Here is a 227,232-nt window from a genome sequence, read left to right on the forward strand (position 1 = left end):
CCGGGGCTGCGCTTCGATCCCGTGTTCGATTACGAGCAGGTGCTGGTGGTCGCGGACGCACACCGGTTCGCGCATGCCGACTACGTGACGCCCGAGCAGCTCGGCGACGAAATCCTGATCACGTACCCGGTCGAAACGGACCGGCTCGACATCTACAACCAGTTCCTGACGCCCGCCGGCATCGTGCCGCGGCGCCACAAGTCGATCGAGACGACCGACATCATGCTGCAGATGGTGGCGAGCGGGCGTGGCGTGGCCGCGCTGCCGAGATGGCTTGCCGACGAATATGCGGACCGGATGCCGGTCGTGCCGGTCAAGCTGGGCAAGCAGGGAATCGCGAAGCAGATCTTCCTCGGCATCCGCGAAGCGGACGCGTCGATCGACTATCTGGCCGCGTTCGTCGCGCTCGCGCGCGAATCGACGTGGAGCGCGCCGCGCATGCTGCGCTAGGCGCGCCCTGTTGCGATGCGCGTCAGGCGGCGCGCATGCCGATGCGTTCGCCGCGTTCGACCCACGCGCCGAACAGCAGGCCGATCGTCGTCCACATGATCACCTGCATGCCGATCGCCGCCACGCGGAACTTCCACAGCACGGCTGCCGGAAAATCGGCCGGTAACTCGCTGACCGACGGCAACCCGAGCTGCACGGCCGCGATGATCGCGATGAACACGAGGCCCGCCACGATCGACGCGTTCCACTGGCCGAGCTTCGCCAGCAGATGACGGCGCACGTTGACCGAGAACACCATCGTCGCGATCGAGATCGCGATCATCAGGAAGAACAGGCCCGTGCGATAGCCGATCGTGTCGGGGTCGCCGACCGATGGCGGATTGGCCGGGTACTTGATGTTGGGCACGATCACGAGCGCGACGAATGCCGCGAGCGCGAGCCACGCGGCGAGCGGGCGTGCCGGGAGGCGGCTGCCTCGTCCGTATGCGAACGCGAAGACCAGCGAGAACAGCCCGCCGAATGCCGCGCCGTAGGTCACGACGCCCGTCAGCAGGCCGAGGCCTGCCTGCGTGTGACGGCTGACCAGTTCGGGCTCCGGCGCTTCGCCCTTGGCGGCATCGGATTTTTCTTCGAAGGAGATTGCCTGATCGACTTGCGGTTCGCCGACGATTTTCGCGAAACCGAACGTAAGGAGACCTGCGGCGATGCCTGCGAGCATCCCGCGCATGAGCAGCTTTCCGACCATCTTCTACTCCGCGTCAGTGGCAGGGAAAACCAAGCAGATGGCGGCCGTCGTGCACGAACTCGTGCACGTACATGCCCGGCACGATCGACGTCGCGCCCTGTTCCGCGCCGACGAAATACAGCGCGAGCAGCAGGATCAGACCGACGAAGATGGCCCACGGCAACAGTTCGCGGACGGGGATGGGCGCCGGCACGACAGCCGGCTTCAGCACTGCTTCGCTCATGGATGCACCTCAGGGGAATCGCGCCCCGACAAATGTTGGATGGAGTACGAACGCAGGTCTGGCTTCCGGGATCGGATATCCCCGGTTACAGTGGCGCGACCGCGCCGGAATTGCACCGGCTTCCACGTTTCGTATCGGGCGAATTGTACGCGCGAACGCGCGCGTATTGAAGGCCCGGACATGATCGGCACTGCCCCGCCCTGCCGCCTCGAACAATCGACCACCGACATGATCCAGCCTGTCTCGCTGCGCCTGATCGCACATGCATCGACCCGTGCGATGCGCACCGGCACGTTCCCCGACGACGATCCGCTCGACGCGCACGGGCTGGCCGACGCCGCCTCGATGCACGAGCGGTTCATCGGCGTCCCTCACGCGATCGCGCTGAGCAGTCCCGCGCTTTGCGCGCAACAGACCGCCGATGCGCTCGGGCTGCGCGTGCGGCTCGACGATGCGCTTCGCGATGTCGGCTACGGCCGCTGGCGCGGCAAGCGGCTGCACGACCTCGCGCGCGACCTGCCGGACGAACTCGGCGCATGGCTCGGCGATCCGCGTGCGTCGCCGCATGGCGGCGAATCGTTCGAAGACGTGGCATGCCGCGTCGGCGCATGGCTCGACGGCCTGCCGCCCGGTCGCGACGTCGTTGCGGTCACGCATGCGGCGATCGTTCGCGCAGCCATCGCGCATGCGCTTCGGATGGCCTCGCAGGCCACGATGCGCATCGACGTCGCGCCCCTGTCGTGCACACTATTCGTCAGGTCGCACGACAAGTGGACGGTGACCACCGATGACGATGGGCGCGATGCCGGCGCGTAAGCCCGGTGTTCACCATAGGGATGACGATTCGGGTCCGGGCAGCGCGGCTGCGTCACGGATGGAATGGCCGCGCACGCATTTCTTACATACCTGTAAGAAAACAATTCGTCGTCCCGACTGTCATCAAACTGACTGGTAGCCGAAGCTAGCATCGGACGCGGTTCCCTTACGAGATGCCGTCATGAATCAACCTGCTTCGTCCGCCGCCAATACTCCCGGCTCCACCGAACGCACCCGACAGGTCGGCTATGCCGTCTTCCTGCTGGTGCTCGCGATCGGCGCCGTCTATATCGCTACCCACCTGATTGCCGATCTGTCGCCCGTCCGCGAAGGATCGTTGTTCCCGTACCTGATGCTCGGTGCCGCGCTGCTGATCGCGCTCGGCTTCGAGTTCGTCAACGGCTTCCACGACACCGCGAATGCGGTTGCGACCGTGATCTACACCCACTCGCTGACGCCGAACGTCGCGGTGATCTGGTCCGGCATGTGGAACTTCCTCGGCGTGATGGTTTCGAGCGGCGCCGTCGCGTTCGGCATCCTGCAGTTGCTGCCGGTCGAGCTGATCCTGCAGGTCGGCAGCGGCTCGGGCTTCGCGATGGTGTTCGCGTTGCTGATCGCCGCGATCGTATGGAACCTCGCGACCTGGTACTTCGGGTTGCCGTCGTCGAGCTCGCATACGCTGATCGGCTCGATCATCGGCGTCGGGCTGATGAACCAGCTGCTGCACGGTCCGTCCGGCACGAGCGGCGTCGACTGGGGCCAGGCGCTCGGCGTCGGCAAGTCGCTGCTGTTCTCGCCGATCGTCGGCTTCCTGTGCGCATCGCTGCTGCTGCTCGTGCTGAAGGCCGTCGTCCGCGTTCCGGCGCTGTACAAGGAGCCGCCGAAGGACCAGCCGCCGCCGTTCTGGATTCGCTGCCTGCTGATCCTCACCTGTACCGGCGTGTCGTTCGCGCACGGGTCGAACGACGGGCAGAAAGGGATGGGCCTCATCATGCTGATCCTGATCGGCACGGTGCCGACCGCATACGCGCTGAACAAGGCCGTCACGCCGGCCGAATCGCAGACGTTCGTCGCCGTCGCGAACCAGGCCGCCGCGACGTTCGCGAAATACTCGAACGGCGTCGCACCGTCCGCGAATCCGCGCGCCGACGTCGAACACTTCGTGCAGCGCCGCGAGATGACGCCGGCCGTGCTGCCGGGCGTGCAGCAACTGTCCACGTCGCTGGCGACCGCGGTCGGTTCGTCGGGCTCGATGGCGGCCGTGCCGCAAGGCGACGTCGACAACGTGCGCAACACGATGTATCTGGTGTCCGAAGCGATTCGCCTGATCGAGAAGTCGGGGCAACCGGCATTTTCCGCCGATGACAAGCTCGCGATCGACAACTACCGCAAGCAGCTCGACCATGCGACCAAGTTCATTCCGACGTGGGTGAAGGTTGCCGTCGCGATCGCGCTGGGTCTCGGCACGATGGTCGGCTGGAAGCGGATCGTCGTGACCGTCGGCGAAAAAATCGGCAAGCAGCATCTGACGTACGGACAGGGCGCCTCGGCCGAGCTCGTCGCGATGCTGACGATCGGCGCGGCCGATGCGTACGGATTGCCCGTATCCACGACGCACGTGCTCTCATCGGGTGTCGCGGGCACGATGGCGGCGAACGGGTCCGGGCTGCAGTGGGGCACGGTGCGCAGCCTCGTGCTCGCGTGGGTGCTGACGTTGCCGGCATCGATTGTGCTGGCGGGCGGACTCTACTGGTTGTTCCGCTCGATCGCCTGAGCGGAGAAGCAGCGAGCGGCCAGGGGATCGGTCGCTCGCCGCGAAAGATCCGAAGTCGGTTCTTCCGTTCTTCGCGTCGTAGTCTTTCCGTTTCGCTCACGCTGAGCGAAGCCCATCCGGCTCACCGCCGCGTCAACGTCGCCGAGCCTCCGCGTCGCCGTACCGGGCGGCTCGCGCCATACTCCTCCTTTCTTTCCGGATTGAAGCGCAAGATCTGGAGCGCGTCGTCGCACGGACGACACTAGACTGAGTTCATCGACTTTCACCGCAGACGCAGGCATGCGCCGCGCTTGCCGACATCGCGTCGCCGCCCGTTCCACATCGACCGGCTGCGCATCGCGGCACGCTCGATGTCGGGTACTTCGATGCCGACAGCATGCCTGCGCGACGCCACATCGCTGACGAACGAGGTACACCCGTGAACATCGCCGACCTGCAACCCGCCGTCGAATCGGTCGACATGGCGCAGCGCGTGAGCGCGCTCGACTGGACCACCGTCGATGCCGAACTCGATCGCTACGGCTGCGCCCGCGTACCGGGTCTGCTCTCGGTGGCGGAATGCACAACGCTGGCAGCGCTCTACCCGCACGATGCGCTGTACCGTTCACGCGTCGTCATGGCGCGGCACGGCTTCGGCCGCGGCGAGTACCGATATTTCGCGTATCCACTGCCTGCGGTCGTCGATGCGCTGCGGACAACGATCTATCCGCACCTCGCTCCGATTGCGAATCGGTGGAACCGGGCGCTCGGAATCGACGCCCGCTATCCGGCCGAGCATGCGGCATTTCTCGAGCGCTGCCATGCGGCGGGCCAGACGCGGCCGACGCCGCTGATCCTGCAGTACGGCCCGGACGACTACAACTGTCTCCATCAGGACCTGTATGGCGAGCATGTCTTTCCGCTGCAGGTCGCGATCCTGCTGTCGGCGCCGGGCCGGGATTTCACTGGTGGGGAGTTCGTGCTGACGGAACAGCGGCCGCGCATGCAGTCGCGTGCGGAAGTGGTGCCGCTGATGCAGGGCGACGCAGTGATCTTCGCGGTGCATGGCCGGCCGGTGCAAGGGACGCGCGGCGTCTATCGCGTCAATCTGCGTCATGGCGTGAGCCGCATCCGGACCGGATACCGCCATACGGTCGGCATCATCTTTCATGATGCGCAGTAGCGACACCGACATCAGAACGGTGTTGCCACACGCCGCATCGTGCCGATACCCGTACCGCGCCAAGTCGCAGCGCTCGAGCACCGTCATGCAAGCAGTCACGGCCCATGACGCACCCGCAGCAGCCACGCATGACTACATGCGAGGAAGTCGATGCGTACCGGACAATCCCGCTGGCGGTGAATCGAAGCGTCCGGTGAGTGCCGGGGGCAACAGTACGCCTCTGTCGCCCTCCGCATGCGATCGACTACTCGACCTACCCTCGCGCCGCACTCGCGCGCAGCCGGTCCCCCGCATCGGACGCAAGCCGTACATAGCCCGGCAACGTCAGCAACGCGAGCACGCCGGCGGCAACGAACGCCCAACGGAAGTCGTCGAGCACATAGTGAATACCGGCCGCGTCGCCGCGCACCAGCGCCGCGAGCCGCAACGCCAGCGCGCCGAACGCAATCCCCATCCCGATCGTCATCTGCTGAGCCGCACTCCACAGCGTGCTCGCCGCACTGGTCTGGTGAGACGGAATGTCGGCGTAGGCGAGCGTCGCAAGCGTCGTGAACTGCATCGAACGTGTGAGCCCGTAGACGAATACGATCAGCAGAGTCATTGTCAGCGGCGTCGATGCGGTCAGCCAGCCGCATGCAATCGTGCAGAAACCGACGATCGTCACGTCGACGAGCGCAACGCGCCGGAAACCGAAACGGTCGAGTATCCACGACGTGCCCGCCTTCATGCCCAGATTGCCGAGCGCACTCGCGAGCAGCAGCAGACCGGACTGGAACGGCGACAGTCCGAAACCGATCTGGAACAACAGCGGCAGCAGGTACGGCACCGCATTGACCGCGACGCGCGTGATCGATCCGGTGAGCACCGTCACCGAGAAAGTCGGCACCTTCAGCGTCGTGAAATCGAGCAGCGGATGCGCACAACGCCGCGCATGCAACCACGCGGCAATACCGAACAGCACGCTGGCGCCGACGAGCGCCGCTGCACGCGTGAGCTGCACGTCCTGCTGGCCGGCCGTTTCGGTGCCGAGCAGCAGACACGTCAGCGCCCCGCCCGCCAGCACGAAGCCGACCCAGTCGAGCGGACGCTGTTCCTCCGCGCGCGTATTCCGGACGATCAGCCACGTACAGACGAGCGCGGCGAGACCGAGCGGCACGTTCAACAGGAAGATCCAGCGCCACGATGCATACGTCGTGATGAAACCGCCGATCGGCGGCCCGACGACCGGCGCAACGATGCCCGGCCACGTGATCGTCGCGATCGCGCGCATCAAGCGCGCCTTCTCGGTGCCGCGCACGACGATCATCCGCCCGACCGGCACCATCATCGCCCCGCCGACACCCTGCAACAACCGCGCGGCAGTAAACGTCCCAACGCCGTTTGACAGCCCGCACAGTATCGATGCGCCGGTAAAAATGACGATCGCGCTGCCGAATACCGTGCGCGACCCATATCGGTCCGCGATCCAGCCACTGATCGGAATGAACACCGCGAGCGCCAGCATGTAGGCCGTCATCCCGAGGCTCAGCGCATTCGGCCCGACGCCGAAGGAGCGCGCCATTTGCGGTAGAGCGGTCGCGATCACGGTCGTGTCGAGGTACTCCATGAAGAAGGTCGCGGCGACGAGATACGGCAAGAAGTCGGTCGTCCGACCACTCTGGGCAGAGCTGGAAGTCATGAACGATGCAGTTACGGAAGGCGGGACACGCCGGCCGCCGCACAGGTGGCGGCCGGGACGAGTGGCGATATTACCCCGAAGCGTCCGAACTCTGCTTTGCAGGCCCATGATCCTGGAACGACTTTATGCGCATAGATTTTATTCCGCTTGAGCAGCAGCCATGCGCGCAGCCTGGATGAGGATAACGACTTTTATCGCCAATATCACGGACAATCGCCGAGGTTATTCGCCAATCAGGCCATCCTGGCGAATCGTGTATTGCTCGCCGCGGCATGCATCGCTCCACTCCGCACGGCCCTGCGCATCAGTTGTTCCGCGATAGACCACGACACCATCGGACACTCGGATCAGCGAAAACTTCATATTGGCGAACGGGCCGACATCGCCGTCTGCATCCTGGAATTTCGCGTGAAATGGCGCACGCACGCAGCTGGTTTGATGCTGTGCCGCGCATCCGAGCAGAGAGAAACTGAGCAGAAGCGGTACGAGCTTTTTCATTGGTATTGCCCGAAGGAATTCGTCAACGATGAAGAAAGACAGGAAGAGGATGCGATCAACATCAGCATTCGACCTCAACGTTTGACAGGAGATTGAGTCGATATGGGCACGAATACCCAAAGATAACCGATGAACTGTTGATTCGGGTGCTCGCCTTGATGGCTTGAGCAGCGAGAAGCGCATCGTCATGGCCGTGCCATGGCTCAGTTCCAATGGAGTCGGGGTTGTTGCTTGCCCCGCGCGATCGTGATGCTGGAGATCGATGTGTCGCCGGGGAGCGTCTGTCGCGTTTGGCCGATTCACGAGCTTGGCGGCGCTTGAAGGCCGAATCGCCTCCGCACCGTCGCATGCATTTCCGGTCGCACCAATGCAAAAACCCCCGCCTGTTCGGGCGGGGGTTCTCGGCTTAGGGAGCCTGACGATTACCTACTTTCACACGGGTATCCGCACTATCATCGGCGTAGAGTCGTTTCACGGTCCTGTTCGGGATGGGAAGGGGTGGGACCGACTCGCTATGGTCATCAGGCAAAGAGGGTTGCCGCGCTGCTTCGCAACGCGACCAATCCTGGAAGAAGCAGTAATCTTGGTTGTGTGTATCACACACGAGCATCCAACCTGTCGCCTGGATCCTGCTCAGTGCCTTCGCACCGCGCCGATCTACAAGGCAGACTTGTTATAGGATCAAGCCTTACGGGCAATTAGTATCAGTTAGCTGAACGCATTACTGCGCTTACACACCTGACCTATCAACGTCCTGGTCTCGAACGACCCTTCAAGGGGATCTAGTCCCCAGGGATATCTCATCTTAAGGCGAGTTTCCCGCTTAGATGCTTTCAGCGGTTATCTCTTCCGAACATAGCTACCCGGCGATGCCACTGGCGTGACAACCGGTACACCAGAGGTTCGTCCACTCCGGTCCTCTCGTACTAGGAGCAGCCCCCTTCAAATATCCAACGCCCACGGCAGATAGGGACCAAACTGTCTCACGACGTTTTAAACCCAGCTCACGTACCTCTTTAAATGGCGAACAGCCATACCCTTGGGACCGGCTACAGCCCCAGGATGAGATGAGCCGACATCGAGGTGCCAAACACCGCCGTCGATATGAACTCTTGGGCGGTATCAGCCTGTTATCCCCAGAGTACCTTTTATCCGTTGAGCGATGGCCCTTCCATACAGAACCACCGGATCACTATGACCTGCTTTCGCACCTGCTCGACTTGTCGGTCTCGCAGTTAAGCACGCTTATGCCATTGCACTATCAGCACGATTTCCGACCGTACCTAGCGTACCTTCGTACTCCTCCGTTACGCTTTGGGAGGAGACCGCCCCAGTCAAACTGCCTACCATGCACTGTCCCCGACCCGGATCACGGGCCAAGGTTAGAACCTCAAACAAACCAGGGTGGTATTTCAAGGACGGCTCCACCGAAACTAGCGTTCCGGTTTCATAGCCTCCCACCTATCCTACACAGATCGGTTCAAAGTCCAATGCAAAGCTACAGTAAAGGTTCATGGGGTCTTTCCGTCTAGCCGCGGGTAGATTGCATCATCACAAACACTTCAACTTCGCTGAGTCTCGGGAGGAGACAGTGTGGCCATCGTTACGCCATTCGTGCAGGTCGGAACTTACCCGACAAGGAATTTCGCTACCTTAGGACCGTTATAGTTACGGCCGCCGTTTACCGGGACTTCAATCAAGAGCTTGCACCCCATCATTTAATCTTCCGGCACCGGGCAGGCGTCACACCCTATACGTCCACTTTCGTGTTTGCAGAGTGCTGTGTTTTTATTAAACAGTCGCAGCCACCAGTTTATTGCAACCCCTTCACCCTCTGCGCGCAGGCGCATCAAGCTACAAGGGCGTACCTTATCCCGAAGTTACGGTACCAATTTGCCGAGTTCCTTCTCCCGAGTTCTCTCAAGCGCCTTAGAATACTCATCTCGCCCACCTGTGTCGGTTTGCGGTACGGTCATCGTTAGACTGAAGCTTAGAGGCTTTTCTTGGAACCACTTCCAATTGCTTCGCTCCCTAGGGAGCTCGCGCCACACCCTTGAATCCTGCGCCCGGATTTGCCTAAGCGCCTTCTCCAATGCAGCGACCGGGACTTCCAACACCCGGACAACCTTCCGCGATCCGTCCCCCCATCGCATCTAACAATGGTGCAGGAATATTGACCTGCTTCCCATCAGCTACGCATTTCTGCCTCGCCTTAGGGGCCGACTCACCCTACGCCGATGAACGTTGCGTAGGAAACCTTGGGCTTACGGCGAGGGGGCCTTTCACCCCCTTTATCGCTACTCATGTCAGCATTCGCACTTCTGATACCTCCAGCATCCCTTCCGAGACACCTTCGCAGGCTTACAGAACGCTCTCCTACCATGCACATAAATGTGCATCCGCAGCTTCGGTATATAGCTTAGCCCCGTTACATCTTCCGCGCAGGACGACTCGATCAGTGAGCTATTACGCTTTCTTTAAAGGGTGGCTGCTTCTAAGCCAACCTCCTGACTGTTTTAGCCTTCCCACTTCGTTTCCCACTTAGCTATATTTGGGGACCTTAGCTGGCGGTCTGGGTTGTTTCCCTCTTGACACCGGACGTTAGCACCCGATGTCTGTCTCCCGTGATTGCACTCTTCGGTATTCGGAGTTTGCTATGGCGGGGTAATCTGCAATAGACCCCCCAACCATGACAGTGCTCTACCCCCGAAGGTGAGACACGAGGCACTACCTAAATAGTTTTCGGAGAGAACCAGCTATTTCCAAGTTTGTTTAGCCTTTCACCCCTATCCACAGCTCATCCCCTAACTTTTCAACGTTAGTGGGTTCGGACCTCCAGTACGTGTTACCGCACCTTCATCCTGGCCATGGATAGATCACTTGGTTTCGGGTCTACGCCCAGCAACTGAACGCCCTATTCGGACTCGCTTTCGCTACGCCTGCCCTATACGGTTAAGCTTGCTACTGAACGTAAGTCGCTGACCCATTATACAAAAGGTACGCCGTCACCCCTTGCGAGGCTCCGACTGTTTGTATGCATGCGGTTTCAGGATCTATTTCACTCCCCTCCCGGGGTTCTTTTCGCCTTTCCCTCACGGTACTGGTTCACTATCGGTCGATCACGAGTATTTAGCCTTGGAGGATGGTCCCCCCATCTTCAGACAGGATTTCACGTGTCCCGCCCTACTTGTCGCACACCTAGTTCTTTCATACTGCTTTCGCCTACAGGGCTATCACCTGCTATGGCCGCACTTTCCAGAGCGTTCGGCTAACAATACAAATAAAGAGTGCAAGGCTCATCCCATTTCGCTCGCCACTACTTTGGGAATCTCGGTTGATTTCTTTTCCTGCGGTTACTTAGATGTTTCAGTTCACCGCGTTCGCTTCGCATAGCCTATGTATTCAGCTATGGATACTCCAAAAGGAGTGGGTTTCCCCATTCGGACATCTACGGATCAAAGCTCGTTTGCCAGCTCCCCGTAGCTTTTCGCAGGCTACCGCGTCCTTCATCGCCTGTGATCGCCAAGGCATCCACCACATGCACTTGTTCGCTTGACCCTATAACGAGTCTGTCTCGTTACAGGTTGAGTTCTCGCGTTGTGCCGTATTCCAATTGAGCCGAACATTAAGTTCGAATCATCTTGAGATACATCGATACAATCACAACCCGGATAACTTCCACGTCCATCTCGAGACGCTTCCGCTATCCAAATTACTTGCTTCTTCCAGATTGTTAAAGAACGACAGCCGATACTTTCGTACCGCTCTGACTGGCTCAATCGCCAATGACAAAGACTCGAACAACGCTTCGTTCGAACGCTTGTCATTGAAGATTGGTGGAGGCAGACGGGATCGAACCGACGACCCCCTGCTTGCAAAGCAGGTGCTCTCCCAGCTGAGCTATGCCCCCATTTGAGTACAGATACCCTCAGGTGTGTTACCGCCAGACAATGGTGGGTCTGGTTGGATTCGAACCAACGACCCCCGCCTTATCAAGACGGTGCTCTAACCGACTGAGCTACAGACCCCTGAGTCTGTCTTTAATTTACAGCCGATAAGCGTGAGCGCTCAACTTGGCGAGAAGCTCTGGAAAGGAGGTGATCCAGCCGCACCTTCCGATACGGCTACCTTGTTACGACTTCACCCCAGTCATGAATCCTACCGTGGTGACCGTCCTCCTTGCGGTTAGACTAGCCACTTCTGGTAAAACCCACTCCCATGGTGTGACGGGCGGTGTGTACAAGACCCGGGAACGTATTCACCGCGGCATGCTGATCCGCGATTACTAGCGATTCCAGCTTCATGCACTCGAGTTGCAGAGTGCAATCCGGACTACGATCGGTTTTCTGGGATTAGCTCCCCCTCGCGGGTTGGCAACCCTCTGTTCCGACCATTGTATGACGTGTGAAGCCCTACCCATAAGGGCCATGAGGACTTGACGTCATCCCCACCTTCCTCCGGTTTGTCACCGGCAGTCTCCTTAGAGTGCTCTTGCGTAGCAACTAAGGACAAGGGTTGCGCTCGTTGCGGGACTTAACCCAACATCTCACGACACGAGCTGACGACAGCCATGCAGCACCTGTGCGCCGGTTCTCTTTCGAGCACTCCCGCCTCTCAGCAGGATTCCGACCATGTCAAGGGTAGGTAAGGTTTTTCGCGTTGCATCGAATTAATCCACATCATCCACCGCTTGTGCGGGTCCCCGTCAATTCCTTTGAGTTTTAATCTTGCGACCGTACTCCCCAGGCGGTCAACTTCACGCGTTAGCTACGTTACTAAGGAAATGAATCCCCAACAACTAGTTGACATCGTTTAGGGCGTGGACTACCAGGGTATCTAATCCTGTTTGCTCCCCACGCTTTCGTGCATGAGCGTCAGTATTGGCCCAGGGGGCTGCCTTCGCCATCGGTATTCCTCCACATCTCTACGCATTTCACTGCTACACGTGGAATTCTACCCCCCTCTGCCATACTCTAGCCTGCCAGTCACCAATGCAGTTCCCAGGTTGAGCCCGGGGATTTCACATCGGTCTTAGCAAACCGCCTGCGCACGCTTTACGCCCAGTAATTCCGATTAACGCTTGCACCCTACGTATTACCGCGGCTGCTGGCACGTAGTTAGCCGGTGCTTATTCTTCCGGTACCGTCATCCCCCGACCATATTAGGGTCAAGGATTTCTTTCCGGACAAAAGTGCTTTACAACCCGAAGGCCTTCTTCACACACGCGGCATTGCTGGATCAGGCTTTCGCCCATTGTCCAAAATTCCCCACTGCTGCCTCCCGTAGGAGTCTGGGCCGTGTCTCAGTCCCAGTGTGGCTGGTCGTCCTCTCAGACCAGCTACTGATCGTCGCCTTGGTAGGCCTTTACCCCACCAACTAGCTAATCAGCCATCGGCCAACCCTATAGCGCGAGGCCCGAAGGTCCCCCGCTTTCATCCAGAGATCGTATGCGGTATTAATCCGGCTTTCGCCGGGCTATCCCCCACTACAGGACATGTTCCGATGTATTACTCACCCGTTCGCCACTCGCCACCAGGTGCAAGCACCCGTGCTGCCGTTCGACTTGCATGTGTAAGGCATGCCGCCAGCGTTCAATCTGAGCCAGGATCAAACTCTTCAGTTTAAACCTGTTACTGTTTTCGGTTCTTTCGAACCGGTCGCTCACTCAAAGCTGACAGGAATATGAATTGCTTCATAAACCTGACTTACTTTAGTGTGAGACTCTTGATACTTTCGCTATCTGATCCGAGGATCAGTTCGCGTCCATCAAGCGCCCACACTTATCGGCTGTTAATTTTTAAAGAGCATTTCTGCGAGGAACTTCGTGTTTCTCAGCAGCGCTGCGTTTTCAGCAGCAGAGAAGCGAGATTATGAACCGCTTTTTCCAGATCGTCAACAACATTTTTAACTGCTTCGTCGCGACGGCTGGGGGTCAACTCCGTGTGCGCCAAGGCTCGACAACAACCTCGACCGCACCGCTTCCCTTCCTTCCTCCCGCGCCGCGTTTCCGTTAGCGCGAAAGAGGCGTGATTCTAAGCAGTCGCCGCCGAGCGCGCAAGGGGTTTCTCGAAAAAATTCAAGGCCCCGCACGCTGCCGCGTGCGGGGCCTTGAAAAATAGAGATAACCGAATCGTCAGGCCACGCGCACCTGGCGCGCGACTATCTCCATATAGTGATCGAGACTCGGCGTCGCCTTGCCTGCTTCCTTGGCCGTATCGTCCCAGCGGCGCAGACGCAGCGCATCCTCCGCGAACGGGCGCTGCAGGAATGCCGCCGTCTCCTCTTCACTGAAGATGCCGCCCTGCAGCCCGAGGCTGCGCACCGAGTCCGGCGACAAGCTCTCGAAGTAGCCGGCGTCCGTCCGGCACAGGCACCGCTTCGCATCGACGTGCAGCCGGATCGGCTCCAGCACCGCATCGGTGAACAACGGTCGCAGGAACGGCAGCACGTAATACTGATGCAGGTCGTCGATTCCGCGGGCGCTCGGCGTCTCGCCCTGCCGGTTCAACAGATGCCCGAGGTCGTGCAGGAATGCCGCCGCGACCAGCGCTTCGTCGGCGCCCGCTTCTTCCGCCAGCAAGCCGCTCTGCAACGCATGCTCCAGTTGCGTGACCGGTTCGCCGCTATAGGCGACGTGGCCGTGCTCGCGATACAACTCGTGAATCTCTTCGACAGTCAATGCCATCCGCTTACTCCCAAGGCAGCGAAAACGTCTTCAGGTTCGTGAAGCTCTTCATCGCTTCCTGAACGCCTTCCTTATAACCAAGCCCCGAATCCTTGATCCCGCCGAACGGCGACAGCTCGATCCGGTATCCAGGCACTTCCCAGACGTTCACCGTGCCGACGTTCAGCTCGTTCACGAATCGCACGACCGCGGCCGTGCTGTCCGTGCAGAGCCCCGACGACAGCCCGAACGCCGTCCCGTTGCTGATCCGGATCGCGTCGTCGATCGTGTCGAACGCGATCACGGGCGATACCGGGCCAAAGGTCTCCTCGCGCACGATCGTCATCGACGGATCGACGTTGTCGAGCACGGTCGGCGCATAGAGCGCGCCGCGCCGCACGTTGCCGGTCAGCAGGCGTGCGCCCTGCGCGACCGCCTCGTTCACCCGCGCCTCGAACAGCCGCGCCGCCGCGTCGTCGATCACCGTGCCCATCTCGTTCGCGGGATCGAACGGATCGCCGTACGTCCAGGCGCGCGTCTTCTCGACGAGCAGCTCGGTGAATGCCGGCGCAATCGAGCGCTGCACCAGCATCCGCTTGACGGCCGTGCAGCGCTGACCCGAATTCCGGTACGAACCGAACACGGCCAGCGACGTCGCCCGCTCGAGATCGGCATCGTCGAGCACGATCAGCGGATCGTTGCCGCCCAGCTCCAGCACGATGCGCCGGTAGCCGGCCCGAGCGGCGATCGCCTTGCCGATCGACACGCCGCCCGTAAAGGTAATCAGCGACGCATGCGGATGCGTGACGAGTTCGTCCGCGATTTCGCGCGGATCGCCGGTCAACACCTGCAGCATCGGCTCGGGCAAGCCGGCCTCGTAGAGCAGGTCCGCCAGATAGAACGCCGACAGCGGCACCTTCTCGGACGGCTTCACGATCACCCGGTTGTTGGTCGCGATCGCCGGCGCGATCTTGTGCGCAACCTGGTTCATCGGATGGTTGAACGGCGTGATCGCGACGATCACGCCGTCGAGCGGCTGCCGCTGCGAGAACACGCGGCGCGCCTTGCCGTGAGGCGTCAGGTCGCACGAGAAGCTCTGCGCGTCGTCGCGCAGCGCTTCGACCGACGCGAACTTCAGCACGTCGGCGACGCGGCCGATTTCGTAGCGCGAATCCCGTTTCGACAACCCCGATTCGAGCGTGATCAGATCCGATGCCTCCTCGGTACGCTCGCGCAGCAGCGCGGCCGCGCGCTCGAGGATCTGCGAACGTTCGTAGCGCGTGAGCGTCGGCCGGTACGCCATCGCGTAGTCGAACGCGGCGCGCACGTCGTCGACGCTCGCCAGCGGCGCCGTCCCGACACGCGTGCCGGTATACGGATCGGTGACGTCGAACACGCGCTCGCGCGTCGCGCGCGTGCCGCACCAGCGCAGCGCCTCGGCGCGAAACGCGGGGTGATCCTGTCGGGGATGAGCCATCACGATGGGATCCGGTTCAGCACGAAATCGAAAACGTCGAAGTTGCGCGGACGACGCGCAGGGTCGTCCCGCTCGATCCGGCGGTTGAACAGCAACGGCACTTCCTGCTCGGACACGCCGCCGTGCGAACGCAGCGGGACGGTCAGGCCGGACAGATCGTGTTCGCGCTCGCGCGTGCCGAGCGTCATGTCGCGCCGCGCGATCACGACGAGGTCGCCGATCCGGTCGGACGGCAACTCGAAGCGCGCGGCCGCTTCCGCGTTGTCGAGCACGAGTTCGACGCCGTCGAGCCCGCCCACGCGCCACATCGCGTCAGCCCGGTCGACGCCGGGCGCCAGGTACACGGTGGCGAACGAGCCAAGCGCGCCGTGGTGCACGACGTACGGGTCGGTGATCGGCAGGATCACGCGCGCGGCCTGCGCGCCATACCAGCCGTCGAACGCATCCTGCAGATAGATCACGTTCGGGCGGCCCGTCGCAGGATCGTGCTTCGCGTTCATCCCGTGATCGGCAGTCAGCCCGATCGCCCAGCCGAGCGCGTCGAGTTGCGCGAGGTAACCGTCCATCATCGCGTAGAACGCGTTCGCGCCGGCGCTGCCCGGTTCGCACTTGTGCTGCACGTAGTCGGTGGTCGACAGGTACATCAGATCGACCTGACGCGTCTGCGCGAGCCGCACGCCGGCCGCGAACACGAATTCCGACAACGCCGCGCTGTATACGTCCGGCGACGGCAGTCCGACCCAGTCGAGCACGTCGACGATCCCGTTTTCCGCGAGGTTCGCCTGCGCGGCCTTCTCCGCGGAGAAGCAGATGCCTTTCATCTGCCAGCCGAGCAATCGGCGCAGCTTGTCCTTCGCCGTGACCACCGCGACCCGCGCACCGGCGCCGGACGCCGCCGCGAGCAGCGTGCCGGCCCGCAGGTAGGCCGGGTCGTTCATCATCACTTCGGCGCCGCGACCGCCGTCGGCGGCCGGATCCCAGAAGTAGTTGCCGCAGATCCCGTGGACCGACGGCGGCACGCCGCAGACGATCGACAGGTTGTTCGGGTTGGTGAAGGTCGGCACGACGCAGTCCGCGCGCCACGCGGTGCCTTCCGCGATCATCCGGCCGATGAACGGCGCGACGCCTGCTTCCACCGCACGTTCGAGATAGTCGTACTCGCAGCCGTCGACGCAGACGACGACGGTCGGTTCGACCGGCAGGCGGTAGCGCCGGCCGTTCACGTCGACGGAACGTCCCGCGAGATCCGTCGACGCCTTGCCCGTAGCGGCTTGCTCGCCGGGCTGCCGCAATGCGAACGCGGCGTTCATGATGCCGCCCGCTTGCCGCGCGGCACGCGCGCGGCGATCAGCAGCAGCGCCGCGAGCGACGCGCCGAGCATCAGCAGCGACAGCGCCGATGCGGGCAGGTAATAGCCGCGCTCCACCTGGCCGATCACGACGATCGGCACGGTCGCGAAACCGGGCGGATAAACGGTCAGCGTCGCACCGAGTTCGCCGAGCGACAGCGCGAAACCGAGCGCGAGGCTCGCGCGCAGCGCCGGCACGAGCTGCGGCAGCAGCACGCGGCGCAGCACCATCGCGGGCGGCGCACCGAGGCTCGCCGCGGCTTCGCGCAGCACGGTCAGCTCGGGACGCAGCGCGGCGGCCGCGCACCGATAGCAGAACGGCAGGATCAGCGCGAGCTGCACGAACACGACGATCGCCGCCGAGCTCGACAGATCGAGCGGCTTCTGGTGATACGCGATCAGTACCGCAAGCCCGAGCACGACGCTCGGCACGCCGTTCGGCACCATCACGAGCGCATCGACGACCGCACCGAGGCCGCGCCGGTCGCGCCCTTCGAGCGCAAGCGCGAGCCACAGCCCGAGGATCGTGCCGATCGCCGACACGCCGAAGCCGATTTCGAGGCTCGTCAGCAGCGCGTCGTATTCCGGCGACCCGAGCCGTTCGAACCAGCGCAGGCTGTAGCCGGCCGGCAGGATCGTGCCCGACCATTGCGTCGATACGCTCGACAGCGCGACCACCACCACCGGCAGCACGAACAGCCAGAAGCACGCGAACGCGGCCAGCGCGAGCGCCGCACGCGACGCATGCTTGAGCAGCGTGTCGCCCCAGCCGATCTGGTGGCGCGGCACGGCTTGCCCGATACGGAATTCAGCGGACATCGTTCCCTCCCGTCGCACGCCGGTTCACCCGGCGATAAACCGCATACAGCGCCAGCGACAGCGCCAGCATCACGACCGCGCCGGCCGACGCGGTCGGCAGATCCAGGTCGACGGTCGCGCTGCTGTAGATCGCGACCGGCAGCGTCACGAGCCGCGCGCTGCCGAGCACGAGCAGGATCCCGAACTCGTTGAGCGTCAGCAGGAAGCACAGCACGGTGCCGGCGGCGATGCCCGGCCACGCGATCGGCAGCACGACGCGGCGCGCGAGCATCCAGCCGGACGCGCCGAGGCTGCGCGCCGCTTCGATCAGGCGCAGGTCGAGCGTCGCGAACGACGCGAGCGTCGGGCGCACGACGAACGGCGTGTAGAACACGGTCTGCGCGAGAATCACGCCGCCGATGCCGAACAGGAAGTCGAGCGGCGGATTCTCGAGATGGAACAGGTGCTGCAGCCCGATGCTGATCGAGCCTTGCGAGCCGTACAGGAAGATCAGCGTGAACGCGACGAGGAACGACGGGAACGCGACGTACAGTTCGAGGAAGCGCGTGACGAGCGACGCGCCCGGAAACGGCTTGAAGAACAACAGCGCGGCGAGCAGCACGCCGAGCACCGACGCGGTGCCGGCGCTCGCGAACAGCACGCCGATCGTCGTCAGCAGCACGTTGCGCGTATCGGGATTGCCGAAGAACGTCCGGTACGCGGCGAAACTCAGCCCGTGATCGCCCGACACGCTCAGCAGCACGAGCCGGATCAGCGGATAGACGACGAGCGGGCCCAGCACGACGATCGCGAGTGCGGCCAGGTGCAGGTCGCCCATGCGCTTGCGGCGCCGCGCGACGGCGGCGTGCGCCGCGGCCGACGCGAGCACGTGCGGCGGCAGGCCGGCTTCAGGGCTCGATAAGGACGACATCGTCTGCCTCGCAATGCAGGGAAACGCGCGCACCGCGCTCGGGAGCCGCGCCGCGGCCGCGTTGCATCGTGACGCGCACGGGTTCGCCGGGCGCCGCGTCGATCACGACCGAGATCGACAGATCCGCGCCTTGCCACTCGACGGACGACACCGTGCCGTGCAGGCCGCCGGCCGCCGGCGGCATGACGGTCAGGCGCTCGGGGCGCACGCATGCCACCTTGTCGCGCACCTCGTGGCGCGGATCGCCGAGCGGGAAAATCACGCGCGGCGGCAACAGGTTGGCCGGGCCGAGATAGCGCGCGACGTAGCCGTCCTGCGGCGCGTCGTACAGCTGTTGCGGCGTGCCGAGCTGCGCGATGTGACCGTCGCGCATCAGCAGCGCGCGGTCGGACAGCACGAGCGCGTCGTCGCGATCGTGCGTCACGCAGACGACGGTCAGGTTCGGCAGGCGCTCGTGCAGCGCCTTCAGTTCGCTGCGCACGGATGCGCGCAGGTTGGCGTCGAGCGCCGACAGCGGCTCGTCGAGCAGCAGCACGTCCGGCTCGATCACGAGCGCGCGGGCCAGCGCAACGCGCTGCTGCATCCCGCCCGACAACTGCGCGGGCAGGTGGTGGCCGGCATCGCCGAGCTGCACGAGCTTCAGCGCGTCGGCGACGCGGCGCGTCACTTCCGACGAGGCCATGCCGCGGGCGCGCAGCCCGAAGGCGACGTTCTCGAACACCGACAGGTGCGGGAACAGCGCGTAATTCTGGAACAACAGACCGAGATTGCGCTTGTGCGGCGGCGCATAGGTCAGGTCGCGTCCGGCCACGGTCAGCGTGCCGGTCAGGCCATCGGCCTTCACGAACCCGGCGATGAAGCGCAGCAGCGTGGTCTTGCCGCAGCCGCTCTTGCCGAGCACGGTCAAAAATTCACCGGCGCCGATCGACAGCGACAGATCTTCCAGCACCGTGCGTGCGCCGTAGCGCACGCTCAGGTGTTCGATCTGCACGCCGCCCGGCGCGCCGGACCGCAGCGTTGCATGCGGCTCGGCGGCGCCGAATGCGCCGGGATGGGTCAGGGTGGTTTCCACCGGGTTCATCCTCTCGCTCACTATTACAGGCGGCGTACGCCGATCACTTCGGCTTGACGACGTCGAGCTGCTTGCCCGAGCTGCCGATCACGTCCTTCTTCCAGCGCTCGATCCACTCCGGCTTCTTCGCCATCACCTGGTTCCAGTCGACCGGGATCAGCTTCACGCCCGCGATCGCCTTCTTCACCGCTTCGCCGTTCTTGCCGGTCAGCGGCACATCGGTGCGACCCGGGATGCCGTACATGTCCGGCACCTTCGACTGCACTTCCGTCGACATCAGGTAGTCGATCAGCTTCTTGCCGGCGTCCTGGTTCGGGCCGCTCTTGATCAGGCCGATGCCGTACGGCAGCTGGAACGTGGTCGGCTGGTCGCCGGCCTTCGCGGCCAGGAAGATCGGCTTGACGGACAGCGCGCCATGCTCGGCGTCGTCGAGGTCCATCTGCAGGTCGCCGTTCGCGACGCTGATCTCGTTACGCGACAGCAGCACGTTCAGGTAGCCGGTGCCCTTGGTGTGGAACTTCACGCTCTGCGAAAGCTTCGCGAGATAGTCGAACGCCTTGTCCTCGCCCATCAGCGTGGTCGTCAGGATCAGCACGGCCATCCCGTCGCCGGCGGTGGCCGGGTTCGAATACGCGACCTTGCCGGCATAGCTCGGCGACAGCAGGTCGGCGAACGTCTTCGGCTGGTTCTTCACGACGTCCGGGTTGATCGCGAACGAGAAATAGTTGTTCACGAACGTGGCCCACGTGCCGTCTTCCGCCTTCGCGATCGCCGGCACGTTCTTGTAGTTCACGCTCTGGTACGGCTGCAGCAGGCCCATCTGGCCGGCTTGCTGGATGAACGGCGGCAGCGTGACGATCACGTCCGCCTTCGGCGAATTCTTTTCGATGTTCGCGCGGTTGACGACTTCGCCGCTACCCGCCGTCACGATGTTGACCTTGACGCCTTCCTTCTTCTCGAATGCCGGCAGCACGTCGCGATACAGGTTCTCGAGACCGTCCGCCGTATACAGCACGACCGCGTTTGCCGCATGCGCGGGCATCGCCACGCCTTGCAGCAGACCGGCGGCGCAGGCGGCCAGCGCGAGCTTGCGGAACGCGCCGGCAGCGGCGCGCGAGGAATTCTGCAGTGTCATCTCACTTCTCCGTAGGCGGAACACCAAGCGGCCGGGGCACGATCCGGCTCTTTCAGTCGGGCAGGCCGACAACCGGCCGGCCTCGCTGCCGCGCTGCAGGTGGTTTCGCGCGGCAACCGAAGGATCACAGCGTTCGATGACAAACCCGTGACGAGTGCCACAATTTCCAAAAAATGACACATTTTGCCAATATCATGCAAGTCATTCAGAAATGCCGACCGGCGTTTCGTCCGACCATTGCTGGAGAAAAACCATGTCCGACCCGATTCTGCTCACGCCCGGCCCACTCACCACCTCCGCCACAACACGCCACGCAATGCAACATGACTGGGGCTCGTGGGACGCCTCGTTCAACGCGTTGACCGCCAGCGTCTGCGCGGATCTCGTCGCGATCGCGCGCGGCGGCGACGAGTACGCATGCGTACCGATGCAGGGCAGCGGCACGTTCTCGGTCGAAGCCGCGCTCGGCACGCTGGTGCCGCGCGACGGCGTCGTGCTCGTGCCCGACAACGGCGCGTATTGCGCGCGCATCCTGAAGATCCTCGGCCGGCTCGGCATCGACGCGATCGCGCTGCCGTTCGGCGAGGACGCGGCCGTCGACCCGGCGGCCGTCGAAGCGGCGTTCGCGCGCGAGCCGCGCATCACGCACGTCGCGCTCGTGCACCTGGAAACGAGCGCCGGAATCCTGAATCCGCTCGACGCGATCGCGGCCGTGTGCCGGCGGCACGGCAAGCGGCTGATCGTCGACGCGATGAGTTCGTTCGGCGCGCTGCCGATCGCGCTGGCGGACAGCGGGATCGACGCGCTGATTTCGGCAAGCGGCAAATGTCTGGAAGGCGTGCCGGGAATGGGGTTCGCGATCGTGCGGCGCGACGCGCTCGACGCCTGCGCAGGCAACTCGCCGTCGCTCGCGCTCGATCTTCACGACCAGTACGCGTATCTGCGCAAGACGGGCCAGTGGCGCTTCACGCCGCCGACCCACGTGATCGCCGCGCTGCGCGCCGCGCTCGACCAGTACCTCGCCGAAGGCGGCCAGCCGGCGCGCGGCGCGCGTTATGCGGAGAATTGCCGGACGCTGGTCGAATCGATGCGCGCACTCGGCTTCGCGCCGTTCCTCGACGCGAGCGTGCAGGCGCCGGTGATCGTCACGTTCCACGCGCCCGACCATCCGGCCTACGATTTCCGCCGCTTCTACGACGCGGTGCGCGACGCGGGCTTCATCCTGTATCCGGGCAAGCTGACGCAACTCGAGACGTTCCGCGTCGGCTGCATCGGCGCGATCGATGCCGGCGACATCCGGCGCGCGGTGGCGGCGATCGCGCAGGCGGTCGAATCGCTCGGGATTGCCGTGCAGCGCGCGTGACGCTCGCGCCGGCCGGGCGCGCAAACAAAAAAGCCCGGCGGCCTTCGAGGCCGCCGGGCGAACGCACCGGAAGTGCGTGGAGCCGTGCTTACAGTTCGATCCGCTTGATGTCGCCGACGACGAAGATGTACGACAGCGCGCCGATCAGCGCGATCACGCCGATGAACACGAGCGCGCCGACGAACGAGCCGGTCGATGCGACGATGAAGCCGACGGCGAGCGGCGTCACGATCCCCGCGAGGTTCGCCGCCAGGTTGAAGATGCCGCCCGTCACGCCGAGCAGGCCGTCCGGCGCGATGTCCGACACGAGGGTCCAGCCGAGCGCGGCCATCCCCTGCGCGAAGAAGGCGACCGACATGATCGCGATCACGGCCTCGTTGCTCTGCACGTAGTTCGCGAGAATGATCGTCGAAGCCAGCAGCAGGCCCGCGATGATCGGCAGCTTGCGCGCGATGTTCGCCGACTTGCCGCGACGCAGCAGCCAGTCGGAGAAGATCCCGCCGAACATCACGCCGACCGACGCGGCGATGAACGGCATCACGGCGAAGAAGCCGATCTTCAGCCAGCCCATGTGGCGTTCGGTTGCAAGATAGGTCGGAAACCAGGTCAGGAAGAACACGAGCGTCGAGTTGCCGGCGAACTGGCCGAGGCAGATGCCCGCGAGCTGGCGCTTCTTCAGCAGCCGGCCGGCCATCGACCAGCTGAACTGCTTCTGCGCGCCCTTGCCGCCCTTTTCAGCCGCACCGCCCTTGCGTGCGCCGTGCACGAGACCGCCGCCCGCTTCGATATACGCGAGCTCCTCGGCGTTCGCGCCCGGATGGTTGCGCGGCTCGTGATAGAACTTCCACCAGACGAGGCCGAACACGATGCCGACCGCGCCAACGACCCAGAACAGCGAGCGCCAGCCGAACGCGCCCATCAGCGCGAACAGCACGGGGCTGAAGAACGCGAGGCCGATGTATTCGCCGACGGTATAGGTGCCCGTCGCCATCGCGCGCTCGCTCTGCGGAAACCACGTCGCGACGACGCGGCTGTTGGTCGGGAAGCACGGCGCCTCCGCGACGCCGAGGCCGAGCCGGCACGCGAGCAGCGTCCCGACGCCGGGCACGAAGCCCTGCAGGAACGTGCACAGCGACCACAGCGTCATCGACCAGTAATAGGTGACCTTGCTGCCCAGGCGGTCGAGAAAGAGACCGCCCGGCACCTGCGCCGCGACATACGTCCACGAGAACGCGGAGAACATGACGCCCATCACCGCCGCGTTGATGCCGAGCTCCTTGGTGAGCTGCGGCGCAGCGACCCCCAGCACGGTCCGGTCGAGATAGTTGATCATCGTGCCGATCGCGAGCAGCGCGAGAATCTTGTAGCGCGCCGACGTTCGCCGGACCGTGCCGGCCGCCTGCGCGGGCGCGGCGTTCGTGGGAGTGGTGTGCTGCATGGTCGTCTCCTGGTCTCTTTTTGCGTATCGATGGGGTCAGCGCGCGACGAGCGACTGAAAGTGGTCGAACATCCGCTCGGCGTCCGGCGTGCGTCCGGTAAAGATCTCGAATGCGTCGACCGCCTGATACACGGCCATCCCGCCGCCCGGCAGCGTCGCGCAGCCGGCCGCGCGCGCGGCATGGATCAGTTCGGTTTCGAGCGGGAAATACACGATGTCGGCCACCCACATCCCCGCGTGGAGCAGATCGGCCGGCAACGGCAGGCCGGGGTGCTTCGCCATGCCGGTCGGCGTCGCGTGGATCAGGCCCGTGGCCGCCTGCATCGCGGCCGCGAGATCGCCGCCCGGCGTGACGCGCGCCGCGGGAAAGCGCTGCTGCAGCTCGGCCGCGAGGCTGGCGGCGCGCGTACCGTCGACGTCGAAAATCGTCAGCTCGGCCGCGCCCATCTGCAGCGCGGCATGCGCGACGGCGGCACCCGCGCCGCCCGCGCCGAGCTGGACCACGCGTTCGAGCGACGCGCCGGGCAGCCCGCGGCGGAACGATTTCGCGAAGCCCGACCAGTCGGTGTTGTAGCCGATCCGCTGGCCGTCCTTGAACAGCACGGTGTTCACCGCGCCGAGCGCGCGCGCGTCGTCCGACAGCGCGTCGAGGTGCTCGATCACGCGCTGCTTGCACGGATGCGTGATGTTCAGCCCGGTGTAGCCCATCCGCTGCGCGGCATCGAGCAATTGCGGCAGTGCGTCGACGGTCAGGCCGAGCGCGTCGAGATCGATGCGCCGGTAGACGTAGCCGAATCCCTGGCGGAATCCTTCTTCCTCATGCATCGCGGGCGACAGCGAGCCGCCGATACCCTGGCCGATCAGGCCGATCAGAAAGGACGGGCGGCTCATCGTGCGGCTCCTCGGGCAAACAGGGTCGACAGACGCTGCAGCGCAAACAGGTAGCCGTCGGTACCGCAGCCGCAGATCACGGCTTCGGCGACCGCCGATACGTACGAGTGGTGACGGAATGCCTCACGGCGATGCACGTTCGAGATATGCACCTCGATCACGGGCTTCGCGATCGCGGAAAGCGCGTCGGCCAGCGCGACCGACGTGTGCGTGTAGGCAGCCGGGTTGATCACGATGCCGTGGGTGTCGTGGCGCGCGGCATGCAGCCAGTCGATCAGCTGGTGCTCGGCGTTCGACTGGCGGAAGTCGACCTCCAGCCCGAGCCCCTCGGCCGCCGCATGGCAGCGCTGCTCGACGTCGGCCAGCGTTTCCGCGCCGTAGATATGGGGCTCGCGGGTCCCCAGAAGATTGAGGTTCGGGCCGTTCAGCACCAGCACCTTGTACTTGCTCATGACGATTCTGCTCCAAAAACAGGGGCCGAACATGATCGGCTCAACCCCGTGACATCGGGAAGTGGCGCTAGTGTGCGCCGGCACGCGCACGCTGTCTTTTCGGGTTTTCGCTAATTTGTACCATCTAGTTAGTTTGTATAATTCGCCTCACTTCCCTAGTAAATTCGGGATATGGCGCTCGCCCGGAACTCAACGACTGGTTCATTCTGATCCGATTCGGCCGGCGCCGTGCCTCGCTCATCCGCAGGATTCGCCCATGCAGCGCTCGATCGCCACCGTGTCACTGTCCGGCACGCTCGCCGAAAAGCTCGCCGCCATCCAGGCCGCCGGTTTCGACGGCGTCGAAATCTTCGAGAACGACCTCGTCTACTTCGACGGATCGCCCGCCGACGTCCGGCGCATGGCCGCCGATCTCGGCCTCGACATCGTGCTGTTCCAGCCGTTTCGCGACTTCGAAGGCGTGAGCGCCGCCCAGCTCGCCCGCAATCTGGACCGCGTCCGGCGCAAGTTCGACGTGATGCACGCGCTCGGCACCGACCGCATCCTGGTGTGCAGCAACGTGTCGCCCGACACGATCGCCGACGATGCGCTGCTGGCCGACCAGCTCGGCGCGCTTGCCGAGGCGGCGCGAGAAGCCGGCGTGATCGTCGCCTACGAGGCGCTCGCGTGGGGCCGCGTCGTGAACCGGTACAGCCATGCATGGCAGCTCGTGAACGCGGTGAACAGCCCGCACCTCGGGCTCGCGCTCGACAGCTTCCATACGTTGTCGCTCGACGATTCGCCCGACGCGATCGCCGACATCCCCGGCGACCGGATCGCGTTCGTTCAGATCGCCGACGCACCGAAACTGGCGATGGACGTGCTCGAATGGAGCCGCCACTACCGCTCGTTCCCCGGCCAGGGCGACTTCGACCTCGCGCGCTTTACGGCCCGCGTGATCGAGTCCGGCTATACGGGGCCGCTGTCGCTCGAGATCTTCAACGACGGTTTCCGCGCCGCACCGACCGCGATCACGGCCGCCGACGGCCATCGTTCGCTGCTCTATCTGGAAGAGCTGACGCGTGCGCGGCTCGCACAGGACGGCCGTGCGCCGGCGGCCGGCCAGCCGCTGTTCGCGCCGCCGGCGCCGGCCGCGCACGTCGGATTCCAGTTCATCGAATTCGCGGTGGACACGCAGGCGGCGGCCACCGTCGGCGAATGGCTCGGCCGGATGCGCTTCCGGCTCGCGGGCCGCCATCGGTCGAAGGACGTGACGCTGTTCCAGCACGGCGCCGCGTCGATCGTGCTGAACGCCGAGCGCGACTCGTTCGCCGACGCGTTCTTCCAGCAGCACGGGCTGTCGCTGTGCGCATCGGCGTTCCGCGTCGACAACGCGAAAGTGGCGTTCGAGCGCGCGGCCGGCTTCGGCTACGCGCCGTTTTCCGGGCGCGTCGGCCCGAACGAGCGCGTGCTGCCGAGCGTGCAGGCGCCGGACGGCAGCCTCGAATATTTCGTCGACGAAGCACCGAACGCGCCGACGCTCTATGAATCGGATTTCGTGCTGACCGACATCGACGGCCCGAGCGAGGTCGGCCCGCTGACGGGTATCGACCACGTGTGCCTCGCGCTGCCGGCCGACGCGCTCGACACGTGGATCCTGTTCTTCAAGACGGCATTCGGCTTCGAAGCCGAGCGCAGCTGGCTGGTGCCCGACCCGTACGGGCTGATGCGCAGCCGCGCGGTGCGCAGCGCGGACGGCTCGGTGCGGATCGCGCTGAATGCGTCGGTCGACCGCCATACGGCCGTCGCCGAATCGCTCGACCGCTATCACGGCACGGGGCTGAATCACGTCGCGTTCCGGACCGACGACATCGTGAAGACGATCGCCGCGTTCGCCGCCGACGGCGTGCCGTTCCTGCGGATTCCGGCGAACTACTACGACGATCTCGCCGCGCGCTACGCGCTGCCGGACGAACTGATCGACACGCTGAGCACCCACCACCTGCTGTATGACCGCGACGAGCACGGCGGCGAATTCCTGCACGCGTACACGGAACTGGTCGACAACCGCTTCTCGCTCGAAATCGTCGAGCGGCGCGGCGGCTACGACGGCTACGGCGCGGCGAATGCGGCCGTGCGGCTTGCCGCGCAGGCTCAGCGCAGGAAATAAGGGAAGGAATGGTGTGTCGTTTCGGCGCCGAACCGGCTGAAAAACCGGTGCGGCCCGGTGACGCACACCGCCTCGCGCACCATCATGGTGAATGCCGGGGTTTCGCCCGCCCGGCAAGGCGCCCCGCTTGCGGCCGGAGACGGCCGCCCGGCGGGGGTTACATCCGGTAACGCTCGCCGCGGTGCAGCATCCGCGGCAGCACCGCGGTTTTAAGAATCGCTTAAGTCTTCGTCGGCACCATCCGCAACCAGTACCCGATGGATATCCCGAAATGGAGGACAGCGATGAGCGCCGTAGAAGCACCCGCGGGCCGCCCGGCCGCACCCCCTGCGAAGAAGACGATGCTGCGTCGTCTCCTCAGCCATCATGAAATCGCGACGCTGCTCGTGCTGCTGCACGCGCCGATCAGTGCGAACGCCAAACCCGAATTGCCTGCGTTGCAGGAAGCCGGCCTCGTCGAGATGATCAAGCTCGACGCCGATACGGCACCGAGCTTCCGGCTCACCGAAGACGGCACGGCCATCCTGAAAGGGCTCGGCTACCGCTGAGCCGCCGCTTTCCCGTTCCAGCCCCACCCCGATCCTTCCGACATGCCGGCGCGCGGCCGGTGCGTCGCGTCATCCCGCCCGGTCCTGCAGCATCAGCCGGTATTCGGTCGGCGTCACGCCGACCGTCGCCTTGAACTGGCGCGTGAACGCGCTGTGATCCGTATAGCCGCATAACGCCGCGACGTCCGTCACCTTGTCGTGCGTGACGAGCAGCGCCGTGGCCGCGTCGAGCCGCGTTTTCAACAGCACCTGGCGCGGCGTCAGGTGAAACACCTTGTGGAAGTAGCGTTCCAGCTGCGCGACCGACATCCCGGCCATCTGCGCGAGCTGCTTCAGGTTCAGCGGCTGAACATAGTGATCCTGGATGTGCTGGACCACGTCGGCGAGCTTGCTGTACGCCGGATGCGACCCTTCGTGCGCCTTCAGGTCGCGCGAGATGCCCGCGAGCCCGACCACCTTGCCGGCCGCGTCGCGCAGCGGCTCCTTGCAGGTCAGGCACCAGCCCGGCTGACGCCCCGGATACAGGTGCAGCTCGAGCTGGTCCATCAGTTGCTGGCCGGCGTTGATCGTCGCCATGTCCTGCTCGAAATAGGTGCGGCCGAAGCGGCGCGGAAACGCTTCGTCGGTCGTCTTGCCGAGCAGGTCGCGCTTGTCCTTGTAGCCGCAGCGCATCGCGAGCGTGCGATTGACGAGCGCGTAGCGACCGTTCGCGTCCTTCACGAAGAACGCGACGTCGGGCAGCGCGTCGAACACCGGTTCGAGCAGGCGGAAGTGCGCGAGCATCGCGCCGAAATCGGCATTGTCGGGATGGTAGCGCAATGTGTCGGACAGGCTCATGGGCGGTACGGCAAGCAAGGTCGTCATCCCGGCATCTGCAAAGCGAATGGCTGATGGCGTCGATTATAGAAGCGCCCCCTCGAACGCGTGGCGGCGATCCCGGGAAGCAGTGCAATCCGCGGGCACGGCGGATCGCGGTGGATAGTCGTCGGCTGGCGACGGCCGACGGGGCGGCGTGCCGCATGCGGTTGTGTGCGCAACGACTACGCCGCGTGTGTGCCGCGCTTTGACGCACGCTTCGCACATTCCGCGCGTTGCGCCACGTCACACCGCCGCCGCGATGCGATGTGCCGCGATGCCGGTGTACCGCATCGGCGCTCGGCCGCGCGCCCCCGAACCCGCCATCCTAAAAATGCCGGCGCATCGCGTCTTGGCGCGTTTGCGCATGGAGAATGACGATTTAAGCATATATCAGGGTATTCGACGATATGCCGAAATCGTCGCCGGCTGCGTACCGAACGCGCAAGACGCGCGTATTTTCGCTATCTAGACTTCGCTCAACGGTCACGAGACGACATCCCGCCGCCGCCCCGCACGCCGATTCCGGCACAGCGCGCGGCGTCCGGCGAGCCCGCACGGCTTTCATCCAGGCCGGCCAACCGATACGTCTCGCCCGGCTTACCGCACCGGCCAGCCAGCCGGCGGCGGCCCAACCACGCCATCAAGGGGAAGTGAAAGTGAAGCTGAAGGTATCGCACGTCGCGCTGGCTGCCGCCTGCGCACTGTCGGGCGCACACGCCATCGCCGCCGACGTCGTCAAGATCGGTTTCGCCGCACCGCTGACGGGGCCGCAGTCGAACTACGGCACCGACATGCAGAAGGGCGTGCAACTCGCGATCGCCGACTTCAACGCAACGCATCCGACGATCGGCGGCAAGCCGGTCACGTTCCAGCTCGACTCGCAGGACGACCAGGCCGACCCGCGCACCGGCACCACCGTCGCGCAGCGGCTGATCGACGACAACGTCAGCGGGATCATCGGCCACTTCAACTCGGGCACGAGCATTCCGGCGTCCGACCTGTACGATCGCGCGGGGCTGCCGCAGATCTCGATGGCGACGTCGCCGCAATACACGGCGCGCGGCTACAAGACGACCTTCCGGCTGCTGACGAGCGACGCGCAGGCCGGCCGCATCGTCGGCACATATGCGGTGAAGACGCTGCACTTCAAGCGCGTCGCGATCATCGACGACCGCACGGCCTACGGCCAGGGCATCGCCGACGAATTCGCGAAGGCCGTGCAGGCCGCGGGCGGCACGATCGTCAAGCGCGACTTCACGAACGACAAGGCGCTCGACTTCTCGGCGATCCTGACCAACCTGAAGGGCATCAACCCCGACGCGATCTTCTACGGCGGCGGCGATGCGCAATCGTCGCCGATGATCCGCAAGATGCGCCAGCTCGGCATGAAGTCGGCATTCGTGACCGGCGAGATGTCGCGCTCGCCGACCTTCCTGAAGGTGGGCGGCGAAGCGGCCGAAGGCGCGATCGTCTACATGGGCGGGCTGCCGAAAGAGAAGATGCCGGGCTTCGCCGGCTACGCGGCACGCTACAAGGCACGCTTCAACGAAGACGTGATCACCTACTCGCCCTACTCGTACGACGGCACGATCGCGCTGCTCACCGCGATGAAGAACGCGAACTCGACCGACCCGAAAGTCTATACGCCGTATCTCGGCAAGGTGTCGGTCAAGGGCGTGTCGGCGCCGAGCATCGCGTACGACGCGAAGGGCGACCTGAAGGATGCGCCGGTCACGATCTACAAGGTCGAGCACGGCGCGTTCAAGCCGGTCGATACGATCGCCGGCAACTGATAACCCCGAACCCCCGTCCCGCGCGGCGCGGCAAGCGGTTCATCCGCCTGCCGCGCCGCGTGCATTTCACGCCCGGCGAAGTCCGAAGCGTTCCTCGGCGCAACCCCGCGCGCGCGTATTTCGCGCTCCTGTAGAATCCTCCCACCCGCTTTCACGCTTCGTCTGCGTTGCGCCCCATCCCGGTGCAATGGCGCGTGTCGCGCGCCCTATCCGGCGCCCGGCACACTTTCGACGATGCAGGCGCGCCTAGCCAGTCCAGCCAATAGCGGGCCCTGGAGACGCAGCACCGACAACAACATTCGAATACCGATCGTTCTGACCATGCAAGCATCCGAATTGAGCGGCGTGCCCCGCGCCGCCGAACGCGCGCTCACGCGCAGCGACTACAAAACCCTTGGCCTTGCCGCACTCGGCGGCGCGCTCGAGTTCTACGACTTCATCATCTTCGTGTTCTTCGCGCCCGCGATCGGGCAGCTGTTCTTTCCGCACGACATTCCCGACTGGCTGCGCCAGTTGCAGACGTTCGGCATCTTCGCGGCCGGCTATCTCGCGCGTCCGCTCGGCGGCGTGATCATGGCGCACTTCGGCGACCTGTTCGGCCGCAAGCGGATGTTCACGCTGAGCGTGCTGATGATGTCGGTGCCGACGCTGCTGATGGGCCTGCTGCCGACCTACGACACGGTCGGCATCCTCGCGCCGGTGTTGCTGCTGCTGTTCCGCGTGCTGCAGGGCGCGGCGGTCGGCGGCGAAGTGCCGGGCGCGTGGGTGTTCGTATCCGAACACGTGCCGTCGCGCCACATCGGTTATGCGTGCGGCACGCTGACCGCGGGCCTCACGGCCGGCATCCTGCTCGGCTCGCTCGTCGCGGCAGGCGTCAACAGCCGCTACTCGGGCGCCGAAGTCACCGCATTCGCGTGGCGCATTCCGTTCCTGCTCGGCGGCGTGTTCGGCCTGTTCTCCGTGTACCTGCGCCGCTGGCTGCACGAGACGCCGGTGTTCGCCGAGATGAAGGCGAAGAAGGCGCTCGCGGCCGAGATCCCGCTGAAGGCCGTGCTGCGCGACCACGGCCGCGCGGTGATCGTGTCGATGCTGCTCACGTGGATGCTGTCGGCGGCGATCGTCGTCGTGATCCTGATGACGCCCGCGCTGCTGCAGAAGCAGTTCCACCTGGCGCCCGCGACCACGCTGTTCGCGAACAGCATCGCGACGCTGTGCCTGACGGCCGGCTGCATCACCGCCGGCTCGCTCGCGGGCCGGATCGGCGCGAAGCGCGTGCTCGGTATCGGCGGCATCGTGCTGGCCGCGTGCTATTACCTGCTGTTCGTGCAGGTCGCGGCCGACGCGTCGACGCTGCCGCTGTACTACGGGATCGCCGGCTTCATGGTCGGCACGATCGGCGCGGTGCCGTTCGTGATGGTGCGCAGCTTCCCCGCCGTCGTGCGCTTCTCGGGCATCTCGTTCTCGTACAACGTCGCGTATGCGATCTTCGGCGGCCTGACGCCCGTGATCGTGTCGCTGATGATGAAGTCGAATCCGCTCGCGCCGGTGGTGTACGTCGCCGTGATCTGCGTGCTCGGCGGGATCGCCGTGCAGTTCTCGAAGGATGCGAAGGACCTGAAGGTCGCACGCTGAACGCCGGCGCGCACGCGCCGCGTCATGAACAAAGGGCCGAATCCCGCACGCCGCGGGATTCGGCCCTTTTGATTGGCTTCAGCGCGGCCGCGCGGGGGCGGCTCGGCTCAGCGCAGCACGCCGTACGACGAACTCGGACGGCGCAGCGCATCGATGCTCGCGCCACCCGCGCCCGTGACGAACAGCAGCAGGAAACCGCCGGAGATCGCGACGTTCTTCCAGAAGTGGATCACCATGTCGTGCTGGACGGCGGCGTTGGTCGCGTCCCAGAAATTGTGACCGACCATCGCGGTCGCGATCGTGTAAACCGCCATCAGCAACGCGAGCGGCCGCACCTTGTAGCCGACGATCAGCAGCAGGCCGCCCAGCCCCTCGATCGCGACGACGATCGGCGCGACGACTTGCTGATAGGGCACGTTCAGCGCGTGCAGATACGCGACGAAGTCGCTGTAGCCGAGCAGCTTCATGATGCCGCCCCACAAGAACAACGCCGCCAGCGCCAGGCGTGCGAAAAAAATGACGCCGGAATCGACGGTACGCGTCATGCCTTTCTCCTCGTATGCAATTCGGCCGTCCGCACGGCGCGTGCCCGTGCGGTTCGGGCCGCGCAACCCTGCGGGGCCCGCGGCAAATGGGCCAGCATAGAGGGTCTTTCCGCGGTGTCCAAGCAAAAGGTTGTAGCAAATCTTTACACTGCGGCGGGCGGACCGGCCGGCCGGTACGACGCAAAAGGCGTTTAGCCCGCGTCGCTCAACAGCACGCCCTTCTTGAACAGGAAGCAGCCGTAGCCGCGCGGCTCGCCGGTGACGATCACCGCATACGCATGCTGCGCGCGCTCGTAGAACGCGAACCGGTCGATGCCCGCGAGCGGCACCGCGCGCCCTTCCGCGCGATCGATCTCGGCCTGCACCTCGCGCTGCACGGGCGGCACCGCGGCCGGATCGCCGACGACTTCCATCCGCCATGCGGGCGTGTCGACGAACGTGTCGAGCGGCAGCACGGACAGCACCGCGCGCGCGACGCGCGCCGAGTCCGCGCCGTCGATGCGCAGCGCGCGGCCCACGACGGTGTGCTGCGCGACCGATTCGGCCGGAAAGTTCGCATCGCAGATCGCGACTTCATCTCCGTGGCCCATCGCGCGCAGCGCGTGCAGGATGTCGGCGTGCAACAGCGGATCGAGATTTTTCAGCATGTCGGCAAGTCTCCGGGATCGGGAACGAATCGCATAACGTTACCCGATCCCGGCGGCGGCCGGGCGTGCGTCGTTCGCGTCACGCCGCCGCGGCCGGCATTTCGTCGATGAAACCCGTGACCGATTGCAGACGGCCGGATGCATCGACGGTGCCGAAATCCGAGCCCTTCACGATCGCCGCGCCGTCGGGCGACACGAGCGCCCACGAAAACCGCAGGTGCTGGCCGAACCCGTCGACGTCGGTCGTGCGGTGAAAGCGGTACGCGGGGAAACGCGCCTGCACCGCGGCGATCATCGTGTCGATGCCGGCGTGGCCGTCGCCGGCCATCAGCGGATCGCGATAGGCCGCATCGCGCGCGTAGGTCGCATCGATCAACACGCGACGGCGCGCGACGTCGGATTCGTTCCATGCATCGAAGTAGCGGTCGATCAGGTCGGCGTGAGCGGACTGGACGGTTTGGGCGGTGTTCATGGCGAGGCTCCTTGTGTCGGTGAGAGACGATGTCGCGAACCTTTCGTGTCCGCGTGCCGCCATCGTCGCCGGCCTCGCGCGGGCGGTCGATTACGTGCGAGGTAACGAAATCGCGCCCGCGCCGCCCGCCGCGCTCAGCCGTCCGCGTAATCGACTGCGAGGCTCCACGCCGGATCGCCGTGCTTCGCCCAGTACGCGTCGAACAGCCGGCGCGTGAGCGCGCCCGGTCGTCCATCGCCGATCGCCACTTCGTTCAGCCGCGTGACCGGCATGAATCGGCCTGAGCCCGCCCGCGTGCCTGCGCCGCGTGAAGCGGCTGCGCGACGAGCGCTATATCCAGCAGGACGTGGCCGTCGTCGACCCGAACAAGGTCGGCCTGCCGTTGACGATGCTCGTGCTCGTGCAGGTCGAGCGCGAACGGGTCGACCTGCTCGACGAGTTCAAGCGGTTTCTGAAATCGCTGCCGGAAGTCATGCAGTGCTATGTGGTGACGGGCCGCGCCGATTTCGTGCTGATGATCGCGATGCGCGATATCGACCACTATGAGGAATTTTCCACGCGCGTATTCCGGCAGCACCACAACATCCGTCACTTCGAAACGATGGTCGTGATGTCGCGCGTGAAAGTCGGGCTGTCGCTGCCGATCGGCTGCGACTGACGCGCGCGGCCGTGGCCGCGCGCCGCAACGAAAAACGGGCGCCCGAAGGCGCCAGCATCGTCAGCCACGACCACCACGCGTATCAGGTCACCGGCGCCGGGTTGAACAGCGTCAGCGCGTTCGCGAGCTTCCATTGCTCGGCCCACGTGCGGCGCTTGCCGCTCGCGACGTCGAGCATCAGCCGGAACAGCTCCCAACCCACGTCCTCGATCGTGGCCGCGCCGGTCGCGATCTGCCCCGCGTCGAGATCCATCAGGTCGTGCCAGCGGCGCGCGAGATCGCTGCGCGTCGCGACCTTGATCACCGGCACCTGGGCGAGGCCGTACGGCGTGCCGCGGCCGGTCGTGAAAATGTGCAGGTTCATCCCGGCCGCGAGCTGCAGCGTGCCGCAGATGAAGTCGCTCGCGGGCGTGGCCGCGTACAGCAGCCCTTTCTGCCGCGCGCGGTCGCCCGGACGCACGACGCCGGCAATCGACGCGCTGCCCGACTTCACGATCGAGCCCATCGCCTTCTCGACGATGTTCGACAGCCCGCCCTTCTTGTTGCCGGGCGTCGTGTTCGCGCTGCGGTCGACGCGGCCGCGCTGCAGGTAGCGGTCGTACCAGTCCATCTCACGAATGATCTCGCGGGCGACGTCCTCGTTCGCCGCGCGCGACGTAAGTTGCGCAACGCCGTCGCGCACTTCGGTCACTTCGGAGAACATGATCGTCGCGCCCGCGCGCACGAGCAGGTCGGCCGCGAAACCGACCGCCGGGTTCGCGGTGAGCCCGGAGAACGCATCGCTGCCGCCGCACTGCACGCCGACGACGAGCTCCGACGCCGGGCAGGTTTCGCGACGGCGGCGGTTCAGCCGCTCGAGATGCGATTCGGCCATCTTCATGATCGAGTCGATCATCGAATTGAAGCCGACGTGCGCGGCATCCTGCAGGCACACGACGCCGCCGTTGTCCGTCGCGCCGTCGGCCGCCACCGGAATCGCGCCGGGCGGCAGCAGGCGCTCGGGCTGCAGCTTCTCGCAGCCGAGGCTGACCGTCATCACCTCGCCGCCGAAGTTCGGGTTCAGGCTGATGTTGCGCAGCGTGCGGATCGGGATGTCGGCATCGGGCGCATCGATCGCGACGCCGCAGCCGTACGTATGTTCGAGCCCGACCACGTCGTCGACGTTCGGGTAGCGCGGCAGCAGTTCGTCCTTGATCCGCTTCACCGCATGCTCGACGACGCCCGACACGCATTGCACGGTCGTCGTGATCGCGAGGATGTTGCGCGTGCCGACGGAGCCGTCCGCATTGCGGAAGCCTTCGAACGTATAGCCTTCGAGCGGCGCGAGCGCCGGCGCGGCGCGCGTCGCGAGCGGCAGGTCGTCGAGCCCCGGCGGCTCGGGCATGCGCATCGTGCGTTCATTGACCCAGCTGCCGCGGCGCAGATCGGTGAGCGCGTAGCCGATCACGACGTTGTAGCGGACGATCGGGTCGCCGGCCGCGAGATCGGCGAGCGCCACCTTGTGCCCTTGCGGCACGCCTTCGCGCAGCGTGAGCCCGTCGGCAAACGTCGCGCCCTCGGGCAAGCCGCCGTCGTTGACGACGATGGCGACGTTGTCGTCCGGATGCACGCGGATATAGAGAGGAGAAGCAGTCATCGGAATTCCTGGAAGCTACCGGTGATATCGTTAGTCATCATACGACATTCAACGCGCATCCGGGATAGTACGTAAACCCTTATCCGGAAAGACCCTACCTACAATCTGAGAGCAAACCGCTTGCGTCACCCTTCCCCTCGTTGTACGATGACATACAACGACATCGCCAATGTGGCTCGTATGCCGTTCCCGACGAACCCAGCACTCGCGCTAGACGGACGACCCAACCATGACCTCACCGCAAGAACTCAAACAGATCATCTCCCACGGCCTGCTGTCGTTTCCGCTGACGGACTTCGACGCGGACGGCAGCTTCCGCCCGACCACCTACGCCGAGCGCCTCGAATGGCTGGCGCCGTACGGCGCGACCGCGCTGTTCGCAGCCGGCGGCACCGGTGAATTCTTCTCGCTCACGCAGCGCGAATACTCGGACGTGATCCGCGTCGCGACGGAAACCTGCAAGGGCAAGGTGCCGATCCTCGCCGGCGCGGGCGGTGCCACGCGCGTCGCCATCGAATATGCGCAGGAAGCCGAGCGCCTCGGCGCGAGCGGCGTGCTGCTGATGCCGCACTACCTGACCGAAGCGAGCCAGGAAGGGATCGCCGAGCACGTCGAGCAGGTCTGCCGTTCGCTGAAGATCGGTGTCGTGGTGTACAACCGCGCGAATTCGAAGCTGAACGCCGACATGCTCGAGCGGCTGGCCGACCGTTGCCCGAACCTGATCGGCTTCAAGGACGGCGTCGGCGAAATCGAGGGCATGGTCACGATCCGCCGCCGCCTGGGCGACCGCTTCGCGTACCTCGGCGGCCTGCCGACGGCCGAAGTCTACGCCGCCGCGTACAAGGCGCTCGGCGTGCCGGTGTACTCATCGGCAGTGTTCAACTTCATCCCGAAGACGGCGATGGCATTCTACGAAGCGATCGCGAAGGACGACCACGCAACGGTCGGTCGCCTGATCGACGAGTTCTTCCTGCCGTACCTGCAGATCCGCAACCGCCGCGCGGGCTACGCGGTCAGCATCGTGAAGGCGGGCGCGAAGCTCGTCGGCCACGACGCGGGCCCGGTGCGCGCACCGCTCGTCGACCTGACCGACGCCGAAGTGGCCGAGCTGGACGTGCTGATCAAGAAGATGGGCCCGCAGTAAGCGGGGACGGCCGGCGCGGCGCCCTCCGCGGCGCGGCGGCCGGCTGGTTTGCCTGTTTTGCATCGCGGCCGGCTTTTGCCGGCCGCGGCCGTTTGCGGCGACAGCCGCGCGACGCACCCCGCCGCGCAGCGCGCCTTCACATCTGCGCGATGACGCCGATGATCCGGTGGCGCACGTTGCCGAGCTTGATCCGGGTCGCCTCGATCTGTCCCTGCGCACCCGCACGCGCGCGCGCGTTCGATTCGCCACCGAGAATCTGCCCCAGCACGTCGCGGTCGACGACCGCATCGAAGAACCGGCCGACCGTGATCGTCGCGGACTGCTTCGCGGTGGTGAGCTGGCTGTTGGCCTGCATCAGCGCTTCGGTGCGCAGGTTCTGGTCGCGTTCGTCGATGCTGCGGCGATGCTCCAGCGCGAACACCAGCGCCTCCATGTCCTGCCTGAAACGGCGGACGGCCAGGCCGAACATGAGCGAATGCGCGTCCGAGTCCGTCACGGGCCGCCCCTGGTTGATCGTCACGTCGAATTCGCTGCCGCCCAGGTCGCGCTGGAATTCGAGCAGCGCATTCGCGAGCACGCGCCCTTCGCTGTACTGACCGATCCGGCTGCGCACGGAATGCGCGACGTCGCCGATCGCTTTCCACAATCCGGCGGCGAACAGGTGATCGCCGCGCTTGCTGATGTTCATCGGGTGGCTCCTTGTTGGTCTTTTGCCGGGCTCTCAGGCTCGCCCGCGAGCCGGCCGGCCCGGGGCTTCGCTACTGTAGGAGAAATTCCGGCGACGCGGAAGCCACCATGAAAAAAGCGGAGGCAGCCAGCCGGCCGCCCCCGCTTTCATTCGTCCGGCAAGCGGCCCGGGCTTGCGCCCCGCGCCGCCGCCCCTTACTCCGCCTTGCCGTCCCGCAAACGCGGAATCGCGAGCGGATTGCTTTCCTGTAACCCTTCGGGCAGCAGATCGTCCGGGAAGTCCTGGTAGCACACCGGCCGCAGGAAACGGTCGATCGCGGTCGCGCCGACCGACGTGACGGCCGGGTTCGACGTGGCCGGGAACGGCCCGCCGTGCACCATCGCATCGCACACCTCGACGCCGGTCGGGTAGCCGTTGACGAGCAGTCGCCCGGCCTTGCGTTCGAGGATCGGCAGCAGGCGGCGCGCGAGCGGCTTGTCGTCGGCGTCCATCTGCAGCGTGGCCGTCAGCTGGCCTTCCAGCGCGTCGAGCACGCGCGCGACTTCGTCGAGATCGCGGCAGCGCACGATCAGCGATGCCGGCCCGAACACTTCGTGGCTGAACGCCGGCTCGGCCAGGAACGCCGGTGCGGCGACTTCGTACAGCGCGCCGCCCGCCTGGCATTCGGTCTGCGCAGCCTCGCCCGCGCCGATTTCACGCACGCCCGGCAGTTCGGCCAGCTTGCCGCGGCCGTTGCGATACGCGTCGGCGATGCCGCGCGTGAGCATCACGCCGGCCGGCTTCTTCGCGAGCGCCTGCGCGGCGACGGACTCGAAGCGGTCGAGATCGGGGCCGTCGATCGCCAGCACGAGGCCGGGGTTCGTACAGAACTGGCCGACGCCGAGCGTCAGCGAATCGACGAAGCCCGTCGCGATCGCGTCGCCGCGCGCGGCCAGCGCGGACGGGAACAGCACGACCGGGTTGATGCTGCTCATTTCCGCATAGACGGGAATCGGCTGCGGGCGCGCGTTCGCGAGCTGCACGAGCGCCATGCCGCCCTGGCGCGACCCGGTGAAGCCGACGGCCTGGATCGCCGGGTGGCTGACGAGCGCCGCGCCGATCACGCGGCCGGGGCCCATCAGCAGCGAAAACACGCCGGCCGGCATCCCGCATTTCGCGACGGCGGCGCGGATCGCGCGGCCGACCAGTTCGGACGTGCCGAGGTGCGCTTCGTGCGCCTTGACGATCACCGGGCAACCGGCCGCCAGCGCCGACGCGGTATCGCCGCCGGCCACCGAGAACGCGAGCGGGAAGTTGCTCGCGCCGAACACGACGACGGGCCCGAGCCCGACTTTCTGCAGCCGCAGGTCCGAGCGCGGCAGCGGCGTGCGCGCCGGCTGCGCCGGATCGATCGACGCGGCGAGGAAACGCCCGTCGCGCACGACGCGCGCGAACAGCCGGAGCTGGCCGACGGTGCGGCCGCGCTCGCCCTGCAGGCGTGCGACGGGCAGGCCCGTTTCGGCGTGTGCGCGTTCGATCAGCGCATCGCCGAGCGCGACGATTTCGTCGGCGATCGCTTCGAGAAACGCCGCGCGGGCCGCGAGCGGCTGCGCGCGGTACGCGTCGAAGGCGTCGCGCGCGAGTTCGCACGCGCGCTCGACGTCGGCCTGCGTCCCGACGCCGAACGCCGGCGCATCGATCGGCGCGCCCTTCGTCGGGTCGAACGCGCGCAAGGTACCGGCCGAGCCGGCCACCGCGTCGGCGCCGATCAGCATCTCTCCAGTCAGTTGCATGGGGTGTGCTCCGTGGTTCGGGAATGATGGGCTCATTGTAGCGCAACAGATACGATGTCTGCCGACGCCATTTCAATATTCGCACGGCGTGCCGAACCTGCCATCACCATCGCGAAAGCCTTATTCATCTAGTTTACCCGTGTGTTTCTTACCTTTTCACGTCATCTTCCAAAGGGAAAACCCGAGGTTTCTGCCGCCTGTCATTACTCATAAAATTCCGGTCATGTCATACGACGACGTACATTAAAGTGCCTAATCAGACCACTTCTCGCGATCTCCCGATCGATCTCGCCGGCGCCGCGCGCCGCACCGCCGTGCGTTACTGGATCCTGGCGATGCTGTTCGTCGTCACGACGCTCAACTACGCGGACCGCGCGACGCTGTCGATCACCGGCACGCCGATCCGCAAGGCATTCGGCATCGATCCGGTGACGATGGGCTACATCTTCTCGGCGTTCAGCTGGGCATACGTGCTCGCGCAGTTGCCGAGCGGCTGGCTGCTCGACCGCTTCGGCGCGCGGCGCGTGTATGCGACGAGCATCTTTCTGTGGTCGGCGTTCACGCTGCTGCAGAGCACAATCGGCCTCGGCGGCAGCGCGGCATTCGCGGTGACGGCGCTGTTCGTGATGCGCTTCGCGGTCGGCATCGCCGAAGCGCCCGCGTTTCCCGCGAATGCGAAGGTCGTCGCGAGCTGGTTCCCGACCGCCGAGCGCGGCACGGCATCGGCGATCTTCAACGCCGCGCAGTATTTCGCGGCGGTGGTGTTCTCGCCGCTGATGGCGTGGCTCACGCATGCGTACGGCTGGCATCAGGTGTATCTGTGGCTCGGCCTCGCCGGCATCGCGCTCGCCTTCCTGTGGCTGCGCGTGATGAAGGATCCGGCCGACCATCCGGCGGTGAATCGCGCGGAACTCGAGCATATCGAGCAGGGCGGCGGCCTCGTGCGCACGACGAGCCGGCCGACCGGGGCGCGCGGCAACGGCACGGCGTTTGCCGGCAATCGCGTCGCGGGCTGGTACTACGTGCGCCAGCTGCTGTCGAACCGGATGCTGCTCGGCGTCTATCTCGGCCAGTACTGCGTGAACGTGCTCACCTACTTCTTCCTCACGTGGTTCCCGATCTACCTCGTGCAGGCGCGCGGAATGTCGCTGCTGAAGGCCGGTTTCATGACGTCGCTGCCGGCGATCTGCGGGTTCCTCGGCGGCGTGCTCGGCGGGATGCTGTCGGATACGCTGATCCGTCGCGGCGTGTCGCTGACGCTCGCGCGCAAGATTCCGATCGTCGGCGGGATGCTGCTGTCGATGGTCATCATCGGCTGCAATTACGTCGACAGCGAAGCGCTCGTGATCGTGCTGATGGCCGTGTCGTTCTTCGGCAAGGGGATCGGCTCGCTCGGCTGGGCGGTCGTCGCGGACACCGCGCCGAAGGAAGCGATCGGCCTGTCGGGCAGCCTGTTCAACATGTTCGGCAACACGGCCGGCATCGTCGCGCCGATCGCGATCGGCTACCTGGTCGGCGCGAGCGGCTCGTTCAACGGCGCGCTCGTGTTCGTCGGGCTGAACGCGCTCGTCACGGTGTTCAGCTATCTCGTGATCGTGAAGGACATCAAGCGCGTCGAGCTGCGTCATCGCGACGCCTGACCGCCCTGCGGCAACGCATCCGCCGTTCGCCGCCTGGAACCGGCGATGAAGGCGCGCCGCGGGCGCCGGCGCGCAGTCGGCGCTGCCGGCCGCCCCGGAATGCTTACCTCTCAGGTAATGCCCGACGCGCGCAGGATTGCCTATCATCGTGGGCATGAACCCGACCGCCACCCTTCATTCGCTCCCCCCGTCCGCCGGCCGCGCGTCCGGCATCGGCCCGCTGCTGCGCACGTGGCGTCAACGCCGGCGCCTGAGCCAGATGGCGCTCGCGCTCGAAGCGGAGGTGTCGGCGCGGCACCTGAGCTTCGTCGAATCGGGGCGTGCGCAGCCGAGCCGCGACATGGTGCTGCATCTCGCGGAGCGCCTCGACGTGCCGCTGCGCGAGCGCAATGCGCTGCTCGTCGCGGCCGGCTATGCGCCGCTCTTTCGCGAGCGGCCGTTTTCGGATCCGCAGCTCGATGCGGCGCGCGGCGCGGTCGAAGCGGTGCTGCGCGGCCACGAGCCGTATCCGGCGCTCGCGGTGGATCGTCACTGGACCTTGCTCGCCGCGAACCGGATGCTCGGCGCGCTGGTCGCGCAGGCCGACCCGGCGCTGCTGCAGCCGCCCGTCAACGTGCTGCGCCTGAGCCTGCATCCGGACGGCCTCGCGTCGCAGATCGTCAACTGGCACGAGTGGCGCGCGCATATCCTGCATCGGCTGCAACGGCAGATCGACGCGAGCGGCGACCGCACGCTGCATACGCTGCTCGACGAACTCGCCGCGTACCCGGCGCCGGGCGGCCAGCCCGACGACCCGGCCGCGCGCGCCGACTACGCGGACATCGCGGTGCCGCTGCGGCTGCGCACGGCGGCCGGCGAGCTGACCTTCTTCAGCACGACGACGGTGTTCGGCACGCCGGTCGACGTCACGTTGTCGGAGCTGGCGATCGAGGCGTTCTTCCCGGCGAATCCGCAGACGGTGGAGGCAATGCGCGCGCTGGCGGACGCGTTGCCGGCGCGGTGAGCACGCTCACGCAAATCGACGGTGTGCACGCCGCCGAAACCGGGATTCCTCCGAAACGCGTCAAGCCGGCGGCGCATCCGCATCCAGAAACGCAACCGGCCGCCCCGCCGGCTGCCCGTTCAGCGCACCGTCGCGCACGGCAACCTGCCCGCGCACGACGGTATGCACGGGCCAGCCGGTAACCGCGCAACCGTCGTAAGGCGTCCAGCCGCTCACGCTCGCGATCCATTCATTGCGGACGATCCGGCGCGCACGCAGGTCGACGATGCTGAAGTCGGCGTCGTAGCCGAGTGCAATCCGCCCCTTGCCTTCGATGCCGAAGATCCGCGCCGGGCCCGCACTCGTGAGATCGACGAGCCGTTCGAGGCTCAGGCGGCCGGCATGCACGTGGTCGAGCATCAGCGGCAGCAGCGTCTGCACGCCGGTCATCCCGCTCGGCGACTGCGGATACGGGCGGCCCTTTTCTTCGCGCGTATGCGGCGCGTGATCGCTGCCGATCACGTCGACCAGGCCGTCGCGAACGGCCTGCCACAGCGCGTACTGATGATGCCGCTCGCGCACGGGCGGATTCATCTGCGCGAACGTGCCCAGCCGCTCGTAGCAGTCGGGCGCATGCAGGCTCAGGTGGTGCGGCGTGACTTCGACCGTCACGCGCCGCCGATGCCGCGCGAGAAACGCCATTTCCTGTGCAGTGGAGACATGCAGCACGTGCAGACGCCGCCCCGCCTGCGCAGCCAGCCCGACGATGCGCCGCGTCGCGATCAGCGCGCTTTCGTCGTCGCGCCAGCGCGGATGGTCGCGCACGTCGCCGCTCGCTTCGACGATCGCCTTGCGCGCGCGCAGCCGCGCTTCGTCCTCGGCGTGCACGGCCATGCGCCGGCGGCCGTGCCGCAGGATGCGGCGCAATACGGTGTCGTCGTCGGCCAGCAGGTCGCCGAACGAACTGCCCATGAACACCTTCACGCCCGCGCAGCCGGGCAGGCTTTCGAGCGACGGCAACCGTTCCGCGTTCACGGCAGACCCGCCGACGTAGAACGCGTAATCGCACCACGCCCGGCCGCGCGCAAGATCCAGCTTCGCACGCAGAGCGTGTTCGTCCAGCGTCAGCGGCTGCGTATTGGGCATCTCGAAGACGGCCGTGACGCCGCCGAGCACCGCGCCGCGCGTGCCGGCCTCGAACGTCTCCTTGTGCATCAGGCCCGGTTCGCGGAAATGCACCTGACTGTCGACGACACCCGGCAGCACGTGCAGTCCGCCGGCATCGAGCAACACGTCGGCATGCCAGCTTCCGCGCAATGCGCCCAGCGCAACCACGCGGCCGCCCGCACACGCCACGTCGATCCGCTCGGCGCCGCCGGGCGTCATCACCGTGCCGCCGTGCACGAGCAGATCCGCATGACGCCGCGCTGCCGCGTCGAATGCGTCACCGTCGCCGGCTGGCTGTCGCATGCGTTCGGTCATCGGTCAGAACTCGTTCTGGATGTGCTTGTAGCCAAGCACCAGCGCATTGTTCGTGCGCGCGACGTCCTCGGAGAAGTCGCTCGCATCGGCGCTGACCTGCGGCAACGCCGCGAGGTCGGTTTCCGGCCCGATGCGCTCGGTCGAGCGCACGTAGAAGCCCGGCGGCAGACGGCAGCCGTCGACGACCGCGTTGTAGCGCACGACGCAACCGTCGTCGATCGTGCAGTTGAACAGCACGCTGTTGAACCCGACGAACACGCCGTCGCCGACCTTGCATGGCCCGTGCACGATCGCGCGATGCGCGATCGACGTATGCCGGCCGATGGTGACGCTCGCGCCCGACTTCGAATGGATCACGACACCGTCCTGGATGTTCGAATGCGCGCCGATCACGATCGGCGCGATCTCGCCGTCGGCGTCCGTTTCGTCGGCGCGGATCACCGCGTACGGGCCGATGAACACATTCTCCTCGACGATCACGCGGCCGCACAGAATGGCGGTCGGATCGACGAACGCGTTCGGGTGGATCCGCGGCAGGTCGCCGCGCGGGTTCTTTCTGATCATCTGGATGCCTGCATAGATGGGACGCGATCGCGCGCGAGCCGGTCGAACAGGCCGGGATCGCGCCACTGCGCGGCGATGGCCGGCGAGAACACGATCGCGTCGAAATCGATGCGGCCCATGCGCGGATCGAACGCATCGTCGCGGAAGCACTGCGCGTAGCCGGTCTCGGTTTCGTGAACGATCACCGAATGCAGATGCACGTCGGCCTCGCCGTTCGACATCGCGGTGCCGGACAACACCGCGTCGACGAGACGAAACAGCACGCGCGAGAACTGCTCGGCGCTCGGCGAAACGGGCAGCAGCACCCAGCGCTCCGAGTGCCGGCGCATGCTGTCGACGTAGTCGCGATCGTCGCCGGACCACAGCGTCACCGCATGGTCGAACGCGTCGATCAGGTCGCGCACGTCGCCTTTGAGCAGCCCGAAGTCGTACACCATCTGCCCGTTGTCGAGCGCATGCGCTTCGAGCAGCAGTTCGACCTTGTACGAGTGGCCGTGGATCGAATGCGAGCAGCGCCGCGTGCTGCAGCCGCGCACGATGTGCGCGTTCTCGAAGCGGAACAGCTTGCGGATCAGCATGCGGGAAACGCGTCACGCGCCGGCGCCGCCCACGCGACCGCATCGTGCGGATGCAGGCTTTCCAGATGACGCACGTGAACGCGCGGATTCGCATAGGCCCCGTCCAGCGCCGCCTGGACGCGCCGCGCGGCATCCTCGACGAACATCAGGTTCTCGCCGTTCAGCACCGCGAACGCCTGTTCGTCCGCGCGCTTCACGGCGGTCTGCACCGGCGTGCCGAGCGCATGCTCGACGCGATCGATCAGCGCGATCAGCCCGAGGGGCGCGTGGCCGGCGGCAAGCCCGACGTCGACGACCGCTTCGCTGCGCTGGCTGTGCGGCGTCGCGGCGGTCGCGTGTCGCTGCAGCCATGCGGCGACGGCGGCCGGTTCCACGCGATCGTCGCGGCCGAACGCGGCGAGAAACGCCTGTTCGACCCAGTGCCGCGACAGTGCGGCCGAACACGGACACGTCGACGCATAGACGATCGTCACCTGCGCGTGCAGCGCGAACAGGTCGCCCGTCAGCGTCGCGTCGAGCCGCACCGGATACGACTTCCAGCCGGCCAGCCCTGCGGTGACGAGCGCCGGGCGCCGCGCCAGCAGGTCGAAACGCAGCCGCAGCCGTGCGCTGCGCGTGCCGCAGTCGCGATGGCTGTCGACCATCTCGTGCAGCAAGCGCCGCAGGCCGGCCGCCGACAGCGCGTCGCCGTCGCCCAGCGTGTCGAGCAGCCGGTACAGCCGCGACATGTGGATGCCTTTCACGTGCGGCGCGGGCAGATCGACCTGGATGTCGGCGCGCGCATGCACGTCGCGTCGGCAGCCGGGTTCGGCCACCGCAACGGGCAGGTCGATGCCCTGCATGCCGACCCAGTCGAGCGGGCGGTGCCGCGGCGCGGCGTCGGTCACGGAAATATCGGGAAGCGGTGCATTCATGCTCGGAGTCCGGTGGAGCGCCTTCTCCATCCGGTTCGATGCAGGAAGCGCGTTCGGGTCAGGCCCAGTCGTGAAACGGGTTGTCCCACGTGATCCAGTGTTCGGGGCCGGCGGCCATCTCGGCGTCGGTCAGCAGACACGCATCGAAGCGCGCGCGCAGCGCCGGCTCGTCCATGTCCATGCCGATCAGCACGAGCTCCTGCCGCGCGTCGCCGACGCGCTCGTCCCACCGCGCGCGAATCTGCGCGACGGCCTCCGGGTCCTGCGGCCAGCGCTCGGGCGGCACGGCCGCCCACCAGTGACCGGCCGGCCCGTGCCGCGCGACCGCGCCGGCCTGCGACCACGAACCGGCGAGGGTCGGATGCGTGGCCATCCAGAAGAAGCCCTTCGAGCGGACGACGCCCGGCCATTCGCTTTCGACGAGATCGAAGAAGCGCCGCGGATGAAACGGCCGCCGCGCCCGATAGACGAAGCTGCGGATCCCGTATTCGTCGGTCTCGGGCGTGTGCGTGCCGCGCATTTCCCGCAGCCAGCCCGGCGCGAGCGACGCCGCATCGAAATCGAACAGCCCGGTGTCGAGCACGCGCTCGAGCGGCACCTTGCCGAATTCGGCGATCTCGATCCGCGCGCGCGGATTCAGGCCGCGCAGCAGCGCGATCAGCCGCTCGCGGGCCGGCGCGTCGATCAGGTCGATCTTGTTGACCACGATCACGTCGCAGAACTCGATCTGGTCGATCAGCAGATCGACGACCGTGCGCGCATCCTCGTCGCCCATCGATTCGCCGCGCGCCTGCAGGCTGTCGCGCGACGCGTAGTCGCGCAGGAAGTTGAACGCGTCGACCACCGTCACCATCGTGTCGAGCCGCGCGACTTCGCCGAGGCTGCGGCCGTCCTCGCCTTCGAACGTGAACGTCTCGGCCACCGGCAGCGGCTCGGAGATGCCGGTCGACTCGATCACGAGCTGGTCGAAGCGCCCTTCGCGCGCGAGCCGGTCGACCTCGATCAGCAGATCCTCGCGCAGCGTGCAGCAGATGCAGCCGTTGCTCATCTCGACCAGCTTCTCGTCGGTGCGCGACAGCCCGGCGCCGCCGTCGCGCACGAGCGCGGCGTCGATGTTGACCTCGGACATGTCGTTGACGATCACCGCGACGCGGCGGCCTTCGCGGTTGTTGAGGATGTGGTTGAGCAGCGTGGTCTTGCCCGCGCCGAGGAAGCCGGACAGGACGGTCACGGGAAGCCGCGCGGACGGCGGGTGGGCGGTGTTCATCGGGCGATTCCGGAAGCGGGACGTTGGACAGGGAGTGATATATTGTATCGCTACGATATAACATATCATTTCAGACGTCCAGCGCGACGGCGACGTGGCAACGCGGCAACGAACGCACGGCCGCGGCGGCGGCGCACGCGTCATGCCGTTTGAAAGGTGGGGTTGATAAGCTGCCCGGCGAGACCGTCGGCCCCCTCCAGACACCATGAAAAACAACACGCTTGCCACGCTGTTACTGTGCGCTGCCGTCCCCGGCGTCGCACTCGCACAATCGGTCGCGGCGCCCGCGCTGAAGCCCGGCGACACCTGGACCTACATCGACACGGTCGAAATCGGCCCGAACGGCTGGCGCCAGACGCGCGACCAGATTTCCGTGGAGCGCACCACGTCGGATCACATCTACGTCGAAACGCGGCAGAGCGGCACGACGCAGGCGCCGCGCGAAGTGATCGTCGACGCGGACTGGAGCCGTGCGCGCAACGTCAACGGCACCGAAACCGTGGTGAACCGGCCGCTTGCGTTTCCGCTGACGGCCGGCAAGACGTGGACGGTCAAATACAGCGAGGCGCACCCGAATCCGCAGCACGCGTCGGAAGCGTACGACACGCATTACAAGGTGGTCGGCCCCGATACCGTCACCGTGGCCGGCGGCAAGTTCGATGCGATCAAGATCGAGGCCGAAGGGACGTGGAACGCGCAAACCGCGCCGGGACAGTCGATCACGTCCGGCGTGTCCCGCAACGCCGGCGGCTCGACGATCGTGATGCAGAGCCGCAACAACGGGACGGTGGCACAGACCGGCAAGACCTACAAGGCGTTCTGGTACGTGCCGTCGGTGGGCCGATGGGTCAAGTCGGTCGAGGAGTACTACGACGTGAACGGCGTGCGGACAGCGCGCTATTCGAACGAGTTGGCGTCGTACACGCGCGCCGGGACGGCCAGCGGCAGCGGCGCGCCGTTGGCCGGCGGGCCCGCGACCGTGACCGCGTCGCCGGAAGGCCCGCCGCCCGGCGATCAATGACGTAGCGCTCCGTTACGTATAAAGCGACGCCGGCGGCAACTCCCCCGTCAGTGCAAACCGGCCGACATCGCGCAGCCGGTAGTCGAGCGGATCGTGCAGCGTATGCGTGCGGGCATTCCGCCAGAAGCGGTCGAGGCCGAGCGTCGCGGCCGTCGCACGCGCGCCGCACGCATCGAACAGCGCCTCGCCGTTCTCGAGCGCCGCGCGCTGCGCGACGATCTTCGCTTCCGACACGGCGAGCGCCGCTTCCGCGCGTTCGTCGGCCGTCAACGCGTGACGACGCGTCCACGCGCGCTGCAGTTCGACGGCCGCGCGATCGGCCAGCGACGCGGCGGCAACGGCCTGCACGCGCATGTCGCCGAAGCGCTGCAGCGTATAGGGATCGTCGCTCGCCTGTGCGACGCCCGAGTGTATCCACGGCCGGCCCTGCTGCTGCACGTAGTCGCGCGCCTCGGCGAGCGCGCCTTCCGCGAGCCCGACGAACAGGTTCGTCAGCACGAGCTGCGACACCAGCGTGCGCAGCGTCGCGCGCGGCGTCGGCGGCGCTTCGGAGCGATGCAGCACTTCGTCCGGCGCGAGCGTCACGCCGTCGAAGCGCACGCTGCCGCTGTCGGTCTGGCGCTGGCCGATCGGATCCCAGTCTTCGTTGACGGCGATCCCGTCGCGATCGGTCGGCACCACGCCGAACACGGCGCGGCCGGTTGCCGGATCGTGCGCGGACACCGTCATCCGCTGCGAACCGCGTGTGCCGGAGCAGAAGCCCTTCACGCCGTCGAGCCGGTAGCCGCCGTCCGGCGTCGCGGTGGCCACGAGACGCGTGTCGAGCGGGTTGACCGCATTGCCCCACCACCAGCGGTGCTCGACCGTGCCGCGCAGATAGCGTTCGCGCTGTGCCGCGCTCCCCCACACGTCGACGCTCACCACCTGCAGGATCTGGAACCCGACCAGATGCGCGAGCGCGCTGTCGACGCGCGCGATCCGCCGGATCGTGTCATAGACCTCGGGCCACGCGGCTTCCTGTCCGCCGAATTCGCGCGGCACGGCGAGCGTCAGCAGGCCCGCGTCGGCGAGCCACTGCTTCTCGTCCGCCGCGTGCCCGCCCGCACGATCGCGCGCGGCGGCCGTCGCGCGCAGCGCGTCGATGGCACGCGTCAGCGCAGCGGCGTCGACGCCGTGCGCCCCGGTATCCGGCGCAAGCGCTGCCGGACCACGTGGATCGTTCATGCAACAGCTTCCTGTTCAATGGTTTCGGGCGCAACGACCGCATCCGACAACGGCACGAGCGCGTCGAGGCGGCGGCCGGTCAGCCGCGCCAGGATCTCGCGCCGCCAGTCGTCGTAGATCGCGCGATATTCGGCGATATCCGCGCCGAACACATGCGCAGTATGCGCGTATTCGTCGTGCAGATAGCCGTCGAGCCGCGCCTGCGTTTCCTCGTCGGCGGCGATCACGCGATCGATCAGCGCATCGCGCTCCGCGGCCGGCAACGCGTTCAACGTGTCGAACCACCACTGGACGATCTGCACGCGGTGCCACTCCTCGTCCGGCCGGATCCGGTTCTCGCCATGCTCGCGCATCGCGCCGTCGGCGATGCCGCCGGTCTTGCGCTGGATCCACAGCTTCGCGAGGATGTGCAGCTCGTAATGCCATTCGAACGCGAGGAAGCCGGCCACGTCGCGCACCGCGATATCGCCGATGCGTTCCCAGTGCGCGGCGACCCGCTGCTCGACTTCCGGCAGCGGATCGCGGCCCGTCAGTTCGGTCACGCGCTCGCGGCCGATCGCCGCGTGCGCGCCGTCGTCGCCGAGCTGGCGCGACAGGATCAGCTGAAAATGCGGATCGTCGCGAAACAGCGTGTCGATCGCTTTCGCGACGACCTGCACGATGAACAGGTCGTGCGACGCCATCTTCGTGTAGTAGTCGGCGACGGCGGCCCGTTCGTCGTCGTTGCGCGGTTCGCGCGGCGGCGTTGCCAGCTTGTCCGGAAAGCCGGGACGATGGCGTCGCGCGACCGCCAGAAACAGCGCTTCCTCGAATTGTCCGTTCCACTCGCGCGGCGCGCCGATGGGTAGGGTCATGGGTATCGTTCTCTCAGGGTCTTCGATGAAAAGAGCCGGCGCTCGTGGCGCCGCTCAGGTACGCCGGGTCACGTGTCGGACCAGGCGGTCGCCGGTGATTTGCACGGCGGAAACGAGGGCGATCAGGATCACGATCACGGTCGCCATGACAGTGGTGTCGAAACGCTGGTAGCCGTAGCGGATCGCGAGATCGCCGAGCCCGCCCGCGCCGACGGCGCCCGCCATCGCGGTCGAGCCGATCAGCGCGACGACGGTGATCGTGAAGCCGCCGAGCATGCCGGGCAGCGCTTCGGGCAGCAGCACGTGCCACACGATATGGCGGCGCTTCGCGCCCATCGCGAGCGCGGCCTCGATCAGCCCGCGATCGACTTCGCGCAGGCTCACTTCGGCGATCCGCGCGAAGAACGGAATCGCGGCGATCGACAGCGGCACGACGGCCGCCCAGACGCCGATGGTCGTGCCGATCAGCACGCGCGTGAACGGCAGCAGCGCGACGAGCAGGATGATGAACGGCGTCGAGCGGAACACGTTGACGAGCGCGCCGAGCACCGCGTTTACGCCGCGCCGCGCGTAGATGCCGCCGGGCGCGGTCGTCACGAGGATCACCGCGAGCGGGATGCCGATCAGCGCGGCGATCGCGGCCGATGCGGCGACCATCGACAGCGTGTCGCGAATCGCGTCGAGCAGTTCGGGCCACCAGAGATCAAACATAACCGAGCACCTCCGCGTGATTCGCGTGGCGACGCGCCCGTTCGAGCAGCGCGGCGACCGCGCCGCCACGTGCCGACGACGGGCCCGCTTCGTCCGCGCGCGGCGACGCCGCGATCACGAGACGCCCCTGCGCATGCCCCTGGATGCGTTCGATCCCGCCGTGCAGGAAACGCACCGAGCCGCCGAGCGCCGCCGCGAGCGCGCCGACGTCCGGCTCGCCGCCGCTTTCGCCCGTATAGCGGACGTCGAGCACGACCTGCGCGCCGTCGGGAAGCGCGGCCAGCTCGGGCAACGGCTGCACGCGCGCGGCCAGTTCGGCCGGCAGGTCGTGCACCAGCGTGCTGAGCAGCGCGCGCGTCGCGCCATGCCGCGGCGCGCCGAACACGCGCCACACGGGGCCGGTTTCGACGACCTCGCCCTGTTCGATCACCGCGACCGTGTCGCACACCGCACGGATCACTTCCATCTCGTGCGTGATCAGCACGATCGTCAGGCCGAGGCGGCGATTGATGTCGGCGAGCAGTGCGAGGATCGACTGCGTCGTCTCGGGATCGAGCGCCGACGTCGCCTCGTCGCACAGCAGCACCTCCGGATCGTGCACCAGCGCCCGCGCGATGCCGACGCGCTGCTTCTGGCCGCCCGACAGGCTCGCCGGATACGCGTCGCGCTTCGCGGCGAGCCCGACGAGTTCGAGCAAGGCATCGACCTTGCGCACGCGTTCGGCCTTCGGCACGCCGGCGATCTTCAGCGGCAGCGCGACGTTCTCGAACACCGTCTTCGCCGACAGCAGGTTGAAATGCTGGAACACCATCCCGGTGCGGCGGCGCAGCGCGACGAGCCCGTCCTCGTCGAGCGCGCCGACGTCGACGCCCTGCACGCGCACGCTGCCCGAGCTCGGGCGTTCGAGCCCGTTCACGAGCCGCAGCAGCGTCGACTTGCCGGCGCCGCTGCGGCCGATGATGCCGAACACCTCGCCGCGCCGCACGTCGAGCGTCACGTCGCGCAGCGCGGCGGCCTGGCCGCGCTGCGTCGCGAACACCTTGCCGACGTGCGCGAGCGACACGGCCGCGCCGTCGGCCGGCGCAACCGCTTCTTCATGAGCGGCCGGACCGGCACCGGCCCGCACGGCCGATGCCTCGATGAAACCCAGCGTATCGAACAATTGCGTCATCGCTTCGCTCCGTCACGTTCATGCATGCGCGGGATGCGCCGGTTCGGCCTGCGGCGCGGCGGCCGTCCGGTACTGCGCGCCCGTATGCCACGCGGGCAGTCGCGCGCCGCCGCCGAACAGCTTCTCGCGCAAAGTCGGCGCGGGATCGTAGTCTTCCTTGTAGACGCCGCGGCTCTGCAGCTCGGGCACGACCCAGTCGACGAAATCCTCGAACGACTCGGGCATCACCGTGCGCGTCAGATTGAAGCCGTCGATGCCGGTCTCGTCGATCCACGACTGCAGTTCGTCCGCGACCTGCGACGGCGAACCGACGATCGGCGCATAGCGGCCGCCGAGCGACATCTGTTCGAGCATCCGGCGCACGGTCCACGTGCCGGTCGTGCTCTTGCGCGAGATCGCGTCGACGGCCGACTGGATCGAATCGGTCTTCACGTACGAAATCGGTTCGTCGAGGCCGTACTTCGCGAAGTCGATGCCGGTCGAACTCGCGAAATGCGCCAGGCCGGCTTCCGGGCTCGCGTAGCGCCGGTATTCGTCGAACTTCTCGCGAGCGAGCAATTCGGTCTCGGCCGTCACGACGCTCACGCCGGCAAAGATCTTGACCGACGCCGGATCGCGGCCCTGCCGCGCGGCAGCCGCACGAATGTCGAGCGCGGCCGCACGCGCGGCGGCCTTGCTCTGGCCGTTCACGAACACGCACTCCGCGTGCCGCCCCGCGAACTGCACGCCGCGCGCCGACGAACCGGCCTGGTACAGCACCGGCGTGCGCTGCAGCGACGGCTCGCTCAGATGGATCGCGTCGACCGAATAGAACGGCCCGTCGTGCTTCACGCGCCGCACCTTGCCCGGCTGCGCGAACACGCGCGCGTGCGCGTCGCGGATCACCGCGTCGTCGTCCCAGCTCTGCTCCCACAGCTTGTAGACGACGTCCATGTAGTCGTCCGCGCGCTCGTAGCGGTCGTCGTGGCCGATCTGCTGCGCGAGGCCCATCCCGCGCGCGGCGCTGTCGAGATAGCCGGTCACGATGTTCCAGCCCACCCGCCCCTTGGTCAGGTGATCGAGCGTCGACATCCGGCGCGCGAACAGATACGGCGGCTCGTAGGTCAGGTTCGCGGTCACGCCGAAGCCGAGATGCCGCGTGACCTGCGCCATCGCCGGCACGAGCAGCAGCGGATCGTTGACGGGCACCTGCACCGATTCGCGCAGCGCGGCGTCGGGGCTGCCGCCGAACACGTCGTACACGCCGACGATGTCCGCGAGAAAGATCCCGTCGAACTTGCCGCGTTCGAGCGTCCTCGCGAGATCGGCCCAGTAGTCGAGATCGGTGTAGTGCGCTGAGCGGTCGCGCGGATGGGTCCACAGCCCGTGGTTGATGTGCCCGACGCAGTTCATGTTGAACGCGTTGAGCAGGATCTTCTTGCGGTTCGCCGTCGTCATGGTCGCCTCCGTCACCACGCGATCGCGTACAGCGAGCCGAACGCGTTGTCGAGCGCACGGCGCACCGCCGGCGAGTGCTGGTAGATCGCGATGAACTTGCGGATGCGCGGATCGTTCACGCTGTCGGGCCGCACGACCCACTGGATCGCGAAACGCTTGTTCTCGGTGCCGTCGAACAGCAGCGCGCTGTTCGGGTCGGTCGTGCCGGCGAGCTTGATGAAGCTCGGGTAGCCCTGCGCGAGATCGACGTCGTCGAGCGAGCGTGCGAGCTGCGACGCTTCGAGCGGGATGATCTTCAGGTGCTTCGGGTTCGACACGATGTCGTGCGTGGTCGCGCGGTAGTCGGTGCCCGGCTTCAGCGTGATGAGGCCCGCGCGCTGCAGCAGCAACAGCCCGCGCCCGCCGTTGACCGGATCGTTCGCGATCGCGACGCGCGCGCCGTCCTTCAGCTCGGCGAAGCTTTTCACCTTCTTCGAATAGAGGCCGATCTTCATGATCGTGCCGGGCGCGATCGACACGAAATCGTAGCCGCCCTGCTTCTTCGCGTTCTCGAGAAACGGGATGTGCTGGAAGTAGTTGACGTCGATGTCCTTGTTCGCGAGCGCCGCGTTCGGCGTATTCCAGTCGGTGAACTCGACGATCTTCACGTCGAGCCCCTGCGCCTTCGCCTCCTTCGCGGCGATCTTCAGCGCTTCGATCTGCGGGCTGGTCGAGATGCCGACCTTCAGCGGCGCGGTATCGGCGCGCGCGCCGTTCGGCAGCACGAGGCCGAGCGACACCGCGAGCCATGCGGCCGCGAGCAGACGGGCCGGGCGGATCAGCCGCGCGATGCGGCCGGAGGAAAAGCGGGCGGGAAAAACGGGATGCAGCATGGGAACCACTCTCCTGTCCAAAGACGGTATCGACGGATGAGCGATGCCGCGGCGAACGCGCGGGCGTTCTCCGGGCAGCCGTCGTCGCGTCGGAAAAGATCAGCCGATGATAGAGAGCGGCGGGAGGGTGGTCTACGAAGCGATTGTGCGAAGAAAATCGCGCGCGGCGATATGGCGCGCAAATCGGGACGCAACCGGCGCGCGCCCCGGGTCCGGGCGGGCACCCGGCCGGCCACCTGGCCGAAATCTCGGCCTGGGCGCCGGGCCGATTCCGAGATCTCGGCCAGCCTGTCGCGGCAACCCTTTCCGCAGACGAAACAAATCCCTTATGAATCAATGCATTAAAAATATTCCGGCAGGCCGGACTTCTGGCACGGGGGTTGCGTAATAGACGGCACACAATGCCGCGAAGCGATGCAGGCATTCCAACATCAGGAGACACGTCTTGCAGACCTCTATCCATACCCAATCCCGTCCGGAGCCGATGTCCGAAGCCGGTCCCGCCACGCGCGAACGCTTCTGGCCGGAAGGCTGGTGGAAGCTGATGGAAATCCGCATCGGCATCATTCCGCTGCCGGTCTACGTGATCCTGTTCGCGCTGATCGTCGGGTTCGTGGTGACGGGCAAGGTGCCCGGCGAGATTTCGATGGCGATCGCCGTGCTCGCGTTCTTCGGCTTCACCTGTGCCGAACTCGGCAAGCGCCTGCCGCTCCTGCGCAACATCGGCGCGGCCGCGATCTTCGCGACCTTCGTGCCGTCGGCGCTCACGTACTACCACGTGCTGCCGAAGCCGGTGCTGAACATGACGGTCGAGTTCACGAAGTCGACCAACTTCCTGTACCTGTTCATCGCGTCGATCATCGTCGGCAGCATCCTGAGCATGGATCGCCGCGTGCTGATCCAGGGCTTCGTGAAGATCTTCATCCCGCTCGCGGCCGGCTCGGTCGCCGCCGCGATCGTCGGCACGGCCGTCGGCACCGCGCTCGGCCTCGGCGCACGCCACACGCTGCTGTACATCGTCGTGCCGATCATGGCGGGCGGTGTCGGCGAAGGCGCGATTCCGCTGTCGATCGGCTATTCGGAACTGATGCACCTGCCGCAAGGTGAAATGTTCGCGATGGTGTTGCCGCCGGTGATGCTCGGCAGCCTGACCGCGATCATCCTGTCGGGCGCGCTGGACATGCTCGGCAAGCGCATGCCGCACCTGACCGGCAACGGTCGCCTGCAAGTCGGCGAAAGCGGCGACATGACGCCGGAAAGCGAAGAGATCCGCGGCCACGTCGACGTCACGCACATCGCGGGCGCCGGCATCACCGCCATCACGCTGTATCTCGTCGGCCTGATGGCGCACAAGCTGTTCGGCCTGCCCGCGCCGGTCGCGATGCTGTTCCTCGCGGTGCTGGTGAAGCTCGCCCGCGCGGTGTCGCCGCCGCTGCAGGAAGGCGCGTTCGTCGTCTACAAGTTCTTCTCGACCGCCGTCACGTATCCGCTGCTGTTCGCGATCGGCGTGGCGATGACGCCGTGGGACAAGCTGACCGCCGCCTTCACCCTCGTCAACGTCGTGACGATCGTGTCGACCGTCGCGACGCTGATGGGCACCGGTTTCGTGGTCGGCCGCCTGCTGAAGATGTACCCTATCGACACCGCAATCGTGAACGCCTGCCACAGCGGGCAAGGCGGCACCGGCGACGTCGCGATCCTCACTGCCGCGAACCGGATGCAGCTGATGCCGTTCGCGCAGATCGCCACCCGCATCGGCGGTGCGATCGTCGTCACGGTGACGCTGATCCTGGTCGCGCACTTCGGATGATGCGCGGCCGCGCGCACCGTCGCGCAGGCTGCCTCGCACGCGCCGCCGCCGGCTCCGCCGGCGCGCGGCGCGCGTCGTTCCGGGCCCGGGCCTGTTCACGCCGACCGCTGACAACAGGCCCCGGCGGCGGGCTTCGATGAGGACGAACGTGCAGAAGAGCTTCAAGGGAATCCCGTGGTGGGGCTGGGCGTCGGCCGCCGTGCTGTATGTCGGCGTGACGGGCGCGGCCGTCGATTTCGCGTGGGAACGCGCGATCGACGCGCTCGAGGAAACCGGCGCGCACCGGCTCGACCTGTATGCGTCGAGCCTGAAGAGCGAACTCGGCCGCTTCGAGATCCTGCCGGGCCTCGTCGCGCGCCAGGACAGCGTGCGCGCGATGCTGAAGGCCGCGCCGCACGATGCGCCCCCGCTCGTGCGCACCGTCGACACCTACCTCGAAGCCGTGAACCGCGACGCGGGCAGCGGCGCGGTCGACGTGATCGACCTGCAGGGCGAAGTGATCGCCGCCAGCAACTGGAACGAGACGATCAGCTTCGTCGGCACGAACGTGTCGTACCGGCCGTACTTCAAGGATGCCCTCGCGCACGGCAGCGGCCGCTTCTTCGGGATCGGCACCAACACCGGCGTGCCGGGCGTCTACTTCGCGAGCGCGGTGCGCGACGACGGCGTGCCGATCGGCGCGGCCGCGGTGAAGATCAGCGTCGACTCGCTCGAATCCGCGTGGCGCGCGCCGGGCGTCGCCGCGATGGTGGTCGACAGCAACGGCGTGGTCGTGATCTCGACCGAACCGGCGTGGAAATTCACCGCGCTGCGCCCGATCACCGCGCAGCAGCAGCGCGACATCCAGGCGTCGCGCCAGTACGCGGGCCGCACGGTCGACGCGCTGCCGTACCGCCGCATCGGCGATCGCAGCACGGCCGCGTGGTTCGGCACGTTTCCCGACCCGCACCACGCCGGCCGCAACACGCGCTATCTCGTGATGTCGCGCCCCGCGCCGCAAGCCGGCGATTCGCTGATGGTGCTGCTCGATATCGCCGGCGCGCGCCGCCAGCAGCAGACCGCGTTCGTGTTCGTCACCGGCGCGTTCCTGATCGCCGCGCTGCTCGCCGGCTATGCGATCCAGCGGCGCCGGGCGATCGCCGCGCGGCTGAGCGCGCAGGATGCGCTGCGCCGCGCGAACGACCGGCTGGAGCAGACGGTCGCGCAGCGCACGGCCGCGCTGACGGCCGCGAACGAACAGATGCAGCGCGAGATCGTCGAGCGCGAGCGCACCGAACAGCGGCTGCGCGATTCGCAGCAGGAAGTGGTACACGCGGGCAAGCTCGCCGTGCTCGGGCAGATGGCCGCGGGCCTCACGCACGAGCTGAACCAGCCGCTCGTCGCGATCCGCACGCTGTGCGACAACGCGCGCACGTTCTTCGAGCGCGGCCAGCCGGCGCCGGCGTATGCCAATCTCGAACGGATCGGCAAGCTCGTCGACAGCATGGCCGTGCTCACCGGCGAGCTGAAGACCTTCGCGCGCAAGCCCGACGTCGAGCGCGTCGCCGTGTCGCTGAACGAGGCCGTCGCGCATGCGCGGCTCATCTACGATGCGCGGATCCGCGACGAAGGCGTGCAGCTCGACGTGAACATCGCGCCCGGCACGGCCGTGTCCGCCGAATCGAGCCAGTTGCAGCAGGTGATCGTGAACCTGCTCGGCAACGCGCTCGACGCGGTGCACGACGCGCCGGTGCGCCGCATCGTCATCGACGCCGCCGGGCCGGACGACGACGGCCGCGTGCGCGTCACGGTCGCCGACAGCGGTGCGGGCATCGCGCCCGAGGTGCTGCCGCACCTGTTCGAGCCGTTCGTCACCACCAAGCCGCGCGGCCAGGGCCTCGGGCTCGGCCTCGCGATCACGTCGCGCATCGTCGAGGCGTTCGGCGCGAAGATCGCCGCGACGAACCGCGACGCAGGCGGCGCGCAGTTCACCATCGAATTCGCGGCGGCAACGCCGCAACAAAGGACAGAGCATGGAAGATGAGATTCGGGTGCTGGTCGTCGAGGACGATGAAAACGTCCGGATCGGCGTCGAGCAGGCGGTCGCGCTCGCCGGGTTCCCGGTCGATGCCTTCGCGTCGGCGGCCGACGCGCTCGCGCACGTCGCGCCCGGCGCCCCCGTCGTGATCGTGTCGGACGTGCGGATGCCGGGCATCGACGGGCTGCAGCTGCTCGCACGCGTGATGGCCGTCGATGCGCAGATTCCGGTCGTGCTGATCAGCGGCCACGCCGACATTTCGACGGCTGTCGGCGCGATGCAGGACGGCGCGTACGACTTCATCGAGAAGCCGTTTTCGTCGGACGTGATCGCCGGGCGCGTCGCGCGCGCGGTCGAGAAGCGGCGCCTCACGCTCGAGGTGCAGGGCTTGCGCGCGGCGCTGAACAACTGGCACGGCATCGAGGCGTTCGTGCTCGGCAAGTCGCCCGCGATGGCCGACGTGCGCAAGAAGATCCTGCGCCTCGCCGATACGTCGGTGTCCGTACTGATCACCGGCGAGACGGGCACCGGCAAGGAGCTGATCGCGCGCAGCCTGCACGACTTCGGCGGACGGCGCGATGCGCATTTCGTCGCGCTGAACTGCGGCGGCCTGCCCGAGCAGATCTTCGAGAGCGAGCTGTTCGGGCATGAAGCCGGCGCGTTCACCGGCGCGATCAAGAAGCGCATCGGCAAGATCGAATGGGCGCACGGCGGCACGCTGTTCCTCGACGAGATCGAGACGATGCCGATTCCGCTGCAGATCAAGATGCTGCGCGTGCTGCAGGAGCGCGTGGTCGAGCGGCTCGGCGCGAACGAGCTGATTCCGGTCGACTGCCGCGTGATCGCCGCGTCGAAGGCCGATCTCGCGGAACTCGCGACCGACGGACGCTTCCGCGCGGACTTGCTGTATCGCCTGAACGTCGCGCAGATCGAGCTGCCGCCGCTGCGCGAACGGCGCGAGGACGTGCCGCTGCTGTTCGAGCATTTCGTGCTCGCGGCCGCGCGGCGCTTCGGGCAGCCGGCACCGGTCGTCACCGCCGCGCAGGTATCCGAACTGATGACGCATGCATGGCCCGGCAACGTACGCGAACTGCAGAACGTCGCCGATCGCTTCGTACTCGGCCTGACCGGCGACAGCCTGCTGTCGTCCGGCGGCGCGGCCACGGCGGGCGGCACGCTCGCCGAACAGCTCGCGTATTTCGAGCGGATGCTGATCGAGGACATGCTGCGGCGTCACAACGGCAACGTTGCGGACGCAAGCGAAGCGCTCGGCATGCCGAAGAAAACGCTTTATCACAAGCTGCGCAACCTGCGGATTCCCGCGCGCGGCGACGCGGCGGCCGACGGCGGCGAATGACGCGAACGAGGATACGCACAACAGCATGGATCGCATCGATATCGCCGCCCACGGCCGCGTCACGGGCCCGCCCCGCGGCCACCTGATCCGCGGCGTCACCCGCGCACAGAAAACCTTCCGCCCGAGCGACTGGCCCGAGCGGCTCGCGGGCGTCATCACGCTGTTCGTCGGCGAGCGGCGGCCCGGCTATCCGTGCGCGCTGTCGCGGCTCGCGATGCCGGTCGTCAACGGCGGCGTCAAATGCCTGTTCGTGTCGGACGAATTGCGCGACGTGTGCGCCGACGCATTCGACTTCGCGATGCAGTTCGCCGCCGACAACGACCTGCCCGTCGAGCTTCAAGGCGCGCCCGCACCGGCGGCGCGCTGACGCACAGGCCGCGTCCGGCGGCCTTTTTCCCCTCTTTTCCCGCTGCGATGCGCGCGTGCGCAGGCGCTCGCACATGCTTTCGATTCCCAAACAAACCGTCAGACGATTGAAGGCTTCGACATGGCGACCACGCTGCGACAAGGGTTTTCGGCCGAACCATCAATAAAATTGATCGTCGCGATGAAAATTATGCGTTTTCCTTGCAGCTCGCCATGATGCATAGTTGCGTCGAGTTGACGCACCTTTGAGTCTTTTAGTCATGAACATGCGAATCGAGCCGTCCGTGCTCGCGAACCCCGACCTGCAATTTGCGACGCTTTCGTCGGGCATCAGCCTGCCGTATGTCGAGCGGGGCAGCGGCGCGCCGATGGTCTTCGTACACGGATCGTTGTGCGACTATCGTTACTGGGATCCGCAACTCGCATCGCTGTCGTCCCACTACCGCTGCATCGCGCCGAGCCTCAGCCACTACTGGCCGGCCGTCGAGGCAGGCATTCAAGGCGACTTCAGCTGGCAGAACCACGTCGACGAGCTCGCCGAATTCATCGACGCGCTCGATCTCGGCCCCGTGCATCTCGTCGGCCACTCGCGCGGCGGCAGCGTCGCGTTCAACGTCGCGCGCCAACATCCGCATCTCGTCGACACGCTCACGCTCGCCGATCCGGGCGGCCCGCTGCAACAGCCGGGCGTGCGCGAAGCCGCGCTGCCGGCCGCCGCGATCGCGCTGCGCACGCAGGCCGTGGACCTGATCGATCGAGGCGACACCGAAGCCGGCCTCGAAATGTTCGTCGATTCGGTGAGTCTGCCCGGCGCATGGAAGAAGAGCACGTCGCGCTTTCGCACGATGGCGATCGACAACGCGAGCACGCTGCCGAAGCAGCTGCGCGATCCGCTGCCCGCGTATTCGGCGCACGCCGCGTCGGATGTCGCATGCCGCACGCTGCTCATCGACGGCCAGCGCAGCCCGAAGATGTTCCGCAACAACGTCGACACGCTGTCGCAGTGGATCGGCAATGCGCAACGGCAGACCGTCGCCGGCGCATCGCACGGCATGAACGCGGCGAACCCCGCGGCGTTCAACCGTTACGTGCACGACTTCATCGCAGCGTAACGCGCGCGGGCGGCATGCGTGCCGCCCGGTCTTCCCTTCTCCATCAAAACGAAACGATGCGGTCGTCTCGCATCGCATCGCCGATGCCGTCTGCCGCTACGCGGTGGTGCTCGCCGAGCGGCCGGATGTGCGGCCGGAGCCTCGGTAACGCGCATAAAAAAACCGATCCGCGTTACCACGGACCGGTTTCCCCTTCGATCAAGCCACGACTTCGATGCGTGTGAGTCTCACCGCACAGCGACTTCCTGCGTCCCCGTCGCCGCCTCGCCCACCGCCGTCGGCGCCGGCGCATTCCCCCACCCGCCACCCAACGCACGGATCAGGTTGACGGTCGACACCGCCTGCGCACCCGTCAGCTGGTTCGCCTGCAATTGCGACTGCAGCACCGACCGCTCGCTGTCGATCACGTCGAGATACGCGACCTCGCCTTCCTGGTATTGCGTGCGCGACAGCGTCGCCGCGCGACGCGACGCATTGACGGCCGCATCCTGCGCGCGGATCTGGTCGTCGAGCAAACGCAGATCGGCGAGATTGTCCTCGACCTCGCGGAACGCGACGAGCACCTGCTGCCGGTAGTTCGCGACCTGTTCGTCGTACTGCGCGCGCGCCTGCTGCACGCCGGCCGCCCGCCGCCCGCCGTCGAACAGCGGCAGCGTCAGCGCGGTGCCGGCGAACGGTCCGAGCAGGAACGTGCGGCTCGACCACAGGAACAGATTGCCCAGCGTCGACGCCTCATAGCCGAACGCGCCCGTGATATCGAGCTTCGGGAAGTACGCCGACTTCGCGAGACCGATCCGCGCGTTCGCCGCCGCCATCGCGCGTTCGGCCGCCGACACGTCCGGCCGGCGTTCGAGCAGCGCGGACGGCAGGCCCGGCGGAATTTTCACCGCGACCGGCACGATCGGCGTTTCCTTGAACGCGAAGTCCGCGGGCGCCTTGCCGAGCAGGATCGCGAGCGCATGCTCGGACGCCGCCCGCCGGCGCGCGACGCCGACCGCATCGGCCTGCGCGCTCGCCAGTTCGTTCTTCGCGCGCGACACGTCGAGCTCGCTGATGTCGCCTTCGTTGAAGCGACGCTGCACGAGCTTCAGCGCCTGATCGCGCAGTTCGACGGTGCGGCGGTACAGGTCCTGGTCCGAGTCGAGCTGGCGCAGTTCGAAGTAGTTCTGCGCGACGTCCGCCTGCAGCGCGAGCTGCACCGAACGGAACAGCGCTTCGCTCTGCGCCTGGTCGGCACGCGACGCCTCGACGTTGCGGCCCACGCGACCGAACAGGTCGGCCTCGTAGGACACCGTGCCCTGCGCACGCCACAGCGTCGCGTTGGTCGGGCCGGTGCCCTGCGGCTGGAACTGCGACGCCGACGACAGCCCTTCGCGCGTCGGCCCGAAACCGGCGCCGATCTGCGGGAACCATTGCGAACGCGCGGTGCGGGTCGCCGCGCGCGCTTCCTCGACGCGCGCCGCCGCGGCCTTCAGGTTCTGGTTCGCGGCGAGCGCCTGCGACTCGAGCGCGTCGAGCACCGGATCGCCGAACGCCTTCCACCATTCGCCGCGATGCTCGCCGTCCGCCGGTTCGGCGGTCTTCCACGTGCCGGCCTGCTCGCCGGCCGTGAGCGTCGGCGCTTCCTTGAACGCCGCGGGCGTCGACACGTCCGGGCGCTTGTAGTCGGGCCCCACCGCGCACGCGGCGAGCAGCGTCGCGAGCAGGGTGCTCGCGGCCGCCACCTTCGCGAAACGCATCAGGCCATTCGAGTTGTGCATGTTGTCCATCTTCCTATCCTCAAGCATCGGTCGCCGACGCACCCGACGGCGGCACGCCGTAGCCCGTCGAGTCCTTGCCCGCGACGTGAATCTTGCCGCCCGCGAGCGTGCGCAGCACGACATAGAACACCGGCGTGAGCATCAGCCCGAACAGCGTCACGCCGAGCATCCCGAAGAACACCGCGACACCCATCGCGTGCCGCATCTCCGAGCCCGCGCCCGTCGACGTGACGAGCGGCACGACGCCCATGATGAAAGCGATCGACGTCATCAGGATCGGACGCAGCCGCAGCCGGCTCGCCTCGATCGCGGCCTCGAGCGGCGTCCTGCCGTCATGCTCGAGTTCGCGCGCGAATTCGACGATCAGGATCGCGTTCTTCGCCGACAGCCCCACCAGCACCATCAAGCCGATCTGCGTGAAGATGTTGTTGTCGCCCTGCGTGAGCCACACGCCCGTCAGCGCCGACAGAATGCTCATCGGCACGATCAGGATCACCGCGAGCGGCAGCGTCAGGCTTTCGTACAGCGCCGCGAGCACGAGGAACACGAGCAGCACGCTGATCGGGAACACATACATCGCCGAATCGCCCGCAAGAATCTGCTGGTACGTGAGGTCGGTCCATTCGAACCGCACGCCGCGCGGCAGCGTCTCATGCGCGATGCGCTCGATCGCGGCCTGCGCCTGCCCCGACGAGAAGCCCGGCGCCGGGCCGCCGTTGATGTCGGCCGCCGTGTAGCCGTTGTAGCGCACGACCATTTCCGGGCCGAACGTCGGCGTCACCGTGACGAGCGACGACAGCGGCACCATCTCGCCACGGTCGTTGCGGGTCTTCAACTGCAGGATGTCGTCCGGACGCTGACGGAACGGCGCATCGGCCTGCACGCGCACCTGGTACACGCGCCCGAAGCGGTTGAAGTCGTTCACGTACAGCGAGCCGAGATACACCTGCATCGTGTTGAACACGTCGGTGACCGGCACGCCGAGCTGCTTCGCCTTCACGCGGTCGAGATCGACGTTGAGCTGCGGCACGTTGATCTGGTAGCTCGTGAACAGCGGGCCGAGTTCAGGCGCCTGCTGCGCGCGCTTGATGAAATCGTTGGTCGCATCCGCGAGCCGCGCATAGCCGACCGCACCGCGATCCTCGATCTGCATCTTGAACCCGCCGAGCGTACCGAGGCCGAGCACCGGCGGCGGCGGGAACACGGCGACGAACGAGTCCTTCATCGCGCTGTACTGCTGGTTCAGCGCACCCGCGATCGCGCCGGCCGACAGCGCCTTGCCATGCCGTTCCGAGAACGGCTTCAGCGTGACGAACACGATGCCCGCGCTCGAGCTGTTGGTGAAGCCGTTCACCGACAACCCCGGGAACGCGACCGCGCTCTCGACGCCCGGCTGCTTCAGCGCGATCGAGCCCATGTCGCGAATCACCTTCTCGGTGCGGTCGAGCGATGCGCCGTTCGGCAGTTGCGCGAACGCGATCAGGTATTCCTTGTCCTGCGCGGGCACGAAGCCGCCCGGCACGACCTTCGACACGAGCACGGTCGCGCCCACCAGCACGAGGTACACGCCGAGCATCAGCGTCTTGCGCGACAGCACGCCGCGCACGCCGCGGCCGTAGTTCTCCGCGCCGCGATGGAACACCTTGTTGAACCCGCGGAAGAAGCCGCCGAGCACGCGGTTCATCACGCGCGTGAGCCAGTCTTCCTTGTCGCCATGCCCCTTCAGCAGGATCGCGGACAGCGCCGGCGACAGCGTCAACGAATTGAACGCCGAGATCACCGTCGAGATCGCGATGGTCATCGCGAACTGCTTGTAGAACTGGCCGGTCAGGCCCGACATGAACGCGAGCGGCACGAACACGGCGACGAGCGTCAGCGCGATCGCGATGATCGGCCCGCTCACTTCCTGCATCGCCTTGTAGGTCGCCTGCCGCGCGTTCATCCCGCTTTCGATGTTGCGCTCGACGTTCTCGACCACCACGATCGCATCGTCGACCACGATCCCGATCGCCAGCACCATCCCGAACAACGACAACGCGTTGATCGAATACCCGAACGCCAGCAGCAGCGAGAACGTGCCGATGATCGACACCGGCACCGCGATCAGCGGAATCAGCGATGCGCGCCAGGTCTGCAGGAACACGATCACGACGATCACGACCAGCGCGATCGCCTCGAGCAGCGTGTGCACGACGGCCTTGATCGACGAGCGCACGAACTGCGTCGGGTCATAGACGATCTTGTAGTCGACGCCGGCCGGCATGTCCTGCTTCAGCTCGGCCATCGTCTTGCGCACCTCGTCGGAGATCTGCAGCGAGTTCGCGCCCGGCGACTGGTTGATCGCCATCGCGACGGCCGGCTTGTTGTCGAGCAGCGAGCGCAGCCCGTACTCGGACGCATCCAGCTCGATCCGCGCGATGTCGCGCAGGCGCGTGACGCCGCCATCCGGCGTCGTCTTCACGACGATGTCGCCGAATTCGTCCTCCGTCTGCAGACGGCCGCGCGCGTTCACCGACAACTGCAGCGGCGTGCCGGGCAGCGACGGCGACGCGCCGATCACGCCGGCCGCGACCTGCACGTTCTGCTCGCGGATCGCCTGCACGACGTCCTCGGCGGACAGCCCGCGCTGCGCGACCTTCTGCGGATCGAGCCACACGCGCATCGCGTAGTCGCCCGAACCCCACAGCTGCACCTGGCCGACGCCCTGGATCCGCGACAGGCGATCCTTCACGTTGATCAGCGCGTAGTTGCGCAGGTAGGTCATGTCGTAGCGGTTGTCCGGCGAGATCAGGTGGACCACCATCGTCAGCGTCGGCGAGCTCTTCACCGTCGTGATGCCGAGCCGCTGCACGTCTTCCGGCAAGCGCGGCAACGCCTGGTTCACGCGGTTCTGCACGAGCTGCGTGGCCTTGTCCGGATCGGTGCCGAGCTTGAACGTGACGGTGATCGTCATGTTGCCGTCGCTGTTCGCCTGCGACTGCATGTACAGCATGTCCTCGACGCCGTTGATCTGTTCCTCGAGCGGCGACGCGACCGTCTCGGCGATCACCTTCGGGTTCGCGCCCGGGTACTGCGCCTTCACGATCACGGAAGGCGGCACGACTTCCGGATATTCCGAAATCGGCAGCAGGAACATCGCGATCACCCCGCCGAGCAGGATGATGACCGATAGGACTCCTGCAAAGATCGGCCGGTCGATAAAGAATTTTGAGATGTTCATGGGTTGCTCTGTCTGGTTGAACGCGGAAAACGTAGCGGCGTGCCGCTTACGATTCCGCCTTCGCCGGTGCGGCCGGCTTCGCGTTGTTCGCGAGCGGCGCGGACGGCGCATCGCCGCCCGTCATCGGGACCATGTGCGGCTTCACCTGCTCGCCCGGCCGCACGCGCTGCGTGCCGTTCACGATCACGCGATCGCCGGCCGACAAGCCGCTCACGATCACGCGCCGGTTGCCGTGCTGGTTGCCCTGCTGCACTTCGCGGTACAACACGCGGCCCTGCTGGTCGACGACGAACACGAACTTCTTGTCCTGGTCGGTGTTGATCGCCGCGTCGTCGACGAGCAGCGCCTGGTGCGGCGCGCTGCCGCCGACCTTCACGCGCGCATAGAGGCCCGGGACGAGTTCGCCGTCCGCGTTGTCGAAGCGCGCGCGCACGCGGATCGTGCCCGATGACGTGTCGAGCCGGTTGTCGACCGAATCGATCACGCCGCTGCGCGAGTAGCCCGTCTCGTTCGCCAGGCCGAGCTCGACCGGCACCTTGCGGCCGTCGCGCGCGCCGTTGATGTATTGCAGGTAGGTCTGCTCGTCCGCATCGAACGACGCGTAGATCGGCGACACCGATACCAGCGTCGTCAGCGGCGCGGCCGACGCGCCGGCCGACACGACGTTGCCGACCGTGATCTCCGCGCGCGACACGCGGCCCGCTACCGGCGCCGTGATCCGCGTATAGCCGAGATTGATGCGCGCCGTTTCCAGCGCGGCTTCGGCGGCCTTCAGGTTCGCGTGCGCTTCGCGCGCGGCGTTCTGCTTCTCGTCGTAGTCGCGCTTGGCGATCGCGTTGTCGCCGATCAGCCGCTGCGCGCGCTGCCAGTCGCTCTGCGCGTAGCCGTCACGCGCCTGCGCGGCCGCGAGCTGAGCGGCCGCCCGGTCGGTGTCCGCCTGGTACGGGCGCGGGTCGATCACGAACAGCACGTCGCCTTTCTTCACGAGCGCGCCGTCCTTGAAGTTCACCGCGACGATCGTGCCCGACACCTGCGGGCGCACGTCGACTTTCTCGACGGCTTCGAGGCGGCCCGAATAGCTTTGCCAGTCGGTGACGGTCTGCGGCACCACGGTCGCGACGTCGACTTCGGGCAGCGGCGCCGCCGCTTTCTCGGGCGCGTTCGCATTCACGCGCATCGCGCCGAACGTGCCGAGACCGACGACGGCGAGCGTCACGATCGCCGCGGTCGCGATTCGGGAACGAGAGGTACGTAGGATGGCCATGTGGATCTCCAATAAGCGTGGATTGGTCTGGTTATTCGGAACGGTTCGGCTGGCGCGCCTGGAAGCGGCACTGGAAGAAGCGCACGGCTTCCTCCAGCGCGGCTTCATGCGTCGCGAGCGCCGCGTGCGAGACGTCCGGGTAGCGGATCACCTGCGTGAGCACGCCCGACGAAATCAGGCAGCCCGCATATTTCTCCGCTTCGACGTGCAGCACGTCGTTCTGCGCGGTGACGACGAGCGTCGGCGGCAGGCCCGCGAGGCGCACCGATTCGAGCGGCGCCGCGTACGGGTGCATGCGCTGCGCCGCCTGCGGCAGATACGCGCGATAACAGGCCGCGCATTCGCGCGCGGTAATGTCCGACGACAGGCGTTCGGCGTCGCCGATGCGCGTCATGCTCGGATCGAGCATCGGCCCGAACAGCGCCTGCGCGGCGATCGACACCTCACCGCGATCGCGCGCGATGAACGCGAGACAGTTCGCGAGCTGCCCGCCCGCGTCATGGCCCGCGACGCCGATCTTCTTCGGATTGCCGCCGAACGCGCGGGCGCGCGTCGCGGCCCACACGGCGGCGCGATACGCATCCTCCGGCGCGGCCGGAAAAGGAAAGGCCGGCGCGAGCGAATAATCGACCGACACTACGAGCGCTGGTAAGCGTTCTGCTAAAAAACGCGCGGCGAAATCCGCGTCTTCGAGCGTGCCGCGCACGAAGCCGCCGCCGTGGAAATAAAGCACTACCGGCAATCCGGTCTTGTCAGTGCGCCGATACAGGCGCAGCACGATGTCCTGCGCGTAGCCGGGGATTTCCACCTCCGCGACCGTCAGCGCCGCGCCGGCTCTGGCTTCGGCGGGCAATGCGGCTTGCAGGAATTTGCTGAATTCAGAAGCGTCCATGACGATGCAGCATCCATTTCGAGATGGAACGCATTCTGGGTCCGGCAGACATCCGGATAAATGCCTATAATCCGGCAACACAATTCAACGCCCCCGAACAATCCCAGGCTGCGTCGCCTACAAAGCGACGCAGCCTCTTTGTTCCCGGGCTCATTAGATTGCGGAGGTTGTGATGGACCGGCTTCAGGCCATGCAGGTGTTTACTCGCGTCGTCGATACAAGCAGCTTCACCAAGGCAGCAGAAACGCTCAGCCTGCCGCGGGCGTCCGTCACGACGATCATCCAGAATCTCGAAGCATTCCTCGGCGTGCGTCTGATGCACCGGACCACGCGCCGGCTGTCGCTGACGCCGGACGGCGCCGCGTACTACGAACGATGCGTGCGGATCCTCGCCGATGTCGAGGAAACCGAAGCAAGCTTCCAGAACAACAACCGGAAGCCGCACGGAAAGTTGCGTATCGACATGCCGGGCTCGATCGGTCGGCTGCTCGTGATTCCGTCGCTGTGCGAATTCCATACGCGCTATCCGGACATCGATCTGCAGCTCGGGCTGTCGGATCGCCCGGTCGATCTGCTGCAGGAAGGCGTCGATTGCGTGATCCGCGTCGGTGCGCTGCAGGACTCGTCGCTCGTCGCGCGCCGTGTCGGCCTGTTCGAAGGCGTGACGGTGGCCTCGCCCGACTATCTCGAGCGCCACGGCGAGCCGCAGACGATCGAGGACCTGAACGACCACAAGGCCGTCAACTATTTCTCGAGCCGCACCGGCCGCACGATCGACTGGTCGTTCCTGATCGACGGCAAGGAAACCGAGATCAAGATGAACGGCATCGTGTCGGTCAACGATGCGGATGCGTACGTGACCTGCGGCATCGAGGGTTTCGGGCTGATCCAGCCGCCGCTGTTCATGGTGCTGCCGCACCTGCGCGAAGGCCGGCTCAAGGAAGTGCTGCCCGGCATCAAGCCGCTGCCGATGCCGATCTCGGTCGTGTATCCGCATAGCCGGCACCTGTCGCCGAAGGTGCGCGTGTTCGTCGACTGGATCGCCGAAGTGTTCGACCGCTGCCCGCTGCTGAGCGGCAAGGGCAGCCTCGATGCGACGTGCAGCAAGCGCACGTTCGAGGAAGCCGAGCGCGCACCGGCGCTCGATACGCCGGTCATCAACGAGTGGGTCGCGTAAGCATCTGAATCGCGGCGCGCGGGCTGGCCGGCCCGCGCGCCGTGCCGCATTCGTGCGGCTTCGGCGCCGCCTGGGCGCCACTTTGTGCTGCTACGGCGTCGCGTTCGCGCCGCCCTCCCCGCCGTACCCGTCATCGTTCCCGGATTCGCATCACACCTTTGCGTCGCGCGCGGCAATCGTTCGCGCGTGTCGTTGCGCGGGCGGCGTCGCATCGCCGCGAGGCCCGCTGCACGCGGCTGCGCGCGATTTTCGGATGACCCTGCCGGCATCGCGGATTGCGATTGTTCCTCCATCACGACAATTCAATTCGCGTCAGGCGCATTTATCGCGCCGGAACAGATACCTAGAGTAAACCCTGTCGCGCACCTGTTGCGCATCGAACAGCCCGCTGGACGGGACCGGAGCAAGCGCTCACGCGCCAACTCCGACCAACACAGGAGTTACGTCATGAACCGCCGCTATCTTCTCTCCGCCGTCGCCCTCGCTCTCGCCGTGTCCGCACCGGCCTTCGCCGATACGAACACCCCGCATGCCGGCGACTACGGCAACACGTCGTGGTACTCGCAGCACACCAACGGCCCGCGCACCCGCGCCGAAGTCAGCGCGGAAGTCGTGCAGGCCCGCCGCGACGGCACGCTGGCGTGGCTGCGCAAGGCGAATTCGTATCCGCAGGGCCTCGAAGTCGCGCAAGGCCCGTATCGCCCGACGCCGGAAAGCAACCAGCTCGCCGGTGGGGGCCGCTAAACGCCGGTCAACGTGCAACGCCGCGCAACGGATGATCCGGTGCGCGGCGTCGCGATACCACCTACTCGATTAGTCAGTTAGTTGCAGGAGTCTGTGATGAACGATCAACTTCCTTCGCCGCTCGATCATTGGGACGACACCACGCCCGTCTGGACGCCGTTCCGTTCCGCACCGCGATCGCACTGAACCGTGCGTTGATCGGTGCATTGACCCGCCGACGGGATCGTCCGGCCGTCAACGGCGCGGCACCCCGTCGCGCCATTCGCCCCAGTGCGTGACGATGTCCTGCACCAGCGGGTTGCCCGCGCGGTACAGGTTTTCGGTGCCAGGGGCGAAGCCACCGGCCAGTGCAGCGTCTCGTGCGTTAGTTGCAGTAATGGTCGTAGCGACACGATTGTCGACGTTCTCCGAAGTCAATCCAGTGGACGAATCCCATCAGGCGCGGCCACATCAATTGACACCGGCCAGGAACGCTGGCGCGTCGTGCTCGCCGTCATTCCCGATGTTCCGTTGGCCGCATATCGCACGCCCAAGCTGCTTCAATCCCGATCGTCACGTCGGTTGAGCAGGCGTAAGAACACGTGTGCGCCACGAAAAACCGCGGCCTTTCCCATCTCTCGTTCACACTTCCCAATCTTTGTTCGCTCCGCCGACCGAAATTGGGTACATCATCGGTCGGCTTCAGGCACTTAGCATCGGCACTCCCAAAGATGTCCCTATGGAGCGTGCCTATGAATGCGTCGCCACAGCTCGATGTATCGTTCGACGAACCGCCAATCTGCCCGAACATGACGGATGCCGCGTTCAGGAAACGGATGCTTGAATTGCGGGACGAAGCCGTCGAGATCACACTGCAACGGCGTCGGGAACTGATGCGATGGAATCCGGCCACCGAAGCTCGCGTCGTCGCGTGGTTCGGCTCGGCAAACATGAATGCAAGACGCAAACTCACGACGGGGCTCGACGCCCTTGCCAGAGTGATGGCTCGCCTCGGCCCAACGAACTTCGTCCGTGTCGGTTCCGATGCCGACCGGGCAACAGCATGTCTGCCGAACATGGAGAATGTCGACATCGAGGTTGCGCATGTCTGTCGCCCCGACACTGCAACGCATACGATCGCCATCAGTCTCCCGTTCTGCTCGCTTCCGGAGCGATCGGCTGGAAACCTCTCCTCGCAGCAACTCACGATTGTTCATGAATGCGCCCATTTCGCGGACACCTTCGACGCCGGGGATCACCCGGCGGCATACGGTCGCCGGGCCTGCGCCCAGTTCGCCAAACGCTATCCGGGCATGGCGATCGGCAACGCGGACAACATCGCGTGGTTCATTCTGGCGCGGTGAACTGGAGCGACCGATGAAACATGCCCTCGCCGTCATACTCGGCGCCTTCCTGTCACTCCCGATCCAGGCCGATGCATGCACGATCTTGTTGACCGACAGCATGGAACTGCCGCTGAATTCGGCCGAGATCGCCAATAGCGACAGGCTCGCCGTCGCCAGGCATTACCTGGCCGCCCGGGAATGGACGCGCGAAGGGGCGACGGCCTCGATCGACGCGGCGGCCTACGAATGGGAAAACCGGCCCAAGCAGCTCGCGCGACAACGCGGTGCGCAGATGCAATCCTTTCTCGTGCAACTCGGCATGTCGCCCGATGACATTTACGTCGACGAGCGAATCGTATCGCGCAGGAACGGCAGGCTCGATCCCGACGACAAAAAGCAGCTCTGGATCCAGTTCGTCCCGAAATGCCCGCCGGCGGGCTGTCAGGATCTCTGCAACTCGGCAGGTGCACCAGGTGTCGCGAGTCATGCACTGACACCCGCGACGCCCGGGCCTGAGCCCGACTCGGTCCGCTTTTCGTGCGGCGACGTCCGGGAGCCCGCACCGGCGCGTTTTGTGACGACGGAACGCTGGACTGCGCGCACACGCCATCAGACGTTGCTTTTGCGAGATCAAGGCCGGAAGCCGTTGATGCACACCTGCTACCGGATCAGCACCAGTGCAACGCAATACATCGGCATGACGGACGAGCACGGCGAAACGGCGACCATGCAATTATTGGGCCCCGAATACACGCGCATCGAACTCAAGTTGCCCCAACCCGGGCCGTGATCCTCGGCACGGTTCCCACGAGCCGCAATCCGATCGCTCCGGGCGATATTGACGCGCCCGGAGCTCCGCCATGCGTGGATGATGGAGTGACTTCAGCGCGTCGCCACACCGTTACCGGCGCGGCACCCCGTCGCGCCATTCTCCCCAGTGCGTGACGATGTCCTGCACCAGCGGGTTGCCCGCGCGGTACAGGTTTTCGGTTGCCGGGGCGAAGCCGCCCTGGTCCGCGTAGTTCAGCAGGTTGTCGGCACTCGTCTGCCCCGCATACGGCCGGTCGAAATCGGAACCCGTGCGCAACACCGCCACGCGCGACAGGTCGACGCGCTTCACGCTCGCCGCGCGCTTGAGCGCTTCGAACGTCGCGTTGTCTTCCTGCGCGGTCATGCAGTAGGTGCCCTTGCCGTCGGTCAGGATCTTGGTCCACTGGCGCGCACGCTCGCCGATCAGCGTGCCCGAGAACCACGTGTTGCCCGACGACGTGTCGCACTGGATCACCGTCGGCGGCCGGTTCGCCGGCGCGTACGTGAACTTCGCGCGCGCCGCCTGGGCCTGCGCGCTGTCGGCGAGCACGACGTTGCGCGACAACGCATACGCGGCATCGGTCAGCTTCGGGTTGAGCTGGAACACTTCGGTGCGGTAATCGAGCGGCGGTTTGTCGCTCGGGCTCTTCGTATTGATGCCGAGATAGCCCGTGTTCCAGCCGGCCGGAATCTCGCGTGCATCGAGTTCCCACTGCAAGCTGAAATCGACCAGGTATTTCGACCACGCGGCCGAGCCGACCGTGCCTTGCGCGGGGTCGACGCCCGCGATGCCGGAAACCAGGAAGTACGTGTGACGCAGATCGAAGCGCCGCGAGAACGTGAGCGCCATGATCGACGCGGTGGCGTTCGCGTAGCCCATGCCGGTCGTCACGACGCACACGTCCTGCTTGTTGCAGTGAACGGCCGGATAGTCGGGCGACAGTCCGGGCACGGCGATGTCGCGCCACGGCCCGATCCGGTCGAGCCATGCCTGGCCCTCCGGACCGAACATCGTGATGATCATCACCTTGACCGGGCGGCCCTGTGCACCGGTCTCGGCGAATGCAGCGTTGCCCGCATCGTTGCCTTGGTTGCCCTGGTTGTCCTGCGCGATCGACGGCGCGGTCGCACAGGCCGCCAGCGAGAATGCAGCAGCGGAAAGAATGGAGCGAGTCAGCATCGGCGTTCCTTGTTTCAATGATGTTGGGTGAGAACGGCTCTCGGAGACTGCGCGAGGGAGTATAGAACGCGCTTGCGCGATGCGGAACCCGACTACGAAACGGCCTGTGGCAATTGCCGACGTGACGTGCATGGATTGCGCCGCGCATCGGTCGATGCGATAAAAATCAGGAATGCTATCCGGTTGGCCTGCGCAGCGACGAAACGCCCTGCACCGAGGCTCACTGCCGCAAACCGCTATCCGCGCACGATCCCCGCCACGCCATAACCGAGCACGACGAGCGCGGCAACCACATGGCTCGCCGCCAGCCATCGCGGCGACTTCACGATACGCCCGATCATGCTGCCGCCGAAGGCGAACACGAGCTGCCCGACGAGGCTGCCGGCAAATACGCAGGCGGCACCGGCGAGCCAGTGCCGATGCGCACCGGCGGCAGCGGTGGCGTAGCCGTAGAACAGCAGGATGGTCAGCGGATTCGCGAGCGTGACGAAGAACATCGACGTGAACGGGCGCGTGCCCGGCGGCGGCGCAGCGCCGTCCGGCGTGCGGCGCCGATCCCTCGGCGCCTGCCACATCATGCGTGCGCCCATCGCGAGCAGCACGCATGCGCCGACGAAGCGAAACAGCGGCAGGTGCGACGCGAGCGTGCCCGCCAGCATCGCACCGATCGTGAATGCGAGAACGGCATAGCAGCCGTCGGCCGACGCAACGCCCACCGCCGCGCGCACGCCGCTCGCGGTGCCGGCGCGCATGCCGTAATGCGCGATCATCAGCCCGAACAGGAAATCGCTCATCGGTTCGTCGATGCCGTCTGGGGAAGGCATCGATTCTACCGACCGTCGGCGAACCACCGCGACTAAAGACGCGTCAGGCGACGTCGACGCGCGACGGCCCGTCCACCATCTCGCCGATCACGGCCGCGCGGTCGAAACCGTCGGCGCGGAAGCAGGCGAGCACGTCGTCGACCGCGTCCGGCGCGCACGCGACCAGCAGGCCGCCGGACGTCTGCGGATCGGTCAGCAGGGCCTGCGCGACCGGCGGCAGCCCGTCGGCAAGCCGCACGTCGTTGCCGTACGCAGCCCAGTTACGGCCCGATGCGCCGGTCAACACGCCGTCGGCGACGAAGGCCTCGACGCCCGCCAGCCACGGCAGCGACGCGTAGTGCACGCGCGCGGTGAGGTTCGCGCCACGTGCGAGCTCGAGCGTGTGCCCGAGCAGCCCGAAGCCCGTGACGTCGGTCAGCGCATGCACGCCCGGCAGCGCGGCGAGCGCCGCGCCGGGACGGTTCAGCTTGGTGGTCGTCGCGACCATCTGCGCATAGCCGGCAGCGTCGAGCTGGTTCTTCTTCAGCGCGGCCGACAGCACGCCGACGCCGAGCGGCTTGCCGAGCACGAGCACGTCGCCCGCACGCGCGGCCGCGTTGCGCTTCACGCGCGACGGATGCACGACGCCGATCGCCGCTAGCCCGTAGATCGGCTCGACCGAATCGATCGAATGGCCGCCCGCGACCGGAATGCCGGCCTCCGCGCACACCGATTCGCCGCCGCGCAGCACGGCCGCGATCGTCTCGTGCGGCAGCACGTTGATCGGCATGCCGACCAGTGCGAGCGCGAGAATCGGCTTGCCGCCCATCGCGTAGACGTCCGACAGTGCGTTGGTCGCCGCGATGCGGCCGAAGTCGAACGGATCGTCGACGATCGGCATGAAGAAGTCGGTCGTCGCGACGATTGCCTGCTCGTCGTTCAGCCGGTAGACGGCCGCGTCGTCGGACGTCTCGGTGCCGACCAGCAGATCGGGGAACAGCGCCGGCGGGGTCGCCCGCTTCAGCAGTTCGGACAGCACGCCCGGCGCGATCTTGCAGCCGCAGCCGCCCCCGTGAGACAGGCTCGTGAGGCGCGGAACGGCGGGCGGAGTGAGGGTGGCTTCGGTCATCGTCGGCATCCGGTGAATAACAACGTTCCATTATCGACAATTCCGTGCGAATGTGCCCGATACCCACATAATCGACCGTTCGCCCCGCTACGTTGCGCGTCCGCGCCCTCTTTCATGGATCACTTGTTCATCGGCCTCGTGCTGTGCTCCGCGCTGCTGCACGCGATCTGGAATGCCTTCCTTCATGTCAGCGAGGACCGGCTCGTCCAGCTCGGCACGATGTCGCTGCCGTATCTCGCGTTCGGCATCGCCGGCGTCGTGCTGCTACCCGCGCCGGCGCGCGCCGCGTGGCCGTATATCGCGGCGTCGGCGGCGCTCGAGGTCGCATACTGTTTCACGCTGGCGCGGGCGTACCGCAACGGCGAATTCGGCCAGATCTACCCGATCGCACGCGGGATCTCGCCGCTGCTCGTGTCGGTGCTCGCGCTCGCCGTGCTGCACGAGCGACCGACGCCGTTCGGCTTCGCCGGCATCGCGCTCGTGTCGTTCGGGATCATGTCGCTCGCGCTGCGGCGCGGTTTCCGGTTCTCCGGGGAAGGCGTGCCGTATGCGCTGCTCACCGGTGTGTTCATCGCGTCGTATTCGATCTGCGACGGGATCGGCTCGCGCGTGTCGGGCAGCGCGCTCGGCTACATCGCGTGGGTATACGTGCTGTGGAGCGTGCCGCAGCTCGTGCTCGTCTGCGCGGTGCGCGGCGGCCCGCGCGCGGTGCTCGGCTCGCGCACCGCGCTCACGCAGGGCGCGATCGCCGGCACGATCTCGCTCGCCGCCTACGGGATCGTGATCCTCGCGTACCGGCACCTGCCGGTCGCGACGGTGTCGGCACTGCGCGAAACGAGTTCGATCTTCGCGGTCGCGATCGGCTGGTTCGTGATGCGCGAACGGCCCGGCGCGCAGCGGCTCGCCGCGTGCGCGCTGGTGGTCGCGGGCGCGGCGTTGATCCGGCTTTGAATACCCGAACGGCCGATGCCGCACGGCGGCAACGGCTGGCCGCTCGCGCGTCGGCAGCGCGCGCCGCATCGCGATACCGGCCGTCGTACCGCCGCACTCAAACCTCGGCGGCAACCTTGCCGAACGCCCGCTCGTCGATCGCTTCGGCCAGCGTCGCGAACGCGGTCGCGATCTCGTCCTCCGGCACGCACGCATAGCCGAGCAGCAGGCCCGACGCCGCGCGTTCGCGCTCCGCGTAATAGCCGGACAGCGGCCGCACGACGATGTTGCGTTCGAGCGCGGCCTGCGCGACCGCGCGATCGTCGACGCCGTCCGGCAACTGCGTGACGAGATGCAGCCCCGCATCGCTGCCGAGCGCGTGCAGCGTGTCGCCGTAGCGGCGCGCGACCGCATCGAGCAGCACCTCGCGGCGCTGCCCGTACAGCGTGCGCATCTTGCGGATATGCGACACGAAGTGCCCTTCCGCGATGAACTCGGCCAGCACGGCCTGCTGCAGCAACTGCCCCTCGCGGTACAGCTCGGCGCTCGCGGTCGCGAAGCTCTCCGCGAGCGGCTCCGGCGCGACGAGATAACCGACCCGCAGCCCCGGAAACAGCGTCTTGCCGAAACTCCCGACGTAGATCACCTGCCCGGCCGTGTCGAGCCCCTGCAGCGACGCGAGCGGCCGGCTGCCGTAGCGGAACTCGCTGTCGTAATCGTCCTCGATGATCCAGCAGCCGTGCTGGCGCGCATATTCGAGCAGCATCCGGCGCCGCGCGAGGCTCATCACCATCCCGAGCGGATACTGGTGCGACGGCGTGACGAGCATCAGCTTCGGCGGCTCGGCGAGATCGGCCGCGGACGGCGCGATCCCTTCCTCGTCGACCGGAATCGGCCGCGTGGTGAGCCCCGACACGTTCAGCACGCTGCGCACGCCCCAGTAGCACGGGTCCTCGGTCCAGATCGCGTCGCCCGGATCGGTCAGCAGCCGCACCGCGAGGTCGATCGACTGGTGGATGCCGGTGGTGATCACGATCTGCTCGGGCGTGCAGCGCACCGAACGCGACGTGCGCAGGTAATCGGCCAGCGCCTCGCGCAGCAGCGCGAGCCCGCCGCCCGGCGCGTAGGTCAGCAGGTCCGGACGCAGGCGCCGCCAGTACTTGTTGTGCAGCCGCGTCCACACGCGCGCCGGAAATCGCGACACATCGGGCACGCCCGGCATGAACGCGCCGCCCTGGCGCTTCGACACGCCCGCGCCCTCGACGAGCCGCGTGCCGCGCGCGGACAGCCGCCGCGCGGACGGCAGCACCACCGCCGGGCCGGCGGCCGGATCGGGCGCCGCGCCGACGATCTCGTCCGGCGCGCTGTCGGCGACGAACGTGCCACGGCCGGTCGCCGAGTTCACATAGCCTTCGAGCGCAAGCTGTTCGTAAACCTGCGTGACCGTGTTGCGGGCGATCCCGAGCTCGGCCGCGAGCAGCCGCGACGACGGCACGCGCGTGCCGGCCGGCAGTTCGCGCGACAGGATCGCCTGCTGCAGCAGACGGTGCAGCTGCCGGTAGATCGGCTGTACGCCGCCGCGCACGAGGCGCTGCGCCAGCCAGTCCGACAACACGCTTGCGCGCATGATTGGCTCCTGAATATTTATTTAAATGGCTCTGATTGTCAGAGCCAAATGTGATTATAGTCGCCTCCATGGGCTGCCAACGCGGCCGATTTTTATCCCACCGGACAGAACATCAAGGAGATGACCGTGAAGAATGCCGACCTGCAGGCCCGCAAGAACGCCGCCACCCCGCGCGGCGTCGGCGTGATGTGTGATTTCTACGCAGCCCGCGCCGAGAACGCGGAGCTGTGGGATGTCGAAGGCCGCCGCTTCATCGATTTCGCCGCCGGCATCGCGGTGCTCAACACGGGCCACCGCCATCCGAAGATCGTCAAGGCGATCGCGGATCAGCTGAACAGCTTCACGCACACCGCTTACCAGATCGTCCCGTACGCGTCGTACGTCGAGCTGGCGGAAAAGATCAACGAATGCGCGCCGGGCGACTTCCCGAAGAAGACGGCGCTCTTCACGACCGGCGCCGAAGCCGTCGAAAACGCGATCAAGATCGCGCGCGCGGCAACCGGCCGTCCGGGCGTCATCGCGTTCTCGGGCGGCTTCCACGGCCGCACGATGATGGGCATGGCGCTGACCGGCAAGGTCGCCCCGTACAAGCTGAACTTCGGCCCGTTCCCGGGCGACGTGTTCCACGCGCCGTACCCGAACGCGCTGCACGGCGTGACGACGGCCGACTCGATCAAGGCGATCGAGATGCTGTTCAAGGCCGACATCGATCCGAAGCGCGTCGCCGCGATCATCTTCGAACCGGTCCAGGGCGAAGGCGGCTTCAACCCGGCGCCGGCGGAATTCGTGCGCGCGCTGCGCAAGATCTGTAACGAGCACGGCATCCTGCTGATCGCCGACGAAGTGCAGACGGGCTTCGCGCGTACCGGCAAGCTGTTCGCGATGCAGCACTACGACGTGCTGGCCGACCTGATCACGATGGCGAAGAGCCTCGCGGGCGGCATGCCGCTGTCGGGCGTCGTCGGCCGTGCGGACGTGATGGACGCGGCAGCGCCCGGCGGCCTCGGCGGCACGTACGCGGGCAACCCGCTGGCCGTCGCCTCGGCGCACGCGGTGCTCGAGATCATCGACGAAGAGAAGCTGTGCGAGCGCGCGACGCAACTGGGCGACGTGCTGAAGGCGAAGCTGAACGCGCTGCAGGCCGACGTGCCGCAGATCGCCGACGTCCGCGGTCCGGGCGCGATGATCGCCGTGGAATTCATGAAGCCGGGCACGGGCGAGCCGGACGCCGAGTTCACGAAGCGCGTGCAGGCGCGTGCGCTCGAGCGCGGGCTGCTGCTGCTCGTGTGCGGCGTGTACTCGAACGTCGTGCGCTTCCTGTTCCCGCTAACGATCACGCAGGCCGTGTTCGACGAAGCGCTCGTGATCCTCGAGGAAGTGCTGAAGGAAACGGTCGGCGTGCCGGCCTGAGGTCCCGCTCACTTCAACTGAATGTGCCGCCGCCGTCGTGAAGACGGCGGCGGCCGTTTTCATCCGTCCTTTTCAAAGCAGGCGATTCATATGAGCACTGTTCAGGAAACCCTGGCACTGAAAGATCCGTCGCTGTTCCGCCAGCAGGCGTACGTCAACGGCGAATGGCAAGGCGCGGCGAACGGCGAGTCGTTCGACGTCCGCAACCCGGCAACCGGCGGCCTGCTCGGCACCGTGCCGGCGATGGGCACGGCCGAGACGCGTCACGCGATCGAAGCCGCGAACGCCGCATGGCCGGCGTGGCGCAAGAAGACCGCGAAGGAACGCGCGGTCGTCCTGCGCAAGTGGCACGACCTGATGATGGAAAACGCCGACGACCTCGCGCTGATCCTGACGACCGAGCAAGGCAAGTCGCTGGCCGAAGCGAAGGGCGAGATCGGCTACGCGGCCTCGTTCCTCGAGTGGTTCGCCGAAGAAGGCAAGCGCGTGTACGGCGACACGATCCCGACGCCGGCGAGCGACAAGCGCATCGTCGTCACGAAGGAAGCGATCGGCGTGTGCGCGGCGATCACGCCGTGGAACTTCCCGGCGGCGATGATCACCCGCAAGGTCGGCCCGGCGCTCGCGGCAGGCTGCCCGATCGTCGTGAAGCCGGCGGAAGCGACGCCGTTCTCCGCACTCGCGATGGCCGTGCTGGCCGAGCGCGCGGGCGTGCCGGCCGGCGTGTTCAGCGTCGTCACGGGCGACCCGAAGGCGATCGGCGGCGAACTGACGTCGAACCCGATCGTGCGCAAGCTGTCGTTCACTGGCTCGACGCCGATCGGCCGCCTGCTGATGTCGCAATGCGCGGCGACGGTCAAGAAGGTGTCGCTGGAGCTCGGCGGCAACGCACCGTTCATCGTGTTCGACGATGCCGATCTCGATGCGGCCGTGCAGGGCGCGATCGCATCGAAGTACCGCAACAGCGGCCAGACGTGCGTGTGCACGAACCGCTTCTACGTGCACGAAGCCGTGTACGACCAGTTCGCGCAGAAGCTCGCGGCGGCAGTCGGCCAGTTGAAGGTCGGCCGCGGCACGGAGCCGGGCGTCACGCAAGGCCCGCTGATCAACGAAGCGGCCGTGCTGAAGGTCGAGGCGCACATCGAGGACGCGCTCGCGAAGGGCGCGACCGTCGTGACGGGCGGCAAGCGTCACGCGCTCGGCCACGGCTTCTTCGAGCCGACCGTGCTGACGGGCGTCACGCCGGCGATGAAGGTCGCGAAGGAAGAGACGTTCGGGCCGCTCGCGCCGCTGTTCAAGTTCGGCAGCGACGACGAAGTGATCCGCCTCGCGAACGACACCGAGTTCGGTCTGGCCGCGTATTTCTACAGCCGCGACATCGGTCGCGTGTGGAAGGTCGCCGAAGCGCTCGAATACGGGATGGTCGGCGTGAACACCGGCCTGATCTCGAACGAAGTCGCGCCGTTCGGCGGCGTCAAGCAATCGGGCCTCGGCCGCGAAGGCTCGCACTACGGCATCGACGACTACGTCGTGATCAAGTACCTCTGCCTGGCCGTCTGACGGTTCGCGGCCTGTCGCATCCGTGACAGGCCCTGACCGCCCGGCCGGAACCGGGCGGTCACGACGCGGGCCGGTGGCCCTCTCCGTCGCGCCCGCGTCGTCTTCCCTTCGTCGTCTCCGACGAAACACGTTCACCGCATCGACAAGCCGCATCGACGCGAATCCCGGAACGGCGGACACATCGTTCAGGTATCCGCATCAAAACCCATCTTCGCGGAGAAATCCCGCGCGACATCGAGCGTGGCCGCCACGACGGTCGACTCGGGCGAGACGTCGATGCTCGCCGCCAGCCCCAGTATCGTCAACGCACCGGCCAGCTTGCCGCCCCGTTCGAAGATCGGCGTACTGATCGCGTCGATGTCCTTGAACATTCCCCCGGACGTGGCCCCGTATCCGCGCCGGCGCGCCAGGCTCCTGCGCGCGTCGAGATCGACGCGCTGGCCGTCTCTCTGGTCGGGCGGGTAATGCAGCAAGGTGTTTTCGATCGCGACGTCGACGGCATCCCGGTCGCCCCACGCGAGAAAGACCTCGCCGGTCGCGGAGCGCAGCAGCGGCATGACCGTGCCCAGTCGCGCATACACCGTGAGCGGCCGCTGCCCCTGATGCCAGCGCACGATCAGCGGCCCCTGCGGCGACCAGATACTGAAAAACGACGCTTCGGCGGTTTTGTCGCTGAGCGCCTGGAGAAACGGCGCGCTGACGTGCTGGATCTCGAGCGTGTCGACCGCCGCCAAGCCGAGCCGGGCGGCGAACGGCCCCAGCGCATATCGGACCGGCGCCCCCTCTCGCCTGACGAACCCGGTGCGCACGAGGCTCACCAGATAGTGATGCACCTGCGCGGACGCGAAACCGCAGGCGCGCGAGATTTCGATCACGCGCAACGGCGCACGCGCCTGGTACAGGACGTCGAGAATGGCGGCAGCGACCTCGACCGCACTCACCCCGCGCTGTTTTGACATGGTCTGCTTTTCGGACACGTCGTCACCACCTCCGGAATCGACCGCCAACCTTGTATCCCCCTTGTTCGACGGCGTCCGCGCATCGCATCCGCGCGCCCGGCGCGAACGGCGGCTGACGGCGAAGCTTCCGCGAATGCTTTCGATGCGGCCACGCGGCGCTTGATTTACGCATTGTAAATAGGTGTAGGGCCTTCCGGCGCCGCGACGCGATACTGCATTCACTGCATGTCGCGGGACAAGGCAAGCATCGGACAACGCCGATCACGGCACCGCGCCGGCAGCTCATTCCCTTTCCCGCACGCAAGGCGTCGCGCAGGCCGGGCGGTTCGTCGGGCCGCGCGTCGTCGACAAACGGCCGACGGCGCAACGACGCACACGCCAGCCCGATCGCCCATTCCCCACACGCGGAGACACGTCGATGTTCAATATGTTTGTGCGCAATTGCTGGTACGTAGCCGGTTGGAGCCACGAAGTGGCGGACGGGTTGTTCAGTCGCACCATTCTGGGCGAGGCGATCTGCCTTTACCGGGACAGCCAGGGCGCGATCGTGGCGCTCGCCGACCGCTGCGCCCATCGCGGCGCGCCGTTGTCCAAGGGCCGAAAAGAAGGCGATGCGCTGCGCTGCATGTATCACGGCGTCAAGTTCGACAAAGACGGCGCCTGCGTCGATGTGCCGGGCCAGGACAAGTGTCCGCCGAACCTGTGCGTTTCGAGCTTCCCGGTGATCGAGCGCGACAACTGGATCTGGATCTGGATGGGCGACAAGGAGAAGGCCGATCCCGCCCGGATTCCCGATGCCTGGTCGCTCGGCCGGCCGGACTGGGTCTATCGGCCCGGCTACTACCACTACGATGCGCCCCACATGCTCATCTGCGACAACCTGCTCGACTTCTCCCACATCGGATACGTACACCCGACGACGCTGGGCGGAACGGAAAACATCTCGGCGGGCCGACCGAAGGTCAGCCGCGGGGACGATCTGGTGCGGGTCGAGCGCTGGCTCGTCAACGACGTGCCGGCGCCGTTCCACAACCGGATCGCCCGCTTCAGCGGGCTCGTGGACAGATGGCACTTCTACGACTTCCACGTGCCGGGCGTGCTGATCATGCACTCCGGCGTGCAGGCGACGGGCACGGGCGCGCCCGAGGGGCGCATCCAGGATGCCCTCGAGTTCAGAAGCTGCCAGGCGGTCACCCCCGAAACGGAATCGACGTCGCACTATTTCTACGCAGTCCCACGCAATTTCGCACTCGACGACGCATCGATCACCGAAAAAATCTTCGAAGACATCGTCACGGCGTTCGAGGAAGACCGGGTGATGATCGAGGCGCAGGCGCGCAATCTTCCGTCGAGCGGCTGGTCGACCGCCCCGATCCAGGCCGACACGGCGTTGTCCCACTTCCGCTGGCTGATGCGCAAACGGCTCGATCTCGAAGGCCGTCCCGACACGGCACACACGGCCACGCTCAGCCGCATGCACGATCCGGCAGGACGGCCCGGTCAGCCCGTCGGCCGTTGACGCCACCCGTCGCGCAGGTTCATGCGCGCGACGCCGTATTGCAGATGCAACCGTATCCGACATGATTGACTGGAGTATGTGATGAATTCGACAGGGCTGACCGTGAAGGTCGCACGCAAGACGATCGAAGCGATCGACATCTGCTCGCTCGAGCTGGTCGATCCGGAAGGCGGCCCCCTGCCCGCCTTCACCGCCGGGTCCCATATCGACGTGCACACGCCGGACGGGCACGTCCGGCAGTATTCGCTTTGCAACGCACCGAACGAACGAGGCCGCTATCTGATCGCCGTGCTGCGCACGCCGACGTCGCGGGGCGGCTCCATCGCCGTGCACGACGGCATCAACGAAGGCGACACGATCCGGATCAGCGTGCCGAGAAACCATTTTCCGCTCGCGACGGAACCTCGCGACACGCTGCTGCTTGCAGCGGGCATCGGCATCACGCCGATTCTCTGCATGGCCGAACAACTGTCGGGCAGCGGGGCGGCATTCGCCTTGCACTACTGCACGCGCACGGTCGAGCGCACCGCGTTCCGCGAGCGGATTCTGGCGTCGCGCTATGCCGCAAGCACGTTCTTCCATCACAGCGGGGAGTCGGGCGGCGACGCGTTCGACATTCCATCGCTACTGTCCAGCGTCGCGCCGGGCGCTCATCTGTACGTATGCGGCCCGGCGGGTTTCCTGGAGGCAACCCTGGCTGCCGCGAGGTCGCTCGGCTGGTCCGACGACCGGCTCCACTACGAATGCTTCGGCGCGTCGATAGCGACCGGATCGGCCAACAAGGCGTTTCAGGTCAAGATCCGGAGTTCCGGGCAGGTGCATGACATTCCGGCGGACAGGAGCGTGACGTCGGTCCTCGCCGAAGCCGGCGTCGACATTCCGGTCTCTTGCGAGCAAGGCGTTTGCGGAACCTGCCTGACCCGTGTCGTCGAAGGCGAGCCGGAGCATCGGGACCTGTTCCTCACCGAAGAAGAGCATCGCTTGAACGATCAGTTCACGCCCTGCTGCTCGCGCTCGAAGAGCCCGCTTCTGGTACTAGATATTTAGGAAAACAAACAATCTTGTCGGGCGCTCCGGCGCGTTGACGCGACTCGGGGCCCCAGGCCCCGACGCCGGCGCGCTTGCGCCCGATCATGTCCACTTGATCGGCAAGCAGCGCGAACCCGATCGGCACAAGCTGCCAACGTGCTTCGCCATTCCGGTCAGTCACGTCACGCTCGCGTCACGCAGAGGCGACCGCGTGCGATGCCTCCTTCTGCAGCATGGCGTCGAGCATCCGCCGCGCCCGGACGGGACCGGCATCGATATTGAGCAGGGCCGGCTGCAAGGCCGTCAGGCCGCCGGCGTTCACCAACGCTTGCTGCTGTGCCATGACCATCGGTTCATCCTGTTCCTCGAACGCGTAACGGCGCAGGCTACTGAGCTTTTCGTTCACCTCCCGCTGCTCGTCGGGCGTGCGCGTGACGTTCTCGTCATGGCGAACTGCGGCGAAGTGGTACAGCGTCTTGAACGCGGAAACAGGGGTGAGGATATGCGCGCCGAGAATGTGGACGCCGTCGTCGCGGTTTCCGCCAGGCGGGCATGCACCTGCGTGGTTCAGCATGCAGGACGGCGCGTTCCAGCGCATATCGGCCCACTGATCCACGGGTTGGGCATCGCGTCGATACATCAGGTCGAACATGCCCGGCGGCACGACGTTGGGCCATGAGCGCCGCACGTACAGCGTGTCCCCCTCCGGCTCCACCCTGGTTTCGCCGCGCACCATGCCGGCATGGCCCAGCACGCCGTCATGGAGAAACGACACATGGCTGAGATCCAGCAGGTTGTCGGTCATCAACTGGTAGTTGACGGCCAGCTCGATCGTTTCCCGGCGGCTCACCCGGGTATGGGCGTCCTCATCGAACGCACCGTAGTCCGGTATCAGCTCTTCCCGCGGCGCCTGTTCACCCATCCACACCCAGACGAGCGAGTGTCGCTCGACGGCGGGAAACGCGCGCACCCTGGCGGCCGACGGAATCACCTCGCTGTGAGGGTTGTGCACGCAATGCCCTGACGCGTCGAACTCCAGCCCGTGGTACCCGCACCGGATGCGGGTCTTGCCGGCGCACAGTTTTCCGAGATGCAGCGGAACGAATCGGTGAGGACACCGATCGAGCAGCGCGACCGGCTTGCCTTCTGCATTCCGGAACATCACCAGCGGTGTCTCCGTGATCGTCACGCCGACGGGCTGCTCGGCCGGCAGGTCCTGGGCCCACATCGCCGCGTACCAGATATTTCTCATGAAACGCATGCTGCCTCCTTGGTATATTCAACTATATTGAATCACATCAATATAGGTAAGCAGATTAGAGGCTAACCTTTTGGGTCATAATTGGGGAGTTCCCTGATCCCCCGATGGAGTTTCTCTTGTCAAAACAGGTAGATAACGAAGAAGAAATCACGCAGAAACAGGGCATCCAGTCCATCGAACTGGGGTTTGGACTCGTCGCGGCTCTGATGCAGGTGCAAGAGGCGCTGTCGCTCACGGAACTGGCGCGCGCGGCCGGCATGTCGACCAGCAAGGCACGGGGGTATCTGATCAGTTTCGTTCGACTGGGCATCGTGCGGCAGCTCGGCGGCGGCGGCCTTTACGATCTCGGCCCCACGGCCGTCAGGCTCGGCCTCGCAGCGCTCGGCCGCATCAATCCGCTCGAATGCGCGCGAAGCGAACTGCCCGCGCTGCGGGCAGCGGTGCGGGAGACCGTCTGCCTGTGCGTCTGGGGAGATTTCGGGCCGGTTGTCGTCGACAAACTGGACGGCGTTCAAAATACGCCCTTCGAACTGAGGCTCGGCATGACGGTCCCGCTGTTGACGACCGCAACCGGGCGGCTTTTCATGGCATGGATGCCGCCGGAGAGTTATCAGGCATTGTTCCAGCAGGAATCGGGGCGGCTCTTGCGCTCCGGCGCGAAGCACGCGTTCAACCTCGATCGCGTGCTCGCCGCGGTGCGCAAGGACGGATGCGCGTCCGTCAGCGACGTGGAACTGCCGGGCTTCGCATCGGTCGGCGTGCCGCTGTTCGACAATCGCGGCGAACTGATCGCCACGGTCAATGCGATCGGCCCGAGTAGCCGGTTCGACGTTTCGGTCCACGGCCCGGTTGCGAATCAGCTGCGGGAATTCGCGCACCAGGTGGCCGAAAAATGCGGGATCGCCGTATAGCGGCAACGGCCGAACCCGGGCACCCGCCCCCGCCCTTCCAGCGACTGCCGCGCCGGCCCCGCGCTCCCGGCGCGCGGCCATCAAACAGCCTCATTTACCCATCGTAAATGGGTGTAGGGCCTCGCGCGGTACGGGCGCGATACTGGATTCACCGCTTCTCGCCGCCCCGATCCATCCACGCGGAATCGACCCCGCGTCGCTCCGCCGGCATTCCGTTGCTTGCCGCACGTGCCTGTCGCCGCGCGCTCGCGTTGAACCAGGCGTGCGATTTCGATCTGTCGATCCATGGGACAGGGTTCATCCCGGTATTCAACAAATTTGATGTGATTCAACATAACTGAACTTTCGGTGTGCTTCACCCACCACGCGGCGCCGCGATCCGGCACCCCGGTCGAACCCGGGACTGGCGTACGGCGCCTGCACATCAAGCACCGTTGCACGATCGCGTTGCCAGGGTGGCGCCAACTCCGGTCAGTACGACGAGATGATTTTCCGCATTAAACATAGGAATACGAAATACAAGAAGACATGACGGCCTGCAAAAGGACGTCGGGCATGCAGGCGACACCGGTTCCCGGAGCGGGCCTGCCAATGCAGAAGAAACGAAAACCATTTGGAGACTTGCGATGGAAGGTGACGTGGAGCAACGGCTGGTGCACAAGATCTGTATGCGGATACTGCCGCTGCTGATCCTCGGATATTTCTTCTCCTACTTCGATCGCGTCAACGTCGGCTTCGCCGCGATCTCGATGAAGGAGGACTTTCATCTGTCGCCCGCCGCGTTCGGCTTCGGCGCCGGCATCTTCTTCATCGGCTACACGCTGTTCGAAATCCCCAGCAATCTGATCATGTTACGCACGGGCCCGCGAATCTGGATCGGCCGCATCATGATCACCTGGGGCCTGATTTCGGCCGGTACGGCATTCGTCTGGAACGACGTCAGCTTCTGGGTCGCGCGCTTTCTGCTCGGGGTCGCCGAGGCGGGGTTCTTCCCGGGGATCATCTACTACCTCACCCTCTGGCTTCCGGCCCGGTACCGCGCGAGGATTTTCGGTCTCGTGCTCGCCACCGGCGTCGTCTCCGTGGTGATCGGCAGTCCGATCTCGGGATGGATCCTGTCGGTCGGCACCATCGCCGGCCTGAAAAACTGGCAGTGGCTGCTCATCGTCGAGGGCCTGCCGTCATCGCTCCTCGGGATCATCGTTCTGTTCGGGCTGCCCAATCGCCCCGATCAGGTGACATGGCTTTCGGCACGCGAAAAGGCCTGGCTCACCAACGAACTGCAACAGGAAAAACGTTCGCTGTCGGAAGAAGCCTCGCGCGCCGGACGCGCGCTGCTGGACCGGCGCGTCTGGGCGCTCGGCCTCATGGTCTTTCCGCTCGCCGCGGCGATCTACGGGATGTTCACCTGGCTGCCGCAGGTCGTCAGCAGCCTGGGGGCGTCGCCCATGCAAACCGGCCTGATCAATGCCGTGCCGTTCATCTTCAGCGCAATCGCGATGGTCTGGTGGGGCAACCACTCCGACCGCACGGGCGAACGCTCGTGGCACCTGATCATCCCGCCGGTATTTGCGACCGCCGGCCTGGTGACGGCAGCCATGCTGCCAGTCGGCGTCTGGACGCTGGTATGGCTTTCGATCGGCATGGCGGGCACGCTGGCCGCGCTGACGATGATCGTCTCGGTCACGCCCGAGTTTCTGACCGGGGCCGCCGCCGCGGCCGGAATCGCGCTGGTCAACGCAATCGGCAACGTCGGAAGCTTTTGCGGCCCGTATCTGATCGGCCTCATCAAGGCCATGGGCGGCCAGTTCCAGACTGCGCTGCTCGCGCTCGGCTTGCTGCTGCTGGTCACCGTCGGCCTTGCTCTGTGGTTCCGCGCGAGACACGGCGCCGAGCTCGGCATCGGCTCGGCCAACGCCTGAAGCGCCGCGTGGCCGGGCATCGGGCATGCCGCGGCTGCGTCGATCCGGACGGGCGAACCGTGTTCGCGCACGGCCGGTTCGGGCCAGTCCGTGCAATCGTTGAAGCGCGACACGGGATCCTGACCGAAGCCTGATCGTCGATCTTCTTCTTTTTCAAATCGCCCTCGCTTAATCGATACGTAATCCTTATAAAACTCGGATTCTTTCCCTGGGGAGAACCTTGCATGAAAAAGTCAGCTTCGACGCTTGCCGCACTTGCGACCTGCCTGGGATGTTCGATGCCGGCGCTCGCGCAGTCCAGCGTGAGCATGTACGGGTTGATCAGCACCGGCATCGGCTATGCCAGCAACGCCGGCGGCTCGCGCCAGTACGGCCTTTACTCCGGCACGATGCAGAACAATCGATGGGGTTTCCTGATCCGGGAGGATCTCGGCGGCGGATACACCGTGGTCGCCCAACTCGAGAACGGCTTCGACATCACCAACGGCAAGCTCGGGCAGGGAGGTCGCCTGTTCGGCCGACAGGCATGGGTCGGCCTGTCGAGCGACAAATACGGGACCCTCACGCTGGGACGTCAATACGACGCGTTCTGGGACTACCTGTCCGTTTATGCGGCGCCGAACACATCCGGCGGCACACTGGCGGCGCATCCGGGCGACGCCGACAACCTGATGGGAAGCTGGCGCTACAACAACAGCATCAAGTATGCGACGCCGACGTGGGCCGGTTTCTCGGCCGAAGGCCTCTATGCGATGAGCAATGCGACGAACTTCGCGATGAATCGGGCCTGGACCGCCGGCGTGCGATATACCGGCCAGCGGTTCAGCGCGGCCGTGGCCTATGTCGACATCCAGTCTCCGGGAACCCTGAACCCATCGGGCGCGGTCACGGACGATTACGCGGGCGCCCCCTTTTTCCTGTTCCGCTCGAGCCCACTGAACAACACCGCGGGCGTCCGTCGACAACGCAACGTCGGCGGCGGCGCCAACTACAAGGTGACGGACAAGTTCACGGTCAGCGCTTTCGTGGACGACATTCGCTACGACTACGTCGATCACACCAGCCTGCGCCTCGACAATTACGACGTGTCGTTATCCTACAAGCTGACGCCGTCCCTGTTCCTGTCCGGAGCATACGTGTACACGAGCGGCGCGTATGGCGGCCTGCAGGCGAACCCGCACTGGAACACCGGCGTCGCGAGCATCGACTACTTCCTGTCGAAGCGTACCGACATCTACCTGTACGACATCTTTCAGCGCGTCAGCGGCCCTCGCGCGACGGCAGCCATCTATGGCACCATCCCGTCGACCGGGAGGACACAGAATCTCCTGATCGTCGGCATCCGGCACAAATTCTGACGGCGTGCGCGAAGGACGCACGCGCCCGGCCCGCCGCCGCCGAACACATCCATGCAACAGCGAAGCATGCCGGCCACCACGGCCGGCATGCCCACGCCCGACGCTCATCTGAACACGTTCACCGCATCCACCAACCGCGTCGCCTGCTGCTTCAGGCTCTCCGACGCCGCCGTGCTCTGCTCGACCAGCGCCGCGTTCTGCTGCGTGATGTTGTCCAGATGCACGACCGCCTGATCGACCTGCGCGACGCCCGTGCTCTGCTCGGCCGTCGACGAGCTGATTTCCGCGATCAGGTCCGACACGCGCTTCACCTGCGTGACGATGTCCTCCATCGTCTTGCCCGCGCCATCGACGATCCGCGCGCCCGATTCGACCCGTTCGACGCTCGCGCCGATCAGCGTCTTGATCTCCTTCGCCGCATTCGCACTGCGCTGCGCAAGCGCCCGCACTTCACCCGCGACCACCGCGAAACCGCGCCCCTGATCGCCCGCACGCGCCGCTTCGACCGCCGCGTTCAGCGCGAGGATGTTGGTCTGGAATGCGATCCCGTCGATCACGCCGATGATGTCGGCGATCTTGCGCGAGCTGCCGGTGATGTCGTTCATCGTCGTGACGACTTCGCTCACCGCCTGCCCGCCGCGCTCGGCCGCTTCGCTCGCGGACACCGACAACTGGTTCGCCTGCAACGCCGTCTCCGCATTGCTCGACACCGTGGCCGTCATCTCGGCCATCGACGCCGCGGTTTGCTGCACGCTGGTCGACGCCTGTTCGGTGCGTGCGCTCAGGTCGTTGTTGCCCTGCGCGATCTCGTTGCTCGCGCGCTGCACGTTGAGCACCTGCTCGCTGACGTCGTCGACGAGCCAGCGGAACATCAGCCCGAGCTGGTTGATCGTGCGCAGCGTCATGCCGATCTCGTCGACGCGGTTCATCGCGACGCCGGTACGGCTTTCGCCGGTCGCGACACGCAACGCCTGGTCGCGCAACTGCATCAGCGGACGCGCGATCTGCGCATCGAGCCACAGCCCGGCCGCGATCGCCACCCCGGCCGTCGCGGCGGCAAATCCCGCAAGCCCGCCGCCGGTCAACCCGCATGCCCAGCCCGCGCCGACGACGGCCGGCGCCAGCACGCACAGCGTCGAATGCAGTCGCGCACGCACCGACATCGTCTGGAACAGCGATGCGACGCGCATCAGCCCGCCCCGGACGATCAGGCCCTTGTGGAAACGGCGGTTGCCGGCCTTGCCTTCGCGGAACGCGCGGTACAGCGCGTCGGCCGCCGCGATCTCGTCGCGCGACGCCTTGGTGCGCACCGACATGTAGCCGGTCGGCTGCCCGTTGCGCATGACCGGCACCGTATTCGAACGCACCCAGTAGTGGTCGCCGTTCTTGCGGCGGTTCTTCACGAGCGCGGTCCACGGCTCGCCGTTCTTCAGCGTCGCCCACATGTCGGCGAACGCCTCCTTCGGCATGTCCGGGTGCCGCACGACGTTGTGCGGCTGACCTTCGATCTCCTCGGGGGAAAATCCGCTGACCTGAATGAATGCGGCGTTCGCGTACTTGATGTAACTGTCCGCGTCGGTGGTCGACATCAGCGTCGCGTCGTCCGGAAAATCGAATTCGCGTTGCGTGACAGGCTGGTTATTGCGCATGGTATGGAGTCCCGTGTTGCGGATCTTGCGTCCGCCTGTGGATGGATGCGAGACCGTACGCATCGCGGGCGACCCGCATGCGTTCGATCAGACTCCTGCGCTTTCGGCAAATCTGGCGAAAACATTATGCCGACCGCGGGTAAATATGCATTAATCGTTCATCATCTTGATTTAGCCGAACACTTTGTTTATACGTGAATCAAATACTCAGTTTTATCAAGCATTTGCACGCCAATCATCTGAACATTCAGGGCAATTCATTCGACCGGATTCGCGAATAAATCCGGCTTGATGCATTCGAATCCGATCGAACCGGAAAGAGATTTCGCCGCCTCGTCGCGACGGGATACGCAAGCACGCGCCCCGGCGATTACCGAAACACGTTCACCGCATCCACGAGCCGCGTCGCCTGCTGCTTCAGGCTCTCCGACGCCGCCGCGCTTTGCTCGACCAGCGCCGCGTTCTGCTGCGTGATGTTGTCCAGATGCACGACCGCCTGATCGACCTGCGCAACCCCCGTGCTCTGCTCGGCGGTCGACGAGCTGATCTCCGCGATCAGGTCCGACACGCGCTTCACCTGCGCGACGATGTCTTCCATCGTCCTGCCCGCGTCGTCGACCCGCCGCGCGCCCGATTCGACCCGCTCGACGCTCGCGCCGATCAGCGTCTTGATCTCCTTCGCCGCATTCGCGCTGCGCTGCGCGAGCGCCCGCACTTCGCCCGCGACCACCGCGAACCCGCGGCCCTGCTCGCCTGCGCGCGCGGCTTCGACCGCCGCGTTCAGCGCGAGGATGTTGGTCTGGAATGCGATCCCGTCGATCACGCCGATGATGTCGGCGATCTTGCGCGAGCTGTCGGTGATGTCGCTCATCGTCGCGACGACTTCGCTCACCGCCTGCCCGCCCCGCTCGGCCGCTTCGCTCGCGGACACCGACAACTGGTTCGCCTGCAACGCCGTCTCCGCATTGCTCGATACGGTGGCCGTCATCTCCGCCATCGATGCGGCCGTCTGCTGCACGCTGGACGCGGCCTGCTCGGTGCGCGCACTCAAATCGTTGTTGCCCTGTGCGATCTCGTTGCTCGCGCGCTGCACGTTGTGCACCTGTTCGCTGACGTCGTCGACGAGCCAGCGGAACATCAACCCGAGCTGGTTGATCGTGCGCAGCGTCATGCCGATCTCGTCGACGCGGTTCATCCGCACGCCGCGCCGGCTTTCGCCGGTCGCGACGTTCAGCGCCTGGTCGTGCAACCGCTTCAACGGACGCACGATCTGCGCGTCGAGCCACAGCCCGGCCGCGACCGACACGCCGGCCGTCGCGGCGGCAAACGCCGCGAGCCCGGCACCGGCCAGCCCGCATGCACAGCCCGCGCCGACGACGGCCGGCGCCAGCACGCACAGCACCGAATGAACGCGCGCGCGCACCGACATCGTCTGCGGCAGCGACACGATGCGCAGCAGCCCGGTACGGACGACCAGTCCTTTGTGGAACGTGCGTTGCCCGGCCTTGCCGTCGCGAAGCGCGCGGTACAGCGCGTCGGCCGCCGCGATCTCGTCGCGCGGCGCCTTGGTGCGCACCGACATGTAGCCGTGCGGTGCGCCGTTGCGCATCACGGGCACCGCGTTCGCGCGCACCCAGTAGTGGTCGCCGTTCTTGCGGCGGTTCTTCACGAGCGCGGTCCACGGCTCGCCGTTCTTCAGCGTCGCCCACATGTCGGCGAACGCCTCTTTCGGCATGTCCGGGTGCCGCACGACGTTGTGCGGCTGGCCGACGAGCTCATCGTTCGAGAAGCCGCTCACATGGGCGAACGTGGTGTTCGCGTACGTGATGTAGCTGTCGGCATCGGTGGTCGACATCAACGTGACGTCGTCGGGAAATTCGAATTCTTGTTGGGTGACAGGCTGGTTGTTGCGCATGCAGCAGGGCTCCGAAAGGCGGATCGGAAGGCAGGATCCGCGCGGCGCAGAAATCACGCTCAGTAGCCGAAAAACGGTTTATCGCTTTACGACGGTCTCGTTCCTACTGTCGGCAATTCCGGCAAAAACCTTACCCTTGAAATGCAAAAAATACCGGATTCGCTTATCAATATGACCTGGATCAAATAATCTCGCGATAATCGATGCCGCGCTGTTCCACCGCGGCTCGATGCGTTATGAGAGAACGCCGGGCGGCAAACCAATGCCGGCGGCCGCTACGCGCGGCAAAACGATTCGCCCCATTTCACCCCATTCAACCGACATTCGATCAATTCGATGAAAAAGATCCGGCACGAACTGAATCGGCCACACCGGCACACGACATGCCGCTCGCAACGCACCGCCGGCCGGGCAACCGGATGACGCGCCGCACCGCTACCGAACGCGACGCGCTGTCGGCCCGCCTGCTCGCGCGCGACGAACTGCCGCTCGTGTGGACCATCGACCGGCGCGAGATCATTCACCATCTGTACGCGCTGCGCGACGGCGAACTGCATCTGGTCCCGGACTTCTACGACGTGCAAGGCTGGCCCGACGGCGAAGCCGAACACTACACGCCGATCCTGCTCGACTGTCACGATCGCGGCGGCTGGTGCGTCGGGATGTTCGACGGCACGCGGATCGTCGCGGCGGTCATCGTCGACGCCGATCCGCTCGGCGCGCAACGCGACATGCTGCAGTTGAAGTTCCTGCACGTGAGCCGCGACTGGCGCGGCTGCGGGCTCGGTGCGCGGCTCTACCGCGCGGCCCGCGCACAGGCGCGCGCGATGGGTGCGAAACGTCTGTACGTCTCTGCGACGCCGTCGCGGCACACGATCGACTTCTACCTGCGGCTCGGCTTCACCGTCAGCGCGTCGCCCGACCCGGTGCTGCATGCGCTCGAGCCGGAAGACATCCATATGGAAGCGCCGACCGCGAGCCGCGCGTAGCATTTCCGTTCGACCCACGCCGCCAACACGGAGAACGACCGTGCAGCACGCACCGCAGCAGCCGGCCCCGCCGAAGATCCTCGTCAGCATGTGCGTGCTCGGTCACCCGGTCCGCTACAACGGCTCGGCCCAGACCGCCGCTCACGCAGCGCTCGAACGGTGGCAACGCGAAGGGCGTCTGGTGCCGGTCTGCCCGGAACTGGCAGGCGGATTGAGCGTGCCGCGCCCGCCCGCCGAGATCGCAGGCGGGGCATCCGGGCAACGCGTGCTGTCGGGTGCCGCGCGCATCGTCGACGTGCATGGCACGGACGTCACGGCAGCGTTCGTCGACGGCGCGCAAACCGCGCTGGCGCTCGCGCGCGCGCACGACTGCCGCTTCGCGATCCTCGCGGACGGCAGTCCGTCGTGCGCAAGCCGCTACATTCATGACGGGAGTTTCTCGGGCCGGCGGCATGCCGGTGCCGGCGTCACGGCGGCGTTGCTGCGCGAGCATGGCGTCGAGGTGTTCGCGGACACCGAGATCGACGCGCTCGTCGCCCGCCTTGCGCAACGAATGGAAGGCTGAACGACGAAGTGGCCGTCACGACGGTCTCGTGACGGCCACTTCGTTGGCGTCGAAACTGCGATGAAGCGGCGCAGCGGCGTGGACCCGATCCTGCCGCCGCCGCGCGATGCGATCAGACGCGTTCGATCGCGATCGCGATGCCCTGGCCGACGCCGATGCACATCGTGCACAGCGCGAAACGGCCGTTGGTGCGATGAAGCTGGTACATCGCGGTCGTCACGAGACGCGCGCCCGATGCGCCGAGCGGATGGCCGAGCGCGATCGCGCCGCCATTCGGGTTCACGCGAGGATCGTCGTCGGCGACGCCGAGCATGCGCAGCACCGCGAGACCCTGCGACGCGAACGCTTCGTTCAGCTCGATCACGTCGAACTGGTCGATCGTCATCCCGAGTCGCGCGAGCAGCTTCTGCGTGGCGGGAGCCGGGCCGATGCCCATCACGCGCGGCGCGACGCCGGCCGTCGCGATGCCGAGCACGCGGGCGCGCGGCGTCAGGCCGAAGCGCTTCGCGGTGGCTTCGTTCGCGAGCAGCAGCGCGGCCGCGCCGTCGTTGACGCCCGACGCGTTGCCGGCCGTCACCGAGCCGTCCGGGCGCACGACGCCCTTCAGCTTCGCGAGCGTCTCCAGCGACGTTTCGCGCGGATGCTCGTCACGCGAAAAGACGACGGGGTCGCCTTTCTTCTGCGGAATCGTGACCGACACGATTTCCTCGGCGAGCGTGCCGTCCTGCTGCGCACGTGCGGCCTTCTGCTGGCTGCGCAGCGCGAACAGATCCTGGTCGGCACGGCTGACGTTGTAGTCGACCGCGACGTTCTCGGCCGTCTCCGGCATCGAATCGACGCCATGCAGCTTTTTCATCAGCGGATTGACGAAGCGCCAGCCGATCGTCGTGTCGTGGATCTCGGCCTGGCGCGCGAATGCGCTGGCAGCCTTGCCCATCACGAACGGCGCGCGCGTCATGCTTTCGACGCCGCCGGCCACCATCAGCGCGGCCTCGCCCGACTTGATCGCGCGCGCGGCCACGCCGACCGCGTCCATCCCGGAACCGCACAGGCGGTTGATCGTCGAACCCGGCACGCCCTCCGGCAAGCCCGCGAGCAGCGCGGACATGCGTGCGACGTTGCGGTTGTCCTCGCCGGCCTGGTTCGCGCAGCCGTAGATCACGTCGTCGATCGCGGTCCAGTCGACGTCGCGGTTGCGCTCGACGAGCGCCTTGAGCGGCACCGCGCCGAGGTCGTCGGCGCGCACGCCGGACAGTGCGCCGCCGTAACGGCCGATCGGCGTACGAATCGCATCACACAGAAAAGCTTCAGTCATCAGTGTCTCCGGTCTCATGCAAGGCTGGGAAGTGAATGAAACGCGCCCCTTGCATTGCCCGCCGGGATGCGCTTAAATGTTCTATATACGAACATAAGATCGTGTATCGAACGTTCAACGCATCATAGGGAGTGCGGGGACGACCTGTCAAGCGCCCGGTCCGCGGTGCGGTTGGCGTGTCAGGCCCCATGCGCTATCTTCTCGGCTGCACGACAATTCGACCGTTCATGACAACCGAAGACATCCAGAAACCCGGCGACTCCTATGTGCAGTCGTTCGCGCGCGGCCTCGCGGTGATCCGCGCATTCGACGCCCAGCGCCCGGAGCAGACGCTTACCGAGGTCGCGTCGGCCACCGGACTCACGCGCGCGGGCGCGCGCCGGATCCTGCTCACGCTGCAGACGCTCGGCTACGTCGAGGCCGACGGCCGGCTGTTCCGGCTCACGCCGAAGATCCTCGAGCTCGGCTTCGCGTATCTCACGTCGATGCCGTTCTGGAATCTCGCCGATCCGGTGATGGAGCAGTTGTCCGCGCAGATCCACGAAAGCTGCTCGGCAGCCGTGCTCGACCGCACCGAAATCGTCTACGTGCTGCGCGTGCCGACCCGCAAGATCATGACGATCAACCTGTCGATCGGCAGCCGCCTGCCCGCGTACTGCACGTCGATGGGCCGCGTGCTGCTGTCCGCGCTCGACGACGCGGCGCTCGACGAGACGCTCGCGCAAAGCGGCATCCGCGCGCACACGCAGCGCACGATCACCGATCTCGGCGAACTGAAGGCGGCGATCGCGCAGGTGCGCCAGCAGGGCTGGGCCGTGGTCGACCAGGAACTCGAAGTGGGGTTGATGTCGCTTTCCGCGCCGATCCGCAACCGGCGCGGGCAGGTGATCGCCGCGATGAACATCAGCGGCAACGCGCAGCGGCACACCGCGAAGCAGATGGTGAAGGAGTTTCTCGGGCCGCTGCAGCAGGCCGCGCAGACGGTGTCGGATCTGGTGGCGCGACGCGGCTGAGCGGCAGGCTCGGCGATACGGCATCTCGTGGACAAAAAAGGCTGAAATCAAGCATCGACGGATGTTCGCTACGCTGCTCGCGTACCAGGCACACTGCGCGCGCTCGGACTTCCGGGGAAAACTTGCTTGCCTGCTTGTTCATGGCTCGATTCTCTCAAGAATACGAGCCCCCACCCAATCCGGTGCGGTTCAGTTCAGTTGCTCACGTTATCGCTTGCGCTTCCTGGGGAGCATCGTCACGCGAGATTCGATTAGCCGCCGCGTGTTCTCCAGCTCCTTTTGCAGCACTTCTGCGTCCGGCAGCACCATCCGGTAGTTCGCCGCCATCACCTTCGTAGGCAAGCCCTCCAGCGCATACCGCGCCAAGGCGTGTCCCTTGTCGGCGCAGAGAATCAAGCCTACGGGCGGGTTCTCGTCGGCAAACGTCCAATGCTCCTTCGCGTAGTTGCAATACAAGTGCATCTGGCCCACGTCGGCATGGGTCAATGCACCGAGCTTCAAATCGATGATGACCAAGCAACGCAACTTGCGATGGAAGAACAGCAGATCGACGCGATACCACGTCTGGTCAATGCGCAACCGGCGCTGCCGCCCGACGAAGGTGAAGCCATCGCCGAGTTCGAGCAGGAAATCCTCCAGCCGGCGAATCAGAGCTTGTTCGAGATCGGATTCGGAATACTCATCCTTGAGATCAAGGAACTCCAGCACGAACGGGTCTTTGATCGCGTCGTCAGCCGTGACGACATCGGCCGGTGTCGGCGCGGCGCCCTTGACCAGCATCGCCGCCTTGTTCTTCGATAGCGCCGTGCGCTCGTAGAACTGGCTGTTGATCTGCCTGTCGAGCTGGCGCACGCTCCAGCCACCGCGCAGGGCTTCGGCTTCGTAGAACTGGCGGGCGTGGTCGTCCTTGACCGACAGCAGCCGCGCGTAAGCCGACCACGGCAGCGTGAACACCTGGGCCAGCTCGGCGAGGCCCAATTTCCCAGACACCGTCTGGGAAATTGCAAAGCGGGGATACGCGAGGAAAAACCGCCGCATGTTTTCCAGGTTGTTCACGCCGAACCCGCGCCCGAACTGTGCGGTTAAATCAGTGGACAGCCGCTCCATCAACTGCTCACCGTAGCCCGCGCGCCGCTTGCCCTGTTGCTCGGCTTCTACAATGCGGCGGCCGACTTCCCAATAGCTCGCCGTCATCAACGCATTGACGCTGCGCGCCGCCGCGTGACGGGCAGCGGCGATCAGTTCAACGATGCCACTGTGGATGCCGGCGTAGCCGGCGGGGGATTTCTCCGCTGCCGCAAGCGTCTTCTTCATGCCGCTGCCTCCACGGTACGCGCTGCACTGGTAAGCGCCGTGCGCCGACTCGCTACCAGCTCGGCCGCGTCGCGCACCGGCTTGTCCTCGGTGTGGACGTAGTGCATGAACTGCGCGACGGTCTTGTGCCGGGTCAGTTCCATGCCGACCTTGATGGGAACGCCAGAGTTGGCAATGTCCGGCCGCTTTACTTCGTGAACCTTCTTGCGGCCGAGCAATGGGATGACGTTGCGATCGATGACGGCCTGGTAGCCGTCCGGCGTGCCGGGCTTGTTGAGCTTGCTGGAGTAGTCCTCCATGAACTTCTTGCACAACTCGGCGATGGTCGGCGCTTTGCCGGCTTCGGCCCGGTCGCCGCCCCGGCGAACCTCGGCCAGCCAATCCTGCGCCATGATGCGCGCCTGTTCGACGGTCAATTCCCCGAACGGCCCCAAAGCGGGTTTGCGGCACGAGCCGGCGTTCGTCCGGTACTGGAGCATGAACACCTCGCGGCCCGCTGGGGTAATCCTGCACAGGAAGCCGGGCACCACGGTATCCCGCAGTTCGACGGCCTGCGCATGAGCTTGCGCCGATTCAACGGCGGTCTTGGCGAGCTTGATCTTAGCCATGCTGGACTCCTCGGATCGCCCCGGAATCCCAGTGCCAGCCAAGAGTCGTCAGAGGGAAAACCGGAGCGGGTTTCGGAAGGCACCGGTATAGGTTGAAGTGATCCAAGCCCTTGATAAACCTGCTGTATCGGGCTGTATCGAACTCCAGTGCATTTCGATGCTGGAGTCAGCGTGAAACAAAAAAGACGGGCGGCACGCGCCGCCCGCTCAACTCTCTGACTCTGCTGCAACTCCTTCTCACGGAACACGGAGCATGCTCCGCACCGCTCAATTTAGTGACGCGGCGCAAGCCGGTCAATTTGACGAGAACGAAATTGCCCGGCGCCTTTCGGACGCCGGAGGGCCTCAGCGCGCCGCCGCTCACGCGCCGAGCAACATCCCCTTGCGCACCGGCACCGTGCCGGTCACGCGGCCGAGCGGCGCGCCGGCCGTCACGAAGCGGATCGCGCGGCGCATGTAGAACACGCCGTCGGTGCGGCTCGACACGGTCGTGACCGCATCGGTCAGCGGATCGACGATGTCGAACAGCGGATCGCCGGCGCGAATCGTCGCGCCGATCGCCGCGCGATGCACCAGGATCCCGCTCACCGGCGCGTAGAACTGCTCGCTGCCGGCAAGCGGCGTGGCCGGCGCGGCCAGCGGCGGCAACGGCGCGCGCTCGCCGCGCACGGCGCCGCACCACACCAGATAGTCGACGAGCGCATCGGCGTCGCGCTCCGCGTATTCGTACGTCACGTCGCGCTGCCCGCGGCATTCGACCGTCACGGCCACCGTGCCCGCCGCCATCGGCGTGTGCGCCGGCAAATGCTGCCGCAGTTGCGACCACAGCAGGTGATGCGCATCGTCGAACGCGTGGCCGCCCGAATCCTCGGCGAGCAGCGACACCTCGGCACCGAGATAGCGCGCGAGCGGCTCGACCTGCGGCCACGCGGTGTCGCTCGTGTACACGTGCATCACCGCTTCGAGCGAACAATGCAGGTCGATCACGACATCGGCATCGTGCGACAGCTTCAGCAGCGCGAGCTGCAACGCATCGAATTCGGTGCGCGGCGCGATGGCGTCGAGCGCCGCGCCGACGCATTCGCGCACGATCGCGCGATTGCGCGCCGGGTCCGCGCCGAGCCGGTCGCGAGCCTGCGCGGCAATCTCCGCGAGCGGCAGGAAGCCGCGATTGAAGTTGCGTCCGCTCGCGAGATCGAAGCGGCCGATGAATTGCCCGAGCAGATGATGGTTGAGGCCGACCGGGTTCGCGACCGGCACGAGCACGATTCCGGCCGTGAGCCGGCCGTCGGCGTCGAGCTGCGCGAGACGCTGCTTGAGCACGACCGCGGCGAGCATCGCCGGGGTCTCGTCCGCGTGCAGCGCGGCCTGCAGGTAGATCTTGCGGCCGGCGTCGGCCGGCCCGAAATGGAAGCTCGTCAGCGTGCGCTGCGTGCCGATCGACGGCGACAGGAGCGGCATAGTGCGAATCTGCATCGATGATCCCGAATGAGAAAGAACGGAGAAAACGGGGAAACGGGAGAAACGGGAGAATGGCGCGGCTCAATCGCCGTACGGGTTGAAATCGAAGTACTTCTTCGCGATCCGGTCGTACGTGCCGTCCTTCAGCATCGACGCGATCGCGCCGTCGATCGACGCCTTGAGCGCCGTGTCCGACTGGCGCATCCCGATCCCGACGCCGCGATCGCCCATGTCGAGCGGCGCGCCGACGAACGCGAAGCCCTTGCCCTTCGGCTGGCGCAGGAATCCGTAGTCGGCTTCCACCGCGCCGAGCAGCGCCGCGTCGAGCCGGCCGTTGACGAGATCGGCGAACACGTCGTCCTGGCTCTTGTACGGCACGATGCTCACGCCGGCCGGCGCCCAGTGCGCGAGCGCCCACGATTCGAACTGCGTGCCCGACTGCACGCCGACGCGCTTGCCGGCGAGCGACGCGGTCGTGCTGCCGAGCCCGAGCGCGGGCCGCGCGACGAGGCGCGACTTGAAGCGGAACAGCTTCGACGAGAACAGGATCTGCTTCTCGCGCTTCTCGGTGATCGCCATCGACGACAGGATCGCGTCGATCTTGCGCGCCTGCAGCGCCGGAATCATCCCGGAGAATTCCAGCTCGACCCACTGGCAGCGCAGTTGCGCGCGGCGGCAGATCTCGTTGCCGAGATCGACGTCGAAACCCTTCAGGCTGCCGTCGGGCGCCTTCGCGTCCATCGGCGGATAGGTCGGATCGATGCCGAGACGCACCACGTGCGCGTCGAGCGCATGCGCGGGCGCAGCCGCGAATCCGATGCACAGGGAAACCAGCGGAAAGAGGAAGCGACGGAAGCGTTGCATGCGTTTCATGGTCGACGGAGCGCAGGAAGAGGAGCAAACGGCATGAGCCGGACTGCCTGCGATCGTAGTGCGCGCCCGTCGCCGCCGGAACGCGCGGCTGTCTTATCATGATCACTCTTTCCGATCACCGGCACCGCGCTCGACCATGGCGTTCACGCTGTCCCAGCTTCGCATCTTCCAGGCCGTCGTCGAGCATGGCAGCCTGCGCGCCGCCGCACGCGCGCTCGATCTCGCGCAAAGCGGCGTCACGCAGCAGTTGCAGGGGCTCGAAGCAACGCTCGGCGCAACGCTGTTCACGCGCACCAATCGCGGGATCGTGCCGACCGCCGTCGGCCAGCGGCTGCTCGCGCGTTCGGGCGCGATCCTCGGCGAATGCGAACAGGTCGAGCACGAGATCCGGCAACTGAGCGGCGCGTACGAAGGCACCGTCACGCTCGGCCTGGTGGCGGAACCGCTGATCGACGCGTTCGCGCCGGTGCTGACGGCCTTCCGCGAGCGCTTCGCGAAGGTCGACGTGCACCTGCGCACCGGCACGTCGCGGATGATGATCGGCTGGCTGCGCGAAAACGCGGTGGATTTCGCGATCGCGCTCGTCGCGAAGCAGACCGACACGACCGATCTCGCGGTCACGCCGCTGCATGCGTCGGCGCCGGTGGTCGTCTGCCGCAGCGGCCATCCGAAGCGGCACGCGCAATCGCTTGCCGAGCTGGCCGACTACGCGTGGGTGTCGACGCGTTCGCCGAACCTGAGCGCCGATCCGGTCGTCAACCGGCTGCTCGCGTACTTCGACGCGCACGGCCAGCCGCGGCCGACGATCATCGCGACCGTCGAAGGGATGTTCGAGACGCTGCAGCTCGTCACGCAGACCGATTGCCTCGCGCTCGAAACCGAAGCCGTCACGCGGCACGGGCCGTTCGCCGGCGCGCTCGCGAAGGTGCCGGTGCGCGAGCACGCGGAATCGCAGGAAATCTGCCTGCTGCAGCGCGCGGCCGTGCCGTTGACGCCGGCCGCGCAGGAACTGGCGACGATGCTCGCGTCGTACCTGAGGACCGTGCGCGGGCGGTAAGCGCGGCGCGCGGCGCCGCCCGAGGCGCGGTCGGTCACGTCGTGTCAGTCCATCGACTCGCGCGCCGTCTCGCGCAGCATCGCGACCGCGATCAGCGACAGCACCACGCACGCCGCCACATAGCCGGCCGGCGCGAGCTTGCTGCCTGTCGTCTTCACGAGCCACGTCGCGATCAGTTGCGCGGTGCCGCCGAAAATCGTCACCGCGAGCGCATATGCGATCGAGATGCCCGTCGCGCGCACGTGGCGCGGCAGCGACTCGCACATCAGCGCCATTTCCGATGCCGACCCGAGCGAATAGAACAGCAGCATCAGCGCGGTCAGCGGCAGGATCACCGACAGCGTCGGATGATGGTTCATCAGCCAGAACGCGGGGAACAGCAGCAGCACCAGCACGCCGCGCCCGACGAAGATCGGCATGCGCCGGCTGCCCAGGCGGTCCGACAGCCAGCCGAACAGCGGACACGTGACCAGCATCACGCACCCCGACGCGACGCCGACGAACATCGACAGCTTCATCGGCAGGCCAAGCGTATGGATCGCATAGGTCGGCATGTAGAACGTCAGGATGTAGGTCGACACCGTGCCGCCCATCACCGTCAGCATCAGCAGCACCACCGTGCGCGTGTGCCGCGAGAACAGCTCGCGCAGCACGCCGCGTTCGATGCCGTGACGGCTGTCGCCGGGCGCATCGTCGGCGAGCCGGCGGCGCAGATACATGCCGACCGGCGCGATCAGCACGCCCACGAGGAACGGCAGGCGCCAGCCCCAGCCTTCGAGCGCCTCCTTCGTCAGCGTGTTCGACAGCAGCGCCGCGAAGCCCGAGCCCATCAACGCCGCGCCGCCTTGCGTCGCGAGCTGCCAGCTCGCGCGGAACGCGCGGCGCGACGTGCCGCCCTGCTCGATCAGCGTCGACGTCGCCGCGCCGAACTCGCCGCCCTGCGAAAAGCCCTGCAGCAACCGCGCGAAGACGACCAGCAGCGGCGCGGCCACGCCGACCTGCGCATAGGTCGGCGCGATCGCGATCAGGCCGGTGCCGAGCGCCATCAGCATGATCGTCAGGTTCAGCGCGGCCTTGCGGCCCTTGCGGTCCGCATAGACGCCGAGCACGACGCTGCCGAGCGGCCGCGTGAAGAAGCCGGCGGCGAAGGTCGCGACCGACAGCAGCAGCGACGTGGTCGGATCGCTCGACGGGAAGAACAGCTTGCCGATCAGCACCGCGAAGAAGCCGTACACGGTGAAATCGAAGAACTCCAGCCAGTTGCCGATCACGGCCGCCGCGATCGCGCCGCGCCGCGTGACGGCGGGTGCGCCGTGCGTCCCGGTTCCGGCGGCCCCTGTCGACGCGGGGTGCAGCGCGAGATGGTCTTTCTGCATGCTTCGTGTCTCCTCTCAATGCGGCCGGAAGCGCCGGCCGCCCGCCGTCTCCCGCCGCGCTCACTGCCCCAGGTAGCGCTCCACGAGACGCGTCCAGAACGCCGCGCCGATCGGCAGGTTGCGGTCGTTGAAGTCGTATTTCGGGTTGTGCACCATGCAGCCGTCCTCGCCTTCGCCGTTGCCGAGCCGCACGAACGAACCCGGTCGCTGCTGCAGCATGAACGCGAAATCCTCGCTGCCCATCAGCAGGTCGGCCTGCTCGACCACGTGCGCATCGCCGACGAGCTCGCGCGCGACCTGCGCGGCGAAATCCGTTTCGGCATCCGTATTGACGACGACCGGATAGCCTTCGATGTACTCGACGTTCGCCGTCGCGCCGTAGCTCGCGGCCTGCGACTCGGCGAGCGCGACGATGCGGCGCTTGAGCAGCGCGCGCACTTCCGGGCTGAACGAACGCACGCTCAGTTCGAGGCGCGCGCCGTTCGGAATCACGTTGTTCGCGGTGCCCGCGTGCATCGAGCCGACCGTGACGACCGCCGGCTGCGACGGGTCGACGTTGCGCGCGACGATCGTCTGCAGCGCCATCACGATGCTCGCCGCGACGACCACCGGGTCGACCGTCAGGTGCGGGCGCGCCGCGTGGCCGCCGACGCCTTCGATCGAGATGATCGCCTTGTCGCCGGCCGACATGAACGGGCCGCGCCGCGTGAGGAACACGCCCGGCGCCGCGCCCGGATGGTTGTGCATGCCGTACACGGCATCGCACGGAAAGCGTTCGAACAGGCCGTCGTCGATCATCTTCTTCGCGCCGCTGTCGACGCCATGCTCTTCCGCCGGCTGGAAATACAGGTGCACGGTGCCGGAGAAGTTGCGCGTCTTCGCGAGATGCTGCGCGGCGCCGAGCAGCATCGTCGTGTGGCCGTCGTGGCCGCACGCGTGCATCTTGCCGTGCGTGCCGCTCGCGTACGGCAGGCCGGTCGCTTCGAGGATCGGCAGCGCGTCCATGTCCGCACGAATGCCGATGCTGCGCGTGCCGTCGCCCACGCGCAGCGTGCCGACCACGCCCGTCTTGCCGACCCCGCGCGTCACCTGCCAGCCCCATTGCTCGAGCTTGTCCGCGACGAGCGCGGCCGTTTCGTGCTCCTCGTACGCGAGCTCGGGGTGATGGTGGATGTGGTGGCGAATCTCGCGCAGCCCGCCGGCGGCGGGCATCAGGTCTTCGATTTCGGTGAAGCGGACGTCGGTGGTCATCAAGCGGCTCCTGCTGTTTGTCGGCGTATCTGCGCACGCGGGCGATTGCGTGCGGTAAAGCGAGCCACTATATCGAGCCGATATCGGTTCAATAAGATGCGGAATTTTTCACCGCGATAAGATTTTTTAATCAGGGTTAATACGGGCGAGCGCTGCCCGGGCGGCGTCGCCCGACCTGCCGTTCGCCCCGATCGCCGCGTCGGTCATTGATTTTTGAGACGAACGGTCTATTATTCGCGCATGGACGTTCGAACCGACCCGCCTCGCCGTCGCGGCAGGCCACCCAAACGACACGAGGATCTCGTCGCCACGCGTGACGTGCTGTTGCGCACCGGGCTGGAGGTGCTCACCGAAAAGGGCTTTTCCGCCACCGGGCTCGACGAGATCCTCGGTCGCGCCGGCGTGCCGAAGGGCTCGTTCTATCACTACTTCGACAGCAAGGACGCGTTCGGTCTCGAGCTGATCGACCGCTACGCCGAATTCTTCGCCCGCAAGCTGGACCGCCATTTCAGCCAGCTCGACCGCACGCCGCTGGAGCGCGTGCGCGCGTTCGTCGACGACGCGTGCGAAGGGATGGCCCGCTACGCATACAGCCGCGGCTGCCTGATCGGCAACCTCGGCCAGGAAATGGGCGCGCTGCCCGAGCGTTTCCGCGCGCGGCTGCGCGCCACGTTCGAGGACTGGCAGCGCCGTCTGGCCGGCTGCCTGGCCGCCGCACAGCAGGCGGGCGAGTTGGCGGCCTCGGCCGACGTCGCCGAGCTGGCCGCGTTTTTCTGGATCGGCTGGGAAGGCGCCGTGCTGCGCGCGAAGCTCGAACGCAGCGACGTGCCGCTCAAGCTGTTCGCGCAGTTTTTCTTCAACGGCCTGCCGCGCCCGTGAGTTTTTTTGCCATTAACTAGACGATCGGTCTAAAAAGGAGAACGCATGTTCCAGGGCATCGTGATCGACAAGGACGAAACCGGCCAGCACGCGCGGCTGCAAACGCTGGACGACGCGCAGCTGCCCGCGGGCAACGTGACGATCCGCGTCGGCTATTCGACACTGAACTACAAGGACGGGCTCGCGATCACCGGCAAGAGCCCAGTGGTCCGCAAGTTCCCGATGGTGCCGGGCATCGATCTGGTCGGCGAAGTCGAGCACAGCGCGCATCCGGATTACCGCGCGGGCGACCGGGTCGTGCTCAACGGCTGGGGCGTCGGCGAAACGCACTGGGGCGGCCTTGCGCAGAAGGCACGTGTCGACGGCGACTGGCTCGTGCCGCTGCCGTCGGCGTTTTCGCCGCAACAGGCGATGGCCATCGGCACGGCCGGCTACACCGCGATGCTGTGCGTGATGGCGCTGGAACGGCACGGCGTGCGGCCCGGCGACGGCGACATCGTCGTGACCGGCGCGGCAGGCGGGGTAGGCAGCGTCGCCACGGCCATCCTCGCGCGGCTCGGGTATCGCGTCGTCGCCGTGACCGGCCGGCCGGCGGACGCCGACTATCTGCAACAGCTCGGCACCGCCGAGATTCTCGATCGCGCGCAATTCAGCGAACCCGGCAAGCCGCTCGGCAAGGAACGCTGGGCCGGCGCGGTCGACGTGGCCGGCAGCCACGTGCTCGCGAACATCTGCGCAACGACGCGCTATCGCGGCGTCGTGACGGCCTGCGGCCTTGCCGCCGGCATGGATTTCCCCGCCACCGTCGCGCCGTTCATCCTGCGCGGCGTCACGCTCGTCGGCATCGACAGCGTCATGTGCCCGCGCGCCGAGCGGCTCGAGGCGTGGCGCCGGCTCGCGACCGATCTCGACGTCGCGAAGCTGGGCGCGATCGGTCATCAGGTCGGCCTCGGCGACGCCCTTCCGCTCGCCGGCGAACTGATCGCCGGCAAGGTGCGCGGCCGCATTGTTGTGGACGTCAACGCGTGACACGCGCCACGGCACCCCGTCGTTTGTTTTCAGGCCGGCGGCTCGTGCATCGAGACCGGCCGGGCCACTTCATCCAGGAGACGCCATGACCGCTGCAGACAACGCTCCCATCAGCCGCTTCCCGGTGCCCGCACTGGAAGACCTGCCCGACGACATTCGCGCACGCATCGCGGCCGTCCAGGAAAAGTCGGGCTTCATCCCGAACGTGTTCCTCACGCTCGCGCATCGCCCGGACGAGTTTCGCGCGTTCATGGCGTACCACGACGCGCTGATGGACAAGCCGGGCAATCTCACGAAGGCCGAACGCGAAATGATCGTCGTGGCGACCAGCAGCGTGAACCAGTGCCAGTATTGCGTGATCGCGCACGGCGCGATCCTGCGCATTCGCGCGAAGGATCCGCTGATCGCCGATCAGGTCGCGACCAACTACCGCAAGGCCGACATCACCGCGCGGCAGAAGGCGATGCTCGACTTCGCGATGAAGGTGTCGCAGACCGCGCATCAGGTGGGCGAAGCGGACTTCGACACGCTGAAGTCGCATGGCTTTACCGAAGAGGACGTCTGGGACATCGCGGCGATCTCGGCATTCTTCGGGATGTCGAACCGCATCGCGAACGTGACGAACATGCGGCCCAACGCGGAGTTCTACGCGCTGGGGCGTTGAGCGCGCGCGCCGTGCGGCTTCGCCGGCCGCGCAGCAACCGATGCGCGGGATGGCCGCAGGACCGCCGCGCTTCGCCGCGTTTTTCCATGTGCCGGGCCCGACGCTCACGCGGCTGGACCCGGCGCCGGCGCATGGCCTTGCGATTGCCCGTACGTTCGCGGTTCAGGCCGTGCGCCGTACCGGATACGCGGGCGTACCGACCGGGCAGGCAAGACCGGCAAGCCGGCGCACGTCGGGCCGGCTACCGGCTCCGATGCACGATACGCCCGCCCGGTTCCGGCGCCGCGGCGGCCGCATCGTCGAAACGCTCGTGCGCTTGCGCGATCGACTGCTTGTTTTTCTCCGCCCACTGGACGAGCGCCATCACGGGCTCCAGCAGCGTTTCGCCGAGCGGCGTGAGCGCGTAATCGACGCGCGGCGGAATCGTCAGGAACACCGTCCGCGTGACCAGCCCGTCGCGCTCCAGCCCGCGCAGCGTCAACGTCAGCATCCGCTGCGAAATCCCGTCGATCTCGCGTTTCAGCTCGTTGAAACGCCGCGCGCCGTCATTCAGCGTCGCGATGAGGTAGAGGCTCCACTTGTCGCCGATCCGGTCGAGGATCTGGCGCGTCGCCTGGCAGTCGTTGTCGCTAGGTCGAGGCATGGTGTCGGGTTACATCGATGTGACTGGGGCACAGCCATGTGCGTTCTTGTGGCGCCCGGGCGCGAACCCTAGCATTCCACATGCATTTCGGTAACCGAGTTATCAAAAGTTACCGGGTGCTCATCTTATCCCGAAAGGAACGCTCATGAGCCGCATCCTGCTGATCACATCCAGCCCCCGCAGCACCGACAGCCTGTCCACGCGCTTTGCGCACGACCTCGCGCGGCAACTCGCGCAGCGCGACGCTGCCGGCACGGTCACCCTGCGCGACCTGTCCGCCGATCCGCTGCCGCATATCGACGACGCATACATCGTCGGCCGCACGCTGCCGCCGGATGCGCGCAGCGCGGAACAGGCACGGGCCGTCGCGCTTGCGCAAACGCTGGTCGACGAACTGCGCGCCGCCGACATCGTCGTGATCGGCTCCGCGATGACCAATTTCGGCCCGTCCACGCAGTTGCGCGCGTGGTTCGACCGCGTGATCTGGCCGCAGGTCACGTTCCGGTATGGCGAAAGCGGGATCGCCGGCATGGTGGAAGGCAAGCAGGTCTATCTGGTCACCGCCAGCGGCGGCGTCTTTTCGGAAGGCCCGTATGCGCCCTTCGACTACCAGTCCGGCTATCTGAAGCATCTGCTCGGGTTCATCGGGATGACCGACATCCGCGAAGTGCGCGTGGAAGGCACCGTTTTGGGTGCCGATGCGGTGCAAGCAGCGATCGCGAAGGCCGGGCAGGAATTGCAGGTGCTGGTGGAACAGGCTGGTTGAGACAACGGCAACGCCCGTCGATCGCGCGGGCGCTGCCGACCTCAACCAGCGCTCGCGGCTGCCAGACGCAGGTATTTCTTCGGACTCAACTGATAGAACTGCTCCATGACCAGCGTATGGGACGCTTCGTCGACGTCGACGATCTTGATGGACCCGTTCGTCAGATACTGGCCCGGCGTGAAGCCGTAGTAGTAGTTGCCGAACTTGACTTCGACATCGTTGTCCCTATGTCGCTGCACACCGGTGGCGGCATGCGTGCCCACGGTGATGATCAGCCGATTCATCCGGAGCGTCACCGGGTTGAAATTGATGTAGGTCACGGTCCACATATTGCCGAGCGCGTCCCGGTAACGCGACACCACTTCGGGAAACTTCTCGTACGACTCGTCCGCCGGGCCGTAAAAATCATTGTCGACACGAACGGCCCTCGGGCTTTTCGCCTGAATCGCCGCGAACGCTTCCGCTTGAGGATCGCTGTTTCCGCACCCTGCAAGCAGCACCATGCCGATCATCGACACCGTCAATAGATGAAACTTCATTGCACCCCCGTCTTCAAGCAATCCAAACCACTTCGGTACGTGCAGGCGGCACTACGCCGTCGGCAACGATCACCGACACCGCTTCGGCCTAGCGTTCGATTTCGCGCGTGTCGTACAGGAACATGTAGTCGTGCTGGGTGCCGTCGCTGTCATGCGACTCCTGGATCACCTGAACGATCGCGCCGGGATGGTAGGTGAAGAGCTTGTCGTTCTTCATGCGAGCCTCGGCTTCCGCATGGAGGCGCGGGCCAACGATCACGGTCGTCTTGATTCCGTTCGACGAGCGCTTGTACGTCGACGCGAAGTACATGACGCCAAAACTGTCCTGATCCGTCGTGTTGTATGTCCACGAGCAGCGATCCGGACTGCGCTTGCCGTTCGGGTCGAAGGTTTCGCAACCGTGGGTGGCATCGACACGGGAATCCTGGTCGCTGTACAGAACGATCTTGTGCCCCTGGACCGTGAAACTGCCGTAGTACGGTGCGGCATATCCTGCAGTCGATGCGACAAGCAGGGCGAGCGAGAGCATGGTCTTTTTCATGATTGGTCTTTTGGTTGAGATTGTGGATCCTGTCTGGTTCTTCGCATCCGGCTATCGTTTTTCTCCCCCGGATTCATGGTCGCTCGCGGAGCACCCCGACGGCGATTCGGTGTGCGACACGAGCTTCGCGGCATCCGGACTCTCGAGCAACGCGTGCCGGGCCGCGGCATCGGCAAACCCGACGCGGTAGCGCCCCTGTTCGTCCGGACCGTCGACGATGCTGCCGCCGTACAACACCAGCATCCGACGCATCTCCCGTTCCGCGACGCCGTCCCTGAACGTAAGCCACACGTCGCCGCAGGACCCTGTCGAGCCGCGCGTGATCGTCACGTCTGCGCCGCCCCCGTCGCTTCCGACATAGTGGGCGATGACGCCGGCCTGCACGACGACGAGCGCGACGAGTGCGGGCTGAAGGACCGCCGCATGGTCGACCATCCAGCCGCGCAGCCGTCCGACCCATGACGATCGCGCGACGTGCGCTTCGGGCTGCGCCCGTGTTTCGTTGCTCTCCGGAGCCAATCCCAGCCGCGCGGACGTCGTCGCGTACGACTGCTCCTCGGTGGCGGCCATGCTCTCCTCCCAGAACAGCTCGGCCGCCGTTTCCAGGATCTGCAGTTCCGTGCGCAATGCTGCATCGTCGCGCAGGCGTTCGACGACGCGTTGACGCTCATCGTCGGAGAGCTGATTGCGCAGGTAGGCAATCAGGACATCGTCGTCGCCGGACACCGGACCCTGAGCGTCAGTCATGCTTGCCTCCCGATTTCCGTCGCACGCACTCGACGACCGTCGACTTGGTCTCCGATACGCGACGACGGATTGCATTCGCCGACCCGGTTCGAGTCAGCGCCTGGATTTCGGTGTCCGTATAGCCCTGCAATGCAAGCTTGAACGTCTCGCGTGCGAGCGCGGACAGCTTCGCGAGACATGCGTCGAGGAGCCGCTTCATGCCTGTCGCCTCGGCGTCCGCCTCCGCCCCGGGAGCCGTGTGCCCGCCTTCGTACAGCAGCTTGTCGAAGTCCACGCCGTCGGCGACCATGCCGTCGAGCGACTGAAAGCGCTGCGCGGATTTACCGAGCGATGCGAGACGCGTGGACAGCTTGTTGATGGCCGCCTTTCCCAGGTAACGCGTCAGTACCGCCTCGAACTGCTCCGGCGCCCCTGCCATTTCCGAAGGATTCTTGAAGTTGTCCGGCTTGTCGAGAAACACGTCGACGACCGCCGCTTGCCACGCGTCTTCCACGTCCTCGCGAAACGACCAGTGATAATGCCTCCCCGCAAACCGGTAGAACGCGGTACGCGCGCTCAGGAGAAACGGCTTGAACCGCTCGCTGTGCATGAAGTCGCGCAGGGATCCCCCTCCCGGAAACGCGTTCGGATGCTCTTCTTCGTGGACCGTCATGATCGAACACCCATGATTCAAACGAACAACATCCTCTTGTGCCGCGTGGGCACTTGCCATGTTCGGCCGCACCGCACCCCGGCGCACCGGCTCCGGCCTGAATTCAGGCAGCCTTCCTTTTCTTGCGCATGAACCACCAGCCCAGCACGGCCACTTCCGCCGCGAGCAACCCCGCATACTTCAACGCAACGCCATAGCCGGTCTCGCGGATCTTTGACTGATCCTTCTGGTTGAACTTCAAGTAGCCCTGCCTGGTTGGCTCGAACACCGTCCTGACGTTCTGGTAATCGCGAACGTGACATCCCGTCGCCGTCGGTTCGAGGACGATCTTCCCCCGGAACGACTTCATCACGTAGTTGCCGCCGATATAGAGATTGTTGAATTCATTCTTCTGGCAAGCCAGTTGCAGGAAGTTCTGCATCTGTGCCGGCTTGACGAAGCGGACATGCTTCAGCATCTCGGCACTGGACGGCTGTTCGCACGCTTGCGCGCAACTGTCGACCATCCGCATCACGACGGCGTGACTGGTGATCATCGGCGTCAGCTTGTCGATCAGTGTTTCCCTGGCGGAATCGGGCGTCAGGCCGATGCGAATCGGCTTTTCGGGCGCTTCCAGATACTCGAGGAGTTCGTCCAGATAGCCCGGCGCGGCGACCACGCGCGCCTGGGTCGTCTGAACGCCGGCAACAAAGATCGATGCAGTCTTGTACACGGTGAAGACGACCAGGCACCAGAAGCCCACTATGAGAAGGCGCCCCAGGGTCTTCATGGCCAATTCGAAGTCCGCGACGTCGCTCGCTTGCGCGGCCGACTGATACTCCCCTTGCAGCTCCTGAAACCGGTCGTAATTGACCTTGGACCTCGCCGAATCGATCGTATCGGAATAGTTGACCCCAGCCCTGGACTGCCGGTATTCCGAACCGACGCCTGCACCCGGGTCGCTGAATCCGCCCTGATCGTTTCTCGAATAACCTTCCTGATCTCTACTCACCGACTTTCCCCTCGTCTGTTTTTAAGTTTCCGGCTTGCCTGAAGCAAGCGCTCTCGGCAATCGCATGCGCGTCACTCAGTCAACGGTCGTCAGCACCGGATCCCGCCCGTATGCGTCGCGGTAGCGCGCTCGGTATTGATCAACGGAGGCGGCACGTCCGACTTTCGGAAGCAGCGGAATCAGTTTCTCGGTTGCCTTGACGAAACCGTCGTCCACGGCGTGTTGCAGAAAAAGCGCGGCGGTATAGAGGTCGGCCGGCTCGTGCGCTTCGTTCAGTCTCCAGTTGCCGTACAGCGCTTCCGCGAGCGGATAGCGGCGACCGGCAGCATAGACGGCGTACGCCGTCGCTTGCGCACGCATCCGGTACCAGATCTGATCGGTAAGCATCGGCGGGCGGTTCTGCAATGCCATCGCCATCGCGGTCATCGAGAAGAGGTCGCCCTGTTCAGCCTGGTCGTGAATGCGATTCGCCACGTCGGGGTTCTGCCAGATGTCGGGAAGCAGTGCGAGCATGCGGCTCACCTCGGCATCCCAGCGGGCTGCTCCCGCTGCAGCGGGAGCTGCGTCGCTCGCATCCGGTGCGGCAGCCGGCTCCACCGCCGTCCCCCGCGATACCGAGAGCAGCGCCGCCGGTTGACGCACGCTCATGCGCGGCCCCGGCGCCGCCGAGTCCGACAGCTTCAGATCGCCGACCAGGCCATCGTTGAACCAAGGCCGCTGCGTATCGGCCGTTGCGCCCGATACCATGATCTGCGTGTGCCTCAGCATGGTCAGCATGTCATCGCCTGTCCGCATCTGCTGACTCAGGTAGTAGGCGAACGGACTGTGGTCGTAGCGCGTTGCCCCGAGCCAGAACGAGTCGAGCGCCACTCCGCCGGGTTGGGTCGCGAAAGCGATGAGTTCGCCATGCCCCGCGTCCACTTTCGTCATGACCTGCCTGCCCGCCCCGCGCACCGCAGGGCTACGGCATGCATCGAGCAAGACGATCACGGCACGCGGCGCGCCGCTGCTCGCGGAACTTCGTACGTAGCGCAACGGAATCGCATAGCGTTGAAGATCCGCGTGCGTCACCTTGCCGATCGGCACGGGCAGGTCGACAGGAATCAGGTAGTTCTCGCCACCGTTCTCGAATCCGTGACCGGCGTAATAGACGAGGGCAATTGCAGCTTTGGACGCCACCTTGCCGAAACGGTCCAGCGCATCGAGCATTTGGCCGCGCGTCTGATTCTCTTCGAGATCGACGGTAAAACCGACCGATCGCAGGCTTTCGGCAATGAGTCCGGCATCGGACAACGGTGAGCCCAGACGATCGGCACCACGATAGACCGCATTGCCGATGACGAGTGCGACGCGCGGCGCGGAAGCAACATAAGCGGATGTGGAAGGCTGCGGCTCCGTTGCGCCGCCGGGCAATGAGAACGCGGCGGCAAGCAATGCAACGAGCCATGCATTCAACCGGCTGAAACCGGCTGTGCGCCTGCTGATATTCGCGCCCGTTATTTGGCGCAAGTTGCGCGCACAACTGAACTGCATCTCTTTCCCCGTGAGAAGCCGATCAAGTCCGGTATTGCTGGGTGATTCATCGAAATGGGTAAATTTCTTATATTTACCTTTCAATGTTTCCGATGATATCGACATCCAGTTCTGGTCGTCGGCGGATTATACGATGGCTCAATAGCGAGTCGGCATGAAATTCGGTGGATCGTCCGGCCCGCATAGGGCGCGACTCACCTTTCGAAACATCACGACGCAGTCGTCCAGCTCCAGTTGATGGTAAATGGCTGACCGTTCCTGATGCCGTTCACAGTGGCTGTGTACGGCGCACCGGCCTGCAACGGATGCAGCGGCGTGCAGACCGCCGCACCGTGCAGTTCGGCGCCGATCGACGCCGTATCGGGATCCACCAGTTGGCACGGCACGTTCGTCCCTTGCGATGTGATCAGGAACGACCGGATCGACAGCTTGTCGGTACTCGCGCCCTGCAGTGTCACCGGATAGCCGACATTCGCACCGATGAATTGCGGCACATCGTTCAACGGATTCGGATTTTCGTTGGCGACCCAGGTTGTCGATGTTCCGGTCTGGCCGTCATACGGATAAGCCACGAGGTGATTGCTGCCGAGTGTTTTCGCGTTGTCCGCGAAATCGATATTCAGTGCCTCGGCCCACGACACTGCACCCGGCACGAAATTCGTATCGACTGCCACGCCCGTGGCACCAAAATCGGACAGCATGACAATGCGATGAAACGGTGCATCGATCAGTGTATGGATCGGCAGCAGCGAATCGATTCCGTTTGACGCGGACGGGCCGCTCACGGAGAGCACGATATTGACTTCACCGGTAAAGCCGGACGGATAGAGCGCGGCAATCCGGCTTTGCGGATCGATGCCGGTAAAACCGGGCTTGCCCGCGATCTCGTAGTGTCCGTTCACGCCGTTCGCCACCATGTAGTCCGCATGATTCTGCGCCGCTCTGGCAATCGCGGTGTTTTGCGGAAGCACGCGCAGGCCGATGGTCTGGCGCAGCGCGTTCAGGAAGCCGATCGAGTCGATCGCCACATCGCCGACCGGCGAGTAAGTGACGGGCACGGCAGCGATCGGCACAAGCGAAGCCGGCGTATTCGCCACGCTGCCGGTTCCCGTCGATGCCTGTCCGGCCTCGGCCTGTCCGTCCGAAGCGCCACCGCCCCCTCCACAGGCCGCAAGACTGGTCAACAGTACCGCAACCCCGCACGCTTTCAGCGCAATCGATGTTTTCATGATGGTTTCCGATTTATTGTTGGACCTGCCACCCGCTGTTCGTCTTCACCAGCGCTACCTTGGCAGCCACTGGCTCACGCATGCCGCCCACACCGGCAAAATCGTCGCGATTTGCCCAGCCCGGCAAATCGTCGACCTTCCACGTGAAATCGACGTAGGTCACTGACATACCTTCGGCACTGCTCGGAACCGTCCACTGACGGACCTCATCCACGACCTTGCGACCGACACAGAAGCCCTGACCGGGTGTCCATACGTTTTTCCCGGCCCCCGCCGGCGTGACCTGCACCTGGAGGATGTCGCCACCGAAGAAGCCCGTTGCCGTCACACGGCTCAGCGCGACATAACCCTCTTTCCTCATGCCGAGAAGAATCGGGTGAATGTGTTGCATGTCGGCTGATACGCGCAGCGGAAACACCGCGTTCCGGTCGGTGACAGACCAGCACACGCTGCCGTCCTTTGCCAGCCCGGTGTTCAGCGCATCCTTGATGTCGCCTTTCGACGGACCGGCGTGGCACCCGGTCAACGCAAACGACGCGATGCAGGCGGCTGCCGCAACGCCGGTGAACAACTTCGTCATGGAGTTCCTCGACAAGAGTGGGGTCTGTTCGAAGCGACCAGTGCCGCCTCAGGACAACGGCCCGACTCCGCGGACCGTTCTACTCCCCTATTCATTGCGATCGCGGCATTTGTTCGCTTTTTTTTATCCGACTGCCGGAGTGGTTCTGCACGCCCGGCCCGATCGACCACACTCGAAAGTCCGGGCACTGCGCGGCCCGGACTGCCTTTCCAAAAAAAAGTGCGAACAAATCCGTCATTCCGGGCGAATACGCAGGTACCGGGGCACGAGCTCATCCGGCACGACGAAAACGGAATCGCCGGAATCGGCAAACCCGCGTCATGACGCGGGTTCAAGAATCGACCTTCGGGGTCGTTGGGCGGATGAATGCATCCGCTGCGGTCAGAAGACGGCCAAACGTGCGGCGATAGCGAGGCGAGGCAACCTGCTTCGCCTATTTCAGGCAACTTTCATCGAGCGAGCAAAAAATGTTTCTTTTCATCATTTTTCTTTTGATTGTCGTGGGCATGCTGGTCTGGGGATCCGTCAAGAAAAAGGAGCTGAAGCAGCAGGTGCGGCAAGCGATCGCATTGAGCGAAGGTGACGGATATTCGTTCTTCCACGGACACAGCGGCATCGCCATCAATACGAAGACGAAGCACATCGCCGTTGCAGAGAAATGGAAGGTCAAGGCCTATCCGTACAGCGATGTTCGCAGTTGGGAAGCCAGCAAAGTGCACGCAGGACAGACACGCATGACCGCCTTCGGCGGCGCGACCGGCGCACTTGAAAATGTCGGCAATCACCACCTCGCGAAACTGAAAGCGGACGCCATGAGCGGCTTCTTCGTCAGGGTCGCGGACATCGAGAACACCGAGTGGCATATCCAGATGGTGAGCGAGAAGGAACAGGCGCGCTGGATGGAAATCTTCCGGCAGCACATCAATGAAGCCTGAGCGGCTCTTATCCGAATCGGCCGTCCGCGCTGTTCAAATCGCGCGGTGTATCGAACGGGCAATCGCGCGCCGGCGCGCGATTGCCCGTACTGCGAGCCCGGATTCGCGCGACCGTCCACACCGCTCACCCGGTTTCACCGACAACTCAAGCGTCAGCGCTCACTCCAACCCCTTCAGCGCCTCCAACCCGTCCGGCAGTTTCGCGTCCGGGAACATCGTCGACAGCGTGGCATCCCGCCACCGCCCCGCCTCCTCCGCGCGCTGCGTTTCCGCCTGCTCGCACACGAACAGCGCATCGCCGCCGAGCAGCAGGCGCATCGGCACGTCGTCGCGACGCGACAGTTCGACGATCAGCGCCGCGATCCGCGCAGGATCGCCGACCTCATGGCCGCCGTACGCGCCGAGCAGTTCGAGAATCTTCCCGACCGACGGCTGGTAGTCGGGTAGCAGGCCGTCGACGTCGCGCTTCGCCTGCGCGGCCCATTCGGTCCGCATCCCGCCCGGCTCCAGCGTGCACACGCGCACGCCGAACGGCGCGACTTCCTTCGACAGCACGTCGCTGAACCCGCCGACCGCCCACTTCGCGGCCTGGTACGCGGACAACCCGGCCGTCGACGTGCGCCCGCCGACCGACGACACCTGGAAGATGTGCCCCGCGCGTTGCGCGCGCATCGTCGGCAGCACCGCGCGCGTCAGGTTGACCACGCCGAACAGGTTCGTTTCGATCTGGTCGCGGAAGTCGTCGGCGCCCATCTGCTCGAACGGCGCCGTATGCCCGTAGCCCGCGTTGTTCACCAGCACGTCGATACGGCCGAATGCGTCGCGGGCGGCCGCCACCGCATGCGCGGCGGCCGCTGCGTCGGTCACGTCGAGTTCCATCGGCAGCACGCGGTCGCCGTACCGTTCTTCCAGATCCGCGAGTCGCGCGGGATCGCGCGCACCGGCCACCAGCCGGTCGCCCGCCGTCAGCACCGCCTCCGCAATCGCGCGCCCGAGGCCGCGCGCGGCCCCCGTTACCAGCCAGACTTTCGACATTTCTCACACCTCGATGAAGTTGAAACAACAAAATGAATGATTACTCACTCATTAATTTGAGCGATGACGCAATCATTCATGCGACCCATCGCCCTGCCTGAAATCCCCGCCGCCGCGAGCGCATCGCGATCGCCGTCACCATCGCCCGAACCGCGCGCCGCCGACCGTCCGCCTGTTCGTTACGCCCGCCGCCCGCTCACACCGCGTGCAACACGGCCCACAACGCCCGAAACCCGGCTTCCCGATACGCATCGGCCAGCGCCGGCTCGCGCGCGATCGACTCCATCGCCGTTTCAGCGATCGACGTGAACAGCGCCGCACAGAACGCATGCGCGTCGTCAACCCCGAGTCCGCCCGCCGCAGCGACCTGCGCGCGCAGCAACGCGCTGATCGCGCCGAACCCTTCGGCCCCGGCCGCGCGATGCGCATCGTCGATGCGGCCGCTCACGCCGAGCTGCTGCAGCGCGCGCCGCCCGTCCGGGTTCGCGACGCCCCACGACACATAGCCGTTCCACGCATGCCGCATCGCCCGTTCGGCCGGCGCGTGCTCCGGATACCCGGTCATCATCGCGTCGCGCATCCCGGCCTTCAGGCTCACGTACAACGCGTTCAGCAGCGCGTCCTTGGTGTCGAAGTACGTGAACACCGTGCCTTCCGCGACGCCGGCGAGCCGCGCGATGCGCGCGGTGGTCGCGCTCGCGCCGTCCTCCGCGAGCGCGCGGGCGGCGGCGGCAAGGATGGCGTCGTGCTTGTCGGGACTGCGCGGTCGGGCCACGTTCGATTCCTTTAATGAGTGAGTGCTCAATCATAATCATACCAACGTATGAAAAACAAGCGCCGTTACATATGGGCGAACCCATACGCAATCGCCCAAAAGCGTGCACTATTAGCGTTTTCACGTACTGGCGCGCCAACGCACCGGCGCCCGGCGCTTCGACATTCGTTCCACGCTCACCCGTTTCAGACCGCGAACCACTCATGACGAATCAGCCCAACCAGACCGAAGCCGACCGTCCCGTCGACATGATCATCTTCGGCGGCGGCGGCGACCTGGCCGCCCGCAAGCTGTTGCCCGCGCTGTACATGGCGCACCTGCACTGCAACCTGCCGCCGGAGACGCGCATCATCGCGGTCGGCCGCCGCGACTGGGGCATCGACGGCTACCGCCAGTTCATGGACGAGCAGTCGCGCCCGTTCATCGACGACAAGGCCTTCGACGCCGACGCGTGGGCCCGCTTCCTCGACCTGTTCAAGTACGTGCTGATCGACGTGAACGCGCCGGAAGACTACGCGCGGCTCGCGGAAGCGGCGCGCGGCGACGCGATCCGCGTGTTCTACCTGTCGACGTCGCCGGAGCTGTTCACCACCATCTGCGACAACCTGTCGGCCGCGAACCTCGTCGATTCGCGCTCGCGCGTCGTGCTCGAAAAGCCGCTGGGCCACGATCTCGCGTCGGCGAAGGCCATCAACGATGCGGTCGGCAAGCACTTCGAGGAATCGCAGATCTATCGGATCGACCACTATCTCGGCAAGGAAACCGTGCAGAACCTGATGGTGCTGCGCTTCGGCAACCCGATCTTCGGGCCGCTGTGGCAGGCGCCGAGCATCCGCAGCGTGCAGATCACGGTCGCGGAGACGGTGGGCGTGGGCAGCCGCGCGGGCTTCTACGACCATACCGGCGCGCTGCGCGACATGGTGCAGAACCACCTGCTGCAACTGCTGTGCATCGTCGCGATGGAGCCGCCGGTGTCGCTCGACCCGGACGCAGTGCGCGACGAAAAGCTGAAGGTGCTGCGCTCGCTGCGCCCGATGGCGCTGTCGGACGTCGCGCGCGACACGGTGCGCGGCCAGTACACGGCCGGCGCGGTCGACGGCCAGCCGGTGAAGGGCTATCTCGAGGAAGACAACGTGCCGGCGGACAGCCGCGCGGAAACCTTCGTCGCACTGCGCACGCACATCAACAACTGGCGCTGGGCGAACGTGCCGTTCTTCCTGCGCACCGGCAAGCGGCTGCAGCGCCGCCAGTCGGAAATCGTGATCGAATTCGCGGACATGCCGTTCTCGATCATCCCGAGCGGCCCGCGCCACTACAGCAACCGTCTCGTGATCCAGCTCCAGCCGGAAGAATCGATCCAGCTGCAGATGCTCGCGAAGGAACCGGGCAGCGGGATGAACATGGTGCCCGTGAGCCTGAACCTCGATCTGCAGCAGGCGATTCCGGAACGGCGCGCCGAAGCGTACGAACGGCTGCTGATCGACGTGATCCGCGGGCGCCTCACGCACTTCATGCGTCGCGACGAGCTCGAAGCCGCATGGTCGTGGGTCGAGCCGATCCTCGACGGCTGGAAGCAGCTCGGCGACCGTCCGCGCCTCTACACGGCCGGCACGTTCGGGCCGGCGGCCTCGTCGGCGCTGCTCGCGCGCGACAACATGTCGTGGTCGGAAGAGGCATAAGGCACACAATGCGCGACGGCGTGCCCGCGGCGCAAGCGCCATGCGGCACGCCGGTGCATGACGGCGGCCGCCCGTCTGCCCGCCCCGCCCGCCGCGCTTACAGCGGCCCCACCCACGCGGCCTTGCGCCGCGACGGCGCATCGCCGCCGCTACCGGTGCCGCCCAGCGCCTCCACCATGTAATCGACGAACGACGCGATCCGCGACGAAATCGCCGTGTTCCGGTAATACACCGCGTTGATCGGCTGTTCGACGTCGAGCGTCTGCCGGCCGAGCACCTGCACGAGACGCCCGGCCTCGCGATCCTGCGCGGTCATGAAATCCGACAGGCACACGACACCCGCGCCATCCAGCGCGAGCTGCCGCAGCGTCTCGCCGCTCGACGACCAGATGCCGGGCTCGATGCGCGACGGCTCGCCGTCCGTGCCAAGGATCGGCCACACGTTCAGCGATTCGGGCTGCGTGAAGCCGAGCAGCGTGTGCTTGTCGAGATCCTCGATCTTGCGCGGCTGGCCGTGCGCTTCGAGATACGCGGGGCTCGCGAGGATGCGCAGCCGGCTGTTGCCGATCCGCCGGCTGTGCAGCGTCGAATCCTTGAGCCGGCCGATCCGGATCGCGACGTCGGTGCGCCGCTCGAGCAGGTCGATGATCCCCTCGTTGCTGTTGAGCTCCAGATCGACCTTCGGGAAGCGTTCGCGGTAGCCGCGCACGAGCGGCACGATCACGTGCAGCATGAACGGCGTCGCGGCGTCGACGCGCAGCCGCCCCGACGGCATCTCGCGCCGCGCGAGCATCTGCTCCTCGGCATTCTCGACCGATTCGATGATCGCGCGCGCGTTCTGCAGGAACGCGCGCCCTTCTTCCGTCAGTTCCAGCCGGCGCGTGGTCCGGCGCAGCAGCGTGGTCTTCAGCTTCTCCTCGAGCCGCGCGAGCGTACGGCTGGCGGCCGATACGGTGAGGTCGAGCTGCTGCGCGGCGGCGGTGATCGAACCGGAGTCGACCACGGCCGCAAAGGCCTGGAGTTCGTCGAGCGTGATTTTCATTGTTGATCTGAAATCAAAACAATTTGATTTATAGGCTGGTTTTTCTGCAAAAGTAAAGGCGGCACACTGCGATCCATCCTTACTGGAACCAGGATCCCATCATGCCACTCGCCCTGCTTGCGCTGACCATCAGCGCCTTTGCCATCGGCACGACCGAATTCGTGATCGTCGGGCTGATTCCGACGATCGGCGCCGATCTCGGCGTCAGCCTGCCGTCGGCCGGCCTGCTCGTCAGCCTCTACGCGCTGAGCGTCGCGATCGGCGCGCCGCTCCTCACCGCGCTCACCGGCCGCGTGCCGCGCAAGACGCTGCTCGCCGCGCTGATGGCGCTGTTCACCGTCGGCAACCTCGTCGCCTGGCAGGCGCCGAGCTACGAATCGCTGATCGTCGCGCGCATTCTCACCGGCCTCGCGCACGGCGTGTTCTTCTCGGTCGGCTCGATCATCGCAACCACGCTCGTGCCGAAGGAGAAGGCCGCCAGCGCGATCGCGACGATGTTCAGCGGGATGACGGTCGCGTTCGTCGCCGGCATTCCGCTCGGCACCTTCATCGGCCAGCACTTCGGCTGGCGCGCGACGTTCCTGATCGTCGCGCTGTTCGGCCTCGTTGCATTCCTCGGCGCGGTGGCGTTCGTGCCGCGCGGCCTCCCGCAAACACCGCCCGCGCCGCTCGCCCGCCAGTTCCGCGTGCTCGCCCAGCCGCGCCTGCTGCTCGTCTATGCGATGACGGCGGTCGGCTACGGCGGCTCGCTGATCGCGTTCACGTACATGGCGCCGCTGCTCGAACAGATCGCCGGCTTCACGCCGTCGCAGGTCAGCCTCGTGCTCGTCGGCTACGGCGTGTCGGTCGCGTTCGGCAACGTGTGGGGCGGCAAGCTCGCCGACAGCGTCGGCCCGGTCAAGGCGCTCAAGCGGATCTTCCTGCTGCTCGCGGTCGTGCTGCTCGCGCTGACCTTCACCGTGCACGTGAAGTGGCTCGCGGTGCTGACGATGCTCGCGTGGGGCGCGGTCGCCTTCGGCAACGTGCCCGGCCTGCAGGTGTACGTCGTCAAGCAGGCGCGTCACTTCGCGCCGGACGCCACCGACGTCGCGTCGGGCTTCAACATCGCCGCCTTCAACCTCGGCGTCGCGGGCGGCTCGTCGCTCGGCGGCCTGATCGTCGCGAACGTCGGCCTCGGCCATACGCCGTGGATCGCGGCCGCCGTCACGCTCGGCGCGTTCGCGCTGACCGCACTGAGCGGCCGCCTCGACAGCCGTCAGGGCCTGCCGGCACGCACGGCCGAACCCGTCGAACTCGCACATTGAACGTCACTTTTTGCAGGAGCCAAACAGCATGAACGCATCGACCCGACGCCCGCCGTTCGCCGGCAAGACTTTCGAAGTCCGTTACGACGGCCTCACCGCACTCAACACGTACGACGAAGACGGCCTCCACATGCGCTACGAGATCACCGAAGGCGCGTACGCGGGTGCCAGGGGCGAAGTCGCCTATACGTGGCAGCCCGTCGCCGGCGAGACCTACGCGATCTCGTGGCAGGAAGCCGACCGCGCGACGGTCGTGCACATCGACGATTTCGCCGCCGGCACGTCGCGCTCGTTCTTCACCGCGTCGTCGCTGGATTTCCACCGGCTCGAAGGCAGCCTGCGGGCAGTCTGAACGAAGGGAAAGCCCAACCATGTCCACCTCACTCGACAGGCTCGCCAACGGCGGCTTCAGCGTCGGCATCGAACTGCCGCTCGACAACGACTGGTCGCCGGCCGGCGATGCGAAGCGCCAGCATGACGGCCGCCGCCCGGGCGTGCCCGACCTCGAAAACCACGCGGCACTCGCGCGACTGGCCGACACGCTCGGCTTCCGCGTGCTCTGGGTGCGCGACGTGCCGGTGTACGACCCGTCGTTCGGCGACGCCGCGCAGGTGTTCGAAACGTTCTCGTATCTCGGCTACCTCGCCGGCATCACGCGCGACATCCTGCTCGGCACGGCGGCCGTGGTGCTGCCGCTGCGCGAGCCGCTGCTGACGCTGAAATCGGCCGCGACGATCCAGGAACTGAGCGGCGGGCGCCTGCTGCTCGGCGTCGCGAGCGGCGACCGGCCGGTCGAATATCCGCTGTTCGGCCGCGACTTCGCGTCGCGCGGTGCGAACTTCCGCGACCAGATCGCGCTGCTGCGCGACGGCGCGCGCGGGCATCTGCCGCCGGGCCTCGACGTCCTGCCGGCCGCACGCTCGCCGGTGCCGCTGCTCGTCGCGGGTCTCGCGCAGCAGACGCCCGCGTGGATCGGCGAACACATGGACGGCTGCCTCGCGTATCCCGGCACGCCGGCCGATCACACGCAGCGCGCGGCGAACTGGCGCGCGGTGGCCGGCAACAAGCCGTACGTGAGCTTCATCCACCTCGACCTCGCGGAAGACCCGCACGCGCCGCTGCAGCGGCACCGCTTCGGCGCGCGCGCCGGACGCATCGCGCTGACCGAGGAACTCGCGGCGATGCGCAACGCGGGCGTGCAGCACATCGGGCTGCATTTCCGCCGCAACCGGCGCCCGCTCGGCGCGACGATGGCGGAGATCGCATCGGACGTGCTGCCGGCGTTCCACGCGAACGCCGCGGCAAACCCGCAGGCGCGCACCGCCTGAGGCCGGCATCGCGCCGCGCCGGCCGGATTCACGATCAATATTTGATTTCAAATCAAATATTTTTGACCTCTAACGGCGTTTATCTCATCAGTTCGAAGCGCCAGAATGACTTCCATACCGCAACCGTTCCACCCCTTCCAGGAGCACATCATGAGCAACATTCCCGCATTCGGCCTCGGTACGTTCCGCCTGCAAGGCCAGGTTGTCATCGACTCGGTCCGCAACGGCCTCGACGTCGGCTACCGCGCGATCGACACCGCGCAGATCTACGGCAACGAAGCCGAAGTCGGCGAAGCGATCGCCGCCTCGGGCGTGCGCCGCGAAGACCTGTTCCTCACGACCAAGATCTGGGTCGACAACTACGCACCGGAAAAGCTGGCCGCCAGCCTCGAGGAAAGCCTGCGCAAGCTGCGCACCGACACCGTCGACCTGACGCTGATCCACTGGCCGGCCCCGGGCAACGGCGTATCGATCCAGGCGTTCATGACCGCGCTGGCCGAAGCGAAGGCGAAGGGCCTCACGCGCCGGATCGGCATCTCGAACTTCAACATCGACCTGACGAAGGAAGCGATCGCGGCCGTCGGCAAGGATGCGATCGCGACGAACCAGATCGAACTGAGCCCGTACCTGCAGAACCGCAAGCTGGTCGAGTTCCTGAACGCCGAAGGCATCCACGTGACGTCGTACATGACGCTCGCATACGGCAAGGTGCTCGGCGACCCGGTGATCGGCGCGATCGCGCAGCGTCACAACGCGACGCCGGCGCAAGTCGCGCTCGCCTGGGCGCTGCAGCTCGGCTACTCGGTGATTCCGTCGTCGACCAAGCGCGAGAACCTCGCGAGCAACCTGCTCGCGCAGACGCTGCGCCTGACCGACGACGACATGGCGCAGATCGCCGCGCTCGAGCGCAACGGCCGCGAAGTCGACCCGGCCGGCCTCGCGCCGAAGTGGGACTGAACGCACCGCCCGCCCTTCGCTATCCGATTCGCCGCGGCCCGACAACCGCGGCACCGACAGGACACCCTCATGACCCACGACCCGCTTTTCCAACCGCTGCAATTCGGCACGCTGACGCTGCCGAACCGCATCGTGATGCCGCCGATGACGCGTTCGCGCGCCAGCCAGCCCGGCGACGAAGCCAACGAACTGATGGCCGCGTATTACGCGCAACGCGCGAGTGCGGGCCTGATCGTCAGCGAAGGCACCTATATCGCGCCGCTCGGCAAGGGCTACGCATGGACGCCCGGCATCCATACGCCGTCGCAGGTGGCCGGGTGGCGCAAGGTGACTCAGGCCGTCCACGCCGCGCATGGCCGCATCTTCGCGCAGCTCTGGCACGTCGGCCGGCTGAGCCACACGAGCCTGCTCGGCGGCCTGCAACCCGTGTCGTCGTCGCCGCTCCAGGCGAAGGGCGTGAACGTGTTCGTCGCCGGTGAAGACGGCAGCACGCCGGGCTTCGTGCAGGCGTCCGAGCCGCGCGCGCTGTCCGTCGACGAGATCCGCGAGATCGTCGATCAGTACCGCGCCGCCGCCCGCCACGCGATCGAAGCCGGCTTCGACGGCGTCGAGCTGCACGGCGCGAACGGCTATCTCGTGAACCAGTTCATCGACTCGAACGCGAACACGCGCACCGACGCCTACGGCGGCTCGCTCGAAAACCGGCTGCGCTTCCTGCGCGAAGTCGCGCAGGCGCTGATCGAAGGCACGGGCGACGCATCGCGCGTCGGCATCCGCCTCGCGCCGCTGACCACGCTGAACGGCTGCGTCGACGACGATCCGGAAACGACCTACCTCGCCGCCGCGAAGCTGCTCGGCGAACTCGGCGTCGGCTACCTGCACATCGCGGAAGCCGACTGGGACGACGCGCCGCTGATGCCGGTCGAATTCAAGCAACGGCTGCGTGCCGCGTACCCCGGCGTGCTGATCTACGCCGGTGCCTACACCGCCGAGCGCGCCCGCGAAGCGATCGCCGCCGGCTGGGCCGACCTCGTCGCATTCGGCCGCCCGTTCGTCGCGAACCCCGACCTGCCCGAGCGCCTGCGTACCGGCGCCACGCTCGCGCCGCACGACCGCAACACGCTGTTCGGCGGCGGCGCACCGGGCCTGACCGACTATCCGACGCTCGCGCAAGCCGCGGCGTGACAGGAAAACGCACAACAGGAAAACGCACATGAGAATCACGCTCCCTTCCCGCCTGGGTTTCGGCACTGCGCCGCTGGGCAACATGTATCGGGCCATCCCGAACGAAGAAGCACTGGCCACGATCGACGCGGCCTGGAACAACGGTATCCGCTACTTCGACGCGGCGCCGCTGTATGGCGCCGGTCTCGCCGAGCTGCGCCTGGGCGAAGCGCTCGCCGGCCGGCCGCGCGATGAATACTCGCTCGGCACCAAGGTCGGCCGCCTCGTGCTCGACGAGCACGAGGACGCATCGCAGCGCGATCTCGGCGAGAAGGGCGGGCTGTTCCAGCACGGCCTGCCGAACCGGATCGTCTACGACTACACCGAAGACGGCACGCTGCGCTCGATCGAAGCGAGCCTGAAGCGGCTGCGCACCGACCGGCTCGACACCGTGTGGATCCACGATCCGGCGATCGACTTCCACGGCGAACGCTGGCTCGACGTGTTCGACGTCGCGATGTCGGGCGCCGCCAAGGCGCTCACGCGGCTGCGCGACGAGAAGGTCATCAAGGGCTGGGGCCTCGGCGTGAACCGGATCGAGCCGTGCGCGCTCGCGCTCGAACGCTCGGACCCGGACGGCTTCCTGCTGGCCGGCCGCTACACGCTGCTCGACCATGCGGGCGCGCTCGAACGGCTGATGCCGGAAAGCGCCGCGCGCGGGCTCGGCATCATCGTCGGCGGCCCGTACAACTCCGGCGTGCTCGCCGGCGGCACCCACTTCGAATATCAGCCGGCCACGCAGGCGATGCTCGATCGCGTCGCGCGCATCCGGCAGATCAGCGAACGGTTCGGCGTCGACGTGCGCGCGGTGGCGCTGCAGTTCTCGCTCGCGCATCCGGCCGTCGCGGCCGTGATCCCCGGCGCGAGCCGCCCCGATCGCATCGACGAGAACCTGCGGCTCGCGTCGGCGCCGATTCCGGCCGCGCTGTGGGACGCGCTGAAGGCCGAACGCCTGATCGCCGAGCATGCGCCGACGCCGGCCGGCGCCGCTTGAGATTGCCGGTTTGAATCGGACGATCGCGGCGGCTATCGCCGCGATCGTCATGTGCGCATTGCGGCCGGCGCGATTAGCGTCTAGCGTTGACGGGCTCGCCGATGGTTGACCGTCACCCGACCTGAAAGGATGCCCTGCCATGCGAAGCCGTTCCCTGCAACGCACCACGCTGCCGGCCGCCGCGGCCTGCCTTGCACTGGCCGTCTGTACCGTCTCCGCCCGCGCCGACGAAGCCGCCGGTCTCGCGCCGCCCCGGCCGGCCACGCCCGTGCTGTCGACGACCGCGGCCGGCGTGCAGGTCTACACGTGCGACTACGACGCCGGACACAAGCTCGTGTGGGTGTTCCTGCATCCGGAAGCGATGCTGTTCGACAGCAGCGGCACGCTCGTCGTCCGGCACGGCGCAGGGCCGTCGTGGGAGGCGACCGACGGCAGCCGGATCACCGGCAAGAAGCTCGCGCAAGCGCCGGGCGCGCACCCGGGCAGCATCCCGCAACTGCTGCTCGCCGCGACGCCGGCCGCAACGGACGCGAAGACCACGGCCGGCGCGCTCGCCGGCGTGCGCTTCGTGCAGCGGCTCGACACCGCGGGCGGCATGCCGCCGGAACCGGCGTGTTCGACCGAGCATGCGGTCGGCCGTTTTCCGTATTTCGCGCGTTACGTGTTCCTGAAGTAACGCACGACGACGGCTGCCCGAATCCGCGGCGTCGCTGCCGCATCCGCTTGATCAGTTATCCTCTATTTTTACGATGCCGCTCCGGCTGCCGCGCAACGCCCCGGCCTCAGCGAATCCGCATCGACAGCTCGACATCGCCGCCGAACGGCACCGACAGGTAGCCGTTGCGCGGCGCGCGCACGTAGGCAAGATAGTCGGGGCTGTATTCCGCGTTGTCGGCGACGACGAACGCGCCGGGCCGCAGCCGCGGCTCGACCCGCGCGAGGATCTCCTGATACAGCGCCTTCGCGCCGTCGAGCAGCAGCAGGTCGACGGTATCCGGCAGATCGACGGCCAGCGTGCGCAACGCATCGCCTTCACGGATCTCCACGAGATCGTCGAGCCCGGCCGCGGCCAGGTTCGCCCGTGCCCGCGCAACCTTCGACGCCTCGAACTCGCTCGTGATCACCCGGCCGCCGCCGTTGTCGCGCAGCGCGGCCGCGAGGTGCAGTGTCGAGATGCCGAACGACGTGCCGAACTCGACGATCGAGCGCGCGCCGCCGCTGCGCGCGAGCATGTACAGCAGCGTGCCCGTCTCGCGCGACACCGCGAGCGGATAGTCCTTCAGGCGCGCATAGAAATCGGCGTAATCGGTCTTGCTGCGCATCAGCCGCGCGTGCTCGTCGTGCGTCAGGTCGGCGAAGTCCGGATTCGACGCGGGCGACGACGCATCGGCTTCGTCGAACAGGCGCGCGAGCAGCGACGCCAGCGGGTCGTGAATCAAGGTGGTCATGCGAATCTCCAGTGTCAGGTTGAGTGCGTCAGCGCACCCGACTAGAATATGACGAACTATTCACGTTTTGCTATTCGCATTGGCAGACCCGTCATGACCGACCGCCGCAACGCCCCGATCGCCTCGCGCAGACAGCCTCGGCAGGCCCGCTCGACCCGGCTCGTCGACGACGTGCTGGAGGCCGCTATTCAGGTTTTGACGACCGAAGGCGCGCAGCGCTTCACGATGGCGCGCGTCGCCGAGCGCGCCGGCGTAAGCGTCGGCTCGCTGTATCAGTACTTCCCGAACAAGGCGGCCGTGCTGTTCCGGCTCCAGCACGACGAGTGGCGGCAGACGTCCGGCATGCTGTGCGGGATGCTGCAGGATCGGCAGAAGACGCCGCCCGAGCGGCTGCGCACCGCCGTCCACGCGTTCATCCGTTCGGAATGCGACGAGGCGCCCATGCGCATCGCACTCGACGATGCGGCGCCCCTCTATCGCGACGCTCCCGAAGTGCAGGCAGTGCGGGCCGAGGGCAACCGGATCTTCAGCGCGTTCATGCGCGAGGCACTGCCCGCCGTGTCGGACGCCACGCATGCGACCGCGTGCGAGCTGGTCATGACGACGCTCACGACGGGCGGCAAGGCGTTCTCCGAGACCGCGCGCACGCCGGCGGAAATCGACGCCTATGCGACCGCGATGGCCGACATGTTCTGTGCGTACCTCGCGCATCTCACGCATCTCGCACGGGATTGACGCAACGAGGGGCCGGAACGCGCGCCGGCGCAGCCCGCGCGCGGCACCGGTATCATCCGGATGCAGGTTGCGCGCGGCCGCGCATTGCATGAAACGCGGCCGGCTTCATGCGCCTGCGCAGCCTCGATGAAAGACATTCGTAAGATCGGATGCACCACCCGCTCCCGCCCTGCCCGCCGACCCTGCATTCAAATAATCGCCTTAACGGATTCGAACTAGGCGTATACACGCGTTCCGCGACGACGAAGCCCCGTTACACGCCGATATAAGCGCTGAGACATGCGCTGCATGCTCTTCCCCCAATGGGACGTGATGGGCCGTTCGCCTAACCTTCGCTACGGCAAAGCACACGTGACGGGGTCGACCACACCACGCGTCGTACGACGCGACACACTCGCGCCCGCCTCACGGCGCGTACGACGACACGAATCACGCGTCAGGCGTCCCCACGACGTTGCCGATCATTCCAACCAGATTCGAGACACCCTGACGACGGTCCGCTACGACCGTTTCAGTACGCTGATAAAGGAGCAAGCTCATGAGTGATACCCCGGTGCAGCCGACGGTCGGCGTCGGCGCGGAAGAAACGGACTTCGGCACCAAGGGAGTCATCGACCGGTACTTCGACATTTCGTCGCGCGGCAGCACGCAGCGCCGCGAGATCGTCGCGGGCGTGACCACATTCCTCGCGATGGTCTATTCCGTGTTCGTCGTGCCCGGCATGTTCGGCAAGGCCGGCTTCGACACGAGCGCCGTGTTCGTCGCGGTCTGCCTGACCACCGCGTTCGGCTCCTTGCTGATGGGCCTGTGGGCGAAGCTGCCGATCGCGATCGGCTGCGCGATTTCGCTGACCGCGTTCACCGCGTTCGGCCTCGTGCTCGGCAAGGGGCTGCATCCGACCGTCGCGCTCGGCGCGGTGTTCCTGATGGGCCTCGTGTTCACGGGCATCTCGGTCACCGGCGTGCGCTCGTGGATTCTGCGCAACCTGCCCGCGGGCGTCGCGCACGGCACCGGGATCGGCATCGGCCTGTTCCTGCTGCTGATCGCGTCGAACGACGTCGGGCTCGTGATCAAGAACCCGGGCGCCGGCCTGCCGGTGTCGCTCGGCCAGATCACCGCGTTCCCGGTCATCATGTCGGTCGTCGGCCTCGCCGCGATCTTCGGGCTCGAGAAGCGTCGCGTGCCGGGCGGCATCCTGCTCGTCGTGATCGCGATCTCGCTGATCGGCCTCGTGTTCGATCCGGCCGTGAAGTACCACGGCATCTTCGCGCTGCCGTCGCTGAGCGCACCGGGCCATGCGTCGCTGATCGGCGCGATGGACATCAAGGGCGCGCTGTCGATGTCCGTGCTGCCGAGCGTGCTGGCGCTCGTGATGACCGCCGTGTTCGACGCGACCGGCACGATCCGCGCGGTGGCGGGCCAGGCCGGCCAGCTCGACGAGAATGGCCGCATCATCAACGGCGGGCGCGCGCTGACCGCCGATTCGGTCAGCTCGATCTTCTCCGGCTTCCTCGGCGGCGCGCCCGCCGCGGCCTACATCGAGTCGAGCGTCGGCGTGGCCGCCGGCGCGAAGACGGGCCTCGCGGCAGCCGTGGTCGGCCTGCTGTTCCTGGTCGTGATGTTCCTGTCGCCGCTCGCGGGCCTCGTGCCGTCGTACGCCACGGCCCCCGCGCTGATGTACGTCGGCCTGCTGATGCTCGGCAGCGTGAGCAAGCTGCACATGGACGACATGGTCGACGCGATGTCGGGGCTCGTGTGCGCGGTGTTCATCGTGCTGACCGCGAACATCGTGACGGGCATCATGCTCGGCTTCTCGACGCTCGTGATCGGCCGCATCGCCAGCGGCGAATTCCGCAAGCTGAACGTCGGCACCGTGCTCATCGCCGCCGTGCTCGTCACGTTCTATCTCGGCGGCTGGGCGATCTGACCGCGGAACATGCGCGACGCTGCCGGCAGAAGGGCGGCGCGCATCGGGACGACACCGTCTCCTCCACCATCCTCGTCGATGGTCTCCAGGCCTGGAAACGCATGTTTCCAGGCTTTTTTTGCCGGTGCGGCATCGATCGTTCCGACGGATGACCACACGGACGACGCACCGTCGATGCGCGGCACGGCGCGAGGCATCAAATCCACTGATCGTTCTCGACCGTGCGTTCGCTGGTTGCGCTGTCGCCGGTATTCACGACGCCGCGCGGCTCGATCAGCAGCAGTTTCACTTCACCCTGCGCACAAGGCTTGTGCTCGATGCCTTTCGGCACCACGGCCATTTGACCGGCTCGCAGTTCGATCGAAGCGTCGCCGTGCGGGCCGCCGCGAAAATCGATACGCAGGATGCCGTCCAGCACGATGAAGGTTTCGTCGGTATCGCCGTGCCGGTGCCAGACGAATTCGCCTTCGAGCTTGACGACCTTGAATTGGTAATCGTTCATTTCCGCGACCACGCGTGGTTGCCAATGACCGTCGATCAGCGCGATCTTGCCCGCCAGATCGATCGTTTCGCATTGGCCTCGTGCAGCGGGAATCGTATGGGAATGCGGTGATGCCGACATCGTTCTCTCCGTGTGGGTGGGGATGCGTTGCCGAGCATAGGCCGCCGCCGGCGGATCGTATTGAACGATCGTGGGACGCCGCTCACCCGCGGCGCATCGCGCCTACGACCTGGAGCCAGTGCCCCGGCGTGTGACCGAAGGCCTTCAGAAAATGGCGTGTCATGTGGCTTTGATCGGCGAAGCCGGCATCGGCCGCCGCGCCCGCAAGCGGCGCGCCCGCACGCAGCATGCCGCGCACGGCACCCAGCCGGCGCATCGTCAGATAGCGATACGGACTCGTGCCGTAGAAGGTCCGGAAATCGTGGGAGAGACGCCAGCGGTCTCGTCCCGTCACGATTTCCAGTTCGTCGAGCGTGACGACGCGCGTGAAGTTTGCATGCAGATAGTCACGCGCACGGCGCGCCGCCAGATAATCGCCTTTTCCTCGCGAACGCGGCATGTCGGCGACGGCGGCAAGCGCGTGTACGAGTTCGACCAGCGCTTCGCCCTGTTCGAGCGGCTCGAGCATGTGCCCGACGTGTTGCAGCAGGCTTTCCGTCGCGGCCGCGATACGCGGATCGCTCGTCACGCCGCCTTCGATGAACGGCAACGCGCGACCGCCCAGCACCGCCTGGAACAGCGCGGGCTCGACGTAAATCATCCGATAGCGGAATCCTTCGCCCGTACCGGCCTGGCCGTCGTGCGCCTCGTCGGGATGCAGCACCATCGTATTTCCCGGGAGACTATCGCGACGACAACGGCGATAGTTGAAACTCTGTACGCCTGCGAGCGTGCGGCCGATCGCGTACGTATCGTGCCGATGCATCGCATACGCATTGCCTTGAAACCACGCTTCGATGCGCTCGATGCCGTCTACCGGCGTGGCGTGCATCATCCAGTCGTGGCGCGACGAGGCTGCTTTTCGGGACATGACGAATTGAAAAATGCAGAAGAAACGGAAGGTGTGTTGACGCAAACCGCGCATCGTTCCGCTCAGCATGCCACATCGACGCGTCGCGCACCGCCGTGCGTGGACGTGCCGTTCCGGCGCGTTCGGCGCGCCGCCGCCTGATGCCCGACGCACCCCCGCATCCCGGTTGCCCGGGTTCGCAACCGTCGGCTCGAACGCCGCGCCCCCTTCGTGCCGGGACGCGATGCGGCCAGCCTCGCGGCGCCAATCCGCACCCGGTGCTACGATCGCGCTTTCTCCTCCGAAGCCGCTCATGAATCCGTTCGGCATCGTTTCCGAATCAGACATGCGGACCGCGGCGCGCAAGCCGCCGTTCATCCCGTCGTTCGGCTTCATCGAAGTTCATGAATCGCGGCCGATCGACGCACCGCCGTCACGCATCATCGACGCCGTGGCTTCGCTCGACATGCGCGCCGATCCGGTGATCGACGCGCTGCTCGCCGTGCGTGAATCGCCGGCGGCCATCGCCCGCGCGCTGGGCAACCTCCCGGCCCCAGCCGGGCACGCCCGCTTCGGCTTCGACACGTTCACACTGCTGCATCGCGACGACACATCGCTGTCGCTGGGGCTCGTCGGACGCTTCTGGCGCCCGACGCCCGACGTACGGACGATCGCCGACGCCACGGCCTTCGTGCGGCACGACGACCCGCGCGACGCCAAGCTGGTGCTGCGATTCGAAGTCGTCGGGCTCGCGGCCGGCGCGCACGTGCTGCGCACGGAAACCTTCGTGCACTGCCCGAGTACGCGCACGCGGTGGCTGTTCACGCCGTACTGGCTCGCGATCCGGCTGGCGAGCGGCTGGATCCGGCGCCGCACGCTGACGGCGGTCGAAGCGGCGCTCGCCTGACGCGCGCACGGCCACGCTCGAACGCATGCGCGATACGCCGCATCCGCAAACACGCGTGCCGCGTCATCTGCAATCCTGACCAGCGCGCCGCGAAAAAGCGGCTCAAAAAACGCCGTCCGCCGCCCGGCGATCTTCGCTGCGCCCGGCGTCCGCCCCGCGACGCGCTACCCTATCGTTCTTCGCGCCGGCGCCCGGCCCGCCGCGAGATCCGAATCCGATCGATGACCCGCATCCGAAACCAACTGAACATCGCGCAGCTCCAGGCGTTCGTCTCCGCCGCGCATCACAAGAGCCTGCGCGCCGCCGCGCGCGAGCTCGGCGTCACGCAGCCCGCGATCACGCATACGATCCGCGAACTCGAAACCGCGCTGAACGCGGAACTGCTGGTGCGCAGCGTGCGCGGCGTCGAATTGACCGCGTGCGGCCACGCGCTGCTGCCGCGCGCCGAGCAACTGCTCGGCGACATGCGCCGCACGGTCGAGGCCGTCGAGCAGGTGAAGGGAGAAATGTCGGGGCGCGTCGCGGTCGGCACGATGCCGTCGATCGCGCTGACCGCGCTGCCGCATGCGGTGACGGCATTCCGCCGCTCGATGCCGAACGTGAGCCTGCATCTCGAGGAAGTGACGGTGCCCGACGCGCTCGCGCAACTGCGCAACGGCACGCTCGACATCGCTGCGATGCACCATGTGCCCGCGCTCGACCGCGATTTCACGCAGGTGCCGCTGCTGTCGACCGAGTTCACCGTCGTGATGCGCGAAGGGCATCCGCTCGCGCACGCGCGCCGGTTAGAGGAATTACTCGACGCCGAGTGGATCGTCACGGTCGGCGCCGAGCAGTTTCCGCACAGCGTGATGATCGCGATGTTCGAGGCGCGCGGGCTGCCGCTGCCGAAGCGCCTGCTGCGCTCGCCGATGTCGTTCGCGGTGACGCTCGGCCTCGTCGCGCACTCCGACGTGATCGGCTGCTTCACGCGCCCGCTGGCCGCGAGGGTGGCGCCGCTCGGCATCCGCACGGCCGAACTCGACGAAAGCATGCCGCGCTTCGACCTGTCGATCATCGCGCGGCGCGACCTGCTGCCGACGCCCGCCGTCTCGCAATTCGTCACGTGCCTGCAGCGCGCGGTCAACGAAACGCTCGGCTGAATCGTTCCTTCGTCTGAAACGGTCGCGCAGGTCCGCACGGCCGTCGGGTCCGGTATCGGGGCATGTCCTAGGCGCCCCACCGGCATTTTGTCTTGATAATCTTGCGCACGTCGCGCGCCCGCATCGGGCAGGCGAAACGGACAGTCCGACGCGAAACCGCGCCGGGCCGAAGGCTTACGGCGCGGCACAACCGCGCACCCATCGAACAAAACGAGGAGTCACCGAGTGAAAAAGATTCTTGCGGCTGTGACCGTTGCCGTGCTCGCCGTATCGGCCGGCAGCGCCTACGCGAAGGAATGGACGACCGTACGCTTCGGCGTCGACGCAAGCTACCCGCCTTTCGAATCGAAAGACGCAAGCGGCAAGGTGGTCGGCTTCGACGTCGATCTCGGCAATGAAATCTGCCGCCGCATGCACGCGAAATGCGTGTGGATCGAAAACGACTTCGACGGGATGATCCCGGCGCTGAAGGCCCGCAAGTTCGACGGCGTGCTGTCGTCGATGTCGATGACGCCGGCGCGTCAGGAACAGATCGCGTTCTCGGCGAAGCTGTTCAACACGCCGACGCGCCTCGTCACGAAGAAGGGCGCGGGCCTGCTGCCGACGGCCGACTCGTTGAAGGGCAAGTCGGTCGGCGTCGAGCAGGGCACGATTCAGGAAACCTACGCGAAGACCTACTGGGCGCCGAAGGGCGTGAACGTCGTGCCTTACCAGAACCAGGACCAGGTCTACGCCGACCTGATCTCGGGCCGTCTGGACGGCGCACTGCAGGACGCGGTGCAGGCTGAAATCGGCTTCCTGAAGACGCCGCGCGGCGCGAGCTTCGACTTCGCCGGCAAGGATATCGACGATCCGAAGACGCTCGGCAACGGCGCCGGCATCGGCCTGCGCAAGGAAGACACCGACCTGAAGACGCAGATCGACGGCGCGATCGCCGGCATGCGCAAGGACGGCACGTACGACAAGATCGCGAAGAAGTACTTCGATTTCGATGTCTACGGCAAGTAATCGCGCGTAAAAGCGCGCTTCGCATCCGCGCAGACGGGCTCCGCAAGGAGCCCGTTTTTTTGCCCGCACGCAGCCGGACACGGCGAAAAACACCCGGCGGAGGCGCCGCCGCAACGTTATTTTTTACGCGCCAACCTGATGATTCGCAAAGGAAAAGAGCGTGTTCGGGGCGCGGTTTGATAGGTTCGGCGAAGGCAACGTACAATCGACCTTCCACGCATACCGGATCACTCGCGGCTGCGCCGCACTCTCCCCATCATGCAAACGCAGACCCATCCGCTGATTTCCCCCGCCGTCGGCACCGAACGCCAGATCACGAGCTTCCACTACGGCCCGCGCGGCGGCAAGAAGGTCTACATCCAGTCGTCGCTGCACGCGGACGAACTGCCCGGCATGCTGGTCGCCGCGCTGCTGCGTCGCAAGATCGCCGCGCTCGAGACCGCCGGCAAGCTGCGCGGCGAAGTCGTCATCGTGCCCGTGCCGAACCCGATCGGCCTGTCGCAGCACGTGTTCGGCGACCACCTCGGCCGCTTCGATCTCGGCTCGATGCAGAACTTCAACCGCAATTTCTACGATCTCGCGGCGCTCGTGCTGCCGCGTATCGAAAGCCACCTGACGAACGACGCACAGCGCAACCTCGCCGCGGTACGCGCCGCGATGCGCGAAGCGCTCCACGAGCAGATGCCGCGCACCGAGCTCGACTCGCAGCGTCTCGCGCTGCAGAAGCTGTCGTTCGATGCGGACATCGTGCTCGACCTGCATTGCGACAGCGACGCGGTACTGCACCTCTATACGAACCCCGACCTGTGGGAAGACGTCGAGCCGCTGGCGCGCTATCTCGACGCCCAGGCGTCGCTGCTCGCGCTGAATTCGGTCGGCAATCCGTTCGACGAGATCCACAGCTTCTGCTGGTCCGACCTGCGCAACCGCTTCGGCGATCGCTTCCCGATCCCGAACGGCGCGATTTCCGTCACGGTGGAACTGCGCAGCGAGCGCGACGTGTCGTACGAGTTCGCGGAGAAGGATGCGCAAGGGATCGTCGAATACCTGACCGAGCGCGGCGTCATCGACGGCACGCCCGCGCCGCTGCCGCCGCTCGCGTATCCGGCCACGCCGCTCGCGGGCACCGATCCGCTCGTCGCGCCGGTGTCCGGCGTGATCGTGTTCCGCACGCCGGTCGGCGCGTGGATCGAGGCCGGCCAGGAAGTGGCCGACATCGTCGATCCGCTGACCGACCGCGTGATCACGCTGAAGAGCAGCGTGTCCGGCGTGCTGTACGCGCGCCAGATCGTGCGCTTCGCGACGGCCGGCATGGAAGTCGCGCGCATCGCGGGCGCCACGCCGATCCGTACCGGGTCGCTGCTGTCGGCCTGAGCGGCCCGAACAGCCGGCCCGAACAACCGGCCCGCGCGCCGCGCAACGGCGCGCAGCAACGAAATCGCCCGCTTGCGCGGGCGATTTGCTTTTCGGCTTCGCGGCATGCCCGGCAACGGTGCCGGGCAGCGGCGTGCGTCGATGCTCAGAACGCCGGCACGATCGCGCCGCCGAACTTCTGGTCGATGAACTTGCGCACGTCGTCCGATTCATAGGCCGCCACGAGCTTCTTCACCCACGGCTTGTCCTTGTCCTGCGCGCGCACCGCGATCAGGTTCGCGTACGGCCCGCGCAGATCCTCGATCGCGATCGCGTCCTTCACCGGCGTGAGCCCCGCCTTCACCGCGTAGTCGGTGTTGATCGACGCGGCGTCGAGGTCGGGCAGCGCGCGCGGCAGTTGCGCGGCGTCGAGCTCGACGATCTTGATCTTCTTCGGGTTCTCTGCGACGTCGAGCGGCGTCGCGTTCACGCCGTTCGTGCCGGCGCCCGCCTTCAGCTTGATCACCCCGTATTTCTGCAGCAGCAGCAGCGCGCGGTTGCCGTTCGACGGATCGTTCTGGATCCCGACCTTCGCGCCGACCGGCAAATCCTTCAGCGACTTGAGCTTCTTCGAATAAAAGCCCATCGGCGCCGTGTAGGTCAGGCCGACGTTGACGATCTTGTAGCCGCGCTGCTTGATCTGGCTGTCGAGGAACGGCTGGTGCTGGAAGCCGTTCGCATCGAGGTCGCCCGAATCGAGCGCCGCGTTCGGCTGCACGTAATCGTTGAACTCGATGACCTTGATCGCGAGGCCTTCGCGCGCGGCGACCTTCGTCACCTCGGTCCAGATCTGCGCGTCGGGGCCGCTCATCGTGCCGATCTTCAGCGTCTGCGGGTCGGCGTGCGCGCCGGGCGCCGCAAAGGCCAGCGCCGCGGCGAGCGCGCCGAGGCCGGTCAGGATCGAACGTCGCATGGTGTTCCTCTTGTCCCGTGTCGTTGTTGAACACGCATCCTGTCACGGGGCCGGAACGGCACCAACCAAGCTTATTTCATGTGCTTATTCCGCCGCCCGATCGACGCTCAGACGGAATCGGTATAACTCCCCGCTGTACAAGCAGGCAGAATCCAGTGTCGCATCGGCACCACACATTCGTCATATGACAAACACTGTCACAATCATTACGTGGCCTGCCGATAAAGTTGCAACCGGTCCGTGAAAGCGCCCATAGAGAGCGCCGGAACCGCAACTGGACACGCCATTTATTCGCTCGGAGAATCCTTTGAACAAGAAACTGTTGACCCTCGCCGTCCTCACCGCCACGACTGGCGCGGCGCACGCGCAAAGCAGCGTCACCCTGTACGGCGTGATCGATGCCGGTATCAGCTACGTTAACCACAGCAAGGATGCCGCTGGCGGCAGCAGCAAGCTGTTCAAGTACGACGACGGCGTGGCCCAGGGCAGCCGTTGGGGCCTGCGCGGCACCGAAGACCTCGGTGGCGGCCTGAAGGCGATCTTCGTGCTCGAAAACGGCTTCAACAGCGGCAACGGCACGATCGGCCAGGGCGGCGCGATCTTCGGCCGCCAGGCTTATGTCGGCCTGAGCCAGGCGCAATACGGCACGCTGACGTTCGGCCGTCAGTACTCGTTCTCGACCGACATCCTCGGTTCGAACTACTCGACGGGCGGCAACACGGTCGACGGCAACTACGCGTACCACGTGAACGACATCGACCAGCTCACGTCGAGCCGCATCAACAACGCGGTGAAGTTCCAGAGCGCGAACTACGCCGGCTTCACGTTCGGCGCGTTGTACGGCTTCTCGAACTCGACCGACTTCGCCGGCGCACCGTCGACGACGACGGGCACCACGACGACGGCCGGTTCGTCGCGTGCATACAGCTTCGGCCTGAACTACGCGAACGGCCCGTTCGCCCTCGGCGCCGCATACACGGACATCCGCTTCCCGAGCCAGGCATCGCCGGCGTTCTCGACGTCGATCGCGAACATCGCGCTGACCAACATCCGCGACCTGCGCACGTACGGCGTGGGCGGCCGCTACATCTTCGGCCCGGCAACGGCATGGGCGCTGTGGACGCGCACGCAGTTCACCCCGGTCGCCGCAGGCGCATCGGGCACGTTCTACAACGCATACGAAGCAGGCCTGAAGTATGCGATCACGCCGGCCCTGTCGGCAGCCGTCGGCTACACGTACACGAACGCAACGCAAAGCGGCAACTCGGCGCACTGGAACCAGGGCAACCTGGCGCTGGACTACGCGCTCAGCAAGCGTACGGACGTGTATGCCCTGGTCGTCGGTCAGAAGGCATCGGGCAACGGCGTGCAAGCGCAGATCGGTTCGAGCACGAGCTACTTCAGCACGTCGGGCAGCGATTCGAAGAACCAGATCGCCGCTCGCGTCGGTATCCGTCACAAGTTCTAAAGCATCCGCTTAACTCGCGGATCACGACGGCAAGAAGCGCCCCGCTCCACGCGGGGCGCTTTTTTATGGGCTTTTAAGTTTCGCTTAATTCTGGGCTGAGAGGATGCTCTCACCCCCCCTGTTGGCCGCCTGAGCATCGGCGGCTTTTTTTTTGACACCCACTACGGCACCGCCATCGACTGACCACAAGACAGGATCGGAGGCCATGATGATCGAAGATACCGTTTTCAGCCATCTGCACGCGATTCTGACGCGCCGGCATTCGCTTCCCGTCCAGAGCTGCCGCGTGTCGGTGGAAATGCAGCGCCCGTGGGGCCGCCCGTACCGGCTCGTCGAATGGACGATGCATCTCGACGCGCCCGCGCGACGCCAGATCGTACCGGCCGAATCGACCGACGAAGAGATCGCCGAAGTCGTCGCATCGCACGTGCCGGGCCGCCTGTACGGCGACGGCCGGCTGCAGTTCTGACGCCCCTTCCATTGCGCCCGTCATCCGCATGCCGGCTGCTCCGCGCATGTCATGCGGCACTCGGCCTCGTTTGACGCGGCAACGAAGTCTGCTACGCTGCGCGTTTTCGTCCACGCCACATACGATGGAAAACGCATTCAATGAACGCGGCGTGATGGTCACGCGCAACGGCCTGTCCGCCGCGGGCCAGGTCTTCCCGCTGCGCGACATCCGCGACGTCGACGTCGCCAAGATCCCGAAGAATCGTCTCGTACCGTCGCTGATCTCGCTGATCGGCGCGGCCACCGCCGTCGCCGGCGGTATCGGCGCATCGAGCGCGGCGCTCGTCGTCGGCGTGATGCTCGTCGTCGTCGGCTATCTCGCATGGGCCACGCAGGACGTCACGTACCGGCTGATGGTCGAGATGCCCGACGGCAAGCGCGAGGTGCTGTCGAGCGTCGACGCCGAGTTCGTCGAACGTGTCGCGCAGATCGTGCGCGATGCACGGACGGCGACCGCCGCCGGCTGATTTCCGCTGCGCGCGGCAACGACCTACTATGAAACGAGCGGCACGCCGCCGCATCGTTCGAGGAGGTCGGCATGAACGCCCAATCGCTGTCCGGCATGCTGCGCGCACAGGAACTGCTGCTCGTCTCGATGATCCGCTCGCTTCCTCCCGACGCGCGCACCACACTCGTCGACCTCTACGCCGAGCAGCTCGCGTTCGCCGAACAGGCCGGCTTCGAAGGCCACGGCGACCGCGCGACGCACGACGCATTCATCGCGCATGCGCGCAACCTGCTGATCCGCATCGAATCGCTGGCCTAGGGCCGGCTTCTCACGGTTTTCCCCCGCGCGGCGCGTCCGCCCCGCGCACGACGGCGCTCACCCGCATGCGCTGCCGTGCTTCCTTGTCTTCCTTGTATTGATAATAATTCTCATTTACACTGACAAAATTGTCAGTTGCCTTTCAATTCGCCGTTTGCCGCGTATCGCGCGCAAACGGGCCAGCCAGGTGGACGCGTCACCCAGCCAGCCTTCGGGCTTGTTATCGTCAATGGGAGACCACCTGTGCATTGCTATCCGCTGGCACGGCAGCCGATCTGTGCCGCGCTGTTCGGCGCGTTCGGCCTGTCCGCCGCCCCGGCTCACGCCGATTCGTCGCCGCAAGGCGCCAACCTGCCGCCTGCCGTCCTGACCACCGCCGCCGCGTCCACGCGCGGCGATGCGCTGCTCGACCCCGTCACCGTCACGGCCACCCGCACCGCCACCGCCGCGAGCCGCACGGCCGCGTCCGTGTCGGTGATCACCGACGACGATCTCGACGAGCAGCAGGCCACCAACATCAAGGACGCACTGCGCTACGAGCCGGGCGTCACGGTGCGCCGCACCGCGTACCGCCCCGGCAGCGCCGCGCTCGGCGGCGGCCGCGACGGCGATTCGAGCATCAACATCCGCGGCCTCGAAGGCAATCGCGTGCTGCTGATGGAAGACGGCATCCGCCTGCCGAGCGCGTTCTCGTTCGGGCCGCTCGAAGCGGGCCGCGGCGACTATGCGGATCTCGACATGCTCAAGCGCATCGAGATCCTGCGCGGGCCGGCCTCGGCGCTGTACGGCAGCGACGGGCTGACCGGCGCCGTGAACTTCATCACGAAAGATCCGCGCGACCTGCTGTCGATCTACGGCAAGCCCACCTACTTCTCGTTCCGGCCGAGCTACGACTCGGCCGATCGCAGCGTCGGCGCGACGGTATCGGCGGCCGGCGGCAACGACCGCGTGCAGGGGATGATCATCGCCGACGGCCGGCGCAGCCACGAGGTCGACACGCGCGGCGACAACAATTCGGCGAGCACGCTGCGCACGACGTCGAACCCTCAGGACGTCTATTCGGAATCGCTGCTCGGCAAGCTCGTGCTGACGCCCACCGCGCGCGACACGATCCGGTTCACCGCCGAAACCGTGCAGCGGCGCGTGAGCACCGACGTGCTGTCGGCGATCAACCCGCCCGGCACGCTCGGCCTCACGACGCACGACCGGCTCGAACGCAACCGCTTCAGCGTCGACTACGACTTTCGCGACGATACGTTCCGCTGGTTCCAGAACGCGCACGTGCAGTTCTACTACCAGGACGCGAAGCAGGATCAATATGCGTTCGAGACGCGCGGCACGCAGCCGTCGCGCTCGCGCGACAACCAGTACAAGGAACGCACGTTCGGCGGCTCCGCGTTCGCCGAAAGCGGCTTCTCGACCGGCCCGTTCGCACACAAGCTGCTGTATGGCGTCGACGGCAGCCTGTCGCGCGTGACGAACATGCGCGACGGCACGGTGCCGGGCGTCGGCGAAGCATTCCCGAACAAGGCGTTTCCCGATACCGACTACACGCTGTTCGGCGCATTCGTGCAGGACCAGATCGGCTACGGCCGGCTGCTCGTCACGCCGGGGCTGCGCTTCGACACGTACCGGCTGAGCCCGACGCAGAATGATCCGCTGTTTACCGGCACCGCGGTGTCGACGAGCGCGAACGAAGTGTCGCCGCGCGTCGCCGTGCTGTACGAGATCACGCCCGCACTGATTCCCTATGCGCAATATGCGCACGGCTTCCGCGCGCCGACGCCCGACCAGGTGAACAGCAGCTTCTCGAACCCGGTGTACGGCTACACGTCGATCGGCAATCCGAACCTGAAGCCCGAGACCAGCGACACGTTCGAAGCGGGCCTGCGCGGCAAGGCCGGCACCGGCTACGGCGTCGTCCGCTACAGCGCGGCCGCGTTCGCCGGCCGCTACCGCAACTTCATCTCGCGCACGACGATCGCGGGCAGCGGCCGCCCGAGCGACCCGTTCGTGTTCCAGTACGTGAACTTCGCCGATGCGCGCATCCACGGCCTCGAAGGCCGCGCCGAATGGATCATGCCGAACGGCATCACGCTGAAGACGGCGCTGGCGTTCACGAAGGGTTCGACGCAGAACGACGGCGCGGCGAGCCAGCCGCTGAACACGGTCAACCCGTTCTCGGCGGTGTTCGGCGTGCGCTACGAGCCGGGCGAGCGCTGGTTCGTGCAGACCGACCTGCTGTTCCAGGCCGCGAAGCGCGACAAGGACATCGACACGTCCGACTGCTCGAACAAGGCGTGCTTCGCGCCGCCGTCGTCGTTCGTCGTCGACCTGCGCGGCGGCTACCGCTTCAACAAGCACGTGAGCGCGACGATCGGCATCCGCAACCTGTTCGACCGCAAATACTGGAACTGGTCGGACGTGCGCGGCATCGCCGACGATTCGAAGGTGCTCGATGCGTACACGTCGTCCGGGCGCACCGTCGCCGTCAGCATGAAAGTCGATTTCTGATGCGCGCCACCGCGCGCTGCTACCCAACCGTTACTTGAAGGAGTCCGACATGATGCATTCCGCCCTTCCCGGTCAACCGGCCACGCCGGCGCGTGGGACCGCCGCCTTGCGCGACGCGTTCGTCAAGCTCAAGGCCGAGCGTCAGCTGCGTAACCGCGACGTCGCGCAGGCGCTCGGCGTCAGCGAAGGCGAGGCGCTCGCCGCGTTCGTCGGCGAACACGTGGTACGGCTCGACGCCCGCTTTCCGGCGATGTTCGAGGAAATGCCGCGCCTCGGCCGCGTGATGGCGCTCACGCGCAACGACACGGCCGTCCACGAGAAAGACGGCGAATACGCGCAGATGAGCCACGACGGCCCGGTCGGCCTCGCGCTCGGCGACATCGACCTGCGCATCTTCTATCGTCACTGGGCATCCGCGTTCGCGGTGCACGACGAAACCACGCACGGCCCGCTGAAGAGCCTGCAGTTCTTCGATGCGCAAGGTCACGCGATCCACAAGGTGTACCTGCGCACGCACAGCGATCACGCGGCGTACGACGCATTCGTCGACCGCTGGCGCGCGGCGTCGCAACAGCCGGGGCTCGACGTCGCGCCCGCCGCGCCGAAAACGCCCGAGCGCGCCGACACCGACATCGACGTCGCGGGCTTTCGTGCGGCATGGGACGCGATGACCGACACGCACCAATTCTTCGGCATCACGCAGCGTTTCGGCGTGAGCCGCATGCAGGCGCTGCGCCTCGCCGATCCGCGGTATGCGTACCCGGTCGAGACCGCGCATGCGCTGCGCCACGTGCTCGAACGCGCCGCGCAGAGCGGCCAGCCGATCATGGTGTTCGTCGGCAACGCGGGCATGATCCAGATCCACACGGGCCCCGTCGCGAACGTGCGCGAGGTCGGTGCGTGGATCAACGTGCTCGACCCGGGCTTCAACCTGCACGTGCGCGAGGACATGATCGCCGCCGCATGGGTCGTGAAGAAGCCGACGAGCGACGGCATCGTCACGTCGCTCGAACTGTTCGATCGTCAGGGCGACCATGTCGCGCTGCTGTTCGGCGAACGCAAGCCCGGCCGGGTCGAGCGCGACGACTGGCGCGCGCTCGTCGCGACGCTGCCGGCCGCCGCACACGGAGAGGCCCGGTGAGCGCTCGATCGTTCGATGCCCGGCGCCGCGTCGTGCTCGCGAGCGCGGTTGCCGGTGCGCTCGCGGGCGTACTGCCCGGCCGCGCGCTGGCGCAGGCCGCGCCGAAGCGCGTCGTCGTGATCGGCGGCGCGATCGCGGAAACCGCGTTCGCGCTCGGCGGCGCCGACGCGCGCGGCTACCGGCTCGTCGGTGCGGACACCACCTGCACGTATCCGGATGCCGCGAAGCGCCTGCCGAAAGTCGGCTACCAGCGCGCGCTGTCGGCCGAAGGGTTGCTGTCGCTGCGGCCCGATCTCGTGCTCGCGTCGGCGGAAGCCGGCCCGCCCGCCGCGATCGCGCAGGTGAAAGGCGCCGGCGTCGCGGTGACGACGTTCGACGAGCGTCACGACGTCGACTCGGTGCGCGCGAAGATCACCGGCGTCGCGCAGGCGCTCGACGTACGCGATGCCGGCGCCGCGCTGCTGCAACGCTTCGATCTCGACTGGCAGGCCGCGCGCGATGCGGTCGCCGCGCACGTGCCCGGCGGCGCGCAGCCGCCGCGCGTGCTGTTCGTGCTGAACCACACCGGCAACCAGGCGCTCGTCGCCGGCCAGCGCACGGCCGCCGACGCGATGATCCGCTACGCGGGCGCGCGCAACGCGATGCAGGGTTTCGATCACTACAAGCCGCTGACGACCGAAGCGCTCGCCGCCGCCGCACCGGACATCGTGCTGATCTCCGACGAAGGGCTCGCTGCCGTCGGCGGGCGCGCCGCGCTGCTCGCCGCACCCGGCTTCGGCGCGACGCCGGCCGGCCGCGCGCAGCGCGTCGTGTCGCTCGACGCGCTGTTCCTGCTCGGCTTCGGCCCGCGCCTGCCGCTCGCCGTCACGACCCTGCACCGACGCCTGTCGGATGCGCTCGCCTGATTCCGGATCGCCCCGATGCCTGCTCATGCTTCGCCTTTCTCCGCATCGTCGCACCCGTCGAACGCCGACGCCAACGCCAGCGCCGCGCGCGTCGGCGCGTCGCGCCGCGTTGCGCCATTCGCGCTGGCCGCGCTCGCCGTCCTCGTGTGTGCGATGTCCGTCGTCGCGCTGTGCATCGGCGCCTACCGCATTCCGTTCGCCGAAGCGTGGGCCGCGCTGAGCGGCGACCCGGCCGCGCGGCAGGCCCGCGCGGTGCTGTTCGACATCCGCGCGCCGCGCGTCGTGCTCGCGCTGCTGGTCGGCGGCGGCTTCGGCGCGGCCGGCGCCGCGATGCAGGCGCTGTTCCGCAATCCGCTCGCGGACCCGGGGCTCGTCGGCGTGTCGAGCGGCGCGGCGCTCGGCGCGACCACGACGATCGTGCTCGGCCCCGCGCTGTTCGCCGCGCACGTGAGCGCGGCCGTGCTGCCCGTCGCCGCATTCGCGGGCGCGCTCGCGGTCGCGGCGCTCGTCTACCGGCTCGCCGCGTCGCGCGGCCGGCTCGCGCTGCCGCTGCTGCTGCTCGCCGGCATCGCGATCAACGCGCTGGTCGGCGCGGCGATCGGGCTGCTCACGTTCGTCGCCGACGACGCGCAACTGCGCTCGCTGACCTTCTGGAGCCTCGGCAGCCTCGGCGGCGCGCAATGGTCGGCGCTGGCGGCCGTCGCGCCGTGCGTCGCGATCGGCTGCGTGCTGCTCGCGCGCGACCGCGATGCGCTGAACGCATTGCAGCTCGGCGAAACCGAGGCATTGCATCTCGGCGTGCCCGTGCAGCGGCTGAAGCGGCGCGTGCTCGTCGCGGTCGCGCTCGCGGTCGGCGCGCTCGTGTCGTGCGCCGGCATCATCGGTTTCATCGGCCTCGTCGCGCCGCACTGCGTGCGCCTCGCGTGCGGCCCCGACCAGCGCGTCGTGCTGCCCGGCGCCGCGCTGCTGGGCGCACTGCTGACGCTTACCGCCGATCTCGCCGCCCGGACGGCGGCGGCCCCCGCCGAGATTCCGCTCGGCGTGCTCACCGCGCTGCTCGGCGCGCCGTTCTTTCTCGCGCTGCTGTGGAAAAGCCGCGGCGCGCTCGGCGGCTGAACCCTTCATTCACCGATCATGCTGACCGCCCATCATCTCGACGTCGCCCGCCGGCATACCGCCGTGCTCCGCAACCTGTCGCTGTCGATCGAACCGGGCCGCGTGACCGCGCTGCTCGGCCGCAACGGCGCGGGCAAGAGCACGCTGCTGAAGACCTTCGCGGGAGAGCTGACCGGCAGCGTCGCGCCGAACGGCGTGCGCGTGACCGGCGACATCACGCTGAACGGCGAGCCGCTCGCGCGCATCGACGCGCCGCGGCTCGCCTGCCTGCGCGCCGTGCTGCCGCAGGCCGCGCAGCCGGCGTTTCCGTTCAGCGTCGACGAAATCGTGCTGCTCGGCCGCTATCCGCATGCGCGGCGCAGCGGTGCGACGTCGCGCCGCGATCGCGACATCGCGTGGTGTGCGCTCGAACGCGCGGGCGCCGACGCGCTCGTCGGACGCGACGTGACGACGCTGTCGGGCGGCGAGCTTGCACGCGTGCAGTTCGCGCGCGTGCTCGCGCAGCTGTGGCCGGACGACGACGCGCCGGAAACCGCTCCGCGCTATCTGCTGCTCGACGAACCGACCGCCGCGCTCGATCTCGCGCATCAACACCGGCTGCTCGATACCGTGCGCGAGGTCGCGCGCGAATGGCGGCTCGGCGTACTCGCGATCGTCCACGATCCGAACCTCGCCGCGCGGCATGCGGATACGATCGCGATGCTCGCCGACGGCACGATCGTCGCGCACGGCGCGCCGCGCGACGTGATGACGCCCGCCCATATCGCGCGGTGCTACGGCTTCGCGGTGAAGAGGGTGGAAACGGGCGACGGAGCGCCGCCGGTCATGGTGCCGGTGTGACGCCGGTACATGAACCGGCTGCGTGCTGCGCGGCCGACATCGCCATTCGCTCATCGCCTTCCAGGAGACGCCCATGCCGCTTCCGATGACCCGCATCATCCTGTATGTGCAGAACGTTGCGTTGCTGAAGACGTTCTATCGGCAGTATTTCGGTCTTCCTGTCATCGAGGCAATCGACGACGAATGGGCCGTGCTCGACGCCGGTGCGATCGAGCTCGCGCTGCATCTGGCCGGCCCGGCGTTTCGTCACGCGGCAGCGACGCCCGCGCGCGCGGATGCGAACCACGTGAAGCTCGTCTTCTCGATCGACACGGACATCGACGCGCATCGCGCGCGCCTCGTCCGCGATCGCGTGACGGTGCGCGCGCTCAAGCGCTACGACGGCTTCGCGTACCGGATGTACGACGGCGTCGATCCGGAAGGGAATGTGTTCCAGGTGATGCAGCCGGACTGAATGCGGGCGCGACGGCGTATCCGTCGCGTCGCCGCTTCCGGCGCACCTGCCCGCTCAATGCTCGAGATCCGCGACGCCGAACGTCCGCATCTTCCAGCCCAGCCGCACCGCGAGCATCCGCATCGTGAAGCCCGCCGCCAGCGCGACCGCCGTCGCGACGCCCGCGTCGATGCCGACGTGCTGCATCCCGACGTACAGCGCGCCCGTGACGAACGCGACGCTCGCATACAGCTCCTCGCGCAGGATCAGCGGCATCTCGTTGCACAGCAGGTCGCGCAGCATCCCGCCGCATACCCCCGTGATCGCACCGGCGAGCACGACGATGATCGGCGCGGTGCCCGTCGACGCGCCGACGTCGCAGCCGATGATCGTGAACGCCGCGAGGCCGATCGCGTCGACGGTGACGAACAGCGTCTTCATCCGCGCGACGTGCCGCGCGGCCCACGACGCGACGGTCGCCGCGGCGAGCGTGATCATCAGGTACCCGGGATGGGCGATCCAGCCGAGCGGATAGTGGCCGAGCAGCACGTCGCGCACGGTGCCGCCGCCGAGCGCGGTCACCGCGCCCACCAGCGCGAGCCCGAAGCGGTCCATCCCGCGCCGCATCCCCATCAGCGCGCCCGACATCGCTTCCGCGACGATCGCAATCAGATAAAGCGTATGCATCGTGTGCCTCAGTCTTCGGTACGGAACAGGTCGAGCACGCGCTCGCGCTCGGCCGCGTCGACGGCTGCCGGCATCGGCGCGTCGGGTTGGCCGTCATTGCCCGGCGCATCGGACGCCGACGCGCCGCCGCACGCATAGCGGCTGCGGATGAACGGCGGCACGTCGGCGGTGCAGGTGCCGCGCAGGTATTCGGCGTACACGAAATCGCCGTCGGCGAGCGCGACGTCCTGCGGCGGCGTCGCCTCGAGCGGCGTGCGTCCGTCGACGGCCGTCTTCATGTAGTCGAGCCAGACCGGCAGCGCGAGCGACGCGCCGGTTGCGCGCCCCATCGGCCGCGGCGTGTCGTAGCCGAGCCACGCGACCGCGACGATGCCCGACGAATAGCCCGCGAACCAGACATCCTTCGAGCCGTTCGACGTGCCCGTCTTGCCGGCCGCGTCGTCGCGGCGCAGCGCGAGCGCGCCGCGCGCGGTGCCGGTGCGCACCACGTCGCGCAGCATGCTGTCCATCACGAACGCGTTGCGCGCCGACACGACGCGCCCGCCGTCGGGCACGGGTGCGTCGTACAGCGCACCGCCATGACGCTGCTTCACCGACAGGATCAGGCGCGGCACCATCCGCATGCCGCCGTTCGCGAACACGCCGTATGCGCTCGCGAGTTCGAGCGGCGTCACAGCACCCGCGCCGAGCGCGAGCGGCAGCGACGGCGGATTGCGCTGCGCATCGAAACCGAAGGCCGCCGCATGCTGCTGCACGTAGCGCGGGTCGGCCGCCTGCATCAGGCTGACCGCGACGAGGTTCTTCGAGCGCACGAGCCCGCGTCGCACCGGAATGAAACCTTCGTAGTGGTTGCCGAAATTGCGCGGACGCCACGGCCGCGCGCCGGTTTCCGCATGCGTGAGCGTGCGCTGCGTGTCGTCGACCAGCACGCCCGGGAAGTAGCCCTTCTCCAGCGCCGCCGAATAGACGAACGGCTTGAAGCTCGAGCCCGGCTGGCGATACGCCTGCAGTGCATGGTCGAACACGTTGCGGTTGAAATCCGCGCCGCCGACGAGCGCGAGCATGTCGCCGGTCGCCGCATCCAGCGACACGAGCGCGCCTTCGAGCCCGTTGCGCGCATCGCGCTTCGCGCTCTGGCGACGCAGCGTGCGCGCGAGGGCGGCTTCGGCCGCGCGCTGGTCGCGCATCGAGATCGTCGTGGTCACGTCGAGGCCCAGCGTATAGGCATCGTCGTGAAAGCGCTCGACCATCATCCGGCGCGCGCGCTCCGCGACGTACGGCGCCGCGACGATGCCGGGCGGCGGCGTGGTCGCCAGCGCGATCGGCGCGGCGACCGCCGCGCGGTACGTCGCATCGTCGAGCTGGCCGAGCGCGTGCATGCGGCCGAGCACGTAGTCGCGCCGTACCGTCGCGCGCGCCGGATTGACGACCGGGTTGAACGCCGACGGCGCCTTCGGCAGCCCGGCGAGCACAGCCGCCTCGCCCGCGTTCAGCGCGTCGAGCGGCTTGCCGAAATACACGTGCGCGGCCGCCGCGAAACCATACGCGCGCTCGCCGAGATAGATCTCGTTCATGTACAGCTCGAGCAGCTTGTCCTTGCTGTATGCGCGTTCGAGCTTGATCGCCATCAGGATCTCGACGAGCTTGCGGCTCAGCACCTTGTCGCGCGTCAGGTAGAAGTTGCGCGCGACCTGCATCGTGATCGTGCTGCCGCCCTGCCCGGGCTGCCGCGTCACGACGTTCGCGAACGTCGCGCGCGCGAGGCCGCCGACATCGATCGCGCCGTGCTCGTAAAACTTCGCGTCCTCGGCCGCGAGCAGCGCGTGCCGCATCAACGGTGGAATGTGCTCGAGCGGCACGAACTCGCGGCGCTCGATGCCATATTCGGCCAGCAGTTCGCCGTCGCGCGCGAAAATCCGCAGCGGCAGCGCGGGACGATAGACGGCCAGATGCTCGACGGACGGCAGTTGCGTCCAGATGCGATGGATCGTCCATGCGCCGATGCCCGCGCACGCGAGTGCCAGGCCGAGCAGCGCGCCCGCGAGGATGCGCCATGTGCGGCGACGTGGCGATGCGGGACGCGGAGACGGCGGCGGAGGGGAAGCGGTGTGGTCGGTCATTCGGGTTCCTTCTTCGATGCGGCGACGGCGGGCGCGCACCACGCGCCCATCCGTCACGAAAGGCGCGCATTGTCGAAGGGATGCCGGAATACCGGAACAATCTTTAGCCAATGTTTGGCTGGCTAAATTTTATTTAGGAATGGATGTTCATTCGGACAGTCGAATCGCTCGGCGCGAGCGTCGCTTCGCCTGTACCATCGTCGGCATGTTCGACACCTACCTGCGCCTGTGGGACCTCGTGCCCGACGGCGGCCCCATCCTGACCGCGAGCGGCGGCGTGCTGCCCGTCGCCTGGCACGCGCGGCCGGCGATGCTGAAAATCGCCACGTGCGACGAAGAGCGTCGCGGCAATGCGCTGATGACGTGGTGGAACGGGAATGGCGCCGCGCGGGTCTGGCTGCACGACAGCGATGCGGTGCTGCTCGAACGCGCGCAGCCCGCGCCGACGCTCGCCGGCCTGTCGGCCGCGGGCCACGACGACGACGCGCTCCGGATCGCGTGCGACGCTGTCGCACGGCTGCACGCACATCGCGCCGCCGCGCCACCCGAACTCGTGCCGCTGCACGACTGGTTCTATTCGCTGCTGTCGTACGACGCGGACGACGACGTGCTGTGCCGCTCGGCCGCGACCGCGCATCGGCTGCTGGCCGGGCCATCCGTCGACGAAGCGGTCCTGCATGGCGACATCCATCACGGCAACGTGCTTCACTTCGGCGATCGCGGCTGGCTCGCGATCGATCCGAAAGGCCTGCGCGGCGACCGCGCGTTCGACTACGCGAACCTGTTCTGCAATCCCGCGCACGACATCGCGGTCGATCCCGCGCGCTTCGAGCATCGCGTCATGCTTGTCGCCAACGCGGCGCAACTCGACCGGCGCCGGTTGCTGGAATGGATCCTCGCGTGGGCCGGCCTGTCGGCGATCTGGCTGATGGAAGACGAACAACCGCCCGACACGCGGCTGCAGGTCGCGGCACTCGCCGCCGCCGCGCTCGACGTGTAGCACGCAACGCGCGCCACACGACAACGTCGACAACGCCCCGCCGCCGCGCCAATAAAAAAACCCGCCGGCATTCACCGGCGGGCTTGCGCATCCGACTCCCTGCGCGATGCTCAGCGCGCAGGGTTCAGCGTCAGGTTCATGTGACGGTTCACATCTTTGTACAGCAGGTAGCGGAAGCGGCCGGGGCCACCCGAATAGCATGCCTGCGGGCAGAACGCGCGCAGCCACATGAAGTCGCCTGCCTCCACCTCGACCCAGTCCTGGTTCAGGCGATAGACGGCCTTGCCTTCGAGCACGTACAGGCCGTGCTCCATCACGTGCGTTTCGGCGAACGGGATCACGCCGCCCGGCTCGAACGTCACGATGTTCACGTGCATGTCGTGACGCATGTCGCTCATGTCGACGAAGCGCGTCGTCACCCATGCGCCGTTGGTGCCCGGCATCGGGATCGGCTCGACGTCCTGCTCGTTGGTCACGAACGCTTCCGGCAGCGGAATGCCGTCGACGACCTGATAGTGCTTGCGGACCCAGTGGAAACGCACGGCTGCATCGCTGACGTTGTGCAGCGTCCAGTCGGCGCCCGGCGGAATGAATGCGTAGCCGCCCGGCTTCAGCGTGTGCTGCTTGCCCTGCAGCGTCAGCTCGGCCTCGCCTTCGACGACGAACAGCACGGCTTCGGCGTTCTTGTCCTGCTCGGGCTTGTCGCTGCCGCCGCCCGGGTTCACTTCGACGATGTACTGCGAGAAGGTTTCGGCGAAACCCGACAGCGGACGCGCGATCACCCACAGGCGCGTGTTGGTCCAGAACGGCAGCCAGCTCGTGACGATGTCACGCATCACGCCCTTCGGAATGACGGCGTACGCCTCGGTGAACATCGCGCGATCGGTCAGCAGATCGGTCTGCGGCGGGTGGCCGCCATGCGGCGCGTAATACGTTGTCTTAGACATAAAGCATCCAGGCAATGGGTTGGTCCGGCCCCGGGTAAAAACGGCAGCCGCGGCACACAGGCGCGTGGGGCACGCATGCGGCGGCGGAACATCGTTGCCGGGGTGGCTTGAAAGCGCGTGCGCCTTCGTTCGGTCGGCCAGGCTTCGCGACGGGTCCGCCCGGTTCAGCGGGCGGTGCGACCCATGCTTGTGGGTCCGGCGGCCGGGCCGCGGACACTCGGAGTCATGCGGCGGGGCACGGGGGACGGCACGGTTCGATTCCGTACGCGGGCAGCGTTGACGATAGCGAAGTCGATCCTGATCGACCAATTAAATGTTGCGATGACATCCATTCGATTTCCCACTACCTGCCGGCGTCCGCGACGGCCGGTGAACAGGCAGGTCGCGCGGTTTGCGTATCAGGGAAATCCTGATGCGCAGGTTCGCGGTGCGGTGCCGGTGAAGGGCCCTACGCAGGCGCGATACGGACGATCAGGAGAATGAAGGATGAGCAGATGCCGCACTGCTTCGATCACGCACGCGCGTCGGCTTCAGAACGTGACGTGGCGTGACGGTAAAGGACGCGCATCGGGCACACGGGGATGCAACCGGCGATGTCGTCGCCAGGCGGGAGAGGTCGGGCGGAAGGGAGAGAATGCCGGCCTCGTCGATCGAGGCGGACAGGATGTACTGCTGAAACCGCGGAAGGTGGCCGGTCCGGCCGGCGATGGCGGCCCGGCTCGGACTGCCGGGCCGACCGTCGGATCGGGTGCTGACGCGTCGGGCGCGCCGGTGCGCAAGCCGCGCACCGCGCCGCGCCCGTGGCGCTTAGTCCCAGTGACGGTTGTGGCGATGCTTGCGGTGGCGATAGCCGTGATCGCGCTCGGACGAGCTGCGCGACATGTTGCCGCCGAGCGCCGCGCCGGCGCCGCCGCCGACTGCCGCGCCCAGCAGGCCGCCCGTGCGGCCGCCCATGGCGTTGCCGGCCGCGGTACCCGCGCCGCCGCCGAGGGCGCCGCCGATGATCGCGCCGGTGCGCTCGCGACGGTTCGACGTCACGGCGCCGCCGGCGCCGCCGCCGATCGCACCGCCGATGACGGAGCCCGTGCTGCCGCCAACCGCGCCGCCGACTGCTGCGCCGGCAACCCCGCCGAGCGCGCCGCCAAGCGCGTTGTTCAAGTCACCGGCCATTGCCGGCAGTGCGGTCGCGCCAGCCAGGGCGGCGACGACGAGAGCGGGGGCGATTTTCTTCCACATTCCCGTATTCTTCCTTGTTCGCAATCTGGTTATCGAAGGTCCGCTCGCGATGACGATCTGAACCGATCGACGTCGATCCAGGCATTGTGCCGAATCCCGGACCAATTCATTTCAATGAGCTTGCGGCGAAGAATAGCACCGCTCCCGTCTCCTTGCCGTCGACATTCTGGTAACAAGTTGTTTACGAAAATGGAAGCTTCGGCAGGCCGGCGAAAAAGCCGCAAACGCCCGCCGGACGGGCGTCCGGGCGATTCCCGCCCACCTCGGCGGAATGGCCGCGGGCACCGGAATCGCCCGGTCGAGACACACGTGGCAACACATCGGGCACGCGCGGCGAGCCATGCCGGCTGCAACCGGTCATCCGGCGTCGATGAGGGTCAGTACACGCCCGGGAGCAGGCGCCAGGTTCGCGCGAAGTACGCGTCGTATTCGGCGCCGAACTGTGCGCGCAGCAGCGCTTCCTCGGAGCGGATGCGCGCAACCAGCGGCACCAGCATCAGCGCGACCAGCAGCAGGCCGACACCCGAGCGGAACGCGCACGCCCAGCCGATCGAATTGACGAGCAGGCCGAGATAGCTCGGGTTGCGGATGTAGCGGTAAATGCCGCCCGTGACCAGCGTATGGCCCGGCTGGATGGCAACCAGCCCGCTGAAGCGCTTGCCGAGCACGAATACGGGCCAGATGCGCAGCACCCCGCCCGCGACGTACAGCACCACGCCGAACCACCGCACCGCCTCGCCGCCGAAGGTCCAGACGTCGAGCCGGTCGGTCAGCGCGGGCAAATAGGCCAGCAGGAACCCGCTTGCCCCGAATGCCGCGAGCACCCAACGGTTGTCGCGGTTCTCGCGCTCGCCGGCGCTCAGGTTGCCTTCGGTGAACATCGCGGCGAACGCCAGCGCGAGCGTCACGACGACGACGACGATCAGTTGCGGATGGGAGAAGAAGGCGGCGAACCCGCCGATGCCGAGCACGGCGAGCCCGAGATAGACGAGCGTGGAAACGCTCGACACGATTGCGACCTTGCGCGTGACGGACATGGCTGCCTCGCCGGGATGGGCCTTCCTGCGAAGTATAGGAACCCGGGCGAGCGATGCGCCGACGCGTCGTGACACGGTGCGCGCGTCGGCCCTGGTGATGGCGATGGCGGCGGCGGCGCGGCGCCGAACGACGCGGCCGATCGATGTGCGGCGCAGCACGCGGGCCGGACCCGCATGCGCGTACCGCCTGCTCAGCGGATGCGGAAGTTGCCGCCGATCCCGACGCTGATGGGCGGCGCGTAATACGCCGGCGCATAACCGTAGTAGCCCGGCGCGGGCGCGTACCCATAAGGCGGTGCAACGTAGCAGCCGGACAGGCCGCCGATCAGCGCAAACGTGATGAGGACTTTGTACATGGCTCGATTCCCGGCGAAAAGGACACGTGGCACCTTGCGAACGCCGGACCGCCGCGACCTGCGACGACCGGCACGAAGAGGCGATGCGCCCTTCCTGTCGCTCGATGAAACAATGCGCCGAGTCTAGCGCCGGGCCCGCGCGGGCGAGTTTCGCGAGCGGTTACACGTGTTACCTCGCGTCACCGCTGATACAGATGCGCCGCGCCACCCGTACGGCGAGCCGTGCCCGCGTTACACGAAATGGGTGCGAATGCGCTGCGCGACCGATTCGAGCGCCGCCGCGTCGGCGATGTCGCGCGCGTGCATCCGCAGCTCGACGCCTTCCCAGCGCGGGATCACGTGGAAATGCACGTGCGGCACCGTCTGGCCCGCCGCCGCGCCGTTGAACTGGCCGATGAACACGCCGTCCGGCCCGAGCGCCGCGCGCACGGCCGCCGCGACGCGCTGCGTCATGCGGATGCCGGCCGCGGCCGCATCGCCGGACAGCTCGAAGATCTGTGCGGCAGGCTCCTTCGGGATCACGAGCACGTGACCGTCGGCCTGCGGCATGAGATCCATGATCGCGATGGTTTCGTCGTCTTCGGCGACTTTCACGCACGGCAGTTCGCCGCGCAGGATTTTGGCGAACGGGTTGTTGTTGTCGTAGGACATGGCGTTTTCCGATAGCGGTTTGACGGGTTTGACTGGCAGGAGAGCAATGCCGGACGATTATCGGCCGATGGCCGGTTCGAGTTCAACTCGTCCTTTGCCGTACCGGCCCGCCGATCGCCAGGGCGCGAAGCCGGAAAGCGCACGCGGCCGCCATCCATTCGTCACGCAACCGCGATTGCGCCGCGTCGCCCGAACCTGCGACACTGCCGCATCGCTGCCGGCCGGCACGCCACCGAGGACGCTCGCGCATGACGATTTCCATCAAATCGCTGATCCTGCGCGGCGCGGCACTCGCGGTCGTCGCCGCGATCGGCTACACGGGCTACATGCTGTCCCGGCTCGCGCCGATCGCGACCGGCTATGCGGCGAAGGCGCTGTGTTCGGGCGTGTTCGTGTCGGGCCGTCCGGCCGCGTCGGTGATCGACATCGACATCATGGCCGGCGTGCATCCGCTGCTGAAACTGGTACGCCCGTCGATCGATCCCGAGCATCGTCGCGCCGTCGCGACCTTCGCCGGCTTCGCGCAACGCGAAGCGGACTTCCGGCCCGGGCTCGGCTGCACGCTCGCGCTCGGGCCATCGCCCGGCGTGCTGCCGGCCGCGCTGCCGCCCGTCCCCGATCCGCCGCCCGCGCAAGCGGCGCCCATCGCATCCGTCGCGCCGATCGTGCCGCCCGCCGGCATCGATGCACGCAAGCTGCAGGCCGCGCTCGATCGTGCGTTCGACGAATCCGATCCGGCGCGGCCGCGGCGCACGCGTGCCGTCGTCGTGATGTGGCGCGGCCAGGTGATCGCCGAACGCTATGCGCGCGGCTTCACGGCCGACACGCCGCTACCCGGCTGGTCGATGACGAAAACCGTGACGGCCGCGCTCGTCGGCATGCTCGTCGCGCAACACACGCTGTCGCCGGATGCGTCGGCGCTGCTGCCCGAATGGCGCGGCAGCGGCGATCCGCGCGCGGCGATCACGCTCGACGAACTGCTGCACATGACGAGCGGCCTGCAATTCAACGAGGACTACGACGACCCGCTGTCCGACGTCGCCGTGATGCTGTTCACGCAGCCCGACACCGCGCGCTTCGCGTCGTCCAGGCCGCTCGCCGCGAAGCCCGGCACGCAGTGGTACTACTCGAGCGGCACGAGCGCGATCGTCGCGCGCGTGATGCGCGTCGCGATGGGCGGCACCGAGGACGACTACCTCGCGTTTCCGCGCCGCGCGCTGTTCGCGCCGCTCGGGATGCGCAGCGCGGTGTTCGAGCCCGATGCGTCCGGCACGCTCGGCAGCGCGTCGTTCATGTATGCAAGCGCGCACGACTGGGCGCGCTTCGGGCAGTTCCTGCTGCAGGACGGCGTGTGGAACGGGCAGCGGCTGCTCCCCGAAGGCTGGGTGCGCTACCTGACGCGCGCGACGCCGCTGTCGCCGCGCGAGGAATTCGGCGCGCATCTGTGGGTGAAGGTGCCGGAGCCGTTCAACGATACCGGCTCGGATGCGCGAACCCTGCCCGCCGACGCATTTCATGCGGTCGGCCATGAAGGCCAGTTCGTGAGCGTGGTGCCGAGCCGCCAGCTGGTGGTCGTGCGGCTCGGGCTGTCTCGGCCGGAATCCGCGTGGAATCACGAAAGGTTTCTCGAACGCGTGCTCGACGCAGTGCCCGCGCCGGGCGCGTGACGGCCGGCGCGCGGCTTCCGTGATGCGGGCGGTGACACGGCGGCGGCGGCCGACGCCGCACACCGCCCGCTACTGGCGATGCATTACGGATTCGCGCTGCCCGCGTACTGCTTGAAGCCTTCGCGCGTCGCGAGACGGTCGATGTAACGCTTCGCCGCCGGGAAATCCGGGTGCTCGAACGGCGTGCCGAACCAGCGGTTCACCGACAGGCCGATCGGAATGTCGGCGAGCGTGAAGTGGTCGCCGGCCACGTATGCGCCGGTCGCTTCGAGCTGCGCGTTCAGCACCGTCATGAGCTTCGTCCAGCCCGCGATCGACTGCGCGATCACCGCCGGATCCTGATGATCGGGCGACTTGCGCACGAGGCCGAGGAACGCGCCGACCCAGGAACGGTTCAGGTCGGCCGCCTGCCAGTCGATCCACTGATCGACCCGCGCGCGTGCCTGCGGCTCGGCCGGATACAGCGCATCGCCGCCATAGCGGTTCGCGAGGTAGCGGATGATCGTGTTCGATTCCCAAAGCACGAAATCGTCGTCCTTGATCACGGGCACGAGCGCGTTCGGATTCAGCGCGAGATAGGTCGGGTCGTTGGTCGTGCGAAAGCCCGAGCCCCAGTCTTCCTGTTCGAACGGCAGGTTCAGCTCGGTGCACAGCCACAGCACCTTGCGGACGTTGATGGACGGGATCTTGCCGAGGACGTGCAGCATGCAGTCTCCTTGTGAGGTCGGATGCAGGGCGTTCGGGGCACTCGACCGGCCCGAACGGGTATCCGTCGAATTTATACACGACCTCGGGGCGAACGGCAGGCCGCGCGCGCAAAATCGGTGTGCGGCCGGTCGGTCAGGTCGCGCAGCGCGTGCTCGGCCGTCGGGAACCGGAACATGAATCCGTCCTGGTGCAGCCGTGCCGACATCACGCGCTGCCCGTCCAGCAGCAGCTCGGCCATCTCGCCCATCGCCAGGCGCAGCGGTGCGGCCGGCACGTGCAGCCAGGCGGGACGCCGCAACACCTTCGCGACGACCTGCACGAACTCGCGCTGGGTCACGGCCACCGGCGCGACCGCGTTGTAGACGCCGCGCATGCCGCCGTTCGACATCGCGCGCGCGATGATCCGCAGCACGTCGTCCCGGTGAATCCAGCTCATCACCTGCGCGCCGTCGCCGAACCGGCCGCCCAGGCCGACGTAGTGCGGCAGCAGCATCGGACGCAACGCGCCGCCGGGGCCGAACACGATGCCCAGCCGCAGCACCACCGTACGCACCCCGTGCCGCTCGAGCGGCTGCGCCGACTGCTCCCACTGCCGGCACAACGCCGACATGAAGCCGCTGCCGGCACGGCTGTCCTCGTCGAGCCGCTCGTCGGCCGGCCGCACGCCGTAATAGCCGATCGCCGACGCCTGGATCCACGTGCGCGGCTTGACCTCGGCGGTCTCGACCCAGCGCATCAGCGCCTGCGTGACGTCGACACGGCTGGCGAGCAGCAGCGCCCGGCGACGCGCGCTCCAGCGCGCGCCCAGCACCGGCGCGCCCGCGAAATTGACGACCGTGTCGAAACGCTCGTGCGGCTGCAACTGCGCGGCGGACGTCACGCTGCGCACCCGGCCGTGAAACTGATAGGCCGCGCGCAGCGGATCGCGCGCCAGCAACGTGACCGTATGCCCCGCATCGAGCAACTGGTTCATGAGGATTTCGCCGATGAAGCCGGTCCCGCCGGTCACGAGCACGTTGCCGGCCGGCTGCCCGACGAACGGATTGGCGGCCGGCGCGCGCCGCGCGACCCGGCAGGCCGCGATGCCGTCGCGGATGCCCGACAGCGTCACGCCGACGGCGAACAGGCCGAGCAGCCAGCCGCGCCAGCCGGAATCGAGCGCGCGCAACGCGGTCGGCTCGTGCGCCCACGCAGCCAGCTGCATCGCGAGCATCCCGAACAGCGCCCCGCCGTTGACGGCCAGCAGCGTGTGCAGCACGCGCTCGGTCGCCGGCAGCTTGCGGCTTTGGTCCTCGACGACGAAATCCCACAACGTCAGCGCCACTTCGACGAGCACGACCGCCGCGATGGCCGCCACCCACGCGCCGTGAAAGGCGACGTTCGCGATCGACGCGAACACGACACCATAGAGCACGGAACGCGCCGCATGAATCGTCAGTTCGAGCCGCGCGCGCGGGCGGTGCGGCAGGTCCTGCGTGAGTTCGTGGTGGTAAAGCGTATCGAGTGCGCCCATCGCGCCCTGCACGATCAGCAGATCGAGCGCCCAGTGAAAAGCCGGCAGCGTGTTCATGCGGTATCCCTCCTCCACAACCAGACGAGCGGCGGTACCATCGCGACGAGCGCCGCGACATCGGCCGCCACGTGGCGCCCGACCTGCGCGTGCAACGACAACAGCAGGTCCTGCGGCGCCCAGATCAGCAGGCCGGCCAGCAGCCATCCCCACACTTCGCGTCTGCGCAGCCGGTTGCCGAGGTGCACGAGCGCCAGCATCCAGACCGATGCGCATTGCAGCGTCGCGCCGAACAGCGACAGCCACCAGATCTGCTGCGCGCGCGCCGCGCCGGGTGCCGTTGCGGCCCAGAAATGCAACTCGATGCGCCGGTGATATGCGTCGAGCCACGACGCCCCGGCGACCCACGGAAGCGCCGCGCCGACCAGCAGATGCACGATCGCCGCCGCATACATCCAGTTCACGACGATGCGACGCACGTTGTCGCGTGCAGGTCGATCCGTTGCCGTGTCGTGCGCGGCCGTGCCGCTACCGCACGCCCGGGCATCGCAGCGCGCTTCGGCGCGATAGCCGAGCCAGCGCGACACCGCGTACCGGTTGCGCGCGACACGGCGATACAGCGGCGCGAACGCGTCGCGCACGACCGGCGCGCGCAGCAGCCAGACGAGCCCGTGACGCCCGACCAGCGTATAGGCGGCCACGATACTGTCGATGCCGGTCAGCATGCGTCCGTCGGGCAGGCGCGCATGCAGCTCCCGATTCATGGCGGAGAGGTCGACGCCCAGCGGCGCGGGATCGAAGCCCGGCGCGGCGATATCGACGAAGGCCAGCCGGTGTCGCGTGTCCCGCGCGCCGAGACGCCTGATTTCCGCCGCGCATAACGGACACCGCCCGTCGAAGTAAAGAACCAGTTCACTCGAGCTCATGCTTTGCACTCCTTCTTTTTATCGCCAGCATCCGGAATCGATCGACTGCGTGGAACTGCCTGCGCGGCAGCGACGCGCTTACATCGGCTTGAGCACCATCAGGAAGTAGACGGTCAGCATCGCGAAGAACGCCGGATAGCCAAGCAGCTCCCAGCGCTTCGCATAGCGCCAGTAGCGCTCCGGCAGGGTGGCGTCGCCATTCGCGTGCGCGAGCTTCGCCATCGAGGCCAGTTCGATCTGCAGCCACACGACCGGCAGCCAGCACACCCCCGCGATCGCATACAGCACGATCGACGCGACGAGCCACGGCGTATCCCACTGCCAGCCGGCCGTGTGCGCGAGCCACAGCCCGGACGCGGGCTGGAACAGCACGGCCGGCGTCGTGAACCACCAGTCCGCGCGCACCACGAGACGCGACACGGCCGCGATCGCCGGCACCGAGCGCGTGCGGTTCGCGAAGAACAGGTAGAACGCGGTGCCGAAGCCGGTGCCCACCATCAGCACCGAGGACAGGATATGCAGCGTCTTGACGATCAGATAGATATTCATTTTTATTGCTCTTCGGCAAACAGGATCAGCAGGATCGCGAGAATCGGCACGTTCTTGAGCACGGGGCCGAACGGTTCGGCGAGCAGGGCCGGCATCGTGACCGCGATGACGGCCGAATACGCGACGATCAGCGCGCCTTGCGCGACCCACAGGCGACGGGACGGCGCAACGACGGTCGCCACGCCGAACGCGAAGTCCAGCGCGCAGGCCGCGTAGAGCGCGATCAACGCGGGCAGCCCGGTCAGGTGGGCGTGCGCGAGCATCGCCAGGCTGTCGCTCCGCGGATGGACGAATGCGCTGACGATGGCCGTCCAGATCCAGACGATCGCGAGCGCACCGCGCAGCAACGGCCGCCGCCACATCGCGAGCGCGTCGTGGCGCAGCACGGCCGCGTCCGCGCCGATGAAATGTCGCAGCCCGCGCGGCGGCCGGCCCAGCACGGCCGTGATGGCGGCGGGGTCGCCCGTGTTGCCGCCGCGCAGCATCGTCCACGTGTCGCGGGTCAGCATCGCGCCCGGGATCGCGCCGGACAGCGCGGCCGCCGCCCCGACCAGCGGGCCCGGCAGCGCGATACGCGCCGCCGGCCGAAAACCGAGCGCCGCACGATAGCCGCCCAGCATGTCGCGGTACTCGACTTCGTCGGCGCCGACGGCGTCGATGACGCGCTCGCCGGCCGCCGGCGCATCGACGAGCCGCGCGACGAGTTCGGCGAGATCGTCGACATGCACGGGGCGCAGCCGTTGATGGCCGCCCGCCGGCAGCACGTGCACGGGCAGGCTCGCGAGCATCCGGAAGAACCGCGCCGACGTGCCGGACACGCCATAGACGAGCGCCGGACGCACGATCCGGGAATCGAGCGGCAGCGTCTGCAGGAAGCGGTCGGCCGCGTGCTTGCTCGCGAAATACGGCGTATCGCCGCGTTCGACGCCCAGCGCGGAAATCTGGATCACGCGCCGCACGCCGGTGCGGCAGCACGCGGTGAAGAGCGCGCACGGCGCCGCACGATGCACGGTGTCCAGCGTCGCGCCGCGCCGGTCGGCGAGGATGCCGACCGCGTTGACCACCACGTCGACGCCCTCCAGCCGGGGCAGCCATGCATCGGCGTCGACGTCCTTCGCGAAGTCGATTTCGACGTCGCGCGGGCCGGCCGCACGACGCACGCCGCGCAGCACGCGATGGCCGCCGGCTTCGAGCCGCGCGCTCAGCGCCCGCCCGATGAAACCGTTCGCGCCGCAGACGAGGATGTTCATGCCGCACTCCGTCGTGCGGCATGGCGGCGGTTCGTCAGCAAGGCCATGGTCATCGCCATCCTATATTTACAGTTATTTCTGTACAGACAGAAATATGAAATCCAAAAAAAGCGGGCTGTCTGCCCGCACGTCCGGTGCCGCTTACTTCGGCGACTTGCGCCGGACCGTCTGGCTGATCTTCGCGCCGATGCCGAGCGCCTTCATCAGCGTGTCCGGCTTCAACCGCAGCATTTCGTCCGACCAGGTCGTGAGCGTCTCGACGAACTGCAGCGTGTCGCGGATGCGCTGCTCGGTCTCGCGGCTTTCGTCGGCGATCTCGGGGCTCGTCAGGCAATCGCGAAGCACCGTGAGCGTCGGTTCGATCTCGCGCTGGCGCCGCCCTTCGACGATCAGCTTGAACAGTTCCCAGATGTCGGTCGACGTCTCGAAATGGTCGCGGCGATCGCCCAGCACGTGCACGACCTTCGCGAGCCGCCACGACTGCAGCTCCTTCAGGCTCGTGCTGACATTGGAGCGCGCGACGTTGAGCGTCTCGGCGATCTCGTCGGCCGCGACGGGCCGCCCGGCCAGATACAGCAGCGCGTGGATCTGCGAGACGGTGCGGTTGACGCCCCACCGCGAGCCCATTTCGCCCCAGTGGAGAATGAATCGTTCGGCAATCGGTGTGAGTTCCATGTCGGTGAATTTAGTTTTTTCAGTTATTTCTGTCAAGAGAGAAATTAATCGGCGAAGACGCGATGCGCCGCCCGGACGGTCCGGCCCCGCGCGGCGGCGGCCGCCGTTACCGCCCGCCTTTGCCGCCCTGCCCGCCCGCTTCCATTACAATGCGCGGGATTTTTCCGATTTCAGGCCGTCCCCGCCTTTCTGACTAGAGGTTCCCCATGATCATCAAACCGCGCGTGCGTGGCTTCATCTGCGTGACGACTCATCCCGTCGGCTGCGAAGCCAACGTCAAGGAACAGATCGACTACGTGACTTCGCACGGCCCGATCGCCAACGGCCCGAAGAAGGTGCTCGTGATCGGCGCGTCGACCGGCTACGGCCTCGCCGCCCGGATCTCGGCCGCATTCGGCTCGGGCGCGGACACGCTGGGCGTGTTCTTCGAGCGCGCCGGCAGCGAAACGAAGCCGGGCACGGCAGGCTGGTACAACAGCGCCGCGTTCGAGAAGTTCGCCGCTGAAAAGGGGGTCTATGCGCGCAGCATCAACGGCGACGCATTCTCCGACAAGGTCAAGCAGATCACGATCGACACCATCAAGCAGGATCTCGGCAAGGTCGACCTGGTCGTCTACAGCCTCGCGGCACCGCGCCGCACGCATCCGAAGACGGGCGAAACGATCAGCTCGACGCTCAAGCCGGTCGGCAAACCGGTCACGTTCCGCGGCCTCGACACCGACAAGGAAGTGATCCGCGAAGTGTCGCTCGAGCCGGCCACGCAGGAAGAGATCGACGGCACCGTCGCCGTGATGGGCGGCGAGGACTGGCAGATGTGGATCGACGCGCTGGCCGAAGCCGGCGTGCTGGCCGACGGCGCGAAGACGACCGCGTTCACGTATCTCGGCGAGCAGATCACGCACGACATCTACTGGAACGGCTCGATCGGCGAAGCGAAGAAGGATCTCGACAAGAAGGTGCTGTCGATCCGCGACAAGCTGGCCGCGCACGGCGGCGATGCCCGCGTGTCGGTGCTGAAGGCCGTCGTCACGCAGGCGAGCTCGGCGATCCCGATGATGCCGCTCTACCTGTCGCTGCTGTTCAAGGTGATGAAGGAAACCGGCACGCACGAAGGCTGCATCGAGCAGGTGTACGGGCTCCTGAAGGACAGCCTGTACGGCGCGACGCCGCACGTCGACGACGAAGGGCGCCTGCGCGCGGACTACAAGGAACTCGATCCGCAAGTGCAGGGCAAGGTCGTCGCGACGTGGGACAAGGTGACGAACGAGAACCTGTACGAGATGACCGACTTCACCGGCTACAAGACGGAATTCCTGCGTCTGTTCGGCTTCGAGATCGCCGGCGTCGACTACGACGCGGACGTGAACCCGGACGTGAAGATCCCGGGCATCATCGACACGACGGTCTGACGACCGGGCCCGCCGCGCGCGAGCGCGGGCGGCGGGCCGTCTTCCACGAGCGGCGTCAGGCCGGCGCCGCCTCGTCCAGATACACACCGTCCGACAACGTGGCCTTCACCTGCCGCGTGAACTCGTCGGTGGACACCTCCTCCGCACCGGATTCGATCGCGTCGTACGCCTGGCGCACGACGTCGGCCGGCGTCGCCTTGGGTACGTCGAGGCCGCGCGTCAGGTCCGTATCGATGAAGCCGGCGTGCAGCCCGACCACCTGCGTGCGCTGCTCGCGCAGCGAATGCCGCAGCCCGTTGGTCAGCGCCCACGCGGCCGATTTCGACACGCCGTAGCCCGACAGGATCGGCCGGTTCACCCAGCTCGCGACGGACAGCACGTTCAGGATCGCGCCGCCGCCGTGGCCGGCGAGCGTTCCCGCGAACGCACGCGACATCGCCAGCATTCCGAACACGTTGGTCTCCAGGTGGGCGCGCAATGCGTCGACCGCACCGTCGTCGGTCAGGCTGCCGAGCCGCGCGATGCCCGCGTTGTTGATCAGCAGCGTGACGTCGCGCGCCGCGTCGGCGGCCGCGGCGACCGCCGCCGGGTCGGTCACGTCGAGCTTCACGGGCACCACGCCCGGCAGCGTCACGCTGGCCGGATCGCGTGCGCCCGCATAGACCTTGCGCGCGCCCCGTTCGAGCGCCTGCTTCGCGAACTCGAGGCCAAGCCCGCGGTTCGCGCCCGTGATGAAAACGACTGCACCTTCGATCTTCATGATCGTTCCTTTCCGAGATTCGATCCCGTCCGCGCCGGTTCGCCGCGCGCCCGGAATCCGGTGAAAAACCACGCTGCCTTCGCGCACCGAACCGTTGCCCCGCCGGTGCCGGAAGCCGGGCCGCCATCCCGCCGCCCGCGCCTCGCCGCACCCAAGACTCCGACCGACATCCATCCGTGCCGAGCCGGTTGCTTCGCTTCGTCCGCGAAGTCGGCTACACTTGATCTCAATGTCGATCACCATCGTCTTTGCGACGCATAGTGCCAGCGCGATTCCGGTACGTCAATGGTGATCGCCATTGTGATTTTCAATCGTTGCAATTGATGGAATGAGGGAGGGATCGATGGGCGTCTCGAGACAACAGGCCGCCGACAACCGCAACGCGATCGTCGCGGCCGCCGAGCGGCTGTTCCGGGTGCGCGGCGTCGACGCGGTCGGGCTGACGGAATTGATGAAGGAAGCCGGCTTCACGCAGGGCGGCTTCTACAACCATTTCAAGTCGAAGGACGCGCTGGTCGTCGCCGTGATGGACAAGGCGGTGCAGGATCGCGCCGATTCGCCGAACGCCGGCAGCGTCCCGGAACAGGTGACGGCGTACCTGTCGGGCGCGCATCGGGACGACGTCGAAGCCGGCTGCCCGCTGTCGGGCTTCGCGGGCGATGCGCCGCGGCTGACCGATGCGGCGCGCGCCTGCTACACGCGCGGCGTCGCCGCGTATCTCGACCGGCTGGAACGCATGGTGGCCGCGGAAGGCGCGGCCGCGGCCGACGCGCGCGGCGACACGATCGCCGTCTTCAGCCAGATGGTCGGCGCGCTGGTGCTGTCACGGGCGGTGGCCGGCACCGATCCCGCCCTGGCCGACGAGATTCTCGATGCGGCGCGCCGCGCGCTCGTCGGGCAGCACGCCCCCGACGATCCAGCCGTGCCGGCATAACGGCACGGCGCCGTTCGCGGGCGTGCCTACCGCATCGCCATCGCTATTGGATCGCCCTCGCCGCATCCCACAACGGCTGCTGGCCGAGCGCCGCATGCCACGTTTCGAACTGCGTGCGCCATGACTCGAACGGCTCCATCAGCGGATGACGCGGATCCCCGCTGAGCGAATACGCCATCCCTTCGATCAGCCAGCGCGGCTTGGTCGCGACTGCGAGGTTGCCGAGCACTTCGGCCTGCCGGTGATGGATCAGCTCGTGCGCGAGAAAGTAGGTCTGCCAGCCGCGCGGCGCCACGACCACGCCGAAATCCCCGAGCGTCAATGCCGCGCGTTCGCCGAGGCCGAAAGCATCCGCGCACGCGCGCGTCGAGCAGAACACGACGCGCGGCGCATCGCGAAACCGGCCCACGGCCGCCGCCGCGCGCGCATAGCCGTCGCGATAGAGCTGCCGCGCGTCGCCGAGCTTCGCGGCATCGTCGATGCAGATGTCCGCGCGCGGACACGACACGCCGGGCAGCAGCGCGGGCGCGACGACGCGCAGCGGCTTGACGAGCGCGTAAGCGGCGATCGGCAGCGCGACCAGCAGCCCCGTGAGGGCGAAAGCGACGTGGGAGCGTTTCATCGTGGCGGCCATTCCGTTGGCGTTCCGGTGGAGTGTTGCAGCACGAATATATCGGAGCCGCGCCGCCGCCGGCCGGCTTTTCCGGCCGCGTGGCTTGCACATCGGCGGCGCGGCCGGTGACGCGCGACGGGAGAGGTCGCCGGAGCGTCGCATCGCGGCCCGCTCGGGTTGTCATTCCGCCTGACCATTAAGACGTTTTCCGACTTAATTTCACCCGAATAATATATTGGACGCATTACCGGAAGCACCGCATCCTTGCCGCACATCGACCCGCCGCCCCGCAAGGACCGCACATGAAGCACAACGAATGGCTCACCGGAATCGGCTATGGACTGCTCGCGGCACTCATCTGGGGCGGTTTTCCGGTCGTCACGCGGCTGGGCGTCACGCATGCCGCGCTCGACGCGTTCGACATCGCGTTCATCCGCTTCGCCGTATCGGGCACGCTGCTGCTGCCGGTCGTGCTGCGTCGCGGCGTCCGCTCGCTGCGCCCCGCGGCGATCGTGCTGATGGTGACCGGCGCCGGCGCGCCGTACATCCTCACGGTCGCGGCGGCGCTGAGCCGCGCGCCGGTCGGCTACTTCGCGCTGACGCCCGGCAGCATGATCGCGTTCACGGCCGTCCTCGGCCGGTGGATCGCGCGCGAGACGCTGCCCGCCGCACGGATCGCCGGCATCGTCGCGATCCTGGCCGGGATGGCGCTGACCACCTCCGACGCGCTGAGCGGCGCGATCGGGCCGCTCGCCCTCGCGCTGTTCGTGCTCGGCGGCCTGCTGTGGGCCGTCTATAACGTCACGACGAAACACGCGGCCGCCGGTGCGCTGCATGCGACGGCCATCGTGTCGGTCGGTTCCGCGCTGCTCTACTGCCCGCTTTATCTCGCCGTGCGCGGCGGCGCCGTGCTGCACGCGCCCGTCGCGGCCATCGCCACGCAGGCGATCTACCAGGGCGTGCTGATGTCGGTGCTCGCGCTCTACTGCTTCAGCCGCGCCGTCGTCGCGCTGGGGCCGGCGATCGGCGCAACCTTCGCCGCGCTGATGCCGCTGCTCGCCACGCTCGAAGCGGCGCTGCTGCTCGGCGAACGACCGCACGCCGCGGCGCTCGCCGGCATCGCGGTCGTCACGGCCGGCATGATCGTGAGCCTCGTGAGCCGAAGGCAGTCGGGAGAACCGCGTGCCGTCGCGCCGCCGAAGCCGATCGCGAACGGGTGACGCGGCATGCGGCGCGGGTGTCGCCGATGCGCCCGCTTCCAGCGGCCGACGACGTTACACGAGCTGCTTGTGAAAATACGTCGTCGCGCACAACGCGCCGTCGGGCATCAGCGCGTAGTTCGGCACGATACCGACGCGCTGCCAGCCGGCCCGCTCGTACAGGCGCTCGGCATCGCCGCCCGTCACCGTGTCGAGCACGAGCACGGTCTTGCCGGCCTCGCGCGCGGCGTCGTCGGCAGCCGCCATCAGACGCGCGGCGATGCCCTGCCGGCGCGCACGGCGGGACACGAGCATCTTTGCGATGTCCGCGCGATGCGGCTGGTTCTCCGGCTGCCCGGTCACGACCTGGACGGTGCCGACGATCCGGCCGGCGGCGTCCTCGGCGACGAGCAGGATGCGCTCGCCGCTCGCGACCCCGTCGGCGACGCGCGTCCAGAACGCGACGGCCGTCGCGCGCGCGATCGGCAACATGAAGCTGACGGACGCGCCGCCTTCGACGCAATCGATCAGCACGTCGGCGAGCGCGTCGATGCAGGCGTTCGCTTCGCTCGCGTCGACACGGCGAACGGTCACGGGTTCTGTCATACCCTCTCCGGTATATCAGGCGGGGCACGCGTTCGGTCGGCGTGCGCCCGGATCGCAAGGCATGCCGCCGCGCCGTCGCGCATGCGCAACGGCGGCAGGTGCTCGGAAACACGGCGCCCGGCCTGATCGGCGCGTGTTATCGCCCCATCATCCTACGCGACGAAAATTCTCCGTGCATTGCCTATACTTAGCCGCATGGCTAACTTTCAACCCGGCATCGACGACGTCTTCCACGCCCTCGCCGACCCGACGCGCTGCGCAATCGTCAGCGCACTCGGGGGCGGCGGGCGGACCGTATCGGAACTGGCCGCGCCGTTCGACATGGCGCTGCCGTCGTTCATGAAGCACGTCGCCGTGCTCGAACGCAGCGGCCTCGTCCAGACCCGGAAAGACGGCCGCTCGCGCACCTGCGAGCTGGTCGGCAGCCGGCTGGCGGAAGCCGAGCAGTGGCTTGCCGCCCAGCGCGCGCTGTGGGAAGCACGCGCCGATCGTCTCGTGGAATTCGTCGAACGCCGCCACCAGGAGGACTCAACCCATGTCAGCCAGCCACGTCGACCCCGCCGCAACCCATGACCTCGTCATCACGCGCACGCTGCGCGCGCCGCGCCAGGCGCTCTGGCGCGCGTGGACCGACCCCGAACTGCTGAAGGAATGGTGGTGCCCGAAACCGTGGACCACCGAAGTCCGTGCGTTCGACCTGCGCCCGGGCGGCGCCTTTCACACGTTCATGCGCGGCCCCGACGGCGGCACGAGCGACAACCCCGGCTGCTTCCTTGAAATCGTGCCGCAAGCGCGCATCGTGTTCACGTCGATGCTCACGGGCGGCTGGCGGCCGCAGGTGCCGTGGATGGGCTTCACGGCCGTCATCGCGATGGCCGACGACCACGACGGCTGCCGCTACGAAGCACGCGTGATGCATCCGGACGCGGCGACGCGCGAGCGCCACGAGGCGCTCGGCTTTTTCGAGGGCTGGAACATCTGCATCACGCAGCTCGACGAATTCGCGGCCGCCTTGCGCTGATCGGGTACACATGCGCGGCCATTGCATGCCGCCACGCACGCGCCTAGGATTCCTGAAGGAAGCACGACGACACGCCGGCATCCGGCGTGCACCGTCGCGCGCGCTCCGCGGGAGGGCACATGCTGCGCACGCACACGCATTCGACCCGGGTCAGCCGGCACCTGAACGCCCCGCGCGGGCGCGTCTATCGCGCGCTGCTCGACCCGCACGCGGTCGAACAATGGAAAGTGCCGGACGGCATGACGTGCCGCGTGCACGCGTACGACGCGCGCGAAGGCGGCGCGCTGCGCGTGTCGCTGAGCTACGACGATTCGTCGAGCGGCACCGGCAAGACCGCCGCGCACACCGACACCTATCACGGCCGCTTCGTGACGCTCGTGCCCGACGAGCAGATCGTCGAAATCGACGTGTTCGAAACCGACGATCCGATGCTGCGCGGCGCCATGACGATCACGATCACGCTGTCCGACGAAGCGGGCGGCACGCGCGTCGACGCCGTGCACGACGGTGTGCCGCCGGGCGTGCCGGCCGCCGACAACGAAACCGGCTGGCAGATGGCGCTCGCAAGGCTCGCGACGCTGGTCGAGAAGGGTTAGTGCGGGGTTAGTACGCACTCGCGTCACGCGGTAACGCCCGCATGCTGACTGCGGCTGCAGCGGGCGCGGCGTCATCACGGGTGCCGCCGGTCCCGTCCCGGCCCCTGCGGCAGCGCAAAACGCCGCCACGTGCGACACTGGCCCGCATTCGCGTGCGCGCCCTGCCCGCGCACGCCCCATCCGGACACGCATGAGGAGACCGATGCGATGAACGCCGCGCGCACCGCCACCTGGTATTTCGATTTCGTTTCGCCGTTCGCCTATCTGCAGCAGGAACGGTTCGATCAACTGCCGCCTGCCGCCGCATACGAGCCGAAGCCGATCGTGCTCGGCGCGCTGCTCGCGCACTGGGGCCAGAAAGCGCCGGCCGAGATCGCGGCGAAGCGCACCTTCACGTATCGCCACGCGCAATACCGCGCGAACAAGCTCGGCATCGCGTTCCGGATGCCGCCCGCGCATCCGTTCAACCCGATCCGGCCGCTGCGTCTCGCGATCGCGATGGGCGGCTCGCCCGACGCGATCCGGCGGATCTTCCGGCACATCTGGCGCGACGGCAACGACGTCTCGACGCCGGACGGCTTTGCCGCGCTGTGCGACGCGGTCGGCTTTCCCGAAGGCGTGACGGCCGTCGAAACCCAGGCGGTGAAGGACGCACTACGCGCGAACACCGATCAGGCGATCGCGCACGGCGTGTTCGGCGTGCCGACCTTCGAACTCGACGGCGACCTGTTCTGGGGCGACGACGCGACCGACATGTTCGTCGACTGCGCGACGTCCCGCGCGTGGCTCGATTCGCCCGAAGTGCGCCGCATCAGCGCCTTGCCCGAAGGCATCCGGCGCGGCTGACGGCGCGCACGGCGGCACCTGCCGCTCACGCATCGCGCCCTTCGACGAGTGCAGGCACGGCCTCGCGCATCATCGCGACGAAGCGCACGAGCCGCGACGGATAGAACTGCGCGTGCGGGTAGGTCATGTAGACCGGCAACGGCGCGGCCTGCCAGTCGGGCGCGAGATGCACGAGTTCGCCGCGCGCGAGATGGTCGGCCAGCATCCACGACGAACCGACGCACGCGCCGACCCCAAGCAGCGCCGCGCTGCGCAGCGCGTAGAGATTCGCGGTCGTGATGCGCGGACGAATCGCGATACGCCGCGTGTCGCCCGTGACGGCATGCGTCAGCGTCAGCTCGGTCCGGTAGTACGTGCGCAGCGCGAGCCACGGCAACGCGGCGAGCGCGTCGGGATCGGCGGGCACCTCGGCGCCGTTCAGCACGGACGGCGCGGCCACCACGAAGCGCGGCACCTTGGTCAGCCGGATCGCGACGACAGACGGGTCGGTCGGCTCGCCGACCTGGATCGCACAGTCGATCCCGCTGCCGACGAAATCCCGCACCTCGTCCTGCAACAGCCACTCCACCGATACGCGCGGGTAGTCGCGCAGAAACCGCGCGAGCGGCGCGACGAAGCGCTCCTGTCCGAACGCATGCGGCACCGCGACCCGCAGCAGGCCGTCGGGCTCCTCCTGCGCGCCGCGCAGGTCGGCTTCGAACGCCGCCCAGTTCGTCAGCAGTTCCTTCGCGCGCGTGAGACAGCGCTCTCCATCGACCGTCAACCGCATCGTATGGGTCGTCCGCTGCAGCAGCCGGACCCCGAGCGAGCGTTCGAGCGCCTGGAGCCGCCGGCTGATGGTCGGCTGGGTCGTGTGCAGTTGCGCGGCGGCGGCCGACAGGCTGCCGGCCTCGACTATGCGTACGAAGGTTTCCATCAACTCGAAACGATAGCCCGCGCCGTCGACGGGCACCGCCTGAATGCGCTCAGACCCGCCAGCAGCGGGCGAGGCAGGAATTTTCTCGGTCATGCGTGAAGCGTATAACAAATCTGCGCCGGGCGGCACTACCGCGGCCGGCTGCCAGTCGGCACACTCGCGTCCATTCGTTAGCCCAACAAGGATGTACGCGATGTCCACCCCGACCCGTCTCGACGCCGCGCCCCGCGCGGCCCATGCACCGGCCCATGCGGCCCATGCAACCGCCGCATCGATGCCCGATCGCCGGCTCGTGCTGCTGCTCGCGGCGGCAGCCGGCCTCGGCGTCGCGCCGCTCTACTATGCGCAGCCGATGCTCGCCGCCCTCGGCGCCGATCTCGGCGCGTCGGCGCGCGCGATCGGCTTCGTGCCGACGCTCACGCAGCTCGGCTATGCGCTCGGCATCCTGCTGCTCGCGCCGCTCGGCGACCGCTTCGACCGGCGCCGCGTGATCGTGACGAAGGCCGCCGCGCTGGTCGTCGCGCTGCTGCTCGCCGCGGTCGCGCCGTCGCTCGGGCTGCTGCTGGCCGCGAGCTTCGCGATCGGCCTGACCGCGACGATGGCGCAGGACGTCGTGCCGGCCGCCGCGACGCTCGCGCACGACACGCATCGCGGCCGCATCGTCGGCACGGTGATGACGGGGCTGCTGCTCGGCATCCTGCTGTCGCGCGTCGTCGCCGGATTCGTGGCGGAAACGGCCGGCTGGCGCGCGATGTTCGCGCTCGCGGCCGCCAGCGTCGCGGCGATCGGCGTCGTGGCCGCACGCGGGTTGCCGCGCTTCGAGCCGACCACGCAGCTGTCGTACCGCGCGCTGATCGGATCGCTCGCGGATTTGTGGCGCCGTCATCCGGCGCTGCGCCGCGCCGCGCTCGCGCAAGGGATGCTCGCCATCGGGTTCAGCGCGTTCTGGTCGACGCTCGCCGTGATGCTGCACGGCGCGCCGTTCCACCTCGGCAGCGCCGCGGCCGGCGCATTCGGCCTCGCGGGCGCCGCCGGCGCGCTGGCGGCGCCGATCGCCGGACGCCTCGCCGATCATCACGGCCCCGAACGTGTCACGCGCATCGGCATCGCGATCGCGACGGTGTCGTTCGCCGCGATGGCCGCCGCGCCGCTGATGACGCCGCATGCGCAACTCGCGCTGCTCGCCGTCGCGACGATCGGCTTCGATCTCGGCGTGCAGGCCACGTTGATCGCGCACCAGGCGATCGTCTACCGGATCGATCCCGCGTCGCGCAGCCGCCTCAACGCGGTGCTGTTCGTCGGCATGTTCATCGGGATGGCGGCCGGCGCCGCGCTCGGCAGTTCGTTGCTCGCGCAACTGGGCTGGAATGCGGTGATCGTGCTGGCCGTCACGACGTCGCTCGCGGCGCTCGCCGTGCGCATGTGGCGCCGGTAATTCCCGGCGTGGCGACCCAAAGGCGGGCAGGCCCACAGGGCTTGCCCGCCTTTTCTTTTTGTTTTCGTTCGACCCTGCGCGGCCCGGCGCAACGCGGCAGATCCGTGCGGCGCGCAGGCCGCATTCGAGCATCCGGTGCAAGGTTTGCGATCGCGCGGCGGATTACCTAGTTCAACCGATTATTTTTCGCCGATCCCGCGAGCGCTGCGCGCAACCATCAGAGGATTCGACATCGCCACGTCACATGGCCCTCTCCCATCCGGCCCCACTGGAAAAGCGCGTTTTATCAGGGGATTCCCGGTATTTTTTCCCATTTTCTTCGAAATTACCGATGACATACTTGCCCCCCATTGCGCTCCGGTGCGAGCGCGCTTCCTGATCCGGCCGGCCGCGCGTCATGCGCCGCGCGTCCGCCGGCGTCGCAGAACATGAATAATTTCGACACCACGATCCAGATCTTCCTGACCCGCATCACGCTCAGCCCGCTGATGAATCACGCGATCCGCGTGATCGCCGGCCTCTACACGTTCAAGGGCTTCGTGCTCATTCCCGTGCTGTGCTGGCTGTGGTTCCAGCCGGGGCCGCACCGCGAGCGGCAACGCGAGCTGGTCGTCGCGACGGTCGCGAGCGGGCTCGCCGCGCTCGCATTCGGCCGCCTGCTCGCCAAGGTGCTGCCGTTCCGTGTGCGGCCGATCTACAACCCCGATCTGCACCTGCACTTTCCGACCGCGGGGCTGCGTACCGCGACGCTGCAGACATGGAGCTCGTTTCCGAGCGATCACGCGATGCTGTGGATGGCGATCGCGGCCGGGATCTTCATCATCACGCGTCGCGTCGGCGTGCTCGCGCTGCTGTATGCGGCCGTGTTCATCTGCGTGCCGCGCGCGTATCTCGGCTATCACTATCCGACCGACCTGATCGCCGGTGCCGCGATCGGCATCGCGATCGCATGGCTGCTGACGCGCGACGCCATTCGCTCGCGCTTCGCGCCGCAGGTGCTGGAGGCGATCCGGCGCTTCCCCGCGCCGGCCTACACGCTCGCGTTCCTGCTGTGCTTCGAGCTGATCACGCAGTTCGACGAACTGCTGACGCTCGCGCAGTCGGTCAAGCACACGACGATGTAACGGGAAGGCGCCGCCATGCTTCCGCTCCTGTGGTCACGACGCACCCGTACCCGCTGCCGGCCCAGCGCGGCGACGTCGCGCGGTGCGCGTGCCGCCGCGCCCCTGGCCGCGCACGTCAGTCGCGATCGGGCGCGCCGAGCGGAAAGAACGAACGATACGGCCGCGCCTCGTCGACCGCCCGCGCAAACGACGGCCGCGCAAGCAAGCGCCTGCGATACGCGATCACGTTCGCGAACGACGGATCGATCCGGTGGGTCCAGTCCGCGTAGAACAGGAACGGGGCCGCGCCGCAGTCGGCGAGGCTGAAGCGGTCGCCGGCCGCCCATTCGCGATCGGCCATCTTCCGGTCGAGCCACGCGTACGACGTGTCGAGCATCGCGCGTGCATCGGCGACGCCGCGCGCATCGCGCTCGTGCGCCGGCCGCAGCGCGTCGTACACCACCTTCTGCTGCGGCGTCGACACGTAGTTGTCGAAGAAGCGATCCATCATGCGCGCCTCGAGTGCCGCGCGCGGATCGTCGGGCAACAGGCGCACGGGGCCCGGATGAGCGAGGCCGAGATACTCGATGATGATGGTGGCCTCGAACACGGTGCGCCCCGCGTCGACGAGCACCGGGAAGCGCTTCATCGGCCAGAGCGCGGCCAATTCCTGCATCGGCTTCGGATCGTCGTGCGCGAGCACGCGATATTCGAACGGCGTGCCGTTCTCGTATAGCGCGGTCAGCACTTTCTGGCAGTAGGACGAAAAGGGATGGGCGTAAAGCGTCGGCGTCATCGCATGGTCTCCCGGGTTTCGGCGCCGCGTCGTGCAGCGCCACGTGATCGGATACCTTGACGACGAGCGGCACCCGCCCGATTCGACATCGTTCCGATCATCTTTTCTCCGGCGCGCGGCACCGCACCGCTACGACCGGCCGTCCTTCACGACGCGCCCTTCGCCGCGCCAGCGCAGCATCCCGCCGCCCAGATTCGCGACGGCATCGAAGCCGGCTTTCAGCAGGATCACGGTCGCCTGCGCGGAGCGGCCGCCGGCGCGGCATACGGTCACGATCGGCCGGTCGCGCGCGAGCTCGCCGGTGCGCGCGGCCAGCTCGCCGAGCGGAATCGGCGTCGCGCCGGGCAGGTGGCCGAGCGGGCCGGTGAATTCGTCCGGCTCGCGCACGTCGACGATCTGCACGGCCGGCAGATGATCCTCGAGCCACTGCGGATCGATTTCCCAGAACCCGGCGAACGTATAGACGAGCGGCGCCCAGTCGGCCGATTGCTGCGCGGCGGGTGCGTTCTCGGCCACGCCGCACTGCAGGTTCGCGGGCACCGCGACGTCGATCTGACGCGGATGCGCGAGCCCGAGGTTGCGCATGTAGCCGGCGAAATCGTCTTCGCTGAGATCGCCGCCCAGGCGCGGATTGAAGCGCCGCTCCTCGCCGACGCTCGTCACCGTCAGCCCGCGATAGTCGTGCGCCGGATACAGCAGGCACGCCGCCGGCAGCGTGAAGAGCCGGCCGTGCACCGCGCGATACAGCGCGCGCGGGTCGCCCTGCTGGAAGTCGGTGCGGCCGGTGCCGCGAATCAGCAGGCAGTCGCCGGTAAACGCCATCGATTCGTCGTCGAGCACGAGGCTGATGCAGCCGCTCGTGTGGCCCGGCGTCGCGCGCACGGTCAGGTAGCGCGTGCCGAACGTGCAGCGGTCCCCGTCGTTCAGGTAGCGGTCCGCGCCCTGCGCGCCGCTCGCGGCCGAGATCGAGATCGCGCTGCCGGTGCGCTGCTTGAGCAGCCACGCGCCCGTCACGTGATCGGCATGCACGTGCGTGTCGATCGTCGCGACGAGCCGCAGGCCCAGTTCGTCGAGCAATGCCGCATCGCGGCGCACCTGCTCGAATACCGGGTCGATCAACAGCGCTTCGCGCGACGCGCGGTCGGCGAGCAGATACGTGTAGGTCGACGATTGCGGGTCGAAGAGTTGCCGGAAGATCATCGCGAAGTGGCTCCGTCGGCTGGGCGTGGCGGTTGCGCGGCCGGCCCCGCGTGCGCCGTCGCCGCGCGGGGCGCGCGTTCATACAGGGTAGTTCAAAACGCGCACGCCGCCCGGCCCGTCGCGCACGCTGCCTTACACTACCGGCTGTTCTCGTCTTACGTTCACAGGAATTGCGCCGACATGTCGATGACGATCGATCCGAAGCAGGCCGCCGCGCTGCTGGCCGTCGCCGACACGGGCAGCTTCGAGCAGGCCGCCGTGCGCCTGCACGTGACCGCGTCCGCCGTCACGCAGCGGGTCCGCGCGCTGGAGGCAAGCCTCGGCACGCCGCTCGTGCTGCGCACGCGGCCGTGCCGGCCGACGGTGGCCGGGCAACGCGTGCTGCAGCACCTGCGCCGCGTCGCGCTGCTGCAGGCCGACCTGCAAAGCACGCTCGCGACCGAGCGCGAATCGCCGATCTCGGTCACGATCGCGCTGAACTCCGACAGCCTCGGCACCTGGTTCCTGCCCGCGCTGACGTCCGTGCTCGCGGGCGAACGCATCCTGTTCGAGCTGATCGTCGAGGATCAGGACCATACGTTCGCGCTGCTCGAAAGCGGAATGGCCGTGGGCTGCGTGACGACCGAGCCGAAACCGATGCGCGGCTGCGCCGCGACACCGCTCGGCACGATGCGCTACCGGCTGCTCGCGGCGGCAGCCTTCGCGGGGCGCTGGTTTCCGCGCGGCCTGAATCGCACGAGCGCGCGCGATGCGCCGGTCGTCGCATATTCGCGGCGCGACACGCTGCAGTCTGCATTCCTGAAGGAGAAGTTCGGATTGCCCGAAGGTGCGTATCCGTGCCACTACGTGCCGGGCACGCACGCGCATTTCGCGGCGGTGCGGCACGGGCTCGGCTACGCGATGGTGCCGGAGCCGCTGATCGGCGGCGCACCGCTCGACGCGCAGGGGCTCGTCGATCTCGCGCCCGCGCATCCGACCGACATCACGCTTTACTGGCATGCGTGGACCGTGCAATCGCCGACGATGGCGTCGCTGTCCGCGCGGGTCGTCGAAGCGGCGCGCCGGTTGCTCGCGCCGCTGCCGACGTGACGTGAAACGAGGTGCCGCGCGTCGCGCACGGCACCGTCGGGGACGTTACGCGCGCCGCTGCGCGAAATACGCGCCGACCGCATCGATGAAGGTATCGATGTCCGCGCGCGACACGTCGCAATGCGTGACGAAGCGCGACGCGTACAGCATCTGCGTGAGAATCCCGCGCGCCTTCAGCCATGCCTCCAGCGGCGCGCAATCGGCTTCCGGGAATTGCGCGAACACCATGTTCGTCGCGTGCGACAGCACCTTCACCGGCTCGATGCGCGCGAGGCCTTGCACGAGATGCGCGGCATTCGCGTGATCGTCGGCGAGCCGCTCGACGTTGTGGTCGAGCGCATACAGGCAGGCCGCCGCGAGAATGCCCGACTGCCGCATCCCGCCGCCCAGCACCTTGCGCCAGCGCTGCGCGCGCTCGACCAGCGCGCGATTGCCGACCAGCACCGAACCGACCGGCGCGCCGAGCCCTTTCGAGAAACAGATCGACACGGTATCGAAGGGCGCGCACAGCTCGGCGATCGTGCGGCCCGACGCGACGGCCGCATTGCACACGCGCGCGCCGTCGAGGTGCGCGGCCAGCCCGCGGCCGCGCGCGAACGCGACGGCTTCCTGCACGTAGCCTTCGGGCAACACCTGGCCGCCGATCGTGTTTTCGAGCGCGAGCAGGCGCGTGCGCGCGAAGTGATTGTCGAGCGGCTTGATCGCCGCGGCGATCTTCGCGAGCGGCAGCGTGCCGTCGGGTGCGTTCTCGATCGGCTGCGGCTGGATGCTGCCGAGCACCGCCGCTCCGCCGCCTTCGTACTTGTAGGTGTGCGCGAGCTGGCCGACGATGTATTCGTCGCCGCGTTCGCAATGGGCCATCAGCGCGGCCAGGTTGCTCTGCGTGCCGCTCGGGAAGAACAGGCCGGCTTCCTTGCCCGCCCGCTCGGCCGTCACCGCCTGCAGGCGCAGCACGGTCGGGTCGTCGCCCCATACGTCGTCGCCGACTTCGGCGGCAGTCATCGCGGCCAGCATCGCCTGGCTCGGACGTGTCACGGTATCGCTGCGTAAATCGATCATCTGCGTGTCCTGAGTAAACGCGGACCGGAACCGATGCGCCCGGCCCTGCCGAAACGAGACTCAGAGTGTACGCAATTCGCGCGGCGCGTGCCGATGGGGCCGACGCGCAGCGGCGACGCGAGCGCGCGCCGCCGGCGAACGGGATGACAACGCCCGCTGCGCTGCGCCCCGCGCCGGCACGGCTGGCATGCGGGGCGGCGTCGTCAGTCAATAACGCGGCGGCGGCGGCTGAATGCCCGCCGGCGGCATCGGCGGCGCCGAGGGCTGCGCGCGCCCGCCGTATCCGCCGCTCATCCCGCCCGGCACCGGCACGCGGTTGCCGGATGCGTACATGCACTGCAGGTACGCATAGTCGTAGCGGCGCTGGATGTCGTACGCCGAGCCTTGCGCGGCGCCCGCGCCCACGACGCTGCCCGCGAGCAGCCCGGCGCCCGCGCCGACCGCGGCGCCGGTGCCGCCGTTGAACGCCGCGCCCGCCGCCGCGCCGAGCGCGGTGCCGACGGCCGCGCTGCCGAGCGCGCTCGCGGTCGAGGCCTGTCCGGCGCTCACGCCGCCCGATTGCTGGAATGCGTATTGCCGGCAGTTCGCGTCGTCGACCCGGAACTGGTCGAACGATTTGCCGGTGCCCGGCAGCGCCATCACGCTCGGGCCGGCCGGCATGTACGCGCACGCGCCGAGCAGGCCGGCCAGCGCCAGCACGGCCGGCGCACGCAGGGATCGAATTGCCTGGTTCATCGTCGGGCCTCCCTCATTGCGGCCGCGCCGGCACCGATCGCCAGCCCGACTTGCAGGTCTTCACATACGGGTAGTAATGCCGCGACGCGTCGCAGTAGTACCAGAGGTTCGCGTCGCCGCCCGCCTGCGGCTGATCCTTCTCGACGTACTCGGGCGGCGGGCCGGGATCGACCGGCACCGCGACGACGGGCGGCGGGTAGTAATACGGCGCCGGCACGACGGGGTAGTAATACGGGTAACCGGGGCCGACATAGACCCCGACCCGGGCGGCATGCGCCACGCCGCCCGTCGCGACGGCCACCGCGGCGGCCGCGCCCAGCGCGAGCTTCAATCCATTCACGTCACGTTCTCCGGCAGGACGGTTCGTCGATACGAACCCGATACGTCGAACGCTACGCCGCGCGCGATCCGGCATCCATTACGGGCACGCGCGCAATTGTTGCGCGACGTTACCCGTGTGACAGACACGGGCCGCGCGGCCCGCCGGCACGGCGTCGTGCGTTACACGCTAATGCGTGGAAACGGATTCGCGCGGATCTGAACGGGCCGAAGGCCCGCGCCGGCCGCGTGCGGCTCCGTTGCGCGCGGCGGGTGCGGGTACGCCGCATCGTTCCGATGATGCGACGCGCCATATTGACGCACGTGCGGCAGACCGCCACGCCGCGGCCGCGCGCGTCGCGCACCGCGTTCTTGATACGAATCAACGATTTATCCCGAAATAGCCCGCGGCAGTCTGGACATCTGCGACGAGTTGGCACATTTCGCGGCGCACCATCGCGACCCATACTCCAGCCAACCCCGATGCCCCGTCGGCCGGGGTCCGCCGGCACCCGCCGGCGGGTATCGTCAGCCTCGGTCAACTGGTATGGACACCGCATTTTCGGCCTTCGATCTGGCCCGCCTGCAATTCGCGTTCACCGTCTCCTTTCACATCGTCTTCCCGGCGCTGAGCATCGGCCTCGCCAGCTTCATCGCCGTGCTCGAATATCGCTGGCTGAAGACCGGCAAGCAGTACTACAAAACGCTGTGCCTGTTCTGGTCGAAGATCTTCGCGGTCGCGTTCGGGATGGGCGTCGTCTCCGGCGTCGTGATGAGCTATCAGTTCGGCACCAACTGGTCGGGCTTCTCGAGCTTCGCCGGCTCCGTCACCGGCCCGCTGCTGATGTACGAGGTGATGACCGCGTTCTTCCTCGAAGCCGGCTTCCTCGGCATCATGCTGTTCGGCTGGAATCGCGTGAGCCCGCGCGCGCACTTCGGCGCGACGCTGATGGTCGCCGTCGGCACGCTGATCTCGACGTTCTGGATCCTCGCGTCGAACAGCTGGATGCAGACGCCGCAGGGCTTCGAGATCGTCGACGGCCGCGTCGTGCCGACCGACTGGTTCGCGATCATCTTCAACCCGTCGTTCCCGTACCGCCTGTTCCACATGGCGATCGCCGCGTTCATCGTCGCCGCGCTGGTGGTGGCCGCGACCGGCGCATGGCACCTGCTGAAGGGCCGCCGCGACAAGGGCGTGAAGAAGATGTTCTCGATGGCGCTGTGGCTGCTGCTCGTGCTCGCGCCGCTGCAGGCCGTGATCGGCGACCAGCACGGCATCAACACGCTGAAGCACCAGCCCGCGAAGATCGCCGCGATCGAAGGGCTGTGGGACACCGAGAAGGGCGGCACCGCGCTCAACCTGTTCGGCATTCCGGACATGAAGGCGGAAACCACGCGCTACGCGGTGAAGGTGCCGCACCTCGGCAGCCTGATCCTCACGCACAGCTGGGACGGCGAGATCCGCGGGCTGAAGGATTTCCCGCCGCAGGACCGCCCGAACTCGACGATCGTGTTCTGGAGCTTCCGGATCATGGTCGGCCTCGGCTTCGCGATGATCGGCCTGGCCGCGCTCGCGTGGCTGCTGCGCCGCCGCGGCAGCCTGTATGAATCGAAATGGTTCCAGCGCTTCGCGCTCGTGATGGGCCCGACCGGTTTCGTGTCGCTGCTCGCGGGCTGGGTGACGACCGAAGCCGGCCGCCAGCCGTGGGTCGTGTATGGCGTGATGCGCACCGCGCAGGCCGTGTCGCCGCTGTCGGTGCAGCAGGTCAGCCTGTCGATGATGACGTTTGTGATCGTGTACTTCCTCGTGTTCGGCACCGGCGTGTACTACATGCTGAAGCTGATGAAGGCCGGCCCCGCGCTGCCCGACGCGCCGCACGACCCGAAACACGACCTGCCGGACACGCGCCCCGATCACACCGCGCGCCGCCCGCTGTCGGCCGTCGACGAGCTGATCGAGACCGTCTGAGCCCATCCATTCCGCATACGAGAAAACCTATGGACGTCACCGTAATCTGGGCCGCGATCATCGCATTGGGGCTCTTCATGTACGTCGTGCTCGACGGCTTCGACCTCGGCATCGGCATCGTCTTCCCGTTCTTCCCGGACGAGAAGGAACGCGACCTGATGATGAACACCGTCGCGCCCGTGTGGGACGGCAACGAAACGTGGCTCGTGCTCGGCGGCGCCGGGCTGTACGCGGTGTTCCCGATCGTCTATTCGACGGTGCTGTCGGCGCTGTATCTGCCGCTGATCTTCATGCTGGTGTGCCTGATCTTCCGCGGCGTGTCGTTCGAGATCCGCGCGAAGGCGCGCCGCACGAAGCAGCTGTGGGATCTCGCGTTCATCGGCGGCTCGGCCGGCGCGACGCTGTTCCAGGGGATCGCGCTCGGCGCGTTCCTGCAGGGCATCGACGTGAAGGACGGCGTGTATGCCGGCGGCGCGTTCGACTGGCTCACGCCGTTCAGCCTGCTGACGGGCCTCGGCCTGATCGTCACGTATGCGCTGCTCGGCTGCTGCTGGCTCGTCGCGAAGACCGAAGGCGACGTGCAGCGCCGCCTGCATCGCGTGGTGTGGCCGCTGACCGTCGTGCTGCTCGGCTTCATCGCGGTGATCAGCCTGTGGACCCCGCTGCAGGATCCGGCCATCGCGCAGCGCTGGTTCGATTCGGGGCTGTTCTGGCGCCTGCTGCCGGTGCCGTTCCTGGTCGCCGGATGCGCGGTGTGGATGCGCCGCGCGGTGCGCGACCGGCACGACATGACGCCGTTCGTGCTCGCGCTGGCGCTCGTGCTGCTGGGCTACGTCGGCCTGCTCGTCACGCTGTTCCCGTATGCGATTCCGCAGACGATGACGATCTGGGAAGCGGCCGCGCCGCGTTCGAGCCAGACCTTCACGCTGGTCGGCGCTGCGGTTATCCTTCCGATCATCATCGCCTACACGACGATGGGTTACTGGGTATTCCGAGGCAAGGTGCGCCATGAAGACCAGCATTACTACCACCACTGATTCCGCCGCCGGCCAGCCCGGCGCCCCGCGCCCGAAAATGCGCGGCTGGATGTGGTTCGTCGTCCTGTGGGCGGGCGGCGTGCTCGGCGCCGTCACGCTCGGCTATGCGTTCAAGATCTTCATGAACCTGACGCTGTTTGCGGTGAAGTAGGCCGCGCGGCCGGCTTTCCATCCAGATGTGCGCGCATCCGTCGATCGCCCGACGGGTGCGCCGCCTCCCCGCCGCGCCAGTACCGGCTATTGCGGCGCGCGCCGCACGACACCAAGCTTCAATCCCAGCATGCCGAATATGCGGTTCATCGTCTGGACCGTTCCGTCGCTGCGACCCTGTTCGATATCCTGAATCGTCTTCGTCGATACGCCGGCGAGCTTGGCCATTTCGGCGCTCGTCAGCCGCATCGTCTTCTTCAGATGACGCACCGACTCGTGCAACGGCCATTCGGGATGCGCGAGAACGTCTTCGATCGCCTGGCGCCGCAGCGCAAGCTGTTCGGGAAGCGACATCGCGTTGTAGCGTTTGTCCATGGTGTCGCGTCCGTGCTAGCGCAGCCTGTCCAACTCGCGAGCAAGACGCTCGAGACCGGGTTTCAGAAAGGCATGCACGTCGTGTTCCAGACCGAGATCGACACCGTGATCGGCGATCTCCTGCAAATGCGGCGCCATCGCATGCAGGCGTGTCTGCAATGCGTGACGATCCAGCGCGACATGCGTGTCCCCCGCCTGCGGTTCGCTTGCCCGGACAACGGCATCGAGTACCCGCGCCCAGTCCGGTCGGCCATCGTCATTGCCTTCCCAACGAATGCAGCGCGCAATGCCGTCCGGATGAAGATACATCGGCGCGAAATCGTATAGCGGCGTCAGCGCGACACGTCCGTCGAAGTCTCGTTGCACGGCCGTGTTGCGCGCATGATTGTCCTTGTTGCCGAGCGCAAGGTTTGCCACATCGCGACACAGATATTCGGCCACCTCGGATTGAGGATCCGTGCATCGACGCACGAGGTGCCGGCACACTTCGTCGTGACTCGGCACGACACCGAAGCCGGCCTTGCCCGTGAGCGAAGCGATGCTCTCCTGGCCAAACCGAACGACATTGCCGGCGCGTCGCGCGCGATCGAACCGCGGGATGAACAGCGACCGATCCCGCAGCATCAGCGGCGCATGCACACGCAAGCCAAGACGCCGAGCCAATGCCATGTACGGCGCTTCATGCCGCAGGATCTGTGCAAGGCGCTCGTTCGTGCCGCGTCCGAACTTGACGATGTAATGCTCGACCGCGCGCTCGTCGGGCAACGTGTGATCGAGATAAAGCAATCCGTCGTCGGCGCGAGTCAGCAACAGCTTCGGCCACTCGCCCTGCACGCCCGAGGAACCCGCCACGAAAAATCCGTGCTCGGCGAGATATTCGCTGAATGCGTCACCGCGTGCGGCAACATCGTCGTCCGTAAATCCTTGCCGCGGTCCTCCGCGCTCCGCGAGCCACTGCGCGGCTTCCTTGATCCGCAAGTTGCCGATCGAGTTTCCGGCTCCCGTGAGCAGCAACGCCCAGTCGGCGCGCGCCTCCGCCGTTTCGGGAAGATCGAGTCGACGCAGCAGTTCCCGCCGGCCGAACCCTTGCGGCAGCAAATCGATCAGGAACACGGGCCAATGGGACGTCACCAGCGGCTCGAGGTCGACCGGAAAGGGCACGATATCGCGCGCGCGTCGCGGGCGAACTGATGACGAACGATCCATTCGATGTCGTAGCCCGCGTAGGCGCGGCCGCGCCACCCTTCGTCCGGTTCTCCGAACAAGGTGACGCCGCCGACGTCACGCCAGACACCGTCGGCGTGAAGCTGGATCGTGCAGGAAGCTGTCATTTGAGCAAAAATCTATACAAATTACATCACTGAACATCCGTAAATTATATAAATTTCTACCGAAATGGAAACCCCGCCGTTCGGCTGGCGTGGCGCCCCCGCCTACCGCCGCTCGCGCAGCGCCGACTCGATCTTGCGATCGGTCTTGTACTGGCTCAGCGCATACACCGACCAGATCGCCGCCGGCAGCCAGCCGATGATCGTGAGTTGCAGGATCAGGCAGATGATCCCGGCGATCGGCCGGCCGATCGTGAAGAACTGGAACCACGGCAACAGCAGGGCAAGCAGCAGGCGCATGAACGATCCTCTCGGTGCGTCGTTGAACGGGCGATACGTGGCGAATATGCCGGCGCACGCGCCCGAATTCAACCCGTGCTCCGGCAGCGCGGCGCCGTCATCCGCCCGGCGCCGCCCGCGCCCGCGTCATGCCGTGGGCGCGACCATCCCGCTCCCCGCGCTCAACGCTCGATACCGAGCCCCGGCAGCACGCGCGTGTTCTCGGCCACGACCGCGTTCAGCAGGCGCGGTTCGGCGCCGAGCAGCCCGAGGATCGTCGGCGCGACCTGCTTCGTGCCGACCACATCGGTCACGGTGCGCGCGCGATGCAGCCCCGGATACGACACGAGCAGGCCGAGGTGGCTGTCGTCCGGCGCGTTGCCGCCGTGCTCCTCGTCCTTCGTCTTGCTCGACGTGTAGATCACGCCCGGATTCGGCTGCACGATGATGTCCGGCGTACGGCCGTTGGCCGGATCGCCGAACCGGTCGGCCAGCGCCGCGCCGTACAGGATGTAGGCCTGCGCGCCGTCCGCGCAGATCCCCGGCGCGTTGCAGCTCAGGTTCGCCTTCAGCGTCTGCACCACGGCCGTGCGCTGGTTGCGGTCGCGCAGCCAGATCAGGCCGACGTCGTCGGTCTGCGCGAAGCCCGTGCCGACGAGGCCGGAGCCGTCGTTCAGGTTGCCCGTCTTCGTGTTGTTCTGGCCGAAGTTGCCGTTCGGGTCGAGGTAGTTGTTCGCTTCGAGCAGCTTCGTCAGCGTGTCGCCGTTCTTCACGAGCTTCGTGTGATCGGTCGGCGACTGGCCATGCTTCGACGTGACGATCACCGCCGTCGACGAATACAGGTTGGCCCGCTTCAACGCCGCGACGATATAGCCGATCGAGTTGTCGACGTACGTGATCGCGTTCGCGACCTGCCCGTTCGGCGTGAAGTTCGCGTCGAGATAGCCGCCGCCCGTCGCGACCGTCGCCTTCTGCGCGACGCTGAGCGTCTGGAAGTCGGCGCCGAACAGCGTCGGCACCGGCGCGCTCTTCGTGCCCGTCGAATCGCGGCCATCGATCTGGTTGATCAGCGCCTGTACGTGCAGGTTGTCGAAGCGCGCGGTGTGCGAATAGACGTCCGTGTAGTTCGTGCCCGTGGCCGGGTCGATCGAATTGATCTCGGTGCGAGCGAGATCGTCGACGCCGGTGCCCGACGGCCCGTTCAGCCAGTCGTAGCCCCATGCGTGCTTGTCGGCCCACGCGGTGTACGCGTTCGGGACGCCGGCCTTCACGGCCTCGAACACCGTATTGGTCTTCACGTAGTTGTGCGGATAGACCGGCGCGCACTTGCCGTTGACCTTCGCGTTCGGGATCGCCTGCGGGTTGAACGCGCCGCCGCCGTCGAGGTGGACGAGCGCGCCGCCGTTCTCGGCATCGATGCCCGTCGTCTCGTCGAACACGACGTTCCAGCCCTGCTTGCCCGAACACGTCGTGTCGCTCGGCGCGTACAGGTTGCGGTCGTACGACACGTCGTAGAACAGGCCGGCCGTCTTCGGCGAGCCACCCGTCACGAGCGCCGCGAGCCCCGGGAACGAATCGGACAGACCGGGCGTATACGCGTTCGTGTACGTGACGCCGCTTTGCGCGAGCACCGCGATGTTCGGACACGTGTTCGCGCCGATGCAGCGCGCGAGATCCTGCTCGTGCAGGCCGTCGATGCTGAGCAGCAACACGTGCTTCACGACGCGCCGGCCGTGGCCGGCGTCGTTGCCCTGACCGTTGCCGTCCTGCTGCGCCGCGTAGGCGCCCGCGCTTGCGAGCGCCAGCGCGCCCGCCACCATTGCCGCAACCTTCCGCTGCTTACCAAGGAAAGACATCATCACCCCACCTCATCGATTGACGTTGAATTGCATGCCCTGCCATCAGGCGCGCAAAATATCGCCGCGCCGTAGGGCGCTCGCATGAAGCGGGGCTTTCTGTTTTCTATCAAACGTAACCAATCGCAAGCGACACGAAGCCAAGGTGACCCGGCGCACGCTGCGACGTGCGTGCCCGACATCCGCGCCGGGCCGGCGCACGGTGCGCGTCGCGGCCCCGCCGCGAGATTTTTTTTCGGGGTTGGCGCGCGACTATTGGCATGCGATAAAGGGTTTTCCCTGACCCGGAGCCGAGTATGTCGACCCTGGAAGCGCTACGGTTCGTGCTGGACGATGCACGGACGCCGGAGATCATTCGCCATCACGTTGTCGACGCGCTGCAGTACGCGTTGCGCAACCACGGATCCGTATTCACCGCAAAGGAAGTCGAATGGCTCGCGCAGTGGGACGATGCCCGGCTGCCGCTGGCCGCGAGGAAGGAACTGGACAAGCGCGAACCGGCGATCGCCGCGCGCTGAAACGAAACGCGCCGCCGCGCCCGCTGGATGTGCGGACGCGGCGGCGGCGAAGGGCGGATGGCGGGGTCGTACCGGGCGCGGCTTACTGGAGCCCGAAGTCGACGCGCGTCGTCGCGCCCTTGTCGTCGATGCCCTTCGCGTCGAGCTTCGGCGCCACGATGAACATGCGGCTCGCATCGATCTTGCCGTCGAGGTACTGACGCACGGCCTCCGCGCGCTGCTGCGCGAGCGCGCGCAGCGCGTTGTCGTCGGCCGGTGCGTGATCGGCGAGCGCCTTCTTCATGTCCGCATCGGGCAGCGTCTTCTGCATGCCGATCAGGTTGCGCGGCTTCTTGAAGTCGGCGGCCTTGTACGCGCGCGTCAGGTACTTGCCGTACTCGGACGGATCGACCTTCACCGACATCGGGTCGACGCTCTCGCCCTGGCCGACCACGTCCTTCAGCTTCTGCTGGCGCACCAGGCGATCGACGTACGTTTCGCGCAGCCCCGGCGTGTCCTTGGCCGGATCGACGCGGCCGATCAGGTCCAGCCGGATCGACGGCTTCTCGGTCAGCATCTTCACGACGGTATCGAGCTTCTTCTGCTGCGCATCGGTCAGCTCGTACGAGCCCGGCGCGAACTCGACGTAGCCGAGATCCGCACCGCCGCTGCCGAACGCATTCGCGAGCAGCGTGAACGGCGACGTGACGGCCTTCGCGATCAGGTTCAGCACCGCGTGCCAGATGAGGCCACCGACGCTGAATTCCGGATTCGACAGCGAGCCCGACACCGGCAGGTTCACGTCGATCTGGCCGCGCGTGTTCTTCAGCAGCGAAATCGCGAGCTTCACCGGCAGCTTGGTCGCCGTGTCGTTGTCGATGTGATCGCCGAACGTGAGCTGGTCGATGAAGATGTGGTTGTTCGCCGACAACTGGTCGTTCGCGAGCTGGTAATGCAGGTCGACGTTGAGCTTGCCCTTCGTGATCGGGTAGCCGGCGTACTTCGCCGAGTACGGCGTCAGGTTGGTCAGCTCGATGTCGTGCGCGGTCGCCGTCAGGTCCAGCGCCGGCTTCTCGATCAGCGGGTTCACCGAACCCTTGATCGAGATCGGCCCGTTACCCGAAAGATTCGCGGCGACATCGACCGGCGCGGACGTCGTCGAGTCCGTGCCGAACGCGCCGACCGTGCCCTTGATCGCAACGAGGTTCGCCGTGTAGTTCGGCTTGATGAAGTTGTCGGTGTAGGTCACGCGGCCGTTCTGCAGCACGAGCTGGCCGAAATGCATGCGCACCGGATTCTGCGGCGGCGTCGCGGCCTTCACGACCACCGTCGCCGACGCGGCGGCCGGCGCGGACGCCTGCTGCGCTACCGCGGCCGATGCGGCCGACGCAGCCTGGGCAACCGCCGGCGGCGTCATGCCCGGCGACAGCGGCACCGGTTCGGTCTTGCTCGCATCGCGCGTGAGCGACTGCGCCGGGCCCGACTGCTGCGCGACGACGTCCTTCAAGTTCAGGCGCCCCTGCGCGTCGAGCAGCACGCGGCCGTAGAAGTTCGAGAACGTCACGCGCGCCGCGTCGACGTCGGTGCCCTTCTCGTCGTAGCGCACCTTCAGGTTCGACAGCGCGAGCGAGCGCCAGCCCGCGAACGGGTCGGAGGTCGCCTTGTCGAGCATCCGCACGTCGACCAGCGCGACGTCGCCGCGATAGGTCGCGCGCGGCGCGTCCTTCACCTGCGCGAACGTCAGGTTGCCCTGCGCGTCGAGCAGCGCGCTCGCGATGGTCGCGTTCAGCGCGCTGCCGAAATACGGCTCGAACGCGGCCGCGTCGAGACGGTTGCCGTTGATCTTCAGGCCGAGCTTCAGCGGCTGCGCGGTCACGTCGCCCGACACGTTCAGCGAGCCCTTGCGGTTCAGCGTCGCCTTCAACTGCACCGGCAGCGGCTTCGTCATGTCGTCGCTGATCTTCTGCACCGACAGGTCGAGCGGCTTGATCGCGAGCTTCACCGGATGCGGCGTCGACAGGTCGGTGAAGTTCGCGGACGAATCCTTCACGTTCAGCGCGTCGATCCGGTAATGCCAGGACGGCGCGGCCGCTTCGGCCTTGCGCGCGACCGTGCGCTTGGGCACCGATGCCTGCGCGGGTTCGGCCAGCGCCGCGAGATCGATCTTGCCGTCCTTCAGGCGCTTCACGTCGAGCCCGAGCCCGGTCGCATCCACGCTCGCGAGTTCCGCGCTGCGCGCGGCGACGTCGATCTTCGCGATCGTCGCGGTCGCCTCCGACAGCGCGATCGCGGGCGCCTTCGCGTCCGGCGTCGCGAGCTTCAGCGACTTCAGGCTCACCGTGCTGTCGGCGACCTGCGCGTCGAGCGGCGTCTTGCCCCAGTCGGCCTTCGCGTTGACGCTCGCGCCGAGCGTGCCGTCGAGCACGCGCGCACGGGTCGTCTCGCCGAGGTACGGCTGGAACGCCGGCAGCGCGAGCGCATCGAGCGTCAGCTTCGTGTCGGCCTGCTTCGCCGCCAGGTTGAGCGCGCCTTCGGCCTTCACGTCGCCGCCATGCGACAGCGACGTCGACAGCGTGTACTTCGCGGGCGTCTTGCCCTGCAGCGTGAAGCCGTCGAGCGTCGCGGCAAGCTTGGTCAGCGACATCGCGGTCGGCGTCGCCGGCACGCGGTCGTCGACGTTGATCGTGCCGTCGTCGATCGCGAAATGGCGGATCGTGAGATCCAGCGGCGGCGCTTCCTTCGCGGCGGCCCCGGCCTTCGCGCCGCTTGCCGCAGCGGCGGCGGTGGCGGCGCCCGATGCGCCCGATGCAGCCGGTTTGGCCGCGGCGGCCTCCGGCGCGGCGGTGGGCTGGCCGGCGAGCTTCTCGACGTTCAGCACGCCCTGCTTGTCGCGCGACAGGTCGACGACCGGCTGGTCGATCCGGATCTCGTCGAAATGCAGCACGTTGCGCAGCGGCTCGAGGCTGGCCGCCGCGACGTGCACGCCGCGCGCGGCGAACAGCGGCTCGGACGCCGGGCCGGTGACCTTCGCGTCGTTCAGGTCGACGGTGCCCGACACGCGCAGCGCGGGCGAATCGCCGCTCATCACGAAGTTCAGCGTGAGGTCGCTGCTCAGCAGGCCGCTCGTCACGATCACCGGCAGCTTCGACGGCGCGTATGAAATCAGCTTCGGCACGTCGAGCCGGTCGAACTTCAGCGCGACTTCGGATTCGCGCGACTGCGCGAACGGCTTGGTCTTGCCGTCGATCGCGATCGGGCTGCCGTCGAACCGCGCGCGCAGCTTCGGCTGCACGAAGATGTCGGTCTTCGACGGCAGCGTCGCGATGAACGGGATCCCGAGCGCCCAGTTGTCGACCACGTGCTTTTCTTTCAGCAGACGATCGTCGAAGTCGATCCGGCCGTCGTTGACCTGGATGTTCGATACCGAGAAATGCGTAGGCTTGCTGTCAGGTTTGGACGGCGTCGAGAACTTCTCGATCAGGTCGGTGAAGTTGAAGCGCTGTGCGTCGTAGCGGACGATATGAAAGCGCGGCGAGTCGACCCGCACTTCGTTGACGATCGGCGCGCCGCGGAACAGCGACGACCACGACGGCCGCACGACGAGCTTGCCGATGTCGATGAAGTCGCCCTGGCCGCCGCGCTCGCCGATGTGGACGCCGTCGGCTTCGAGGTTCAGCGTGTACGGGTTCAGCGCGATGCGCTGGACGGTGGCCGGCCGGTCGAGCTGCTGGCTCAGCTGCTGTTCGGCGATGTGCCGGATCAGCGGCGGCGCCGCGAAGAACCCGAGCAGTCCGAACAAAACGAGGAAGATCAGCACGCCGAGGCCGATACGCCGGGTCCGGCGCGAGCGTGCAATGCCGCCGAGGGCATGGAGGGTCGAGGGTACGGTTTCTTTGTCTGCGCTTGCCATGCTGGGGTGCCTCGGGAATGGATGCCGGGCCGCCCCGGAAACCGGCACGGCCGCACACGCTATCCCGAAAGTATAGGCTCAGGTGGTGACGGAACGACGTTTGGGCGCGGCCGCCGCGCCCGCCGTTCGGACAGCGGCGGCCGTCATCCGTTCATTCCGGACGTTATTTCCGGACGACGGCGGGCGGCATCCACGATCCATCGCTCGCCTGCGGCTTCGGTGCGTACAGCCGCAGCGCGAGCGTGAATTCGGTGCGCGGCGCGTTCAGCCAGTTGGCGCCGTGCGCGCCGGCCGGCGAGCCCGACACGACCACGTCGATCGAGCCGTCGTGGTTGCGGCGCAGGCGGTCGCGATCGCCGAGCGAGCGGCGGGCCGACCCGACGTCGGGCAGCGCGCCGCCCGTCGTGTACGGCGTGAGCGTCCAGAATCCGCGCACCGGCGGCAGCGCGCCCGGCGCGAAATGCAGCACGTAGCGGTTCGCGCCGTTCAGCGGATGGCCGTCGCTGTCGACGCGCACGAGCGCGAGCGTCTCGTCGTCGCGCGTCGCGGTGCCGAACTGCGTATAGGCCGCATAGGCGCGCAGCGCGTAATCCTGGCCGTACTTGCCGGCCGTGTCGCCGATCCAGCTCCAGCCGTTCGCGTTCAGCAGGTTCGGCGGCGCCGCCGCGAGCCGCGCGCGCGCTTCGGCGACGCCGGCCGTCGCGGCATTCAGGCGGTCGCCCGTCCACGGCACCGGGTAGCCGGCCGACACGCCGATGTCGTTCAGCAGTTCCTGCGCATGTGCGTCGTCGGCCGGGGCCGGATTGTCCTGCAGCGCCCGCGCGAAGCGCGTAAAGAACGCCTTCGGATCGAGCGCGGCCACCTGCTCGGCCGGCGTACCGCCGCTCGCGGCCTCCGACGGCGCGCTGCCCGCATGGACCGCGACCGACGCGCCGCGCGCGGCGCCCGTATAGACGGACAGCGGCACCACGCGAATCGCGCGCTGCAGTTTCTTCACGTTGGTCAGGTCGCGGCCGCCGCTCGTCTGCAGCCGCACTTCGAGCCACGCGTGGGCCGACGGCACGTCGATGCGCGCGACGCCCTGCGGCAGCGTGCCCTGCCAGTCCTTCGCCGCAAAGGCAATCGTTTGCGATCGCACGCCGCCGCGAGCCGCACGTGCCGCCACGCTCGACGACGACCACAGCACGTTCGTCCACATGTCGAGCGCGCGGGCATCCCAATAGCGGCCGCGGGTGTCGGGCAGCGTGACGATCACCGGCTCGGCGCCGACGTCGAGCCAGCCGCTCGAGTCGAGCGTGTCGACGCCCGGCAGCGGCGGGTTCAGCGCGCCGACCGGCGGCAATGCCTGCGCATGACGCAGCGTATTGAGCGGCGCCTGGCCCGGCTGCGCGCCGTCGCCGCCCGTCGCGGCTTCCTTCGCGACATCCATCAGCACGAGCGGATAGGCATACACATAGGAGTCGGCCACTTCCGCGCGCATCCAGCCGGTTTTCCGCTGGATCGCATCGGGTTGCGACGCGCACCCCGTCAGCAGCGCCGCCATGACCAGCGACGCACCGGCGCGGCGCGGAGAAATTGATTCTCGTAGGTTTTCAATCATTGATTACTGGCCGAATATCGTTCTTTTCAGTCAATGCCCTGTTCGACGCGCGACCGACGAAAGCAAGGCGCCTCAGCTTGCCGGCCACCGCTTTGCGACGGCGGGCGCTGATGTCAGGCCGGTATCATAGCGCCTAAGGGCATCCCCCAATATGCCGATTAGCGGGCGGGGCGGTAGCCGGCCGTCGTCAGCCGGACATTCCGTCGATCCGGCGTCACGAACCGGGCGCGTCGGCCCTCCGCACGGGCCGACAGGCGCGGCAGACGCCCGTCCATGCGTCGAATCGTCGCCGGCGCTTGACCTTCCTATCATGGGAATGTTGATACTGGGATCATTCGCGGCACGAACCGCGCTTTTGGGGAATCCGACATGACTGAATCACTCGCGTCCGCGGCGCTGCAAACGATCGAACTGAGCGTCGACGGCATGCATTGCGGCGGCTGCACGGGCCGCGTGCAGCGTGCGCTGGCCGCCGTGCCGGGCGTCGTCGAGGCCGCGGTCGATCTCGATGCGCATGCCGCGACGGCGACCGTGCAGGACACGGTCGAGCCGGCGCAGCTCGTCGAGGCGATCGGCGCGGCGGGATATCGTGCGACGGTGCGCGAGCAGGTTGGCGAAGCGGCTGGGGCGTCGCATGCGCCGGTCGTTGCGACGACCGAACTCGATATCGACGGGATGACCTGCGCATCGTGCGTATCGCGCGTCGAGAAGGCGCTGGCGAAGGTGCCGGGCGTCACGCGTGCGTCGGTCAATCTGGCGACCGAGCGCGCCACCGTCGACGCCGCGCCGGGCGTTTCGGCGTCGCTGCTGGTGGATGCCGTCACGCAAGCCGGTTATGGCGCGACACCGGTCGCGACCACCCCACCGCCTGCTTCCACTTCATCGTCTGCCTCGGCCGATCTCGAATTCGACATCGGCGGCATGACGTGCGCCTCCTGTGCCGGCCGCGTCGAGAAAGCACTGGCCGCCGTCCCGGGCGTCGCGCGCGCATCGGTCAATCTCGCGACCGAACGCGCGTCGGTGCATGGCGCCGGCCCGCTCGATGCCGCGATGCTGATCGCGGCGGTCACGACGGCCGGCTACCGCGCCGCGCTTGCCGCCGCGCCGGAAGCCGGTGCTGCAGCCGACACCGGCTCGCGCGCCACCGCGCCGGCGCAAACCGCCGACGCCCGCAAGCGCCGCGAAGCGATCCGCGAACGCAACCTCGTGATCGGCTCGGCGGTGCTGAGCGCGCCGCTCGTCGTGCCGATGCTCGTCGCGCCGCTCGGCATCGACGCGATGCTGCCCGGCTGGCTCCAGCTCGTACTCGCGTCGATCGTCCAGTTCGGCTTCGGCGCACGCTTCTACCGCGCGGCCTGGCACGCGGTAAAGGCCCGCGCGGGCAACATGGACCTGCTCGTCGCGCTCGGCACATCGGCCGCATTCGGCCTGAGCCTCTGGATGCTGTTGCGCGACCCCGCTGATCCCGGTCACCTGTATTTCGAGGCTTCGGCCGTCATCGTCACGCTGGTGCGCTTCGGCAAATGGCTCGAAGCGCGCGCGAAACGCCAGACGACCGAAGCGATCCGCGCACTGAACGCGCTGCGCCCCGACCGCGCGCGCGTCGTCGAGCACGGCGTCGAGCACGGCGTCGAGCACGGCGTCGAACGCGACGTGCCGCTCGCGCAGGTGCGCGTCGGCACGACGGTCAGCATTCGCCCCGGCGAGCGCGTGCCCGTCGACGGCCGGATCGTGTCGGGCCGCTCGCACGTCGACGAATCGCTGATCACCGGCGAAAGCCTGCCGGTGCCGAAGGACGACGGCGATCCGGTGACGGCCGGTTCGATCAACGGCGAAGGCGCGCTCGTGGTCGAAACCACCGCGATCGGCGCGGAAACCACGCTTGCACGCATCGTCCGGCTCGTCGAATCCGCGCAGGCGGAAAAAGCGCCGATCCAGCGGCTCGTCGATCGCGTCAGCGAAGTGTTCGTGCCGGCGATCCTCGGCATCGCGGTGCTGACGCTGATCGGCTGGCTGATCGCCGGAGCCGGCACCGAAACGGCGATCCTCAACGCGGTGGCGGTGCTCGTCATCGCGTGCCCGTGCGCGCTCGGCCTCGCGACGCCCGCCGCGATCATGGCCGGCACCGGCGTCGCGGCGCGCCACGGCGTGCTGATCAAGGATGCGCAGGCGCTCGAACTCGCCCAGCGCACCACCGTGATCGCGTTCGACAAGACCGGCACGCTGACCGAAGGCAAGCCGTCCGTGACCGCGTTCGAAGCCGTCGGCGTCCCGCGCGAACAGGCGCTCGCCATCGCCGCGGCGGTGCAGCGGCACAGCGATCACCCGCTCGCGCGCGCCGTGGTCGCCGCACACGATGCGGATGTCGCGGCACGACGCGACGCGGCAGGTCCGGCCGACGCACCCGTCGCGGCCGATGCGCGCGCGGTGGCCGGACGCGGCGTCGAAGCACGCGTGAACGGACAACTGCTCGCGCTCGGCAGCACGCGCTGGCGCGACGAACTCGGCATCGTCGTGCCGCCCGAACTCGACACCCGTGCCGCGGAGCTCGAACGGGCGGGCAACACCATTTCATGGCTGATGCGCGCCGACGCGCCGCGCGCGCTGCTCGCGCTGATCGCGTTCGGCGACACCGTGAAGCCCGGCGCGCGCGACGCGATCGCGGCGCTGTCGGCGCGCGGCGTCGCGAGCGCGCTCGTGACGGGCGACAACCGCGGCAGCGCGGCGGCCGTCGCGGCGGCGCTCGGGATCGATGAAGTGCATGCGCAGGTGCTGCCCGACGACAAGGCGCGCGTGGTTGCGGAACTGAAGCGCACGCATGGCGGGATCGTCGCGATGGTCGGCGACGGAATCAACGACGCGCCCGCGCTCGCCGCGGCCGACGTCGGCATCGCGATGGCGACCGGCACCGACGTCGCGATGCATACGGCCGGCATCACGCTGATGCGCGGCGATCCGGCGCTCGTCGCCGACGCGATCGACATCTCGAAGCGCACGTACCGGAAGATCCAGCAGAACCTGTTCTGGGCGTTCGTCTACAACCTGATCGGTGTGCCGCTCGCGGCGCTCGGCTGGCTGAACCCGGTGATCGCGGGCGCGGCGATGGCGTTTTCCAGCGTCAGCGTCGTGACGAACGCGTTGCTGTTGCGCAGATGGAAGGGGCGCGCGCGATAAGGAAGCACGGTACGAAAGCGGGCGGGGCAGCAGCCCGCCCGCTTGCCGCCATGCGCGCAGGGTTCATCGGCTTCGACGCATCCAGAAACAATACGCGCCGATCGCGACCAGCATCGCGCCGTCGACCATACCCAGCAATGGAAGCGGATTCGTCCACTTATCCATGTTGGTCGTGCGCGCGTAGTAGGGCGGACCGTCGCCGTACGCCTCATTGAGATTGATCGCGTTGAACGCGAAAACGAGCAGGATCGAAATCAGCAGTGCCGCACCGATCAAGATGCGCAACGGGTGTTTTCTCGCATGTCAGTACTGAACCTCCAGCGGAACGTAGCACTCGGGCGCGCCCTTCGTTGCCGCTTCGATCTCTCGAACGAAAGTTTCGATTCCGGCATGAAGATTGATGCAGCCGGCGGACCCTGCGTGCGTGCCACCGTGGATAAAGAATCCACCGCGACCGAACGTTCGGGTTCCGGGCATGACGTGAATGGTCAGTCGGTAATCGCCCCATGCTGCGCGTGAAGCAAGGTTGTACAGCGATTCGTCCACATTTGGGAAGGCTGAATCCAGTATCGACCGGGTGGTATAGGCCCCACATTTTCCATCTGCTGGCGAGCGCTCGAATAATCGAAATTGCCGCGATGATCCGGACGACCGGAAACTGCAGGATATATCCCGGTTGCACTGCCCGTCATGACCAAAAAACGGCCATCGAATCGGAGCGCAATTGAAGCGCGCGCACAAGCTGGTATGGTCGGGATACCGCGTTCGGCAGCGTACTTGTTCTCCATCGCTCGTTATCCCCGTTTGTTGACGATTTGAGTAGGCCAAGTCATTGGCCCGCCCATCGTACGAGCTACGCCGGAATTTCAGTCGCCATGCCGGTTGGAGCGCACCGCTTTCAAAACATCGAACCGGGCTGACGGGCCTGTCCACAGCGCCTCACCAGTCACTCACGCACGCTCGTGAAATCGTGTCGAACCGCAAACAGCGCGCCTGCCGTGTTCGAATCTTCGTCGCTAGCCCGATACGACCGGCTTGATCAGCGTCGTCGTGATCGGCGCAAAGCCGCACGCCCGATACAGCGCACGGGCGGCCGCGTTGTGATTGAACACCGACAGCCCGATCTCCGTGACGCCATGCGCGCGTGCTTCGGCCTCGAGCGCATCGAGCGCGCGCGTCGCCCAGCCCTGGCGGCGCCGGGACGGGACGATGTCGAGGTCGTAGATGAACAGCGTGCGGTTCGGCCCTTCAGGCACGATCGCGTACCAGAGGTCGCCGACGGTGTCGCCGCTGACGGCGTCGATCAGCTGGACGAGCGTCTGGCCGGAGGTGAGCAGACCGTCCGGCAGCAACGTGTCGAAGCAGGCACGGGCGCGGGCCGCCGCGTCGTCGGTCGCGTTCTGCCCGGACGACACGAGATCGCGCGCGTAGCCGTCGATGGCGCGCGTGCGGTATGCGTGGAATTCGCCGGCCGTCATCGGCCGCATCTGCAGCATGGCCCGGGGTCGCGAGGTCAATCGAATTTCCAGTGTAGCGGGACGATCGCACTCGCGCGCGATGCAGATCGCGCAGGTCGCCGCGCTGGCGGCCGGATCGGGAAACCGCTGCTCGCAAGGCGCCCGCTCCCTGTGCATCCCCGCCACGTTCTGAGTAAATGGCCGACCCCGACCTTGCACGGAACAATCACGATGAGCGATCTGAAAGGCGAAATCTCCATCGGGCGCACGCACAGCCCTGACACCGCCCGCTATGCTGGCTGCCGAAGGAAAACGCGAACAGGTGTTTGCGCCGTTCTATACGGGCACCATCGGCGCTGTCGCCGGTTCTGTTCGGTCGACCCGGCGAATCGCAGGCGTGCCTGCGGCGCTGCTTGCACTCACTTCGGTTCTGCTACCGACGCTGCCGCTGTCGTGGTACGTGCGGAAGAGACTGGATGCCTGACGCAGCGCAATCGATCCGGCCGCGCGCGACGCGCGATCAACGAATCAACGAATCAACGAATCAACGAATCAACGAATCAACGAATCAACGAATCAACGACGGTACAGAACGATCGGGACGAGATGCGCACGACGCACGCGCTCGGCTTCGGCGCGACGCGCAGCGTACGAATATTCCGCGTCGAGCGGCAGGTGCGGGGAGACGAAGAGGTCGTCGATCTTTTGCAGCAGGGCGAGAATGAAGCTCATGTGAGACTCCTGACAGAGAATGCTAGGGTTTCCCCTTAGACGGACTCCATTCTAAGGGTTTTCCCTAAACTCTGCCAGTGCGTCGCATCAGCTTGCCGCACCTGTGCGGGCCCTGAGCAGCGGCCCGGCCCGACCATCCTTGCCGGTCTTGGGTTTGCAGGTAGGGTCGGAGTATTTACCGGGTTTTATCGGGTTCGACGCGCACGCTTCGCGGCCGCTGCCTCGCGGTTCGCGTTGCGCTGAAGCCGGTCGACCTGGGACAGCAGCGCTTCGTGATGTTCGGCGAGCGTCATCAGCGTCGCCTGCTGCGTCGACAGATCGGCGGCCAGCCGATCGACCCGCTGTTGCCGGACGTCCAGTTCCTGCTTCAGGTTCGCGATCTGCCGCGTTTGCAGCACCAGCGTGACGAGCGCGGCGAACACGACGAACGCCAGCGCCAGCAGCAACCGGTTGACCCGACGCATCTCGCGATCCGCCGCGCGCTTCACGCCGGCCATCTCGCCCTGCAGCGCGGCGAGCCGCTCCGACAACGGACGCAGTTGCGCGTCCGGATCGAGGGCCGGAGCGTTCGGCGCAGCCGCTTGCGCGCGGTCGGCCGACGGCTTCGTCATGAAGGAAGCCACGGACGCCACCGGCTGTACCTCGGCCGAAGCGGAAACAAAAGCCGAAGCCGAAGCCGGTGCCGCGACCGGTCGGTCGGCGTCGTGCGGGCTCGCGGTCGCCGCAGGCTCGACAGGCTCCGGAACCGCTTGTTGTTCAAGGGATGGCGCGGGGTCGGGCACAGCGGTCGATCCGGTCGATGCCGGCACGGCGGTCACGGTCGCGGCTGCGCCGGCGCCAGCAGTCGCACGACGCTTGCCGCTCGAGGATGCACGGCGGCCCTTCGTGGTCGCGTCGGGTGTCCGCGCGGCGTCGGCCGGAACGGTTGCCACGTCGACGCCGTCAGCGTCATTACCCGGCTTCGCGGAGCGATCGGCGGCGGCACCGTCCGTCGCAACGGCGTTCGCCGTCGACTGTTCGATCTTCGTTGTGGACGCATCGGACACGGCGTACACCTCCGTCAGGCCGGCATCGGTTGCCGGTTCATCGGCCGCGATCGCAACGATGCCCTCCGACTGCCGTGCGACATCGGCACCCTTCCCCGCATCGGCATCGACCCTGCGCACGGCATCGTCGCCGAGCGCATCGCGCTTCCCGTGCGTCGCTGCGGATTCGTTCATCGTCGCGCCGGCAGCGGCCTGCTCCACCGCACCCTCCGCATCGCCGCGCGCCGCACCGCTGGACGCGCTGAACCCGTCCAGCGTCGCCTGCCGCCCGGTGTCGTCGCCGGCCACTGCGTCAACTTCGGCAACGGCTTCATCGCGCACCGCGGCAGAGGCACGCGCGGCCGGCTCCAGCACCGGATCGCCGAACAGGTCGAGCGTGCGTTCGTCGCGCGGTGCATCGCCGGCCGGCGCATTGCCCGGTCGCGCGGTCGTGCGCGCCGAGGTATTGCCGGCAGCCGCGGCCGAGCGCGGCCGCGCACGGGCCGACGAACGATTGGAACGAGAACGGGAACGAGGCAGGAAAACGGATTCGGTCATGGAGTCGGATAACGGGCTCGCGAACGCGGAACCGGATGTCGAACGGAATCAGTGACGGCCATTGTCGCATGACCGATGCCCGCGTCGACCGATCCGATGCCGGCTATTCGTCGCCCATCAACCCGTTGCCTTCTTCGAATCGCGTGACGCACGACAGCCCGCGCAGCTTGTCGCAGATGGCGCGGTATTCGAGATCCGACACGCGCCCGAGCGCGATGCGCACCTCGTCGTGCTCGCCGGTGTCGTCGGCGCGCTGCACGATGAACTGCTTCACGCGCGCGCTGTCGGGGCCGAGCGCCGCGTGCAGCGAATCGAACGTCAGCGCGCCGCTCGTCACCGTCAACGCGAGCTGACGGCGCTGACGCACCGTGAAATAACGCCGCTCGAGCGGCTTGATGCCGGCCAGGATGATCAGGATGATGATCGTCGCGGAAATCGACGCGACATACAGCCCGCCGCCCACCGCGAGGCCGATCGCGGCCACCGACCACAGGCTCGCGGCCGTCGTCAGCCCGCGCACGATCTCGCCGCGCAGCAGGATCGACCCCGCGCCGAGGAAGCCGATGCCCGACACCACCTGCGCGGCGATCCGCGACGGATCGAGCACGATGTGGTCGCTGCTGCCGAGCACGTCGGCGAAACCGAACGCCGACACGATCATGATGAGCGTCGAGCCGACGCACACCAGCATGTGCGTGCGCAGGCCCGCCGCCCATGACAGGCGCTCGCGCTCGAAGCCGATGACGCTGCCGAGCGCCGCCGCGAGAACCAGCCGCATCACGAGTTCCAGATTGCTGAGCATCCGATTTTCCCCTCCTTTTCTGGTGCCGGTCGTGTGGAATGTTATATCCTTGGCCGCGGCCGCGCCGCTCCGGGCTACGCCGACCCGATTCGATCCAAGCGCTCTACCCCGCCATGTCCGCACCCGACTCCGCTTCCGCCCAGGCCGCCCAGTTGCGCGACCATTTCGCGCACGTCATCTTGCCGATCTGGCAGGGGTCAGGGTTCGACCACACGCTGCGGCTGCCGTTCGAAGCCGTCGATCCGGCCACGCATGCACCGCTGCCCGTCACCCGTTATCGCGCAATGGCGTGCGCGCGGCAACTGTTCGTGTTCGCGCAGGCCGGCAACGCCGCGCACGCCGCCACGCTGTTCGACTCGCTGTGCAGCCGCTTTCGCGACTCGCGCCACGGCGGCTGGTTCTACAGCGTCGACGCGCAAGGCGCGCCGCTCGACACGACGAAGGACCTCTATACGCACGCGTTCATCGTATTCGCATGCGCCGCATGGCATGCGGCGTCGGGCGACGCCGCCGCGCGCACGATCGCCGAAGACACCGCCGCACTGATCCAGGACCGCTTCGCGCCGCGGCCGGGCGACGCGCTGCTCGACGCCGCGCGTCACGCCGATTTCTCGTCATCGGGCAGCGGCGCGCTGCAAAACCCGCTGATGCACCTGACGGAAGCGTGGCTCGCCGCCGCCGACGCATTCGGCGACGCGGCGTTCGACGATGCGCTCCTGCGCACCGCGCAGGCCGTCGAGCGCACGTTCGTCGATCCGGCGACCGGCTGCATCGCCGAGCTGCCGCTCGGTGCGGCGGGCAACCGCTTCGAGCCCGGCCATCAGTTCGAATGGTTCTATCTGGTCGACGCGGCCGGCGCACGGCTCGCGCAGACCAGCCTGCCCGACGCGCTCGCGCGCGCGTACGCATTCGCCGAACGGCACGGCGTCGATACGCAGACGGGCGCCGTCTGCGCGGCGCTCGACGCGCAAGGCGCCTGCACCGACGCGACGCAGCGGATCTGGGCGCAAACCGAATACCTGCGCGCGCGCGCGACGCACGGCGGCGCGCCGGCCTCCGCGCCGCTCGCGCGGCAGATCGGGCGCTTCGCCGCGCGCTTCCTGCATCCGCGCGGCTGGTTCGAATGCAAGACGGCCGACGGGCAGGTATCGCGCGCCGACATGCCGTCGACGACGCCCTACCACCTCGCGACCGCCTACGCGGCGCTGCCGACCGGCGCGTAATCCGCGTCGGCGAGCGACACCCCGCGCGCGTCACCCAGTTCGAACACCGACACCGCCGGCATCAGGTGCGAGGTCTGGTCGTTCAGCGATGCGGCCGCCATTCACGCCGATTCGCCCGCACACGAGCACAACTCCCGCATTCGCCGCAACAATCGCGCCGCATCGCGCCGGCCATCGCAAGAAATGCGGACGAATTTCCTTGCTTATCCGCAGCCCCCTTCCTAGAGTTCAGCGCAAGCGGACACGCATTGCGAGGAAAGTCGATGACGGACATCACGGACCACGCGCGCGGCGCATTGCGCGCGCAACCGTTCAGCATGTTGCTGGGCACGCAGTTGATGCATATCGGCGACAACGAGGTGTCGCTGTGTCTGCCCGTGCGCGAGGAACTGCGGCAGCAGCACGGTTTCGTGCATGGCGGCGTCATCGGTTATCTCGCCGACAATGCGCTGACGTTCGCCGGCGCGCTCGTGCTCGGCCCGCGCGTCATCACCGCCGAATACAAGATCAATTACCTGCGGCCGGCCGTAAACGGCACGCTCGTCGCCCGCGCGAAGGTGGTCTACGCGGGGCGGCATCAGGCGACCTGCCAGTGTCACGTGTTCGTCATCGACGGCGATCACGAGCGGCTCGTCGCGATCGCGCAAGGCACGATCAACCGCGTCGGCGACGGCAAGATGCCGGATGCGCCCGAGGAAACGGCGTGATCGTCGCGTGACGGCGAGCACGCCGGCGGAACACGGCGCGCGGCAGGCTCGTCAGCCCGCATCCTCTTCATTCAGCGGCAGGAACCGCGGCGCCATGCGCGCCCTGAGGTTGCCGTTCTCGTCGGTACGATAGATCCCGCGCGCCGCGTTGTGCGGATGCGCCGCCGCGTCGGCCATGCCCAGCACCGGCGCAAAGCATGCGTCGGTGCCCTCGAGCAGCACGCGCCAGTGCGCGGACGGCTGCTGCGCGAAGACCGCCGCGAAACGCGTCTTCAGCGCGGGCCAGCGCGCACGATCGTACTGCGATGCCGGATCGAGATCGGTCAACCCGAGCCGCTCGACCAGCAGCGCGTAGAACGGCGGTTCGAGCGCGCCGATCGTCACGCATTCGCCATCCGCGCAGCGATACACGTCGTAGAACGGCGCGTCGTGAAAGAGGCTCGGCTGCGCGCCGTCGAGCTGGCCGTTCGCGCGCGCCCACAGCGCGAGCGAACCGAGCATCGACACGATGTCGACGATCGCTCCGTCGACCACGCGCCCCGGACCGCCGCCACGCACGTCGAAGAGCGCGCAGACGATCCCGAACGCGAGCCCGAGCGCGCCGCCCGCGTCGCCGACGACGGTCGGCGGCAGGCCCGGCCGGCCATCGCGCGGTGCGGACAACGAAAGCAGCCCGGTCAGCGCGACGTAATTCAGATCGTGCCCGGCGGCGGCCGCGAGCGGGCCGTGCTGGCCCCAACCCGTCATGCGTCCGTACACCAGCTTCGGATTGCCGCGTGCGCAATCGGCGGGCCCGAGGCCGAGGCGCTCCATCACGCCGGGACGCAATCCTTCGATCAGCGCGTCGGCTTGCGCGATCAACGCGAGCGCTTCGGCGCGGCCGTCCGGCGTCTTCAGATCGAGTTCGACGATCGCCTTGCCTTCGCGAAGCAAATCTCCGGCGCGGCCCTGCAGCGCGTCCGGCGCGCTCGTGCGGCCGGCCGGGCGCGCGATCAGCGTGATGCGCGCCCCCATCCCGGCGAGCATCCAGCCCGCGAGCGGGCCGGGGCCGAGACCTTCGAATTCGACGATATGGACGCCGGAAAGCGGCGCGTTCAATGACATGGCGACCTCGCGGGAATGCAACCGGACAGGGGTGAAGCAACGCTCCGATTCTATGCGAAGGTGCGCGCCACTCGCACTGTGCGCGGCAAGCAGACCGATACGTGAAGCGCGCGTCGACGCCGGATGAAAGCATGCCGTCGTCCGCCCGATGCCGACGGAACCCGCTCCGTGCGGGCACTCCGCCGCGCCGCTAGCCGACCGTTTCGTCCATGCGCTCGGCCAGTGCGTCGCGCATCGCGAGCACGATCGCGTCGCGACGCGCGTCGATCCGCTCCACCGGCCCGCCCACGCCGATCGCAAGCGGCATGCCGTTCCAGCCGTCGGCGATCACCATCGAGATCATCGCCGCGCCCTGCGTCACCGTATTCGCGGAATACGAGTAGCCGAGCCGCCGCGTCTCGTCGACCTTGTCCAGCACGACGTCCTCGTCGATCGTCCTGCCCGACTTCCCGATCCGCCGGATGCTGCGCGACACGAGCCGCCGAATCGTGCCGTCGGGCTGCAGGCTCAGCAGCGCCCAGCCGAGCCCCGACATGCAGATCTCGCGACGCGTGCCGATCGGCGCATAGAAATGGACCGGAATCCGGTGCGCGCCCTCGACGGCGTCGATGTACTGCACGTACAGGTCGCTCTGCACCGCGATCACGACGGCCTCCCGCGTGCCGGCCGCCAGCCGTTTCGCCACGGCGTGCCAGTACCGGCGGCTGCCCGCCGCCGAATCGACGAGCGCTTCGCCGAGATTGACGAGGCGTACCGTCGGCGCATACGCGTGCGTCCGCTCGTCGTACGCGAGGTAGCCGAGCACCTTCATGCTGGTCAGCAACGCCGCCGCGCTCGAACCGGGATAGCGGCAGCGCGTGGCGATCTCGCGCACGCTCAGCGGCCGCTGCAGCTCGCTGAACAGCTCCAGCACCTCGAACACGCGCGCCGCGCTCTTGACCACGTTTCCGCTCATTCCGTCCTCTCCGCGCCGTCCCGGCGAGCCCTTCCACGTATGTGGAACGGAATTTCCCGCCGCCAACCGTCGTGACGATACTAGGCTTCGGCCCGCGGCGTGAAGCCCCGCGGTACAGAACAAACGGAGACATCATGTCAGCCTTTCTGATCCGTGAACGGCAGGGACCGATCCTGACCGTCACGATGAACCGCCCCGAAACGCGCAACGCCATTTCGGATACCGATGCGATCGACGCGCTGGTTGCGTGCTGCGACGACGCGAACCGCGACGAATCGATCCGCGTGCTGGTCCTCACGGGCGCCGGCGCCGTGTTTTCGTCGGGCGGCAACGTGAAGGCGATGCGGGCGCTCGCCGAGTCGGAGCCGCACGACCTCGCGGCGATCCGGACGAGCTATCGGCGCGGCATCCAGCGTCTCGCCCATGCGTTCCAGCAGCTCGAAGTGCCGGCCATCGCGGCGATCAACGGGCCGGCCATCGGCGCCGGCACCGACCTCGCGTGCATGTGCGACATCCGCATCGCCGCCGACGGCGCACGCTTCGCGGAAAGCTTCATCGCGCTCGGCCTCGTGCCGGGCGACGGCGGCGCGTGGTTCCTGCCGCAGATCGTCGGCGCGGCGGTCGCGGCCGAGATGTCGTTCACCGGCGACGCGATGGACGCGCAAACGGCGCTGCGCCACGGCCTGGTGTCGCGCGTCGTGCCCGGCGGCGAGCTGCTCGCCCATGCGCACGCGCTCGCCGAACGCATCGCGCGCCACTCGGGCATCGCGCTGCGCCTGACCAAGCGGCTGCTGCGCGAAGGCCGGCATACGAGCCTCGACACGCTGCTCGACCTGTCCGCGTCGTACCAGGCATTCGCGCACGCGACGCCCGAACACCGCGCGGCGGTCGCCGCGCTGTTCGCCGCGCGCGACCGAGACTGAACCCACGGCGCGCCGCCCGGCACGCAGCCGGCGGAACGCCAGCATCGCCGACCCTCGAAGGAAACCACGTCATGACCAGCAACAACGCAGGCGCGCTCGCGGGCGTGCGCGTCGTAGACCTGAGCCGCGTCTATGCGGGCCCGTTCTGCACGCAGACGCTCGCCGACCACGGCGCGGACGTCATCAAGATCGAACCGCCGCAAGGCGACGAAACACGCGACTGGGGGCCCGCCATGCCCTCCGGCCTCTCCAGCTATTTCTGGGGGCTCAACCGCAACAAGCGCAACCTCGCGCTCGACCTGTCGCACCCCGACGGGCGCGACGTGCTGTTCCGCCTGCTGGAGACGGCCGACGTGCTGGTCGACAACTTCAAGCAGGGCACGCTCGAACGCTGGGGCATCGGCTACGACGACTGCCTGCGCGAACGCTTTCCGCGCCTGGTGCATTGCTCGATCTCCGGCTACGGCACCGACGGTCCGCTCACGCGGTTTCCGGGCTACGACGCGGTCGCGCAAGGGCTCGCCGGCTTCATGTCGATCAACGGCGAACCGGGCGGCATGCCGCTGAAGGTGCCGTTTCCGGTCGTCGACTACGCGGCCGGGCTGAGCGCCGTGTCGAGCATCCTGCTCGCGCTGGTGGAGCGCACGCGCTCCGGCCTCGGGCAGCACGTCGACATCGACCTGTTCAGCACCGCGCTGTCGATGCTGCATCCGGTCAGCACGAGCTGGATGGCGACCGGCGACGTGCCCGTCGCGACGGGCAACGTCTACGCCGCGATCGCGCCGTACGGCGTCTATCCGTGCAAGGACAAGCCGGTCGCCACGGGCGCCGGCAACAACCGCACGTTCGCGAAGATGGTCGAAGCGCTCGGCGTGCCCGAACTCGCCCGCGATCCGCGTTTCGCGACCAACGCGCAGCGCGTCGCGCACCGCGATGCGCTTGACACGCTGATCGGGCAATTGACCGGCGAACTGCTCGCCGACGAAGTCGTCGATCGACTGATGCGCGCCGGCGTCGCGACGGGGCCGGTCAACACCATCTCCGACGGTTTCAACCATCCGCAGGCGGCCCGCAACGCGATGTTCGTCAAGAGCGACACGTATACCGGCGCGGGCATCCCGGCCAAGCTGTCGCGCACGCCCGGCTCGATCCGCCAGCCGCCGCGACCGTTCGCGGCCGATACCGACGCCGTGCTCGACGCGCTCGGCATCGACGCGGCCGGCCGCGACGCGCTACGGCAGGCCGGCGTCGTTCACGACGAACGCGCCGGCATCACCGGGAGCGCAGCATGACCGCATCGCACACGGCCTCCTCCCCGACCGCCGACGACGCCGCGTCGATCCTGCGCCACGACGAAGACGGCATCGCATGGCTGACGATCCATCGTCCGCATGTCGCCAATGCGCTGTCCGCCGATGCGTTCCGGCGCCTGTGCGACGCGCTCGTCACGCTCGACGATGACCCTGCGGTACGCGCGATCGTGATCCGCGGCGCGGGCGACCGGGCCTTCAGCGCGGGCGTCGATCTCGGCGACCCCGAGATGCGCGGCATGCGGCCGATGCGCGGGCTCGCGCGCAACGTGCACGAGCTGATCCTCGAATTGCGCAAGCCGACCATCGCGGCGATCAACGGCTATGCGGTCGGCGGCGGCTTCGAGATCGCGCTGGCGTGCGACCTGCGGGTCGCCGCCGATCACGCGTATTTCGCGCTGCCCGAAGCCCGGGTCGGCATGGGTGCGAACTTCGCGAGCGTGCTGCTGCCGCGCATGCTGCCGCGCGCGATTGCGATGGAGCTGCTGTTTACGGGCCGCCGCATCGACACGGACGAAGCCTCGCGCATCGGGCTGCTGAACCGCGTCGTTCCCGGCGACGCGCTCGACGACACCGTGCGCAAACTGGCGCAGTCGATCGCCGCGAACGCGCCGCTCACGATCCGCCGCATCAAGGAAACGGCGACGCGCAGCTGGGGCCTGCCGGTTGCCGCGGCGCTGCGGCTCGACGTCGGCCCCGACGTCTATGCGAGCGAGGACCGTATCGAAGGCGCCCGCGCGTTCCTCGAAAAACGCAAACCGGTGTTCAAGGGACGCTGATCCCGACGGCGCGCGGCCCCGTCCGCCGCGCGCCGTCGATCGCCGCCCCGCTCGCGGGCGCGGCACATAACAAACATGGAACGGAGACACATTCATGCAACGGAAAGCATTCCTGATCGGCACATGCGTGCTGTGCACGACACATGCGCACGCGTCGTCGGTCACGCTGTACGGGATCGTCGACAGCTACGTCGAGTTCGATCGTATCGGCAGCCTGTCGAGCTTCCGGCAGAGCGGCGGCGGCGGGTCGACGAGCCGCATCGGGCTGACCGGCGTCGAGGATCTCGGCGGCGGAACCTCGACCAAGTTCGTGCTGGAAAGCGGCTTCTCGCCGGCCGACGGCTCGCTCCAGGGCGGCATGCTGTTCTACCGGCAGGCGTACGTGGCGCTACAGAACACCCGCTACGGCGACCTGCGGCTCGGCCGGCAGTACACGCCGGCGTTCTACACCGTGTACGAGGGCGATCCGTTCGGCCTGAACGAGCGCATGTCGCCGCTTGCGCTGCTCGCGACGTCGACGGACACGATCACGACCAACACGACGCCGCCGATTCCGCGCTTCAACCAGGCCGTGTCGTATCTCAGCCCCGACTGGAACGGCCTGCGCGTGATGGCCACCTACGGCTTTCCCACGCCGAACGCGCTGTCGATGCAGGCCGGCCGCAATTACGGCGCGGGGCTCCAGTACCGGATCGGCGGGCTCTATGTCGGTGCGAGCTTCCAGGGCGACGTATCGGCCGGCAACCTCGCGCCCGTCGTGCAGCCGACGACCACCCGCCACTACGTGTTCGCGGCGAACTACGCGTTCGCGCGGGTCAAGCTGTACGGCGCATTCCTTTACGGCGCCAGCACGGCGCCCGGCCTGCCCGCGTTCTCGACGGCGAGCGTCGGCGCGGCGATCAACGTCGGCGCGCTCGATCGCGTGCTCGTGTCGGCCGTGCGCCGCGACGTGAAGGGCTCGGCGAACGACGCGACCGCGTTCGGCATCGGCTACGACCATCCGCTGTCCAAGCGGACCTCGGTCTATGCCCGCTATCTGTACCTGAAGAACGGCGGCGACGCGAGCAACACCGTCATCGCCGGCGTGCAACCGCAGCCGGGCGGCACCGAGCAGGTGCTGGCGCTCGGCATCACTCACCGCTTCTGACGGAAGGCCCATGACCCCGACCCTGTCCACCCCGGCCGGCGCGCGCGACACCGCGATGCCGGCGCTCTACCGCCGGATCTCGCGGCGCCTGCTGCCGTTCCTGATCCTCTGCTACACGCTGTCGTTCATCGACCGGATCAACATCGGCTTCGCGCACGCGCAGATGGCCGCCGAGCTGCACCTCTCCGATGCCGTCTACGGGCTCGGCGCGGGCATCTTCTTCATCGGCTACATGGTGTTCGAAATTCCGAGCAACGCGCTGCTCGCGCGAATCGGCGCACGCCGCACCATCGCCCGGATCATGGTGCTGTGGGGGCTCGGCTCGGCCGCGACGATGTTCGTCGCGACGCCCGCGCAGTTCTACCTGTGCCGCTTCCTGCTCGGCGTGTTCGAGGCCGGCTTCTTCCCCGGCATCCTGTTCTATCTCGGCGCGTGGTATCCGCCGAAGCAGCGCGCGAAGGCGTTCGCGCTCTTCATGAGCGCGCTGTATCTCGCCGGGATGATCGCCGGCCCCGTGTCGGGCGCGATCCTCACGTACTTCGACGGCGTCGCCGGCCTGAGCGGCTGGCAATGGCTGTTCATCGTCGAAGGGCTGCCGAGCAGCGCGCTCGGCTTCGTCGCGCTGCGCTATCTCGACGACCGGCCGGACGACGCGCGCTGGCTGTCGGACGCCGACAAGGCCGCGCTGCGCGATGCGCACGCGCTCGCCGACGCAGACACGGACCCCGGCGCGGCCCCGGCGCGACCGCTGCTCGCGCACCGCGACTTCTGGCTGCTGTGCGCGGCCAATTTCGCGATCGCGGCAGCCGGCTACGCGCTCGTGTTCTGGATGCCCGTGATCCTGCATCGCGGCGGCCTGCACGGCGCGATGCAGATCGGCCTGCTGTCCGCGCTGCCCTACCTGTGCGGCATCGTCGGCATGCTCGGGATGGGCTGGCGCACCGAGCGCCGGCATGCCTGGCGCGAACACGGTGCGGCCGCGATGCTCGCATGCGCGGCGGCGCTCGTCGTGCTGGCGCGCGTCGACGGCACCGCGAACCTGACGATCGCGCTCTGCGTCGCGGTCGCCACGCATGCCGCGTCGCTGCCCGCGTTCTGGGTGGTGCCGGGGCTCGCGCTGCCGAAGCGCTCGATGGCGGTCGCGATCGCGGCGATCACGATGTCCGGCGCGATCGGCGGATTCGCGAGCCCGTTCCTGATGGGCGTGCTGAATACCGCCACCGGATCGATGCGCGCCGGCCTCTATTTCAACGCCGCGCTGCTGGCGCTCGGCTGCGTGGCGCTGCTCGCCACGTTGCGCGCCCGGGCGGCCTCTCCGGCGCGCGCGTATTGAGCGCGCGCCTTCCCTTCACGCCTTCATCGACCTCCCCATGAATTTCGAACTCGATCTCGACCACCGGATGATCAAGGATCTCGTCGCACGCTTCGTGAAAGACGAGCTGATGCCGCTCGAAGCAGCCGTGATGGCGCGCGAGGCCGACGGCCAGCGTTTCGCGCTGCGCCCCGACGAACGCGCGCGGCTCGACGAGCGCTCCCGGGCGCTCGGCCTGTGGGGGCTCGACGCGCCCGCCGATGCCGGCGGCTCGGACCTGCCGGCCGTCGCGATGGTCGGCGTGAACGAAGCGATCGGCACGACCGTGACGCCGTACATCCTGCCGCCCGATTCACCGAACCTGCGGATGCTGTGCGACGCGGCCGACGACGCGCAGCGCGCGCGCTACCTGGAACCGTACGCGCGCGGCCTCACGCGCGCCGCGATGGCGATTTCCGAGCCGGGCGCCGGCTCCGATCCGGGCGCGCTGTCGACGACGGCCGTGCGCGACGGCGACACGTGGGTGCTGAACGGCCGGAAGATCTGGATCAGCCATGCACGCGAAGCCGACTGGACGATCGTGATGGCGCTGACCGACCGGAGCAAGGGCAAGCGCGGCGGCATGTCGGCGTTCATCGTCGAACGCGACACGCCGGGTTTCGTCATCGAGCGCCGGATCCCGATGATCGGCGGGCTGTCGACCTACGAAATCGTGCTGGAGGACTGCCGCATTCCCGCCGCGCAACTGCTGGGCCGCGAAGGCGCCGGGTTCGCGCCGATGCAGGCGCGCCTGTCGAACCGGCGGCTGGAGATGGCCGCGTGGTGCATCGGCCGCGCCGAGCGCGCGGTCGCGCTGCTGTGCGACCATGCGAAGCAGCGCAAGACCTTCGGCGTGCCGCTCGCCGAGCGCCAGGCGATCCAGTGGTGGGTCGCCGACGCGCTGACGCAGATCCACGCGTGCCGCCTGATGACCTACGAAGCGGCCGCGCGGGTCGATGCCGGACAGGACGCGCGCACGCAGATCTCGATGGTCAAGGTGTTCGCGACCGAGATGGCGTCGAGCGTCATCGATCATGCGATGCAGACGCTCGGCGCGATGGGCATGACGAAGGAGCTGCCGCTGCACCAGATGGCGAACGAAGCGCGGCTGATGCGCATCTTCGAAGGCCCGAGCGAAGTGCATCGCTGGGTCGTCGCGCGCAGCGTGCTGTGACGCCGTCGTCACGGGTTCACCGGCCGGCGCGCGTGGCGCCGCCCTCGCCAAGGAGCCGCATCCTGAACACACGACATCTGGTCGACCCCGACATCCGCCCGTGGCTCGACGTCTGGCCCACCGTCACGCTCGACGCCGACAACCTCGCGCGGCACCGCGCGCGCACCCTGCCGCTGCCGCCGATCGACACCGTCGGCACCACGCTCCAGCAGCGTCGCGTGCCGGGCCCCGGCGGCGCACCGGACGTGCCGGTCCGCGTGTACCTGCCCGACGACGCGGCGCGCCCGCTGCCGGCGATCGTGCACATGCATGGCGGCGGCTACGTGCGCGGCGCCGCGAAAGATCTCGAAGCCGTGCATCGTCCGCTGGTGAAGGCGCTCGGGTGCGCGCTGGTATCGATCGACTACCGCCTCGCGCCCGAGACGCCGTTTCCCGGCGCGATCGACGATTGCTACGCGGCGCTTGCGTGGACTTTCCGTCACGCGGACGCACTCGGCCTCGACGCCGCGCGCATCGGCGTGATGGGCGAAAGCGCGGGCGGCGGGCTCGCCGCCGCACTCGCGCTGCTCGCGCGCGACCGCGGCGAATATCCGCTGGCTTTCCAGCACCTGATGTATCCGATGCTCGACGACCGCACCTGCGTGCGCGCGCCGCATCCGCATGCCGGCGAGTTCGTCTGGCACGCGGCCAACAACCGGTTCGGCTGGACGTCGCTGCTCGGCCGCGCGCCGGGCGGCGACGGCGTGTCGCCGTATGCCGCCGCCGCCCGCGCGGAACGGCTCGACGGGCTGCCGCCCGCGTTCATCGCGGTCGGTACGCTCGACCTGTTCGTCGACGAGAACATCGACTACGCGCAGCGGCTGATCCGCGCCGGCGTGCCGACCGAACTGCATGTGTTCCCGGGCGGCGTGCACGGCTTCGACATCGTGCCCGATGCGCGACTGTCCGCCGCGGCGCGGCGCATCGGCCAGGATGCGCTGCGCCGCTTCCTGCACGGCTGACCGGCACCGGAGCCGACGCCGACGCAGAATCGACAAGGGCGGCCGAAGCCGCCCTTGACTGTCATCGGAACGACGACCGGTGCGATCAGAACGCGTCGCCCGGCACGCGCACCCAGCCTTCCATCAGCACGCGCGCGCTGCGGCTCATGATCGCCTTGGTGACGGTCCATTCGCCGTTCTCGAGCTGCGCTTCCGCGCCGACCCGCAGCGTGCCCGACGGATGCCCGAAGCGCACCGCGTTGCGCTCGCCGCCGCCTGCCGCGAGATTGACGAGCGTGCCCGGAATCGCCGCAGCCGTGCCGATCGCGACCGCCGCCGTGCCCATCATCGCGTGATGCAGCTTGCCCATCGACATCGCGCGCACCAGCAGGTCGACGTCGCCCGCCTTCACGCGCTTGCCGCTCGACGCAACGTAGTCGGCCGGCTTCGCGACGAACGCGACCTTCGGCGTGTGCTGGCGCGTCGCGATCTCGTCGAGCGTGTCGATCAGGCCCATGCGCAGCGCGCCGTGCGCGCGGATCGTCTCGAACTTCTCGAGCGCCTTCGCGTCGCCGTTGATCGCGTCCTGCAGCTCGGTGCCCGTATAGCCGATCGCCTCGGCCTCGACGAAGATGGTCGGGATCCCCGCGTTGATCATCGTCGCCTTCAGCGTGCCGATGCCCGGCACCGCCAGATCGTCGACGAGGTTGCCGGTCGGGAACATCGACCCGCCCGCGCCTTCTTCCTCGGCGGCCGGATCCATGAACTCGAGCTGCACTTCGGCGGCCGGGAACGTGACGCCGTCCAGGTCGAAATCGCCCGTCTCCTGCACCGCGCCGTTCGTGATCGGCACGTGCGCGACGATCGTCTTGCCGATGTTCGCCTGCCAGATCCGCACGGTCGCGACGCCGTCGCGCGGCACGCGCGCCGCATCGACGAGCCCGCCGCTGATCGCGAACGGGCCGACCGCCGCCGACAGGTTGCCGCAGTTGCCGGTCCAGTCGACGAACGCACGGTCGATCGCGACCTGACCGAACAGGTAATCGACGTCGTGACCGGGCCGCGTGCTCTTCGACACGATCACCGTCTTGCTGGTGGACGACGTCGCGCCGCCCATCCCGTCGATCTGCTTGCCGTACGGATCGGGGCTGCCGATCACGCGCAGCAGCAGCGCGTCGCGCGCGGCGCCCGGCGTCTGCGCGGCATCGGGCAGGTCCTGCAGCCGGAAGAACACGCCCTTGCTGGTGCCGCCGCGAATGTAGGTGGCGGGAATCCTGATTTGGGGAATGTGTGCCATGTCTGTGTTGTCCTGTCGACCGGAGCCGGCGCTCGCGCGCCGGCTCCGGTCCCATGCAAATCCATCTGACGACGGGCGATGCACGTGTGCACCGCCCGGATTCAACGTCCCGGCGCGCCGTCAGGCCGCCTGCGACGATTCGAGGAAGTCCTGCGCGAAGCGCTGCAGCACGCCGCCCGCGTCGTAGATCGACACTTCCTCGGCCGTATCGAGCCGGCACGTCACCGGCACCTCGACACGCTCGCCGCTCTTGCGGTGAATCACGAGCGTGAGATCGGCGCGCGGCTTGCGCTCGCCGATCACGTCGAAGGTTTCGGTGCCGTCGATGCCGAGCGTCGTGCGGTTCGTGCCCGGCTTGAACTCGAGCGGCAGCACGCCCATCCCGATCAGGTTCGTGCGGTGGATCCGCTCGAACCCTTCGGCGGCGATCGCCTCGACGCCCGCGAGCCGCACGCCCTTCGCGGCCCAGTCGCGCGACGAGCCCTGGCCGTAGTCGGCGCCGGCGATCACGATCAGCGGCTGCTTGCGATTCATGTACGTCTCGATCGCCTCCCACATCCGCATGACCTGGCCTTCCGGCTCGACGCGCGCGAGCGAGCCCTTCTTCACCGCGCCGTCGACGACCGCCATCTCGTTGATCAGCGTCGGGTTCGCGAAGGTCGCGCGCTGCGCGGTCAGGTGGTCGCCGCGGTGCGTCGCGTACGAGTTGAAGTCCTCTTCCGGCAGGCCCATCTTCGCGAGGTACTCGCCGGCCGCGCTGTTCGCGAGGATCGCATTCGACGGCGACAGGTGGTCGGTCGTGATGTTGTCGCCGAGCACCGCGAGCGGACGCATGCCCGTCAGCGTGCGTTCGCCGGCCAGCGCCCCTTCCCAGTACGGCGGACGGCGGATGTACGTGCTCTGCGCGCGCCACGCGTACAGCGGCGCCGCACGCTCGCCGGTATCGGCCGTGCGCGCGAACATCGGTTCGTAGACCTTGCGGAACTGCTCGGGCTTCACGCTCGATGCAACGATCGCATCGATCTCCTCGTCGGTCGGCCAGATGTCCTTCAGCGTGACGGGCTGGCCGTCCTGGTCGTGGCCGAGCACGTCCTTCTCGATGTCGAAGCGGATCGTGCCGGCGATCGCATACGCGACGACGAGCGGCGGCGACGCCAGGAACGCCTGCTTCGCATACGGATGGATGCGGCCGTCGAAGTTGCGGTTGCCGGACAGCACGGCCGTCGCGTACAGGTCGCGGTCGACGATCTCCTGCTGGATCTTCGGATCGAGCGCGCCCGACATCCCGTTGCAGGTCGTGCACGCGAACGCGACGATGCCGAAGCCGAGCTTCTCGAGTTCGGGCAGCAGGTTCGCTTCTTCCAGATACAGCTCGACCGCCTTCGATCCCGGCGCGAGCGAGCTCTTCACCCACGGCTTGCGCGTGAGGCCCTTCGCGTTCGCGTTGCGCGCGAGCAAGGCCGCGGCGATCACGTTGCGCGGGTTGCTGGTGTTCGTGCAGCTCGTGATCGCGGCGATGATCACCGCGCCGTCGGGCATCTCGCCCGCCTTTTCCTCCCACTGGCCGGCGATCCCGCGCGCGGCGAGATCGGACGTCGGCAGCCGCTTGTGCGGGTTCGACGGGCCGGCCATGTTGCGCACGACGCTCGACAGGTCGAACGTCAGCGTGCGCTCGTATTGCGCATTGGCGAGCGTGTCGGCCCACAGGCCCGCCGCCTTCGCGTAGGTCTCGACCAGCTTCACCTGCTCGTCGCTGCGGCCGGTGAGACGCAGGTAGTCGGTCGTCTGGCCGTCGATGAAGAACATCGCGGCCGTCGCGCCGTATTCGGGCGCCATGTTCGAGATCGTCGCGCGGTCGCCGAGCGTGAGGCTCGCCGCGCCCGCGCCACGGAATTCCAGATACGCGCCGACCACCTTCTCCTTGCGCAGGAATTCGGTCAGCGCGAGCACGACGTCGGTCGCGGTGATGCCGGGCTGGCGCTTGCCGGTCAGCTCGACGCCGACGATGTCCGGCAGGCGCATCCACGATGCGCGGCCGAGCATCACGTTCTCCGCCTCCAGCCCGCCGACGCCCACCGCGATCACGCCGAGCGCGTCGACGTGCGGCGTGTGGCTGTCGGTGCCGACGCAGGTGTCCGGATACGCTACGCCATCCTGCGCCTGGATCACCGGCGACATCTTCTCCAGGTTGATCTGGTGCATGATGCCGTTGCCCGGCGGGATCACGTCGACGTTCTCGAACGACTGCTTCGTCCATTCGATGAAGTGGAAGCGATCCTCGTTGCGGCGATCCTCGATCGCGCGGTTCTTCGCGAACGCGTCCGGATCGAAGCCGCCGCATTCGACGGCGAGCGAGTGGTCGACGATCAGTTGCACGGGCACGACCGGGTTCACCTTCGCCGGGTCGCCGCCGGCGTCGGCGATCGCGTCGCGCAGGCCCGCGAGATCGACGAGCGCCGTCTGGCCGAGGATGTCGTGGCACACCACGCGCGCCGGGAACCACGGGAAGTCGCGTTCGCGCTTGCGCTCGATGATCTGCTTCAGCGAATCGGCGAGGATCGCCGGGTCGCAGCGGCGAACGAGGTTTTCGGCGAGCACGCGCGACGTGTACGGCAGCGTGTCGTAGGCGCCGGGCGCGATCGCTTCGACCGCGGCACGCGCGTCGAAGAAGTCCAGCGACGTGCCGGGCAGGGGTTTGCGGTTGGCGGTATTCATGATGTGGGGCGGAATTCGGGGTAAGACATTGCGCGCGCGCCGGCAGCCCGCATCACGGGCGGCCGGCGTGCGCGGCCGGCGATCAGCGCTTCTCGATCGGCACGAACTGCAGGTCTTCCGGACCGGTGTAGTTCGCGCTCGGGCGGATGATCTTGTTGTCGATGCGCTGCTCCATGATGTGCGCGCTCCAGCCGGACGTGCGCGAGATCACGAACAGCGGCGTGAACATCGCGGTCGGCACGCCCATCATGTGATACGACACGGCGCTGAACCAGTCGAGGTTCGGGAACATCTTCTTCGCGTCCCACATCACCGATTCGAGGCGCTCGGCGATGTCGTACAGCTTCACGTCGCCCGCTTCCTTCGACAGCTTGTGCGCGACGCCCTTGATCACCTTGTTGCGCGGATCGGAGATCGTGTAGACCGGGTGACCGAAGCCGATCACGACTTCCTTGTTCTCGACGCGGCGGCGGATGTCGGCTTCGGCGTCGTCCGGCGAGCTGTAGCGGCTCTGGATTTCATACGCGACTTCGTTCGCGCCGCCGTGCTTCGGGCCGCGCAGCGCGCCGATCGCGCCGGTGATCGCCGAGTAGATGTCCGAGCCCGTGCCCGCGATCACGCGGCCGGTAAACGTCGATGCGTTGAACTCGTGCTCCGCGTACAGGATCAGCGACGTGTGCATCGCGTCGACCCACGACTTCGACGGCGTCTTGCCGTGCAGCAGGTGCAGGAAGTGACCACCGATCGAGTCGTCGTCGGTTTCCGTCTCGATGCGCTTGCCGTTGTGCGAGAAGTGATACCAGTACAGCAGCATCGAGCCGAGCGACGCCATCAGGCGGTCGGCGATGTCGCGCGCGCCCGGCAGGTTGTGGTCGTCCTTCTCGGGCAGCACGGTGCCGAGCACCGACACGCCGGTGCGCATCACGTCCATCGGGTGAGCCGAGGCCGGGATCTGCTCGAGCGCGACCTTCAGCGCGCTCGGCAGGCCGCGCAGCGCGCGCAGCTTCGTCTTGTACGCAGCCAGCTCGGTCAGGTTCGGCAGCGTGCCGTGCACGAGCAGGTGCGCGATTTCCTCGAACTCGCACGATTCGGCGACGTCGAGAATGTCGTAGCCGCGGTAGTGCAGGTCGTTGCCGGTCTTGCCGACCGTGCAGAGCGCCGTGTTGCCGGCCGTCACGCCCGACAGCGCCACCGACTTCTTCGGCTTGAATGCGCCTGCGGCGGCCGGTGCTGCTGCGTCTTTCGTCTCGCTCATGTTTCCGTTCTCCAATGGGTATCGGGGGTGTCATGCCGGCCGGGCCCGGCGCTGGCGCGCGCAGCCCGGCTTCATGCAAAGCGTTCCGGGAACCGTGTCCCGGCGCGCGGGCAGGTTACTTCTTGCCTTGCGCGAACAGCTCGTCGAGCTTCTGCTCGTACGCGTGATAGCCGAGGAAGTCGTACAGCTCGGCGCGGGTCTGCATCGTCGGCACGGCGGCCTTCTGCGTGCCGTCGCGGCGCAGCGTCTCGTAGAAATTCAGCGCGGCCTTGTTCATCGCGCGATACGCGCCGCAGCAGTACAGCGCGATGTCGACGTTCGCCTCGCGCAGCTCGTCGAGCGTGAAGAGCGGCGTCGAGCCGAACTCGGTCAGGTTCGCGAGGATCGGCACCTTCACGGCGGCCTTGAAGCGGCGGTAGTCGTCGAGCGTCTTCATCGCTTCCGGGAAGATCATGTCCGCGCCGGCTTCCACGTAGGCGATCGCGCGCTCGATCGCGGCGTCGATCCCTTCGGCGGCGGCCGCGTCGGTGCGGGCCATGATCACGAACTGGTCGTCGGTACGCGCATCGACCGCGGCCTTCACGCGATCGACCATTTCCTCGACCGGCACGACTTCCTTGCCCGGACGGTGGCCGCAGCGCTTCTGGCCGACCTGGTCCTCGAGGTGGACGGCCGCGACGCCGGCCTTGATGAACGAGCGCACCGTGCGCGCGATGTTGAACGCGCCGCCCCAGCCCGTATCGATGTCGACGAGCAGCGGCAGGTCGGTCGCGTTGGTGATCCGGTTCGCGTCGATCAGCACGTCTTCCATCGTGCTGATGCCGAGATCGGGGATGCCGAGCGAGTTCGCGGCGACGCCGCCGCCCGACAGGTAAACCGCCTTGAAGCCGACGGCCTGCGCCATCTTGGCTGCATACGCGGTGATCGCGCCGACCACCTGCAGCGGCTGCTCGGCCGCGACTGCCGCGCGGAATTTCGCGCCGGCGCTCTGAAGATGCGTGTTGCTCATGAACGGCCTCCTGAAGGAATGCCCATTAACAGCAAGGACCGGGCCAGCTTGCGGATCGCCGCTAACCCACTGATTCTTAAGCAACCGGCGCTGGCGCTTCATCGCCCATCTGTTTCAATTTGGCAATTCCATGTTTCAAAAATGAAATCGCGCGCGCATAATCGGTCGCCATGGATCTCTCCTCGACCAAACCCGTCGGTCCGGCCGACCGAACGGTGCGCCCGCGCATCTGGGCGATGGGCATCAGCCGCCTGCGCGAGCTGTTTCGCGAGATCGCCGGCGAATTCGACGAACGCGCGGACGTGCGCATCGTCACGCGTGCGTATGAAGACGCGCTGAGCGCCATCGCGGAGGCCGGCACCGCGCGGCCCGACGTGATCGTCGCGGCCGGCTCGAACGGCGCCTTCCTGAAAACGCGGGCGCAGGTGCCGGTCGTGGTCGTGTCGCCGACCGGCTTCGACGTGATGCAGGCGCTGGCGCGGGCGCGGCGCGATGCATCGCGGATCGCGCTCGTCAGCGCCGGCGAGACGCCGCCCGAGGTGCGCCGCTTCGTCGCCGCGTACGGCCTCGACGTGCAGTTTGCGTCATATCAGTCCGCGCAGGAAGCGGAAGCCTGCGTGCACGACCTGCACGATCGCGGCATCGAGACGATCGTCGGCCCCGGGCTCGTGACCGACCTCGCGGCGAGCGCGGGCATGGGCGCCGTGTTCCTGTATTCGCACACGTCGGTGCGCAAGGCCGTCGACACGGCGCTGGAAGTCGCGTACGCGACACACGCCGAGGCGTTTCGCCGCCAGCGGCTCGACAATTTGCTGCAGCACCTGCGCGACGGCGTGGTCGCGCTCGACGCGCGCGGCCGCGTCGAGGCGATCAACGAGCGGCTCGCGTCGGCGCTCGGGGTCGAACCCGCGGCGGCCGTCGGCCGCGCGCTCGTCGATCTGCGGCCCGAACTGCGCACGCTGCGCGGCGAGGACGGCGACGCGCTCGCGACCGTGCGCGGCGTGCGCTACGTCGTGCATCGCGGGCCGCTCGTCGATCGTGGCGTCACATCGGGCAGCGTGCTGACGTTCCAGGAATCGCGCGCGGTCGAGCGGCTCGATCGTGCGCTGCGTTCGCAGCCGAACACGCAGCAGTTCGCGGCGCGCTACGCGCTCGACGACGTGGTCGGCACGTCCGCGCCGATGGCGCGCGTGCGCGAGCTGGTGCGCCGCTACGCGCGCTCCGACGCGACCGTGCTCGTGCTCGGCGAAAGCGGCACCGGCAAGGAGATGATCGCGCAGAGCCTGCATGCGCTGTCCGCGCGGCGCAGCTATCCGTTCGTCGCGGTCAACTGCGGTGCGTTTCCGGAGGCGCTGCTCGAGAGCGAGCTGTTCGGTTACGAGGAAGGCGCGTTCACCGGCGCGCGGCGCGGCGGCAAGACGGGGCTGTTCGAGGCCGCGCATCGCGGCACGCTGTTTCTCGACGAGATCGGCGAGATGCCGCCGTCGCTGCAAAGCCGGCTGCTGCGCGTGCTGCAGGAGCGCGAGGTGATCCGCCTCGGCTCGACCGAGCCGATCCGCATCGACGTGCGCGTGGTCGCCGCGACGCATCGTCCGCTGCTCGCGGCCGTCGAAGCCGGCACGTTCCGCGCCGATCTGTATTACCGGCTCAACATCCTGAACATCGGCCTGCCGCCGCTGCGCGATCGCGCGGCCGACATTCCGGCGCTCGCCGCGACGCTGCTCGTGCAGGCCGCGCGGCGCGAGCCGCGGCTGGCCGAGCGCGTGCGCGATGCCGGCGACGCGCTGCGCGTGCTCGACGCGACCCAGGCGACGCTCGCGCGCTACCGGTGGCCCGGCAACGTGCGGGAATTGCAGAACGTGGTCGAGCGGATCGCGGTGGAACTGGCCGAGGAAGTCGACGCGCACGATCCGGCCGCCGCGTGCGGCGCGCTCGCGCCCGATGCGCTGCAGGCGATCGCGCCCGAACTGTTCGCCGCGCCGCCCGATGCGGCCGGCGCCGGCGACGACGATGCACGGACGCTCCAGGCGCGCCGCCGCCGCGCGGAAGCCGACGAGATCCGCGCGGTGCTCGACGCGTGCGGCGGCGACCGCGATCGCGCGTGCGCGATGCTCGGCATCAGCAAGACGACGCTGTGGCGCAAGCTGTCGGCGAAATAGGTTCCGGCTAGACGAGCGGGAAGCGCGGCCCGAGCCGCCGCTTCATTCGGCCTTGTGATAGTGGCGGTACGCCTTCGCGCGGTTGCCGCACGACGACATCGAGCACCATCGGCGGCTACCGTTCTTGCTGTCGTCGATGAACAGCCACTGGCATGCGTCGTTCGCGCAGCGCTTGACCTTCGCGAGCCGCGCGCCGCCCAGCAGGTCGATCGCCGACCACAGCACCGGGCTCAGCACACCTGCGAGTGTCGCGCCCGCGCGCCCGATCCGCCACGCATAGCCGCCGTCGAGCCGCGTCAGCGCGACGCGCGGCGCGGCTTCCGCCAGAAAACCGCCGAGCAGCGCGAGATCGTCCGCTTGCGGCTCGCGCCGCTCGGCCTGCGCATGAAAGAGCCGGTACAGCGCCTCGCGCAACGCAAGCGCGCGCGCGAGCGTCGCCGGCTCGTCATCCTTCTCTCCCGCGCGACACGCGTCGGCCAGGCCGGCCGGCACGCGCGCCTGCTCGCGGCACCATGCGAACAGGTCGTCGAGCGTGCCGAAGGTTTCCGTCGGCGCGTCGGCGCCGCGCCAGTACAGCGTGTTCGCGAAATCGATGCTCAGCGTTTCGGGCGGCGCGGGAATCAGGCAGTCCGTCGTGACGGCAGGTTGCGTATCGTTCATGTCCCGATCGTATCTAACCACCATGCCGGTTGACAAGCCCGCGGACGCTTCCTAACATAACCAGCATGATGGTTAAGAACGGATGTGCGGCACGGGTGTTCCGTTCCGCTCAAGGAGCCACAGATGTTCGATCGTCTTCCCTTCCGAGTTATCCACACCGGCCGCGGCCGGGCGTTCCACGACAGCACGCCCGGCTGACCGGGCGCCTGTCGACGGGTTTGCCGCACTGACGTCCCCTCTTCAGTTCAAGGAGCCACAGATGATCGATCACCTTTCCTTCGGCGTTGCCCACATCGACCGCAGCCGCGCGTTCTACGACAGCACGCTCGGTGCGCTCGGCTACAAGCGGCTGTACAGCGACGACGGATCCCTCGGATACGGCACCACCGAACCGGTGCTGTGGTTGCAGCACGCGGAGCGGCCGATCGCCGCCGATCCCGAGTCGGGGTTGCACGTGTCGTTTCGCGCGTCGTCGCCGGTGGAGGTCGATGCGTTCTACCGCGCCGCACTGCAGCACGGCGGTCAGGACAACGGTGGCCCGGGCAAGCGCGAGCACTACGGCGCCGGCTATTACGCGGCGTTCGTCGTCGATCCCGACGGGTATCGGCTCGAAGCGCATTGCGAACTCGACAACATCGTCTGATCCGCTGCGTCCGGACGCGGACGAACGACAAGGGCCCGATTCCGCATCGCGCGGAACCGGGCCCTTGTCCTTGCTTTGCTGCATCGATGTTCGGCGTGCGACGATCGCCGCCGTCAGTCATGCGGGAGCGATCGTGCCGGCGCGCACCGGCCGGGAGGCCGCCGGGTTGCGCCCGCACCCCGGCCCGCACCGCGCCCGCGGTTACTGCGCGCCGCGTGTGCGCTGCAGTTGCTCGCCGAGCCCGTCGATCCCGAGGCGCACCACCTGGCCGGGCTTCAGGAACACCGGCGACGGCTTGATGCCCATCCCGACGCCCGGCGGCGTGCCGGTCGTGATCACGTCGCCCGGTTGCAGCGTCATGCAGGTCGACAGATAGGCGATCAGCTGCGCGACGCTGAACACCATCGTGCGCGTGTTGCCGTTCTGATAGCGGTGGCCGTCGATTTCGAGCCACAGGTCGAGGCGCTGCGGATCCGGCACCTCGTCGCGCGTGACGAGCCACGGGCCGATCGGGCCGAACGTGTCGAAGCCCTTGCCCTTGTCCCACTGGCCGCCGCGCTCGATCTGCCATTCACGCTCGGACACGTCGTTGACGACGCAATAGCCCGCGACGTAATCGAGCGCGCGCGCTTCGTCGACGTCCTTGCAGGCCGCGCCGATCACGACGCCGAGCTCGACTTCCCAGTCCGTCTTCACGGAGCCCTTCGGGATGTCGATGCCGTCGTTCGGGCCGCAGATCGAACTCGTCCACTTGCCGAACACCACCGGCTCCTTGGGCACCGGCATGCCGGCTTCGGCCGCGTGGTCGGCATAGTTCAGACCGATGCCGATGAATTTGCCGACACGGCCGACGCACGCGCCGATGCGCGGCTCGCCGGACACGAGCGGCAGCGTGGCCGGATCGATCGCGCGCAGCCGCGCGAGACCGGCGTCGGACAGCGCGTCGCCGGCCAGATCCGGCACGTGCGCGGACAGGTCGCGAATCCGGCCGTCCGCGTCGAGAATGCCGGGCTTTTCCTGGCCGGACGGGCCATAGCGAAGCAGTTTCATCGTGCTCAACCTCTGTTGTCGAATGTGACAGGATACCGGCCGGCGCAGCCGTTCACAGCCACGCGCCGGACTGAATGTCGATCGTCGATGGCGCGCATCGGCACCATCGCCGGCAGGCCGTTCGACGCGCGAGGCTCGCGCGGGCGCAGCGATCGCGGCGCCGCACCGAAGTGCGACGCGCATCGAACGGGCGGCCGCCGGTCTGCGCATCGGCGACGACGGCCCGGCATCCGCGGCATGTGCCGGCCCGACCGGCCGGCTTCACGCGCGGCCGCGCCGTCGCTGGCCCGCCGCTCTTTGTACCATCCACGGCCCGCAATGAAATGACCCGCGACGGATACCGACTATTGGTGCAACCGCCGGCGCTGCGGCGCAGCATCGGGGCCGCCGGCATCGCTGCGCGACGTCGAAATGCGTCGTCCCCGTCGGGATTGGGGAGTGAACCAGCAATATTCGTTGTGACCCTGTCATCGGAAACGACCGTTGATCCGTTCTTGATCGGTAACGATCGGTAAAAAGACGCTGCATTGCACACTGAAAGTTTGTTGTTAAGCTCGGACGGACGGTGCCTCCATCCATATCCGGGGCCAACGGATCCGTGTGCGATATCGGCCAGCGTGCGTCGCCTGTCGATCGGAAATTCACTGACCTCATACCCATGACGCAAACGACCAACACCCCGTTTCTCGACAGCGACGCACGGGAGTCGATGGGCGCGACCGACCGCTATCGCGCGCCCGCTCTGGACAAGGGTCTCGACATTCTCGAACTCCTGTCGGAACAGAAGGAAGGACTCACTCGCACCGAGATCACCAAGGAACTCGGCCGCAACGCGAGCGAGATCTACCGGATGCTCGAACGTCTCGTGGCCCGCCGCTATGTGATGCGTTCGAGCGGCGGCGACCGCTACACCCTCAGCCTCAAGCTGTTCGCGCTCGCGCACCGGCATCCGCCGATGAACCGGCTGATCGCCGAAGCGTTGCCGCTGATGCAGCGTTTCGCCGATACCGCCGAACAGTCGTGCCATTTGTCCGTCTACGATCGCGGCACGCTGCTCGTGATCGCGCAGGTCGACGGCCCCGGCGCGTGGGGCGTATCGGTGCGGCTCGGCTCGCGCATCGGGCTCGCCGATACGGCGTCGGGCCGCGTGATGCTGTCGTTCCAGGGTAGCGAGCAGCGCGCGGACATGTTAGCTGAGCACCGCAAGGTCAAGGGCGAAGCGCCGATGAACGAGCAGGAGCTCGCGTTCGCGTGCCAGTCGATCCGCCAGTCCGGCTATGTGCGCCAGGACAGCCGGCAGGCGTACGGCGTCACCGACCTGAGCACGCCGATCCTCGGCCCGTCCGGCCATGCGATCGCGGTGCTCACCTGCCCGTACATGCGCCGGATCGATACGCACATGGCGCCGTCCGTCGATGCGGTCGTCGACGGGCTGCGCGATACGGCCGGCCGTCTGTCGATGTGCCGCGCGGAGACGTGCTGACGCGGGTTTGGGCGGACGCTGACGGATAGAGCGCGCCGTCGGAACGCCGGGCAGGCATGCGGTAAGAGCCGCGGTAGTGCGGGCTTGCGCGGGCATTCCGCGGGTCGTTGCCGGGCAGGCGCCGGCGCTACGCTAGAATAGCGGCCCTCTCAAAAACTACGGCGGCCGGCTGTCGCGGCTGCCGTATCCGATGGATGTCATGGCCAAACTTCTGAACGATCAAGAATTCCAGCGTTTCTCCGAACTTCAGCAGAAGCAGGCGAGCTTCACGATCACGCCCGAGGAAGCCGACGAACTGCGCGACATCGTCGCGCGCGCGCAGCAGAAGCGTGACGATCGTGCCGCAGCGATGCTGGCGATCGAGAACTACATCGAACAGTTCGACATCACGCCCGACGAACTCTTCTCGCCCGAGCAGATCGGCGACGCCGCGCGCACCTACGGGCTCATCACCGCCACGAAGAAGGAACGCGCGCTGCCGCCGTCGATCACGTTCAACGGCAAGCCGTACCAATGGACCAAGACGCTTCCGGACGACGTGCGCGCCGCGCTGTTCGACGCATTCACGTCCGGCGAGTCGGTCAAACGCTTCATCGCCATGCCGAAGGACACCGCACGCTGTGCGCTGACGATCGCCCGCCTCGAGCGCGAAACCGGCGGCATTTATGCCGAAACGCACCTCGAAGAACTCGCGATTTCCCGCGACCAGGTGAACGACGCAGCGGCAAAACTCGCCGCATAAACCCCGCCCCGGGCACGGTTCATGCGTGCCCGCCCCGGCGCGGACGCCGGCAAACGCCCGCGCCGCGCCAGCCGGAGCGCGCCGTTTCCATGCTCCCGAAAAGTCTCACCTTGGTGCCCCGTAAGCGCTCACCAGCACATCCCGCAAAAGCTCACCCATGGCTCCCGAAGACGCTCACCTGCGTGTCCCGAAAGCCCTCACCGATGCGTTGCGCAGACGCTCTGCAAGCCCTCCCGGAAAGGCTCACCGCGGCTTCCCGCAGGCACTCACCGCCAGTTCCCGGGAAGGCTCACCGAACAGCTCCCGTATCGGCTCACCTTGCACCCCCCGGAAAAGCTCACCCTCCGCTCCCGAAAAGTCTCACCTTTTCGATATTTCCGATGCCGAAGGTGCGGGATGCGGGTGTCGGCGTGCTCGAATACGCCAGCGGAACTGCCCGCACGCAGATGTCATCGAAACGCGCGACAAGCCCGACGCGAATGCCGTGTCTCGATGAATTCGCGTTTCCCGCAGGTCACGGAGAGCCGCACCGCTTCGCGTATTCGGTAGCGCGTCGATGCTCTGCATTCCAAAGTATGACGAATCGGCACAGCCAGCTGTGAACGAGCATCGCGGATGCCGTGCGAACCGCACCGCCTGCCCCCGCATCCCCGCCCGGCCGGGCGCGTGTTACGCGCGACTACGGTTGCAGTTTCATTCTGAAGCCCACCACGCCCGGCTCCTCCGTCGTCGAGGTCGTGAAGCCGCATGACTTCGCCAGCGAGATCATCGCCGTGTTCTCGCGCAGCGCTTCGCCGATCATCCATGCCGTGCCGCGCGATCGCGCGTAGTCGATGATGCGGGCCATCATCAGACGGCCGAGCCCCTTGCCCTTCTGGTCGGGCCGCACCGCGATCGCGAACTCCGCGGTCTCGTTGTCGGGATCGGCGACCGCGCGCGCCACCGCGAGCGTGTGCGACCGGCCCGACACATCGGTGAACGCCACGATGAAAGCCATCTCACGGTCGTAGTCGATCTGCGTCATGCGCGCCACTTGCGAGTGATCGAAGCTGCGCACCGCGCCGAAGAAGCGCATGCGCAGATCGTCCGGCGTCATCGCCCCCAGCAGCTCGTTGTGCGCCTCCTCGTCTTCCGGACGAATCGGGCGGATCGTCACGGTCTCGCCGCGCCATTCGAGCGTCTGCTCCAGATGGCGCGGATACGGCATGATCGCGAGCCGGCTGCGCCCGGCGGCCAGCGTGACGCGCGGCGCGATGATGTAGGCGCGATCGGACAGCACGCGCAGCGTGATCGACATCGCGACCACTTCACGGACGTCGCATACGACTTGCGACAGCGCCGTCAGTGCGCCGAGCGTCGGCTCGACGGGCGTGCGACGCGCATAAGGCGAACGCTCCATCACCGCGCGGGCGAGCACGGTATTCAGCGGCGGCAGCCCGTACACGACGAACGGCGCCGATACACCGTCCGCGGGCGGCACGGCATAGCGGAACACCGGGCCGAAATTCGAATCGTCGTACATGTCGACCGTGACGTCGACGACCCTGGCGCCGGCCGGTGCATCGGCCGGCTCGCCGTGCAGGCCGAAGTGCGACAGCCAGTGCAACGCGGCGTCGCCGGCCAGCTCGGGTTCGCCGGCCTCGACCATCCGGCGGGCCTCGGCCTGTGCGGATGCGACGCACTCGGCCGGCTGCGGCGGCGTGCCCTCGGGGGTCTGCATCAGCAACTGCCGCCCGAGGTTGTAATCGACGAGACGTGCGTATGCGCGCGCAAGCCGCTGGGGCGTCGTGTGTACCGGGATGCCGTTCGCGTGCAGTGCGTCGCGCGTCGCCGCATCGACCGCACCGAAGAAACACGCAAGGATGCCGCGATACGCATGTTGCCGCGATTCGATCAGCGTGCGCGCGACGGCATCGGCCGGCGCGCTGTGGGACGTCGAATGCACGACGAACAGCGTGCCCGTCTGCGGAAACGGCGCAAGCGCCTTGATCGCCGCACCGAAATGCTCGGGACGCGCATCGTCGCCCAATGTAAGCGGATTGCCGGGCGCGGCGAGATGCGGCAGCGCGGCCGCCACCGCCGAGGTTG

At 67.2% G+C, this 227,232-nt stretch carries 208 protein-coding genes, 2 tRNA genes, 3 rRNA genes, 1 pseudogene and 1 riboswitch (2 of these 215 running past the window's edge); of the genes and pseudogenes, 97 read left to right on the forward strand and 117 right to left on the reverse strand.

Going from position 1 to position 227,232, the window contains the following annotated elements:
- A protein-coding gene (locus DCN14_RS12830; protein ID WP_096507771.1) for a LysR family transcriptional regulator crosses the window boundary here: on the forward strand, window positions 1-450 show its final stretch. It extends 459 nt beyond the left edge of the window; only the last 450 of its 909 coding nucleotides appear in the window; its start codon lies beyond the left edge, outside the window; it ends in the stop codon at window positions 448-450.
- A 22-nt stretch (window positions 451-472) separates the two neighbouring features.
- Here the strand turns inward: DCN14_RS12830 and DCN14_RS12835 are convergent, their stop codons facing one another.
- Together DCN14_RS12835 and DCN14_RS12840 are read right to left on the reverse strand one after the other, a co-directional pair.
- A complete protein-coding gene (locus DCN14_RS12835; RefSeq protein ID WP_096507772.1) occupies window positions 473-1,195 on the reverse strand; it encodes a CbtA family protein in 723 nt (240 codons plus the stop codon).
- 13 nt (window positions 1,196-1,208) lie between these two features.
- A complete protein-coding gene (locus tag DCN14_RS12840) occupies window positions 1,209-1,418 on the reverse strand; it encodes a CbtB domain-containing protein (protein WP_096507773.1) in 210 nt (69 codons plus the stop codon).
- A 33-nt stretch (window positions 1,419-1,451) separates the two neighbouring features.
- Window positions 1,452-1,590, reverse strand: a riboswitch (cobalamin riboswitch).
- Window positions 1,591-1,646: 56 nt separating this feature from the next.
- On the opposite strand from DCN14_RS12840, the gene DCN14_RS12845 reads away from it, so the two are divergent.
- The 3 genes from DCN14_RS12845 (at window position 1,647) to DCN14_RS12855 (ending at window position 5,170) form a co-directional block, all read left to right on the forward strand.
- Entirely contained in the window at window positions 1,647-2,234 is a 588-nt protein-coding gene (locus DCN14_RS12845; protein WP_096507786.1) for a histidine phosphatase family protein, read from the forward strand.
- A 181-nt stretch (window positions 2,235-2,415) separates the two neighbouring features.
- Window positions 2,416-4,008 (forward strand): inorganic phosphate transporter, encoded by a 1,593-nt coding sequence (locus tag DCN14_RS12850; RefSeq protein ID WP_096507774.1) that lies wholly within the window; start codon window positions 2,416-2,418, stop codon window positions 4,006-4,008.
- A 418-nt stretch (window positions 4,009-4,426) separates the two neighbouring features.
- A complete protein-coding gene (locus DCN14_RS12855; RefSeq protein ID WP_096507775.1) occupies window positions 4,427-5,170 on the forward strand; it encodes a 2OG-Fe(II) oxygenase in 744 nt (247 codons plus the stop codon).
- A gap of 253 nt (window positions 5,171-5,423) precedes the next feature.
- Here DCN14_RS12855 and DCN14_RS12860 read toward each other — a convergent pair whose 3' ends face one another.
- From DCN14_RS12860 to phnS, 14 genes are all read right to left on the reverse strand, one after another.
- The gene (locus DCN14_RS12860) at window positions 5,424-6,848 is read right to left on the reverse strand and encodes a DHA2 family efflux MFS transporter permease subunit (RefSeq protein ID WP_096507776.1); all 1,425 of its coding nucleotides are present in this window, start codon (window positions 6,846-6,848) and stop codon (window positions 5,424-5,426) included.
- A 222-nt stretch (window positions 6,849-7,070) separates the two neighbouring features.
- Window positions 7,071-7,535 (reverse strand): hypothetical protein, encoded by a 465-nt coding sequence (locus tag DCN14_RS12865; RefSeq protein WP_143331714.1) that lies wholly within the window; start codon window positions 7,533-7,535, stop codon window positions 7,071-7,073.
- Window positions 7,536-7,759: 224 nt separating this feature from the next.
- A 5S ribosomal RNA gene (gene rrf / locus DCN14_RS12870) occupies window positions 7,760-7,872 on the reverse strand.
- A 151-nt stretch (window positions 7,873-8,023) separates the two neighbouring features.
- A 23S ribosomal RNA gene (locus DCN14_RS12875) occupies window positions 8,024-10,904 on the reverse strand.
- A 276-nt stretch (window positions 10,905-11,180) separates the two neighbouring features.
- Window positions 11,181-11,256, reverse strand: a tRNA-Ala gene (locus DCN14_RS12880).
- Window positions 11,257-11,297: 41 nt separating this feature from the next.
- Window positions 11,298-11,374 (reverse strand) — tRNA-Ile (locus DCN14_RS12885).
- Between the two features lie 62 nt (window positions 11,375-11,436).
- A 16S ribosomal RNA gene (locus DCN14_RS12890) occupies window positions 11,437-12,969 on the reverse strand.
- The 16S, 23S and 5S rRNA genes sit together here with 2 tRNA genes alongside, the layout of an rRNA operon.
- 510 nt (window positions 12,970-13,479) lie before the next feature.
- Complete coding sequence (locus DCN14_RS12895) at window positions 13,480-14,031, reverse strand: phosphonate degradation HD-domain oxygenase (RefSeq protein WP_096506644.1); 552 nt, start codon at window positions 14,029-14,031, stop codon at window positions 13,480-13,482.
- Window positions 14,032-14,035: 4 nt separating this feature from the next.
- The gene (gene phnY, locus DCN14_RS12900) at window positions 14,036-15,490 is read right to left on the reverse strand and encodes a phosphonoacetaldehyde dehydrogenase (protein ID WP_096506643.1); all 1,455 of its coding nucleotides are present in this window, start codon (window positions 15,488-15,490) and stop codon (window positions 14,036-14,038) included.
- Entirely contained in the window at window positions 15,487-16,797 is a 1,311-nt protein-coding gene (phnA, locus tag DCN14_RS12905) for a phosphonoacetate hydrolase (protein WP_096506642.1), read from the reverse strand. Before phnA ends, phnY begins: the two co-directional genes overlap by 4 nt.
- Window positions 16,794-17,654: a 2-aminoethylphosphonate ABC transport system, membrane component PhnV gene (gene phnV, locus DCN14_RS12910; protein WP_096506641.1), complete on the reverse strand. Its 861-nt coding sequence runs from the start codon at window positions 17,652-17,654 to the stop codon at window positions 16,794-16,796. The genes phnA and phnV overlap by 4 nt, the downstream gene beginning before the upstream one ends.
- Complete coding sequence (locus tag DCN14_RS12915; RefSeq protein ID WP_096506640.1) at window positions 17,644-18,564, reverse strand: 2-aminoethylphosphonate ABC transporter permease subunit; 921 nt, start codon at window positions 18,562-18,564, stop codon at window positions 17,644-17,646. The genes phnV and DCN14_RS12915 overlap by 11 nt, the downstream gene beginning before the upstream one ends.
- On the reverse strand, window positions 18,542-19,645 hold the full coding sequence (gene phnT / locus DCN14_RS12920; RefSeq protein ID WP_096506639.1) for a 2-aminoethylphosphonate ABC transport system ATP-binding subunit PhnT: 1,104 nt from the start codon (window positions 19,643-19,645) through the stop codon (window positions 18,542-18,544). Before phnT ends, DCN14_RS12915 begins: the two co-directional genes overlap by 23 nt.
- Window positions 19,646-19,679: 34 nt before the next feature.
- A complete protein-coding gene (gene phnS / locus DCN14_RS12925; RefSeq protein ID WP_096506638.1) occupies window positions 19,680-20,771 on the reverse strand; it encodes a 2-aminoethylphosphonate ABC transporter substrate-binding protein in 1,092 nt (363 codons plus the stop codon).
- Between the two features lie 253 nt (window positions 20,772-21,024).
- On the opposite strand from phnS, the gene DCN14_RS12930 reads away from it, so the two are divergent.
- Window positions 21,025-22,134, forward strand: coding sequence for a 2-aminoethylphosphonate--pyruvate transaminase (locus tag DCN14_RS12930; RefSeq protein ID WP_096506637.1), 1,110 nt, complete (start codon window positions 21,025-21,027; stop codon window positions 22,132-22,134).
- 88 nt (window positions 22,135-22,222) lie between these two features.
- On the opposite strand, the gene DCN14_RS12935 is transcribed toward DCN14_RS12930, so the two are convergent.
- The 3 genes from DCN14_RS12935 to aroQ are packed head-to-tail and all read right to left on the reverse strand — an operon-like array spanning window position 22,223 to window position 24,915.
- Entirely contained in the window at window positions 22,223-23,572 is a 1,350-nt protein-coding gene (locus DCN14_RS12935; RefSeq protein WP_096506636.1) for an MFS transporter, read from the reverse strand.
- Window positions 23,573-23,608: 36 nt separating this feature from the next.
- The gene (locus DCN14_RS12940; protein WP_096506635.1) at window positions 23,609-24,463 is read right to left on the reverse strand and encodes a shikimate dehydrogenase; all 855 of its coding nucleotides are present in this window, start codon (window positions 24,461-24,463) and stop codon (window positions 23,609-23,611) included.
- Window positions 24,460-24,915: a type II 3-dehydroquinate dehydratase gene (aroQ, locus tag DCN14_RS12945; RefSeq protein WP_096506634.1), complete on the reverse strand. Its 456-nt coding sequence runs from the start codon at window positions 24,913-24,915 to the stop codon at window positions 24,460-24,462. The genes DCN14_RS12940 and aroQ overlap by 4 nt, the downstream gene beginning before the upstream one ends.
- A gap of 256 nt (window positions 24,916-25,171) precedes the next feature.
- Here aroQ and DCN14_RS12950 point away from each other — a divergent pair, with 256 nt between their 5' ends.
- Both DCN14_RS12950 and DCN14_RS12955 read left to right on the forward strand, forming a co-directional pair.
- Window positions 25,172-27,064 (forward strand): sugar phosphate isomerase/epimerase and 4-hydroxyphenylpyruvate domain-containing protein, encoded by a 1,893-nt coding sequence (locus DCN14_RS12950; protein WP_096506633.1) that lies wholly within the window; start codon window positions 25,172-25,174, stop codon window positions 27,062-27,064.
- A 284-nt stretch (window positions 27,065-27,348) separates the two neighbouring features.
- Window positions 27,349-27,612, forward strand: a complete 264-nt coding sequence (locus DCN14_RS12955; protein ID WP_096506632.1) for a hypothetical protein — start codon at window positions 27,349-27,351, stop codon at window positions 27,610-27,612.
- Between the two features lie 69 nt (window positions 27,613-27,681).
- Here DCN14_RS12955 and DCN14_RS12960 read toward each other — a convergent pair whose 3' ends face one another.
- Entirely contained in the window at window positions 27,682-28,476 is a 795-nt protein-coding gene (locus tag DCN14_RS12960; protein ID WP_096506631.1) for an AraC family transcriptional regulator, read from the reverse strand.
- A 650-nt stretch (window positions 28,477-29,126) separates the two neighbouring features.
- Here DCN14_RS12960 and DCN14_RS12970 point away from each other — a divergent pair.
- Both DCN14_RS12970 and DCN14_RS12975 read left to right on the forward strand, forming a co-directional pair.
- Window positions 29,127-30,263 (forward strand): branched-chain amino acid ABC transporter substrate-binding protein, encoded by a 1,137-nt coding sequence (locus DCN14_RS12970; RefSeq protein WP_096506656.1) that lies wholly within the window; start codon window positions 29,127-29,129, stop codon window positions 30,261-30,263.
- Window positions 30,264-30,584: 321 nt separating this feature from the next.
- On the forward strand, window positions 30,585-31,895 hold the full coding sequence (locus DCN14_RS12975; RefSeq protein ID WP_096506629.1) for an MFS transporter: 1,311 nt from the start codon (window positions 30,585-30,587) through the stop codon (window positions 31,893-31,895).
- A 107-nt stretch (window positions 31,896-32,002) separates the two neighbouring features.
- Here DCN14_RS12975 and DCN14_RS12980 read toward each other — a convergent pair whose 3' ends face one another.
- The 4 genes from DCN14_RS12980 to DCN14_RS12995 form a co-directional block, all read right to left on the reverse strand.
- A complete protein-coding gene (locus DCN14_RS12980; RefSeq protein WP_096506655.1) occupies window positions 32,003-32,440 on the reverse strand; it encodes a DoxX family protein in 438 nt (145 codons plus the stop codon).
- Between the two features lie 191 nt (window positions 32,441-32,631).
- Complete coding sequence (locus tag DCN14_RS12985) at window positions 32,632-33,087, reverse strand: RbsD/FucU family protein (RefSeq protein ID WP_096506628.1); 456 nt, start codon at window positions 33,085-33,087, stop codon at window positions 32,632-32,634.
- Between the two features lie 79 nt (window positions 33,088-33,166).
- Window positions 33,167-33,559: a nuclear transport factor 2 family protein gene (locus DCN14_RS12990; protein WP_096506627.1), complete on the reverse strand. Its 393-nt coding sequence runs from the start codon at window positions 33,557-33,559 to the stop codon at window positions 33,167-33,169.
- A 134-nt stretch (window positions 33,560-33,693) separates the two neighbouring features.
- A complete protein-coding gene (locus tag DCN14_RS12995; RefSeq protein ID WP_240327215.1) occupies window positions 33,694-33,831 on the reverse strand; it encodes a hypothetical protein in 138 nt (45 codons plus the stop codon).
- A 35-nt stretch (window positions 33,832-33,866) separates the two neighbouring features.
- Between DCN14_RS12995 and DCN14_RS13000 the strand changes: the two genes are divergently transcribed.
- Window positions 33,867-34,217, forward strand: coding sequence for an Lrp/AsnC family transcriptional regulator (locus DCN14_RS13000; RefSeq protein ID WP_240327216.1), 351 nt, complete (start codon window positions 33,867-33,869; stop codon window positions 34,215-34,217).
- Window positions 34,218-34,299: 82 nt separating this feature from the next.
- On the opposite strand, the gene garD is transcribed toward DCN14_RS13000, so the two are convergent.
- Window positions 34,300-35,853 (reverse strand): galactarate dehydratase, encoded by a 1,554-nt coding sequence (garD, locus tag DCN14_RS13005; protein ID WP_096506626.1) that lies wholly within the window; start codon window positions 35,851-35,853, stop codon window positions 34,300-34,302.
- A gap of 229 nt (window positions 35,854-36,082) precedes the next feature.
- Between garD and kdgD the strand changes: the two genes are divergently transcribed.
- A complete protein-coding gene (gene kdgD, locus DCN14_RS13010) occupies window positions 36,083-36,997 on the forward strand; it encodes a 5-dehydro-4-deoxyglucarate dehydratase (RefSeq protein WP_096506625.1) in 915 nt (304 codons plus the stop codon).
- 136 nt (window positions 36,998-37,133) lie between these two features.
- Here kdgD and DCN14_RS13015 read toward each other — a convergent pair whose 3' ends face one another.
- Entirely contained in the window at window positions 37,134-37,685 is a 552-nt protein-coding gene (locus tag DCN14_RS13015; RefSeq protein WP_096506624.1) for a hypothetical protein, read from the reverse strand.
- A 194-nt stretch (window positions 37,686-37,879) separates the two neighbouring features.
- The gene (locus DCN14_RS13020) at window positions 37,880-39,457 is read right to left on the reverse strand and encodes an aldehyde dehydrogenase (NADP(+)) (RefSeq protein ID WP_096506623.1); all 1,578 of its coding nucleotides are present in this window, start codon (window positions 39,455-39,457) and stop codon (window positions 37,880-37,882) included.
- Between the two features lie 248 nt (window positions 39,458-39,705).
- Between DCN14_RS13020 and DCN14_RS13025 the strand changes: the two genes are divergently transcribed.
- A complete protein-coding gene (locus DCN14_RS13025; protein WP_096506622.1) occupies window positions 39,706-41,097 on the forward strand; it encodes an MFS transporter in 1,392 nt (463 codons plus the stop codon).
- A gap of 154 nt (window positions 41,098-41,251) precedes the next feature.
- Window positions 41,252-42,100, forward strand: a complete 849-nt coding sequence (locus DCN14_RS13030; protein WP_096506621.1) for a helix-turn-helix transcriptional regulator — start codon at window positions 41,252-41,254, stop codon at window positions 42,098-42,100.
- A gap of 60 nt (window positions 42,101-42,160) precedes the next feature.
- Here the strand turns inward: DCN14_RS13030 and DCN14_RS13035 are convergent, their stop codons facing one another.
- From DCN14_RS13035 to zigA, 5 genes are read right to left on the reverse strand one after another with little or no spacing between them, the layout of a single operon-like run.
- Window positions 42,161-43,561, reverse strand: coding sequence for a dihydroorotase (locus DCN14_RS13035; protein ID WP_096506620.1), 1,401 nt, complete (start codon window positions 43,559-43,561; stop codon window positions 42,161-42,163).
- A 3-nt stretch (window positions 43,562-43,564) separates the two neighbouring features.
- On the reverse strand, window positions 43,565-44,125 hold the full coding sequence (locus DCN14_RS13040) for a carbonate dehydratase (RefSeq protein ID WP_096506619.1): 561 nt from the start codon (window positions 44,123-44,125) through the stop codon (window positions 43,565-43,567).
- On the reverse strand, window positions 44,122-44,703 hold the full coding sequence (locus DCN14_RS13045; RefSeq protein ID WP_096506618.1) for a 6-carboxytetrahydropterin synthase: 582 nt from the start codon (window positions 44,701-44,703) through the stop codon (window positions 44,122-44,124). The genes DCN14_RS13040 and DCN14_RS13045 overlap by 4 nt, the downstream gene beginning before the upstream one ends.
- Window positions 44,697-45,617, reverse strand: a complete 921-nt coding sequence (gene folE2, locus DCN14_RS13050) for a GTP cyclohydrolase FolE2 (RefSeq protein ID WP_096506654.1) — start codon at window positions 45,615-45,617, stop codon at window positions 44,697-44,699. The genes DCN14_RS13045 and folE2 overlap by 7 nt, the downstream gene beginning before the upstream one ends.
- Before the next feature lie 58 nt (window positions 45,618-45,675).
- Window positions 45,676-46,884 carry a zinc metallochaperone GTPase ZigA gene (zigA, locus tag DCN14_RS13055; RefSeq protein WP_096506617.1) on the reverse strand — a complete coding sequence of 403 codons (1,209 nt, stop codon included), beginning with the start codon at window positions 46,882-46,884 and terminating at the stop codon, window positions 45,676-45,678.
- A 205-nt stretch (window positions 46,885-47,089) separates the two neighbouring features.
- Here zigA and DCN14_RS13060 point away from each other — a divergent pair, with 205 nt between their 5' ends.
- Complete coding sequence (locus DCN14_RS13060) at window positions 47,090-47,905, forward strand: hypothetical protein (protein ID WP_096506616.1); 816 nt, start codon at window positions 47,090-47,092, stop codon at window positions 47,903-47,905.
- 12 nt (window positions 47,906-47,917) lie between these two features.
- Here DCN14_RS13060 and DCN14_RS13065 read toward each other — a convergent pair whose 3' ends face one another.
- The 6 genes from DCN14_RS13065 to DCN14_RS13090 are packed head-to-tail and all read right to left on the reverse strand — an operon-like array spanning window position 47,918 to window position 54,174.
- The gene (locus tag DCN14_RS13065) at window positions 47,918-49,129 is read right to left on the reverse strand and encodes an acyl-CoA dehydrogenase family protein (RefSeq protein ID WP_096506615.1); all 1,212 of its coding nucleotides are present in this window, start codon (window positions 49,127-49,129) and stop codon (window positions 47,918-47,920) included.
- Window positions 49,126-49,983: a hypothetical protein gene (locus DCN14_RS13070; protein ID WP_096506614.1), complete on the reverse strand. Its 858-nt coding sequence runs from the start codon at window positions 49,981-49,983 to the stop codon at window positions 49,126-49,128. Before DCN14_RS13070 ends, DCN14_RS13065 begins: the two co-directional genes overlap by 4 nt.
- A 54-nt stretch (window positions 49,984-50,037) precedes the next feature.
- The gene (locus tag DCN14_RS13075; RefSeq protein ID WP_096506613.1) at window positions 50,038-50,694 is read right to left on the reverse strand and encodes a methionine ABC transporter permease; all 657 of its coding nucleotides are present in this window, start codon (window positions 50,692-50,694) and stop codon (window positions 50,038-50,040) included.
- Window positions 50,687-51,865 carry an ATP-binding cassette domain-containing protein gene (locus DCN14_RS13080; protein WP_096506612.1) on the reverse strand — a complete coding sequence of 393 codons (1,179 nt, stop codon included), beginning with the start codon at window positions 51,863-51,865 and terminating at the stop codon, window positions 50,687-50,689. Before DCN14_RS13080 ends, DCN14_RS13075 begins: the two co-directional genes overlap by 8 nt.
- An 18-nt stretch (window positions 51,866-51,883) precedes the next feature.
- Window positions 51,884-53,302, reverse strand: coding sequence for an LLM class flavin-dependent oxidoreductase (locus DCN14_RS13085; protein ID WP_096506611.1), 1,419 nt, complete (start codon window positions 53,300-53,302; stop codon window positions 51,884-51,886).
- Between the two features lie 11 nt (window positions 53,303-53,313).
- The gene (locus DCN14_RS13090) at window positions 53,314-54,174 is read right to left on the reverse strand and encodes a MetQ/NlpA family ABC transporter substrate-binding protein (protein WP_096506610.1); all 861 of its coding nucleotides are present in this window, start codon (window positions 54,172-54,174) and stop codon (window positions 53,314-53,316) included.
- 445 nt (window positions 54,175-54,619) lie between these two features.
- On the opposite strand from DCN14_RS13090, the gene DCN14_RS13095 reads away from it, so the two are divergent.
- From DCN14_RS13095 to DCN14_RS13115, 5 genes are all read left to right on the forward strand, one after another.
- Window positions 54,620-55,984, forward strand: a complete 1,365-nt coding sequence (locus tag DCN14_RS13095) for a 2-hydroxycarboxylate transporter family protein (RefSeq protein ID WP_096506609.1) — start codon at window positions 54,620-54,622, stop codon at window positions 55,982-55,984.
- Window positions 55,985-56,120: 136 nt separating this feature from the next.
- On the forward strand, window positions 56,121-58,007 hold the full coding sequence (locus DCN14_RS13100; RefSeq protein WP_096506608.1) for an ATP-binding protein: 1,887 nt from the start codon (window positions 56,121-56,123) through the stop codon (window positions 58,005-58,007).
- The gene (locus DCN14_RS13105; protein WP_096506607.1) at window positions 57,997-59,358 is read left to right on the forward strand and encodes a sigma-54 dependent transcriptional regulator; all 1,362 of its coding nucleotides are present in this window, start codon (window positions 57,997-57,999) and stop codon (window positions 59,356-59,358) included. Before DCN14_RS13100 ends, DCN14_RS13105 begins: the two co-directional genes overlap by 11 nt.
- A 25-nt stretch (window positions 59,359-59,383) precedes the next feature.
- Window positions 59,384-59,725, forward strand: a complete 342-nt coding sequence (locus tag DCN14_RS13110) for a DUF3579 domain-containing protein (protein ID WP_096506606.1) — start codon at window positions 59,384-59,386, stop codon at window positions 59,723-59,725.
- A gap of 259 nt (window positions 59,726-59,984) precedes the next feature.
- Window positions 59,985-60,836, forward strand: coding sequence for an alpha/beta hydrolase (locus DCN14_RS13115; RefSeq protein ID WP_096506605.1), 852 nt, complete (start codon window positions 59,985-59,987; stop codon window positions 60,834-60,836).
- Between the two features lie 227 nt (window positions 60,837-61,063).
- On the opposite strand, the gene opcM is transcribed toward DCN14_RS13115, so the two are convergent.
- From opcM to DCN14_RS13135, 4 genes are read right to left on the reverse strand one after another with little or no spacing between them, the layout of a single operon-like run.
- Window positions 61,064-62,605 (reverse strand): multidrug efflux transporter outer membrane subunit OpcM, encoded by a 1,542-nt coding sequence (gene opcM / locus DCN14_RS13120; protein WP_096506604.1) that lies wholly within the window; start codon window positions 62,603-62,605, stop codon window positions 61,064-61,066.
- Window positions 62,606-62,615: 10 nt separating this feature from the next.
- Entirely contained in the window at window positions 62,616-65,816 is a 3,201-nt protein-coding gene (ceoB, locus tag DCN14_RS13125) for a multidrug efflux RND transporter permease subunit CeoB (RefSeq protein ID WP_096506603.1), read from the reverse strand.
- A gap of 46 nt (window positions 65,817-65,862) precedes the next feature.
- Entirely contained in the window at window positions 65,863-67,080 is a 1,218-nt protein-coding gene (gene ceoA, locus DCN14_RS13130) for a multidrug efflux RND transporter periplasmic adaptor subunit CeoA (protein WP_096506602.1), read from the reverse strand.
- 31 nt (window positions 67,081-67,111) lie between these two features.
- Window positions 67,112-67,972 carry an alpha/beta hydrolase gene (locus tag DCN14_RS13135; protein WP_096506601.1) on the reverse strand — a complete coding sequence of 287 codons (861 nt, stop codon included), beginning with the start codon at window positions 67,970-67,972 and terminating at the stop codon, window positions 67,112-67,114.
- 172 nt (window positions 67,973-68,144) lie between these two features.
- Between DCN14_RS13135 and ceoR the strand changes: the two genes are divergently transcribed.
- Both ceoR and DCN14_RS13145 read left to right on the forward strand, forming a co-directional pair.
- A complete protein-coding gene (gene ceoR, locus DCN14_RS13140; protein ID WP_096506600.1) occupies window positions 68,145-69,149 on the forward strand; it encodes a putative multidrug efflux transcriptional regulator CeoR in 1,005 nt (334 codons plus the stop codon).
- 447 nt (window positions 69,150-69,596) lie between these two features.
- Window positions 69,597-69,893: a DUF4148 domain-containing protein gene (locus DCN14_RS13145; RefSeq protein ID WP_096506599.1), complete on the forward strand. Its 297-nt coding sequence runs from the start codon at window positions 69,597-69,599 to the stop codon at window positions 69,891-69,893.
- A 234-nt stretch (window positions 69,894-70,127) separates the two neighbouring features.
- Here the strand turns inward: DCN14_RS13145 and DCN14_RS13150 are convergent.
- A pseudogene (locus DCN14_RS13150) lies at window positions 70,128-70,235 on the reverse strand (purine nucleoside permease); the annotation flags it as partial.
- Between the two features lie 389 nt (window positions 70,236-70,624).
- Here DCN14_RS13150 and DCN14_RS13155 point away from each other — a divergent pair.
- Both DCN14_RS13155 and DCN14_RS13160 read left to right on the forward strand, forming a co-directional pair.
- On the forward strand, window positions 70,625-71,236 hold the full coding sequence (locus tag DCN14_RS13155; protein ID WP_240327217.1) for a M35 family metallo-endopeptidase: 612 nt from the start codon (window positions 70,625-70,627) through the stop codon (window positions 71,234-71,236).
- A 13-nt stretch (window positions 71,237-71,249) separates the two neighbouring features.
- Window positions 71,250-72,008 (forward strand): hypothetical protein, encoded by a 759-nt coding sequence (locus tag DCN14_RS13160; RefSeq protein ID WP_096506597.1) that lies wholly within the window; start codon window positions 71,250-71,252, stop codon window positions 72,006-72,008.
- Window positions 72,009-72,119: 111 nt separating this feature from the next.
- Here DCN14_RS13160 and DCN14_RS13165 read toward each other — a convergent pair whose 3' ends face one another.
- The 3 genes from DCN14_RS13165 to selD all read right to left on the reverse strand — a co-directional run bounded on the left by DCN14_RS13165 (window position 72,120) and on the right by selD (window position 75,140).
- Window positions 72,120-73,208, reverse strand: a complete 1,089-nt coding sequence (locus DCN14_RS13165; RefSeq protein ID WP_096506596.1) for a purine nucleoside permease — start codon at window positions 73,206-73,208, stop codon at window positions 72,120-72,122.
- Window positions 73,209-73,444: 236 nt separating this feature from the next.
- A complete protein-coding gene (locus tag DCN14_RS13170) occupies window positions 73,445-74,032 on the reverse strand; it encodes a LysE family transporter (RefSeq protein WP_096506595.1) in 588 nt (195 codons plus the stop codon).
- 43 nt (window positions 74,033-74,075) lie between these two features.
- A complete protein-coding gene (gene selD / locus DCN14_RS13175) occupies window positions 74,076-75,140 on the reverse strand; it encodes a selenide, water dikinase SelD (RefSeq protein WP_096506653.1) in 1,065 nt (354 codons plus the stop codon).
- 114 nt (window positions 75,141-75,254) lie between these two features.
- Between selD and DCN14_RS13180 the strand changes: the two genes are divergently transcribed.
- Entirely contained in the window at window positions 75,255-76,091 is an 837-nt protein-coding gene (locus DCN14_RS13180; RefSeq protein WP_096506594.1) for a DMT family transporter, read from the forward strand.
- Between the two features lie 97 nt (window positions 76,092-76,188).
- Here DCN14_RS13180 and DCN14_RS13185 read toward each other — a convergent pair whose 3' ends face one another.
- A complete protein-coding gene (locus DCN14_RS13185) occupies window positions 76,189-77,697 on the reverse strand; it encodes a PLP-dependent aminotransferase family protein (RefSeq protein WP_096506593.1) in 1,509 nt (502 codons plus the stop codon).
- Window positions 77,698-77,823: 126 nt separating this feature from the next.
- On the opposite strand from DCN14_RS13185, the gene DCN14_RS13190 reads away from it, so the two are divergent.
- Window positions 77,824-79,107, forward strand: a complete 1,284-nt coding sequence (locus tag DCN14_RS13190; protein WP_096506652.1) for a 4-aminobutyrate--2-oxoglutarate transaminase — start codon at window positions 77,824-77,826, stop codon at window positions 79,105-79,107.
- A gap of 90 nt (window positions 79,108-79,197) precedes the next feature.
- Complete coding sequence (gene gabD, locus DCN14_RS13195) at window positions 79,198-80,667, forward strand: NADP-dependent succinate-semialdehyde dehydrogenase (protein ID WP_096506592.1); 1,470 nt, start codon at window positions 79,198-79,200, stop codon at window positions 80,665-80,667.
- Between the two features lie 185 nt (window positions 80,668-80,852).
- Here the strand turns inward: gabD and DCN14_RS13200 are convergent, their stop codons facing one another.
- Window positions 80,853-81,674 carry an IclR family transcriptional regulator gene (locus tag DCN14_RS13200; protein ID WP_143331693.1) on the reverse strand — a complete coding sequence of 274 codons (822 nt, stop codon included), beginning with the start codon at window positions 81,672-81,674 and terminating at the stop codon, window positions 80,853-80,855.
- A gap of 370 nt (window positions 81,675-82,044) precedes the next feature.
- Here DCN14_RS13200 and DCN14_RS13205 point away from each other — a divergent pair, with 370 nt between their 5' ends.
- Window positions 82,045-83,145: an aromatic ring-hydroxylating dioxygenase subunit alpha gene (locus tag DCN14_RS13205; RefSeq protein ID WP_346265265.1), complete on the forward strand. Its 1,101-nt coding sequence runs from the start codon at window positions 82,045-82,047 to the stop codon at window positions 83,143-83,145.
- A gap of 81 nt (window positions 83,146-83,226) precedes the next feature.
- The gene (locus DCN14_RS13210; protein WP_096506590.1) at window positions 83,227-84,192 is read left to right on the forward strand and encodes a PDR/VanB family oxidoreductase; all 966 of its coding nucleotides are present in this window, start codon (window positions 83,227-83,229) and stop codon (window positions 84,190-84,192) included.
- A 175-nt stretch (window positions 84,193-84,367) separates the two neighbouring features.
- On the opposite strand, the gene DCN14_RS13215 is transcribed toward DCN14_RS13210, so the two are convergent.
- The gene (locus DCN14_RS13215) at window positions 84,368-85,435 is read right to left on the reverse strand and encodes an aromatic ring-hydroxylating dioxygenase subunit alpha (RefSeq protein WP_096506589.1); all 1,068 of its coding nucleotides are present in this window, start codon (window positions 85,433-85,435) and stop codon (window positions 84,368-84,370) included.
- Between the two features lie 116 nt (window positions 85,436-85,551).
- Here DCN14_RS13215 and DCN14_RS13220 point away from each other — a divergent pair, with 116 nt between their 5' ends.
- From DCN14_RS13220 to DCN14_RS13230, 3 genes are all read left to right on the forward strand, one after another.
- Window positions 85,552-86,346 (forward strand): IclR family transcriptional regulator, encoded by a 795-nt coding sequence (locus DCN14_RS13220; RefSeq protein WP_162826197.1) that lies wholly within the window; start codon window positions 85,552-85,554, stop codon window positions 86,344-86,346.
- A 626-nt stretch (window positions 86,347-86,972) separates the two neighbouring features.
- Window positions 86,973-88,268: an MFS transporter gene (locus DCN14_RS13225; protein ID WP_096506587.1), complete on the forward strand. Its 1,296-nt coding sequence runs from the start codon at window positions 86,973-86,975 to the stop codon at window positions 88,266-88,268.
- 224 nt (window positions 88,269-88,492) lie between these two features.
- Window positions 88,493-89,626 carry a porin gene (locus DCN14_RS13230; RefSeq protein WP_096506586.1) on the forward strand — a complete coding sequence of 378 codons (1,134 nt, stop codon included), beginning with the start codon at window positions 88,493-88,495 and terminating at the stop codon, window positions 89,624-89,626.
- 104 nt (window positions 89,627-89,730) lie between these two features.
- Here the strand turns inward: DCN14_RS13230 and DCN14_RS13235 are convergent, their stop codons facing one another.
- Together DCN14_RS13235 and DCN14_RS13240 are read right to left on the reverse strand one after the other, a co-directional pair.
- Window positions 89,731-91,275, reverse strand: coding sequence for a PAS domain-containing methyl-accepting chemotaxis protein (locus DCN14_RS13235; RefSeq protein WP_096506585.1), 1,545 nt, complete (start codon window positions 91,273-91,275; stop codon window positions 89,731-89,733).
- A gap of 370 nt (window positions 91,276-91,645) precedes the next feature.
- Entirely contained in the window at window positions 91,646-93,190 is a 1,545-nt protein-coding gene (locus tag DCN14_RS13240) for a PAS domain-containing methyl-accepting chemotaxis protein (protein WP_096506584.1), read from the reverse strand.
- 419 nt (window positions 93,191-93,609) lie between these two features.
- On the opposite strand from DCN14_RS13240, the gene DCN14_RS13245 reads away from it, so the two are divergent.
- Window positions 93,610-94,179 carry a GNAT family N-acetyltransferase gene (locus tag DCN14_RS13245; protein WP_096506650.1) on the forward strand — a complete coding sequence of 190 codons (570 nt, stop codon included), beginning with the start codon at window positions 93,610-93,612 and terminating at the stop codon, window positions 94,177-94,179.
- A 40-nt stretch (window positions 94,180-94,219) separates the two neighbouring features.
- Entirely contained in the window at window positions 94,220-94,744 is a 525-nt protein-coding gene (locus DCN14_RS13250; protein ID WP_096506583.1) for a DUF523 domain-containing protein, read from the forward strand.
- Window positions 94,745-94,856: 112 nt separating this feature from the next.
- Here DCN14_RS13250 and pcaF read toward each other — a convergent pair whose 3' ends face one another.
- On the reverse strand, window positions 94,857-96,059 hold the full coding sequence (gene pcaF, locus DCN14_RS13255; protein WP_096506582.1) for a 3-oxoadipyl-CoA thiolase: 1,203 nt from the start codon (window positions 96,057-96,059) through the stop codon (window positions 94,857-94,859).
- Between the two features lie 227 nt (window positions 96,060-96,286).
- Here pcaF and DCN14_RS13260 point away from each other — a divergent pair, with 227 nt between their 5' ends.
- Window positions 96,287-97,072 carry an IclR family transcriptional regulator gene (locus DCN14_RS13260; RefSeq protein WP_162826198.1) on the forward strand — a complete coding sequence of 262 codons (786 nt, stop codon included), beginning with the start codon at window positions 96,287-96,289 and terminating at the stop codon, window positions 97,070-97,072.
- Window positions 97,073-97,279: 207 nt separating this feature from the next.
- Here DCN14_RS13260 and DCN14_RS13270 read toward each other — a convergent pair whose 3' ends face one another.
- The 4 genes from DCN14_RS13270 to DCN14_RS13290 form a co-directional block, all read right to left on the reverse strand.
- The gene (locus DCN14_RS13270) at window positions 97,280-98,386 is read right to left on the reverse strand and encodes a PDDEXK nuclease domain-containing protein (protein ID WP_096506579.1); all 1,107 of its coding nucleotides are present in this window, start codon (window positions 98,384-98,386) and stop codon (window positions 97,280-97,282) included.
- Window positions 98,383-98,994, reverse strand: a complete 612-nt coding sequence (locus DCN14_RS13275) for an integrase arm-type DNA-binding domain-containing protein (protein ID WP_096506578.1) — start codon at window positions 98,992-98,994, stop codon at window positions 98,383-98,385. The genes DCN14_RS13270 and DCN14_RS13275 overlap by 4 nt, the downstream gene beginning before the upstream one ends.
- 360 nt (window positions 98,995-99,354) lie before the next feature.
- The gene (locus DCN14_RS13285) at window positions 99,355-100,470 is read right to left on the reverse strand and encodes a succinylglutamate desuccinylase/aspartoacylase family protein (protein ID WP_096506577.1); all 1,116 of its coding nucleotides are present in this window, start codon (window positions 100,468-100,470) and stop codon (window positions 99,355-99,357) included.
- A gap of 66 nt (window positions 100,471-100,536) precedes the next feature.
- Window positions 100,537-101,319 (reverse strand): transporter substrate-binding domain-containing protein, encoded by a 783-nt coding sequence (locus DCN14_RS13290; protein WP_096506576.1) that lies wholly within the window; start codon window positions 101,317-101,319, stop codon window positions 100,537-100,539.
- A 145-nt stretch (window positions 101,320-101,464) separates the two neighbouring features.
- Here DCN14_RS13290 and DCN14_RS13295 point away from each other — a divergent pair, with 145 nt between their 5' ends.
- Window positions 101,465-102,385 (forward strand): LysR substrate-binding domain-containing protein, encoded by a 921-nt coding sequence (locus DCN14_RS13295; protein WP_096506575.1) that lies wholly within the window; start codon window positions 101,465-101,467, stop codon window positions 102,383-102,385.
- A gap of 44 nt (window positions 102,386-102,429) precedes the next feature.
- On the opposite strand, the gene DCN14_RS13300 is transcribed toward DCN14_RS13295, so the two are convergent.
- Both DCN14_RS13300 and DCN14_RS13305 read right to left on the reverse strand, forming a co-directional pair.
- Window positions 102,430-103,761 (reverse strand): MFS transporter, encoded by a 1,332-nt coding sequence (locus tag DCN14_RS13300; RefSeq protein ID WP_096506574.1) that lies wholly within the window; start codon window positions 103,759-103,761, stop codon window positions 102,430-102,432.
- A gap of 60 nt (window positions 103,762-103,821) precedes the next feature.
- Window positions 103,822-105,012, reverse strand: coding sequence for a M20 aminoacylase family protein (locus DCN14_RS13305; RefSeq protein ID WP_096506573.1), 1,191 nt, complete (start codon window positions 105,010-105,012; stop codon window positions 103,822-103,824).
- A gap of 240 nt (window positions 105,013-105,252) precedes the next feature.
- Between DCN14_RS13305 and DCN14_RS13310 the strand changes: the two genes are divergently transcribed.
- The 3 genes from DCN14_RS13310 (at window position 105,253) to DCN14_RS13320 (ending at window position 107,584) form a co-directional block, all read left to right on the forward strand.
- Entirely contained in the window at window positions 105,253-105,891 is a 639-nt protein-coding gene (locus DCN14_RS13310; RefSeq protein ID WP_096506572.1) for a TetR/AcrR family transcriptional regulator, read from the forward strand.
- 45 nt (window positions 105,892-105,936) lie between these two features.
- Window positions 105,937-106,920, forward strand: coding sequence for an MDR family oxidoreductase (locus DCN14_RS13315; protein WP_096506571.1), 984 nt, complete (start codon window positions 105,937-105,939; stop codon window positions 106,918-106,920).
- Between the two features lie 85 nt (window positions 106,921-107,005).
- Window positions 107,006-107,584, forward strand: coding sequence for a peroxidase-related enzyme (locus DCN14_RS13320; RefSeq protein WP_096506570.1), 579 nt, complete (start codon window positions 107,006-107,008; stop codon window positions 107,582-107,584).
- 241 nt (window positions 107,585-107,825) lie between these two features.
- Here the strand turns inward: DCN14_RS13320 and DCN14_RS13325 are convergent, their stop codons facing one another.
- Window positions 107,826-108,227: a helix-turn-helix domain-containing protein gene (locus DCN14_RS13325; protein ID WP_096506569.1), complete on the reverse strand. Its 402-nt coding sequence runs from the start codon at window positions 108,225-108,227 to the stop codon at window positions 107,826-107,828.
- A gap of 145 nt (window positions 108,228-108,372) precedes the next feature.
- On the opposite strand from DCN14_RS13325, the gene DCN14_RS13330 reads away from it, so the two are divergent.
- Window positions 108,373-108,993 (forward strand): NAD(P)H-dependent oxidoreductase, encoded by a 621-nt coding sequence (locus DCN14_RS13330; RefSeq protein ID WP_096506568.1) that lies wholly within the window; start codon window positions 108,373-108,375, stop codon window positions 108,991-108,993.
- Between the two features lie 41 nt (window positions 108,994-109,034).
- On the opposite strand, the gene DCN14_RS13335 is transcribed toward DCN14_RS13330, so the two are convergent.
- The 8 genes from DCN14_RS13335 to DCN14_RS13370 form a co-directional block, all read right to left on the reverse strand.
- On the reverse strand, window positions 109,035-109,532 hold the full coding sequence (locus DCN14_RS13335) for a hypothetical protein (protein ID WP_096506567.1): 498 nt from the start codon (window positions 109,530-109,532) through the stop codon (window positions 109,035-109,037).
- A gap of 88 nt (window positions 109,533-109,620) precedes the next feature.
- Window positions 109,621-110,073: a hypothetical protein gene (locus tag DCN14_RS13340; protein WP_096506566.1), complete on the reverse strand. Its 453-nt coding sequence runs from the start codon at window positions 110,071-110,073 to the stop codon at window positions 109,621-109,623.
- Between the two features lie 51 nt (window positions 110,074-110,124).
- Window positions 110,125-110,799 (reverse strand): hypothetical protein, encoded by a 675-nt coding sequence (locus DCN14_RS13345; protein ID WP_115531395.1) that lies wholly within the window; start codon window positions 110,797-110,799, stop codon window positions 110,125-110,127.
- 13 nt (window positions 110,800-110,812) lie between these two features.
- Window positions 110,813-111,472, reverse strand: a complete 660-nt coding sequence (locus DCN14_RS13350; protein ID WP_096506564.1) for a hypothetical protein — start codon at window positions 111,470-111,472, stop codon at window positions 110,813-110,815.
- A gap of 103 nt (window positions 111,473-111,575) precedes the next feature.
- Window positions 111,576-112,463: a hypothetical protein gene (locus DCN14_RS13355; protein ID WP_096506563.1), complete on the reverse strand. Its 888-nt coding sequence runs from the start codon at window positions 112,461-112,463 to the stop codon at window positions 111,576-111,578.
- A 75-nt stretch (window positions 112,464-112,538) separates the two neighbouring features.
- Window positions 112,539-114,101 carry a caspase family protein gene (locus tag DCN14_RS13360; protein WP_096506562.1) on the reverse strand — a complete coding sequence of 521 codons (1,563 nt, stop codon included), beginning with the start codon at window positions 114,099-114,101 and terminating at the stop codon, window positions 112,539-112,541.
- Window positions 114,102-114,205: 104 nt separating this feature from the next.
- Entirely contained in the window at window positions 114,206-115,225 is a 1,020-nt protein-coding gene (locus DCN14_RS13365) for a CAP domain-containing protein (protein WP_143331692.1), read from the reverse strand.
- 13 nt (window positions 115,226-115,238) lie between these two features.
- The gene (locus DCN14_RS13370) at window positions 115,239-115,805 is read right to left on the reverse strand and encodes a hypothetical protein (protein WP_096506560.1); all 567 of its coding nucleotides are present in this window, start codon (window positions 115,803-115,805) and stop codon (window positions 115,239-115,241) included.
- A 467-nt stretch (window positions 115,806-116,272) separates the two neighbouring features.
- Between DCN14_RS13370 and DCN14_RS13375 the strand changes: the two genes are divergently transcribed.
- Window positions 116,273-116,740, forward strand: a complete 468-nt coding sequence (locus tag DCN14_RS13375) for a DUF4755 domain-containing protein (protein ID WP_096506559.1) — start codon at window positions 116,273-116,275, stop codon at window positions 116,738-116,740.
- 159 nt (window positions 116,741-116,899) lie between these two features.
- Here the strand turns inward: DCN14_RS13375 and DCN14_RS13380 are convergent, their stop codons facing one another.
- Window positions 116,900-117,775, reverse strand: coding sequence for an SDR family NAD(P)-dependent oxidoreductase (locus DCN14_RS13380; protein WP_096506558.1), 876 nt, complete (start codon window positions 117,773-117,775; stop codon window positions 116,900-116,902).
- Window positions 117,776-117,971: 196 nt separating this feature from the next.
- On the reverse strand, window positions 117,972-118,550 hold the full coding sequence (locus DCN14_RS13385) for a TetR/AcrR family transcriptional regulator (protein WP_096506557.1): 579 nt from the start codon (window positions 118,548-118,550) through the stop codon (window positions 117,972-117,974).
- Window positions 118,551-118,753: 203 nt separating this feature from the next.
- Here DCN14_RS13385 and zwf point away from each other — a divergent pair, with 203 nt between their 5' ends.
- Complete coding sequence (gene zwf / locus DCN14_RS13390) at window positions 118,754-120,229, forward strand: glucose-6-phosphate dehydrogenase (protein WP_096506556.1); 1,476 nt, start codon at window positions 118,754-118,756, stop codon at window positions 120,227-120,229.
- A 97-nt stretch (window positions 120,230-120,326) separates the two neighbouring features.
- On the opposite strand, the gene DCN14_RS13395 is transcribed toward zwf, so the two are convergent.
- Entirely contained in the window at window positions 120,327-121,271 is a 945-nt protein-coding gene (locus DCN14_RS13395) for a LysR family transcriptional regulator (RefSeq protein ID WP_096506555.1), read from the reverse strand.
- 101 nt (window positions 121,272-121,372) lie between these two features.
- On the opposite strand from DCN14_RS13395, the gene DCN14_RS13400 reads away from it, so the two are divergent.
- The 7 genes from DCN14_RS13400 to DCN14_RS13430 all read left to right on the forward strand — a co-directional run bounded on the left by DCN14_RS13400 (window position 121,373) and on the right by DCN14_RS13430 (window position 127,754).
- On the forward strand, window positions 121,373-122,575 hold the full coding sequence (locus tag DCN14_RS13400; protein ID WP_096506554.1) for an MFS transporter: 1,203 nt from the start codon (window positions 121,373-121,375) through the stop codon (window positions 122,573-122,575).
- A 28-nt stretch (window positions 122,576-122,603) separates the two neighbouring features.
- A complete protein-coding gene (locus DCN14_RS13405; protein ID WP_096506553.1) occupies window positions 122,604-122,927 on the forward strand; it encodes an adenylate cyclase in 324 nt (107 codons plus the stop codon).
- A 19-nt stretch (window positions 122,928-122,946) separates the two neighbouring features.
- Window positions 122,947-123,903: a TIGR03571 family LLM class oxidoreductase gene (locus tag DCN14_RS13410; RefSeq protein WP_096506552.1), complete on the forward strand. Its 957-nt coding sequence runs from the start codon at window positions 122,947-122,949 to the stop codon at window positions 123,901-123,903.
- 150 nt (window positions 123,904-124,053) lie between these two features.
- Window positions 124,054-124,860 (forward strand): 2,5-didehydrogluconate reductase DkgB, encoded by an 807-nt coding sequence (dkgB, locus tag DCN14_RS13415; protein WP_096506551.1) that lies wholly within the window; start codon window positions 124,054-124,056, stop codon window positions 124,858-124,860.
- 69 nt (window positions 124,861-124,929) lie between these two features.
- Complete coding sequence (locus DCN14_RS13420) at window positions 124,930-126,045, forward strand: alkene reductase (RefSeq protein WP_096506550.1); 1,116 nt, start codon at window positions 124,930-124,932, stop codon at window positions 126,043-126,045.
- A gap of 28 nt (window positions 126,046-126,073) precedes the next feature.
- Window positions 126,074-127,078, forward strand: coding sequence for an aldo/keto reductase (locus DCN14_RS13425; protein WP_096506549.1), 1,005 nt, complete (start codon window positions 126,074-126,076; stop codon window positions 127,076-127,078).
- Window positions 127,079-127,217: 139 nt separating this feature from the next.
- Window positions 127,218-127,754 (forward strand): DUF3455 domain-containing protein, encoded by a 537-nt coding sequence (locus DCN14_RS13430; RefSeq protein ID WP_096506548.1) that lies wholly within the window; start codon window positions 127,218-127,220, stop codon window positions 127,752-127,754.
- A 106-nt stretch (window positions 127,755-127,860) separates the two neighbouring features.
- Here the strand turns inward: DCN14_RS13430 and DCN14_RS13435 are convergent, their stop codons facing one another.
- The gene (locus DCN14_RS13435; RefSeq protein ID WP_096506547.1) at window positions 127,861-128,526 is read right to left on the reverse strand and encodes a class I SAM-dependent methyltransferase; all 666 of its coding nucleotides are present in this window, start codon (window positions 128,524-128,526) and stop codon (window positions 127,861-127,863) included.
- A gap of 48 nt (window positions 128,527-128,574) precedes the next feature.
- Between DCN14_RS13435 and DCN14_RS13440 the strand changes: the two genes are divergently transcribed.
- Together DCN14_RS13440 and DCN14_RS13445 are read left to right on the forward strand one after the other, a co-directional pair.
- Window positions 128,575-129,261: a TetR family transcriptional regulator gene (locus DCN14_RS13440; RefSeq protein ID WP_096506546.1), complete on the forward strand. Its 687-nt coding sequence runs from the start codon at window positions 128,575-128,577 to the stop codon at window positions 129,259-129,261.
- A gap of 538 nt (window positions 129,262-129,799) precedes the next feature.
- On the forward strand, window positions 129,800-131,188 hold the full coding sequence (locus DCN14_RS13445; protein WP_096506545.1) for an NCS2 family permease: 1,389 nt from the start codon (window positions 129,800-129,802) through the stop codon (window positions 131,186-131,188).
- A 196-nt stretch (window positions 131,189-131,384) separates the two neighbouring features.
- On the opposite strand, the gene DCN14_RS13450 is transcribed toward DCN14_RS13445, so the two are convergent.
- Window positions 131,385-131,810 (reverse strand): cupin domain-containing protein, encoded by a 426-nt coding sequence (locus DCN14_RS13450; RefSeq protein WP_096506544.1) that lies wholly within the window; start codon window positions 131,808-131,810, stop codon window positions 131,385-131,387.
- A gap of 82 nt (window positions 131,811-131,892) precedes the next feature.
- Window positions 131,893-132,720, reverse strand: coding sequence for an AraC family transcriptional regulator (locus DCN14_RS13455; protein ID WP_096506649.1), 828 nt, complete (start codon window positions 132,718-132,720; stop codon window positions 131,893-131,895).
- A gap of 292 nt (window positions 132,721-133,012) precedes the next feature.
- Between DCN14_RS13455 and DCN14_RS13460 the strand changes: the two genes are divergently transcribed.
- The 4 genes from DCN14_RS13460 to DCN14_RS13475 all read left to right on the forward strand — a co-directional run bounded on the left by DCN14_RS13460 (window position 133,013) and on the right by DCN14_RS13475 (window position 137,130).
- The gene (locus DCN14_RS13460; RefSeq protein ID WP_096506543.1) at window positions 133,013-133,606 is read left to right on the forward strand and encodes a hypothetical protein; all 594 of its coding nucleotides are present in this window, start codon (window positions 133,013-133,015) and stop codon (window positions 133,604-133,606) included.
- 221 nt (window positions 133,607-133,827) lie between these two features.
- Window positions 133,828-134,748 carry a LysR substrate-binding domain-containing protein gene (locus tag DCN14_RS13465; protein ID WP_162826199.1) on the forward strand — a complete coding sequence of 307 codons (921 nt, stop codon included), beginning with the start codon at window positions 133,828-133,830 and terminating at the stop codon, window positions 134,746-134,748.
- Between the two features lie 225 nt (window positions 134,749-134,973).
- On the forward strand, window positions 134,974-135,756 hold the full coding sequence (locus DCN14_RS13470) for an ABC transporter substrate-binding protein (RefSeq protein ID WP_096506542.1): 783 nt from the start codon (window positions 134,974-134,976) through the stop codon (window positions 135,754-135,756).
- A gap of 258 nt (window positions 135,757-136,014) precedes the next feature.
- Complete coding sequence (locus DCN14_RS13475) at window positions 136,015-137,130, forward strand: succinylglutamate desuccinylase/aspartoacylase family protein (protein ID WP_096506541.1); 1,116 nt, start codon at window positions 136,015-136,017, stop codon at window positions 137,128-137,130.
- Between the two features lie 145 nt (window positions 137,131-137,275).
- Here the strand turns inward: DCN14_RS13475 and DCN14_RS13480 are convergent, their stop codons facing one another.
- Window positions 137,276-138,082, reverse strand: a complete 807-nt coding sequence (locus tag DCN14_RS13480) for a MetQ/NlpA family lipoprotein (RefSeq protein ID WP_096506540.1) — start codon at window positions 138,080-138,082, stop codon at window positions 137,276-137,278.
- A 307-nt stretch (window positions 138,083-138,389) separates the two neighbouring features.
- Between DCN14_RS13480 and DCN14_RS13485 the strand changes: the two genes are divergently transcribed.
- The 10 genes from DCN14_RS13485 to DCN14_RS13530 all read left to right on the forward strand — a co-directional run bounded on the left by DCN14_RS13485 (window position 138,390) and on the right by DCN14_RS13530 (window position 147,796).
- The gene (locus tag DCN14_RS13485; RefSeq protein WP_096506539.1) at window positions 138,390-139,550 is read left to right on the forward strand and encodes a porin; all 1,161 of its coding nucleotides are present in this window, start codon (window positions 138,390-138,392) and stop codon (window positions 139,548-139,550) included.
- 208 nt (window positions 139,551-139,758) lie between these two features.
- On the forward strand, window positions 139,759-140,019 hold the full coding sequence (locus DCN14_RS13490; RefSeq protein ID WP_059528608.1) for a DUF2866 domain-containing protein: 261 nt from the start codon (window positions 139,759-139,761) through the stop codon (window positions 140,017-140,019).
- A 124-nt stretch (window positions 140,020-140,143) separates the two neighbouring features.
- On the forward strand, window positions 140,144-140,527 hold the full coding sequence (locus DCN14_RS13495) for a DUF6232 family protein (protein ID WP_096506538.1): 384 nt from the start codon (window positions 140,144-140,146) through the stop codon (window positions 140,525-140,527).
- A gap of 71 nt (window positions 140,528-140,598) precedes the next feature.
- The gene (locus DCN14_RS13500; RefSeq protein WP_096506537.1) at window positions 140,599-140,826 is read left to right on the forward strand and encodes a hypothetical protein; all 228 of its coding nucleotides are present in this window, start codon (window positions 140,599-140,601) and stop codon (window positions 140,824-140,826) included.
- A 243-nt stretch (window positions 140,827-141,069) separates the two neighbouring features.
- Window positions 141,070-143,340, forward strand: coding sequence for a TonB-dependent hemoglobin/transferrin/lactoferrin family receptor (locus DCN14_RS13505; protein WP_096506536.1), 2,271 nt, complete (start codon window positions 141,070-141,072; stop codon window positions 143,338-143,340).
- A 49-nt stretch (window positions 143,341-143,389) separates the two neighbouring features.
- Window positions 143,390-144,481, forward strand: a complete 1,092-nt coding sequence (locus tag DCN14_RS13510; RefSeq protein ID WP_096506535.1) for a ChuX/HutX family heme-like substrate-binding protein — start codon at window positions 143,390-143,392, stop codon at window positions 144,479-144,481.
- A 32-nt stretch (window positions 144,482-144,513) separates the two neighbouring features.
- A complete protein-coding gene (locus DCN14_RS13515; protein ID WP_240327301.1) occupies window positions 144,514-145,386 on the forward strand; it encodes an ABC transporter substrate-binding protein in 873 nt (290 codons plus the stop codon).
- A gap of 15 nt (window positions 145,387-145,401) precedes the next feature.
- The gene (locus DCN14_RS13520) at window positions 145,402-146,502 is read left to right on the forward strand and encodes an iron ABC transporter permease (protein WP_096506533.1); all 1,101 of its coding nucleotides are present in this window, start codon (window positions 145,402-145,404) and stop codon (window positions 146,500-146,502) included.
- A gap of 18 nt (window positions 146,503-146,520) precedes the next feature.
- The gene (locus tag DCN14_RS13525) at window positions 146,521-147,342 is read left to right on the forward strand and encodes a heme ABC transporter ATP-binding protein (RefSeq protein ID WP_096506532.1); all 822 of its coding nucleotides are present in this window, start codon (window positions 146,521-146,523) and stop codon (window positions 147,340-147,342) included.
- 73 nt (window positions 147,343-147,415) lie between these two features.
- Window positions 147,416-147,796, forward strand: a complete 381-nt coding sequence (locus DCN14_RS13530) for a VOC family protein (RefSeq protein ID WP_096506647.1) — start codon at window positions 147,416-147,418, stop codon at window positions 147,794-147,796.
- Between the two features lie 54 nt (window positions 147,797-147,850).
- On the opposite strand, the gene DCN14_RS13535 is transcribed toward DCN14_RS13530, so the two are convergent.
- Together DCN14_RS13535 and DCN14_RS13540 are read right to left on the reverse strand one after the other, a co-directional pair.
- The gene (locus DCN14_RS13535) at window positions 147,851-148,462 is read right to left on the reverse strand and encodes a trimeric intracellular cation channel family protein (RefSeq protein ID WP_096506531.1); all 612 of its coding nucleotides are present in this window, start codon (window positions 148,460-148,462) and stop codon (window positions 147,851-147,853) included.
- Between the two features lie 8 nt (window positions 148,463-148,470).
- Window positions 148,471-150,582, reverse strand: coding sequence for a PBP1A family penicillin-binding protein (locus DCN14_RS13540; RefSeq protein WP_096506530.1), 2,112 nt, complete (start codon window positions 150,580-150,582; stop codon window positions 148,471-148,473).
- A gap of 205 nt (window positions 150,583-150,787) precedes the next feature.
- Here DCN14_RS13540 and DCN14_RS13545 point away from each other — a divergent pair, with 205 nt between their 5' ends.
- The gene (locus DCN14_RS13545) at window positions 150,788-151,582 is read left to right on the forward strand and encodes an aminoglycoside phosphotransferase family protein (RefSeq protein WP_096506529.1); all 795 of its coding nucleotides are present in this window, start codon (window positions 150,788-150,790) and stop codon (window positions 151,580-151,582) included.
- Window positions 151,583-151,692: 110 nt separating this feature from the next.
- Here DCN14_RS13545 and DCN14_RS13550 read toward each other — a convergent pair whose 3' ends face one another.
- The 5 genes from DCN14_RS13550 to DCN14_RS13565 all read right to left on the reverse strand — a co-directional run bounded on the left by DCN14_RS13550 (window position 151,693) and on the right by DCN14_RS13565 (window position 155,809).
- On the reverse strand, window positions 151,693-152,529 hold the full coding sequence (locus tag DCN14_RS13550; RefSeq protein WP_096506528.1) for a bifunctional allantoicase/(S)-ureidoglycine aminohydrolase: 837 nt from the start codon (window positions 152,527-152,529) through the stop codon (window positions 151,693-151,695).
- An 807-nt stretch (window positions 152,530-153,336) separates the two neighbouring features.
- The gene (locus DCN14_RS13555; protein WP_096506527.1) at window positions 153,337-153,765 is read right to left on the reverse strand and encodes a hypothetical protein; all 429 of its coding nucleotides are present in this window, start codon (window positions 153,763-153,765) and stop codon (window positions 153,337-153,339) included.
- A 377-nt stretch (window positions 153,766-154,142) separates the two neighbouring features.
- Complete coding sequence (locus tag DCN14_RS13560; protein WP_096506526.1) at window positions 154,143-154,802, reverse strand: isoprenylcysteine carboxylmethyltransferase family protein; 660 nt, start codon at window positions 154,800-154,802, stop codon at window positions 154,143-154,145.
- Between the two features lie 191 nt (window positions 154,803-154,993).
- On the reverse strand, window positions 154,994-155,158 hold the full coding sequence (locus tag DCN14_RS38410; RefSeq protein ID WP_172441920.1) for a hypothetical protein: 165 nt from the start codon (window positions 155,156-155,158) through the stop codon (window positions 154,994-154,996).
- A gap of 231 nt (window positions 155,159-155,389) precedes the next feature.
- On the reverse strand, window positions 155,390-155,809 hold the full coding sequence (locus DCN14_RS13565) for an HIT domain-containing protein (RefSeq protein WP_096506525.1): 420 nt from the start codon (window positions 155,807-155,809) through the stop codon (window positions 155,390-155,392).
- Window positions 155,810-156,057: 248 nt separating this feature from the next.
- On the opposite strand from DCN14_RS13565, the gene DCN14_RS13570 reads away from it, so the two are divergent.
- On the forward strand, window positions 156,058-157,476 hold the full coding sequence (locus DCN14_RS13570; protein ID WP_096506524.1) for a serine hydrolase: 1,419 nt from the start codon (window positions 156,058-156,060) through the stop codon (window positions 157,474-157,476).
- An 83-nt stretch (window positions 157,477-157,559) separates the two neighbouring features.
- Here DCN14_RS13570 and DCN14_RS13575 read toward each other — a convergent pair whose 3' ends face one another.
- The 6 genes from DCN14_RS13575 to DCN14_RS13600 form a co-directional block, all read right to left on the reverse strand.
- Complete coding sequence (locus tag DCN14_RS13575; protein ID WP_096506523.1) at window positions 157,560-158,183, reverse strand: glutathione S-transferase; 624 nt, start codon at window positions 158,181-158,183, stop codon at window positions 157,560-157,562.
- A 71-nt stretch (window positions 158,184-158,254) separates the two neighbouring features.
- Window positions 158,255-159,754 carry a TIGR01777 family oxidoreductase gene (locus tag DCN14_RS13580; RefSeq protein WP_096506522.1) on the reverse strand — a complete coding sequence of 500 codons (1,500 nt, stop codon included), beginning with the start codon at window positions 159,752-159,754 and terminating at the stop codon, window positions 158,255-158,257.
- Window positions 159,751-160,620, reverse strand: coding sequence for a DUF393 domain-containing protein (locus DCN14_RS13585; RefSeq protein ID WP_096506521.1), 870 nt, complete (start codon window positions 160,618-160,620; stop codon window positions 159,751-159,753). Before DCN14_RS13585 ends, DCN14_RS13580 begins: the two co-directional genes overlap by 4 nt.
- A gap of 78 nt (window positions 160,621-160,698) precedes the next feature.
- Entirely contained in the window at window positions 160,699-161,169 is a 471-nt protein-coding gene (locus DCN14_RS13590; protein ID WP_096506520.1) for a DUF2269 domain-containing protein, read from the reverse strand.
- 2 nt (window positions 161,170-161,171) lie between these two features.
- Complete coding sequence (locus tag DCN14_RS13595; RefSeq protein ID WP_096506519.1) at window positions 161,172-162,419, reverse strand: SDR family oxidoreductase; 1,248 nt, start codon at window positions 162,417-162,419, stop codon at window positions 161,172-161,174.
- A 141-nt stretch (window positions 162,420-162,560) separates the two neighbouring features.
- Window positions 162,561-163,094, reverse strand: a complete 534-nt coding sequence (locus DCN14_RS13600) for a MarR family transcriptional regulator (RefSeq protein WP_096506518.1) — start codon at window positions 163,092-163,094, stop codon at window positions 162,561-162,563.
- A 206-nt stretch (window positions 163,095-163,300) separates the two neighbouring features.
- On the opposite strand from DCN14_RS13600, the gene fabV reads away from it, so the two are divergent.
- Window positions 163,301-164,503, forward strand: a complete 1,203-nt coding sequence (gene fabV, locus DCN14_RS13605) for an enoyl-ACP reductase FabV (RefSeq protein WP_096506517.1) — start codon at window positions 163,301-163,303, stop codon at window positions 164,501-164,503.
- A gap of 55 nt (window positions 164,504-164,558) precedes the next feature.
- Here fabV and DCN14_RS13610 read toward each other — a convergent pair whose 3' ends face one another.
- Window positions 164,559-165,263 (reverse strand): SDR family oxidoreductase, encoded by a 705-nt coding sequence (locus tag DCN14_RS13610; protein WP_096506516.1) that lies wholly within the window; start codon window positions 165,261-165,263, stop codon window positions 164,559-164,561.
- A gap of 343 nt (window positions 165,264-165,606) precedes the next feature.
- Here DCN14_RS13610 and DCN14_RS13615 point away from each other — a divergent pair, with 343 nt between their 5' ends.
- Window positions 165,607-166,197, forward strand: a complete 591-nt coding sequence (locus tag DCN14_RS13615; protein WP_096506515.1) for a TetR/AcrR family transcriptional regulator — start codon at window positions 165,607-165,609, stop codon at window positions 166,195-166,197.
- 43 nt (window positions 166,198-166,240) lie between these two features.
- On the opposite strand, the gene DCN14_RS13620 is transcribed toward DCN14_RS13615, so the two are convergent.
- Window positions 166,241-166,819: a hypothetical protein gene (locus DCN14_RS13620; RefSeq protein WP_096506646.1), complete on the reverse strand. Its 579-nt coding sequence runs from the start codon at window positions 166,817-166,819 to the stop codon at window positions 166,241-166,243.
- A 293-nt stretch (window positions 166,820-167,112) separates the two neighbouring features.
- Here DCN14_RS13620 and DCN14_RS13625 point away from each other — a divergent pair, with 293 nt between their 5' ends.
- Window positions 167,113-168,030 carry a DMT family transporter gene (locus tag DCN14_RS13625; protein ID WP_096506514.1) on the forward strand — a complete coding sequence of 306 codons (918 nt, stop codon included), beginning with the start codon at window positions 167,113-167,115 and terminating at the stop codon, window positions 168,028-168,030.
- A gap of 54 nt (window positions 168,031-168,084) precedes the next feature.
- On the opposite strand, the gene DCN14_RS13630 is transcribed toward DCN14_RS13625, so the two are convergent.
- Complete coding sequence (locus tag DCN14_RS13630; RefSeq protein ID WP_096506513.1) at window positions 168,085-168,615, reverse strand: GNAT family N-acetyltransferase; 531 nt, start codon at window positions 168,613-168,615, stop codon at window positions 168,085-168,087.
- 195 nt (window positions 168,616-168,810) lie between these two features.
- Here DCN14_RS13630 and DCN14_RS13635 point away from each other — a divergent pair, with 195 nt between their 5' ends.
- The 4 genes from DCN14_RS13635 to DCN14_RS13650 all read left to right on the forward strand — a co-directional run bounded on the left by DCN14_RS13635 (window position 168,811) and on the right by DCN14_RS13650 (window position 171,078).
- Complete coding sequence (locus tag DCN14_RS13635) at window positions 168,811-169,188, forward strand: metalloregulator ArsR/SmtB family transcription factor (protein ID WP_096506512.1); 378 nt, start codon at window positions 168,811-168,813, stop codon at window positions 169,186-169,188.
- A complete protein-coding gene (locus DCN14_RS13640) occupies window positions 169,151-169,636 on the forward strand; it encodes an SRPBCC family protein (RefSeq protein WP_096506511.1) in 486 nt (161 codons plus the stop codon). The genes DCN14_RS13635 and DCN14_RS13640 overlap by 38 nt, the downstream gene beginning before the upstream one ends.
- Window positions 169,637-169,755: 119 nt before the next feature.
- Window positions 169,756-170,232, forward strand: coding sequence for an SRPBCC family protein (locus tag DCN14_RS13645; RefSeq protein ID WP_096506510.1), 477 nt, complete (start codon window positions 169,756-169,758; stop codon window positions 170,230-170,232).
- Between the two features lie 207 nt (window positions 170,233-170,439).
- Window positions 170,440-171,078, forward strand: a complete 639-nt coding sequence (locus DCN14_RS13650; RefSeq protein ID WP_096506509.1) for a 2-hydroxychromene-2-carboxylate isomerase — start codon at window positions 170,440-170,442, stop codon at window positions 171,076-171,078.
- Window positions 171,079-171,103: 25 nt separating this feature from the next.
- On the opposite strand, the gene DCN14_RS13655 is transcribed toward DCN14_RS13650, so the two are convergent.
- The gene (locus DCN14_RS13655; RefSeq protein WP_096506508.1) at window positions 171,104-172,087 is read right to left on the reverse strand and encodes a LysR family transcriptional regulator; all 984 of its coding nucleotides are present in this window, start codon (window positions 172,085-172,087) and stop codon (window positions 171,104-171,106) included.
- Between the two features lie 100 nt (window positions 172,088-172,187).
- Between DCN14_RS13655 and DCN14_RS13660 the strand changes: the two genes are divergently transcribed.
- Together DCN14_RS13660 and DCN14_RS13665 are read left to right on the forward strand one after the other, a co-directional pair.
- Complete coding sequence (locus DCN14_RS13660; RefSeq protein ID WP_096506507.1) at window positions 172,188-173,429, forward strand: MFS transporter; 1,242 nt, start codon at window positions 172,188-172,190, stop codon at window positions 173,427-173,429.
- A gap of 428 nt (window positions 173,430-173,857) precedes the next feature.
- Window positions 173,858-174,553 (forward strand): phosphatase PAP2 family protein, encoded by a 696-nt coding sequence (locus tag DCN14_RS13665; RefSeq protein WP_096506645.1) that lies wholly within the window; start codon window positions 173,858-173,860, stop codon window positions 174,551-174,553.
- 115 nt (window positions 174,554-174,668) lie between these two features.
- Here the strand turns inward: DCN14_RS13665 and DCN14_RS13670 are convergent, their stop codons facing one another.
- Window positions 174,669-175,328 carry a glutathione S-transferase family protein gene (locus DCN14_RS13670; protein ID WP_096506506.1) on the reverse strand — a complete coding sequence of 220 codons (660 nt, stop codon included), beginning with the start codon at window positions 175,326-175,328 and terminating at the stop codon, window positions 174,669-174,671.
- Window positions 175,329-175,457: 129 nt separating this feature from the next.
- Window positions 175,458-176,528, reverse strand: a complete 1,071-nt coding sequence (locus tag DCN14_RS13675; protein ID WP_096506505.1) for an MBL fold metallo-hydrolase — start codon at window positions 176,526-176,528, stop codon at window positions 175,458-175,460.
- 180 nt (window positions 176,529-176,708) lie between these two features.
- Between DCN14_RS13675 and DCN14_RS13680 the strand changes: the two genes are divergently transcribed.
- Window positions 176,709-177,617, forward strand: coding sequence for an HTH-type transcriptional regulator ArgP (locus DCN14_RS13680; RefSeq protein WP_096506504.1), 909 nt, complete (start codon window positions 176,709-176,711; stop codon window positions 177,615-177,617).
- Window positions 177,618-177,662: 45 nt separating this feature from the next.
- On the opposite strand, the gene ltaE is transcribed toward DCN14_RS13680, so the two are convergent.
- From ltaE to DCN14_RS13695, 3 genes are all read right to left on the reverse strand, one after another.
- Window positions 177,663-178,676 carry a low-specificity L-threonine aldolase gene (gene ltaE, locus DCN14_RS13685; RefSeq protein ID WP_096506503.1) on the reverse strand — a complete coding sequence of 338 codons (1,014 nt, stop codon included), beginning with the start codon at window positions 178,674-178,676 and terminating at the stop codon, window positions 177,663-177,665.
- Between the two features lie 207 nt (window positions 178,677-178,883).
- Complete coding sequence (locus tag DCN14_RS13690; RefSeq protein ID WP_115531397.1) at window positions 178,884-179,411, reverse strand: hypothetical protein; 528 nt, start codon at window positions 179,409-179,411, stop codon at window positions 178,884-178,886.
- A gap of 13 nt (window positions 179,412-179,424) precedes the next feature.
- Window positions 179,425-179,751 (reverse strand): hypothetical protein, encoded by a 327-nt coding sequence (locus tag DCN14_RS13695; protein ID WP_096507787.1) that lies wholly within the window; start codon window positions 179,749-179,751, stop codon window positions 179,425-179,427.
- Between the two features lie 525 nt (window positions 179,752-180,276).
- Here DCN14_RS13695 and DCN14_RS13700 point away from each other — a divergent pair.
- Genes DCN14_RS13700 through DCN14_RS13710 form a run of 3 tightly spaced genes read left to right on the forward strand, consistent with a single transcriptional unit; the run spans window position 180,277 to window position 182,886 of the window.
- Window positions 180,277-181,698: a cytochrome ubiquinol oxidase subunit I gene (locus tag DCN14_RS13700; protein ID WP_096507788.1), complete on the forward strand. Its 1,422-nt coding sequence runs from the start codon at window positions 180,277-180,279 to the stop codon at window positions 181,696-181,698.
- Window positions 181,699-181,727: 29 nt separating this feature from the next.
- Window positions 181,728-182,735 (forward strand): cytochrome d ubiquinol oxidase subunit II, encoded by a 1,008-nt coding sequence (gene cydB / locus DCN14_RS13705; RefSeq protein ID WP_096507789.1) that lies wholly within the window; start codon window positions 181,728-181,730, stop codon window positions 182,733-182,735.
- The gene (locus DCN14_RS13710; protein WP_096507790.1) at window positions 182,707-182,886 is read left to right on the forward strand and encodes a hypothetical protein; all 180 of its coding nucleotides are present in this window, start codon (window positions 182,707-182,709) and stop codon (window positions 182,884-182,886) included. Before cydB ends, DCN14_RS13710 begins: the two co-directional genes overlap by 29 nt.
- A gap of 86 nt (window positions 182,887-182,972) precedes the next feature.
- On the opposite strand, the gene DCN14_RS13715 is transcribed toward DCN14_RS13710, so the two are convergent.
- The 4 genes from DCN14_RS13715 to DCN14_RS13730 all read right to left on the reverse strand — a co-directional run bounded on the left by DCN14_RS13715 (window position 182,973) and on the right by DCN14_RS13730 (window position 186,726).
- The gene (locus tag DCN14_RS13715) at window positions 182,973-183,260 is read right to left on the reverse strand and encodes a helix-turn-helix domain-containing protein (protein WP_096507791.1); all 288 of its coding nucleotides are present in this window, start codon (window positions 183,258-183,260) and stop codon (window positions 182,973-182,975) included.
- A 15-nt stretch (window positions 183,261-183,275) separates the two neighbouring features.
- On the reverse strand, window positions 183,276-184,466 hold the full coding sequence (locus tag DCN14_RS13720) for a HipA domain-containing protein (RefSeq protein WP_240327219.1): 1,191 nt from the start codon (window positions 184,464-184,466) through the stop codon (window positions 183,276-183,278).
- Window positions 184,467-184,693: 227 nt separating this feature from the next.
- Window positions 184,694-184,888 carry a YqaE/Pmp3 family membrane protein gene (locus tag DCN14_RS13725; RefSeq protein WP_096507872.1) on the reverse strand — a complete coding sequence of 65 codons (195 nt, stop codon included), beginning with the start codon at window positions 184,886-184,888 and terminating at the stop codon, window positions 184,694-184,696.
- Between the two features lie 161 nt (window positions 184,889-185,049).
- Complete coding sequence (locus tag DCN14_RS13730; RefSeq protein WP_096507792.1) at window positions 185,050-186,726, reverse strand: alkaline phosphatase family protein; 1,677 nt, start codon at window positions 186,724-186,726, stop codon at window positions 185,050-185,052.
- 293 nt (window positions 186,727-187,019) lie between these two features.
- Here DCN14_RS13730 and DCN14_RS13740 point away from each other — a divergent pair, with 293 nt between their 5' ends.
- Window positions 187,020-187,241 carry a hypothetical protein gene (locus DCN14_RS13740; RefSeq protein WP_096507793.1) on the forward strand — a complete coding sequence of 74 codons (222 nt, stop codon included), beginning with the start codon at window positions 187,020-187,022 and terminating at the stop codon, window positions 187,239-187,241.
- Between the two features lie 82 nt (window positions 187,242-187,323).
- Here the strand turns inward: DCN14_RS13740 and DCN14_RS13745 are convergent, their stop codons facing one another.
- On the reverse strand, window positions 187,324-191,130 hold the full coding sequence (locus tag DCN14_RS13745) for a DUF748 domain-containing protein (protein WP_096507794.1): 3,807 nt from the start codon (window positions 191,128-191,130) through the stop codon (window positions 187,324-187,326).
- A 163-nt stretch (window positions 191,131-191,293) separates the two neighbouring features.
- Entirely contained in the window at window positions 191,294-192,730 is a 1,437-nt protein-coding gene (locus DCN14_RS13750) for a DUF1254 domain-containing protein (protein ID WP_096507795.1), read from the reverse strand.
- A 369-nt stretch (window positions 192,731-193,099) separates the two neighbouring features.
- On the opposite strand from DCN14_RS13750, the gene DCN14_RS13755 reads away from it, so the two are divergent.
- Window positions 193,100-195,904, forward strand: coding sequence for a heavy metal translocating P-type ATPase (locus DCN14_RS13755; RefSeq protein WP_096507796.1), 2,805 nt, complete (start codon window positions 193,100-193,102; stop codon window positions 195,902-195,904).
- Window positions 195,905-195,967: 63 nt separating this feature from the next.
- On the opposite strand, the gene DCN14_RS13760 is transcribed toward DCN14_RS13755, so the two are convergent.
- Window positions 195,968-196,183 carry a hypothetical protein gene (locus DCN14_RS13760; protein ID WP_172441940.1) on the reverse strand — a complete coding sequence of 72 codons (216 nt, stop codon included), beginning with the start codon at window positions 196,181-196,183 and terminating at the stop codon, window positions 195,968-195,970.
- 21 nt (window positions 196,184-196,204) lie between these two features.
- Between DCN14_RS13760 and DCN14_RS37960 the strand changes: the two genes are divergently transcribed.
- A complete protein-coding gene (locus DCN14_RS37960) occupies window positions 196,205-196,423 on the forward strand; it encodes a hypothetical protein (RefSeq protein WP_162826200.1) in 219 nt (72 codons plus the stop codon).
- Between the two features lie 497 nt (window positions 196,424-196,920).
- Here DCN14_RS37960 and DCN14_RS13770 read toward each other — a convergent pair whose 3' ends face one another.
- Window positions 196,921-197,400 (reverse strand): GNAT family N-acetyltransferase, encoded by a 480-nt coding sequence (locus DCN14_RS13770; protein WP_096507798.1) that lies wholly within the window; start codon window positions 197,398-197,400, stop codon window positions 196,921-196,923.
- A 253-nt stretch (window positions 197,401-197,653) separates the two neighbouring features.
- On the opposite strand from DCN14_RS13770, the gene DCN14_RS13775 reads away from it, so the two are divergent.
- Window positions 197,654-197,845, forward strand: coding sequence for a hypothetical protein (locus DCN14_RS13775; RefSeq protein ID WP_205212586.1), 192 nt, complete (start codon window positions 197,654-197,656; stop codon window positions 197,843-197,845).
- Between the two features lie 92 nt (window positions 197,846-197,937).
- Here DCN14_RS13775 and DCN14_RS38415 read toward each other — a convergent pair whose 3' ends face one another.
- A complete protein-coding gene (locus tag DCN14_RS38415; protein WP_006481665.1) occupies window positions 197,938-198,093 on the reverse strand; it encodes a hypothetical protein in 156 nt (51 codons plus the stop codon).
- A 185-nt stretch (window positions 198,094-198,278) separates the two neighbouring features.
- Entirely contained in the window at window positions 198,279-198,704 is a 426-nt protein-coding gene (locus DCN14_RS39145; protein ID WP_346265266.1) for a hypothetical protein, read from the reverse strand.
- On the opposite strand from DCN14_RS39145, the gene DCN14_RS39150 reads away from it, so the two are divergent.
- Window positions 198,703-199,731 carry a hypothetical protein gene (locus tag DCN14_RS39150; protein ID WP_346265267.1) on the forward strand — a complete coding sequence of 343 codons (1,029 nt, stop codon included), beginning with the start codon at window positions 198,703-198,705 and terminating at the stop codon, window positions 199,729-199,731. The genes DCN14_RS39145 and DCN14_RS39150 overlap by 2 nt on opposite strands.
- A 48-nt stretch (window positions 199,732-199,779) precedes the next feature.
- On the opposite strand, the gene DCN14_RS13785 is transcribed toward DCN14_RS39150, so the two are convergent.
- Entirely contained in the window at window positions 199,780-200,478 is a 699-nt protein-coding gene (locus DCN14_RS13785; protein WP_096507800.1) for an MgtC/SapB family protein, read from the reverse strand.
- 113 nt (window positions 200,479-200,591) lie between these two features.
- Here DCN14_RS13785 and DCN14_RS13790 point away from each other — a divergent pair, with 113 nt between their 5' ends.
- On the forward strand, window positions 200,592-201,701 hold the full coding sequence (locus DCN14_RS13790; protein WP_096507801.1) for an AGE family epimerase/isomerase: 1,110 nt from the start codon (window positions 200,592-200,594) through the stop codon (window positions 201,699-201,701).
- Here DCN14_RS13790 and DCN14_RS39020 read toward each other — a convergent pair.
- Window positions 201,674-201,802 (reverse strand): hypothetical protein, encoded by a 129-nt coding sequence (locus DCN14_RS39020; protein WP_275404962.1) that lies wholly within the window; start codon window positions 201,800-201,802, stop codon window positions 201,674-201,676. The two genes, DCN14_RS13790 and DCN14_RS39020, sit on opposite strands and share 28 nt — an antisense overlap.
- Window positions 201,803-201,964: 162 nt before the next feature.
- Here DCN14_RS39020 and DCN14_RS13795 point away from each other — a divergent pair, with 162 nt between their 5' ends.
- Window positions 201,965-202,408, forward strand: a complete 444-nt coding sequence (locus tag DCN14_RS13795) for a PaaI family thioesterase (RefSeq protein WP_096507802.1) — start codon at window positions 201,965-201,967, stop codon at window positions 202,406-202,408.
- Window positions 202,409-202,459: 51 nt separating this feature from the next.
- On the opposite strand, the gene DCN14_RS13800 is transcribed toward DCN14_RS13795, so the two are convergent.
- Both DCN14_RS13800 and DCN14_RS13805 read right to left on the reverse strand, forming a co-directional pair.
- Window positions 202,460-203,512, reverse strand: a complete 1,053-nt coding sequence (locus DCN14_RS13800) for a CaiB/BaiF CoA-transferase family protein (protein ID WP_096507803.1) — start codon at window positions 203,510-203,512, stop codon at window positions 202,460-202,462.
- Between the two features lie 190 nt (window positions 203,513-203,702).
- A complete protein-coding gene (locus DCN14_RS13805; RefSeq protein WP_096507804.1) occupies window positions 203,703-204,467 on the reverse strand; it encodes a helix-turn-helix domain-containing protein in 765 nt (254 codons plus the stop codon).
- A 134-nt stretch (window positions 204,468-204,601) separates the two neighbouring features.
- Here DCN14_RS13805 and DCN14_RS13810 point away from each other — a divergent pair, with 134 nt between their 5' ends.
- The 7 genes from DCN14_RS13810 (at window position 204,602) to DCN14_RS13840 (ending at window position 212,152) form a co-directional block, all read left to right on the forward strand.
- Window positions 204,602-205,390, forward strand: a complete 789-nt coding sequence (locus DCN14_RS13810) for a crotonase/enoyl-CoA hydratase family protein (RefSeq protein WP_096507805.1) — start codon at window positions 204,602-204,604, stop codon at window positions 205,388-205,390.
- A 71-nt stretch (window positions 205,391-205,461) separates the two neighbouring features.
- Window positions 205,462-206,682 (forward strand): CoA transferase, encoded by a 1,221-nt coding sequence (locus DCN14_RS13815; RefSeq protein WP_096507806.1) that lies wholly within the window; start codon window positions 205,462-205,464, stop codon window positions 206,680-206,682.
- The gene (locus tag DCN14_RS13820; protein ID WP_096507807.1) at window positions 206,679-207,479 is read left to right on the forward strand and encodes an enoyl-CoA hydratase-related protein; all 801 of its coding nucleotides are present in this window, start codon (window positions 206,679-206,681) and stop codon (window positions 207,477-207,479) included. Before DCN14_RS13815 ends, DCN14_RS13820 begins: the two co-directional genes overlap by 4 nt.
- 94 nt (window positions 207,480-207,573) lie before the next feature.
- Window positions 207,574-208,626: a porin gene (locus DCN14_RS13825; protein WP_096507808.1), complete on the forward strand. Its 1,053-nt coding sequence runs from the start codon at window positions 207,574-207,576 to the stop codon at window positions 208,624-208,626.
- Window positions 208,627-208,636: 10 nt separating this feature from the next.
- Complete coding sequence (locus DCN14_RS13830) at window positions 208,637-209,959, forward strand: MFS transporter (protein ID WP_096507809.1); 1,323 nt, start codon at window positions 208,637-208,639, stop codon at window positions 209,957-209,959.
- 37 nt (window positions 209,960-209,996) lie between these two features.
- A complete protein-coding gene (locus tag DCN14_RS13835; RefSeq protein ID WP_096507810.1) occupies window positions 209,997-211,151 on the forward strand; it encodes an acyl-CoA dehydrogenase in 1,155 nt (384 codons plus the stop codon).
- A gap of 32 nt (window positions 211,152-211,183) precedes the next feature.
- Window positions 211,184-212,152 (forward strand): alpha/beta hydrolase, encoded by a 969-nt coding sequence (locus tag DCN14_RS13840; RefSeq protein ID WP_240327220.1) that lies wholly within the window; start codon window positions 211,184-211,186, stop codon window positions 212,150-212,152.
- An 85-nt stretch (window positions 212,153-212,237) separates the two neighbouring features.
- Here DCN14_RS13840 and prpF read toward each other — a convergent pair whose 3' ends face one another.
- The 4 genes from prpF to prpB all read right to left on the reverse strand — a co-directional run bounded on the left by prpF (window position 212,238) and on the right by prpB (window position 218,407).
- Complete coding sequence (gene prpF / locus DCN14_RS13845; RefSeq protein WP_096507811.1) at window positions 212,238-213,428, reverse strand: 2-methylaconitate cis-trans isomerase PrpF; 1,191 nt, start codon at window positions 213,426-213,428, stop codon at window positions 212,238-212,240.
- Between the two features lie 120 nt (window positions 213,429-213,548).
- On the reverse strand, window positions 213,549-216,143 hold the full coding sequence (gene acnD, locus DCN14_RS13850; protein ID WP_096507812.1) for a Fe/S-dependent 2-methylisocitrate dehydratase AcnD: 2,595 nt from the start codon (window positions 216,141-216,143) through the stop codon (window positions 213,549-213,551).
- 82 nt (window positions 216,144-216,225) lie between these two features.
- Window positions 216,226-217,398 (reverse strand): 2-methylcitrate synthase, encoded by a 1,173-nt coding sequence (gene prpC / locus DCN14_RS13855; protein WP_096507813.1) that lies wholly within the window; start codon window positions 217,396-217,398, stop codon window positions 216,226-216,228.
- Between the two features lie 115 nt (window positions 217,399-217,513).
- Window positions 217,514-218,407 (reverse strand): methylisocitrate lyase, encoded by an 894-nt coding sequence (prpB, locus tag DCN14_RS13860; RefSeq protein ID WP_096507814.1) that lies wholly within the window; start codon window positions 218,405-218,407, stop codon window positions 217,514-217,516.
- 170 nt (window positions 218,408-218,577) lie between these two features.
- On the opposite strand from prpB, the gene prpR reads away from it, so the two are divergent.
- Window positions 218,578-220,566 (forward strand): propionate catabolism operon regulatory protein PrpR, encoded by a 1,989-nt coding sequence (prpR, locus tag DCN14_RS13865; RefSeq protein ID WP_096507815.1) that lies wholly within the window; start codon window positions 218,578-218,580, stop codon window positions 220,564-220,566.
- Between the two features lie 42 nt (window positions 220,567-220,608).
- Here the strand turns inward: prpR and DCN14_RS13870 are convergent, their stop codons facing one another.
- Window positions 220,609-221,250 carry an ABATE domain-containing protein gene (locus DCN14_RS13870; protein WP_096507816.1) on the reverse strand — a complete coding sequence of 214 codons (642 nt, stop codon included), beginning with the start codon at window positions 221,248-221,250 and terminating at the stop codon, window positions 220,609-220,611.
- Window positions 221,251-221,485: 235 nt separating this feature from the next.
- Here DCN14_RS13870 and DCN14_RS13875 point away from each other — a divergent pair, with 235 nt between their 5' ends.
- Window positions 221,486-221,869, forward strand: coding sequence for a VOC family protein (locus tag DCN14_RS13875; protein WP_096507817.1), 384 nt, complete (start codon window positions 221,486-221,488; stop codon window positions 221,867-221,869).
- Between the two features lie 201 nt (window positions 221,870-222,070).
- Here DCN14_RS13875 and DCN14_RS13880 read toward each other — a convergent pair whose 3' ends face one another.
- Window positions 222,071-222,919 (reverse strand): ureidoglycolate lyase, encoded by an 849-nt coding sequence (locus tag DCN14_RS13880; RefSeq protein ID WP_096507874.1) that lies wholly within the window; start codon window positions 222,917-222,919, stop codon window positions 222,071-222,073.
- A gap of 658 nt (window positions 222,920-223,577) precedes the next feature.
- On the opposite strand from DCN14_RS13880, the gene DCN14_RS13890 reads away from it, so the two are divergent.
- Window positions 223,578-224,402, forward strand: coding sequence for an IclR family transcriptional regulator (locus tag DCN14_RS13890; protein WP_172441938.1), 825 nt, complete (start codon window positions 223,578-223,580; stop codon window positions 224,400-224,402).
- A 190-nt stretch (window positions 224,403-224,592) separates the two neighbouring features.
- On the forward strand, window positions 224,593-225,144 hold the full coding sequence (locus tag DCN14_RS13895; RefSeq protein WP_096507818.1) for a hypothetical protein: 552 nt from the start codon (window positions 224,593-224,595) through the stop codon (window positions 225,142-225,144).
- 679 nt (window positions 225,145-225,823) lie between these two features.
- Here DCN14_RS13895 and DCN14_RS13900 read toward each other — a convergent pair.
- On the reverse strand, window positions 225,824-227,232 hold the 3' portion of the coding sequence (locus tag DCN14_RS13900) for a GNAT family N-acetyltransferase (RefSeq protein WP_096507819.1). Its footprint extends 949 nt past the window's final position; 1,409 of the gene's 2,358 nt are visible here — the last part of the coding sequence; its start codon lies off the right edge, out of view; the stop codon is at window positions 225,824-225,826.

Source organism: Burkholderia sp. IDO3 (assembly GCF_003366075.1).
GTDB classification, from domain to species: domain Bacteria; phylum Pseudomonadota; class Gammaproteobacteria; order Burkholderiales; family Burkholderiaceae; genus Burkholderia; species Burkholderia anthina.

Bases quoted from the DNA above. Each gene is read 5' to 3' on its own strand.
- DCN14_RS39150 (WP_346265267.1), top strand. From the start codon at position 198,703: ATGAAGGAAGCCACGGACGCCACCGGCTGTACCTCGGCCGAAGCGGAA.
- DCN14_RS13035 (WP_096506620.1), bottom strand. From the start codon at position 43,561: ATGACCGAACGCATGCGACAGCCAGCCGGCGACGGTGACGCATTCGAC.
- DCN14_RS12860 (WP_096507776.1), bottom strand. From the start codon at position 6,848: ATGACTTCCAGCTCTGCCCAGAGTGGTCGGACGACCGACTTCTTGCCG.
- DCN14_RS13755 (WP_096507796.1), top strand. From the start codon at position 193,100: ATGACTGAATCACTCGCGTCCGCGGCGCTGCAAACGATCGAACTGAGC.
- DCN14_RS13665 (WP_096506645.1), top strand. From the start codon at position 173,858: ATGAATAATTTCGACACCACGATCCAGATCTTCCTGACCCGCATCACG.
- DCN14_RS13615 (WP_096506515.1), top strand. From the start codon at position 165,607: ATGGGCGTCTCGAGACAACAGGCCGCCGACAACCGCAACGCGATCGTC.
- DCN14_RS13870 (WP_096507816.1), bottom strand. From the start codon at position 221,250: ATGGTGGTTAGATACGATCGGGACATGAACGATACGCAACCTGCCGTC.
- DCN14_RS13330 (WP_096506568.1), top strand. From the start codon at position 108,373: ATGAGCCGCATCCTGCTGATCACATCCAGCCCCCGCAGCACCGACAGC.
- DCN14_RS13030 (WP_096506621.1), top strand. From the start codon at position 41,252: ATGAACCCGACCGCCACCCTTCATTCGCTCCCCCCGTCCGCCGGCCGC.
- DCN14_RS13675 (WP_096506505.1), bottom strand. From the start codon at position 176,528: ATGATCTTCCGGCAACTCTTCGACCCGCAATCGTCGACCTACACGTAT.
- DCN14_RS13625 (WP_096506514.1), top strand. From the start codon at position 167,113: ATGAAGCACAACGAATGGCTCACCGGAATCGGCTATGGACTGCTCGCG.
- DCN14_RS13635 (WP_096506512.1), top strand. From the start codon at position 168,811: ATGGCTAACTTTCAACCCGGCATCGACGACGTCTTCCACGCCCTCGCC.
- DCN14_RS38410 (WP_172441920.1), bottom strand. From the start codon at position 155,158: ATGTACAAAGTCCTCATCACGTTTGCGCTGATCGGCGGCCTGTCCGGC.
- DCN14_RS13285 (WP_096506577.1), bottom strand. From the start codon at position 100,470: ATGCAGATTCGCACTATGCCGCTCCTGTCGCCGTCGATCGGCACGCAG.
- DCN14_RS13830 (WP_096507809.1), top strand. From the start codon at position 208,637: ATGACCCCGACCCTGTCCACCCCGGCCGGCGCGCGCGACACCGCGATG.
- cydB (WP_096507789.1), top strand. From the start codon at position 181,728: ATGGACGTCACCGTAATCTGGGCCGCGATCATCGCATTGGGGCTCTTC.
- gabD (WP_096506592.1), top strand. From the start codon at position 79,198: ATGAGCACTGTTCAGGAAACCCTGGCACTGAAAGATCCGTCGCTGTTC.
- DCN14_RS12865 (WP_143331714.1), bottom strand. From the start codon at position 7,535: ATGACGATGCGCTTCTCGCTGCTCAAGCCATCAAGGCGAGCACCCGAA.
- DCN14_RS13465 (WP_162826199.1), top strand. From the start codon at position 133,828: ATGACCCGCATCCGAAACCAACTGAACATCGCGCAGCTCCAGGCGTTC.
- DCN14_RS13610 (WP_096506516.1), bottom strand. From the start codon at position 165,263: ATGAAGATCGAAGGTGCAGTCGTTTTCATCACGGGCGCGAACCGCGGG.
- DCN14_RS12850 (WP_096507774.1), top strand. From the start codon at position 2,416: ATGAATCAACCTGCTTCGTCCGCCGCCAATACTCCCGGCTCCACCGAA.
- DCN14_RS13370 (WP_096506560.1), bottom strand. From the start codon at position 115,805: ATGACGAAGTTGTTCACCGGCGTTGCGGCAGCCGCCTGCATCGCGTCG.
- opcM (WP_096506604.1), bottom strand. From the start codon at position 62,605: ATGGACAACATGCACAACTCGAATGGCCTGATGCGTTTCGCGAAGGTG.
- DCN14_RS13680 (WP_096506504.1), top strand. From the start codon at position 176,709: ATGTCGATGACGATCGATCCGAAGCAGGCCGCCGCGCTGCTGGCCGTC.
- phnA (WP_096506642.1), bottom strand. From the start codon at position 16,797: ATGAACGCCGCGTTCGCATTGCGGCAGCCCGGCGAGCAAGCCGCTACG.
- dkgB (WP_096506551.1), top strand. From the start codon at position 124,054: ATGAGCAACATTCCCGCATTCGGCCTCGGTACGTTCCGCCTGCAAGGC.
- DCN14_RS13440 (WP_096506546.1), top strand. From the start codon at position 128,575: ATGACGAACTATTCACGTTTTGCTATTCGCATTGGCAGACCCGTCATG.
- DCN14_RS13525 (WP_096506532.1), top strand. From the start codon at position 146,521: ATGCTGACCGCCCATCATCTCGACGTCGCCCGCCGGCATACCGCCGTG.
- DCN14_RS13740 (WP_096507793.1), top strand. From the start codon at position 187,020: ATGTCGACCCTGGAAGCGCTACGGTTCGTGCTGGACGATGCACGGACG.
- DCN14_RS13555 (WP_096506527.1), bottom strand. From the start codon at position 153,765: ATGTGGAAGAAAATCGCCCCCGCTCTCGTCGTCGCCGCCCTGGCTGGC.
- DCN14_RS13455 (WP_096506649.1), bottom strand. From the start codon at position 132,720: ATGTCCCGAAAAGCAGCCTCGTCGCGCCACGACTGGATGATGCACGCC.
- ceoB (WP_096506603.1), bottom strand. From the start codon at position 65,816: ATGAACATCTCAAAATTCTTTATCGACCGGCCGATCTTTGCAGGAGTC.
- DCN14_RS13795 (WP_096507802.1), top strand. From the start codon at position 201,965: ATGACGGACATCACGGACCACGCGCGCGGCGCATTGCGCGCGCAACCG.
- fabV (WP_096506517.1), top strand. From the start codon at position 163,301: ATGATCATCAAACCGCGCGTGCGTGGCTTCATCTGCGTGACGACTCAT.
- DCN14_RS13530 (WP_096506647.1), top strand. From the start codon at position 147,416: ATGCCGCTTCCGATGACCCGCATCATCCTGTATGTGCAGAACGTTGCG.
- DCN14_RS13775 (WP_205212586.1), top strand. From the start codon at position 197,654: ATGCTGGCTGCCGAAGGAAAACGCGAACAGGTGTTTGCGCCGTTCTAT.
- DCN14_RS13475 (WP_096506541.1), top strand. From the start codon at position 136,015: ATGCAAACGCAGACCCATCCGCTGATTTCCCCCGCCGTCGGCACCGAA.
- DCN14_RS13325 (WP_096506569.1), bottom strand. From the start codon at position 108,227: ATGCCTCGACCTAGCGACAACGACTGCCAGGCGACGCGCCAGATCCTC.
- DCN14_RS13165 (WP_096506596.1), bottom strand. From the start codon at position 73,208: ATGCTGACTCGCTCCATTCTTTCCGCTGCTGCATTCTCGCTGGCGGCC.
- ceoA (WP_096506602.1), bottom strand. From the start codon at position 67,080: ATGGCCATCCTACGTACCTCTCGTTCCCGAATCGCGACCGCGGCGATC.
- DCN14_RS13075 (WP_096506613.1), bottom strand. From the start codon at position 50,694: ATGTTTGATCTCTGGTGGCCCGAACTGCTCGACGCGATTCGCGACACG.
- DCN14_RS13875 (WP_096507817.1), top strand. From the start codon at position 221,486: ATGATCGATCACCTTTCCTTCGGCGTTGCCCACATCGACCGCAGCCGC.
- DCN14_RS13820 (WP_096507807.1), top strand. From the start codon at position 206,679: ATGACCGCATCGCACACGGCCTCCTCCCCGACCGCCGACGACGCCGCG.
- DCN14_RS13590 (WP_096506520.1), bottom strand. From the start codon at position 161,169: ATGAATATCTATCTGATCGTCAAGACGCTGCATATCCTGTCCTCGGTG.
- DCN14_RS12840 (WP_096507773.1), bottom strand. From the start codon at position 1,418: ATGAGCGAAGCAGTGCTGAAGCCGGCTGTCGTGCCGGCGCCCATCCCC.
- prpB (WP_096507814.1), bottom strand. From the start codon at position 218,407: ATGAGCAACACGCATCTTCAGAGCGCCGGCGCGAAATTCCGCGCGGCA.
- DCN14_RS13580 (WP_096506522.1), bottom strand. From the start codon at position 159,754: ATGAACACGCTGCCGGCTTTTCACTGGGCGCTCGATCTGCTGATCGTG.
- DCN14_RS13020 (WP_096506623.1), bottom strand. From the start codon at position 39,457: ATGCAACTGACTGGAGAGATGCTGATCGGCGCCGACGCGGTGGCCGGC.
- DCN14_RS12845 (WP_096507786.1), top strand. From the start codon at position 1,647: ATGATCCAGCCTGTCTCGCTGCGCCTGATCGCACATGCATCGACCCGT.
- DCN14_RS13235 (WP_096506585.1), bottom strand. From the start codon at position 91,275: ATGCGCAATAACCAGCCTGTCACGCAACGCGAATTCGATTTTCCGGAC.
- DCN14_RS13770 (WP_096507798.1), bottom strand. From the start codon at position 197,400: ATGCTGCAGATGCGGCCGATGACGGCCGGCGAATTCCACGCATACCGC.
- DCN14_RS13160 (WP_096506597.1), top strand. From the start codon at position 71,250: ATGAAACATGCCCTCGCCGTCATACTCGGCGCCTTCCTGTCACTCCCG.
- DCN14_RS12995 (WP_240327215.1), bottom strand. From the start codon at position 33,831: ATGCCGGTCACGCGGCTGAACGAAGTGGCGATCGGCGATGGACGACCG.
- DCN14_RS13270 (WP_096506579.1), bottom strand. From the start codon at position 98,386: ATGAAGAAGACGCTTGCGGCAGCGGAGAAATCCCCCGCCGGCTACGCC.
- DCN14_RS13600 (WP_096506518.1), bottom strand. From the start codon at position 163,094: ATGGAACTCACACCGATTGCCGAACGATTCATTCTCCACTGGGGCGAA.
- DCN14_RS13360 (WP_096506562.1), bottom strand. From the start codon at position 114,101: ATGTCGATATCATCGGAAACATTGAAAGGTAAATATAAGAAATTTACC.
- DCN14_RS13730 (WP_096507792.1), bottom strand. From the start codon at position 186,726: ATGATGTCTTTCCTTGGTAAGCAGCGGAAGGTTGCGGCAATGGTGGCG.
- DCN14_RS13880 (WP_096507874.1), bottom strand. From the start codon at position 222,919: ATGAAACTGCTTCGCTATGGCCCGTCCGGCCAGGAAAAGCCCGGCATT.
- DCN14_RS13015 (WP_096506624.1), bottom strand. From the start codon at position 37,685: ATGAACATCAGCAAGCGCGGCGATCACCTGTTCGCCGCCGGATTGTGG.
- DCN14_RS13480 (WP_096506540.1), bottom strand. From the start codon at position 138,082: ATGCGACGTTCGATCCTGACCGGCCTCGGCGCGCTCGCCGCGGCGCTG.
- zwf (WP_096506556.1), top strand. From the start codon at position 118,754: ATGACGAATCAGCCCAACCAGACCGAAGCCGACCGTCCCGTCGACATG.
- DCN14_RS13835 (WP_096507810.1), top strand. From the start codon at position 209,997: ATGAATTTCGAACTCGATCTCGACCACCGGATGATCAAGGATCTCGTC.
- DCN14_RS13115 (WP_096506605.1), top strand. From the start codon at position 59,985: ATGAACATGCGAATCGAGCCGTCCGTGCTCGCGAACCCCGACCTGCAA.
- DCN14_RS13405 (WP_096506553.1), top strand. From the start codon at position 122,604: ATGAACGCATCGACCCGACGCCCGCCGTTCGCCGGCAAGACTTTCGAA.
- DCN14_RS13620 (WP_096506646.1), bottom strand. From the start codon at position 166,819: ATGAAACGCTCCCACGTCGCTTTCGCCCTCACGGGGCTGCTGGTCGCG.
- DCN14_RS13690 (WP_115531397.1), bottom strand. From the start codon at position 179,411: ATGAACCAGGCAATTCGATCCCTGCGTGCGCCGGCCGTGCTGGCGCTG.
- DCN14_RS13350 (WP_096506564.1), bottom strand. From the start codon at position 111,472: ATGACGGTCCACGAAGAAGAGCATCCGAACGCGTTTCCGGGAGGGGGA.
- DCN14_RS13890 (WP_172441938.1), top strand. From the start codon at position 223,578: ATGACGCAAACGACCAACACCCCGTTTCTCGACAGCGACGCACGGGAG.
- DCN14_RS12975 (WP_096506629.1), top strand. From the start codon at position 30,585: ATGCAAGCATCCGAATTGAGCGGCGTGCCCCGCGCCGCCGAACGCGCG.
- kdgD (WP_096506625.1), top strand. From the start codon at position 36,083: ATGACCTCACCGCAAGAACTCAAACAGATCATCTCCCACGGCCTGCTG.
- DCN14_RS12950 (WP_096506633.1), top strand. From the start codon at position 25,172: ATGCAGCGCTCGATCGCCACCGTGTCACTGTCCGGCACGCTCGCCGAA.
- DCN14_RS13710 (WP_096507790.1), top strand. From the start codon at position 182,707: ATGAAGACCAGCATTACTACCACCACTGATTCCGCCGCCGGCCAGCCC.
- DCN14_RS13145 (WP_096506599.1), top strand. From the start codon at position 69,597: ATGAACCGCCGCTATCTTCTCTCCGCCGTCGCCCTCGCTCTCGCCGTG.
- DCN14_RS13750 (WP_096507795.1), bottom strand. From the start codon at position 192,730: ATGATTGAAAACCTACGAGAATCAATTTCTCCGCGCCGCGCCGGTGCG.
- DCN14_RS38415 (WP_006481665.1), bottom strand. From the start codon at position 198,093: ATGAGCTTCATTCTCGCCCTGCTGCAAAAGATCGACGACCTCTTCGTC.
- DCN14_RS13500 (WP_096506537.1), top strand. From the start codon at position 140,599: ATGAACGCCCAATCGCTGTCCGGCATGCTGCGCGCACAGGAACTGCTG.
- DCN14_RS13570 (WP_096506524.1), top strand. From the start codon at position 156,058: ATGACGATTTCCATCAAATCGCTGATCCTGCGCGGCGCGGCACTCGCG.
- DCN14_RS13315 (WP_096506571.1), top strand. From the start codon at position 105,937: ATGTTCCAGGGCATCGTGATCGACAAGGACGAAACCGGCCAGCACGCG.
- DCN14_RS13640 (WP_096506511.1), top strand. From the start codon at position 169,151: ATGTCAGCCAGCCACGTCGACCCCGCCGCAACCCATGACCTCGTCATC.
- DCN14_RS13445 (WP_096506545.1), top strand. From the start codon at position 129,800: ATGAGTGATACCCCGGTGCAGCCGACGGTCGGCGTCGGCGCGGAAGAA.
- selD (WP_096506653.1), bottom strand. From the start codon at position 75,140: ATGACCGAAGCCACCCTCACTCCGCCCGCCGTTCCGCGCCTCACGAGC.
- DCN14_RS13395 (WP_096506555.1), bottom strand. From the start codon at position 121,271: ATGAAAATCACGCTCGACGAACTCCAGGCCTTTGCGGCCGTGGTCGAC.
- DCN14_RS13595 (WP_096506519.1), bottom strand. From the start codon at position 162,419: ATGAACATCCTCGTCTGCGGCGCGAACGGTTTCATCGGGCGGGCGCTG.
- DCN14_RS13040 (WP_096506619.1), bottom strand. From the start codon at position 44,125: ATGATCAGAAAGAACCCGCGCGGCGACCTGCCGCGGATCCACCCGAAC.
- DCN14_RS13655 (WP_096506508.1), bottom strand. From the start codon at position 172,087: ATGACCGAGAAAATTCCTGCCTCGCCCGCTGCTGGCGGGTCTGAGCGC.
- DCN14_RS13230 (WP_096506586.1), top strand. From the start codon at position 88,493: ATGAAAAAGTCAGCTTCGACGCTTGCCGCACTTGCGACCTGCCTGGGA.
- DCN14_RS13495 (WP_096506538.1), top strand. From the start codon at position 140,144: ATGGAAAACGCATTCAATGAACGCGGCGTGATGGTCACGCGCAACGGC.
- DCN14_RS39020 (WP_275404962.1), bottom strand. From the start codon at position 201,802: ATGGCGGCCGCATCGCTGAACGACCAGACCTCGCACCTGATGCCGGCG.
- phnV (WP_096506641.1), bottom strand. From the start codon at position 17,654: ATGTCCGCTGAATTCCGTATCGGGCAAGCCGTGCCGCGCCACCAGATC.
- DCN14_RS13105 (WP_096506607.1), top strand. From the start codon at position 57,997: ATGGAAGATGAGATTCGGGTGCTGGTCGTCGAGGACGATGAAAACGTC.
- DCN14_RS12935 (WP_096506636.1), bottom strand. From the start codon at position 23,572: ATGCAGCACACCACTCCCACGAACGCCGCGCCCGCGCAGGCGGCCGGC.
- DCN14_RS13805 (WP_096507804.1), bottom strand. From the start codon at position 204,467: ATGAGCGGAAACGTGGTCAAGAGCGCGGCGCGCGTGTTCGAGGTGCTG.
- DCN14_RS12895 (WP_096506644.1), bottom strand. From the start codon at position 14,031: ATGGCATTGACTGTCGAAGAGATTCACGAGTTGTATCGCGAGCACGGC.
- DCN14_RS13550 (WP_096506528.1), bottom strand. From the start codon at position 152,529: ATGTCTAAGACAACGTATTACGCGCCGCATGGCGGCCACCCGCCGCAG.
- DCN14_RS13420 (WP_096506550.1), top strand. From the start codon at position 124,930: ATGACCCACGACCCGCTTTTCCAACCGCTGCAATTCGGCACGCTGACG.
- DCN14_RS13215 (WP_096506589.1), bottom strand. From the start codon at position 85,435: ATGCGTTTCATGAGAAATATCTGGTACGCGGCGATGTGGGCCCAGGAC.
- DCN14_RS13645 (WP_096506510.1), top strand. From the start codon at position 169,756: ATGCTGCGCACGCACACGCATTCGACCCGGGTCAGCCGGCACCTGAAC.
- DCN14_RS13100 (WP_096506608.1), top strand. From the start codon at position 56,121: ATGAGGACGAACGTGCAGAAGAGCTTCAAGGGAATCCCGTGGTGGGGC.
- ceoR (WP_096506600.1), top strand. From the start codon at position 68,145: ATGGACCGGCTTCAGGCCATGCAGGTGTTTACTCGCGTCGTCGATACA.
- DCN14_RS13065 (WP_096506615.1), bottom strand. From the start codon at position 49,129: ATGAACGATCCACGTGGTCCGGCAGCGCTTGCGCCGGATACCGGGGCG.
- DCN14_RS13085 (WP_096506611.1), bottom strand. From the start codon at position 53,302: ATGACGACGGCGAACCGCAAGAAGATCCTGCTCAACGCGTTCAACATG.
- prpF (WP_096507811.1), bottom strand. From the start codon at position 213,428: ATGGCACACATTCCCCAAATCAGGATTCCCGCCACCTACATTCGCGGC.
- DCN14_RS13790 (WP_096507801.1), top strand. From the start codon at position 200,592: ATGTCCGCACCCGACTCCGCTTCCGCCCAGGCCGCCCAGTTGCGCGAC.
- DCN14_RS12835 (WP_096507772.1), bottom strand. From the start codon at position 1,195: ATGGTCGGAAAGCTGCTCATGCGCGGGATGCTCGCAGGCATCGCCGCA.
- DCN14_RS13400 (WP_096506554.1), top strand. From the start codon at position 121,373: ATGCCACTCGCCCTGCTTGCGCTGACCATCAGCGCCTTTGCCATCGGC.
- DCN14_RS13135 (WP_096506601.1), bottom strand. From the start codon at position 67,972: ATGGACGCTTCTGAATTCAGCAAATTCCTGCAAGCCGCATTGCCCGCC.
- DCN14_RS13435 (WP_096506547.1), bottom strand. From the start codon at position 128,526: ATGACCACCTTGATTCACGACCCGCTGGCGTCGCTGCTCGCGCGCCTG.
- DCN14_RS13895 (WP_096507818.1), top strand. From the start codon at position 224,593: ATGGATGTCATGGCCAAACTTCTGAACGATCAAGAATTCCAGCGTTTC.
- DCN14_RS13210 (WP_096506590.1), top strand. From the start codon at position 83,227: ATGAATTCGACAGGGCTGACCGTGAAGGTCGCACGCAAGACGATCGAA.
- zigA (WP_096506617.1), bottom strand. From the start codon at position 46,884: ATGAACACCGCCCACCCGCCGTCCGCGCGGCTTCCCGTGACCGTCCTG.
- DCN14_RS13170 (WP_096506595.1), bottom strand. From the start codon at position 74,032: ATGCCTTCCCCAGACGGCATCGACGAACCGATGAGCGATTTCCTGTTC.
- DCN14_RS13205 (WP_346265265.1), top strand. From the start codon at position 82,045: ATGTTCAATATGTTTGTGCGCAATTGCTGGTACGTAGCCGGTTGGAGC.
- DCN14_RS13670 (WP_096506506.1), bottom strand. From the start codon at position 175,328: ATGACGCCGACGCTTTACGCCCATCCCTTTTCGTCCTACTGCCAGAAA.
- prpC (WP_096507813.1), bottom strand. From the start codon at position 217,398: ATGAGCGAGACGAAAGACGCAGCAGCACCGGCCGCCGCAGGCGCATTC.
- DCN14_RS13295 (WP_096506575.1), top strand. From the start codon at position 101,465: ATGGCGTTCACGCTGTCCCAGCTTCGCATCTTCCAGGCCGTCGTCGAG.
- DCN14_RS13660 (WP_096506507.1), top strand. From the start codon at position 172,188: ATGTCCACCCCGACCCGTCTCGACGCCGCGCCCCGCGCGGCCCATGCA.
- DCN14_RS12960 (WP_096506631.1), bottom strand. From the start codon at position 28,476: ATGACGACCTTGCTTGCCGTACCGCCCATGAGCCTGTCCGACACATTG.
- DCN14_RS13275 (WP_096506578.1), bottom strand. From the start codon at position 98,994: ATGGCTAAGATCAAGCTCGCCAAGACCGCCGTTGAATCGGCGCAAGCT.
- DCN14_RS13155 (WP_240327217.1), top strand. From the start codon at position 70,625: ATGAATGCGTCGCCACAGCTCGATGTATCGTTCGACGAACCGCCAATC.
- DCN14_RS13800 (WP_096507803.1), bottom strand. From the start codon at position 203,512: ATGTCATTGAACGCGCCGCTTTCCGGCGTCCATATCGTCGAATTCGAA.
- DCN14_RS13335 (WP_096506567.1), bottom strand. From the start codon at position 109,532: ATGAAGTTTCATCTATTGACGGTGTCGATGATCGGCATGGTGCTGCTT.
- DCN14_RS13565 (WP_096506525.1), bottom strand. From the start codon at position 155,809: ATGTCCTACGACAACAACAACCCGTTCGCCAAAATCCTGCGCGGCGAA.
- DCN14_RS13630 (WP_096506513.1), bottom strand. From the start codon at position 168,615: ATGACAGAACCCGTGACCGTTCGCCGTGTCGACGCGAGCGAAGCGAAC.
- DCN14_RS13815 (WP_096507806.1), top strand. From the start codon at position 205,462: ATGACCAGCAACAACGCAGGCGCGCTCGCGGGCGTGCGCGTCGTAGAC.
- DCN14_RS13545 (WP_096506529.1), top strand. From the start codon at position 150,788: ATGTTCGACACCTACCTGCGCCTGTGGGACCTCGTGCCCGACGGCGGC.
- aroQ (WP_096506634.1), bottom strand. From the start codon at position 24,915: ATGAGCAAGTACAAGGTGCTGGTGCTGAACGGCCCGAACCTCAATCTT.
- DCN14_RS13080 (WP_096506612.1), bottom strand. From the start codon at position 51,865: ATGACGCAATTGTTCGATACGCTGGGTTTCATCGAGGCATCGGCCGTG.
- DCN14_RS13430 (WP_096506548.1), top strand. From the start codon at position 127,218: ATGCGAAGCCGTTCCCTGCAACGCACCACGCTGCCGGCCGCCGCGGCC.
- ltaE (WP_096506503.1), bottom strand. From the start codon at position 178,676: ATGATCGATTTACGCAGCGATACCGTGACACGTCCGAGCCAGGCGATG.
- DCN14_RS39145 (WP_346265266.1), bottom strand. From the start codon at position 198,704: ATGACGAAGCCGTCGGCCGACCGCGCGCAAGCGGCTGCGCCGAACGCT.
- DCN14_RS12980 (WP_096506655.1), bottom strand. From the start codon at position 32,440: ATGACGCGTACCGTCGATTCCGGCGTCATTTTTTTCGCACGCCTGGCG.
- DCN14_RS13375 (WP_096506559.1), top strand. From the start codon at position 116,273: ATGTTTCTTTTCATCATTTTTCTTTTGATTGTCGTGGGCATGCTGGTC.
- DCN14_RS13380 (WP_096506558.1), bottom strand. From the start codon at position 117,775: ATGTCGAAAGTCTGGCTGGTAACGGGGGCCGCGCGCGGCCTCGGGCGC.
- DCN14_RS13585 (WP_096506521.1), bottom strand. From the start codon at position 160,620: ATGAGCTCGAGTGAACTGGTTCTTTACTTCGACGGGCGGTGTCCGTTA.
- DCN14_RS13310 (WP_096506572.1), top strand. From the start codon at position 105,253: ATGGACGTTCGAACCGACCCGCCTCGCCGTCGCGGCAGGCCACCCAAA.
- DCN14_RS12990 (WP_096506627.1), bottom strand. From the start codon at position 33,559: ATGAACACCGCCCAAACCGTCCAGTCCGCTCACGCCGACCTGATCGAC.
- DCN14_RS13070 (WP_096506614.1), bottom strand. From the start codon at position 49,983: ATGACCCTACCCATCGGCGCGCCGCGCGAGTGGAACGGACAATTCGAG.
- garD (WP_096506626.1), bottom strand. From the start codon at position 35,853: ATGACTGCTTCTCCTCTCTATATCCGCGTGCATCCGGACGACAACGTC.
- phnS (WP_096506638.1), bottom strand. From the start codon at position 20,771: ATGACACTGCAGAATTCCTCGCGCGCCGCTGCCGGCGCGTTCCGCAAG.
- DCN14_RS13340 (WP_096506566.1), bottom strand. From the start codon at position 110,073: ATGAAAAAGACCATGCTCTCGCTCGCCCTGCTTGTCGCATCGACTGCA.
- DCN14_RS13510 (WP_096506535.1), top strand. From the start codon at position 143,390: ATGATGCATTCCGCCCTTCCCGGTCAACCGGCCACGCCGGCGCGTGGG.
- DCN14_RS13715 (WP_096507791.1), bottom strand. From the start codon at position 183,260: ATGGACAAACGCTACAACGCGATGTCGCTTCCCGAACAGCTTGCGCTG.
- DCN14_RS13260 (WP_162826198.1), top strand. From the start codon at position 96,287: ATGACAACCGAAGACATCCAGAAACCCGGCGACTCCTATGTGCAGTCG.
- folE2 (WP_096506654.1), bottom strand. From the start codon at position 45,617: ATGAATGCACCGCTTCCCGATATTTCCGTGACCGACGCCGCGCCGCGG.
- DCN14_RS13300 (WP_096506574.1), bottom strand. From the start codon at position 103,761: ATGCAGAAAGACCATCTCGCGCTGCACCCCGCGTCGACAGGGGCCGCC.
- DCN14_RS13745 (WP_096507794.1), bottom strand. From the start codon at position 191,130: ATGGCAAGCGCAGACAAAGAAACCGTACCCTCGACCCTCCATGCCCTC.
- DCN14_RS13180 (WP_096506594.1), top strand. From the start codon at position 75,255: ATGGATCACTTGTTCATCGGCCTCGTGCTGTGCTCCGCGCTGCTGCAC.
- DCN14_RS12915 (WP_096506640.1), bottom strand. From the start codon at position 18,564: ATGTCGTCCTTATCGAGCCCTGAAGCCGGCCTGCCGCCGCACGTGCTC.
- DCN14_RS12940 (WP_096506635.1), bottom strand. From the start codon at position 24,463: ATGAGCCGCCCGTCCTTTCTGATCGGCCTGATCGGCCAGGGTATCGGC.
- DCN14_RS13700 (WP_096507788.1), top strand. From the start codon at position 180,277: ATGGACACCGCATTTTCGGCCTTCGATCTGGCCCGCCTGCAATTCGCG.
- DCN14_RS13535 (WP_096506531.1), bottom strand. From the start codon at position 148,462: ATGCATACGCTTTATCTGATTGCGATCGTCGCGGAAGCGATGTCGGGC.
- acnD (WP_096507812.1), bottom strand. From the start codon at position 216,143: ATGAATACCGCCAACCGCAAACCCCTGCCCGGCACGTCGCTGGACTTC.
- DCN14_RS13575 (WP_096506523.1), bottom strand. From the start codon at position 158,183: ATGCTGCACGTCCTCGGCAAGATCCCGTCCATCAACGTCCGCAAGGTG.
- DCN14_RS12930 (WP_096506637.1), top strand. From the start codon at position 21,025: ATGTCCGACCCGATTCTGCTCACGCCCGGCCCACTCACCACCTCCGCC.
- DCN14_RS13520 (WP_096506533.1), top strand. From the start codon at position 145,402: ATGCCTGCTCATGCTTCGCCTTTCTCCGCATCGTCGCACCCGTCGAAC.
- DCN14_RS13305 (WP_096506573.1), bottom strand. From the start codon at position 105,012: ATGACCACCGACGTCCGCTTCACCGAAATCGAAGACCTGATGCCCGCC.
- DCN14_RS13225 (WP_096506587.1), top strand. From the start codon at position 86,973: ATGGAAGGTGACGTGGAGCAACGGCTGGTGCACAAGATCTGTATGCGG.
- DCN14_RS13320 (WP_096506570.1), top strand. From the start codon at position 107,006: ATGACCGCTGCAGACAACGCTCCCATCAGCCGCTTCCCGGTGCCCGCA.
- DCN14_RS13290 (WP_096506576.1), bottom strand. From the start codon at position 101,319: ATGCAACGCTTCCGTCGCTTCCTCTTTCCGCTGGTTTCCCTGTGCATC.
- DCN14_RS13725 (WP_096507872.1), bottom strand. From the start codon at position 184,888: ATGCGCCTGCTGCTTGCCCTGCTGTTGCCGTGGTTCCAGTTCTTCACG.
- DCN14_RS13650 (WP_096506509.1), top strand. From the start codon at position 170,440: ATGAACGCCGCGCGCACCGCCACCTGGTATTTCGATTTCGTTTCGCCG.
- DCN14_RS13450 (WP_096506544.1), bottom strand. From the start codon at position 131,810: ATGTCGGCATCACCGCATTCCCATACGATTCCCGCTGCACGAGGCCAA.
- DCN14_RS13460 (WP_096506543.1), top strand. From the start codon at position 133,013: ATGAATCCGTTCGGCATCGTTTCCGAATCAGACATGCGGACCGCGGCG.
- DCN14_RS13060 (WP_096506616.1), top strand. From the start codon at position 47,090: ATGAAAAACAACACGCTTGCCACGCTGTTACTGTGCGCTGCCGTCCCC.
- DCN14_RS13365 (WP_143331692.1), bottom strand. From the start codon at position 115,225: ATGAAAACATCGATTGCGCTGAAAGCGTGCGGGGTTGCGGTACTGTTG.
- DCN14_RS13785 (WP_096507800.1), bottom strand. From the start codon at position 200,478: ATGCTCAGCAATCTGGAACTCGTGATGCGGCTGGTTCTCGCGGCGGCG.
- phnT (WP_096506639.1), bottom strand. From the start codon at position 19,645: ATGAACCCGGTGGAAACCACCCTGACCCATCCCGGCGCATTCGGCGCC.
- DCN14_RS13720 (WP_240327219.1), bottom strand. From the start codon at position 184,466: ATGGATCGTTCGTCATCAGTTCGCCCGCGACGCGCGCGCGATATCGTG.
- DCN14_RS37960 (WP_162826200.1), top strand. From the start codon at position 196,205: ATGTCAGTACTGAACCTCCAGCGGAACGTAGCACTCGGGCGCGCCCTT.
- DCN14_RS13825 (WP_096507808.1), top strand. From the start codon at position 207,574: ATGCAACGGAAAGCATTCCTGATCGGCACATGCGTGCTGTGCACGACA.
- DCN14_RS13090 (WP_096506610.1), bottom strand. From the start codon at position 54,174: ATGCTGCATCCCGTTTTTCCCGCCCGCTTTTCCTCCGGCCGCATCGCG.
- DCN14_RS13425 (WP_096506549.1), top strand. From the start codon at position 126,074: ATGAGAATCACGCTCCCTTCCCGCCTGGGTTTCGGCACTGCGCCGCTG.
- DCN14_RS13490 (WP_059528608.1), top strand. From the start codon at position 139,759: ATGATCGAAGATACCGTTTTCAGCCATCTGCACGCGATTCTGACGCGC.
- DCN14_RS13185 (WP_096506593.1), bottom strand. From the start codon at position 77,697: ATGCGCGCAAGCGTGTTGTCGGACTGGCTGGCGCAGCGCCTCGTGCGC.
- DCN14_RS13410 (WP_096506552.1), top strand. From the start codon at position 122,947: ATGTCCACCTCACTCGACAGGCTCGCCAACGGCGGCTTCAGCGTCGGC.
- DCN14_RS13810 (WP_096507805.1), top strand. From the start codon at position 204,602: ATGTCAGCCTTTCTGATCCGTGAACGGCAGGGACCGATCCTGACCGTC.
- prpR (WP_096507815.1), top strand. From the start codon at position 218,578: ATGGATCTCTCCTCGACCAAACCCGTCGGTCCGGCCGACCGAACGGTG.
- DCN14_RS12985 (WP_096506628.1), bottom strand. From the start codon at position 33,087: ATGCTGAAAAATCTCGATCCGCTGTTGCACGCCGACATCCTGCACGCG.
- pcaF (WP_096506582.1), bottom strand. From the start codon at position 96,059: ATGACTGAAGCTTTTCTGTGTGATGCGATTCGTACGCCGATCGGCCGT.
- DCN14_RS13240 (WP_096506584.1), bottom strand. From the start codon at position 93,190: ATGCGCAACAACCAGCCTGTCACCCAACAAGAATTCGAATTTCCCGAC.
- DCN14_RS13540 (WP_096506530.1), bottom strand. From the start codon at position 150,582: ATGACCGACCACACCGCTTCCCCTCCGCCGCCGTCTCCGCGTCCCGCA.
- DCN14_RS13245 (WP_096506650.1), top strand. From the start codon at position 93,610: ATGACGCGCCGCACCGCTACCGAACGCGACGCGCTGTCGGCCCGCCTG.
- DCN14_RS13045 (WP_096506618.1), bottom strand. From the start codon at position 44,703: ATGCTGATCCGCAAGCTGTTCCGCTTCGAGAACGCGCACATCGTGCGC.
- DCN14_RS12955 (WP_096506632.1), top strand. From the start codon at position 27,349: ATGAGCGCCGTAGAAGCACCCGCGGGCCGCCCGGCCGCACCCCCTGCG.
- DCN14_RS13110 (WP_096506606.1), top strand. From the start codon at position 59,384: ATGGATCGCATCGATATCGCCGCCCACGGCCGCGTCACGGGCCCGCCC.
- DCN14_RS13560 (WP_096506526.1), bottom strand. From the start codon at position 154,802: ATGTCCGTCACGCGCAAGGTCGCAATCGTGTCGAGCGTTTCCACGCTC.